Origin of the sequence: Coprococcus sp. AF16-22 (genome assembly GCF_003461545.1) — a bacterium.
Classification (GTDB): domain Bacteria; phylum Bacillota; class Clostridia; order Lachnospirales; family Lachnospiraceae; genus Coprococcus; species Coprococcus aceti.
This window is the reverse complement of record NZ_QTXH01000004.1, coordinates 1-230,686: the sequence shown is the minus strand read 5'-3', so window position 1 is coordinate 230,686 and position 230,686 is coordinate 1. Positions and strand designations below refer to the sequence as shown.

Below are 230,686 nucleotides of genomic sequence, written 5' to 3'. Positions count from 1 at the left end.
TCCTTATACTCAAGTGTGTATCCCTGATTTCTTACTGCCTTAATGGACACCCCTGAGCCTATCTGACCGAGTTTCTTCCTGAGATACGAGATATTGACCCACACAACACTGATCTCCGTATCCGTGTCATAGCCCCATATCTTCTCCATCATAAGCTCTGCTGATATTATCGCATTCTGATTTGCCATCAGCAGTTCCATGATCTGATATTCCTTGTTCTGCAGCTTTACGCTTCCACCAGATGAACTGAGCTCATAATTCAGGCTGTTTAACGTGCAGTCGCCATACTTCATCTCCGTGCTGACCGCCTCACTCTTTCTTCTGGTTATCGCGCGTATCCTTGCCAGGAGTTCTTTTGTCTCAAATGGCTTTGCAAGATAATCGTCCGCCCCCAGATCAAGGCCGTTGATCTTGTCATCAGTCTCAGCCTTGGCCGTGAGCATAATAACCGGAACATCGCAGCCCTCAGCCCTGATCTTTGACAACACGGTAAAGCCATCCATCTTTGGCATCATGACATCAAGTATGACTCCGTCATACACCCCTGCCATAATGTAATCATAGGCATCCTGTCCGTTATACACAGCATCCACTGAGTAATTGTTATGCTTCAATATAACCTGAAGCGCGCTTGAAAGCGCTTTCTCATCCTCCGCAAGAAGCAATCTCATAATCTTATCTCCGTCTCATATTATTATGGTCTCCACCAGATATCACGCAAACCATCTATAATTCGTATTATACCCCTCAAGCTTAAATAAAGCTTAAACCTTCATGACATCAACAATTGTCTGGACAAGTCTGTCTATATCTATAGGCTTGGCAAGATGGGCATTCATACTCGCTTCCCTGCCTCCACACCGTCAGGCATAAGGTCGACCAAAAGCCCGGATGCCGATTCTATGTGTCCCTGCTCGTTACTCAGCTCGTTTGCGATCATCTGAACCGCAATTACATAGATTATATTTTATACAGTGCTGGATATCAACAGAAACAGACAATAAAAAAGCCCCACGGCCAGCTCAAAAGCCAACCGCAAGGCAATTATTCATATATTCAGATACGGGATATGATTAAACGTTCATCTGCTTAGCAACCTCAGCTGCGAAATCCTCGTTCTTCTTCTCCATTCCCTCGCCAACCTCGAAACGAACGAACTTAGCGATCTTGAGATCCCTGTTAACTGACTCAAGGTACTTGGCAACTGTCTGCTTTCCATCCTCAGCCTTTACATATACCTGATCAAGAAGGCTTATCTCCTTAACCTGCTTTGAGATACGTCCCTCAACAAGACCACTGAATATCTTATCTGCAACAATTGCATCCTTATCAGCAATAGCAAGCTCTGCAAGCTGTGCCTTTGCCTCCTTTGAAAGGAAGTTGAATAAGAAGTTCATGTTGCTCTTCTTCTCTTCGTAGATAGCTACATCCTCTGCGCTCCATACGCCGTCAACAGCCTTTGCTATAAGCTTGTTAAGGATTGGCTTTGGAAGTGTATCAGGTGCATTGAGTGCACTATCAACTGTGATCTCCTTAAGCTTAGCCATAGCGTCTGCTGAGATGTCAGCTCTGCTGATGTACTGTGGGTTCATAGCTGCAATCTGCATAGCAACATTCTTGAGTGCTTCCTTAGCAGCATCATCGTTTGCACCGTTGCCAGCTACGATAACACCGATTCTACCATTGCCATGTAAGTAATCAACTACTACATCGCCTGTAACCTTCTCAAATCTACGGAATGATAACTTCTCGCCGATTGTTGCAGTCTTGTCAACAAGCTCTTCCTTAAGGCCATTCTCACCAAGAAGTGCCTCAACATCCTCGCCATCCTTGCCACCAACAAGTGATGAAGCAAGTGCCTGATCAGCTATCTGCTGAACAAATGTCTGGAATATCTCATTCTTAGCAACGAAATCTGTCTCTGAGTTAACCTCAACAACAACACCTGTTGTATCGTTAACTGCTGCACGGCAGATACCCTCTGCTGCGATTCTGCTTGCCTTCTTCTCAGCCTTAACTGCACCGCTCTTACGAAGTACATCTACTGCTGCTTCCATATTACCATCAGTCTCTGCAAGTGCCTTCTTGCAATCCATCATACCGGCACCTGTGAGCTCTCTTAACTCTTTAACCTGAGCTGCTGTGATTGCCATTTTATTTTACCTCCAAATTTGAATATTGACATATCATAATAATGGTTATGTCGTTTTATTAAAGCTTTTTCAGCCTGTATATGTCTCTTTAAAAGTCACGGGATAATACTTTTTATATTACCCCGTTACCTTTTATAATCATTTATTAATTATAATCAATGATGATCAATATCAACTACAGATTACTCCTCTGCAGCCTCCTCAGCCTCTGCCTCATCTACTGAATCAGCATCAACACCCTGCTGAGCCTCGATAACAGCGTCTGCCATCTTTGAAACGATAAGCTTTACAGCTCTGATAGCGTCGTCGTTACCAGGGATTACATAGTCAAGCTCCTCTGGATCACAGTTTGTATCAGCGATACCAACAAGCTTAATTCCAAGTGACTGAGCCTCCTGGATACATATTCTCTCCTTCTTAGGATCAACAACGAAGATCATGTCTGGGATTCTCTTCATGTTCTTGATACCGCCAAGATTCTTCTCGAGCTTCTCCATCTCCTTCTTGATCTGGATAACTTCCTTCTTAGGGAGAACGTCAAATGTACCGTCCTGCTCCATCTCCTCGTACTTCTTAAGAGTAGCGATTCTTGTCTGGATTGTCTTGAAGTTTGTAAGCATACCTCCAAGCCATCTCTCATTTACATAGTACATACCGCAACGCTCTGCCTCGCTCTTGATTGAGTCCTGAGCCTGCTTCTTTGTACCAACGAAAAGGATTGTTCCACCGTTTGCAACACAATCACCGATTGCATTGTAAGCATCGTCAACCATTCCTACTGACTTCTGAAGATCGATGATGTAGATACCATTACGCTCTGTGTAGATGTATGGCTTCATCTTAGGGTTCCATCTTCTTGTCTGGTGTCCGAAATGTACACCTGCCTCTAATAACTGCTTCATTGAAATAACGCTCATTTTTTCTACCTCCATGGTTAAAATCTTCTGCCGGCATCAACTCTTTGGACCACCCGAGCACAGGCACCACGCCAACTATCAACCAGCATGTATATTTGTTATGCGCACTCACGCAATCGACATTGTAACACAAAAAAAAAGTGCATTCAAGCACTTTTTTCTTGTGTTTTATATATTTTTATTTACTGATGACCTAAAAGGATCCACACTATTCCGCCATTTGTCTCATTTCCGGTAAATGTGTATGTTCCAGGTACAAGACTCTCAGAATATCCCGATCTGAGAAGCCAGTCGTAATACTCATCTGCATCCCTGATGCCTATCTGTCCAAGCAACTGGCATATCTCGTATGCTGATGTGCCGGCTCCAAATGTGATCTCCCCGCCGCCATTGTCATACTTGATGGCACTCGCTTTCACAGCCTCTGTCGCCGCCTCGGTAGTCTTATTTGTGCTGCTTCCTGAACCGGTCTGCGAATTCTTATCCTCTGTATAGCCGTTGTCCTTGGCAGATGGAACTCTCTCTGTCTTATCAGAAAGACCTCCGTTGTTATCTGTTGTGCCGGTTCCATTTGACTTGTCGGAGCTTCCGGTCGTACCACTGTTGCTTCCGCTGCCGCTCTCTGCATCGCTCTTGCCATTTTCTGACTTGCCTGTCTCTGTTGTAGTCTTATCGGCATTGGCACTCTTTTCCGTGGTTACTTTCTCTGTCGTTGTCTTTTCTGTCGTCTTATCCTCGGTCTTCTTCTCTGTTGTTGTCTCTGTGGAAGAATCCTCTGTGCTCTTATCCTGCTGCTGACTTACGACCGCCGTCTTGCCCTGACCTGAATCAGTTTTTCCGGCATTTCCAAAATTAAACGCAACAGTCATGGTAAGTGCTCCTATCACCAGCCCTGTACCAAGGCCTCTGAAATAACTTTTTTTATACATAGCTTACCTCCCGGACTGATTACTGTTTGTCAGCCTCATTGATCTTGTCTATCATAACCTTAGCCTCTCCAACTCCTATTCCAAGTTTGTTTGCGATCTCCATGATGCTGAGTCCCTTCTTGTGCAGATCTGCAACCTGTGACTCTACATCTGTGCCTTCATCCCATATATCAACAACCTTGTTCTGAGCGGCTTTCTTCTTTTTTCTCTTCTTTGAACGATTGTTTCTAGATCTGGCAGCATTGTTATTCTCAGCGATCGCTGCGGCTGCCTTCTCAGGATTTTCAGCCTCTACCACTGTAAATGCACTGTCTGTTACCGGTGCATTCTCCACACTGACTGCTTTCTCGGCAGCCTCTGCATCTGCAACAGCCTCAGTGCTGCTCTCTGACTCGGTATTCTCTTTCTGCGCTTCACCCTCGGATGTATCCGACTTATAATTGTCAGCGATACCGTCTGTCTTTACGTCATCTGCTGCTTCAGCATCAGCTTTAGTCTCAGCTCCATCTGCTGTCTCTGTCTTATCTGCTGCCTGAGAATCATTTTCTGACTGAGCTTTCTCTGCATCCGGCTCAGTCTTCTCTGATCCGTTATCTGCCTCCGCAGGCTCTGACTCGGAAGTCTCTACAGTCTCAGGCTCATCGTATGTCACAGGCTCTTTCTCGCTGGTGTCATCCGGATCATATGCCTCGTATGCATCCTTAAGGCTCTGGTTGATGTAATCTATCATCTGCTTCTTGGCCTTCTCTGACAACTGTTTCTCACAAGCCTCAAGCTCTGTCTGCATCTTCTTCTTTGCAGCCTCTATACCCTCCTCGTATGCCTTGACTGCATCATCTATCTTCTTCTGGGTATCAGCCTGGGCTGTCTCATTTGCCTTGACTGTGCCGGCTCTGAATTCATCCAGCTCCTTCCTTGTGCTGTCCATGAGCTCACTCATTTCCTTCTTTGAACTCTCTCTCATCTCAGCAAGCTCTTTTTTCGATGACTCCCTGACCTCATCAAGGCCCTTTTTCATGTCTGATTTCACAGCTTCGCCCTGTTTCTTCAGCTCATTCTTCTTCTTCTCTACAAGGCTGTCACAATACTCATCAAGCTTCTTCTCCAGATTCTCCCTGCTTTCATCCATCACAGAATTCTCTGTATTCTCTTTTGGACCGTCAGTGAGGAAAAAGCTTACTATCACTATCGCTACACCTACTATCAATGTCACTATTGCCGGTATCATATACGTCTCTCCTTTTCGATATATTTATAATTCTGTTCTCAGGCATTCTTCAGTTCATCAAACACCACATCATTCAGCACTTTTATGTACGTGCCCTTCATTCCCGATGATCTCGCCTCGATAACACCTGCGCTCTCAAACTTTCTGAGTGCGTTCACTATAACCGATCTTGTTATGCCTACCCTGTCTGCGACCTTGCTTGCCACCAGTATTCCCTCTTCTCCGTCAAGCTCGGAAAAAATGTGTTTGATCGCCTGCAGCTCTGAAAACGACAGAGTGTTGATCGCTGATCTCACTATGGCCAGCTTGCGGTTCTCCTCAGCATTCTCCTCATTGAGCGCCCGCATCATCTCAAGTCCCACAACGGTGGTTCCATATTCGCCAAGAATGATGTCATCTATATCGTACTCAGTCTGAAGTCTGTACAGAAACAGAGTTCCAAGTCTCTCTCCTGCTATATCAATAGGAAGGAGCAGACCATGATACTTGTCTATATCCTTTCCATCAAATCCAAGTGTCGTCAGATTAACATTCTCCTTAGTGGACAGGACGAGAAGAAGACGTTCGTTGAGCATGTTGTCTATGAGACTTCCTACCTTACCCTCAATGAGCTCATGGATCTCCGGAATATCCTCTCTGTTCTTGAGTCCGAGTATCTTGCCCTTCTTGCTTATTACCATCACGTTTGAAGCAAGAATGTCGCTGAGCACATCACAAATGTCATTAAAAACAACCTTATGTGAATTGTTATTGTGCAATAACTTGTTGATTTTTCGTGTTTTATCTAACAATTGTACACTCATAAGTTATCCTCCATTTTTTTATGTAACAAAAAGTATCTTTTGCTCGAAATATTATGACTATTTGTGATTCTACCACAACAAGATTGACATAACAACCATATTTTATGTAAAGTTGTCCTAAAAACAAAGATTTAAGAAAGTGTTGATTTTACTGGATTTTTCAGCCACAACATATAGTGGTCAGTCTTTTTTTCGACACAATTTTAATAATTATGACAACCATACACTTCTTTTAATTTTTCTACAATTCAACAAAAAAACAGACAAATTCACTAATTGTCTCCAATTAGGAATCTGTCTGTCACATATCTTATATCTTAATTATTTATCAGCAGTCTCCGCCGCCTTGTTGTTGCAGGTATAACCACACTCCTGATCTGAGCATACCAGCTTATTGCCCTTTACTATCATGTACTTTCCACATTCAGGACATTTCTCATTGCTTGGCATTGCCCATGACATGAAATCACACTCAGGTGCATTGATACATCCATAGTATCTTCTGCCCTTTCTCGTCGTCTTGATGACCACGTCTCCGCCACACTTAGGACAGGTAACACCTATCTTCTCGTAGAACGGCTTTGTAAATCTGCACTCAGGGAATCCAGGACACGCCAGGAATTTGCCGTGAGGACCATACTTGATGACCATGTTTCGTCCGCACACGTCACACACTTCCTCGGACACCTCATCCTCTATCTTGATGGACTCAAGTTCTGCCTCCGCCTTCTTCACCGCCTCGTCGAGATCCGGATAGAAATTGCGGACAACCACTTTCCAGTCCACGGTTCCCTCTCCTATCTTATCGAGAAGGGACTCCATGTTAGCCGTGAAATTCACATCTATGATAACCGGGAACGCCTGCTCCATGCTCTGGTTAACCGCATCACCTATGGCTGTCACATATAACTTCTTCTGTTCCTTCGTTATATATCTTCTCGCAAGTATGGTCGATATGGTTGGAGCATAGGTACTTGGTCTTCCAATTCCAAGCTCCTCCAATGTCTTGACAAGCAATGCCTCTGTATATCTTGCAGGCGGCTGTGTAAAATGCTGTTTCTCCTCAAGGCCGTCAAGCTCCAGCACATCGCCCTCAGCAAGATTGTTGATTCCCGCAACTGTCTCTCCTCTGTCATTGTCCAGATTGTATACAGCAAGGAATCCGTCAAATGCTATCTTTGATGCGGATGTCTGGAATGTCGCATCGCCGCAGCTTACCTTTACACTCTTGACAGAATATACCGCCCCCGCCATCTGGCTTGCAAGGAAACGATTATATATGAGCTGATACAGTCTGAACTGATCCCTTGAGAGCTGTTCCTTTACCATGACCGGTGACAGAGTCACATCTGTAGGTCTGATAGCCTCATGAGCATCCTGTATCTTCTTGTCTGTCTTGGCGCGTCCATTTGAATCGCCAATATATATCTCACCGAAATTGTCCGTTATATATTTGTCAGCAGCAGCAACTGCTTCCTCTGATATTCTAGTGGAATCTGTTCTCAGGTATGTTATGAGACCTATCGTTCCACGGCCCTTGATATCAACTCCCTCATAGAGCTGCTGTGCGATCCTCATCGTCTTGGATGTCGCAAAATTGAGCTTCGATGAAGCCTCCTGCTGCAACGTACTTGTTGTAAATGGCAGCGGTGCCTTCTTGTTTCTCTCACTCTCTTTTATGGACTTTACAACGTACTCTCCATCTTGAAGACCGCTGAGTATCTCATCGAGGGCCGCTCTGCCTGATATCTCTTCCTTATTCTTACCATCTCCGGTAAACTTGAACGTGATAGGCTTCTTGAGCTTGCCGCCGGTCAGATTCGCGTCCAGTGTCCAGTATTCCTGCGGGATAAAATCATTTATCTCCTTCTCCCTGTCACACACGAGCTTGAGTGCAACAGACTGTACACGTCCGGCAGAAAGACCTCTCTTGATCTTTGCCCAGAGAACCGGGCTGATCTTGTAACCAACAAGTCTGTCGAGCACTCGTCTCGCCTGCTGGGCATCCACAAGGTTCATATCTATGTCCCTTGCCTGCTTTATAGAATTCTTTACCGCATTCTTTGTAATCTCATTGAACGTAATTCTCTTGTAATCCTTATTCTCCAGCTTAAGTGCTTTCATCAAATGATAGGATATAGCCTCTCCCTCACGGTCCGGGTCAGTTGCGAGATAGATCTTGTCGGCCTTCTTAACCGCTTTTCTCAGAGCGGCAAGAATATCACCTTTACCCCTTATAGTGATATATTTGGGCTCGAAATCATTATCAACGTCTATTCCCATCTGACTCTTTGGCAGATCTCTCACATGGCCATTCGAAGCAATCACCTCATAGTTTGATCCAAGAAACTTTTTTATTGTCTTAGCTTTAGCTGGAGACTCAACAATAACAAGATTTTTTGCCATAGCTATCTGTCCTTTCTGTAGGTTTCCTGTAATTCTTATCATCCCAGAGCATCTTCCGACAGTGTTCATTTTCATGGTCAGGCTCTGACATAATAATTTCTTACCAACTGTTTTATCAATCTTTTCTGTTCTAATTCATACAATATCTGAGTCACCTCAGACACTGAAATCCCAGTCTCGAAGCATATATCATCTATATGCCTTGATTCCAAACGTACACAACTATACACTTTTTTCTCTGCAGGCGCAAGTAAATTTTTGTTAAACGCCTTTGATTCAGCTCGGTTTATGCCCATTTCATCAAGTATATCCTCCACCTGTGTGACACACACCGCCCCCATTCTGATAAGTCCGTTACAGCCTCTGCTGCCCGAATCCGTGATCCTCCCGGGAACAGCATACACTTCCCGCCCCTGCTCCAGCGCCTGGTCCGCAGTGATCAGAGAACCGCTTTTTTCCCTCGCCTCAACGATGAGCACACCGGACGAAAGTCCACTGATTATCCTGTTCCTGTACGGGAATCTGAAAGCATCCGGTCTTATGTCAAGCCCACATTCCGACAGCACTACTCCGCCGCCATTTCTTATGTCGTGATATATATCATAGTTCTCCCTCGGATACGGAACATTTATACCACTTCCGAGCACAGCCACAGTCTTTCCTCCGGCCTTCATGGCAGCTCTGTGCGCAGCGCCATCTATTCCCAGTGCCATTCCACTGACTATAGTAACCCCTGATGCTGCAAGCTCCCCCGACAGCCTGTCGGCAGCTTCCCTTCCGTACACAGAGGCCTTTCTTGCCCCTACCACCGCAACCGCAGGGTCCAGATCCGCCAGCACATCCACATCCCCTGCTGCAAACAGAAGCATTGGGGGATCCGGTATATCATACAGCTTCCCGGGATACAGCTTATGTCCCGGATAAATATATGAAATATCATTTCTTCGAAGCTCCTCTGCATATGCCACAACTTTCCCGGCATCCCTGTATTCAAGGAATCCGTCAGCCTGAGCCTGTGTGAGTTCATCCCGAAGCTGTTCCTCAGAAGTGTTCCACAGTCCTCTTATACCTCCGTATTTCATGGCAACGTTCATCTTCACAGTGTGAGTCATCCTGCTTATCATCCCAAACCAGAGATAAAGTAATTCCTCCGTCATGTCACACACCTCCCTGAATGTCCGCATTTCTGAAGAACACCGCTTCTCTCATGTGTTTTATCCCGACCTCAGGATCTCCATCGAGATCCGCAATAGTCCTGGCTATCTTGAGTACCCTGTATGCTCCTCTCGCAGTCATATCCATATCGGCAAAACAGTTCTCCATGAAATTCTTTGCCTCGCCGTCAAGTACTACATATTTACTGCATAATGCCGAATCCATCTGGGAATTGAACCGTATATTTTCACCGCTGAACCTTTCACTCTGTATCCTCTGGGTCCTCAGCACACTCTCCCTCATTTCTGCTGAATTCTTCCCTGTCCGGCCACCAAATAACTGTCTGCAGTCCACCTTCCTAACATCCACATTTATATCTATCCTGTCAAGCAGAGGCTTGCTTATCCTGGCATTATAATTCCTGATCTGCCTGACCGTGCATGTACACCTGTTCATATCCGGGTACTGTCCGCAGGGGCATGGATTTCTCGCCGCAACCAGCATGAAGTCCGCAGGAAATCTGTATATTCCACCAAGCCTTGATATACTGACCTCACCGTCCTCAAGGGGCTGTCTCATGACCTCGAGCACGTTCCGGTTAAACTCCGGCAGCTCATCGAGAAACAGCACACCACCGTGTGCAAGACTTATCTCTCCTGGTCTCGGATTATGCCCGCCGCCGGACAGGGCATGCAGGGATATCGTATGATGAGGTGCCCGGAATGGACGGCGGTTTATTATATGACAGGATTCATCCAGAAGCCCCGCCACACTGTACACCTTCGTTATCTCTATACTCTCCTCAAGGCTGAGTCTCGGAAGTATCGTCGGGATACGTCTGGCTATCATGGATTTGCCTGCCCCGGCGGGGCCTGTCATGAGTATGTTGTGCATTCCCGCCGCGGCTATCTCCACTCCACGTTTAAGGGATTCATGCCCCATTACCTCAGAGAAATCCACTTCAGCTTCATCCCCTGACGTATCCAGCATGGCTTCTACATCAACATATTCAGGCTCTATGGTCTGTATACCACTCAAGTGATCGACCAGCTCTCCTATACTTGTGACCGGTATAACAGTCATCCCACGTATAATGGCGGCCTCCCTGGAATTCCCCGCCGGCACTATACAGCTCCTCACACCTTCGCTGTACGCAGAGTGAACTATGGACAGCACACCGCTCACCGTATTCACATGTCCATCAAGCCCCAGCTCTCCAAGGATAAGTATGTTCTTTATATTGTCTGTTGGAATAACGCCCATGGACGCCAGCATACCCGCTGCGATGGGCAGATCGAAGGCAGTGCCTTCCTTTCTGATATCCGCCGGAAAGAGATTGATCGTTATTCTCTTCGGAGGAATGTTGAAACCAGAATTGCGCAGTGCAGTCCGGACCCGTTCTCCTGCTTCCTTCACGCAGGAGGACAGGTATCCGACCATATTCATAACGGGAAGCCCATCGTGTATATCCGTCTCCACTGATATGAGCGTCCCGTCGATTCCCTGTACAAGTCCACTTAATACTTTACTATACATAAGCAAGTGCTCCTTCCCGCTCTGCCGAGCAGCCTCTCCATCGGAGCACATATTACACTAAAAAGGATATCCCATAATCAAACACAAGTCAAACTCCATTTTGTATACCTGTTTGGAATATCATATCCTTGACTTTTTCCTTTTTCTGCTGCCCTTAACCAGCTTCACCGAAGCCACCTTAAGCAGCACAAATGATGCTGCGAGATTCACACACACTGAGATCACGGCCATATGATCCACCACGAAATTCGTGTATTTACCGTATCCCGTCATGGTTTCCACCACAGATTCATTCTCGAGCAATCTGACGAAATTTTCTGCTATCCATATGGCAGGATTGACTGCATAGCAAACTGCCTTTCCCATCATATAAGCAGCATAACTGCTTCTTGAACCGTCCGACATATACATCATGGATTCAAAAACTTTTCCTATCGCACATGATAAAAACACAACAGTGGCTATAGTCACTATGGTTGATATGGCTGCCGACACAGAAGTTCTCTTCACGCAGGAGTAAAATATTCCGATACTACCAACGTATATATCTATAAAGAGAACCATTCCAAGGTATTTGAACAGTTCGTCCCAGCCCATTCCTCCAACTATGAATGCAACCGCCATAAACGGAAGAGTTGCTATGACATACATTGCCGTGGTGGCAACTGCCGACAGGAGCTTTCCGGCAACTATCGATATAGGTCTTACCGGAGTCGTCAGCATGATCTCAAGCGTCTGTCTCTCCCTCTCACCGGATATCGAGGTGGATGTGATTATCGGAACTATGAGTCCTATTATGCACAGCTCACACACCGCAAGCACAGGAAACATCTGTGCAATATTTGAATAATATACCTGATATGCTGAGCCTCTGCTCGTCATGAAGAGCATTCCGACAACCAGCGCAAACAGGCAGTTGATGAGTGTTATCGTCACGACCATTCTGGCACTTCTCGCATTTACCAGAATATCCTTCTTCAATATGGGATTAATAATTGTTCTTCGCGCCACGATTCTCACCTCCCGTAATCTTAAGGAACAGGGATTCCAGATCTTCCTTCTCCCTGAAAAACTGATGAACGTGCACACCGTTGTCCACAAGACTTCTGAGAAGCTCGGCGTCAGACTCCCTCGTGCCTGAATAATAGACAAGAATTTCTCCATCTTGTATACTTATGCGATCCACATTGAATCTTTCCTTCACAATGACAGATATCCTGTTGGCTGAGGCCTCCGCATCAAGTCCCAACATATATCCCTTTATCCTTACAGGAGGCATGTTCTTATCACCATTTACAATCTCATCCACGCTTCCGCTGGCCACTATCTTTCCGTGGTCTATGACACCTATACTCGTACACATCTCTGAAAGCTCCGGCAGAATATGCGAGCTTATCACAATGGTCTTGCCCATCTCCTTCAGATCACGCAGTATATTCTTCATATCATGTCTTGACCTTGGATCCAGACCCGAACTCGGCTCATCGAGCACCAGAAGCTCGGGATCATGTATGAGCGCTCTTGCTACACAGAGTCTCTGCTTCATACCTCTTGAAAGGCTGTCGACGAACTCGTCCTTTTTATCCTGAAGGGCGACAAGCTCCAGATATTTATCTGCGACATTCTCCACTTCCCGCTTGCTCATGCCGTACATGGAGCCATAAAAATCCATGTACTCCATGACCTTCAGATTGTCGTACACACCGAAAAAGTCAGGAACATATCCTATCTTCCGTTTCACATCCGCAGGTCTGCCAAGTGCGTCTACACCGTCTATGGTGACCTTTCCCGATGTGGCTTTAAGGAGTCCGCACATGATCCTCATGGTTGTCGTCTTACCGGCACCATTTGGTCCGACAAATCCGAATATCTCGCCCTTATCAATATGAAGGTTCATATGATCGAGCGCAACAAACTTTCCATATCTCTTGGTGAGTTCTTCTATATCAACCATTACCGGACACCTCCCCTCGCACTGATATGTGGAAGATAACTGTCCACATAATAATCTCCCTGCTGAGGAGATATAAATCTCATAGCCAGGCATCCGTCCGACATATATTTGTCAAGTTCCTGCCCCTTTATGATCGTCTGTCCATCGGCAAATACCGTGTCATATTCGCCGGTCTCTCTGTTGAGCATCTGCACTACGACCTTGTTCTTGCCGCTTCCCGTCTGAGTCTTATCGTATATCAGTTCCGTTATATCATCATTCTTGCCAAATCTGATGTTAACGTCCACGGTTTCAGAATACATCAACAGATCGTCATCACCATAATCTGATCCGCCGATTCCATTCTCATCCCTGTCATAAATGCTGTAATAATAAACTCCATCCACATCCTCATATTTTAGGGTATCTATGTCGTATACCATATAACTGCCATAATTTTCCGTATTGGCATCACTCATCATATCCGGATCCCGCTGTATGGTTCCCCACACAGCCACAACGCCGTCATCTGCAGCGAGTCTACTGTACTGGGCAAGCCGGAGCTGCATGTAATAATTTCTGGACCATTCCGCCGACGATTCATCATCTCCGAAATAATCCTCACCATACTTCTTCGTGTAATATGATCTCATTCCGTCAAGTATGGAGCCGCCGTCAAATTTGTGGGTATTCTTCCTGCTTATCCGTATGGTATCTCCCGCTCTCAGGACATCAGCAACGTAATAATATCCCTCGGACATGACCACAAGATTCTCCACATCGTACGAGGTGTCATTTGTCAATGTTCCCTCAAAGCCATCTGTATATAATGTCAAATTCTTCCGAATCCTTCCAATATCGTTGCTTCCAGCAAAGCTTGCATTAGCTGATATAGTGCCAAATGAACGATTGCTGTAATAATTCAGTGTAACGCCATCTTTTCCATCATTTTTTACCGCATTGAGATTGTCATAAAAGCTGGATCCCATGGAATCATCCATCTCGATGTTGGAATATTTGCTGTTGATGTCTATCTTGTATTGGCCTGATCTGCCGCCTATTATATATGAATATGCATCCTCCCGCTTGGTATCACCGCTTATATCCGCAGCCACAAATGTAAGTCCGATAGGCTTTGTAACTCTGTACTTGAGGCTTACCATATATATGGCACCTGTACCGATAATTGCACATACCGGGATAACTCCCCATATGAGCTCCTTCTTTTTGAGCCTGCTGAGGACGATGTACGCCACAGGACCACACACAATGATATATATGATCAGCACGAGCATAATGACAACAGGTGACGGGGTGCTTCTCTTGTTGGCTGCATTTGCCACATCATATCCATAATATGTGCCACCATAATACCAGCCTCCATCGATCCATTTCTGTGTCATATCCGTAAAGCCTGCCTCCAGAGCAGCCTGCGCCTGGGCAGTCTTATCCTTCTCATCCGTCTGTGCAAGCGAATACGGGAGCACCACTATCCTGCCATATCCCATATTCAGATAGGACCCATCTGAGCCGTCCAGCTCATGAACCTTCTGTGTGTCATTCACAGCGGAGACAAAATCGCCGTCAAAGCTGCTGAGTTCATTTTCACCTGACGATTTTGCCAGTATCATAGCTCCACCACTGTACACCCATTGTTTTATGGCAGCACTCTGCTTCTCTGACAATCCCGACAGATCATAATCATCCACCAACAGGTACTCTATAGCCTCCAGTCCCTCCTCGGACTCAGGAATGTCTGAGGGTGATAATGCAACAGTCTCTACCTTTGCATTATCATACACATTGTCCATGGAGACATCCTCTATATAAGACATGGCATCCTGTCTGTCACTCATCACGCCCACCGCAACTACCATATCATTGCCCTCTATACTCAGTGAATCCCGCTCTGAGTACACCAGCTCTCCGTCACTGTCCTTGATCTCAACCTTTGCTATACCGGAGCCCATATTATCGACACAGAATTCCAGCTCTGTATTTTCTCCTGCCTTTAATTCCACATCTCTGGCATATGTCATATTCTTCGTGCCAAAGCCTTCGGAATAGCTCGTCTGTACAGACACATTTCCCGCAAAATCTGTGTCGCACACAATATCCAGCCTGATAACACTGCCTCTGTCATTTACCGCATATCCATTGAGTCCATACTTTAGCTGTATATCAAAATCAGGGTTATTTTCAATTATCCTCTGTTCAACCCGTCCATATGCACTATCTGTGTTCGTTTCCGCCATAGCTGGACAGATCATACCTCCAAGCAGCATAAGTGCAACCGCACCGCCACACGCAAGTTTCGCCGATCTGATCATAAGTCTTTCCTTCCAATTTGACTTTATTTTTTACACTAAACTTATAATAAATTCTGCTGGTAAATAACGCAACTTACACTTTCGTAAGGACACGTCAAAGCTCTTCCGGCATTCCCCGGCCGCGCAAAAAAAGCTCCCCGGATACATCAAATATCATGTATTCAGGGAGCTGCTCAACTCTTAACTGAAATATACTACCTCTTCATCAGGCGCACTTGTGAGCGTGACCTTCTCTGCTGTGAGAACAGGTCCTTCACCTTCAAAATCTGGGTAATACTCGTAGCCTATCTTGGCTGTGACATCAACCCACTGTCTGTCCACAAGATTCTTAGCACCCTGATAATAGCACTTGAATCCGACAAACTGGATATCCTCAACACAGCATGTCATGGCGAATCTTCCAGGAACAAATGCATTGCTGCCGTACTGCTTAGGTCTAAATACCATGGCCTTGAAGTGGATCTTCTTGCCGTCGTATCTCTCTTTCATGTCAGATGCATCCACATACCAGATACCGAAATCGTCATCCGGCAGTTCTATCACATCTGCGCTCACATCGTATGGCAGATCCTCAGGTTCATTTGTCTCAGGTGCAATGGAGCCATCTTTCATCTCAAAGATGATCTGTGCTCTTCTGTTCACCGCCTTGATGGATCTTCTCCACTCAGGTATCTTGGAATTCTCATCACACCTGTTGAAGATGACCATGTCCGCACTGTTGAACTGCTCAACCATGGTTGCCTTCATGTTCTGTGAGTACACATCGTATGTCTCCGCATTCACAAATGAGATAACCTGGACAACCGTCCATCCCTTTGGAACCCTTATCTCAAATATCTTATCGAGCTTCCACATACCATTGTACTCGATCATGACCTGTTCCGGATTGTATTTGTCCTGAAGGTCAAGGAGATGGTCTGTGGTGAGCTGATCTTCCTCTATGAACTCTGTATATATATTAGCCTTCTTCAGAGCCTCAAGATCATACTCCTCCTCTCCGTCCTCACAGACGAGAAGAAGTGTCTTGGCTCCACCTGTAAAGCCTCTGTCCATCAGGGTCTCCTTGGCAAATGTTGTCTTACCGCTCTCAAGGAATCCCATGAACACATATACAGGTATCTCTTTATTCTGACGTCCCATCATATTAACTCCTTATCATAGAACAACCTGCTTAAACCTCGAACAATTCTGCAAGGTCGTCCTCCTTAAGCTTGCTTCCTATTACGCAAAGCTTACCAGTGATGTCAGCCTTGCCCTTTCTGATCTCGAACTCGCCTGGTACAAGATCAAAGTACAGCCACTCACCTGCATCGCTAGGAACGATACCCTTTGCTCTGAGGATAACACCGTACTTCTCTGTGTCAGCCAGAGTGTCAAGGATCTCTCTGAGCTTGTCCTCATTGTACTTGTGAGGAGTCTCCTTGCCCCAGCTTGTAAATACCTCATCTGCGTGATGATGGTGGTGATCGTGGTCATGGCAGCCACATGTGCACTCATCGCCATGGTCGTGATCATGATGATGATCGTGGTCATCGTGGTCGTGGTGATGCTCGTGCTCGTCGTGATCGTGGTGATGCTCGTGCTCATCGTGGTCGTGATGATGCTCATGGTCGTGATGATGGTCATGGTCGTGACAGCCACATGTGCACTCATCGCCGTGGTCATGGTCATGATCATGTCCCTTCTTGGCCTCATCCATCATAGTCTCCTCAAGAGACTTGTAGTTCTGCATAGCCTCTCTGATGGCTGCTCCATCGATCTCATCCCATGGAGTTGTGATGATGGTTGCATGATCGTTCTTCTCTCTGATCATGGCTACAGCCTTCTCGATCTTATCCTGTGTGGTTGTCTGTGTTCTGCTCAGGATGATAGTGTTGGCACTCTCGATCTGGTTATTGAAGAACTCACCGAAGTTCTTCATATATATCTTAACCTTTGACACATCGGCAACTGTTGTGTAGCTGTCGAGCTCAACATCAAGATTGCCTGATACATCCTTTACTGCCTTGATAACATCAGACAGCTTACCAACTCCTGATGGCTCAATGATGATCCTGTCAGGTGTGTAATCTGTGATAACCTGCTTAAGTGCAGTACCGAAATCTCCGACCAGTGAACAACAGATACAACCTGAGTTCATCTCTGTGATCTGAACGCCGGCATCCTTCAGGAAACCGCCATCGATTCCTATCTCACCAAACTCGTTCTCTATGAGAACCAGCTTCTCGCCCTTAAATGCCTGCTCAATAAGTTTCTTGATCAACGTTGTCTTACCGGCCCCAAGGAAGCCTGAGATAATATCAATCTTTGTCATATCAATCACTCCTTAAACAAATTTATATTAAGACTGTGCAGTAAATACACAGTCTTTGATACCTACATCCACATGATTATACTCGATTGCCTTTATTTTTGCAAGAAATCAAGCATTTTATGTGTGTTAATGAACTATTGTCTCATGTGCACATCCACCTGATTGAACGGAATCTCTATGCCGTTCTCATCAAATGCCTTCTTGAGCTTCCACATGGCATCCCACTTGGCATCGAAAAACTTCTCTATCGTCGCATAGAACTTCACATACATATTGATACCGCTGTCAGCAAATTCATCTATATAGAAGAGAACCTGCTCATCCTTAAGGAAACCGTCAACATCTTTTATGGTCTCAAGTGTGACTCTCTTGACCTTCTCCATATCGGAGTCATACGCAACGGAAAATGGTATCTCCACTCTCCTCATATCGTGCTCAGTCACATTCACAAGGGATGTATTGGATATGTTACCATTCGGTATGACGACTGATTTGTTGTCGAGGGTTATAAGTCTTGTATAGAATATATCTATGGACACTACTGTTCCCTCACAGTGGGTATTGTTCTCCACTATATAATCTCCGACCCTGAATGGCTTCAGTATGAGTATCAGCAGCCCGCCCGCAAGATTTGACAGACTTCCCTGGAGTGCAAGTCCAAGGGTAACGCCTGCTGTACCGAGTATGGTTATGAATGATGTGATCTGAAATCCCACGATACTCGCCGCAGTGAGCACGATCAAAACATTCATGACGATCTTGACCGCCGATATGAAAAATCCTGCAACACTCGGATCAAGCTTTGATCTCTCGAAGCTCTTCCTGAGTATCTTGAGCAGAAGTTTCACCAGCTTGAAGCAGACAACCATGAATATGACCGCCACTACAATACTGCCCAGCTTGGACATGCACCAGTCTGTAAGCTTCTGGATATATTGTCCTATGATGCTCACCTGATCCGTTGCCTCCTTCACAGCATCCCCGACCACACTCTCTGTGGTCGCAGTATCAGCCGCCATGTTATACAGATCACCAATCAATAGCATAAATGTCTATTCCTCCTATTTTACATGGGCAAACACTGCAAATGACAGTGCAGGAGCACTCACTTCTATCACGCCATCCGCAGCAGTCTCATATCCTTTGTTATTGTTGCCCTCGCCTCCGTATTTCAGGTTATCACTTGAGAAGATCTCTCTGTACTTTCCATCCGTCTCAACCGGAAGCTTATATCCTGTCACATTTTTAAGTCCGAAGTTGCAGACAATATACACATCATCTGCGACATCCAAACCATGTCTTACAAATGATATTACCTGTCCCTTCTCCTGTATATCAAGTGCACTGCCGGCAAGGTCCCTGCCATCACCGCACAGAGCATTCTTTGTATCGTATAATTTGTTGAGTTCCTTTATATATTTCTGAAAATAGCTGTTTGCATCGAACTCAAGAACCGACCAGTCGATCTGGGTTCTTCCGTCAAACCCGGCAAATCCGCCTAATTCCTGTCCCATAAACGTCAGCTTTCTTCCCGGTAGTGACATGGTGAGACCAAACAGAAGTCTGAGATCAGCATACTTGTCCTCATAGCCACCCGACATCTTGGATGCGTAACTTCCACGCTCATATGCAACCTCATCATGGCTGAGCGCCCATACGGTATCATCCTTCTCATCAAATGGTATACCACATGTATAATCCGTAAAGCTTCCTCTGTTCACAGGAGGTATCATCATGAAATCTGTCACTCTGGACACAGCCTCATTATTCCACCTGAGATCTGTCATAACATCATCACCTGCAGTACCGAGGTTTGTTCTCAGCGCTCTGATAAGCTCCTCATCCTCCAGCCTTACTCCGTCCAGATGATATGTATCTATCCAATATGCGATACAATCCACATCCCTCACAGATACCATATCCATGATAACGCCTATTCCCTTGCTGTGGAAATGATCGACCATGGCCATGAACTCCGTAGGTGATCCAAATCTCGATGTCGGAGCGAACATTCCCACGGTATCATAACCCCAGCCATTGTCATCTCTATATTCCATAAGTGGCATAAACTGTATGTAGTTGTATCCCATATTCTTCACGTACATGGCAGCCTCTTTGCCAAATTCGAGATAGTTAAGAGGATATCCATCTGAGTTTCTCTTCCATGTCGGCATGTGGACCTCATATATATTTACCGGGGCAGATACACTGCCTCTCTTCTTCATATATGAAGAGTCTGACCAGCTATACTCAAGCTTTGCAAGTACCGACGCATTTCCCGGTGCCACCTCATAAACCTCAGCGTAAGGGTCTGCAAATATATCTGTATTTCCATCTCTGTATAATGCCTCGAATTTGTATCTGGTATTCATGAGATCGCCCGGAATGAACAGCTCAAACATATCAGTGTAGTCAATCCTTCTCATAGGATTCACGCGTCCATCCCATCCGTTGAAATCTCCGACCACACTGACCCTGGTTGCCCCCGGCATATTCATGCAGAACGATACACCATGTACACCATCGAGCGTGATCTGTCTTGCTCCAAACAGATCCTTTACATGGAAATCCGACAATATTCCATCGTCTCCATTTACCACCTTCATGACATTGACCGGATCCACGCTGTATCCGAATGAATACGGATCATAGAATTCAGCCGCCTGCTCGCCTTCTGTTATGAGCTTATATGCAAATGCCCCGCTATCCTCGATCTTCACTGTAAAAAATCCCTGTGAACCTATCTCGGTCATAGGATATTTAAATATCGGCTCGCCCGTTTCTTCATTTATCCTGAGAACAAACGCAGCCGTAGCCCTCGGAAGGTATGCATTTACATAGCAGTCATTAAGACACTGGTGCATACCAAGAATATGATGAGGGTTGCCATGCGTACCCCTTGTTATCGCTGCAACCTCATCTGATTTCAATACAAATATCTCCATAAAACCCCTTCTCCTAATGTTAGTCTATCTTGTGTATAAATATTCCGCTTCTGAGCTTTGGCTCAAACCACGTTGACTTTGGAGGCATGAGAAGTCCCGCATCTGCAATGTCGAACAGTTCAGTGATGGATGTCGGATACATCGAGAATGCAACCGCCATTCCTCCATCCACCAGACGCTCAAGCTCTGCAAGTCCTCTGATTCCACCTACGAACATGATCCTCTGATCAGTTCTCGGATCCTGTATTCCAAGTATCGGTGCAAGCACATTGTCCTGAAGTACCGATACGTCAAGTCTGCCCACGACATCATCCGGAACAATACCTTCTCTGACATCCAGTCTGTACCAGCTTCCATCCATGTACATTCCCACCTGTCCTTTGACCTGTGGTTCCACCGGAACATCACTGGCTGTCACATCAAATATCTTTGAAACCTCATCCATGAATTCCTGCTTGTCATGTCCGTTGAGATCCTTTACCACTCTGTTGTACGGCATGATCATAAGCTGGTCATGAGGGAAAAGTACAGAGAGGAAATAATTGAATTCCTCGTCCCCGGTATATCCCGGATTCTTCTCTCTCATATGGATTCCCGCCTTGACGGCCGATGCCGCCCTGTGGTGTCCATCCGCTATATAGATATCGTCCACTCCTTCAAATGCAGCTCTGATGGTGTCTATATCTTCCTGGCCATCTATTATCCATACGTTGTGAGTGATCCCGTCAGGTGATGTGAAGCCGTACAACTTATCACCCTTCTTCACTCTATCGATGATCTCGTCAACCTTATCTATCGCTCTGTACGCAAGGAATATAGGTCCCGTCTGTGCTCCGCATGCCTCGACATGCTTTATTCTGTCTATCTCCTTGTCCTCTCTGGTATTCTCATGCTTCTTGATGACTCCATTCATATAGTCATCTATAGAAGAACATGCCACGAGTCCTGTCTGATGCCGGCCATCCATGATAAGCTCATAAATATAATAGACTGGTCTGCGCTCCATGATATATGTTCCATCATCTATCATGCCCTGAAGCAGCTGACCAGCCTTATCATATACACATGGAGCATATGTATCCACATCTGGTCCAAAGGATGTCTCTGCTCTGTCCACTTTCAAAAATGATAATGGTTCGCGCTTGACCTCTATCTCTGCTTCCTGACGGTTATACACATCGTATGGCAAGGCAGCTACTCTGCCTGCAACATCTGGTCTCGGTCTATAGGCTCTAAAACTTCTGATTGTTGCCATATTCTCTACTCCTGTCATAAATATTTTATTGTATGTGCCAATTAACCTCTTACAGCCTTGACAACCTTCTTGATCGAATCCTCATATTCCTCCTCTGATGAGTTCTCGAAAATGAAGAGATCCTTGATGTTTGTAGGCGGATTGAAGTTCTGGCTGTTGATGTACTCATCCCAGTGCTCAAGCTTCCATGTATCCCTGTCTGAAGCTCTCTTGATCATTCTCTCATGACATACATCTTTTCTTGTATTTACCCAGATAACGAAGAGCTCTGCATCTTTCTCTGCAAGCTTAGCGCGAAGATTGTCAAGATACTCATCATCTCTGATCTCCTCTGTAAACGGAGCATTGATGAGAACTGTATCATTGTAATCCAATGCCTCAAATGCAAGATCCAGCACACAGTAATACTCGTAATCTCTGATCTCCTTCTGGAAGAAATCTGATGAACGGTTGTACTCCTGTCCGGCAACCACAAATATCTGCTTTGAAAGCACGATAAGTGTATCCTTGTCAAGGTATACACAATTGTGAAGTGCCTTTGCAACCTGCTTTGAAATAAATGTCTTTCCACATGCTGGTGGTGATGTAACTAAAATAAGCTTCTTCATATCTATAAATGCCTCCATGTAAATGAAATCAATTTTTCTAATAGTTTATCACAATTGCTATTTGCTTACAACATTTTTTAACGTTAAATAAAAATAAAGAACAGCAAAGAACAATATACGTAAAAAACCGTCAGACCTGTTTTGCAGGCCTGACGATTAAGATCATATATTCCAACTATATGTTGTTATATTTTATTTTACTATGATTGTACACTTTGCGTACTTACCACTGCCATCCTTAGCCTTACATTTAATTACCACACGGCCCTTCTTCTTACCTACTACTGTTCCACTTGTTGTTACGGTAGCTATCTTCTTATTTGAAGAAACCCAGATAACTGCCTTGTTGTTTGCAGTTGCAGGACCTACTGTTGCCCTGAGTGTTATCTTTCCCTTTCTCTTTATGGTTGCTGTCTTCTTGTTTAACTTGATCGAAGAAACCATAATAACTGAATTGATTGTACACTTGGCAGTAATATTGCTTCCGTCCTTTGATTTACATGTGATAACTGCCGAACCCTTTCTAACAGCCTTGACAACTCCTGTTGACGAAACTGTTGCAACCTTGGTGTTCGATGATGACCATGTAACCGCCTTATTGTTTGCCGCTGCAGGACCTACAGTTGCCTTGAGTGTGAATGTAGCACCCTTCTTGATAGTCTTGTTTGTTGCATTGAGCTTGATGGATGTTACAGGCTGTGAAACCGTAACAGTACACTTTGCAAGCTTGCCGCTTCCATCCTTAGCCTTACATGTGATAACTGCTGTTCCCTTTGATACTGCTTTGATCGTACCATTGTTTACTGTTGCTACCTTGCTGTTAGAAGTTGTCCACTCAACATTTCTGTTATTTGCGTTAGCAGGAGCTACAGTCGATGTTATTCTGCCCTGTTTACCCACAAACAGATTCAGTTTTGTCTGATTAAGTTTTATTCCTGTAACCGGCTGGTTAACTGTAAGTCTGAGAGCTGCCTTGGCCTTTCTTCCTTCAATGCCTTCGACAGCCTCGCATGTGATAGTCGCTGTACCACGGCCCTTAGCTACTATCTCACCGTTCTCATTTACTGTTGCAACTGCATCACTTGATGATGTCCACTTCAGTGCTGCACTGGCTGCATCCTCTGGATTGATAGTTGTATTTACTACAAATTTATCGCCAACATTTACTGTCTTGTTAGTCTCAGCAAGAACTATGGATGAAATCTGCTGAATAACAGTGACCTCACATGTCTTTGATATGTTACTTCCATCTCTTGCAGTACATGTTATTGTTGTTGTTCCGGCTTTAACACCTGTTATTGTTCCGTTTGATACTGTTGCAACACCCGGATCACTTGACTGCCATATAACATTTCTGTCATTTGCATCTTCTGGAAGTACGGTCTGCTTAACAGTTCCTCGTTCACCCACATACAGAGTGAGCTTCTCCTTGTCAAGTGTTATAGCACTTACATACTTCTTTACTGTAAGAGTGAATGATGTTGTTTTCTCACTTCCATCAACTGCTGTAGCTGTGATAACTGTGGTTCCTCTGTCGAGGGCTGTTATCAAACCATCCTTGTCAATGCTTGCAACACTCTCGTCTGATGATGCCCAGATGACTTCCTGATTCGATGCAGTTGCAGGAGATGCAGTAATTGTAACCTGCATCGTGTCACCTGCATATATGGTTGTCTTATCTCTGTTTATTCTAAGGCTTGTAACTCTCTGCTTTACTGTAATGTTGCAATCCACATACTCATCATCTGAAATTGAAAATCTGATAACAGCAGTTCCTGCTGATCTGGCAGTAACTGTAGCCTTTGTCTTATCTGTTGAACTATATGACACCGAAGCAACGTTTGTATCTGACGATGTCCACTTCAAATTCTTGTAAATACTTGCATCATCCGCATCGATAACAGCCTCAAGTGATACTGTTCTGCTTTCCGTATCTGCTCCGAGCAGCAATTCTGCACTGTTCATATTGAGAGTCAAACCTTTTACAGGCGGCTGTACAGTCACATGACACTTGCCGTACACCTGCTCAGTATCAACAGATGTACATATGATATCAGCTTCTCCCGGATTGACTGCCTTCACATTTCCCTCGGCATCGACCGTAGCAATGCTCTCATTTGATGATGACCATGCAACGCTCTGCTCCACTGCAGTATTTGGAGAAACCGTAGCAACGAGATTACTGCTTCCACCTGCAATGATCGTCATTCTAGACTGTGAAAGTGTCACGCTGTTTACTCTCTGTTCAACATTTACCTGAATTACTGTCTCTACATCAGGATTATCAGTTGATGTAAAATGAAGGAATGCGATTCCTGCACCTCTTGTTGTTATAGTCTTACTTGATGTATTAAACGACAAAACCTTATTGTTTTCTTTGCCATCCGCATCAGTCACCTTACAAGTGAATCCTGATATCTCTTTGGACGCAAGACCATCCTCGGTAACACACTTTACATCCAGCTTCTTAGAGCCATTTCTTGGATATGTTCCACAGTCCATGTTGATGACTGCGCCATTCTCGTATGTTATCTGGTTGCCTGCATCATCCTTCTCGTTCTGATCTACAAGATAAAGTCCGGTAACAGGCTTGTGACACTCCATATTCACATATCCTATAGCACGATCATTCAGCAGAATGTTAATCTGAGCTGTTCCCGCCGAAACACAGGTCAGTTCTCCTGTCTCCCTGTCTATCTGTGCAACTCTTTCATTTGACGAACTCCATGTTATGTTCTTATGTGGATTCTTTTCGTCATCCGTAGCTGTAAGTGTAGTCGTATCACCAACTCTGAAGCTGAGTGTAGAACTGTCTGACTTTACAACATTTCCATCAGTTGTATACCATACTGTGACCTTGAGCGGGTTAAGAATGTTGAGTGTGAACTTGACCTTCCCCATTCCTGCTCCTGTATAGTAATTGTATGTAATCTTCTCCGCATCCGGCTCCGCTGTAAATATATATCCATCAAGCTGTCCTCCGGTCACGGATGACGCCTCATTGCTGGCATCTATGCCCTGTATTCCTGCGTATCCTGTAGTATTCTTGTTTCGTTTATGAATTTCAACCCCATTATCATCTGTTAAAGGCTTGCCGTTGTTATCTACAGCAACAGGAAGTTCATAGTCATACCACGCCTTATGCAAACCATAGTCTTTTGAAAAATCGCTAAAATCATAATCATAGTTCGTAGTATCAAGTGTTATATCCCTGCTATTCCCACTGCAACTGAACACACCATCATCGCCATAAAGTTTAGGACACACTGATATATCTATGGCCACAAGATTGTTGTTGTCAATCTCAAGTTCTTTCAGGTCAGGATGACCATCAAGCTTTATACCCTGGATATTATTGTCTGAAATATAAAGCTTCTCCAATAAACTGTTTGATACTATATCAAGCTCTGCAAGAGAATTTGATGATGCGTCAAGATTAACCAGATTGGTGAGAGTAGATACATCAAGCTTATTTATGCCAGTATCCTTGACATAAAGCTCTCTAAGTGCTGTATTCGCAGTAAAATCCACCGCACCCAGAACATTGCTGCTGACATCAAGGTAGCTAAGACTTGTGTTCTTTGACACATCTATTGATGTAAGTCTCGTGTTAGAACAATCAAGTGTTGTAAGCGCCGGGGTATTGTCTATGTTCAGCTCAGCCACATAGCTATTTGAACAATCAAGCGAACCAAGGACTATATCACCGGATACGTCAAGCTTGGTAATTGACGAACGAACAACAACTCCACTGTCGCTCTTTGCTCCAGCACAATAAAGATTCTTAAGCTTCTCATGACCTGACACATCAAGGACAGGCAGTGAACGCATGCTGTCACAATAAAGTGTTGTAAGCTCCATGTTTGAGCCAAGATCAAGTGTTGATATGGTGGTTCCACTTACGCCAAGCACCTTAAGCCCCTTCATATTGCTGACATCTATCGATGAAAGGTTTGTTGAATTGGCATTGAGCAGTACAAGATTATTGTAATCAGCCAGAGATGTAAGGCTTGTGATCTTGTTTCCACTTATATCAAGATATGTAAGTTTCTCTGCACTTACCGGCAATGTCAGACTGTCTATTCTGTTACTTGAGACATCTATATATTCAAGATTCTCAAGATTCTCTATATCAAGATTCCTTATAGACTGCTCATTACAATCCAGCTTTGACAGATTGGTGAACAATTCTACGCCATTCAAACTTGATATAGCAGGAGAACACTTCGAAACATCTATAGATGTTACATTCGAGATCTCCGCATCTGACAGATAACCATTACTGTCTGTATCGAAATTACTCGACACATAGCTTCTAAACGACGAATCCGTAAACGTGTCAGCTATGGATACGCCATCATCCGCTGCATAAACCGGGCCAACACTGGCCAGTGACTGGACAATCATCGCTGCACTCACAGCCGCTGCCAGCCATCTCTTCCCTTTTCTCATAAAATACCTCCCTTAGTAATTCATGGTTTATTTACAATTAATCTAATTTTAGTATACCTGTTTGTGCAATGTCAACATAATGTTATCAATAATACTGCATAATATAACGCCATGCAAAACAAAAAAATTGCCGGAACATGTTCAATTCATAGCAGCAACATTATCCCGGCAAATCTTTATGATATTGTTAGCACAGACACTTCAAATATCCATATAATTTATTACTTCTTTGTGATATATCCCTTAGCCTTCAGAAGCTCTGCACAGAGAACTGCACCACCTGCAGCACCTCTTACAGTGTTGTGTGAAAGGCCAACGAACTTCCAGTCATATACTGAATCCTCACGGAGACGTCCAACGCTGATACCCATACCTTTCTCGAAGTCAACGTCCAGAGCAACCTGTGGTCTGTTGTCCTCCTCAAGGTACTGGATAAACTGCTTTGGTGCACTTGGAAGACCAAGCTCCTGAGGCGCGCCCTTGAAGCTTGTCATAGCCTCAATAAGCTGCTCCTTTGTAGGGTTCTTTCTGAACTTTACGAATACAGTTGCTGTATGTCCGTTGAGAACTGGGACTCTGATACACTGGCTTGTGATAGTGATTCCCTCTGCAGGAACGATCACACCATTCTCCTTGTCTACCTTACCCCAGATTCTGAGTGGCTCCTTCTCTGACTTCTCTTCCTCACCACCGATATATGGGATGATGTTGCCAAGCATCTCAGGCCAATCCTTGAATGTCTTACCTGCTCCTGAGATTGCCTGATATGTGCTTACGATAACCTCGTATGGCTCAAATGGCATCCATGCTGTAAGTACAGGTGCGTAACTCTGGATTGAGCAGTTAGGCTTAACTGCAACAAATCCTCTCTCTGTTCCAAGTCTCTTCTTCTGGAACTCGATAACCTCTGCATGGTCTGCATTGATCTCTGGAACCATCATAGGAACATCAGGAGTCCATCTGTGAGCTGAGTTGTTTGAAACTACAGGAGTCTCTGTCTTGGCATAAGCCTCCTCTATAGCCTTGATCTCATCCTTTGTCATATCTACTGCTGAGAATACAAAATCAACTGTGGCAGCAACCTTCTCTACCTCATTGACATTGTATACTACAAGCTTCTTAACTGCCTCTGGCATCGGTGTATCCATCTTCCATCTGTCACCAACTGCCTCTTCGTATGTCTTGCCTGCGCTTCTTGGGCTGGCTGCAACTGTAACGACCTCGAACCAAGGATGGTTCTCAAGAAGTGAGATAAATCTCTGACCTACCATACCTGTTGCGCCAAGGATACCTACCTTTAACTTGTCACTCATTTTTCTTCTCTCCTATTTATCTTTTATTACTTTATGACTCTTACCTTAACAACTCCCTCGATTGCTGAGAGTTCTGCGATGTCGTCTGCTGTTGGCTCTACACCGATATCAAGGATAGAATATGCGTAATCGCCCTTTGCCTTGCTGATCATTCCTGATACATTGCCGCCCTTCTTGGAGAATACTCCTGTGAACTGGGTGAGCATGTTAGGGATGTTCTTGTGGCAGATAGTAACTCTGGCTACATCACTGCACTGTCCCATGTTTACGTTTGGATAGTTTACAGAGTTCTTGATGTTTCCATCGTTGATGTATGCCTTGATCTCCTTACAAGCCATAACTGCACAATTGTCCTCTGACTCTGCTGTTGAAGCTCCAAGATGTGGGAATGCTACCACGTTCTTGTAACCTGCTATAGCTGGGTTAGGGAAGTCTGTCATATACTTTGCAACCTTGCCTGAGTCGAGTGCCGCCTTCATATCCTCATCGTTGACCAGTACATCTCTTGCGAAGTTGAGGATCTTCACGCCGTCCTTCATCAGTGCAAATGCATCTGCATTGATCATTCCCTTTGTGCTGTCAAGAGCTGGAACATGAACTGTTATATAATCACAGTCTCTGTAGATATCCTCTACATTTGTGATGTGCTTTACATCCTTTGAAAGTCCCCATGCTGCATCTACTGACACATATGGATCATATCCGTATACCTGCATGCCGAGCTTAAGCGCAACATTTGCAACCTTTGCTCCAATGGCACCAAGTCCGATTACACCGAGCTTCTTGCCAAGGATCTCATTGCCTGCGTAGTTCTTCTTCTGCTTCTCCACCATCTTGGCGATATCTGCCTCAGCGGCATTGTCCTTGACCCAGTTGTAACCGCCAACGAGATCTCTTGAAGCCATGAGGAGTGCTGCTACTACAAGCTCCTTAACACCATTTGCATTTGCTCCTGGTGTGTTAAATACTACGATACCCTTCTCAGCGCACTTATCAAGTGGAATGTTGTTGACACCTGCACCTGCACGGGCTACTGCCAGAAGGTTGTCTGACAGCTCAAGATCATGCATGGATGCACTTCTGACCAGAACTGCATCTGCATCTGCGAAATTGTCTGTTACTTCATATGTATCAGGTAAAAGCTCCATACCGCACTTGGCGATAGGGTTTAAGCAATTAATCTTTACTGACATGTCTTTTTCTCCCTTTTCTGTTACTATATATTACTTGTTCTCTGCCTCGAACTTCTTCATGAACTCTACAAGCTTCTCAACACCCTCGATAGGCATTGCGTTGTAGATAGATGCCCTCATACCACCTACTGTTCTGTGACCCTTGAGGTTGACAAATCCAGCCTCTGTAGCCTCCTTGACGAACTTTGCATCAAGGTCTGCGTCACCAGTTACAAATGGTACGTTCATGAGTGAACGGTCTTCCTTTACTACAGTTCCCTTGAAGAGCTCTGAGCTGTCGAGGAAATCATAGAGAATCTTGGCCTTTTTCTCGTTGTGAGCCTTCATAGCCTCAAGGCCGCCCATCTCCTTAACCCACTTGAATACCTTGCCACAGATATAGATGCCGTAGCATGGAGGTGTGTTGTAGAGTGAGTCTGCATCTGCCTGAGTCTTGTACTTGAGCATGGTTGGTGTAAATGGCATTACGTCATCTCTGATAAGATCCTCACGGATGATAGCCACTACTACGCCTGCAGGACCAACGTTCTTCTGAACTCCGAAGTAGATCATACCGTAATCCTCAACATTTACAGGCTGTGAGAGAATGTCTGATGACATATCTGCAACAAGTATCTTGCCCTTTGTGTTAGGAAGTGTGTGGTATGTTGTTCCATATATAGTGTTGTTATGACAAATGTATACATAATCAGCATCGTCATCTATTGGAAGATCTGAACAATCTGGGATATATGAGAAAGTCTTGTCTGCTGATGATGCAACTGCAACTGCCTTTCCATATTTCTTTGCTTCTTCGTATGCTTTCTTTGCCCACTGACCTGTGATGATGTAGTCAGCTACGCCATTCTTCATGAGATTCATTGGAATTGCTGCGAACTGCTGAGAAGCTCCTCCCTGAAGGAAAAGCACCTTGTAGTTGTCAGGTATGTTCATGAGATCTCTGAGATCCTTCTCTGCCTCTTTGATGATATTGTCGAAGGCCTTAGATCGATGGCTCATCTCCATTACGCTCATGCCTGTTCCCTTGTAATCAAGCATTTCTTCTGCTGCCTCTTTTAATACCACCTCAGGAAGAACTGAAGGGCCTGCTGAAAAGTTGTACACTCTTGCCATTTTTGTTATCTCTCCTTCTTTTTAGTTGTGACGATGATTTTTCCTTCCTGACGAACAGATTGTCAATACTTGTATTCCTTTCTGGGGACGCTCTCGCTCGTTTCGGTCTGCAGCGGTACTAAGGCTCACTTTGTATCGCCAAGTACCGGCGACCTCAAATGCCCTGCGAAAGGAATACAGCAATTTCCAATCTTGTTCTTCGCTCAAGGCAAAATCATCTGTTGTGACTTAATTAAATGTGTGCGAGATATTTTACTTAACAAAAATGTCCTTCGTTCCCATTTATGTGAAAATTCTGACTTATATTTGTTCTTTTGGTGTATCCCGCTTGCGATTGTCAAGTTTTTTGTCTTAAAATCTTATATTTTCAAGTGAATAAACTTGTTTGTCGCTTATATCCCTGTACTATAGCACTCTTTTCGCCTGTCGGCAAGTGGGGATTATATATAAAGGCACCATATTTATGTATGTATGCACACAAATATGGTGCCTTTTCATCTTGTGCCGGCGTATATATTACATATCGTCCTCTGAGAAACAGGTGTCGATGGCTGCTCCCGGAGCTACCATTGGCCATACCTTGTCGTCTCCCGCTATTGTTACATCTATTACCACAGGTCTGCCTGCTGTCAGGGCTGTCTTCATTGCTGCCTCGAACTCATCAAGGGTGTTGGCTCTGATTCCCATGGCACCAAGTCCCTCTGCTACCTTGACGAAATCTACCGAATCGTCAAGCACGGTGTTGGAATATCTGTGGTCATAGAACAGTGTCTGCCACTGTCTTACCATTCCAAGTACGTGGTTGTTCAGGACTACCTGGATGATAGGCACGTTGTATCTCGCAGCTGTTGCTATCTCGTTCAGATTCATTCTGAAGCATCCGTCACCGGCTATGTTGATGACTGTCTTATCAGGTCTGCCGTACTTTGCTCCGATAGCTGCGCCAACACCGTAACCCATGGTTCCAAGTCCGCCTGATGACAGGAATGTCCTAGGCTCCTTGAATGTATAGTTCTGGGCTGCCCACATCTGATGCTGTCCGACATCTGTTGTGATGATCGCATCACCCTCTGTAAGCTCGTAGATTTTCTTGATAGCTGCAGGTCCGTTCAGTGTGTCAAAGCTGTACACGTCAGGATTCTGCTTCTTGAGGTCTTCGATCTCAGACATCCATGTCTTGTTGGACTGGGCGGCAAGCTTGCTGTTGAGGAGCTTCAGGACCTCCTTTGCGTCGCCGACTATGCTGGCATTTGTAGGGATGTTCTTGTCTATCTCAGCTGCATCTATATCTATATGTATGATCTTTGCATTTGGCGCGAACTTGGATGCATTTCCGATAACTCGGTCTGAGAATCTGGCACCAACAACGATCACAAGATCTGCCCTTGACACACCGAGGTTGGACACCTTTGTTCCGTGCATACCGATCATGCCTGTATATCTCTCGCTTCTTCCGTCAAATGCGCCCTTGCCCATAAGTGTATCGCACACTGGTGCATCCACCTTATCTGCAAATTCTGCAAGCTCTGCTGATGCGTCAGAGATGATGCATCCGCCACCTGCCATGATAAATGGTCTTCTTGAAACCTTGATCATCTCAAGGACTTTGTTCACATCCTCCTCGCGGATGGTGTCTGTCTTTCTCTCGATGACCTCCGGTGTCTCTGGTATATACTCTGTCTCCGCTGCGGTTACATCCTTTGTTATATCCACAAGCACCGGGCCAGGTCTGCCGCTCTTTGCGATCTTGAACGCACGTCTGATGGTCGGTGCAAGATCATCTATGTGCTTCACGATAAAGCTGTGCTTGGTGATAGGCATAACAACACCTGCAATGTCTACCTCCTGGAAGCTGTCCTTACCGAGCATATTTACACCTACATTTGCTGTTATTGCCACAACAGGAATGGAATCCATGTATGCTGTAGCTATACCTGTTACAAGATTGGTGGCACCCGGACCTGATGTGGCCATACATACTCCGACCTTGCCTGTAGCTCTGGCATATCCATCTGCCGCATGGGCAGCCCCCTGCTCATGTGATGTGAGCACATGGTTGATCTCATCCTGGTGCTTGTAGAGGGCATCATATACGTTGAGGATAGTTCCTCCCGGATAACCGAACACGGTGTCAACGCCCTGTTCTTTAAGGCACTCTATAACAATTTCAGAACCTGATATCTTTGACATCTTACTTTCTCCTTTTCCCTTAATTGTGATCAATTAATTCTTTGGCACCTCAAGAACAGCACCTCTGTTGCCTGATGTAACCATAGCTGCGTATCTTGCAAGATAGCCTGTTGTAACCTTTGGCTGTCTTGGCTTCCATGCAGCCTTTCTCTTTGCAAGCTCCTCGTCTGAGACATCGAGCTTGATGCTGAGGTTGTTGATATCGATCTCGATCATATCGCCTTCCTCAACAAGAGCGATAGGTCCGCCCACAGCAGCTTCAGGTGATACATGTCCGATGGACGCTCCACGGCTTGCTCCTGAGAATCTTCCGTCTGTGATAAGGGCAACTGATGAGCCAAGTCCCATACCAGCGATGGCTGATGTAGGGTTGAGCATCTCTCTCATACCAGGGCCTCCCTTTGGTCCCTCGTATCTGATGACTACCACGTCACCCTCTACGATCTTGCCGCCCTTGATAGCTGCGATTGCGTCCTCCTCACAGTCAAATACCCTTGCAGGGCCCTTGTGAGCCAGCATCTCAGGCACAACTGCTGAACGCTTTACTACAGAGCCGTCTGGTGCAAGGTTACCCTTGAGTACAGCCAGACCACCTGTAACTGTATATGGATTGTCCATAGGTCTGATGACCTCAGGATTCTTGTTTACACTATTGGCAACAGCCTCACCTATTGTCTTGCCTGTAACTGTCATGCAGTCCTTGTTGATGAGTCCTGCATCTGCAAGCTGCTTGATAACCGCATACACACCACCGGCCTCATTGAGATCCTCCATGTATGTGTGGCCTGCAGGAGCAAGGTGACACAGGTTAGGTGTCTTTGCGCTGATCTCATTTGCAAATGAGATATCAAAGTCGAAACCGATCTCATGTGCGATGGCTGGAAGGTGGAGCATAGAGTTGGTTGAACATCCAAGTGCCATATCAACTGTAAGAGCGTTGATGATTGACTCCTTTGTGATGATGTCTCTAGGCTTGATGCCCTTTCTGTACATATCCATAACTGCCATTCCTGCATGCTTTGCAAGCTTAAGTCTCTCTGAATATACTGCAGGGATTGTTCCATTTCCAGGAAGTCCCATTCCAAGAGCCTCTGTCAGACAGTTCATAGAGTTTGCTGTGTACATACCTGAACATGATCCGCATGTAGGACATGTCTTGCACTCATACTCGTATACATCCTCCTCAGTCATGGTTCCGGCTGCGTATGAACCTACAGCCTCGAACATGCTTGAAAGACTTGTCTTATTTCCCTTTACGTGTCCGGCAAGCATAGGGCCGCCAGATACAAATACTGTTGGAACATTTACTCTGGCTGCTGCCATGAGAAGTCCTGGAACGTTCTTGTCACAGTTAGGGATCATGACGAGCGCGTCAAACTGATGTGCTATAGCCATAGCCTCTGTTGAGTCTGCGATCAGATCTCTTGTAACCAGTGAATACTTCATTCCGATGTGTCCCATTGCTATACCATCACACACAGCGATCGCCGGGAACATAACAGGTGTACCACCTGCCATGGCAACTCCCATCTTTACTGCCTGTGCTATCTTGTCCAGGTTCATGTGACCTGGAACTATCTCATTGTATGAACATACAATACCTACTAAAGGTCTCTCCATCTCTTCCTTTGTCATGCCCAGTGCGTTGAACAGAGATCTGTGTGGTGCCTGCTGCATTCCAACCCTAACATTATCACTCTTCATCTTATTCTCCTCCAATAATGGTCCTTTCTATATTCTCTCGCAGATAAGATCACCCATCTCGGAACAGCTTACGAGCTGTGTTCCCTCTGAGTGGATATCTATTGTTCTGTATCCGTCCTTGAGAACCGTCTTTACAGCGTTCTCAACTGCATCTGCCTCTTTGTCAAGGTCAAATGTGTATCTGAGCATCATTGCCGCAGACAGGATGGTTGCTATCGGATTCGCCTTGTTCTGGCCTGCTATGTCAGGTGCCGATCCGCCTGATGGCTCATACATACCGAACTTTGTCTCGTTAAGTGATGCAGATGAAAGCATTCCTATAGAACCTGAGATCATGGATGCCTCGTCTGAGAGGATGTCTCCGAACATGTTCTCTGTGAGAACCACATCGAACTGTGCAGGATCCTTCACAAGCTGCATTGCGCAGTTGTCTACGAGCATGTGCTCAAGCTCAACTTCTGGATAATCCTTTGCCACTTCCTCAACGACCTTTCTCCAGAGTCTTGATGAGTCAAGGACATTGGCCTTGTCAACGGATGTGACTTTCTTTCTTCTCTTCATAGCTATGTCAAATGCCTTGATGGCTATTCTTCTGATCTCGTTCTCGTTGTATGTGAGGGTATCAACGGCTGTCATAACTCCGTCAACCTCCTCTGTGTGTCTCTCGCCGAAGTAGAGACCACCGGTGAGCTCTCTCATCATCATCATATCAAATCCGCGCTCTGCGATCTCAGCCTTAAGTGGACATGCCTCCTTCAGCTCATCATAGAGATTGGCTGGACGAAGGTTTGCGAAGAGGCCAAGCTCTTTTCTGATCTTCAGAAGTCCTGCCTCCGGGCGGAGATTTGGAGGGAGCTTATACCATGGTGATGTGGATGTATTTCCTCCGATAGAACCGAGGAGAACTGCATCCTTTGACTTTGCAACTGCCACAGCCTCGTCTGTGAGCGGTACGCCTGTTGCATCTATTGAACATCCACCCATGAGTATCTGCTCATAGTCAAATGTATGTCCAAACTTTTTACCTACTGTATCGAGAACCTTCATAGCCTCTGTGACTACCTCAGGGCCGATACCGTCGCCTTTTATTACGGCTAAATTACACTGCATTTTCTTATTCCTTCTTTCGATTATTAATTCTTGCTATTTATATAGTTGATGAGTCCCTCACTCTTGATGATCTCCTGCATGAATGGAGGGAATGCCTGTCCCTTAAATTCTGTTCCCTGGGTTCTGTCATAGATCATACCGCTGTCGAAATCGATCTCCACGTCATCGCCTGCCTGGATAGCCTCTGCTGCCTCAGGGCACTCGATGATCGGAAGTCCGATATTGATGGCATTCCTATAGAAGATTCTGGCAAATGTCTCTGCGATTACGCAGCTTATTCCTGAAGCCTTGATAGCTATAGGTGCATGCTCTCTTGAAGATCCACAGCCGAAGTTCTTTCTTGCCACCATGATATCGCCCGGCTTTACGCGCTTTACGAAATCCTTATCTATATCTTCCATACAGCTCTTTGCGAGCTCTGCAGGGTCTGATGAATTCAGGTATCTTGCAGGGATGATTACATCTGTATCTACGTTGTCACCGTATTTGTGTACTGTTCCATGTGCTTTCATAATCTATCTCCTTTATCTCTTTTATAATCCAAGTTCGTCAGGGCTGCTGATCTTACCTGTGATGGCTGAAGCTGCTGCTACAGCAGGGCTGGCAAGATATACCTCTGAGTCTACATGACCCATACGTCCTACGAAGTTACGATTGGTTGTTGATACAGCTCTCTCTCCTGCTGCCATAACGCCCATATGTCCTCCAAGACATGGTCCGCATGTAGGAGTTGAAACCACTGCTCCGGCCTTGACAAATATAGTCATGAGGCCTTCCTCAATACACTGAAGGTAGATATCCTGTGTTCCAGGGATGACGATAACTCTGACACCGTCAGCAACCTTTCTTCCCTTGATGATATCCGCCGCAATTCTCATATCTGATATACGTCCATTTGTACATGAACCGATGACTACCTGATCGATCTTGATATCTCCGACCTCATCGATAGTCTTTGTATTCTCTGGGAGATGAGGGAAAGAAACTGTCGGCTTAAGCTGTGACAGGTCGATGGTGTACTCTGCATCGTATACAGCGTCCTCGTCTGCCTCATACTTTGTATATGACTTTGTGCTGTGCTCCTTCATGTACTCCTCTGTAAGCTCATCGACAGGGAAGATACCATTCTTGGCACCTGCCTCGATGGCCATGTTCGCAATTGTAAATCTATCGTCCATTGTGAGGTTCTTGATTCCCTCTCCAACAAACTCCATAGACTTATAAAGCGCACCGTCAACACCGATCATACCGATGATGTGAAGGATGACGTCCTTACCACTGATCCACTTTGCCTTCTCTCCAACGATGTTGAACTTGATGGCTGATGGAACCTTGAACCAGGCCTTGCCTGTCACCATTCCTGCTGCCATATCTGTACTTCCGACACCTGTTGAGAATGCACCGAGTGCTCCGTATGTACATGTATGTGAGTCTGCTCCGATACATGTCTCACCAGCCACGATAAGTCCTTTCTCCGGAAGGAGCGCATGCTCGATACCCATTGCTCCGACATCGAAATAGTTCTCGATCTCATTTGCCGCTGAGAACTGTCTTACACACTTACAGTGCTCTGCACTCTTGATATCCTTGTTAGGTGTGAAGTGATCCATGACAAGTGCTATCTTCTTCTTGTCAAATACTTCCTTCTTGTTGAACTTCTCCATCTCGTGAATTGCGACCGGAGTTGTTACGTCATTTCCTAATACTAAATCCAAATCTGCCTCGATAAGCTGTCCTGCTTCAACTGATGGCAGTCCTGCATGAGCAGCTAAAATCTTCTGAGTCATGGTCATACCCATATTTATAGTCCTCCTATCATTTGTTTCTAAATACAAATTCTTACTCTTGATAATATCACTCATCTAGGTATAATTACAATATATAAAAAGAATAGTTATTATAACCTGGAGGAATATCATGATAAGTAATCTGAACAATTACGTTATTTTTCATACAGTTGCCAAAGCCGGCAACATCAGCAAGGCCGCAAATCAGCTCTACATCAGTCAGCCCGCGATAAGCAAGGCTATTTCCAAACTTGAAGAAGAACTCGTCACTGCGCTTTTTAACAGAAGTTCCAGAGGGGTAACTCTGACTGAAGAGGGACAGGTTCTCTATGAATATGTTGAGAGGGCATTTGACTCTCTGAATATGGGTGAGGAAAATCTGAAGAATTACAAGGAGCTTGGAATCGGTCACATAAGAATCGGCGTGAGCACATCCCTGTGCAAGCACATACTCCTGGACTATCTGAAGGACTTCATCAGGGAGAATCCAAACATCAAGTTCAGCATAGACTGCCACTCAACCGTGAACACCATCAAGCTTCTCAGAAACGAAGATATAGATATAGGCCTGATTTGCAACACAGAGCTTCCAAAGGGGATAGTCTACTCTCCTGTCAAGGAGATACATGACGTATTTGTGGCAAGCCCTGAATATCTGGATAATTTCTACGAGCGCGCAAATGGCAGAGATCAATACAGCTTTGCCGATGAGCTTTCAGGCAATATCAAGGGTAACATTATACCGCTGCTAAACTCAGGCTTAGCCTCTGCCACACACGGCGATGCAACAGATCAAGATGCGGATAAAAAAAGCAGAGATAACGGACATTCATCCGGCGTCTCTGCTTCTACCACTATTCATAACTCAAGCAACTCAGGTATGTCCAATATATCAACAGTCAACATCCTTGAAGGCTCCAACCTCATGGTTCTGGAGGAGGCAAATGTAACCCGTACCCACGTGGACGAGTATCTCCGCTCACAGGGCATAAGCTGCAGCCAGGTACTTGAGATCAACAACATGGATCTTCTCATCGACTTCGCCGCCATCGGCATGGGCGTTGCCAGCGTGGTACGTGAATTCGCACATGAACAGCTCTCATCCGGTGTTATAACCGAACTTCCGCTTGACACTCCTATTCCGAGCAGGAGTGTCGGCTTCGCTTACTCAGGAATGAAGAATCAGAGCACGGCTATGAAGAAATTTATGGAGTGGGTAGGGGTGTGATTACATGCTTCTGTTTACTGTCCCACCTCAGCATAAATAGCATGATGCATATTCCAAACAGCGAAACCAGTGCGCCAGCCATAAGCCCAGGTGTTCTGTATGCAATTTCTATATCGTGACTGCCCGCATATATCCGGACACCCATATTGCCTCTACCAAGGCGAATTTTTTCTGCCGGCTCTCCATCCACATATATCTTAAACCCATCATTATATGGATATGCGATATACAGGATACCTGGATTTTTCACATCCACACTTCCATAGAAAGTATTTTTTACAAATCCTGTACACTCAAGCGGACTATCAAGTATCTTCTCTTCTGCTTTCTCAAATTCATCTGCATTGTAATTGTATACCTTTACAAATCGCTCTCCGACACTTCCTGTTTTAGAGCTGGTCGCACCTCCTATAGTTATCCTGACATGTTGTCCTTTCTTTACGAGGCCGACATGTGACAGCTGTTCTGTAACATATGACCCATTCGATACCCTGAGATCTCCGTCCACGATCATCTCCACATAGTGATCGCGGCTATCCTTACTGTAGACATACATATCCATATCAGATTCAGCATCAAACTCATACCGGGTCATCGGCACAAATGCATTTGACGTTCTGTATATGCAATAACCCACTGATTCCTTAAGTGTGTCCTGATTGAGATAAGAAGTACTCCAATCCGATATATCAATCTCTGTAAATACATCTGACGACAGACCACAGCCACTCTTCATAAAATCATTCTGATTTTCAAGAGGTGTCCTGTCTGCTTTCCAGTCTACGATACCATCATCCAACATAAATCCCATCATCTCAGGAGTTTCTGCTTCATACAGATTGTATACGTCATTCTCAGCAACAAGGTTATATCCTGCGTAAGTACCATTCTCCGGACTCAGCACATATCTGACATTGTACATGAGCGCTGTAAGCGGTGTAGTTCCCGAATATATATATTCAACATTGTCAAAGTGGGCAAGTCCCATACTGGAAAACGCTCTGATCGTATTTCCATTTGCCATGGATGAATACCAGTTTGTCTGAGAATATGGCGCATAATTCTCATAAACCATAGCGCTCTTTCTGGTGCCATTTTCTGTATCCAGGGAATTGTATACTGATTCCCACTGATCTAGTCTTACAGCATCTGTCAGAAGACAGTCCTCCGTCTTGCCCGGCATTACATATAATGCATTTCCCATAATCTCAGCTATCCAGCAGCCACAGATAATGCACACAGCCACTCCCGGCTTTATGCTTCCTCTTCTGCAAAGCACGCACAGAATGGCTGCAAATGCCAGCATAAGCATAAATATAACATAGCCAAGCGGGGTACTCATCTCTCTGCTGTCAATAAGACTTGCCACAAATATTACGCCTGCCACCACAGTACTTACAGCAATATACCTCAGTCTCAGCTTACCAAGATTCATGAGAATTCGATATGCTGCAGCAATTAATATAAACGTTAATATAAATGCAAACCTGTTTCCAAGTCCATGTGTGATCGTCATGCCATGGAACACGTAATTGAGCGGAAGATAGTTCAGGGCAAGCACTAACAGGGCCATGGCTATACAGTATTTCACCCTCGTCTTCCAGTCGCACACATCAGACAGAATAAAAATGCAGGCAGCAAATATAACAATACTTCCACAATAACTGTTATTGCTGAACATAGATACACATTCCAGATCCTTCAGCGGATAGAATGAAGATATATACGCTCCAAACTGTCCCCACATCTGTGTTCCTTCAAGCCCCATATCAGTCACCGAAGACGCCGCTCTCATGACCACCAGTCCGGCAGGAACCAGAACCACTCCTGCGAGCAGAGCAGACAGCACCGAGCAGCCGGCAAACGAAAGTCCTCTGCGTAGGAAATCTTTGACATTTTCCCGTTTTTCCAGCAAGAAATATATCACGGCAAACACACATATATAGAATGAGAAATAGAAATTGCATATGATCGACGCTGCCAAAGACAGCGTGTATAACATCCATCCTTTTCCATCTGACAGATGCTCTATGCCAAGTGCCACTATCGGAAGCAGAATAAGCCCATCAAGCCACATAATATTATGTCCATATGCAAGGACATACCCGGACAGTCCATATGCCATACTGCATGCCAGCTCTATGAACGTTGCAACTGTCTGGCTGTACCCATTCTCTGTATTTTTCTTATTGGTATGTCTGAAAAAGTAAAGCGCCGTGACCGGCAGGCAGGCGGATTTTATGATGATAAGCAATACCATGGAAAGTTCCAGCCTGCTCTCTCCCAACATCAGAACGATGATATTGAACGGGCTCAGGCAGTAATACAGTAACTCCTGTACAGCATCGATTCCCATTCCCATCGACCAGATAAAGCTTCCTTTGCTACCTCCCGAAATCCATTCAAATAACATATGAAACATATTCTTATACTGCACATATGCATCATACGTCAGAAAACTTTTATCTCCAAACGGGTATGCTTTCTGCAGGAGCAAAATTACTGTATATACCAGAACTGTAACTAAGAATACAGCAGCATACATAATCCCGCTCTTTTTATGTTTGTTTACTTCTCCTTGCTTTATACCCATATCAATCCCCACTTAATTTATTGCGCTATCTGTTCTATGCAGCCTGTACCTTCTTTTTCCTGCTGCGTCTAAGATTCACCATGTATAAGACAGCTATGAGCCATCCTGCTGCAGATAATATAAGGCCAAGCTTGAATCCATATGTTACATACCTGAATTCTATTGTATGTGTTCCAGCAGTCAGCTCCAGACCCACAAGTGCACCATTTGCCAGTGTTGTTATATCAGTCTTCTTTCCATCAACATACGCTGTAAAGCCTCTGTAATAAGGAATTGATGTATACAATATACCATCCTCATTTGCTGTCACCGTACCCTTTACATATGTAGATGTCACTGTGTCAAGTGAAAGCGTCCTATCCTTAATTGATTCCTTGCATTCCTGCATCCTGTCATCATGATATTCATAGAAATCTATACACGTTACTCCCTTTTTTAGGACTGTGGACAGATTGACTGCCTGTATCTCGACCTTCTGCCCACTCTTCAGCTCACCGAGATCAAGTACATCTTTTGGCGAAGGATAAGCGTCATACTCGTTTATATCTGCTATCACGTTTCCATCTACAGTTACAATATTACACAGCTTATTTGCATCCTCAAGGCTCACATACAGATGCATATCCCTCGGAGCTGTAAACGTATAAATCTGTGAGGCATGGTAATCTTCATCAAGTGACACATTCATGTATGTATAAGCATTTTTATCAGTCTTTCTCTCCAAAGTTACTCCATCCGGCAAGATCTGTCTATCCGGAGCGCTTCCTCTGTATTTCACATCAAAATCAGTCAGTTCATCCGGTGAAACACGGGTGAACACTCCTTCAACTCCCGACACATCTTTCACGAATTCATTCTGCACCTCAAACGGAACTACATCTGACACATTCCAATCTTTTATGCTGCCATCTGTAGAAAAGCCCGCTCCCACAGCATAGTCTGTTGTATACCATGCAATCTCATCGTCTATATCATACACATCGTTCTTCAGATTATATCTTTGCTCCTTTGTATACCCACCATAATATGCATCTGCATCCGATAATACATTTCTTACATTGAACATAAGCGCAGTTACCGGTGTAGTATTTCTGTATGCATATGTAGCGCCGTGATCCTGATATACCATTCCAAGCGCATCAAAAAGCCATGTCACTTTTGTATTTATGATTGAAGAGAATATATTAGTGTCTGAATAGACTGTATTATTTTGTGACAAAATCCAGGATGTCTTTCTATTAAGATCACTGTTGTCCTTTTCATTATATATGGCTCTCCATCCGTCAGTTCCGCCTAGATGCTCCTTGCCCGTAGTATATGCATCCGTATTCACATATACGGCATTGGATATCAGCTCCGCAAAAAGTATTACTATAAAATTCACAATCAGAGAATTTATCTTTATGCTGTTTCTGGCCTGTAATACAAATACCATAAACAAATATATAATAAGCAGGATCGTAACCATATAGCAGACTACATTCTGCACCTCATTATTTTCCAGAAAAACGCCCCCAAAGAAAGCCAAAAATACAACTGCGGTCAGTATCACCTCCCGAACCCCCGGCTTCGTCCAGTTCACAGCACACTCAAAAGCTGAAACAATAAGAAGTATGACAAGAATAAAAGCATATCTGTAAGAATATAGATGTGGATATGTGAACCCATGAAGAACATACAGTGCCCCTGTCAGATTCAGACAGGCAACAAGCAGCGCTATCTCCACCAGTCTCTTAACTCTTGCCCGAAGCTGTATATTCCTGTTAAACACATATACAACCGCAAGGAAAAGCAGAGACAGTCCCATATACATATTCCTTGCATACAGAGTTCTTCCAGCTATATCTATATCATGTCCCCAGAAAAAGCTCTGGAACAAATTTGCAAAATTACCAAACTTGCTAAATGGTATATCTTCTGTGAGTGAACTTGCACCTTCTCTTCCAACTATCGCAAGGAAACACGGCACAAGTACAACACATGCACTGAGTGCAGCCGTTATAGATGTGAGTGCAAACTTCACTCCACGCTTCCAAAACATTTTCCAGCTATCCTTTTTCACATCGATAAACCATATCACAGCTATCATAGCCACAAACCACGAAAAATAGAAGTTGAATACAAATGACATGAAAAGCATCACAAAATAAAGTCTCACATCACCGCCCTCAATAAGTCTCTCAACGCCAAGCATCATAACAGGCACGAGAAGAAGGCATATAAGCCAAATGAGATTATACTGATATGCAAGCATATAATCGCACATGGAATAAGCCATTCCCATCACAACACAGAGTATGTCATTCAGCCATCCGTGCTGCATTTTATTTCTGCTGGTATGCGATAAGAAATAGGTCATAGTAACTCCGCAAAGTCCAACCTGAATACACATACTGACAATCATTCCCAGCTCCATATGTGAACCGCCGAACAAAACTGCTATTAGATTGACAGGACTTGCCAGATAATAAAAGAAATTAGTATAGAAATCATATCCTAGTCCCATGTCCCAACTGAAAAAAATTGATTTTCCCTGTCTTATCCTGCCTGATAATTCCACAAAAAACGCATAATACTGGGTATTAGAATCTCCAAGCAGTATAGTATTCTTTCCAAATGGATAGCAGCTTGTCATCATCATATGTATCACTATACATATGATAGGAATCAGAAATGCCATTCCATACTTAACAATTTTTCTTGACCTGATTTTCTTTTTTTCCATAATTACTCCATCACTCCATATAACTTTGTATTTTTCCTTTTTCGACAGCATGTTGCATTATAAGTATCAATAACATAAGCAAGACCGCTGAAATACTTATTCTCCATGACCAATGCTGAATCTTTGTCCCCTTATATTTTACAACAACTTTACCTGCCTCTGGCGAAACTGATATTTCTACCAATCCATCATTTAGACATTTGCTTACCGTCAGTTTCCGTCCATCAGCCATTATTGCTTCATATCCCTTATAATAATACTTTGGAACTATGCACTCCCCCGCAGTTTTACCCGCATCAAACTCATAGCTTCCGTCTGATCCATAGCGCCCCCGTATGTAAGTATCTTCGCACTTCACCATCCCGCTGCTTTCTGCTCCGACAGATGTTGCAAGATCCCCTTCTTCTGGAAGCCACTCCCAGAACCCTATGCTGTCTGTACTTCCTGCATTATCCGCATAACCTTCCGGATAGTTCACATAGCCACCAAGTTCTATATTCCATACCATATTCAGGCTAAAAATACCGATAAGTATGCTTCCAGCCGCACATAAACATGCATTTCTTCTGTATGATGGCAACAGCTTTATTATATCCACTGACTGAAGTGCAAGACCAAGTGCCACAAAGAATTCTGTGAACATATTCAGTCTCCACGGAAACTGTATACTGACAAATGGAGTTCTGTCGATAAGTTTCCATGGAAAAATCTTTGTCTCGCATACAAGAAGCACCGCCGCTGTCACAAGGCACATCAAAGCCTTTTTATTATATACTTTTTTATATATACTGACAAATACCATAAGTGCCAGTATTCCAATCTCAATGAATGCAACCGAATACTTTCCACTCACTATCGCGAGCAGTGTCTGAGTCTCCTCATGTGTGTAAAATGCCGGTTCATTGCTTACATAGAACCTTCCATCTGCAAATTGTTCAAGTACAGGAAGCCAATAATAACATGTAAGTACTGCACACGCAAGAGCTTCCATACACACAGCCCCAATAAGTCTTCTGCAAGCCGCAATTCTTTTCCATCTCGCACACACCCAGATTATTCCCATTACTACACATAATACAAAGCTTATCGTGTGTGAAAGCATAAGACACGAATATGATACACATAAAAGGCCTTTTCTACTGTGTCCCATCTCAGTCAGGTCGTAAAGAGCAAGAAACGCCAGTGGAATAAATACCATGGCAGCAATTTCGCCAAGTGCAAATCTGGTATATACATCCTCAAGATGATAATGTCCCATTGTGTAAAGCACCATAGTGACAACACCCGCGCAACGGCTTCTGCCAATGCTCCGCCCTGTATAATACGCAGTAAGTCCCGTACATATCATCAGTACATATATATATATCTTCATTGCAATCCCCGGTGATGCCCCCAGAAGTCTGAAGAGAACGGCTGGCAGCAAGAACAAATCAGGGTAAAATATTCCCATACCGTAGCCATACCCTTCCAACATAGTCTGATATATATATACAGGGTATCCCTGCCCTGACTTTAGCGCTTTGAGGATACTCTCCACCCTGAGCATATGAACCTGCTGGTCATCACCGTATGGCAGGCCTGTCTTAAAACAAGGGATCATACATACACCACTTATCAGAAGCACCAGCAGTGCAATTCCCAGAATCTCTATTCTGTTTTTCTTTTTTTCTCTCACGCAGAATCTCCTCCCGGTCGTCAAAGCTCTGCCACATCATCCCCGGCAGTCAGTACGCATAAATATAAAGACAAACGGGGACAGGTATGGAATCTACTCTCACCTGTCCCCGTATTCTCAGTCATCTAAAACTGTTTATGACTCCTGCACATCTGTGCTATTTTTATTGGTATATCACCGGATATAATCCGTGTGACATGATTTCATCTTACTTAAAATACTCCACACCACTCTCAAATATCTTCTGGTTCTGGTCGCCATATACATTCACAGCTACAGCCTGTCCGATACGCTCTGAGTGTCCCATCTTACCGAGTACACGTCCGTCAGGACTTGTAATACCCTCAATTGCGTAGTATGAACCGTTGACATTGTAATACTCGTCCATGGTTGGGTTGCCGTTCATGTCGACATACTGTGTTGCAACCTGTCCATTTGCAAAGAGCTTCTCGCACCATTCCTTGCTTGCAACGAAACGTCCCTCACCGTGTGAGATAGGAATTGTGTATACTCCGCCGAGCTCTGCCTTCTTCAGCCATGGGCTCTTGTTTGTTACAACCTTGGTGTATACCATCTTGGACTGATGACGTCCGATGCTGTTCATTGTCAGTGTAGGTGAATCATCTGTCTGTGGTCTGATCTCGCCGTAAGGCACAAGACCGAGCTTGATGAGTGCCTGGAATCCATTACAGATACCAAGTGCAAGCCCGTCCCTCTCGTTCAGGAGCTTCATAACTTCCTCGGAGATCTTCGCATTACGGAATGCAGTTGCGATGAACTTACCTGATCCGTCTGGCTCATCACCGGCTGAGAATCCGCCTGGGAACATGATGATCTGTGAATCGCCGATTGCCCCCACAAATGCGTCAACAGAATCTCTGATTCCCTGTGCTGTCATATTTCTGAATACTATCGTCTGTACGTCTGCACCAGCTCTCTCAAATGCCTTTGCTGAGTCGTACTCACAGTTTGTACCAGGGAATACAGGTATGAATACCTTTGGCTTTGCAACCTTGTTCCTTGATGTGTAAACTGTCTTGGCATCAAAGAGTCCAGTCTTGATCTCTGTCTGTGGAACATTTGACTCTGTTGGGAATACCTTCTCAAGAGTCTTTGTCCATGCTGCAAGAGCCTCGTCCATAGTGATTGTGACATCCTTGTATGTAAATACAGGCTCCTTTGTAACCTTACCTATCTTCTTGACAGGAATTCCGAGCTGATCAAGATCTGCTGCCTTAACCTCAAGAATGATAGCGCCATAGTTCTTGGCAACAAGATCCTTCTTGCTCACTGTATCCTCAAGCTCAACACCGAGCTTATTTCCAAATGCCATCTTGCTGACAGCCTCTATTATACCGCCAAATCCAACTGCATATGCAGACTGGATCTTGCCCTCCTTGATCTTCTTGTTCAGGAGGTCATACATGTACAGAACATTCTCATATACAGGTATGTCGTTCTCGTCCTTCTCTATATCCATCTCCACAAGAACATTGCCTGCCTTCTTGAGCTCAGGTGTCACAACGTCCATGTAGCTTGCCACGTCAACTGCAAATGATACAAGTGTTGGAGGTACATCTATATCATTGAATGTACCTGACATACTGTCCTTTCCACCGATAGACGGAAGTCCAAGTCCTATCTGAACATCATATGCTCCGAGGAGCGCTGCCAGTGGCTGTCCCCATCTGTATGGGTCTGTTCCAAGTCTCTTGAAATATTCCTGGAATGTAAGTCTGATCTTGCTTACATCTCCACCTGCTGCAGCTATCTTGGCTGCTGATGTAACAACCGCATATACTGAACCATGATATGGGCTCCAGCTTGACAGATATGGGTCAAATCCGTAGCTCATCATGGTAATAGTGTCTGTCTTACCCTTGAGTACAGGCAGCTTTGCGATCATTGTCTGTGTAGGTGTGAGCTGATACTTACCACCGTAAGGCATTGTGACTGTTCCTGCTCCGATAGAGCTGTCGAACATCTCCACAAGTCCTTTCTGTGAGCACACATTCAGATCTGACAGTGTATCGAGCCATGCCTTCTTGACATCCTCAGGCTCCTTAACTGAATCAAAGTAATTGTCTGCCTTGCTTGGAACTTCAACCTTGACCTGTGTCTCCTGATGAGCACCATTTGTGTTGAGGAATGCACGTGAGATGTTCACGATGTCCTTGCCTCTCCACTTAAGGATAAGTCTAGGCTCCTCTGTAACCTTTGCAACTACTACAGCCTCGAGGTTCTCCTCCTCAGCGTATCCGAGCATAGTGTCAACATCCTTAGGATCGACAACTATAGCCATACGCTCCTGGGACTCTGATATTGCAAGCTCTGTACCGTCAAGACCTGCGTACTTCTTTGGCACCTTGTCAAGATCTACCACAAGTCCGTCTGCCAGCTCTCCGATGGCAACTGACACACCGCCGGCACCAAAATCGTTACACTTCTTTATAATAGATGAAACCTCTTCTCTTCTGAAGAGTCTCTGGATCTTTCTCTCTGTAGGTGGGTTACCCTTCTGAACCTCAGCACCACATGTCTCGAGTGAGTGTGATGTGTGAGCCTTGGATGAACCTGTTGCTCCACCACAGCCATCACGGCCTGTACGTCCGCCGAGCAGGATGATTACATCTCCCGGATCAGATGTGAGACGCTTTACAGCACGTCTTGGAGCTGCACCCATAACTGCTCCGATCTCCATTCTCTTTGCAACATAATCTGGATGATATATCTCATTTACAAGGCCTGTTGCAAGACCGATCTGGTTACCATATGAGCTGTAACCATGGGCTGCTGTTGTCACGATCTTACGCTGTGGAAGCTTGCCCTCCATTGTGTCCTTGAGAGACTTTGTAGGATCAGCCGCACCGGTAACTCTCATAGCCTGGTATACGTAACCTCTTCCTGAGAGCGGATCTCTGATAGCACCGCCAAGACATGTAGCAGCACCACCGAATGGCTCGATCTCTGTAGGATGGTTGTGTGTCTCGTTCTTGAAGAATACGAGCCACTCTTCCTCTACTCCGTCCACAACTACAGGAACAACTATAGAACAAGCATTGATCTCGTCTGACACTTCCATATCATCGAGCTTGCCTGCTGCCTTGAGCTGTTTCATACCCATAAGGGCTATATCCATGAGACATACAAACTTGTCATCTCTGTCCTTGTACATCTCCTTCATCTCTGCTCTGTATGCGTCAAATGTCTTCTCAAGAAGATCCTTGTAATCTCCATCGTCGAACTCTACATCTGTGAGCTCTGTTGAGAATGTTGTATGACGGCAGTGGTCTGACCAGTATGTATCGAGAACTCTGATCTCGGTCATGGATGGATCTCTCTTCTCCTCACTCTTGAAATAGTTCTGGATGTGAAGGAAATCCTTGAATGTCATGGCAAGTCCAAGTGAGTCATAGAGCTCCTTAAGATCTGCCTCTGCCATGTCCTTGAATCCGTCAAATATATGAACATCGGCTGGCTCAGGGAACTCTGTAACCAGAGTCTCAGGAATCTCCATACCGCATATTCTTGAATCAACAGGGTTTACACAGTAGTCCATGACAGCCTTCATCTGCTCGTCTGTCACGTCGCCCGAAAGTACATATGTTGTGGCAGTCTTGATAACAGGCTCCTCATCCTCTGCAAGAAGCTTTACACACTGCTCTGCTGAATCGGCTCTCTGATCGAACTGACCTGGAAGTGCCTCTACTGAGAACACCTTATCTGTGGCAGCAAGCTCAGGCTCACCCTCATAGATCACATCTACAGGCGGCTCAGCAAATACTGTCTCAAGAGCCTTTGCATATGTCTCATCTGATATGTTCTCAATATCATATCTGACAAGCACTCTCACATACTCAGCCTTGATACCCAGATAGTTCTTAATCTCTTCGTGAAGTTCCTTCGCCTTGACCGCATAGTCAGGCTTTTTCTCAACATACACTCTCTTGACCTTACTCATGTCATACCTCCATAGTAAAAGCGTTTTTGTTATTTTAATTCTTTAATAATAGCATTTATCTTGTTTTTTTTGTAGTAGTTTTTATCTTTTTGCCGATTTTCAGCTTATTTAAGCATAAAATTGTATCTTAACCCTGCATTTTCACCAAATATGTCATAACTTTCCATGCTAGTTATGCAGTCTTCGTATCATCTTAAATATCACCGAATTCTGGTATATCATAGGTGAATTCTGACAGTAGAATATGATTCCGTCCGTCGGTGCGTATATGTCCGTCGTATTCTCGCCCGTCATCGGATTGATGATATTTGCAATTATGTCGCCTCGTACAACCTCGTCTCCCGGCTGGACAAGCTTCTTGAAGAAGCCGGCGGCATGCTCGGACCTTATGCTGAGCAGATCCTCCTCGTCCATGATGGTGGAAATGTATCCCGCATGGCAGTTGTATCTTATAACGCCCATACGTGTCAGGAATCTGAGCACTGAGGACACCGCCTGATTGGCACTCTCACCATTGATGGTGTCGGTAACTCCCGAATATACCGAGAAAGCCTCCGTGCCGCGCATCTGCCAGTTGTAGTTGAGCGTTGCCTTATCATATGATCTAGGCTCCGCTGTCAATACATACGGCATACCGAACTGGCTGGCAAGGCTGTTGCTCTGCTTGCCTGTCTCTATCATCCTGACGTGCGGGATAAACTCACCATCCATATAGAAGCTCGCAAACTGTATTCCGTATGCGTAGCCGGTGACCTTCTCCATCACCGCCGCTGCAATACGGCTTGTCGCCTGACCTTCAGGATTGCCTGGGAATGATCTGTTTATATCTGAATTGTCTGTTATCCAGTATTTCTTGCCCACATTGAACGAGCTGTAATTGATTGATGGTATCAGAAGTATCTTCTTGCCCGACACTATGGCGCCCCTCGCCTCCAGCTCCCCAAGCTTCTTTGCCAGAAGTGAGCTTATGTAGAGCTGCTGAAATTCATTTCCTCTCATAGCACCAACTATGCATGCAGCCTTGTCTCCGCTGCCATAGGAAAATCCCTGTATCTCGTACTCTCCTCTGTAGGCTGTATTCATGGAATATATGATCTCTTTATTCATGGCCACCTCCGAAAATTCTGGCCACAAGTGACCCCTCTTCTATAACCGGATATTCTCTCAGTGAGAACACAATGCCGCTTCTCGGCGACCTGATGGTCTCCTCCACCGAGCCCGTGAGCACATTTACAATTCTTCCTATGATCTCTCCCTGCTGTATATATTCTGAGTGCTTTGCCACAGGAAGGAAGATTCCGCTGCTCTCAGCATTTACAAATACAACATCCTTGTCTTTTGCAAATTTAGGCTTATGTGCAGTCTCGACTTCGCCTTGCCATATTCCCATCTTCTTCATAAGAGAGAACAGTCCGTCCACTATCTGGTTCGAGTAATCGTAATCTATCTTGAGGGCAACTCCGGACTCCACTACCATACTCTTGACTCCGATCTCGTTGAGGGCATGTGCAAGACTTCCCTCCATGACCGTAGACGACGGATGTATCCATACAACATCCACATTCATGCACGCAACATACGGAGCAAGATCCGATGCCACGTCAGAATTAACCCTGACCTGTGGGATCTCCTTGATGTACACACTGCTGGAATGGACATCAACACAAATGTCCGCCCCCTCTATGTCCTTCATGACCTTTGCCGCTGTATACTCTCCCACAGTTCCGTCCTTTGATCCCGGAAACAGGGTGTTCATGTCTATGTCAAATACAGGCACATCCCTGTACTGAGCCTCAAGTCCCATAGGATTGATAAATGGATATACATCCACGATTCCAGTAAGCTTGTCAAAATCCTTCTTGATCCTTCTGATCAGTTCATAACATATGTACTGTCCGGCAACCTCATCCCCATGTATACCGGACACAATACACAGCCTCTTTTCATTTCCAGTTGGGAAATCCGGAGCCAGATGGTTCTTCTTCACCCTCATGACTTCCCCGATCAGCATGTTAGCTGATACTACAGTTTCTATCATATTTTGTCCACCTTGTATTATTTATTCGTTAGTAATTTTGCAAATTATCCCGGTACATAAAGAAAAGCAGGGTACTTGCCGTATCCTGCTTCTTGTACCTAAGTTATTATACATGATAACTGTCAGTTCTTCAAGGTATGTTGCCTACTCTGTGAGCCTGTTATGCCCTTTTCTTATACTCTATTCTGAGCTTGTCCGCTATGAGTGCGATAAACTCGGAATTTGTCGGTTTGCCTTTTCCCGCATTCACTGTATATCCAAACAAATCGTTGATGGTGTCTATCTGACCTCTGTTCCACGCCACCTCTATGGCATGTCTTATGGCTCTCTCTACGCTGGAGGATGTGGTCTTATATTTCTTCGCTATCGTCGGATAGAGAAGCTTTGTTATGTAGTTCAGCATGTTCACATCGTTGACCGCCATGATGATGCCCTCACGGATGTACTGGTAGCCCTTTATATTTGCAGGAATACCTATATCCCTGATGATATCCGTCACATCGCTCTCTATAGTATTCTCTATCTTGTGTGCCATACTCTTCTCTGTGAGACATGTAAGCTTGTCGTTCAGCCCTGACTCAAGCTCCTTCTTCTTCATATACATCTGTCTGAGTCTTGTCACAAGCTGCACCGGATTGTATGGCTTCAGGATATAATATGTCGCACCCATCTCAAATGCACATCTTATAAGTCTCTGTGATGACACCGATGTGAGTACCACAAATATCGTATTCTGATATTCAGGCAGTTCACTCATATGCTCCATCACTCCCAAGCCATCCATTCCCGAAAGGCAAATGTCCAGTATCACTATATCCGGCTTGTAAAGCTTTATTGATTCCACCGCTTCATCCCCGGTGCTGACCATATCAACTACTCTCATCTCGTCCTTTGATGCATATGTGGCGATCTGTTTTGCTATCTGTGTGCTGTCGCCATCAGCAATTACAATTTCGATCCCTTTGTTTCCCATAGTATCTCCCTTGTTATGTATAAATTTACAGGATTAAGCGCTTATCCCAACTACTTTATAATAATATTAAATATGATATAATTTGTCAAGTGCTTTTAATATCATTTTTAATATCACATATTATGACAACATTTTACTACAAATTACCCTGCATTTCTCATCTTCGCTTCCAGTCTTATCTTGTCGGCAATGAGGGCGACAAATTCTGAGTTCGTAGGCTTTCCTTTGCCCGCACTTATGGTGTAACCAAACAGTTCGTTGATAGTCTCTATCTTTCCTCTGCTCCAGGCCACCTCTATGGCATGTCTTATGGCTCTCTCTACCCTTGATGCAGTTGTGCCGTACATCTGGGCGATCGTCGGATAAAGCTGCTTTGTTATGGAATTCAAAATGTCCATATCCCCAACTGCTATGACTATCGCACTTCGGAGATACTGGTAGCCTTTGATGTGCGCCGGAACGCCTATCTCGTGGATTATCCTGGTCACCACCGCCTCCAGCTCGTCCGTCTTCTGCTCATTTTCATCCATCTTCAGAAGCTGAGTCGTATTGCTTCCGCGACCTTTACATGCATCATCAAGCACACCTCTGACCTTCTTCTCATCGTATGGCTGTTCAAGCAGTCTCACCACTGCCTTGTCACCTATCGTCGAAAATACAAAGTCCAGATAATTTCTGTGCTGCTTCGATGAACAGAGCACAAATTTGACATTTCTCAGGTTCTTATTTCCAGATACGCCCTCGACCATATCCGTGATATCCGTACCGGGTATAACCTCGTCCGCGATCACTATGTCTGGCTTATCTTCTGCAATTTTCTTAACAGCTTCGTCACCCTTCTCACAACATCCAATGTACTCATAATCAGGCATATCCTCAAATACGTGCTTTAGCTGTTCAATTTCTCTTTTGTCATGTTTTACCATCATAACTTTAACATGACTCATGTTATACTCCTTCCCAAGTATAGTGACGGAATAACAATATTTACTTTTTTATTCCTGTTATTCCACTACGAACATTATATATAAATGTAGTTTTCTTGGGAATATATAGAACTTCGCAAGTTACGACAGCATCAGCTTCCGGAAAACATTTTTTCTACTGCGACTGACACCAGCAGACCACATACGCACATTTAATGAAAAAATGCGGCATATCTTCCCTTTTCGGGTCGATATGCCGCGCATGATCACTTCTCTTTTGTATGTTCTTTTTCTCTGAGTCTTATGATCGCATCATAGGCCGCCGGATTGTGCTCCTTCAGGTGCTCATCCATTCGTTTTCTTCTCGCCTTATATCTGTCGACAAATTCAGGATGCTCGCTCTCAAGCCTGTGAAGAAGCTGGCTCCGCCTGCGCTCGATACGCTCTGCAACAGAGTCCTCATCCTCGCCTGTGGCCCTCACGATCTCCTCTATGTGGGCCTCCATATGCTCAAGCCATTCTTCCTCATCCTGTATATCCATCTGCTTCCAGAAACCGGTCATGAGCTGTTCAACCCCGGTTCCATTCTTCATACTGCCTATGGACTCGCGGATGTGCTTCTCTATGACATCTTCCGCATCATCGCCAAATGCCCACACAAGCTCCTGAGCCATGTGCTCCGCTCTCTTTCTCCTGATGTCATGATAGCTGTTATGTACACCAACCAATGGATATGGACTCTCAAGGCCGCAGTCTGACAGTGCTCTCTCCATGGTTTGTCTCACGCATCCTGCCTCTATCATGTCGCCAAGTCCAAGCTTTCTGAGCTGGGCGTTGAGCTGGCCTATATGCTCCGTGATATAGAGCTTCACCCCCTTCTCTTTCAGCGTATCATACATGATCCTGAGGGCCTTGGCAGCCGTCACATCCACGCTTCCCATGGCGGACGCATCCACTATGACCGCCTTTGTGTCATCCTGTACCGCATCCATGATATCCTTCTGGAATATGGCTATATTTGCAAAGAACAGATTACTGCTGAATCTGTAAATAACTATATTCTGTATCGGGTATGCATGCTTGAACCTCTCGAGCGCAAGGAATTCCTCATGTCCAGGTACCATTCCAAGGAAGCTTCTCGGAGGGTCCGCAGCCTTCCTTATGACTGCGGCAAATGAGAGTATGATTCCTATAAGAACTCCATTTATCGTTCCAAGTACCAGCACACCTAGGAAAGCTCCGCAGAATATGTAGAATTCCACCTTACTCACCTTCCACAGCTTTGCCGCCAGATCAAATTCCAGAGCACTGTAGAGTGCGGAGATGACGATTGCCGTGAGCACCGGAACCGGCAGATAACCTATAAATCCCGTTCCACACACGAGGATCACGATCATCACTACTCCTGCAAATATTCCAGTGAGCTGTGTCCTGCCTCCATACTGCTCACTCATTGTGGTTCTGGACACGGAACCGTTTATTGGACAGCAGCCTGTGAATGCCGCTGCAAGATTTGCCATTCCAAATGCCAGAAGCTCCTGATTATCGTCTATCTTATATCTGTTCTTCTGGGCGAAATTGTTCTCAGCCAGAAGCGTCTCCGCCATGATTACTACTGCTATCGACAGACTGACCGTCATGATATTTGGAAGCATCCTCTCATCTATCTGTGGTACAACGATCTGTGGAAGTCCTCTGCTCACCTCCGACAGACATACTATTCCGTATTCATCCATATCTATCACGCAGGACAGCAACGCTCCCGCTGTCATGACGCATATCGCCATCGGAAACTTTGGTATGAATCTTCTTGAAACAAGCAGTACCGCAAGAGCCGTAAGTCCCATGATTATTGACGGCACATTTACATCTCCTATCGTCTCTGCTATGTGTTCCACAAGCTCGAACAGTTCTCCTGTTCCCGCTCCGGCTCCATAGAGCTTCGGCACCTGCATGAGTATGATGGTGGTGCATATTCCTGATATGAATCCGCCCATGACCGGAGTCGATATGTAATTTACAAGCTTGCCCGCCTTGAACAGGAAGAATACCAGCAGCCACAGCGCCGTAAAGAATGTTATCACAGGAACGACCTGCATCGCCTGCTCCGTTCCCGGCGTAACCCCCAGCGTCACCAGTGCCGCTCCGACCAGCGCCGCAGGCGCGGCATCCACACCGAACACGAACTGCCTCGACGTGGACAGCAATCCAAATATTATGATCGGGAACACCGAACCATACAATCCATATACCGCCGGCAGCCCGGCTATCTGTGCATACCCCATCGATATCGGTATGGACACCGCCGCTATGATAATTCCTGTCAAAAGATCAGGAAGCAAATTCTCTTTTTTATAATTCTTTAGTGTATGACATAATGAAATTTTTGAAACCTTGATTTTCTTGCCCTCCTGGGATGTTTGTGTGTGCCGGTCTGCCTTATGCTAAAGTCCGGCACTTCTGTTCTTAATTTTATCACTAAACAGGATTAATTTCACTCCTCCAGCATATTTTCAATAAAAATCCCATACCCCCTGGTTGGATCGTCTACGAATACGTGGGTGACGGCGCCGATTATCTTGCCATCCTGGATGATCGGGGAACCGGACATTCCCTGTACCACTCCGCCCGTCAGGTCTATGAGAGCATCATCGGTCACGTGGAATTCTATATTCTTGTCGGATGAATTCCTGTCCACATACTCTATGTCTATCTCATACTTCTCAAGCTCGCCGCTCATTCTGGAATTTATATAAGCCTGCCCCTTGCGGACTTCATGACCTCTGGCTATATACATACGCTCCGCATCGCCGTATTTTGCCTGGCAATAGCTTGTGTCCAGATGACCATATATTCCACTTGCACTGTTGCCGTCAATAATGCCGACCAAAGATCTTCTATAGGCAATGCTTCCCTGAAGTCTGCCCGGTTCCGAGGAGTACGACTTGCTTATATTTGTAATATCCGTTGTGTACACACCGCCGGTGCTGCACCGCATCATAACTCCCGTATCTATATCCGACACACTGTGTCCAAGGGCCATGAAATTTGTTCCGTCGACAAATGTAACCGTGCCTATTCCCGACACATCATCCTTCACCCACGCACCCAGCAGATAAGCGCCATTCTCGTTTTTTTCCGGCGTGATGCTACAGACCTTCTCCTCCCCATCCCTTATATATCTCACGGACAAGCTATCACCCTGGCTTTCAGCAACAATATCAAGCAGCTCCGACCTCTTAGATATCTCCATACCGTCTACACTCACAATATAATCCCCTGTACAGACCTTTCCATCAGCAGGGCAACAGGACTCGCCATTTTCATTTTTAAAGCTGCACACATCCACCACCAAGACTCCATCCGTCTTCATATAGATTCCCATCGCCTCGCCGGACGGAACTACAGGCCGGTCAAATATATCACTTCCAAACTCCGCATCCTTCGTGGTCGCCCTTGACACTACCCCATCAAGTGTTGAGCTTGTCTTCTCTGACCTTCCAACATCCACTCGTCTGTCCACCAACACACATAAGATAAATAGTGCTGCAAGGAGCAACAGATCCGCCACAGCCACCCATATGATCACTTTCTTATATCGCCTCATAATCTATTCCTCCTACATATACGTAAAAACAACTAATAGCTTATAAAAAAAGAGTAACAGCCTTGGCTGTTACTCTTAGTATGTTGTGTTAGGAATAACTTTATATCAGTATTTTTTTGTCTTTTCTGCCATTTGTTTCATCTCGCGGGCATTGCTCATGACTGCCTCAGTTATGGTCACGCCGCCGAGAAGTCTTGCGATCTCCTCTGTTGATTCCTCGTCGCTTAATCGGACGATCCTTGTCACTGTCTTGCCCTCGTCGGCAGACTTTTCTATGAGATAATGACTGTCTGCCATCGCTGCGATCTGCGGAAGATGGGTTATGCTTATAACCTGATGGCTTCTGGAAATAACTGCCATTTTTTCAGCAACCTTCTGAGCTGCACGGCCGCTTATTCCCACATCGATCTCATCGAATACAAGAGTGCCGATATTGTCCTCGGACGCCATGCAGGATTTGATCGCCAGCATGATCCTTGAGAGCTCACCGCCTGAAGCCACGTCATATAACGGTCTCAGCTTCTCGCCGACATTTGTCGAAATGACAAAATAGCAGTCATCGATTCCATTTGCCGTACACTCCGGAAGCCTGTCAAATACCATGTCGAACCGAACCTCCATGAAACTCAGATCAGCAAGTGCATCTCTGATGTCTCTGCACAGATTCTCAGCCTGCTTCTGTCTCTCAGCAGTAAGCGCATCTGCTGCCTTGAGCATGGCTTTCTCCGCCTTTTTTATTTTGTCTGAAAGTCCTGCTATATATTCGTCATATTCAGACAGCCTTTCATATTCCTTCCTGCTGTCCTCCAGATATTTGAGCACCTCTTCCAAGGTGCTTCCATATTTTCCCTTTATATCATTGATGACGTCAAGCCTGGACTCAACACTTCTAAACTCAGAATCGTCAAAGTCCATGCTCTGCATGTAATCATTTAATTCAACGTTAAAATCATTCAGCAGCGCGTCAATATTTTCCAACTGACTATACAGACCGTCTATCTCTCCGTCGAGATCCTTTATACCCTTCATCGATGCCAGCGCTCTGCCGATCTCATTTCCCGCAGATGAAGAAGATTCATAACCTGTAACGCTGTATACATCCGAAGCTGCCGCAACTATATCGCGTGAATTGACCATCCTGTTGTACTGATGCTCAACATCTTCGTCCTCACCAGTCTTTATATTTGCTGACTCGATCTCCGCAATCTGGTACTTGAGGAATTCTACCTTTCTGCTCCGCTCCGCCTCATCCATCGAGAGCTCGTCCATCTCACGCCTGAGTGTGACGTACTCTCTGTGACACTCTGCAACCTTCTGCTTCAGGGGATCTATGGATGCTCTGCCATATTTATCCAGAAGCTTCATATGCTCCGCTTTCTTAAGGAGCGTCTGCTGCTGGTGCTGCGTGTGCATATCTATGAGAAGCGCAGATACCTCCCTGAGCTTTGCGGCGGTCACCGCCATATCATTTATAGTGTTTATGGTTCTGGAATTATTTATTCTCCGCGTGATGAGTATCTCGCCATCCTCCGATGGCTCCACTCCCAGATCTCTGATCTGCTCAATCACCTGGGGATCATCCACCAGGAAAAGCAGTTGACAGAAGCCCTCCTTGTCAGGCTCCCTGACTATATCCTTCGGAAGCTTATCTCCCATACCAATCTTCAGGGCTCCCATGATTATGGACTTACCCGCACCGGTCTCACCGGTAAGTATGTTGAGATTATCGGTAAAATTAACATTTGCATCGTCTATGAGTGCAATATTCTTGATATGTACATTAAGTAACATTTGTATCCTCCTGTTGACGCACAGACTTTATTACACATAACATATTACAGAGAGCTGTCATCTCTGCATCTTATCTATCGTCTTCATGACCGAATCGGTCATCTCCCGGCTTCTGACCGCCAGGAATATGGTGTCGTCCCCGGCTATACTTCCGAGGAGTCCATTTATCTCCACATTGTCAAGTGCTGCGGCAACTGCCATCGCCATGCCCGACACTGTCTTGATCACTATCAGATTCTCCGCCGGCACCATGGATAATATGCCAGCCCCGAGAACCTTTCTGTACGACTCTATGGACTCATGTGTTGCCGACTTTCCCAGAGTGTACTTCTGCCTGCCACCCGCCACGGCAACCTTGGTGAGGTTGATCTCTCTTATATCTCTCGATATGGTGGCCTGGGTCGTGGAAAAGCCCGCCTCTGCCAGCTTCTCCAGCAGTTCATCCTGAGTCTCTATATCATATTGTTCGATTATCGACAAAATCTTCGCCTGTCGCTTCTGTTTCATATCACTTTCCCCCAAGCTTGTTTCTAAGTATCTCGTAGAAATTCACATCACTCGCCTTTACGAGCTGCGTGGTTCTCTTTGACACGCATATATCAAGGATATCGCCTGCTGCCAGCTCGAAATCATTTCCACCGTCAAATGAAACTATCGCCTCGGTGTCCTGCGTCTTCCTCTTCTTGGCGATCTCTATTGAAACCTTTGCATCACTAGGAAGCACAATACTCTTCGAAGTCAGCGAATGTGGACATACCGGAGTGATGACCATCAGTCTTGCCATAGGATCCACGATCGGACCTCCGGCTGAGAGATTGTAACCCGTGGAGCCAGTGGGGGTCGATATGATGATTCCATCTCCATCATAGGCATTCAGAAAGCTTCCATTTACATAGACATCAAGACCTATAAGTCTTGAAAATCCTGCCCTGCTGATAACTATATCATTGAGTGCCCTCTTCCTGCACTCCTTGCCATCTCCTGTTCTGACTGTTCCCCTGATCATCATTCTGTCCTGCATGGAATAATCATCCGCAAGCAGTCTGTCTATGATGGTCTGCCAGTTGGTGATCTCCCCCTCAGTGAGGAATCCCACCGTTCCAAGATTTATCCCGAACAGAGGAATCTCCACATGGCTGGCACTGGATGCCACATTGAGGAGTGTTCCATCCCCTCCAAGAACAAGTATACAGTCAAAGCTCTCAAGCTCATCCGTAACCTGCTGCTTGTCACATGCACTGAAGCTGTAGCAGTCCATGGCTTTACACGCACCATTTTGCGATTCAATATACGCTGTGAGCTCCGACGTTATACGATTATCCTCATCCTTATCCGGGTTATATACTATATAAAAATTCTTCATATCGTATCCTCTATGACTTGTTCAGTTCGTTGTGGGACTCCTCCACCAGAGCCTTTATGTCGAATTCCTCATCCGTCTTCGACTCGTCCTTTGATATGTGGAGCAGATATTCTATGTTGCCCTCAGGTCCTTTTATAGGTGAATAGCTGAGGTGCAGTGTGCGGAATCCTATGCTTCTGGCATAACCGACTATCATCTCCACAACCTCAATATGGGTTGAAAGCTCTCTGACAACGCCCTTCTTGCCGACCTTCTCTCTTCCCGCCTCGAACTGCGGCTTGATAAGGCACACGATCTCTCCACTATCCGTAAGCAGCTCCTTTACCGCTGGAAGCACCTTTGTAAGAGATATAAATGACACATCTATCGAAGCAAATTCAATCTTATCGTCAATATCCTCAGGTGTGACATATCGTATATTTGTTTTCTCCATACAGACAACTCTCTCGTCATTTCTGAGCTTCCATGCAAGCTGTCCATGACCCACGTCAACGGAATACACCTTCACCGCACCATTCTGCAGCATACAGTCGGTAAAACCGCCGGTGGAAGCACCTACATCCATGCACACCTTACCCGCAAGCTCCACACCGAAATGATCCATAGCCTTCTCAAGCTTCAGGCCTCCACGGCTCACGTATTTGAGGGTGTTGCCCCTGACCTCTATCTTAGCAGTCTCGTCAAATGTCGTGCCGGCCTTATCCTCTTTGTTATTGTCAACATACACTATTCCTGACATGATGATGGCTTTCGCCTTCTCTCGTGAATCTGCCAGTCCCTGTTCTACAAGGAGAACATCAAGTCTCTTCTTCATCTGTCTTCCTCTTATTCTGTACAATCTGTCGATATTATATGTTTTATCCTGTCATACAGCGAATCCGCGTCAAGCTTCAGCATCCTCCTGAGCTCATCCACGCTTCCATGCTGTACAAATGTATCCTCAATGGCACACACTGTCACATCCACATCAAGGTGTCTGTCCATGACATACTCCTCGACCAGAGATCCGTATCCGCCATGCTTTATCTCTTCTTCAATAACCACTATATGTTCATGATCCCTGCTGAGCTCATCTATCATATCAGTATCTATCGGCTTCAGAAATCTTGCATTGACAAATGTGACATTTGTTCCCTCTGCCAGCAGTCTGTCATATACCTTCTCGGCCTCCTGAACCATGTTGCCAACAGCCACTATGGCAAGCTTCTGTCCCCTGTGGATCATCTCGCTCCTGCCATACTCAATATCCGCATTGTATTCCTTAAGTCCATAATAAGCCTCTCCTCTGGAATACTTGAGCGCAACCGGACCATCGTAAGCAACAGCCCACTCCATCGCTCTGGTGAGCTCATATCTGTTCTTCGGCGCAATGATGGTCATGTTCGGAATATGTGACAGAAACGCAGTGTCAAATATGCCCTGATGTGTATCGCCATCTGCACCGACAAGCCCTGACCTGTCAATGGCAAATATGACATGCAGCTTCTGCAGGCACACATCGTGTAAGATCTGATCATATGCCCTCTGCAAAAATGACGAGTATATCGCAACCACTGGCACCAGTCCCGACGCAGCAAGTCCCGCAGCAAACGTCACCGCATGTTCCTCCGCGATGCCAACGTCAAAAGCTCTGTCCGGGAACTCCGCAGCAAATGCCGACACTCCTGTTCCCTTGCCCATGGCAGCCGTTATGGCCGTTATCCTTGGATCAGCCTTGCCAAGCTCCACCAGCTTTCTGGCAAACACTCCTGTGTTTGTCATGGCCTTCCGGTCCTTAATAACCTTTCCAGTCTGTATATCAAACGGATCAACGCCGTGGAAATAGCTAGGGTGTCTCTCGGCATGGGTATACCCCTTGCCCTTCACTGTCTTCACATGCACAAGGATCGGTCTGTTAAGCTTAAGCGCCTTTCGGAAAGTGGCCTCCATCACATCTATATCGTGTCCGTCTATAGGTCCTATATATGTGACTCCCAGCTCCTCGAAGAACATCCCCGGCACAAATATCTGCTTGATGGAATCCTTTGACTTCTTCAGTCCTCTGGCAAGATGTTCTCCAGCCACAGGGATCTTCATGAGGATCTTCTCCACATTGCCCTTAAAATCATTGTACTGCTGCCCAACACGTATCTTGCTGAGATATGTGGACATGCCGCCAACATTCTGATCGATGGACATATTGTTATCGTTCAGCACAACAAGGCAGCCGGTCTTGATATCCGCCATATTATTCATGGCCTCATATACCATGCCACCTGTGAAGGAGCCATCTCCGATCACTGCGGCAATCTTCTCATTTGTACCCTTGATACTTCTGGCACACGCCATTCCAAGCGCAGCGGAAATGGATGTTGAGCTGTGTCCTGTATTGAACGCATCGCACGGGCTCTCACTGGTCTTCGGAAAACCGCTCATTCCTCCAAACTGTCTGAGAGTGCCCATCTCATTCTTCCTGCCCGTCAGTATCTTGTGGACATAGGACTGATGTCCCACATCCCATATAAGCTTATCCTCAGGGAAATCCAAAACCCTGTGAAGTGCCATGGTAAGTTCCACGCATCCAAGATTCGGAGCCAAATGTCCACCGGTCTCGCTCACATGCGACACCAGAAATTCTCTGATCTCATCCGCCAGCTCCGGCAGATCTTCCCTGTCTATATCCTTTATATCGTTTGGTTTATTTATTCTATCCAGTATATTCATATGCACACCACGAGAGGAGTCCTATTTATCCCTGTTTATCAGCCAGATGACCAATTCCTTCAGAAACTCATTGTCCCCGCCTATCTCTTCCAATTCTCTTACTGCTCTCTCCGACAGCTCAGTCACATAACGTCTGGATTCATCAATTCCATGTATTGTGACATATGTAACCTTGCCATTCTCCTCATCACTCAGCGTCGGCTTTCCAAGGAGCGCACTGTCTCCACAGACATCCAGAATATCGTCCTGGATCTGGAATGCCATGCCGACGTCCGATGCTATCTTGTGTACCGCCGCAACCTTAGCCTCGTCTGCCCCCGCAAGTATCGCGCCTATCATCATGGATGCCTCTATGAGGGCTCCGGTCTTGTTCTCATACACATATTCAAGCTGCTCCTTTGAGAGCTCCTTGCCGGTCATCTCCACATCGACGACCTGACCGCCTATCATGCCGTTTATACCCGGCTTCTGCGCAAGCACACACATCGCAGGCGCCACAGCATGTATATCCTCACCCATGCCAAATGCCTTACATGCGGTCTCATATGCATAATTGAGCAGCGCATCCCCCGCAAGAATGGCCATCGCCTCGCCAAATACCACATGGGATGTCTTTCTTCCGCGCCTGTAATCGTCATTGTCCAGAGCCGGAAGATCGTCATGTATGAGTGAATATGTATGTATCATCTCTATCGCAGCCATGAACGGCTTTATAACCTCTGACTTGCCGCCGAACAGCCTGTATGTCTCCTCCATGAGCATGGGACGAAGCCTCTTTCCACCCGCCTCTACCGAGTACGCCATGGCCTCACACACTGTCCTGTTAAATCCGTCTGCAGGTGGCAGATAGCTCTCAACTATATCGTTGATCCTTGCCGCCTTCTCCGCTATAAGTTTATCTATCATGCTTCCTCCTGACCCGAAAGTGTTATCATCTCTTTCTCAACATCGCACAGGTAATTCCTGCATCTGTTTATGAGCTGGACGCCCTCAGAATAAAGCTCCATGGACTTCTTGAGCCCCGTATCAGTATTCTCAAGCGCAGCCGCTATCTCATCAAGTCTGGCAAGAGCCTCCTCTATGGACACATCCTGAAGAGTGTCCGCTGTATCCATATTCTGTGTATCTTCTGCCATATCTATTCCTCCTGCCCGGTCACGTCAGCCACGACCGCCTGTATTCTTCCATCATGAAGAGTTATCTCTATATCATCCCCAGGTGTGATCCCTGACACAGATCTGACAGGCTCACCATCCGATGAAATATATCCAAATCCATTTATGAGCTTAGCTGTAGGCGAAAGGCCATGTATCCTCTCCGTCATGACCGCCAGGGCATTCCTTGTCATGTCGTACTTTCTGCCCATCGCGCTCTTCATCCTGTCATGAAGCCTGTCACAGTGCACCGATCTATCCTCTATCTTATCCGCCATCAGCCCATTTATCTGCTTCTCTATTCTGTCAAGCTGCTGCCTCTGACTGTCCATTCTTCCGGATGGACTCAAAAGTCTGAGCTGCCTGTCATAACCATCCAGACTCCTCGCAAGTCTGTCTATCCTGCCGGATATCAGCATGGTGAGCTGTTCAAGTCTCCTGTCAAATCCGGCAACTGTCTCTGCCACCACCGGAAGCGCATGCATGACAGCCGTGGACGGATTGGATTCTCTCCTGTCCGCAACCATGTCCGCAACTGTGGTGTCTATCTCATGCCCCGTAGCCGATATGATAGGCGTCTCCGCATTGAATATGGCCCATGCCACCTGCTCCTCATTGAACGCCCACAGATCCTCCTTGGAGCCTCCGCCTCTTCCAACGATTATGAGGTCGAGCCCCATGGAATCAAGTATCTCGATTCCTCTGGATATATCCGCCGCCGCATACTGTCCCTGCACGGTCGCAGGATAACAATAGAGCTGGGCATACGGATCCCTCCGTTTTGCCACTGCACGGATATCGCTTATCGCAGCCTTTGCCCCCGCCGTCACTATACCAATACGCCTCGGATAGGCGGGAATAGGCTTCTTGTATTCCTGCGAAAACAGCCCCATGCCGTCCAGTCTGGCTATGAGTCTCTCCAGCTTGGCATTCACCTCGCCGTCACCCACACGCACCAGCCTGTCTACATAGAGCTGATACTTTCCGTCTCTCACGAAGACATCAATATGACCAAATGCATGAACCTTGTCTCCGTTCTTCGGAGCAAACTTGAGTCCATATACCTGTTTTCCCGCAAACATAACAGCCGCCAGAACTCCGCTGGGATCCTTGAGACTGAAATACATATGACCTCTCTTGTCTGTTCCGAGTCCTGTGATCTCTCCCTCAACCCCCAGACTGCCAAGCCACGGCTCGCCGCTGACCAACTCCTGTATCCTCTCATTGAGTTCCTTGACTGTATATATGTTATTCTGCTGTGGCATCTGCGCCACTCTCCTTCTTGTCCTTATCACCGGATACAAGCTTTGCAAGAAGTGCATTCACGAACTTGCTCGCCGATGCATCACAATACTTCTTTGCCAGCTCAACCGCCTCATTGATGGCGACCTTCTCCGGTATGCTCTCATCGTACTTCACTTCATAGACACCAAGCCTTAATATAGCCAGCTCCTCCTTGCCTATACGAGGAAGCTTCCAGCCTTCTGATATCTGTGAAATGATCTCATCTATCTCTGCTTTCTTAGAGATGATATTCTTAACCTTGGTGGTTATATAATCTCTGTCCTCATCGCTGACTATTCCGTACAGAAGCGGATCGTCCTCCTCATCTCCCGGCATCTCAGGGTCAAATGCAAAATCAAGCTGATCCTGCATGCCCTCAGCGTCATTGAACTCCAGTGTAAATACTATCTTGAATATCCTGTCTCTTATCTCTCTTCTAGTCATATCTTCCTCTCCACTATATAAAGCTTTATCTGTATCCTATCTGCCGTCTCCAACACGTACACCGGCTATCCTTATGTTGACTTCCTCAACACTCAGTCCTGTCATAGTCTCTATAGCCTGCTTGACCTTATCCTGAACCTGGCCTGATACTGATGGTATGCTGTACTCGTACAGAACCTCTATCGCAATATCAACCTTTACCTTGCCGGGAAGAAGCTCTACCTTAACGCCCTTTGCAGGGTTCTTCTTTCCGAACTTTGAGGCAAGCTCATTTGGAAGGTTGCCTGTAAGTCTGTATACACCTTCAACCTCTCCGGCTGCAAGCCCTGCTATGATAGCCACTACGTCATCCGCTATCTGGACTTTGCCCAGAGAATTGCTCTCTTCTATATTGTAAGAATTATCCTGAACCGCGCTGCCTTCAATCACGATATCATCATTCAACTTATCACTCATGGTCATACCTCCCGTTTCGTATGGGTTATTTGAATCTTATTATAATCTGAAGGCAGCTATTTTGCAAGTATATGCGATTCACGGCTTATCCTTCCGCTGTCTATTTGCCACCCATGACAGATATTGCAACACTGCTTATATCATACCCTGTTTTTCGGATAACTATGTCCTCTATCTGTGCTCTCTCGGTATCCGACAGCGATTCCACATTCAGCGACACGTCAACAGCCTCATCACTTATCGTCACTATGGCATCGCTATACCCCTTTGCCGCCAGAACTGTCTCGACATCTGTCTCCTTCTCTATGGTATCGTTCAGCTTCACATATGTATCTGTCGCCTCCTTCTTTGCCGAATCGCTGAGTGCCTCATCACCTATCACATCCATCAAAGCTTCCTTGCTCCTTGATCTGCTCTGCTCACGGTTCAGCTTTGCCGCGGCCATATTGCTTGTCACCTGTGCACTGGTGAGTACAGCGTCACCGATCTCATCCTCCTGGCCATTGAGCTCCACATCCTCGGTCTGGCCATTCTCATCCTTCACCGCCTGTGAGTTCTCATTTTCCGCCATGGACGATAGATCCTCATAGTTGATCACCTCCACCTGTTTTTTGTCAGCTTTTTCCTTCTTCTTGTCCTTTCCTGCATCCGCAAAGCTCATGTAACCGGCCACCCCTATCATAACTGCAAGTGCGATGACCGCCAGTCTGTTCTTTCCACTGAATTTCTTCATAGTCCCTCCACATTAATTTGCTTCTAATATCACAATCTTATGCGTCGGCACGTCAAATAATGCCTGCACTGCATTCGTTATCTTCAGCGTTGTATCGCCATTTTCCGCCCCCTTGCAAATGATAACCACACCCTCGGTCTCCGGCTCCCTGTACCTGACCACATACGGCGAGCTCCCACTGCCCTCACTCACCATGACCGTCTCCTCCGACACGCTTCTCTGGCTGCTGTCGCCGTTCTCACTGGAACTGCTTCCGGAGTCCTTGAGTGCTATGTTCTCACCGCTGTCCTTGACCGTTATCATCACTCTCACATCTGATATTCCGTCCACCTGCTCAAGCACTGATGTGAGTCTCTCCTCCATATACTCCACATAATCCGTGGTATCCCCTGACATATTCCGGTCATTTCCGCCGGTCACATCCGCGTCTGTCTCATCGGACTGTCCGGTCCATCCGCTCTTTTGGTCATTTTTATCAGTCTTGCTGTTATTTGCCGGCCACACAACTATCATCAGACATATCCCTGACAGCAAAATGAGCAGCAACTTGTATAATCTGTTGTTGCTGCTCTTCAATATATTCATAATCCCCGATATTCCCTTTTTCTTAGAATCCTCCACTACAGTCCCTCCTGCATATGATCTGTATTGCCCCTCCTGATGGTAATCCTGTTCTCATCAACGCCGTATTCCTCTGACACCGCAGATCTTATCCCGTCTGTGTCTACTTTATCAGACTGTATGGATATCTCCATGCTGTCTATCCCAAGCTCCTCCCCGGTGACTATACGCACCACCGCATCGGCATTACAATTGTCAGATATAAACCGCTCCACTACCTCCTCCATGGCCCTGACATACATCTCATCATCGCCCTCGGCCACGTCCATTCCAAGCGATTCACTGTATGTATTGAACTCTATCCTGTCCGCATACCCAAGCCAGCCTATTACAGGATTTATCACAACCATCATCATGACAAATCCCACAGCCGCCTGGACATATCTGCGCATCTTCGGATCCGGGGCAATATACAGCACGACAGAAAAAAGTATACTGCACACAACTATATTTTTCAGCCACTCAGCAAGCATGCACATCCTCCATCCGTTCTATGATATGTTCACCGACATCAGGGCTATGCTTATGATGAACATCATCACGCTTATTCCGCACGCCCTCAGCATAAGCTCCACTGTCTCCGCCATGATGCCTGCTGCCTCGGCATATCTCTTGTCTCCGACCGGCTGCACCACCGCGGCGATGAACCTTAATATGAACATGATGACGATTATCTTGATCATTGGCACTGCGGCCAGTATCACTATCATGATAGTGCACGCCATCCCCATACAATTCCTGATAAACTCTCCTGTGCTCACCATCACACTTATGACAGCGCTCACCGTGGACATCCCTGCACCTTTTCCCAATGTCCTGAGTATGCCATTTCTTGAAAGCCTGTCCATGGACGGTGCTATCATGCTCTTGACCACATTTATCCCGGTTACCACCGCAAACATTGTCCGCATTCCCCACACCGCCAGGCTCTTCATAAGCCCCGCCATCCGGGAGAAATAATCCTCGCTTCCAAGATTATTTATGAGTGCTATGAGCCCGCCGCATTTGATGAGGGGGAGTATGAACCTTATTATCACATTCTGGCAAATGTATATCACCAGGATTATGACCGACTGTGAATATCCGGCACTCTCCGGGCCGCTCACATATAACACAGACGAGGCGTACATTGGATAGAACGCTTTCATGAACTCCGTGACATCTCCTATGGTGTCCTGCACGATGGACTGCACTAGGACGAAATCCCCCAGCAGCAACGATAACAGCACCATGTATGTAACCATGAAACCATGGGCGGATACATACTCGCCCATATTTCCCGCAAGCTGGGCAAATGTACTTCCGAGCACGATCACCGCTATGATCTGCAGCGCCAGCCCCCTGCTTGTCCTGACCTCGTATATGACACTGTCGGAAAACACTTTTAGTGCCATGTCTATGGTGGAATCCACGTCACCACTCTTTAGGGACTCGTATATGTCGTAGAAGGTCACGTCGGATTTGTCTTTTGTGATCTCATTGAGGCTTCCGATGACGGAGTCGTCCCCCAATATATCTGAGTTAATATCAGAGTCACTTTCCGTGGTATTTTCCTTTTCATTCTCAGCATAAAATTCTGGACAATATTTGATATCTGTATCATATGATTCAACTTTACTCTCATTACACACATTTGCCGCATCAGGCACTGACACCCCCATAAAGAGCATCAGCACCACCACTATCAAATTACCCCTCAACTATGGTCACCACCAGATCTATAACTCCCATGAGTATAGGCATACTGAGCAGAATAAGAGTTATCTTTCCCGCCATCTCCACTTGGGATGCCATGGCATTGCAGCCGGCATCTTTGCAGATATCTGATGAAAATCGGCATATATACGCTATACCTATCATTTTCAGGATCACGTCTATATATGAAATATTCACCGACACGTACGCAGTCAGCCTGTCTATGTACGAAGCTATAAGTCTGAACCTGCTCACAACAAAATACATGAGCATCACACACCCGGCTATGGACAACACGATCCCGTACCCGGAATCCAGTTCTTTTATCTTCACCGCTATCAGAACCACGATCACCGCAGCCAGAGAAACCGCCATGAGATTCATCATTTACCCCCACATCTACTCTCATTTATTGCCCTATATTTACAATATCCATGATCTCGTTGAACAGGTCACTTATGTACGGGATAACCCAGGAAAGCACAATGATGAGTCCCGCCAGATTGAGCAGATAGGCGTGCTCCTCCTTGCCTGAATGTTTTAGTATCTGGTTGAGCAGTGCCACCAGAATTCCCACTGCACCTATTTTTAGAAGTATCTGGATCGTCATCGTCTCTCCCTCTTAACCTACATGAGCAATATAACTATGAATACGCCTCCAAGCAGTCCAAGTGAATTGGCAAGCCTCTTTATCCCGGAACTTCTGGCGCGTTCCCGCTGGTATCTGTCCGTAATTATATCTTCCACAAGATTTATCCTTGAGAGCTGTGCCTCAACGTCCATATCTCCCATTATCTTTCCAAGCCTGTCCACATCCGCCAGCACCTCCAAGCTCAGGGCACTGTCCCGCCTCAGCATCGCCAGTGAGTCTGTCCACAATTCTGCAAATGGCCTATCCCTGTTCTTCTCAGACATCTCCGCCAGACCGTTCACCCATTTACCAACATTTCCCTTAAGACGCTTTGCACTGTCGGCAAGTATCTCCGGGAGCTCCGATCCGGCATACATGATCTGCCCCTTGAACAGTTGTATGAAGAGCAGCATTTCCTCCATCTCCTTCACCATGCGCCCATGCAACTGCCCTATGGCATGTCCCACCATAAATGAGGCATATACGATCAGACATCCCCCTATCGCCTTAACCATGTCCTGCCTCCCATCTAATCGTACCAGCACAGCCGGTTGCCCTGGCCGTCAAATATATCAGAGATCTGTCCTGCCTTATCGCCTCCAAGCACAACATACCTCTCAAAAACCCTGTTCTCCACAAGACGCCTTATCCCTGCCCTGTCTCTCACATCATCCATGGAATAGCCATGTGCAGTTGCAAGCAGACGGCAGCCGCAGTTTATCACGCCGAAAATGGCATCGACATCCTGCTGCCCTCCTATCTCATCGACCGCTATGAGATCAGGCGCCATGGTTCGAACCAGCATCATCATTCCTGAAGCTTTTGGACAGCAGTCAAGAACATCAGTCCTCATTCCGACATCATTCTGCGGAACACCCTTGTAGCACGCCGCTATCTCCGATCTCTCATCAACCACACCAACTGTCATTCCTCCGTCTGACACTACTCTTATGATGTCCCTGAGCAGTGTGGTCTTGCCGTGACACGGAGCGGACACTATGAGCGTGTTCATCAGCTTGCCATCACCGTATATGTATGGCAGGACATCACCGCTGCATCCCTTGATCTCATGTGCCACCCTGATATTTAGAAATGATATGTGTCTGATGCATTTGATCCTTGTTCCATCGAGTATGATCTTGCCCGCAACTCCTACCCTGTGTCCACCGCACACGGTGATAAAGCCCTGACGTATCTCATCCTCATAGGCATACAGGGAATGATTGCAGATACATTCCAGAGTGTCGTTCACATCCCTGGCAGTCACTATGTACGCATCCTTCATATTACAGGTTCTTGATCCGCAGGAATCAACATATATCTCCGAGTCCTCGTATCTAAGTATAAAGGGACTATTCACCCTCAGACGTATCTCCCACAGTCTCCCATAATCAAGCCTCAGCTTCTCAACCATGCACCTGATCCTGACGGGAAGCAGATGCAATATATCTTCTCCACACATATGTATCGTCCTTCTTCTATATAACACTGTCTGTACAGCTACATAAAAAGTATATTCAGAGGGTGGATAGGTTAGAACCTTTGGTTGCTTACAGCGCAAAAAAGTCCCGGCGATTCAAATATCCTGAATCACCGGGACTCTTATTCTTCTTATATGTTATCGTAGGTAGTTATATCCTAATGCTGGTAACAATTATTATACTCTTGAAAGATACTCGCCAGTACGTGTATCGATCTTGATCGTGTCACCCTCGTTAACGAAGAGAGGTACTGATACCTGTGCGCCTGTCTCAACTGTACATGGCTTTGTTGCACCTGTAGCTGTATCACCCTTAACACCTGGCTCGCACTCTGTGATAACAAGCTCAACGAAGAGAGGTGGCTCTACAGCAAATACGTTGCCATTGTGTGAACAGATCTTACACATCTCGTTCTCCTTAACGAACTTAAGTGAATCACCTATAGCTGCTGAGCTGATAGGAATCTGATCATATGTCTCTGGATCCATGAAGTAATAAAGATCTCCGTCATTGTACAGATACTGCATGTCCTTTCTCTCGATGTGAGCCTTCTCACACTTCTCTGTTGGACGGAATGACTTCTCTACAACACCGCCACTCTTGATGTTCTTAAGCTTTGTTCTAACGAAAGCTGCACCCTTTCCTGGCTTAACGTGCTGGAACTCTATAATCTGATAAATATTTCCTTCGAATTCGATTGTAACGCCGTTTCTAAAATCGCCTGCTGAGATCATCTCTGCCATAACTATCTTATCCTCCTTAAAGATATAAACTTCTTGTCACATTTTATAATATATGAAATAAATTTTCAACTATTTTTTACCATACCATCAACCTTTATCAGGTAAGTCTACGTTTCTGCGCTTTCTACTGTCGTATATACACAGCAATACAAACGCACATACTCCTACAGCACTCACGATGGCTCCCGGTATAAGACCTGCGGTATGATACCTGAGTTCTATATCGTGATAGCCGCCACTACTAAATCTCTATCAGCTTCTTCTCTGATCCTGTAAGATTCCTGTAACCATCCTCCGTCACAACAACCAGATCCTCTATCCTGACACCAAACTGTCCAGGAATATAGATTCCCGGTTCAACTGTTATGACCATGCCAGGTTTCAATATGTCATCACACTTAGGTGAAAATCTCGGATTCTCGTGTATAAACAATCCCACCGAATGTCCAAGTCCATGTCCAAAGCAATCTCCATATCCGGCATCGGCTATTATACGTCTAGCAACAGCATCAACATCGTTACATCTGACTCCTGGTTTTATCATGTTCATAGACTCCGTCTGAGCCTTGAGTACCGTATCATACACATATTTCATTGAATCAGATGCCTTTCCTATTGCTACGGTTCTGGTCATATCTGAACAATATCCCTCATATATACAGCCAAAATCCATAGTGAGGAAGTCCCCCTTATTCAGAGTCTTATCCGTAGGAATAGCATGCGGCATGGATGAATTCATTCCAGATGCAGCTATGGTGTCAAAACTCAAGCCTTCCGCACCATTTTTCTTCATATGATACTCCAGTTCAAGCGCAACATCCTTCTCTGTAATGCCAGGTCTGAGATATTCCAGTATATGTGAAAATGCCTTGTCTCCTATTGACTCCGCTGTATGGATATTCTCGATCTCCTCATCTGTCTTTATCTCTCTTAAGGAATCCAGCTTACCATCAAGACTTATCCATTCCACACCGGATATTCCTGTCGAATATTCCGAATACTCTCTATAGCTGATGCTAAGATTCTCAAATCCAACTCTCAGATTCCCAGAATTTTTTCTCTGTCCATCAAGAATAGACGAAATACACGCAACATATCCTTTTCCAGCAATATCCGCACATTCATATCCTTCACACTCGCGCTGAACCTGCTCTGTATATCTTGAATCCGTTATGACTGTCTTACCTGATCCTGCCAGAACTATAACGCCCTCGCCGCGGTACGATGCTATATATCTCATGTTGTACCTGTCCGTGATCAATATCGCATCAAGATTCATCTCATCTATTATCCTTCTGACCTTTTCATAAGCAATTGCTGTGTCCATAACCATCATCTCCCACCTTCTATATAAGAACTTATTTCCTGTACTATCTCATCTATTTCAATTCCTGTAACCGGAACTATGATATCAGCGGCAGCTTCATACACTGGTCCTCGCTGTCCCATAAGTTCCCTCACTCTCTGATCTACATTTTCTCCCTGCAGAAGAGGTCTGGTCGTATCTCCCGCAAGTCGCCTTACTACCTCCTCAGGCTTAACGTCCAGATATATGATCCTGCCCATTCGCCTGAGTTCATCCACATTCGCCTGTCTCATAGGCAGTCCGCCTCCAGTGGATATAACCGTATGTGACAGCCGGCTGTTCAGCTCCTTAAGGGTATCAGTCTCAAGCTGTCTGAAATAAGCTTCCCCCTTCTCGGCAAATATCTGCTTTATACTGCAGCCTGCCTTCTCCTCTATATAAGAATCTACATCAAGCAGATCAAATCCAAGCTTATCCGCGAGCACCCTGCCAATGGTTGTCTTACCACACCCCATAAAGCCTATCAGGATAACATTATCCCTGACCGACTGCAGCAATCTGTCGTACACAATATCAGCAACATCCTCCGATATGGATATATCATTCCAGAGCTCATATGCAATTATTCCCTGATAAAGGAGCATACGCAAACCATTGTACGCCAATGCTCCAGCCTGTCTGCAAAGCTTCATAAACTTTGTCTCAAACGGATTATATATGAGATCGATTCCCACACTGACTCTGTCGTAAAAATGTGGATCATCGATGACTACCGCCTCATTTTTCGGTGCCAGACCTATCGATGTGGACTGGAATACCACGAACTTATCATCTACATTCTCCTGCAGTAACTGTCCATAATCACCAAGTCTCATGGCAGTCATTGTCTCTCTGCCAAAATGACCATTCATGTCCTCTGCTATCGTCTGTGCCTTCTCGATCGTTCTGTTAAGGATATATACCTTATCCGCACCCTTATTCATGCACATATATGCCACAGCTCTCGCTGCACCGCCTGCGCCAAGTATGATAACCTTTTTACCGTCAAGTCCCACTCCGTAGGACTCCAGTTCTCTGGACAGCCCCATCATATCTGTGTTATATCCCTTATATCCATTTACAGTTCTAACAAGAGTGTTGACCGCACCTATTGCCGCTGCCCCCTCATCTATATCCACAAGTGAAGCCATTATCTCATTCTTGTGAGGTACAGTGGCGTTCATTCCCAATATATTCAGTTCAAACGCTCCCTTTACGGCATCCGCCAGCCCCTCCTTATGGGTGTGGAACGGCACATACACTTCATTGATTTCCAATATATCGCTGAGTGTGTTGTGTATAAGCGGTGACATGGTGTGCTGAACCGGATCACCAAGCAAACCTAATAATCTTGTCTTTCCATTTATCTCCATATGTATCTCCATCCTTCAGTCTCTTATTTTGAACAGAGTCAGTATAACACAAAAAGAAACCGGAGTATATAACCACCCCGGTTTCTATATTTATTGCTATTATTTATACTATATACGCATTATGCAAATACATTCTTCTTCTCGGCAATGAAATCTCCAAGTGCCGGAACGTCTATAGTATTGTCTGTCAGGTCGAACAATGGATCTGCGGCCTTAACCTTGATCATTGTATATACAGGAACTGTCTTGCCCTGGTAATATACCTCCACAACGATGTATGTGTAATTTCCACCATATGGTGCATAACACGAATCATCAGGTGTAAGGGCTGTACCATTGCCATTTCTCACAATATCCTTTATATCGCCTGCAATTGATGTTAACTTGGCTGTACCAATCTTATCGTATGACTTAATCATCTTATCAGTATTCTCTGTATAGCTTGGTCTGATTGAGTAATCGGAATCATCGTAATCCAGATCATAGTAAATGTTAACCTTTGTTACCTTTGTCTTCTCCGGAATTCCAATCTTATAATCAAACTCAGGATCATCTGTCTTTGAGTCAACCTCACTTACATATACAGTCTTTCCTGATGAAGCAAGTGCCTCTGCATCCTTTGGAAGCTCATCCTCTGCAGCCCATGTCTGCTTTGGATCGTAACACTTGATAGTTGGCATCTCTGGTACTGCTGATGCACTGTTTACAATAACGTTGATGAACAGCTTTCTCTCATCATTGTTTCTTGTACGTCTACCTGTAACTGATGAATGTCCGGCACCACAATATGTGATCGCACCACTGCCATAAGCTGTAGTGTAGATGAAGTAAGCCTCCATTGCATCTCCAGGATCCGCTGCATACTTTGATGAACGCATCTTACTGTTCGATGAGTTATTTGAACCTGCAAGAGTATACCATACTGTTATGTTGTCACTCTCAAGATCAAGTGCAAATGCCTGCTGATGTGTACCCGATATGTTCAGTGATGAACTTATGTTGTATGGATACAATGTTACAAGACCTGAGTTAAGCTGTGTAGCCTTAACTGTCTCAGCACAAGCTGACTGATCCTGGTTTGAAGCCTGTGACCAGGCTGTTGCTGCCTTATATGACTCCTGTGCATATACATATGGAAGTGTAGTTGTTGCACCAGCCATATTACCATTGTAGTAAAGTGCTGTCATTGCAAGTGCACTTACATATACCTTCTTATCTTTTCCAAGATATGGCTGCCAGTATGCGTTCTTCTCAACAAATACATCCATAATGTTAGAATTCATACTGTTCAGTAATCCTTCGCCTGCAGTAGGATTATTTGCATATGGTGTCAGGTAATACAAGCTGCTATCCGGTGATGTATATGTCACATCATCAACTGTTCCATCTGCTGTGTATGTAACTTCCAGTGTACTTGTATTAACAGAAGCCTTGCTGTAAGAAACACTCTTAACGTTATACTTACCAAGCTTAAGTGGATTGTCATACTTAACAACATTGTCTGTTATATCAACATGGAATCTGTTCATTCCTACTACTGATAAAAGTGACTTTGTAAGGTTAACTGCACCTGCATTTGCATATGGTGACATTGAATCATGGAAGAAGAATAAATCTCCTCCTGCTGATACATAGTCAAGTATGTACTGACATGTTTCCTTCTTGAAGTCAACCTTAAATCCACCAAATGAATCCGATGGTCCAAGAACAAGTATTGAGTACATGTTCTTCATAAAGCTCTTACCATATGAACGTCTGAGGTAAGTATTGTACTTATCCTTTGCCTCAAGTTCTGCGTTCTTTGCTGTCACATAATCTGAATAATACTTAGCAAAATCAGCTCCGAAATCATCTGACATCTTTCCTGCTTTGAAGTCACCCTCACAGTGATTCATTGTGTTGTACTTTGGCCAGAATATCAGATAATAATCGCCTGTATCCTGCATATACTGAAGGACTTTCTTTGTCTCTGCATTGCTTGTCCTGAAATTATTGATAAATGTACTGTAATTTGTAGTTCCTGTATATTTACCATCAATATAGTCTATTGCATTCTTGAGATAGTTATCAAGAATCTTCTTTGGCGTTGCAACCTTTGCTGACGCTGCTGAATATTCTGTAAGTGCAACAGCGGCAAGGCTCTCGTACTCTTCCTGACTATGTCCATCAACCTTCTCACCCTTGGCAAGCTTCTCAGCCTCTTCTACCATAGTATCAAGGCAATCATACTGAGCATCTACTCCATCTCCTGTCTTGAATGAAGCTCTATCACTTGAAGCAACCACAAGATCAAGATTTATGTCATAATCCTCTGAAAGCTCATCTGCAAGATTCGAATAATAATCATCCGCATCTGTGTTTGTATCAAACTCATATACGCCGAATCTGTTTTCATGTCTTCCAAGAACTGCATACTGAGTAGTTGAAGCGTTATCAAGCTCTGCCATGTTTGCAAATACATTGTACTTTGCAATCTTGTGAGCTGTCTGTGACTCAATATCAAAGTAAAGTGTATCAGTTGCTCCCCATGAGGTTGCCGTCTGTCCCTCTGCCATTGTCTGAACCTGAAGAACATTTATCTCACTCTTTGATACGTTATTATTTACTATCTTGCTGAGACCTGTAGAAGAAGCAACTATATTGCCATCCTCATCTGTTATCTCAAGATACCATGCTGCTGATCCAAAGAACTCAGAGTCAAGCGCTACTGTCAGTGATTTCTCCTGACCGTTTGTGATCTTATCCCCAAGACAATAATCACCGCCGCCCTTCTCGAACTTTGTATTCTTATCAACATCTACAAACAACTTGTAGTTATATACTGACTTATCACCATCAACCTGGAATGTAAACTGTAATCTGTTGGACTTGATATAAGTCTGCTGTATTCCCTGCTGATATGTAACTGGTTTTGTAGTGATAGTAAGTCTTGTTCTATGTGCACTTCCTGTCACCAGTCTGTTAAGAGATGCTGAAGTAGCATCATCCCAGACTACCTTGTAGTTATAATATACAGTATCTGTTCCCGGACGCTTATACCATGACTGATCCTGTACGTCTGAGTCCATATAATCAGTTTCCTTGAACTTACCTCCAGCAAGTGACTGAACACGCTTTGTCCATAAACTGTTACCGTATATTCCATCCTTATCACTTATATACTGTGTTGCATTCTTATCGAATCCCCACAGAATATTTGATCCATTTGATCCTGTATGTCTTGCATAGAGAGTATCTACCAACTGATACATTCTTGATGATGGATCGAGATAATAATTCTTTCTCTCAAGCTTTCCATCTTTATACCAATATCCCTGAAGGAGCTCAGCCTGTGAAAGCTTATCACCATTTGCATTTGTACCCTGCATATTCTCATATACGCTGGTAAGCTCATCACTTATGATCATCGGTCTGCCTGATGCCATGTATGTGAGAAGCTCCTGATACTTTGTATTTGTCAGGTCGTTACCATTCTCTGCAAGATATGTTGTTGTGTAATACTTGTCACCAACCTTTGGTGATGCAAGCATATTTGTTGATCCTGATATAGGTGCTGTATCTGGGCTATATGTAGATGCATTCATCAACTGACTGAGTGTACCTGTGTGGTAATACATGATGAATGTTGGGAATATCTGATATGTGTAACCCGACGTAGCATTACCGATATCATTCTGTCCTTTGTACATCTCCGCTGGATTTCTATCCATAGCACTTATATCGCCACCGATATATACCAGATCGTATGTCGCTGCTATATCTTCCTTCATACCAATGAGCTGCTCGGTCGAAACCTGAGTGAGCTGAATATCTCCAATGGATATACCATCGATAGCGTACGCTATCTTCGCCTTGGTAAGATCAAAATCATAATACTCTGTTCTGGCTGCCAGCTCCTGCTTGGACTTACCACTTACTACATCAGATGGAACTGTATAATAGTTTCCTGTTATTTTAGTTGTTCCATCACTTCTTGTTGTATAAGCTGTACTTACAGTATCCTGAAGTGCTGCCACCTCAAGATCAATCGGATAATCCGGCTGAATCTCAAGTACCTTGAACTTGTTATCAGAACCATCGCGATACACACTGGCATTGATAACATCAGCCACTGCCTTTGCCGATGGTGAATCAACTACCGGAATGGTTGGATCTGAATCATCGCCACTGCCATCTCCTGAGCCCTTTCCGTCACCGGCCTTAGAAGAAACTATAAAATACTGTCCACTCTCGACTGCACTGCACAGATCCTTGAATACCGCTGTGCCTATCTCCTTGTTATATGTACCCTTGTCAATAAATACAAAGTCATACTCTGAGAGATCAAGCTTATCATAAGTACCATTCATGAATACTGCCTGGGTTTCGAGATATTTGTCATGCAGACCAGTAACATACGAAACAACCTTTGCCGCATCTGAGAAATCCAGATTAGTATATACAAGATCACTCTTATACTCATAATTGAGATCTGCATTACCAACATTCTCCTGGAAATCCTGATATGTAACTACAACATTCTCATCTTCTGTTCCTGCTGCGTCTATTCTGTATGTGTATCCTGATACATTGTCCTCGTCAACTGTCTTAATATTGAAATCATACTGATAATCAGTATCACTTCCGTCAACAAGACCGGAATTATCAGCTACTCCAACCACAAGATCATCATAAGAGAACTGGTCATCACTGACATCTCCTCCAACTACAACCTTGTAGCTATATTCAGGGCTGAGTCTGTCAAAGCTGTATGTGTATACAGTCTCCATAACTGTGTTGCCATCAGCATCCTTTATCTCCTGACCATTCTCGTCAAGTTTCGGAACCTCTTTCATCTCAAGAGGAGCCTTCATAAGAATATCTACTGATGTTCCTGCCAGATTAAGCTGTGTTCCATTTTCTACTACAAGATATGCATACATATCTGCTGCTGGATCCACTGCATCACCTGCATCATCAGTACATCTCACTGTACCGGAAACTGACTTTGTCTTGACATCCTTATAGTATGATGTTGCAAAGTTGACATTCTTAAATGCCTTACCGCCATTGGTCATCGCCTCTACAAGATCGGCACTGTCAATGAGATAAACATCAGCACCACTTGGCACATATCTTGAAAGACCTGTACCACTGCTTGAAGTACCATTCGCATACATATGTCCTGTCAGATCGCTGTTTGGAGCCTTCTGTACAGATTCCCATGTATTTGTCTTCGCATTGAATGTGTAATCAGCAGAAGCCATGTCTCCACGTGTAGCACTGCTATTCTTCTCTGTGATTTCACTGAACATTGCACTGCCGGCTCCGTCCTCTGAAATCACAAGTATCTTGGCATTATCAAAGTTCCACGACTTTCTGTCTCCTGTAAGACCTGATCTTGAACCAGCCTTATCATATGTGGAATCCTTGATATTATCCGGTATGTTACCATCAAGGAAATCAAGTATTGATACACCCTCATACCACTTATAGTATGTTCCATAGTTAAGGTAATCGCTACCACCCTCGCTGGCTTTTCTCTCTGCCTGAAGAATAAAGTCAGAGATCGTCTTTGTTGTCTTGTTTATATCAGGAGTCGTCTTGTTATCATCTGCCTCCTGATAAAGTGTCTTAAAGAAATCCGGCTCTGTAACAAGGACATTATCATATCTTGCCACAGCACCCTTGGTGATCAGCTTGTATGCAAGTGCACCCATTCTGTAATCATCATTATTTCCTGTTATAAGCTCTGGCTCTGATGTACACAGAGTTCCTGTACACAATGCTATAGGATGTGAGTTTGCTGTAGCATACGCATCCAGCCAGTTATACAGATCCTCGCTTATATCATTTGATGTGCTGGCATAATCACTGGCACCATTTGCCCAAATATATATGAAATCCGCCTGATTGAGGATTCCCTGGGCTGTTGTATCCATGCTGTTCAGCTCGCTGACTGTACAAGTTGTAAGAGTCACCGCACCGGCAGCCATGTTATCGCTTATCGTCTTATATCCATTGAACACTGCAAGTCTGAAATACTCACCTGCATATACATATCTCCAAAGATATGTTGTTGAATCGTATCCTGTCAGCTTCTTCGCATCACCTGAAAACTTGCTATCAGTGACAGTTTCCTTCAGCTTCTCATCCATATCTGCATTGCCACTATATGAATCAGGTACTATCTGGACGATTCTGAATTTGTCCTCTCCTGTCTGTTTCTTGCCAGCATCGTTGGAGTTCTTAACTGCCAAATCGATATTGGACAATCCCGTCAGACTTGTAGATGTACTTCCGCTGCCGTTCGTATCACTCAGGGAAGCCTGAGAATCGGAGTTAGCCAGTGTATAATTCACAAATATAGAGCTGACTACAAGTGCGAATATAATAGCTATAGATGATAAGACTATTTTTTTATTCTTAAACACTGTATTTTCCTCCTCTATTAATCCCACTCATGCTTCTTGAGCACGAATGAATTTCTGAGTCCAACTACACTTGTTACTTTATATGTCTCTTTTGTTTTTGTGTCTTCAAATCCAATAATCACTGCAACACTATTGTCTGCAGGATTGACCTGAAGCTGAAAGCTTTTCACGTTGTTAGCAAGCACTGTACCTTTCTTGGAGCTTGCATCCACATACTTTGTACACGATGAAAGCACCGACTGTGCCTGATTTACCTTTGCTGAATCGCTGCTCTTGAGATCCTGCTTTGCCTGATTAAGCGTTTCATCACTCATCTCCTGTCTGAAAACATACAATTTCTTGTCTGTCTTGCTGTAGGTAATCGTACAGAATGCAGTCTTATCTAGCTCAGATGAATACTGAACCCACAGATAATCAGCATCTATAAATGTGTGCACATCCTCTGAAGCACCAGCGCCGCCAAAAGGCTTAACATCCGCTATATCATAGCTATTGCTTTTTTTCTTTATCACACCGCTATCTGACACTATATCCTGGATTACATCAGCAACGCCTCCCTGCTTACGGAGTGCGCTTCCCGATCCTGCGGATTTCACATACGTATCCTCAGGAACAATAAAGCTTCCTGTAACCTGAGTGAATGATGTTCCAGTCTGTACGTAAGCAGTTCCATCAATCTTGATATCACTTGCCCCCATCAGTATGTCTGCTATCGCATCATATGTCTCAGTCGCCTGAGACTGAAGCTTCTGTCTGGACGACTGCTTCTTATGTGACGCAACAGTTGTAGATATAAGGGACATGACAGCAACCATGAATATTCCCAAGATTGCCATATACAGTATAAGCTCTATGAATGTGAAGCCCTTGTCTTTATTTCTACATATCATTCTTCACACCCCCTAATTCTTTCCATATGTATGACCGCCTGTATACTGGTTCAGGTTGACCCTTCCAACAGTATTGTTGCTGTTATACTTGCAGAAACGATACTCTCCATATCCAGTCAGCACCTGACTGTCAGATTTCCTGATAATAATAACCTGCTCTGAAAGAGGAGTAGTCACTGAATCTGCATCGTAATCGTCAGCATAATATATCGTAACTCTCTCCAGCACCTTGTCAGGTGCAGATGAATTAGCAGTAAATGACTCCGCCCTTCCATCAGCGCATATACCATAGAAAATATCGTAATTAGCACCATTCTGGACTATCCTTACCGCCTCTCCACTTTTTTGCGTCCTAGTTCTCATCTCAAGCGCCGACAATTCACTGTCAAACTTCTGCAGTGAAGCAGTTGCCTGAGACGCTCTTATTGATGATATAGTGAGAAAGCCCACGCCTGACATTACTGCAATTATAGCAATAACAATTATCATCTCTATAAGCGTGTATCCATTATTTGATTTTATACAATTCTTCATCAGCTACACCCCCTATTCAACATTCTTCTTCCAGTTCTGGAATACAAGAATATCTTCATATGAGATGTCTGATATTGATGCTCCTGTTACCTCTGTGTTACCTTCGCTCTTGGATGATGTATAGTTCTTCAGCACCTTTGTTGTAAGCGTATTGAGCTTTTCGTCTGTGCTCTCTGAACACTGTTCAAGAAGATTTGCAACAAATGCAGCGTCTGCTGATATTGACATATTATGGTCAATTATAAGCTTTGATCCAGTGATTATCATACCTCTGAAGCTCTTAACATTCTCATCAAATCTTACATTACCACCGGCAATTATAATTCCCTGGAATGATCCATCACCATTGTTTGGCTGGAGCTTAACATCACCAGAATTGATAACTATGGTTTTAGCCTCATTATCTGTTGCATTTCCAATTGTATTCTCAATTGAAAGGTTCCTGCTAAATACATAAGCAAAATCAACATAGTGATTTAAAGGAGTGATACTGTAATCATATGAATATTCATCTTTATCCTTATTATATGTACTTGTATATCCACTTGCTGACTTGCTATAGCCTGCAATCTCCCACGCATTTACATCAGGCTTAGTTGCCTCATCCTTCTTGTTGAGAACTGACAGATGATCCTTCATATTTATATACATATATGAGAGGAAATTACTTGTAGTCTCTTCATCATTTGCAACTGAACTTCCTGAAAGCTCTGCAGCATCCGCCTTGAGGTCATTAAATACCTTTTTATTGTTGTCTGAACCCTTGTTACCAAGGATGTTAGTAAACACCTTGCCTGTTGAAACATTATCAAGCGCTGTAGCCACATCCATTGTGGTAGTTGTGGATGCTCTCAGGAACAGCGAATCATCGTTATTCTGATCTGTGACAGCACCGCTTGCATTTATCTTGCCCTCTGCCGGAAGAACCAGCTTAACCTGGAACTGCTCATATTTCTGTACATTATAGAGTTTACTGCTTATCTCATCACCGTAATCCTGAAGAAGCTTGTAATATTTCTCAGCAAACTTCTCAGCATTGCTTACATTGGATGAATCCTTTCCATCCTCAATATACAGATAATAATAATCATGTCCTGAAACAGTCTGCTTAATTGCTGTTACACCCTTATCTCCCTCTGTAGCAAGATCATTGAGGAAATCATCATACAGATCAAGTATGTTCGCATCTGCCTCAAATGTCTTTGGGAACTGAAGTGTAACTGTAGTGATTCCTGTGTCAGGGTCAACCTTCTCAGTGTTGTTCACTACAGACCACTGGGTAAGGAACATAAGCTGGTTTGTCTTCACATCAAGAGACTGTCCTGTGGAATAATCCTCCAGTGTGGTGAATGCATAATCTGCATTCTCATCAACTGTTATATTCTCGTCATCCTCAGGAACACTGGACGCTGCAATCTTAGAGAACTCAATGTATGACTTACCTGCTATATACAGTGAATTAAGTTCCTGAAGATCAAGTGTTGAATTCTTACCATTTACTATGATCGCACTGTCACTGAAGTGTGATCTCAGCTTATATCCGGTTGCCAGGTATCCCTTCTGTCTAAGATAATTCAGGCTTCTTGTATCCTGAGCATTGTAGCTATATCCAAAATAGCTGCCCTGAGTAAACTTAAGACTCGCCTTCTCTGCGTTAAGCTCTGTATCATCAAATATGTATGCATCAGCAGAAGCCTTAAGAGAACCGCCATCCTTTCCACCTATGACAATATTGTCTGCCCAAAGCTCTGAAAGAGTCTGTGTACGACCTGAAAGGTTTATCTCTGCTCCATTGTATGCTGCAAGAGAACCTGAACACACAACAACATCAGAGTTGAGTGTAAGTGATGTATTTTTTCCATTTACAAATATTCCGGAATAAGCACTGCTGTCCTTTGTTCCCCACATTGTACTAGGCTTACTCTCATATTTGTTCGTAACCTTTGTCTCGGCTACATCGTTATAATCCTTATTGTAATAATCGCTTGCTGCGTAGATATTACCCTTTACCTGCGCATCTGTTGTCTTATTATCATTGTCCTCGCCAACTTCAACACCCATATCTGCAAGTATCGCATACTCATACAATGTATTGCTAGCTACACTGCTTGTATCAAACGATACATTATATTCAGGCTCCGTGAGAACAATATCCGTAGTGATAGACTGCTCATAGGTTCCTGCTGTTGATCCCTGCAGATCCACACTTCTCTTAACACACACATTCTTGAATGTGACAGACTGAACCTTGTCATTTTCGTAACCCGACTGCTTCTCCGTCTTAATTCCTCCATTATTCTTATAATACTGAGTTGTTGTCTTGTTATTAACATCAGTATATATAAGCTTCATGTTCGATGTATCAAGTCTGACACCATCCGGATTGTCCACTGCATCATACTCATTAGATATGAAAGACTGAAGTGTATCTGTCACGTTCTTAAGACTCTTATAGTTTGTATCTGCAACAAAGCCTGTCATGAAAAGCTTTTTGAAAAGCTCATTTGCCGATTTATTGTCAAGGGTAGTATACGCCTGAGCCTTAGTATCATACACAACAACCAATTCAGCCGTAGTTGTATACGCTGAATAAAGGTGCTCATTGGTCGCTGCGCCTACCCCCGCATACATCTCATCAAGTGCAGTTTCTACCTCATAAAAGTTATTCAGGGAATTCAGCTTATAAAATTTGAGCTTGTATGTCATCATAGCTCCCATAAGTATCGCTGAAGCAAGAATGCACATAAATGTGGTTGCGACTATTACAAGGACGAAACTTGAACCGTGATCATCGTTATGCCTAAGCTTTCGCTTTAATCTCTCAATCATCTGTTACTTCCCCCTTGTTCCAGTAACCGTCGTCTTGTTTCCTTTACTATCTGTCAAAGTAACTGTTATATCGTACATATATACACTGTCACTCTGATCCTCTGTCAAACGAGCTACAGGATAGTCAGAATTAACATTGTCAAAGTCAAAGTTGGCATATACATTAAGATCTGACGACTTTGCTCCCGCTGCCAGCTTAAGTCTCACCTTGACATCTGACATCTTGGTGTTCTTTCCTGCATTCGTATATGTAAGATCATCAACGTTCGCCACATTGAACTGCTCACGTATGATCTTCTTGTATGTATCGCTGAGCTCTGCTGTCGTCTCGAATACATACACATCCGCCTTCTCAGATATTCCTGAATTATCCACCGTTATGGTATCTGTCGTACAGTATGAACCATTGTATATCGCCGGAACATAGAGAAGATACACAGGTGGCAAACCATTCGTAAACTCCTGCTTGTATACTATTCCATCACCATATAAGGTGGTAGGCTTGTATACATTTTTGCCTGAGCTCTCATACTGTGATCTGATAACTGAGACCGTTGTATAATCTGTGTATTCCACATAACACTCAACTGTATATGTGGATCCCAGCTTTGATATCTTGATCTTGGTATTCTTCTGGAAATGATCCTCATCGAATGTTCCACCACCGGAAAGATAATGGTTGTACTGCACATCATACTTTCTCAGCACGTCAAGCTTCGCATCCAGGAAATACTGATATGCGAGATTATCAAGATTGCTGCCTGTTGCGGCTACATTATAGGTGGCACCTATAATGATAGCCGACTGTTTGCTGTCCAGATTTCTGATAGTTCCCGATTCCGTAGCATTAGTCTGTATGGCGCCACTTTCATCGCTTTTGAATGTCGCACCACCATCAAGACCTGCAAGCACATATCCATTCTTAAGGACCTGATATGCCGCATCATTCACATCCACCTGACAGGTGTAGGTCTCATAAGATTTTCCTATGGATACATCGTTGCAGGTATAGGTTGTGTCCGAATATTCCGCCGTTTTAGAATTCGGCAATGTAATAGACTTTCCCGATGGTGTTCCCTTTGTAAAGGAATATGTCTTTGTTCCATTGCCATCAGGAATATTCACATTTCCTGACAGATCAGCGGTCTTAAAGATCTCCATGATCTCCTCAGCCTTCTCGACTGCATACTGCTTCTTCGTCGATGTAGTACCCGTCTTCGTGGCTGTGATCAATGCATTGGTTATCGGATAGATCAGAATGGCAAATATGGCAGCAGCGATTATAATCTCTACTAAACTAAATCCTTTATTGTTTGATTTAACCATTTATTTGTTCACTCCATTTAAGTGTATGCATCTACTGGGCTGTTGTTGTGGTCGTAGTCGTAGTAGACTTTACTGTTGGGTTTCCAAAGATGTTGTTTGTACCTGTCTGTACATTCACATCTGCGTGATCTGTAGTTCTGTCATCACCGTTTACTGCATATGAGGTTATCGTCATATCTCCCTCATACTTTCCTGTCTGTTCGTTGAATGCTATAGTGACATCGTCAAGAGTCATTCTGTAATCACCATTCTTGATGTAGTCGATGACATCCTTGATATCCTTGTAGTCTCCCTCGTATGTGACAGGGAATGATGCTGAATAGCAGTTGTAACCTGATGCTGTAGCTGCTGACTCATCTATAGTCACGTCAGATGCTGCTGCATCTGTTGAAGCACTTGAATTATCAGCAACGGTAACGTCGCCCACAGCGCCTGCGCCAAGTGTATAGAAAAGTGTCTCCTCACCCATTGTTACACTAGGAAAGTTGAACTTATACTTATCCTTTACACCCTGTAAATACATGATCGTGTTATCCTGATACAGCTCTGATGGAAATTCTGCAAGAACAGCCTCATAGTCTGCCTTGTACTTCTCAGTGTCAGCTATGTACTGCTGTCTGTTCGCATCCTTCTCAAGCAAGCTGTTGTAATATGTCTGTCTCTCGTTGTACTGACTCTCAATACTCTTCTTGTCATCGAAATTGCCCATGGCAAGAAATCTTATAGGAAGCACTAAGATAGCAATTCCCAATAAGAATAATAATAGATTTCTCTGTCCCTTTGTGATTGAATCCATGATAGTCCCTCCTTAATTAACTGATACTTCATCTGTTGAAGTCTCGGTATCATCTGCATTTACATCCTTGTAGATACATGTAACTGTAAAGTCGTATGTTGTATCCCCGCTCTGCTGATCCACATTCTCAGTGACAGACTGAACGAATGAATTGTCTATGCACTCTATATCCTTGAGGTTTATTGCAAATGCAGCTATATCCTCGTACGACTTCGTGTTACCTGTGAAACTAACCTCTGTTGAAGATGAATCAAACGCTGTAAGACTGATTCCCTTTGGCATCTTGTCCTCAAGCTCCGCAATAAGTGTTCCAACATTCTCATTGAGGTTCTCTGTGTAACTGTACATATTCTGAGCATCCATGTATACACTTTCTGCATCTTCATAGTCCTGAACAATCTGCTCTATATCCTTGATTGAATCAATATCTCTATTCACCTGATCAAGTTTTGACTGAGCCTTATTCTTAGCTATAAATGAGTACGCTGTAACACCACCTGCAACTATGACTGCTATGATGATAAATGCTATAACCAGTGGTGTTGTGTCAACACTGCTTGCACCACCCTTGCTGCCAGTCTCACCAAGCTCGAAGCCCATAGGGTCAAAGGCAGCTCCGATAGGAACCATGAGATATACAGGATTATAAATCTTGAGATCAATCTTTGGGTCAAATTTGATGTTATACAATGTATCCATTACTCTGGTTGATACATTGAGCTGAACCTTGAACAAGCCGTCGATTCCCTTGATAAGGGCTCCATCACCTGTGAGAAATACATCATCAATAGGCTTATCAGGATTCTTTGATGTGAAGAAGTCCATCACACGGCCGATATTGTTGATGAGATATCTGAATGCTCCTGTTATAGCATTGTCATCGAAATCAACTGTGAGAAGTCTTTCGTTCTGGAGAAGAGTCATAGCTGTAGTTGCATCCACGCCCTTCGCATCCATAACTTCGTTGACTACCACATTGGTACCGTACGGAACTGTTCTCTGAAGGAGAAGTGTATCTCCTTTTACGATGTTGAGCACTGTTGATTCACTGCCCAACTGGATTACCATAGTTGTCATTGCCTCTGTTGTCTGAGTCTTGATCAACTGAAGCATTGCATTACCAATATAATCAAGTGCTACTACTTTCAGTCCAGCCATAGCTGCGAGATCATAGTATGATCTTACCATGTTCTCTGGTGCAGCGACTGCAAGAACTCTGAGCTGCTTGTTATTCTCTTCATCAGTAACTGTCTCAAGCACTGTATGAGACACTACGTAATCCTCTATATTAACAGGGAAATACTCTGATGAGTTCGCATTAATAATTCCTTTGATTTTGTTCTCCTTAACGAAAGGTACAAGAACCTCTCTGTTAACGATCTTTGTAGAGGTAAGAACGAATATCGCGTTCTTGTTTGTTATTCCATTTGCTGAGAGCTGAGACTTGATTGCCTCTGCTATTCTCTCTTTGTCTCTGATCACGCCATCCTCATAGGCATCTTCCGGTGTCTCGAAGATGATAGCGTTGTGTATCGTTGACTGCTTCTTGTTTGAAGGTGTAACTTCAACGATAGTAATACTTTCATTTGTAATGTCGATTGTTAAGACTTTATTATTACTCGCCATTTTTATAGCCTCCCTCGCTAATCAGTAGTTTTGTATGGAAAATTCCACATTGCTTTGAGTACCAGCTTACCGCTGTTCACCCCATTCATATAATTGTTCCGGATAAGTGCTTTCCGGATAAAGGTCAACATTCTGTCACCCTTTTAATAGCTCATCTCATCCACATAATGACCCTTTTATATAGAAGAAACTCACCGAAAAATAAGTACCAGCTCTACCTAGGTAAGCCAGTTGCCGCCATAAGTCATGCTATGTGACTTGTCACATATACAAAAAACCGCTGACTGCAAAGAAAGAGTGAGTACAAAGGATCAGACTGTATAACAATTATTCCTTCATATTCAGCTCCGTGTAAAGATATAGCAACCGGGGAAAATCCCCAGCTACTATAAATATAAATAGTAGAAAATGTGTCAGCACCTGACGATGATCACACTCACTGCCTGTACGAGGTTGCAATAGGTATAATCACCGTCTTGTGCTACACTTATGTAACACCTATCTTGTTCTCATGAACAATCCGTAAGTTTACACAAGTTTGTCAGGATCTTACTTGTACTCAGCACATACATCTGGGTAAAGCTCTGAACCATTAACTGTTACAGTGAAAGTAGACTTGTCTGAGCTAAGTGTAAACATAAATGACTGATTCTTATCATACTTTGGCTTGTATGCAGCTGAACCAAGCTGTGATACAACCTCGCTTGTAAATGCAGCACCAGTTCCTGTTACTGCAACAGGCTTTGTTGTTGATAATGTATACTCACCAGCATCTGCTGCATCGTAAGCTGCCTCTACTGAAAGTGCGTTTGTAACTGCTGTTGCGATTGTCTGTGCGTTTGATACATCTGTTGATCTTCTTGACTTAGCGATGTACTTGATAAGTGCTGGTGCAAGAGCTCCAGCAAGGATTGCCATAATAGCAATAACGATAATTAACTCTACTAATGAGAAACCTTTGTTGTTTTTCTTCATAATATTACTCTCCTTTTTAGTTGTTTATTGTGTGTTGTTATGTGCTTTGCACTATATCAAACCGGCATCCTCGTTCTACCGGGTTTAACCTTTTTAGTTATCATGCAGGTCATACATGATATATCAAATAGCTACCAGACGTATGTTACTTGTAAGCATCACACACATCCGGATACAGCTCTGAGCTGTCCACCTTTACGGTGAATGTAGCCTTATCACTATTGACTGTGATAGTGAACTGCTTGTCCTTGTCATACTTTGGCTTGAATGTACTTGTCCCAAGCTGACTTGTGACTTCTGATGTGAACGCATTCGATGTGCCAAGCTGTGTGCCATCGGTATTCACCGGGTAATCACCAGGTGTGGCATCATCATATGCCTTCTCTACCGATAAGGCATTGGCGACTGCCGTCGCTATAGTCTGGGCGTTCGACACATCGGTCGATCTTCTTGACTTTGCTATGTACTTTATGAGCGCCGGTGCAAGTGCTCCGGCAAGAATAGCCATGATTGCTATGACTATGATAAGCTCCACCAGTGAAAAGCCTTTGTTTCTGTTCATCTAACTTTCCTCTTTTGATTATACATTGTCCATAGCGTTGTACATACTCATGATAGGTCCATATACCGCTGCAACTATCATGCCAACAACACCTGCAAGAAGAACCATAATCATAGGTTCCATAGCTGCTGTAAGCGCATTTGTTGCCGCCTCAACTTCTTCGTCATAGTAGTCAGCAACCTTGCTGAGCATCTCCTCTATATCTCCTGTCTCCTCTCCAATCTTTGTCATGGCTGAGAGCATAGGTGGAAGCATCGTCATATCCTTAAGAGGCTTTGAGAGTGGCACACCCTTGGATACCTGAATCTTAGCATCCATAAGACCATCTCTGATAATCTTGTTGTCCATCATCTTCGCAACCTGCTCAACCGCATCTATCATGGATATACCTGACGCCATCAGTGTGCTCATGGTCCTGGCAAATCTTGCACACGCCGTCTTCACATTCAGGTTGCCAAATATAGGTGCCTTAAGTCCTATGTTCGCAAAGAGCTGTTCACCAAACGGCGTCTTCTTGAAGAACTTAACACCGAATACTATCGCCGCAACTATGATTATGAGCAGCCACCACTTATACATGACAAAATCTGCCGCAGCCATCATCATACGAGTTGCGAGTGGAAGCTGAGTTCCCATCTCTTCAAACATACTTGAGAAGTTTGGTATAACCGCTACCAACACTACTATGATAACTATAACCATAACACAGAGAACTACGATAGGATATGTCATGGCACCCTTGATCTTGGATGACAATGCATTGTCCTTCTCGAAATGCTCTACCAGTCTGTCCAAGCAAATCTCAAGATTACCAGACATCTCACCGGCTGCCACCATGTTGATCATGATAGGCGGGAATACATCCGGGTTAACTCTGAGCGCATCCGCCAGAGTTCCACCTTTCTCTACATATGTACGCGCATCTGCTATGGCCTTTCTCAGTGTCTTGTTCTCGATCTGATCTCCCATCAGCTCCAGTGCGGATATGATGGTAACACCAGCCTTGATGACCGCTGAGAACTGTTTACAGAATACACCCAGGTCTCTTGACTTGACCTTCTTCTTAAATCCTATACCCCCAAGCGGGCTGCTCTGCTCTGTCAGGCTCATAATCGAGTAGCCTTCTGACTTCAGCTTCTTCTCAGCACCGTCTCTGTTAGGGGCCTCGATGGTACCTTTTTTATTCTTACCATCTCTGTCAACAACCTTGTAATTAAATACTGCCATTGTCTCTCCTCCGACCCAATCTTAATATTCTTACGTTTTCATGTATCTACACTTTAAAAGCGCAATAATGCAACATAAATTATATGTAAAATATCTTACTATACCACACAGATTTAATCAACATTTAATTATTTGCACGTTATTTTTTAGACAATATGCACAATGCAACTTGGTTATTATACCACATTTTTCCATATGGTAATCGATTATTCCATATATCTTACTGTCCGTTGATCTTCTTTCTCAGGTACTGCTGATCCTGTGCGTATGTCATGGCAACCTCTCTTGTGACGGTTCCTGAAGCATACAGATCATACAATGCATCGTCCATAGTGATCATACCTAAGGCTCTGCTTGTCTGGATAGTTGACTGGATCTGATGAGTCTTGGCTTCTCGTATCAGACTTCGTATAGCAGGTGATGCAAGCATTACCTCGAAGGCTGCAACTCGTCCGTTGCCGCTCGCTATAGGAAGAAGTGACTGTGAGATAACTCCCTCAAGAACCATCGCGAGCTGAACTCTTACCTGCTGCTGCTGGTTTGTAGGGAAGATATCTATGATACGATCGATGGTACTTGCCGCACCGATTGTATGCAGTGTGGAGAATACCAAATGTCCTGTCTCGGCAGCGGTTATGGCTGTGGAGATAGTCTCAAGATCTCGCATCTCTCCTACGAGGATGATATCAGGATCCTCACGGAGTGCTGCACGGAGTGCATTCGCATAGCTGAGTGTATCCATACCAACCTCTCGCTGGTTAACTATTGCCTTGTTGTGATGGTGAATGTACTCTATAGGATCCTCCAGTGTGATGATATGATCCGTAAGGTTCTCATTCGCCTTATTTATAATAGAAGCAAGTGTGGTCGACTTACCAGAACCTGTAGGTCCTGTTACGAGAACCAGTCCTCTCTTTCTCTTGTAGAGCTCCACAACCTCCCTTGGAATACCAAGCTGGTCAGGTCTTGGGATCTGTGTCTCAACTCGTCTGTACGCTGCTGCCATGTTTCCTTTGTCCATGAATACATTGACACGGAAACGTCCGGTCTCAGGTGAGTCGAATGAGAAATCGACCTCTCCTCTGTCCTGAAGTATGGCCTTATGCCTATCCTTCATAGTAGATCCAATTGCCTCTGCCGCATCAGCAGGTGACAGTGCCGGAACCTCAACCTCGGTGAGCTTACCGTTGATTCTGAGCTTAGGTGGTATACCTACAGCTATATGAACATCTGACGCCTTTGCTTCTACAGAGAAGGCAAGTAATTCCTTCATGTCTAACATAACTTGTCCCTTCCTTTCCCTTTTGCATTAATAATTACAATTTATATATAATCTCATTATATATCTCTTATATCTTACAGCTCTCCCATATCCACTCCCTCGGCCACGGTCACTGTACTGTGAACAATCTTGTTCATCTCTGCTATGGATGTGATGCCATCAAGAACGTGCTTGGCAGCTCCCATCTTCAGTGTGAGCATTCCTTCCTTGAGGGCCTGCTTCTCAATGACATCCGCTGTGGCTCCGGAAGCGATAACAGCCTGAAGCTCTCTTGATACAGGCATCATCTCGTATACACCGATTCGTCCTGAATAGCCTGTGTCGTTACACAGTGGGCATCCCTGTGGCTCGTAGATGATGACATCCTCCTCGTCAGCCGGAACACCGAGCTGAACTCTCTCATCATCCTCCACAAGTCTCGGCTGCTTACATGTGGTACAAAGTCTTCGCACAAGTCTCTGTGCAATAACTCCAACAACAGCATCACCGGCGATGTATGACTCAATACCCATATCGATAAGACGGGTGATGGTCGAAGCCGCTGAGTTAGTATGCAGTGTCGATACAACCAAATGTCCTGTGATAGCGGCCTGTACGGCGATTCCTGCTGTCTCACCGTCTCGGATCTCTCCTATCATGATGATATCCGGATCCTGACGAAGGATAGATCTGAGGGCTGCCGCGAAAGTCATGTCCGCTTTGTTATTAACCTGCACCTGATTGATACCGTTGATGTTCGCCTCGACAGGGTCCTCAACGGTGATGATGTTAACATCCTCTGTGTTAAGCTCACTGAGTGATGTGTACAGTGTAGTTGATTTTCCTGATCCTGTAGGTCCCGTTACAAGGATGATACCATGTGGGTTGCTGAGGATATTATCGAAAACCTTCTCCTGCTCTGCATCGAAACCAAGGGCACTCTTCGGTTTTGTCAGACCGTCCTTGGATGTAAGTCTCATAACCGTCTTCTCTCCGAAAACTGTTGGAAGGATAGAAACACGGACATCAAACTCTCTTCTGTCAACCATGATGGTGATACGACCATCCTGTGGTTTTCTCTTCTCTGCTATATCCATACCGCCTATGATCTTGATACGGGCTGTGATACCTGCCAGTATGCTGAGGTCGTATGACATAACCTGCTTAAGTGCACCATCTATTCTGTATCTGACTCTGACGCTGTTCTCCAGAGCCTCTATATGTATATCTGACGCTCTCTGTCTTACTCCGCCTTCGATGATCTGCTTAACCAGAAGTACGATAGGGGAATTATCGATTTCTTCGTTGCCCTCTTCCTCGTCGCCTCCGCCGAGCACATTCTGCTGCTCCTGTCTGTAGGCCTCAGCAGCCTCCATAGCCTGAGCGCTTCCGTAGTACTTATCTATAGCGTTCTTTATACCCTCCTCCGAGGCGAGCATCGGCTCAACCTGAAGGTTGGTGACAAGTCCTATATCGTCCATGGCCATGATATCCATAGGATCCGCCATGGCTACCTTGAGGATGTTCGGGTTATCAGGATCTATCTCTATAGGTATGGCCTGATACTTGGTGACCATGTTCTCAGGCACCATGTGTATAACCTTCTCCTCGATCTTAGCTCCCTTGAGCTCTATGTAGTCAATTCCCAACTGGGTTGTAAGTACCGTAATCAGCATGTCGTTACTTATAAATCCCAGATCAACCAGGGCGTTACCAAGCTTTCTGCCGGTCTCCTTCTGCTTTGCAAGTCCTTCCTGAAGCTGTTCCTCCGTGATAGCCCCCGCTGCTACAAGGACATCTCCAATTCTGATCTTCTTACGTCCCACGCTTAATCGCATTCTCTAAATACCCTCCTCACGTCTCTCGCAATTCTGCGCACAGGCAGAATTATCCAAATACCTAAAGCGTATTATATCACAGTATTTTCACATTTTAAACATTTTGTACATATTTTGATATATTTTTTTGCACTTTTATCGGATTTTTGCTTTTTTACAGGGTGGATAGGCACTATTTCTGCACAATAAACATATTATATAAGCAAGCTGACTGTACTAATTGTAAAATAGCCCGTCCAGCAAATGTACAGCCGGTACAATCAATTTACGGGAGCAGTTCATATATGGAAGCGTTTAAAAACCCACTAACTCCCGAAGAAGAGAAAAAATATATTGCGCTGTGCCTGTCCGGCGACAAGGCTGCCCGCAGCATTCTGATAGAGTACAATCTCCGTCTGGTCGCCCACATATCCAGAAAGTACAATTCCGCCGTGAGGGATCCCGAGGATCTTCTGTCCATAGGCACGATAGGTCTCATCAAAGCCATAGACAGCTACAGACCCGACAAAGGCTGCAAACTGTCAGGATACGCTGCCAAATGTATCGAAAACGAGCTTCTCATGACTCTCCGCCACGAGAAGAAAAAGGCGCGTGAGGTCTCGATCTACGATCCCATCGGCACTGATAAAGAGGGTAACGAGATCGTCATCCTTGACATCATAGGTTCGGAGAACGTCAACGTTCTGGACAAAATGATACAGGACGACCACCTGTGCCTGCTTCCCTCCTGCATATCATCGCTCCTCTCATCCAGGGAGAGGGAGATCATATGTATGCGCTACGGTCTTGACGGGCAGTCACCTCTCACCCAAAAGGAGGTAGCCAGGATGCTCGGGATCTCCAGGTCATATGTATCGCGCATAGAGAAAAAGGCTCTTGGCAAATTAAGAGGATGCCTGGATTGACATCCAGACATCCTTATGATCACTCTTTTCTTCTCAGTATAATACCGGTCTCAAGCTCCTTATCAAGCTTCACCCTCAATTTCTGCTTTGGATGTGGCGCAGAGTCCATGCTGTTTTCTTCCTCGTCGTATATCGCCTGAACCTCGCACTCTATATTTGTTCCATCAAAGCCCATGGCTTCAAGCTTCTCTCCCACCAGAAACTTATTCTTCTGCTCAAAGCATACACAGCCATCCGGGGTAACCTCTCTCACAGTTCCAATATACGTATAGTTTTTTACATATGTGTTGCTATCATATATCTGTGATTCTGAGTCTGTCTTCCCGAAATAAAATCCCGTTGTGAACTGCCTGTATGTGCATTTGGCTATCTCTCTCTTGTAGTATTCCATGTTTGCTCTGTACTTCTCTTCTGACTCCATATAATCATCTATGGCTTTTCTGTAGGTTCTGGCAACGGTCGCCACATACAGAGCCGTCTTCATACGTCCCTCTATCTTGAAGCTGTCTATTCCGGCTTCCATCATCTCCGGGATGTACTCTATCATGCACAGATCCTTGGAGTTAAATATATATGTTCCTCTGTCGTCCTCGTTGACAGTCATATACTCTCCCGGTCTGGTCTCCTCGACGATGGAATACTTCCATCTGCACGGATGGGTGCACGCACCATGATTCGCATCCCTGCCTGTGAAGTAGTTGCTGAGAAGGCATCTTCCTGAATATGATATGCACATAGCGCCATGGATAAATGACTCTATCTCCATATCGTCCGGTATGTTTGCTCTTATCTGTGATATCTCCGCAAGGGACAGTTCTCTGGCAGACACAACCCGCTTTATGCCGTGGTCATACCAGAACTTGTATGTCATGTAGTTCGTGTTGTTGGCCTGTGTGCTTATGTGTAATTCCATATCCGGCATAGTCTCCCGAGCTATGGTAAACACGCCCGGATCGGATACAAGAACAGCGTCCACACCTGTATCTTTCAGCTCGCCAAAATAAGCTCTTATTCCATCCAGATCATAGTTGTGTGCAAATATATTGGCTGTCACATACACCTTGGCATTATGTGCATGGGCATATTCCACGCCCTGTTTCATCTCTTCTATGGAAAAGTTGTCTGCTTTCGCTCTGAGGCCAAATGCCTGTCCGCCTATATACACTGCGTCAGCTCCATAGTCCACGGCCACCTTGAGCGTGTCCAGTCCGCCCGCCGGGACAAGAAGCTCTGGTTTCTTATCTCTCATATCGTTTCCTCCAACCATTTTTCGTTTATTTCCGGATACTGAGGCTCATTCCATCCCCTATATTGAGTATGGCCGTCTCCAAATGTTCATTGTGGGTGAGCTCGTACAGGTATTCTCTCATCCTTGAATGTATCGTTCTGTTTCTTCTGGTAACTGCAAATCTGCTCTCAAGGACATCTCCGTCCTGAAGCACGTTGTCGCAGAGCAATACCCCCTTTGGGGCAAGCAGCCGTATAGCCTCCGTGAAAAAATTGCCATACTGACCCTTAGCTGCATCCATGAACACCATGTCATAGCTTTCTGTCATCTCTGGTAATATCTCCAGTGCATCGCCCTCAAGCAGAGTAATCTTGTCTGAAGCCCCGGCTCTGACTATATTCTTCTTCGCCTCTTCTATTCTCGGCTGATAATTCTCTATAGTTGTTATATGTGCGTCATCATCCAGAAATCTACTCATAAAAATGGCAGAAAAGCCAACGGCTGAACCTATCTCAAGAATCTTCTTCGGCCTGTTCATAAGAATCAACATCTTGATGAACTCTCCAGCCTCTCGTCTTATGATAGGTACCCTGTTCTCTTCTGCCTCTCTTCTGATCGAGGTCACAACCTCATCGTAGTCTGTATTGAAGGAATTGATAAATGACGCAAGTCTTTCATCACATACCATAATTATCCTCTCTGTCTATTACTCGGCGCTGTCCTCACCGGAGGAATCATCACTGCTGTCTCCGCTGCTATCCCCCGAGGAACTCTTGCCATTTCCCGTTATGATCTCTATTATCTCCTGATTTGTATCGCTCGGTGCTATCTGATATGTACCAGGCTGGATATCATCTGCATATCCGCCTATTCTGACCTTCAGTATAAAAGCGTATTTGTCCTTGATAACCTCCGCCGTCTTAAGGGAATCCGCCACATCAAGAAGCGGCTCATCCTGAGTTATCTGTATAGTTGCCTTACGGTTGCTGCCCGGATCCGCAGCCCTTGTGGCAAACACCTGATACGCAAAATCATACGAGTATGAGAAAGCCTTTACCAATATAAATAAAATACATACATTGATGAATAGTCCAAAAAGGAACCTCAGAATCTTCTTCATACTTCTAGCACTATCTAAAGCCATAATCGTTATTCTCCTTGTTCACAAATACATCCCAGCCAGCGCGAATCACCGGGCGTCCTCATCTATGATATCGAAATCAAGATCGTCCGCTATCTGTTCATATACAAGCTTCATCATTCTCACCAGCTTCTGCTCCGCCCTGATAAAGTCATTGACTATAGTATCATGGACTATGGAGTCATATTCCATGAATAGATTATTAACTTCATCATATGGATTGTCAAGCATTTCGTTATTCTGTATTTCATAATTTTTCTTACGAAATTCCATGAGCTGCTGAAGTTTTTCTGGTTTCTGTCTAAGTTTATCCTTGCAATACTGATAATTCTTGTAGACATCAGAATCCTTGATGCACGCATTCAATTGTCTGCTAAGTTCCAATGTATCTGTCATTTTCTCACCCTTCTACACCTCTGTGATTATAGGAAGGATCATAGGGCTTCTCTTTGTCCTCTTCCAGAGGAACTCTCCCATGTCATCCTTTATCACGGATTTGATCTTACCCCAGTCTGTCACGCCGCGGCTCAGGCATCTGTCGAGAGCCTCCTGACATGTGATCCTGCAGTCTTCCATAAGTGTCTCAGACTCCCTGACGTACACGAAGCCTCTTGACACTATATCCGGCCCTGCAACAAGCTGGTTGCTGTATCTGTCCAGGGTCACAACTATGATTATGAGGCCATTCTGTGACAGAAGCTGTCTGTCTCTGAGGACGATATTTCCAACATCTCCAACTCCAAGTCCATCCACAAATACTCCCTGTGCAGGAACCTTGCCGACAACGTCGAACTTCTCCTCACCGATCTCAAGAACATCGCCTGTGGTCATGATCTTGACATTCTCCTTAGGGATTCCCATCTCAACTGCAAGCTCTGCATGTCTCTTGAGGTGTCTATACTCACCGTGGACAGGTATTGCATATTTCGGTCTTGTGAGCGCATATATAAGCTTGAGCTCCTCACGGCAGGCATGGCCGGATACGTGTGTATCCTCAAATATAACGTGTGCACCCTTCGCCTCGAGCTCATTTATAACCTTGAATACCGCCTTTTCATTTCCCGGTATAGGATGTGAGCTGAAAATGACCACATCACCAGGCTTTATGGCTACTTTATTGTGTATGGATGCAGCTATACGTGACAGCGCAGCCATGTTCTCTCCCTGACTTCCCGTGGTGATGAGAACAACCTTCTCATCCGGGTAGTTCTTCATCTCGCTTATATCTATGAGTGTGTTATCCGGTATGTTGATATATCCAAGCTCGGACGCCGTGGTGATGATGTTCACCATGCTTCGTCCCTCTATGACAGCCTTTCTGCCATACTTGTAAGCTGAATTGATGATCTGCTGTACTCTGTCAACGTTGGATGCAAATGTCGCTATGATGATCCTGTGATCCTTGTTGTCGTTGAACAGGTTGTCAAATGTTCTTCCCACTGTCTTCTCTGACTGTGTGAAGCCCTCCTTCTCAGCATTTGTCGAGTCAGCCATGAGTGCAAGCACACCCTTCTTGCCGAGCTCAGCAAATCTCTGAAGATCTATGGTTCCGCCAAATACCGGTGTGTAGTCTATCTTGAAATCTCCGGTGTGGACAATAAGTCCGGCCGGTGTGTATATGGCAAGGGCCGCCGAATCTGCTATGGAGTGGTTTGTTCTGATGAATTCCACTCTAAATGCCCCAAGATTTATATTCTGACCATACTTTACAACCTTTCTTCTGGTGTTGTTCATAAGGTTGTGTTCTTTCAGTTTGTTCTCTATAAGACCCATGGTCAGCTTGGTCGCATAGATCGGCATGTTTAATTCTTTCTCAATGTACGGTATGGCTCCTATGTGATCCTCATGTCCATGGGTAACCACGAGTCCCCTGACCTTGTCCGCGTTTTCCTTGAGATAGGTGACATCAGGAATTACCAGATCGATTCCTAACATGTCGTCCTCAGGGAATGCCAGTCCGCAGTCAATGACTATGATAGAGTCCTCATACTCTATCGCAGTGATATTCATTCCAATCTGTTCCAGACCGCCCAAAGGAATGATCTTCACTGTCTCTTTATTATTCTTATTCAATTTTCTTATACCTCCAAATTTACGTCCTCAAGCAGCTCGTCAAATATCTTGATGACCGCCTCTAATTCATTTTCATCTTCCACAATATCGTATGCTGCCATCTCTTCCGTATCAGCTCCGTTGTTCTCGCGAAGGATAAGGAATGATTCATCATCCGCCTTGTCTATAACGAACAGATAATTCACGCCGCCAAGTGTGGTCTGCTCCACAACCGAGAATTCCACTTCTGTTCCATCTTCTGCTTCAAATATGATACTGTTGTCCGTCTTCCTGTTCTCTGCCATATAAACCTCTTAATACTTCTTCAGGCGTACACAAAACAAAGGCAGAAGGTCTGTGTCTATCACAGACTGCTGCACTTCGCATCAAGATAGTTCTGCAGTATGACCGCAGCCGCCATCTTGTCTATGTACGTCTTCCTGTTCTCTCTTCTCACTCCGCTGTCCATAAGGATCCGCTCTGCCTCCACAGTGGTAAGGCGCTCATCCCACAGAACAACCTCAAGTCCTGTTCTGCGCTCAAGATCTTCCTTGAATGCCTGGGTGGCCTCGCATCTGTCTCCCTCTGAATTGTTCATGTTCTTCGGGTAGCCAAGCACTATCAGCTCTATGCGGTCGCGCTCTCCTGCCGCTCCATACTCTTCAAGTATGGCCTCTATGCGGGCAAGTGTCTGTCTCAGCTTGTTCGCCGACTTTCTCTCTATCGTCTCCAGCGGCTGGGCAGTCATCTTGAGCGGATCGCTCACGGCAACTCCCACCGTCTTGGTTCCATAGTCAAGTCCCAATATTCTCATACTATTCTTTTCCTTTACACGAGGTTATTCTTGATATAGTCCTCAAGTAAAACCTCAATGATCTCGTCTCTCTCCACCTTCATGATCAGGCTTCGCGCATTCTTGTAGCTTGTGATATATGTCGGGTCACCGCTCATTATGTACCCAACAACCTGGCTTACCGGATTATATCCTTTCTCGGTAAGTGCATCGTATACTTCTCCAATTATCTCGCGTACGTCCACTGTCGCGTCCTTGATTGGAACAATATTCTGTGTACTTTCGTTATTCATCAAATCACGTCCTCATCTTGTTATTATCTCATGAGCCAATTAACATTCCTATTCTAATATAAAAAACTACAAAAGTAAAGGAAGGTTTCCCCCATTTTGGGTATATGTCACATACACAAAGCTGTTCACAAAACTCTCCGGCATGGATATGTCGCCCACATCTATGAGTATATCCATGTATCTCTCCGTATGTCCTCTGAGATATGTCTTATTGTCCTTCTTTACAACCTCTTCCACCAGGACTTCAAGCTCACAGCCCTCAAACTGGGCTTCATATGCGGTCTTGTTGTCATGGGCAAGCTTAAGCAGCACATCGCTTCGCTCATTCTTTATCTCAGGGGCAACCTGCTCTTTCATGGCGGCAGCGACTGTTCCCTTTCTCGGAGAATACTTGAATATATGCATCTCATACAGATTGAGCTCCGTCAGATATCTTACAGTCTCTGCAAATTCTTCCTCAGTCTCTCCCGGGAAGCCCACTATCACATCCGTGGTGAGCGCAGGGGACTTATACGCCTTTCTCAGCATGTCACATTTTTCAAAGTATTGCTTGCAAGTATACTTTCTGTTCATTCTCTTGAGCACTGAATCACAGCCACTCTGCAGGCTCAGATGGAAGTGTGGACATACTTTCGAATTGGATGAAATTCTCTCCACAAACTCCTCTGTTATTATCCCCGGCTCAAGTGAACCAAGCCTTATTCTCTTGATTCCTTTGATTTTTGAGATAGCCTCTATAAGCTCTATAAGTGCTCCCTCATTATTCTTATCTTTGCCATATGACGATATGTGTATACCGGTAAGCACAACTTCTTTTATTCCTGCCTCCGCAAGCTCTGATACTTCTGCAAGGATCGCCTCCTGGCTTCTGCTTCTTATCCTTCCTCTTACATACGGGATTATGCAGTATGAGCAGAACTGATTGCAGCCGTCCTGGATCTTGACATATGCCCTTGTGTGTCCCACAGGGACATGGCCGCCCATCTCCTCGTACTCAGTCTCTCTGGATATATCCACGAAGTATTCCATGGCTTCATGATCTTTACCCGGGGCATTTTTTCCATTGTTTCTCACATTAATATAATCATTAACTATTTCTGTGATACTTTTCTTCTTATTGTTGCTTATTACTATATCTATAGCTTCATCCTGCTCGAGAATCTCTCTGGCTGACTGCACATAGCATCCTGCGGCTATCACTATTCCATCAGGATTCATCTTTCTGGCTCTGTGAAGCATCTGCCTTGATTTTTTGTCCGCAATATTGGTCACAGAACAGGTATTTACTATATATATATCTGCTTTTTCGTCAAATTCCACTATATTTGCACCGGCAGCCTTCAGCATGTCGAGCATGCTGTCAGTCTCCGCCTGATTGACTTTGCAGCCAAGTGTTGTGGCAGCCACAGACATTCCTTTTAGCATGTATTTTACACTCCTTATATTGACTTTTGTATTCTATAAAAATATAATAATGACAGTACATAAAAAACTTACAAGGGTTAGGAGGACTATTTATGACAGCAGTTAAGATTTCTTTAAACTCAATCGATAAGGTCAAGAGCTTTTGCAATGACATTGCGAAATTTGACGCAGAATTCGACCTCGTATCAGGACGTTACGTAATTGATGCAAAGTCAATCATGGGTATTTTCAGTCTTGATATCTCAAAGCCTATCGAACTTAACATTCATGCAGAGAGCGGTATCGATGAGATCATGGCTACTCTGAAGCCATACCTTGCAGAATAGTATTTATTCTGCCCCGTATGTTATATGGATCTGATAATCAAAGAGATGCTTATTATGAAGCATCTCTTTTTTGTTGTCTTTTATCACTGTTTTATATTGTTTTACTGCTTTGCGCGACACATAACGACCTCTGCCGTATCTACAGCCTTGCGGTACAATGGCTCGATGATTCCTGTGAGCTTTGCCTCCGACTTCTCTATCGCAGAGAGAACCGGATGTGTAACCGGATGCTTTGCAACAAATGTCGTACAGCAATCCTCGTATGGCAGTATAGATGTCTCGTATGTTCCGATCTTCTCTGATATGTCTACTATCTCCTGCTTATCCATACCTATACATGGTCTGAACACCGGCATGGTGCTGACCTGGTTGATAACGTTCAGGCTGAACACAGTCTGGCTTGAAACCTGGCCTATGCTCTCTCCTGTTATCGTACACTGACAGTCATTCTTCTCAGCCAGCTCCTCCGCTATCTTGATCATGTATCTCTTCATGATGATCGTAAGCTCCTCATGAGGACAGTTGTCGTATATTGCCATCTGTACATCGGCAAAGTTGACAACATGGAGTCTGATGGCTCCTGAGTAGTCGGCCACAAGACATGCCAGATCTATAACCTTCTGCTTTGCTCTCTCGCTTGTGAAAGGAGGTGCGTGGAAATATACTGCCTCCACAACAACTCCTCTCTTGGCTATCATATATGCCGCAACAGGGCTGTCTATACCGCCTGACAGAAGTGCCATTCCTCTGCCGTTCGTTCCAACCGGCAGTCCTCCCGGGCCAGGTATGGTGATCGAATAGATATATGCTACCTTTCTGATCTCCACATTGATTATCTCCTGAGGTGAGTGCACATCCACTGCAAGATCAGGGAACGCCTCAAGGAGGAAATGTCCAAGCTCGGCGCTTACCTCCATGGAAGTCATAGGATATGTCTTGTCATTTCTTCTGGTGAACACCTTGAATGTGAAGTTCTTTCTGTCGTACGCCTTTTCAACATAATCTATTACCTTCTGCTTGAGGTTCTCAAACTCTGTGTTCTCCTCAACCACAACAGGGCATATTCCAACAATACCAAATACCTTTCCAAGGGCATTTACCACATCCTCATAGTCGTAATCCGACTTGCACTCAACGAATATTCTTCCCTGCTCCTTGCGGATATAGAAATCTCCGTAAGGCTTCAGCTTTCTGTTGATGTTCTTGCAGAGTATGTCTTCAAATATATATCTGTTCTTTCCCTTTGTGCCTATCTCGGCATACTTTATCATAAATGCCTTGTACTGCATATTTCCTCCTATTTCTTCCTCACATATCTTCTGAGTATCGGTAAAAGTTCCTTGCAGCACTCGACTGCATAATCTATCTGTTCCATTGTATTCTCCGGTGAAAAACTGAATCTCAGTGTGGACTCAAGCTTCTCAGGTGGCAGACCTATGGCCTTCAGCGTGCTGCTTGTGGAATGTTTATTCGACGAACATGCTGAACCGGATGAGACATATATGCCCTTCTCTTCCAGAGCATGAAGCATGACCTCACTTCGCACTCCCTTGAAGGTTATGCTGGCTATATGGGGTGCATCCCCGGAATTACTGTACACATCGTCTATCTGTGTGAGTTCATCTATAAGATGTTCCTTGAGTTCTCTCATGTGCGCTACATTTGCATCGAGATCTCTGTAGGTCATCTCGGCAGCCAGTGCCATTCCGGCTATTCCCGGTACATTCTCTGTTCCTGACCGCATTCCGCCCTGCTGGCCTCCACCGTATATCACAGGCTTGACCTTGACTCTGTCCTTTATGAACAGTGCTCCAACGCCCTTTGGTCCGTGGAATTTATGGCTGCTTATGGACATCATGTCTATTCCCATACGCTTCGGGTATATCACATATTTGCCAAATGCCTGTATGGCATCCACATGGAAGAGTACACTCGGATTCTTCTCCTTTATACGTCTGGCAATGTCTTCCACCGGCATGACAGCTCCTATCTCATTGTTGACGTACATGACTGACACTATGATCGTGTCGTCGTCGACCTCATCTACCAACCGGTCAACATCTACCACACCATCGCTTCCAGTCGGGATCCTGACAACATCAAAGCCCATATCCTCAAGGAATGTCAGCGGACTGCCGACTGAGGCATGCTCAACTGCTGTTGTTATGATCTTGTTGCCCGCTCTCCTGTTGGCAAGTGCGCCTCCTATCAGAGCCATGTTGTTGGATTCTGTTCCTCCCGATGTGAACACGATCTCCTTCGCCTGAACCTTGAGCAGCCTGGCTATCTTATCCCTGGCATCGCTCACGTATCTGGCCGCATCCACACCCTTCTGGTGCAGTGATGACGGATTGCCATAGTCCTGTTCCATTAACTTTACCACAAGATCTCTCACCTCTGGATAAACCGGGGTGGTCGCTGAATTGTCAAAATATGCTTCCATGTTGTCTTCCACCATTCCGAAACCGATATACGTCCGGCTTCAAGCTTCTTTCTTTCACTAATCTCTACAATATTGTTCTAATTGTCCCTGTCGGCACTGAACATGATGATCGACATAACCGCCAGTCCGGCCGTCTCAGTGCGCAGTATCCTGTGTCCAAGAGTTATACATTCCGCCCCGGCCACCATTGCCTGTTCCACTTCTTCCCTGGCAAAGCCACCCTCCGGGCCTATGAATACCCCCAGACTTCTGCGGGCAGAGGACGGTGCTGTCACATCAGCGATGATCTGTCTGGACTTTGCAAGTCCCTCCGCCTCCTCATATGGAATTATATTCATATCAAGAGTCTTCGCCATCTCTATCGCCTGTGCAAATGTTACCGGCTCCGTGATCTCAGGGACGATTCCCCTTCCGGACTGTTTTGCAGCAGACTCCGCTATGATCCGGCATCTCTCAGTCTTCTTTGCAACCTTCTTTGCATCAAGCTTCACTATGGTGCGCGCAGTGAATACCGGAACTATCCGGCAGACACCGAGCTCCACCATCTTCTGTACTATAAGATCCATCTTATCCGACTTTGGATATCCCTGAAACAGGGTAACCTCCACCGGAAGCTCTGCAAAGTTATCATTCACATCCTCGACGTGGCACAGAACCTCGTCTCTGCCAAGCTCCGATATACTGCACGTATAATCTCTTCCTCTGCCGTTACTGACAGTTATCTCCTGACCCACTTTAAGGCGGAGAACGTTCTTTATATGGTTAACGTCTCCGCCTGTTATGCTTATATCTGTTCCTATATCTCTGCCATCTACGTCTACAAAGAATCTGTTCATATTTGATTATTTCCTCTCACACGCTGGTTCATACATGCTTTTTTGCGACAAAGCTTACCCAGTCATTCATGTAGACAGTATCTACGATATCAAAGTTATTGTCAAGAAGAGCCTGTCTGACCTCATCCTCTTTTATGTTTATAATGCCCGATGATATAAAAATACCATCATCCTTCATAAACTTCTGAACTACAGCCGACATTGGAATTATAACGTCTGCAAGGATATTTGCAACTACTATATCATAATTTGCGCCTATTGACTCTACCAGTTTCTGGTCCTCAAGGACATTTCCGCACTTGAATTCCACAGCCTCGGCAGGAATATGGTTCACATCTCTGTTCTCTCCCGCCACATCAACAGCGATCGGATCTATGTCTATACCGAGAACATGCTTTGCACCCAGCTTATTGCAAACAAATGACAGGATACCGCTTCCGCTTCCGGCATCGAGTATCTCATCTCCATCCTTCATGTACTTCTTGAGCTGGCCTATGCACAGTCTCGTGGTCTCATGGGAACCTGTTCCAAATGCTGTTCCGGGATCTATCTCAATAACTATATCCTCATCCGTTGCATCCTCCGGCACTTCCTCCCAGGTTGGCTTGATGATGATATTGTCATACAGTCTGAATGGCTTGAAGTAGGCCTTCCAGTTGTCTCTCCAGTCCTCTTCCTTCGTCTCACTCTCGGTTATCTTGCCTGTTCCGACAGGAAGAAACTCTGACAGCCTCCTGATCTCTGCAGCCACCTTATCCTTTATCTCCTGCACGTCAAATGTATCGTCAAGGAAACAGGACACCTTTGCAGTTCCATCATTTTCCGGCATATCATCCGGCAGGAGATCGACAAACATCGTCTCCATCTCCTCCTCAGTGAGGGGAATATTATCTTCTATCTGAACACCCAAAACGCCTTCCTCTTCGAGGAAGGCGCTTATGAGGTCTTCAGCTTCACATGTTGTATCTATTGTGAGCTTCGTCCATTTCATATATTTTATACCTACTTTTTCTTTCTTCTCTTGTGATCGCCAAATGTAAATGGTCCTGCTGAATCTGTTGCAGGTCTTGTCTCTACAAGTGTTGCCTGCTCATACTGATTTAGGATCTTCTTCTGCTCCTCTGTGAGCTTCTCCGGCACCTGTACAACAAGTGTTACATAGTGATCGCCTCGCTGAGTTGGGTTCTTGAGGTTAGGTACTCCTTTGCCCTTCAGCTTTATACGTGTATCTGTCTGTGTTCCTGGTGGTATGGTGTAATCAACCTCTCCTTCGATGGTGTTGATCTTGATAACTCCACCAAGTGCTGCCTGTGTAAATGTGATAGGCTCTGATGAATACAGATTGTACTCCTGTCTCTGGAAGTTTGGATGACGATCAACAAGTATGGTAACTGTAAGATCTCCTCTCTCACCACCGTTGATACCAGGCTCACCCTTTCCTTTGATTCGGATGTTAGTACCATTGTCTACTCCTGGTGGAATAGCTATCTGTATCTTCTTTCTGCTCTTTACATATCCTGTTCCTGCACAGTTGCTGCACTTGTATCTGATGATCTTACCAGATCCACTACAATCAGGACATGTCTGAACATTACGTACAACTCCAAAAAGTGACTGCTGTGTTGTCACTATCTGGCCCTTACCGCCGCACTTGCCGCAGACCTCCGGCTGGTGTCCCGGCTGTGAACCGGTTCCCTTACATACATCACACTCATCCTTCAGTGGGAGCTCAAGCTCCTTCTGGGTTCCGAATATAGCCTCCTCAAAGGCTACTCTGATGGTGGTCTTGATGTTTGCGCCCTTCATAGGGCCATTTGTATTTCTCTGACGGCTTGCGCCACCGAACATATCTCCGAATATATCTCCAAAGATATCTCCCATGTCTGCGAAGTCAAATCCACCAAATCCGTCGGCACCGCCGCCGTTCTGGTCGAATGCTGCATGGCCAAACTGATCATACTTTGCACGTTTCTCAGGGTCACTGAGGACTGAATAAGCTTCAGCTGCTTCTTTGAATTTCTCTGCAGCCTCTTCATCACCAGGGTTCATATCCGGGTGGTATTTTTTTGCTACCACTCGGTATGCCCTTTTGATCTCGGCTTCAGAGGCTCCCTTGGTTACACCAAGGACTTCATAATAATCGGTCTTTGTCTCTGCCATAGCCTTTACCTTTCATCCTCTATATATTAAACCTCTGTGAAATCTCCATCTACAACATCGCCATCTGAGTAATCAGGTGTGCCTGCACCTGTTCCTGCGTTTGCTCCAGGACCGTTCTGCTCATAGAGCTTTGAGAACAGATTCTGTGCGCTCTCCATCAGCTTATCCTTTGCAGCCTTGATCTTATCTACATCTGCATCGCTCATATTCTCTGCATCTGTGCTGTCTATTGCTGCTCTTAAGGAGTCAAGATCTGCCTTTACGCCAGCCTTGTCAGAATCTGAAAGCTTATCTCCTACCTCGCCGAGTGCCTTCTCTGTCTGGAATGCAAGTGCATCTGCCTCATTTCTTGCCTCGATGCCTTCCTTACGCTTCTTATCCTGAGCCTCGTACTCTGCTGCTTCCTTAACTGCTCTATCGATATCATCATCTGAAAGTGATGTTCCTGATGTGATAGTAATGTGCTGCTCTCTTCCTGTTCCGAGATCCTTTGCTGATACATTTACGATACCATTTGCATCGATATCGAATGTAACCTCGATCTGTGGAACTCCACGTCTTGCTGGAGCGATACCATCAAGTCTGAATCTGCCAAGACTCTTGTTGTCCTTTGCGAACTGTCTCTCACCCTGTACTACGTTGATATCAACGGCATCCTGATTATCCTGTGCTGTTGAGAAGATCTGGCTCTTCTTTGTAGGGATTGTTGTATTTCTCTCGATAAGGTGAGTAGCTATACCACCCATTGTCTCGATTGAAAGTGTAAGTGGTGTAACATCCAGAAGAAGGATCTCGCCTGCACCGGCATCTCCGGCAAGCTTACCACCCTGGATACAAGCACCGATAGCAACACACTCATCAGGGTTGATTCCCTTGAATGGCTCCTTACCTGTAAGTCTCTTAACCTCTTCCTGTACTGCTATGATACGGGTTGAACCACCGACAAGAAGTACCTTGTCAAGGTCTGCTGCTGTAAGTCCTGCATCAGCAAGTGCTGTGTTAACAGGGCCCTTTGTTCTGTCTACAAGATCTGCTGTAAGCTCATCGAACTTAGCTCTTGTAAGGTTCATATCGAAATGCTTTGGTCCATCCTGGTTTGCTGTGATGAAAGGAAGGTTGATGTTGGTTGTTGTAGCTGATGACAGCTCCTTCTTTGCCTTCTCTGCTGCTTCCTTTAATCTCTGCATAGCCATCTTATCGCCTGAAAGGTCGATGCCCTCTGCCTTCTTGAATTCATCAAGCATATACTGTGTAATTGCGTTATCGAAGTCATCACCACCGAGCTTGTTATCGCCGGCTGTTGCAAGAACCTCGATGACACCCTCACCGATCTCAATGATAGATACATCGAATGTACCACCACCTAAATCGTAAACCATGATTCTCTGCTCCTGCTCGTTGTCAAGACCATATGAAAGAGCTGCTGCTGTAGGCTCGTTGATGATACGCTTTACATCAAGACCTGCGATCTTACCGGCATCCTTTGTTGCCTGTCTCTGTCCATCTGAGAAGTAAGCAGGAACTGTGATAACTGCCTCTGTAACCTTCTCTCCTAAGTATCCCTCTGCATCTGACTTCAGCTTCTGAAGGATCATTGCTGAAATCTCCTGTGGTGAATACTTCTTGCCATCTATCTCTACTCTGTAATCTGATCCCATGTGACGCTTGATAGATGAAATTGTCTTATCTGCGTTTGTAACTGCCTGACGCTTTGCAGGCTCACCTACTACTCTCTCTCCTGTCTTCAGGAAACCTACTACTGAAGGTGTTGTTCTCATACCCTCTGAGTTAGCTATAACTACAGGCTTACCACCTTCCATAACTGCTACACATGAATTTGTTGTACCTAAGTCAATACCTATAATCTTACCCATTGTCTTTTCCTCCTAGAAAAAAAATTTACAATATTAAGAAATCTCCCACTCCGTGGGTCCTTCTTATGAAGTTTAATTTGCTACCTTTACCATGCTAAATCTGAGCACCTGATCCTTGTACATGTAACCCTTCTGCATCTCTTCAACGATTACATTCTCTTCGTAGTTGTCATCCTCTACATGCATCACTGCATTGTGGAATGTAGGATCAAACTGTTCCCCGGCGCAATCCATAGGTTTTACACCTATGCTTTCCAATGACGTCATAAGCTGCTTATATATATTTGCAACTCCCGACTCGAATGGTCTGTCCTTATCCTCATCAGGAATGGCTGCCATTGCTCTCTCAAAATTGTCTACCACAGGAAGGAGCTTCTCAAGAACTCCCTTTGCACCTATGTCGTACAATTTGCCTGACTCTTTTTCATTTCTCTGGCGGATGTTCTCACACTCCGCAAGAAGTCTTGTGTACTTTGTCTCTGCATCCTTGCAGCGTTCCTTGAGCTTCTCGTTCTCCTCACGGAGAGCCTTGCCTCCACGTCTGTTCTCCTTTGCAACATGCTGTGGCTTTGCAGCCTCTGCCTGCTCCTCCGGAACGTCAACGGTCTCATCGACCTTGACTTCTGACTCAACGCCATCCTTTATCTCTGCTGAAGCATCTCCAACTATGGTCTCGGCTGCTGTCTGCTCTGTCTTAACCTTCTTGTCGGATGCAGTACTGTTATTGCTATCAGCCATTACATATCCTCCTATTCATCGTTATAATCTTATCTGTCTATCCATTGTTGTTAAATATGTCATCAAGCTCTCCGGTGAGTTCCTTGAGCATGCTCACAACTTTCTTGTAATCCATCCTCTTCGGTCCGATTATTCCTATCGTTCCTTTTGCACCCTCCGGCATCTTGTATGTTGCTGTTACAAGGGAGCAGTCCTTCAGGTTTTCATCGCTGTTCTCCTGTCCTATCAGGATCTGTATGTCGCTGTCCTGCTGGATCACATCCTCCACATGTTTTGCAAATTCTTCTTTGTCCTCTATGTCTTCCAGTGTTCCGAGCAGCTTCTCTGCGGATGACGTGTTCGCCAACTCAGGGTACTTGAGTACATTCGTTGCTCCACTGGTATAAACCTTGAGATCATCGGCCTCATGGATCGCCTCCATGATTCCCTGGAATATCGTCTCAAGGATCTCTGCATATTCACCTGCCTGAACCTTCATGGTCTGTATAAGTTCAAGATTGATATCCTGAAGTGCCGCGCCCTGAAGGAAGGTATTTAGCAGAATATTAAATTTTAAAATATCTTCATTCTTCAGGCTGTACGTCGTCTTGATCAGCTTATTCTTGACTATATTGCCATCAACCATGATGACCGCCAGCAATGTGGTCTCATCAACCTGTGACAACTGGATGAACTTTACTGTGTTGTTGTACTGTGGCATCGTAACCAGTGTTGCGTACTGAGTGTTAGTCGCAAGCACCTTTGCCACCTGCTTGAGAAGCTTCTCAAGCTTATCAACTCTCTGCAGCAGATTCTCTCTCTCTGTCTGATTCTCTGCTTTCTCTTCATTCCTGTCTGCCATGATGCTGTCAACATAAAACCTGTAACCTGCATCCGTCGGAACTCTTCCTGCCGATGCATGTGGCTGGCATATAAAACCCATGTCCTCAAGATCTGACATCTCATTTCTTATGGTAGCCGGGCTGACATTCATGTCGGCCAGCTTGGAAATGGTTCTCGATCCAACGGGCTCTCCAGTCTCCAGGTAATTCGAAACGATCGCTTTTAGAATTCTGACTTTTCTCTCGTCAAGTTCCATACTCTCATTCCTTTTTGCTTTTAGTCTTATTAGCACTCAACATATCCGAGTGCTAACCACTAAACATAATCTAACACTGCCGCCCCCTTTTGTCAACAAAATAACGAATGTTTTTGTGTTTTTTTTATGTTTTGAAGGACGGTCGTGCCAGTATTATTCTATTAAGAAGTCCGCCAGGATCGTGTTGCTTACGTCGATGCCTTTTTTTGTGAGGCGGATCAGGCCGTGGTCATCTTCGAGGTGGCCGGTGGACTTGTATTTATCTATGACGGAGCCGTATATGTCGTAGATGGAGTGTCCAAAGTAGTCGTTGAATTTTTCTGCACTCACACCGGATATCATACGCAGGCCGAGGAACATATATTCCTCCATCAGCCTGTCTGCGTCAAGTTCTTCTTCCACATTGCGCATGTGTTCTATTATATCTCTTGCCTTACCCGAATTTGCGACGTGATCTCCGAATGTCATGAGCTCCCTGTGTCTTGCCATGCCGTCTATGTAGTCTTCCAGACTGGATGTGTTGGTGTAGCGTCTGCCGTACAGGAAGGACGCTGCTCCGATTCCGATTCCTATGTATTCCCCGAGGGTCCAGTAGACTATGTTATGTCTGCACTCGTAGCCAGCTTTGGCGTAATTGGATATCTCGTATCTGTGGTAGCCGCCGGTGCCTAAGAGCTTATTTGTTATGTCGTACATCTGCCTGTCCACGTCCTCATCCGGGATCTGTGACAGCAGGTTCTCATCTGCTGCCAGAGGAGTTCCGTCCTCCACTATGAGGCTGTAGGACGATATGTGCTCCGGCTTACACCTTAATACCTTGTCAAGGGTGTCCAGATATGACCTCATGGTCTGTCCCGGTATGTCTGACATCAGGTCTATATTTATATTGCGAAATCCGGCCTCCCTAGCCATGTCAAATGCGGCGAGGAACTGGTCATAATTGTGTATCCTGCCCAGAGCTTCCAGCTCATTTTTCTGTGCGGACTGAAGGCCTATGCTCATCCTGTTTATGCCATTTGCTATATATTCTGCTGCCTTACGGCTGGTCAGGGTGCCCGGATTTACCTCTATGCTTATCTCCGCATCCTCTGCGACATCGAACAGCTTCCTCACCGTCGTCATTACAAGTGTGATCTCGTCCGGCTCCAGTATGGATGGGGTTCCGCCTCCTATGTATATTGTCCTGACCTTGTGGGTCTCCGCCAAATACGAGTAGCTTTTCAGCTCCTCGCACAGGGCTTCGATGTATTTCTCACGGTACACTCCATATCCCGACATGCAGGCTGCCCCCACCGGAAATGACAGGAAGTCGCAGTATGCACATTTCTTCACACAGAATGGGATATGTATGTATATGCTGAGCGGCTTCTTCTCATATGACTCTAAAACTTCGTCATTATTTGCATCGCCGAAATCCCGATCTGAATTTTCGGTATTTATTATATCTATCATTAGTATCCTTCCTTTTTATTTCAAATATCGTCACCGCATGAAAAAAGCCGCTACTAAGAATGCTCCTGTCAGAATGCTCTCATTAACGGCTTTTCTACGATTCTATTATTTCTTATTTAATATAACCGTGTCACTGTGTTCCCGGTCTTTTCTATTCCTCATCAAGCTTCAGGACAGACATAAATGCCTTCTGTGGTATCTCCACATTGCCCACCTGTCTCATTCGCTTCTTTCCTTCCTTCTGCTTTTCAAGGAGCTTTCTCTTTCTGGATATATCTCCGCCGTAGCACTTGGCAAGGACATCCTTTCTCATGGCCTTGACTGTCTCGCGGGCTATTACCTTGCCGCCTATGGCCGCCTGGATCGGGATCTCGAACAGATGTCTCGGGATCTCGTCCTTGAGCTTCTCGCACATCTTTCTGCCCCTTTCATACGCTGTATCCTTGTGTATGATAAATGAGAGTGCATCGACCTCTTCCTTATTGATAAGGATGTCCAGCTTCACAAGCTCTGAGCGGACATAGCCCTTCATCTCATAGTCAAATGAAGCATAGCCCCTTGAACGCGACTTAAGTGCATCAAAGAAATCGTATATGATCTCGTTCAGTGGGAGGTCGTACTTGAGAAGCGCTCTTGTCTCCTCCATGTACTCCATGCTCTTGTACACGCCTCGTCTCTCCTGGCAGAGCTGCATGATGGCACCCACATACTCTGTTGTGACCATGATCTCCGCATCGACAAATGGCTCCTCCATGTACTCTATGGTGGATGGATCCGGCAGATTCGACGGATTGGTGAGCTCTATCACATTCCCATCTGTGGTATGTACCTTATATACAACGCCTGGCGCTGTGGTTACCAGATCAAGATTGAACTCCCTCTCCAGTCGCTCCTGAACTATCTCAAGGTGAAGCAGTCCAAGGAAACCACATCGGAAACCAAAGCCCAGTGCTATGGATGTCTCCGGCTCAAAGCTGAGCGCCGCATCATTTAACTGAAGTTTCTCAAGGGCATCCCTGAGATCCGGATACTTTGCTCCATCCGCAGGATAGAGTCCGCAGTATACCATAGGCTGTGCCTTCTTGTATCCAGGAAGCGCCTCGTCACATGGCCTGTCCGCCTGTGTGACTGTATCTCCCACTGTGGTATCCTGTACATTCTTAAGGCTGGCTGTTATGTAACCAACCATACCGGCTGACAGCTCATCACATGGGACAAATCTTCCCGCTCCGAATATTCCGACCTCAACCACCTCAGCCTCAGCTCCGGTGGCCATCATCCTTATGGTGGTTCCCTTCTTCACGCAGCCGTCAAATAATCGGCAGAATATGATAACTCCCTTGTAGGAGTCATACAGACTGTCGAATATAAGTGCCTTGAGTGGAGCCTCAGGGTCACCATGCGGTGCCGGCACCTTCTTCACGATCTGTTCAAGCACTTCTTCTATATTAATCCCATTCTTTGCCGATATCCTTGGGGCATCCTGTGCCTCTATTCCAATTACATCCTCGATCTCGTTCACGACCCTCTCCGGATCTGCTGACGGGAGGTCTATCTTGTTGATGACTGGCATGACATCAAGGTCATGATCCAGCGCCAGGTATACATTCGCCAGGGTCTGCGCCTCTATGCCCTGTGCGGCATCAACCACAAGTATGGCTCCCTCACAGGCTGCCAGACTTCGAGATACCTCATAATTGAAATCCACATGTCCCGGAGTGTCTATGAGATTGAATATGTACTCCTGTCCATCATTGGCATTGTACACGATCCTGACACACTGTGCCTTGATGGTGATTCCACGCTCCCTCTCAAGATCCATATTGTCAAGAACCTGATTCTGCATCTCCCTGCTGGTCAGAGTTCCGGTCTTCTCTATGATCCTGTCGGCAAGTGTTGATTTACCGTGATCTATATGCGCTATTATACAGAAATTTCTTATCTTTGACTGGTCTAAATGCTCCATGTTTTCACATCCTTATCTATGTCCCGCGCCTTGTATGTGCAGGCTCTTTTATTCTTATACTTGTCTTACTCGCATTTGACGTTAATATAACATGTATGAGCATATAACTGCAAGTGCCAATATGCCACTTAATCCTCACTTCAGAAGCACCTTTGCAAGCATTGCGGCAAATGGTTCGATGGCGTTGTATTCCTCCTCCACCGTGTTAGTCTGTGCGCCTATCTCTGCCAGCATGGCGTGCGGCATGAGATCCATGTTGTACCGGCTCGTACTTATGTATATCTTGCGCATCATGTCGCCGTAATTTGCCCTGCCCGCCAGATAGGTCTGAAGTGCAAATGCCATGTTGTCGACCTTGTTGTCATTGCTCCAATAGTCCACATCGTTGCCATCCTCGTCACGGCACATACCATTTAACAGCATGATCTGTGCTGTGGGCTTTCCATCCACATCTGTAACCAGATGTGTGTCATCCGGCACACCATCCCTGTGGAGATCTATGATGACCTCTATCTCAGGATTGTCCTTAAGTATCTGTGACACACCTTCCCTCGAATAATCATAGGAAGCGTTCCTGTCAAGAACCCCTGTCATCATGTCATATGCCGTGGTGTCGTGGTACACCGGTATGCCATATGTATCCGTGAGTATCTCCGCCAGGCGGTTGCCAAGTCCTATCACCGTGTCGTCAACCTCGCCCGGTCTTGAGTCCGCAAATGCCTCAGAGCCGTGGGTGTGATATATCAGAACCTTGTATCCGCCCGTGTCCATATCCAGCGACAGATCTTTGCCGAGCAGATTTTCCGCATCCAGCTCGTCTTTTTTTACGCACTTAGGGTATGTGGCGTTATAACAATATGAAAGGAGTGTATCTGCGTCCATACCTATATAAGAGCTCATTATATCCGCCATGGCCGACACAGTCCTGGCATCAGCGGATCTCTGCGCAGCTTCTGTGGTCTCAGTGCTGGCAGGCGCAGAAGTCTCTGAAGTCTCCGCCTGCGATGATGCCTCACCTTCGGAATCCGCATCCTCCGTCTGGTATGTCCTGCCCTCCTCGCACACCTCCCTGACCTGAGATTCCCAGTAATCCATGTAACAGTACACATCCGGCTCAGCCGCACCGGGGCTGTATATACTCTCGCCTGTTTCACCCGAAGAACTGCCATATATCCCGCTATACACCAGCTTCCACACATCATCAGTTATCCCGGTCTTTATCAATATCCCCGCGCACACCAGAATCACCCACGCAAGTATATACACAGTCTTCGTATGAAGCTTTCTGTCCGACATACATTTCCACCCCTTTTGAATATGCTATGGCCTCTGTTATCCATTATTCAAATATATGAGTGTACGTGCCAAATGATTCCCTGTATTTTTCTCTACATCGCTATGGCATTTATCGCCTCAGATATCGTAAAGCTGATGCGGCGCACTAGCTCGTCTATATTTTTCGGGGTCACGAACATATCCGCCATATCCTCGTCCAGAAGATTGCACGCTATCTGGTATCTCTGCTTCTCCGTGAACTCCCTCATGATCCTGCGCCCGTAGGTCTCGTTAAATGCATCAGCCACCTCATCCAGCGAATCGTCTATGATGGATGGAACGGAGATGACTGTCGGAACACCGACTGCGATCACGCGTCTGCCAAGGTTGTCTGAGCTCAGTGTCTTTCTGTTGTTGCCGACACCGGAGCCGGGGCTTATACCTGTATCCGTGAGCTGGATGGTGCATCCGAGTCTCTTGCTGCTTCTGGCCGCCAGGGCGTCTATTGCAACCACGATCTCCACGTCTATCTCATCGCATATTCCCCTGACTATATCCACAGTCTCTATTCCGGTCTGTGCCATGACTCCCGGACATATGGCACTCATGACCAGATCTGGCTTTCCCGGAGTGTCCAGGTGCCTTGTCACATACAGATTGTCTATGACCAGCGGGCCTATGGAATCCGGGGTGACCTGCCTGTTGCCAAGTCCGACCACCAGTATATTTCCCGCATGCCCCATGAGCTCCCTGAGTCTGCCCTCAAGCTCCGCCCTCAGAGGTTCATGTATGGACTCCTCATATTCCTTAAGCTTGGAACACTCTATCGTTATATATTGTCCCTTTGCCTTTCCCAGATTTTTCTCCCCTATCTCATCCAGAACCGTTATGGTGGTGGTCTTGATGCTCCTGTCCTCATTCACAACCGTCTTCACCTTGACCCCAGGCATATTTCTCCTGTCGGCTACATTTTCTCTGAGCTCTATCGCAAGATCCGTACGTATCTCCCTATTCATATGCGTCCTCCTTACATAACCCATTACATGTATAATAAAATACCCCGGCGGATGCATTTTTATGTATCCGCCGGGGCATTCCACGGTAAATCTTACATTACCTTGCCAAGTATTCTGTTGATCACTTCAGGATATCCGCACACCCTGAGTACAGGTGGCTCCCACTCCAGGGATGCCGTCTGATAAAAGCATGTCGACACACCGACTTCTATTCCGCCCTCCATCTCCGATGATCTTACGATCCTTCCAAATTTCTTCTTGTCCTTAACAAGTCCCCAGGCGGCTTTGTTGATGGTAAATTCCACCACCGGGTAGCCTCCCACATATCCTGTCACCTTTGCGTCGTCCACATATGACAGCTCGTCCTTCCAGTATTCAACCGCTTCGTCTATTGATGCAAACATATATCTTCTCCTGTTTATTCTGCACTTTTTTATATTTATTATGCTTTTGAATCATACCGTTGTCAATTTACTCTTTCTGATTTTTTCGTTCACGTTTATTAATTTTTGTTTTGTTGCAATATTTTTTTCTTTATTATTATACTGTTATTTGATATACTAATTTGAAGTGTATATTAACGGCAGTAGTCTGCCCTTATTTAGAATTTACTTTTACAATTAAATAGCGGGGATCTATCCCCCAGGTTTTAAGGAGGTCTTTTTATGGATTTTACTAAGAAGGGAGCGGTGAAGGCTCAGAAGGAGCTGGTATCCAAGCTTCCAAGAAACCGGCGTAAGCTTAACATTTCTGTGTTTAAGATTATACTGGTGCTGGTGCTCGCCATTGTGATAGTCGGTGTCGGAGCCGGATTTGGAGCCCTCAAGGGTATTCTGGATGATACGCCGAACATCAACGCTGACGCTCTCATACCTAAGGGATACAAGACAACTCTTGTATACCAGAATGGAAAGGAGATCACGACACTTGCCAATTCCAACTCCAACCGAGAGTATGTGTATTACGACTCTATTCCTGAGGATCTTGTGAATGCATTTGTCGCTATAGAGGACAGACGTTTCTGGGAGCACAACGGAATCGATGTACAGGGTATCGCCAGAGCATTTATAAAGGGTCTCAAAAGCGGAGACTTCGATGAGGGTGCTTCCACTCTTACACAGCAGCTTATCAAGAACAACGTGTTCAACGTCGGACTGAATGAGTCAACCTTCCTTGATAAGCTCGAACGTAAGGTTCAGGAGCAGTATCTGGCTGTGGATATGGAGAAGAAGATCGACAAGAAGTCGATAGTCGAGTATTATCTGAACACCATATATCTCGGAGAGGGCTGCTACGGTGTTGAGACTGCTGCCAAGACTTACTTCGGCAAGGAGCTCAGCCAGTTATCGGTATCTGAGTGTGCCGTGCTCGCAGCAATTCCGCAGAACCCTACCAAATACGATCCTCTTCTGTCGCCTGATGACAACAAATCCAGAAGAACCCAGGTTTTGAAATATATGCTGGATCTGGAGTATATAACACAGGCACAGTATGACGAGGCAATAAACGATAATGTTTACAAGCGTATCGCTTCCGTATCTAAGAAGGAAGAAAAGGAGCAGAAGACAGAGGTCAACTCATACTACACTGATGAGGTCATCAAGCAGCTTCAGAATGATCTGGTTGCCAAGGGCTACTCAGAGGATGAGGCTGAGACATTGATCTGGTCAGGCGGACTCAAGGTAATCGTGTGTCAGGATCCTGATATTCAGGAGATCGCTGATTCAGTTGTAAATGATGCATCCTATTGGCCTGAGCCTGTATATCAGCTCAACTACGCTCTCACCCTTGCGGATAAGGAGACAAAGGTTCAGACGAACTACAGCGTGGAGAATCTTGAGAGCTGGTTCACAGAGCAGGAGGGCTACGACTACAGCGCAAGATATTACAGCGAGGATGATGCCCGTGCTGCGGCTGACCAGTTCAAGGATGCAATGGTTGCCAAAACCGGCGACGAGGTCTTCATGGAGACATTCAAGCTGGTCATCCAGCCACAGGTATCATTCACTCTCATGGATCAGAACACCGGTCAGGTCAAGGCACTTGTCGGAGGACGAGGAGAGAAAACTGAGAACAGATCATTCAACCGTGCAACTGAGGCGACCAGACAGCCTGGTTCCTGCTTCAAGATCGTTGCTGCATATCTCCCGGCACTGGAGGCATGTAATATGTCTCTGGCAACCGTATATGACGATGCACCATACAACTATGAGAATGGTAATCCTGTATACAACTGGTACGGCGGTTACTGGGGACTTAAGACTATCAGATACGCTATCATGGAATCTATGAATATCATAGCCGTAAAGTGTATCACAGATGTAACTCCACAGCTCGCATACGACTATCTGCTGAAGCTTGGATTTACAACTCTTGTTGAGAGAAAGACAGACAGCGACGGTCTCATCCTGTCAGATATAAACCAGTCTCTTGCACTCGGTGGTCTGACAAACGGTATAACAAACCTTGAGATCACAGCCGCTTACGCCACCATCGCAAATGGCGGTAATTATATAAAGCCTGTATTCTATACAGAGGTATATGACCATGACGGCAATCTTCTTATAGACAACAGGGAGCCTGAGAAGACACGTGTCATATCAGAGCAGACAGCATGGCTTCTCACAAGTGCCATGCACGATGTTGTAACAGGAGGTACCGGTTCAGGTGCCAACTCTTACACAGGTATGTATACAGCAGGTAAGACAGGTACGACATCAGGTGATTTTGATAACTGGTTCTGTGGTTATAACCCATACTACACAGCTTCTATATGGCTTGGAAATGATGAGAACATCACATACAGCCCTGGTTCTATCAAGTGCTATATGTGGAGAGATATCATGGATCAGGTCATTGAGAAGAAGGGACTTGATACATCAGCTACATTTGAGATGCCGGACGGAATCGTACAGGCCACTGTATGTTCGGATACAGGACTTCTTCCATCGAATGGATGTCCTACCGTAACAGATTACTTTGACGCATCCAAGATTCCTACAAAGTACTGTCCAGGTGTCAAGAAGGTTGTCGTATGTAACGAATCACACATGCTTGCCAACAAGGAATGTCCTGAGACTACAACCTTCATCTACAAGCTGAATGATGATGGTGAATATGTTCTTGAGGGTTACACATGGGATGAATCACTCCTCAAGGAGCACTGTAACATCCACGGCAAGAAGAAGGATACAAAGAAAACTACCAAGGCAACCACGACCACCGAGGATACATCGGAGGATACAACGGAGGATACAACAACGGAGGAGCCTACAACGACTGAGGAACCTACAACTGAGGAACCAACGTCAGAGGAACCTACCTCTTCAACGGAGATAACCACAACCGAGGAACCAAGCTCGGATGATTCAACCGATACAACTCAATGACGGAAAGCCCCATCATACAATTCAATGTATGATGGGGCTTTTTATATCCTGCCTGTCTTCTATTCTATTTTGTCATCTTCGGCTTGAATATCAACGATGCAAGATATCCAAATATCAGTGCGGCCGAGCTTCCAACCGCCGCCATCTGGAAGCCTCCGCGGAACAGTCCGATAAATCCATCCTTATCAACCGCCTCAGTTATGCCCTTCCACAGATTATATCCAAATCCCGTGAGCGGCACCGATGCCCCGCACTGTGCAAATTCCAGAAGCGGCTTGTATATTCCAAGCGCTCCAAGCACAACTCCCGTACAGACGAGTATGACCATTATTCTTCCCGGAAGAAGCTTGGTCTTGTCCATCAATATCTGGGCAAGAACACATATTATTCCGCCAACCACAAACGCTTTTACATAATCCATTTACATCTACTCACCTTTCTTTTCGTGATGCTCTATCATGACCGCATGGGCGATCCCCGGTATGGTCTGCCCCTCGTTATAGCTCACCGTGGAAAGCAGGGCTCCCGTCGGAACAAACAAAACTCTCTTCCACTCCCCGGAGCTCAACTTCTTCAATATATATCCGGCGAGGACGGTCGCCGAGCAGCCACAGCCCGATCCGCCAGAGTGGGTATCCTGTTCCTCGTTTTCAAATATCTCTATACCGCAGTCCATATGATTTGCCGATATATCCACATTGTTCATGCTCAGAAGATCCTCAAGTATCGTCTTGCCGACCTTGCCGAGATCACCGGTTATTATCCTGTCGTAGTATGTGGGCTTTATTCCAAAGTCCTGAAGATTCTGATATATAACGGCAGCCGCCGCTGGTGCCATGCACGCTCCCATGTTGAGGGAATCCTTCACACCATAGTCCACTATCTGCCCTGTGGTTACGCCCTGGATACACACATCTGACTCTCTGTCTGACACCACAAAGGCACCACTTCCCGTGACCGTCCAGGTAGCTGACAGGGGACGCTGATTTCCATATTCCAAGGGAAAACGGAACTGCTTCTCCGCACTTCCATAGTGGCTTGACGCCTCCGCAATGACGTTGTCCGCATACCCCGCCGCCACAGTCATGGACGCAAGCGACAGTGCCTCCCCGCACGTCGAGCACGCACCATACAGACCGAACACCGGTATCTCCATATCCTTGATTCCAAATGTCGACGCTATGAGCTGTCCCAGCAAATCCCCGGCAAATATATACCTTATATCCTGCTTGACTATTCCCGCCTTCTGTATGGCAAGGGTCACCGCCTGACGCACCATCTCGCTCTCGCCTTCCTCCCAGGAATCTTTGCCAAATGTTGCATCCTCGCTCACTCTGTCAAAATATCTCGCCATGGGGCCGTCTATCTCCTTCGGCCCCGCCACCGCTGCTGCCCCCAGTATATATGGGGGATTGCCAAATTTTATGCTCTGTTTTCCTTTTTTCTCATTCATATCATGCAACTCCCTTATATGGATAAATGTAACTGTTACTATAATTCCCTTATGCACTGCAGATTATAATGGTAGTTTTTGTTAATCTCAGCACTGGACAAATTCATTTATTTGCTTTAACATTACTAAAGTTGCTTTACAAAGAAAAAGGAATGGAGAATCGCCGTGGAATTTACAAAGGAATACTGGGTAAACTGTTTTAGCAGATGTGTCAGATATGCTACGACTTTTTTCAAATGGATAGTTTTTTCACTGATAATGGGAACAATATGCGGGCTTGTCGGAACAGCTTTTCATATATGCGTAGAGTACGCCACCGGCTTCCGTGAGAACAATCATATGATAATATATTTTCTGCCGCTTGCGGGAATCGTGATCGTATTTATATACAGGATCTGTGGAATAAGACATTCCAAGGGAACCAATCTTGTCATCGGTTCCATAAGAAGTGTGGAGGACGAGATTCCTTCCCGTATGGCTCCGCTGATCTTCATATCGACGGTCATTACACACCTCTTTGGAGGTTCATCCGGCCGGGAGGGTGCCGCCCTTCAGATAGGTGGAAGCATCGGTGTCTCTATAGGCAAGCTATTCAAGCTGGATGACAGCGACAAGCACATACTCACACTGTGCGGTATGAGCGCTGTCTTTTCGGCACTGTTTGGAACGCCAATAACGGCTGCACTTTTCAGTATGGAGGTCATAAGTATCGGCATCCTCTACTACTGCGCATTTGTGCCTTGTCTGTTCTCGTCAGTCATCGCATACGCAATAACGAAAAAGCTTCACGTTGTACACGACCACTACAATATAGCCGGCATGCCGACATCCATGGATGTGCCTTTGGTGATCAAGGTCATCGGTCTGGCTATCCTGTGCGCAGTGCTCAGCAGTCTGTTCTGTATATTCATGAACGTTGTGCACAAGCTTTTCCGCAAATATTTCAAGAACCAGTATGTGCGCGTATTCGCAGGAGGCGTGATGCTCGTCCTGCTCAACATAATACTCAACACCACCGACTACAACGGAACCGGTATGAACATCATCGCCCAGGCGCTCAACGGAGAGGCAAAACCAACGGCTTTCCTTCTCAAGGCGCTGTTCACCGCCATAACAATAGGCTGTGGATTTCGAGGCGGTGAGATCGTTCCATCGTTCTTCGTCGGTGCCACATTTGGATGCGTCATGGGTGGACTCATGGGACTCGACCCGGGCTTTGCCGCTGCCCTCGGAATGGTGTGCTTCTTCTGTGGCGTGGTAAACTGTCCTCTTACATCTCTGTTCCTGAGCATAGAACTGTTCGGAGCGCACGGAATACTTCTGTTCACCATAGGATGTGCCGTCAGCTACATGCTGTCCGGCTATTACAGCCTGTACAACGAGCAGAAGATCATCTACTCCAAGCTCCGCCCTCACTATGTCAATCTCTACACCAACCAGGAGATAAAGACCAAGGAACCGGGATTTCTGGAAGGCCTTATAAGGATCAGGGAGGACGACTCAGACGACATTGAGGAGTAGCCGGCAGCTACTCTTCCTGAGTATCTGACTCAGACTCAGTCGTCTTCTTATCTGTGTCTGAGCTGTCACTCTTATCTTTGTTCTGATCCTTATCTTTGTCTTTATCCTTGTCCTTTGGAAGCTTTCCTACCTTGTACACCTCGTCACGCTTAGAGTACACGCTTGTCGCCTCAGGATTGTCCGATATGACATTTCCATCGCCGTCATACACTCTTCTGTAGGACTGCACTGTAAGGCCCTCTATTCCCACTGTGTCAAGCACCTGCTCATCCTTGCCAAGACTCTTGTCCAGCTCATACTTGGTCTCATATGGCTCTGTCTCAACGGTCTCCGTGTAGAGCTCCACGCTGAACGGCTCCGTGATGGTGCCCCATATCGTACATGATGTGGAATATCCATCGTAGCTTGTGCTTATCTTTATCGGGTAATCCGTGTCATTTGTAAATACAAAGTCACATCCGCCCCACGCCACAGTGGCGTCAAGTCCCGCAGGAACATACGATGAAGGGTATGGATGACAATGTCTCTCATCTATCTCGAGATTCGCATACAGGCACGCCATGTACATGGTGGATGACACCTGACATATTCCACCGCCCATGTCCATGACTGACTGTCCGTCAGCATATGATGGGCCCGGAAGGAAGCCTCTCTCCTCGGTGAGCTCTCCGACTCCGAGGTTATATGAAAATGACTCTCCCGGCATGAGTATGGTTCCATCGCAATACTGCGCCGCCAGCTTGACATTTGTCTTTCTGTTCTCCGAACCCTCAACCTCTGTGCTGTATGAACTCATCTCGTCTCTGAACAGCAGCTTCCTGTATCCTTCCGTACTCATATCCGCCGGGGTGTATGTGAGCGGGATGCTCACATCCGTTCCCTTCTTGGCAGATTCAAGGCTCTTCTTTGCCGCCTCCAGATCAAAGTCCACACCGTCCTTGGCCTCAACTACCTCGTAGTTCTTGTCCGGGTCAAGCGTTGGATTCTGCGGCTCACAATGTACCTTTTTGTATACCTCGTCCAGATCCACGTCAGCAGACACGACAGGACATTCCACCACAGTGCCATAGTCTCCTTTTGCTATCTGCTTCTTTATGCGGGTTACCAGCTTGTCTGTGTCTATCCTGTAGCTGCCCTTTCCCTTTGTCACAATGAGGTTCTTGTCCTCTATCCTGTATCCATCCTCTATATCCAGATCGACCTTCATCATATCACTGCTCTCGATGGCGGTCGTTATGATGCCGCTGTCGCCTATATATGGATAAATATCATAGCTGCTTCCAAGTGTCCATGATTCCAGAAGCCCATAGCCTCTTCTCCAGAAGCTGTGTGAGTCATCCTGTATCTTCTGCACAGACTTCTCAGAATCCATATCCAGCGCCGCCGACACATCCAGGGTGTAAGTCTTGTCATCCAGCTTCACCTGTATGCCCACACTGCTGTAATCGCGTCTGAACTGGTCATTTATGCTCTTTGCCGCCTCCGCAGATTTCATTCCGCCAACGTCTAATCCGTTTATGGTGGTCTTTTTGTACAGCTTTCTGTTGCCCACACACGCACATATTAGCGCATAAAATATCACCATGAACACCGCCGTGAGTATCCAGCTTATCACTCTGTATCGCTGCTGTCTCTTCCTCCACTGCTCAGATGCACGCCGTCCTGAACGTCCTGAAGCTCTCTGCCTGTTCTGCGCAAGTCTATTTTCAGTTGTATGTCCGTTTCTTCTTTCGTCTGCCATCTACATTCCCCTCATCCTGTAGAATAGATATTCCTTTGCAAGCTCCGAGTAGAGCTGCTGTACAGTCCACTCCCTGTTGCTCCGTGTCACTACCGACTTCAGCCTTACTGCCGGAAGCCCGGTCTTCTTATACCTTTCAAGAAATATATCAAGTTCTTTGCTGCTCACTCCGTCAAATATGAGCATATCCATACTGAGATCTTCCGTCTGTCCGGTCTCATCTCCACAGCCAGATATGTCAGCCGTGTCGCACAGACTTCCGACCTTCATACCATAATGCTTTCTCTGAATGTCAACGCACTCCGCACCTATGTCACTGCATATATCCTGTACTGCACTCTTCTGCTCAGGTGCCAGATTGACTGTCATTAGCCTCTTCATGTCAGCATTTCTCCTGTCTTTCTTCTTTTGTCCAAATCTATACTCATTATGTTATTTTTTCAAATATTGTCAACCGATGTGGGGAAAATATGTTGATTTTTAATTTAATAAACCCCATTTCACCATATTGAGACTATCCAATATATAACACCGAGCAGCCAGCTTGTAAATATACCGTACAGTATAACAGGCCCCGCTATGGTGAACGCTTTCACGCCCTTTCCGAACACCTCACCCTCAGTCTGGAATTCCACTATGGGCGCACACACACCATTTGCAAATCCTGTGATCGGCACAAGTGCTCCGGCACCGCCGTACTTTGCTATCTTCTTGTAGAGATTCAGACTTGTGAGGATGACACTTACGAGAACGAGTATCAGCGATACATACGCATACGCCTCGTCTTCCTTCACATCGAAGTGTACCAGCAGGTCAAATATCCCCTGCCCTATCGTGCAGATCACACCGCCCACAAGAAACGCCCACAGGCAGTTTCTTGGCACACTTGATGTTGGTGTCACAAGCTCCACATATTCATTGTAATCACTCTCTGTAGGTTCAAACTTCATAACAAATACCTCCATTTCACACAAAATAATTTTGACTTTATCACATGCCCAGAACGACACTCAGCACCGAGCCCACCAGTTTTCCCGCGGCAAGGCCGTATATGACATAAGGGAGATTTCTTCTCACACTGAATCTTCTGGCCGCGATCGGTATGACATTCAACACCTCCGTAAGCGCCCCCGCCAGGCATCCCACAAATATCCCTCCGAACAGACATATGATGGTATATCCCACCCATGTCACCGGAACCGATATTTTGAATACATATATCAGATTTGCCAGCGCCGCACCATATGCCAGCAGACACTCTATGAGCAGATAATACCTTGCCCCCTTTACCTTCTCAAGGAGCTTGGGGAATATTCCTATCATGGATATAAATGCAAAATACCCGCCCGATATGGCCACACCGCTGGCAAAGCAGGCTATGGCAAGCATAGCGTATCTAATCAGCATCTCTCTCCGCCTTCTTTCTGGAGGCATCCGTTATGACTGTCTGGTTGACCTCCTGTTCATACTGTCTCATCTGAACCTGAAGCGGTGTAGGATCATCAGAGAATTTTTTCTTTGCACCGTGATTGAAAAATACGATTATACCGATGAAGAGCCCCAGGGAATATGCTATTCCCGCCACAGGATAGGCATCCCTGCCCTGCCCCACAAATATGTTGTGCATGACGTCAAGCTGTCCAACCATATTGACATCCGAGTTGTACGACATGATGGAAAAGCCTGCTCCGAAAAATGCGATGAAGCATATCATCAGGAATTTGAAGAACTGCTTTACTTTGTCGCTGGTGTCATATGTCCTGTAATACACAACCACGTCCGTTGCCCCTATGGTCTGTGTCTGGCAGTCCGGGTAGTGCTCCTGTATCACCTGCAGAATGTACATCACCGATATGACCTGCTGCTCCTTGCTTCCGGAAAAGCTCATGAGCTCCAGCTTCTCCACGCCGTATTTTATATCGGGATTCGGGCTCAGCACCGTCGCCACATCTTTTATTTTGACTTTTCGCTTCTCCGCCAGACAGCTCTCCGACAGTTTCAAATACAAAAGTTCAGCCATATACATGTCCCCTGTTCTTATATTCTAAGAATAGTCTGTCCATGTATATGGCTGATATTACTCCAATATTTTCCATCTGAGTCTTCCGAGTATCTTTTTCTCAAGCCGGCTCACCTGCACCTGGCTCATGCCAAGGATCTGCCCTGTCTGTCCCTGCGTCTTGTCCTGAAAATACCTCAGCACCACAAGTTTTCTCTCATCCGGCGTGAGCGTGTCCAGAAGCTGCGATACACACAGCCTGTCCACGATGCGGTCTCCATCTTCCGTGCCGCACATCTCCGCGTGAAGATCATCTATGCATGTCACATCCGATGCCGCGTCCATCGCCATCACAAGCTCTTCAAGAGTCGCTCCTATAGCCTCACATATCTCCTCCATTCCCGGCTCAGTCCCTCTGTTTTTTTCGACCTCGTGTCTGTATCTGTCTGCCCTGTAGTATATCGTTTTAAGATTTCTGCTGACCTTCACCATTCCGTCATCCCTGAGAAAGCGTCTAATCTCCCCCTGAATGAGTGGAACCGCATACGTGGACAGTTTTACCTCATAGTCCATATCAAACCTGTCTATGGCCTTTACAAGGCCTATAAGCCCTATCTGTATAAGATCCTCAAGTTCCTGTCCTCTCCCCACATATCTTCTGGCAACGCTGACCACCAGTCCCATATTGTCCGTCACAAGTTTATCTCTGGCATCTCTGTCTCCATCTTTTGCAAGTTCAAGCAGACGATGATTATCCGCCATCAATATATCTCCTGACTTTTTCCTATTATCTTCTTCATATTTACCACGGTTCCCTCACCCACGCGGGATTCTACCTTTAGCTCATCCATGAAAGCCTCCATAAATGAAAATCCCATGCCCGATCTGCTTCCGTCCGTGACAGTGGTGTAAAGCGGCTCCATTGCCCTGTCGACATTCTCTATGCCGCAGCCGTGATCTGTGATCGTTATGTACAGGGTGCGCTCCTCTATGTATGCCTCCAGGATTATGCTTCCCTCCCCGGATCCATATCCGTGTATTATCGAATTCGTGACAGCCTCCGACACCGCCGTCTTGACATCCTCCACCTCACTGAGTGTCGGATTTGTCCTCGTCAGCATAGCCGCCACCACGACTCTCGCCACAGCCTCATTCCGGGCATCACAGCCAAATTCCATGATCAATCTGTTCTTATCCATACCATTCTCCTCGTTATCTATATTTTATCTGTCCAATCCTCAGCCTCATCCCGGACACCGCTGTCCAGCCTTGTCGCGATCCTGTATATACCGGACATGAGCAGTATCCTGTCCATTCTCGCATTTACATTTATCACCCCAACGCTTCCCCCTCTGTCGTGGAGCTGTCTGTACCTTCTCGTTATAAGTCCTATCCCCGAGCTGTCCATGAACGTTGTCCTGCCAAAATCAAATATGGCATGTCTCACCACCTCCTCGGCAAATACTCCGTCTATCCCTGCGGTCATCTTCACCGCCGCATAATCATCCACCTCTCTGGGCATATACACGATTATAGTATCCCCCATTTTCTCGTAGATATTCATCTTCAATCCCCCTGTCACAAAATAAAAGGCACAAAAGAAACGGTTAATCCTTATCCGTCTCTTTTGTGCCTTCTATAAATTATAATCTTTTTATATGTCTTTCTGTCTTTCGTTACTGTCCGTCAGTTGTATCTGTTCCATCGCCTGTATACGAACTGTCGGTCGTGTCTGTTCCGTCACCTGTATACGTATTGTCGATGGTGCCTGTTCCATCATCCGTATACGTGTTGTCGGTCGTATCCGTTCCATCACCTGTATACGAGCTGTCGGTTGTATCTGTTCCGTCACCTGTGTCCGTGCTGTCGGTCGTACCTGTTTCGTCACCTGTGCTTGATCTGTCGGTTGTATCTGTTCCGTCGCCCGTGTTCGTGCTGGCTGTACTTGCAGAATTCTTCTTTTCAAGTCCCGCCTGTATGGCATCTTCATCCGCATAATCACACGCAACCGTGTAGTATACGGAGTTCGGACAGTTCTCAACAAGCTGGTTAAATACCAGTGTGGCATTGTTATCATCAGAAAGCTTCAGATAACACATCGCCTTGTAGAACAGTGCCACATCGCTGTTAGGTGTATCCTGAAGGACTCTGTTCAGATCATCTATGGCAGCCTCATATGTCATGGTCTCGTACTTATAGATCGCTGACTGTACCCTTGCCTTATTGTCATCCGACAGAACCTGTGAAGCGTAATCGCCATACTTATCTATCTGTGTCTGAAGGTTTTTCGCCTCAGTCTCAGCATTTGTGAGCTTGGTGGTCATGCTGTCCACCTGTGACTGGAGCTCCGATATGGCCACGTTCTTATCCGCTATCTCCTGACTGAATGTAACCTTCAGGTCTCTCTCTGAATTGTCAGCCGCCTTATCCCTGTGCGGGATGATGAGCGTCCACATGGCCGCAAGTCCCAGAACAACTCCCGCTATGATATAAGCGATGGAATATTTGTAGAAATTGATGTCCTTGTATCTTCCAACCGGAATCGGATCCCCATCAAAATCCACCTCGCTGTTGCCGGCTATGAGCTTCTTCTGGTCATCCACGAACAGAGAATCCACATCGTAGTCCTCCTGCGGATAATCCCTGAAGTTCATGATCTCCTCATCAGTGTGGCCCATCTCATTGAAATATCTGACCGCCACTGGATTTGTCCTGTCTATCTTGATGACACGCTTGAGTGCCTTGCGAGCCTTGTCATATCTTCCCTCGTCGATGAACAGAAGTGCAAGGAGCAGGTACCCCTGTATAAATCTGCTGTTGTCGGAAAGTACCTTTCTGAGCTGTATAAAGGCAAGATCCTTGCTGCCCTGCTTCGCATATACCAGCGCCTGATTATACTTTCTGGTTACATTGTTCACCGCCTCCAGCCTGTGTGGGTTGGATTTTATCTCCTTGATGTATCTCTTGGCGACATTCTTGCCGTCAAAATAATTCACACTCACTACCCAGTGGCTGAGCGCCTGAACTATCTCTCCGGTCTCATAGTACACCAGTCCAAGAAGGTTCCGGGCATCTATATTCATCTTGTCATACTTCAGAGACAGCTTGAGCGCCTCCTCCGCACCTGACATATCCCTGACCCTCGCCTTATCAAGCCCTATGTTGTAATAGTACTTTGACGAGTTGAGAGCCTTGTTCACGTAATCTATCTTCAGTCCGCACCTGGTACAGTAGCCTGTGACGGCTATCGCTCCACCGCAGTGCTTACAATTCAGTACATCTGCCATATCTTAATCTCCCGACCAATCTGTGTTCTTTACTTCTCTGCTTCCTTTGCAACTCTCATCATCTCCTGCATGACATCCATGATGTCCTTGAGATCATTGTTGTATATTGCATCCTCTGCCTGGTCAAGTTCAAGTGCCGGCTTAAACCTCTTTATCTCTTCATCAAAATTGATCATGTCTGTTCCTCCATCTCTTGACACCGCCCACCAGATACAGGGAACCAACGCAGTATATGTTGGTATTCTCTCTGTCTCCTCTGAGCTCCACTGCCATATCCATGGCATCGTCAATCTCATCGCTGACCATGACCGGAGTATCCGTACACGCCGAGAATATCTCCGCCAGCTTTGCGGAATCCGCCTTTCTGCTGCTGTCAACGCTTGTGACTATTATCCTGCCAAACGTAATATTTCCGGCAAGCAAATGTATCATGGAGTCATACTCCTTATCCTTCACCGCCGCAAATACCAGTATCTTGTCATATTCCCCATGAAGCCTGTTCATGGTCTCTATATATGCATTTACAGCCTCCACATTGTGGGCACCATCCACATATATATGGGGAGCTATCTCCTCCATCCTGCCCTCCCAGTAGAACTGCAGGAGTGCATTCCTCACGGTCTTCTCTATATCCTGTTCCGGTACATTCCGCCTCTTCATGAGCATCCTGAATGCTGTCACGGCAAGGCTGACATTCTCCACCTGGTACAGTGATGTCTTCTGTATCTGTAAATTGCAATAACTATAATACCGATTATGCAATGAAAAATCAATGGTTTTGTTCCCCAAATGATTTATTATATAATCTGATTTTTCGACCGGAATTATGTCCGCTCCACGCTCTTTGGCAGTATCTTCTATGACCCGCGCAGCCGCCTCATCCCGCCTGAAATATATCACCGGAACACCCGGCTTGATGATGCCTGCCTTCTCATAAGCTATCTTCTCTATCGTGTCGCCAAGATACTCCATGTGATCCATTCCCACCGACGTGATGATCGTAAGCTCCGGCGTCAGGACATTTGTCGCATCCAGTCTTCCGCCCATTCCTGTCTCGTATACGGCAAAGTCACACTTCTGCTGTCTGAAATACACCGCCGCCATGGCAAACATGACCTCGAAGAACGAAGGGTGCTCCATGAACTGCCCCTTTACGGTCTCAAATGCCGACACAAAATCGTCATCGGATATATTTGTACCATTTATCTGTATTCTCTCGTTTATGGACACGAGATGGGGTGATATGAACAATCCCACTCTGTATCCCCGGGCTGCAAGCATCTGCGCCAGAGCGCGGCATGTGCTGCCCTTGCCGTTGGTTCCCGCCACATGTATCGCAGGAACAGCCTTCTCAGGGTTCCCCAAACGGCACAAAAGACTGGAAAGGTTCTCCTTGCCAATCTTCTGTGCAAAAAGCGGAATACCCAATATATAATCCACAGTCTCTCTGTAATCCGCCATTATGATTCTCCTATCTATCCGTCCGTGCGTGCTGCTCAGACCCAATTATCTATTGTCAACTTTCTCAGGGTAGAGGTCGTGGTTTGCCAGACGGTTCCAGGCAACCTCCTCCCACTTTGTTCCCGGTCTGCCGTAGTTGCAGTACGGGTCTATGGAGATTCCTCCCCTCGGTGTGAACTTGCCCCACACCTCGATGTACTTTGGATCCATCAGTTTTATGAGGTCCTTCATGATGATGTTCATACAGTCCTCATGGAAGTCTCCGTGATTTCTGAAGCTGAACAGATACAGTTTCAGCGACTTGCTCTCCACCATCTTCTCGCCCGGCACATATGATATGTACACCGTTGCGAAGTCAGGCTGTCCGGTGATCGGACAGAGGCTTGTGAACTCAGGACAGTTGAACTTTACAAAGTAGTCGTTGTCCGGATGCTTGTTGTCAAATGTCTGGAGCATCTCAGGTGCATAGTCCATGCTGTACTTTACGTCTTTATTTCCAAGGAGGGTCACACCCTCCATCTCTTCTTTACTTCTTCCCATTATGGTCTCCTATATTACTTTTATGATTCATGCTTATTCTGCTATATGATCACGCTGTATTACTGCTCCTGCAGTGCTTCTGTCACAGACTTGATGAGCAGCTTAACAGCCTCGTCACATTGCTCCTTCTTAACGATAAGTGGAGGTGCGATCCTTATGATGCTGTCTCTTACCGCTGTTATGAGGAGCTTGTTCTCAAACGCTCTGTGCTTTACTTCAAATGCGATAGGCTTGTTGAACTCAACGCCTATAAGAAGACCACGTCCTCTGATCTCCTTGACACAAGGAAGTGCCTTGAGTTCCTCCATGAAGTATGCTCCTACTTCCTTTGCATTCTCGTAGAGCTTGTTATCCAATATCTCATCTATCTCTGCAAGCGCCGCTGCACAACACACAGGGTTGGCTGCGTATGTTGAACCGTGGGCACCAGGTGTAAATGCTGCTGCTATCTTGGTGCTTGTACACATCGCGCCTATAGGCATACCGCCCCCGATGGCCTTTGCCATGGATACCATGTCAGGCTTTACGCCATATGTCATATATGCCATGATGTCTCCGGTTCTTCCCCATCCGGTCTGAACCTCGTCGAACATGAGGAGCATGTTCTTCTCATCACAGAACTCACGAAGTCCTTTAAGGAACTCAGGGTCTGCAGGGTATACACCACCCTCGCCCTGTACAGGCTCTACCATGATTCCTATGGTGTTCTCATCGCATTTGCTCTTGAAGTCCTCAAGGTTGTTATACTCTGCATATGTGAATCCCGGAAGGAGTGGTGCAAATCCCTTGTGGCAGGCCGAATCAGGCTGGCCTGTTGCCGACAGTGCACCATATGTTCTTCCGTGGAAGCTGTTCTTCGCTGTCACGATCTTATATCTGTCCGGTCCGTAATTGTCCACGCCGTACTTTCTAGCCATCTTGATCATGGCTTCATTTGCCTCTGTTCCTGAGTTCTGGAACACGATCTTCTCCATGCCTATGGTGTCACACACCTTCTTTGCAAGGAGGATCATTGGAAGTGTATATGCATAGTTTGATGCATGTATTACATTTGCCGCCTGGTCAGCTATGGCCTTTGCAACCTTCTTGTTGGCATTTCCCGCGCTGCTTACCGCTATTCCTGCGAAGAAGTCGAGGTATCTGTCGCCGTTCTCAGCGTACACATACATGCCATCGCCCTTCTCCTCTATGAATTCCCATCTTCTGGACTGCTCTGCCAGATATGTATCTACTATCTCTAAAAGTTCTTCTCTTGTATAACCTGATTCACTAACCTTCATCTTTCTCTCCTTTTGTATACTCTCCGGTATATCTGCAAATATCCGCCCATATTATAACAGGCATTCCGCATACATTATATACACAAAGCCCGCCACTGGCAAGCGTTCGTGAAATATAACAGATAAATGCTTTAACCACCGTTAAAAAGGACTGTACCATGAGGTATACCTCAAAGCACAGCCCTTTTATATTTATGCATTTCTCTGTATTATCTTGCAAACTGGGAATTGTACAGATTTGTGTAGAAGCCGCCCTTTGCAAGCAGTGTCTCGTGATTTCCCTGTTCGATGATGTGCCCGTCCTTCATGACTAGGATGACATCTGACTCCTTGATGGTTGACAGTCTGTGTGCAACCACGAAGCTTGTTCTGCCCTTCATCATCTTGGCAAACGCCCTCTGTATCCTTATCTCAGTTCTTGTATCTATGGATGATGTTGCCTCATCCAGTATGAGCATAGGTGGAAGATCCAGCATTACTCTGGTTATACAGAGGAGCTGCTTCTGTCCCTGTGACAGGTTTCCTCCGTCCTCGGTTATATATGTGTTGTAGCCGTCAGGAAGTCGCTTGATGAAGCTGTGAGCATGAGACTGCTTTGCAGCTTCGATGATCTCCTCGTCTGTGGCATCAGGTCTTCCGTATGCTATGTTGTCCCTTATCGTACCGCTCTTGAGCCAGGTCTCCTGGAGCACCATTCCGTAGTTGCCGCGGAGGCTCTTTCTTGTGACCTCTCTTATGTCATATCCATCCACGGATATGCTTCCAGCATCCACATCGTAGAATCTCATGAGCAGGTTGATGACTGTACTCTTACCACAGCCTGTAGGTCCCACTATTGCTATTCTCTGTCCGTTCTTCACGTTCAGATTGAGGTTCTTGATGAGCTCCACATCTTTGTTGTATGAGAAGTCAACATTCTTAAGGTCCACCTCACCGTGAACGTCTGTGAGCTCGTGTGCGCCAGCAGGCTCTGCAGCCTCTGGGTCCTCGTCTATAAGCTCAAACACTCTGGCAGCGGATGCCAGCGCGTTCTGAAGCTCTGTGACAACGCCTGATATCTCATTGAACGGCTTTGTATACTGATTTGCATAGCTCAGGAAACTTGTGAGCTGTCCAACTGATATAAAGCCCTTTATAGCTGTTATGGCACCTATGATTCCAACGCCTGTGTACACGAGGCTGTTGACAAATCTTGTACTAGGATTTGTTATCGATGAGAAGAATGTAGCCTGAAGTCCTGCCACATTAAGTCTTCCATTGACCTCCTGGAATCTGTCGCAGGTCTCATCCTCCATGGAGAATGCTGTGACTACCTTCTGGTTCTCAACCATCTCATTTACAAGGGATGTGAGCTCACCCTTGATCTCAGCCTGCTTCCTGAACATACTGTATGTTCTCTTTGCTATGAATGACGCAACAAAGAGTGATACCGGAGTGATACATACGACCACAATGGCTATGATCCAGTTGATCGACAGCATGAAGCACAGTGTTCCTACTATAGTCATAACTCCTGTAAATAGCTGTGTAAATCCCATCAGAAGTCCGTCTGAGAACTGGTCTACGTCAGCTATGATCCTGCTGACTATGTCTCCGTGTGTATGTGAATCCACATATGAGAGCGGCAGGCTGCCAAGCTTCTCATATGCCTTTGTTCTTACATCATTAACCACCCTGTATGTGATCATGTTGTTGAGCACGTTCATGACCCACTGTGCAACAGCCGTTATAACGACCACAATCACAAGCTTTGCAAGCATTCCTTTAAGTCCTGTAAAATCTACTTTTCCCGGTCCAACAACCCTGTCAACTGCATGTCCCATGATGATAGGTGCATACAGTGTGAGCACGACCGATATGGCTGCACATATGAGAGACAGAACCACGAGGAACCTGTATCTCTTGATATACTTCAGTATTCTGAGTATCGTCTTTTTATTTACTGATTTATTCCCTTTATCTTTACTCATGAGACAGTTCCTCCTCCGAAAGCTGTGACTGACATATCTCCCTGTATATCTCACAGTTAGAAAGCAGCTGTCTGTGGGTTCCTATCCCGGCTATCTGACCATCATCCATGACGATGATCTTATCCGAATTCATGATGGTCGACGCTCTCTGTGACACAAGGAATACAGTCATGCCCTTTGTCTTCTCCCTGATTGCTTTTCTGAGAGCCGCATCAGTTGCAAAATCTAGCGCCGATGCGCTGTCATCCAGTATCAGTATCTCAGGCTTTCTGACGACCGCTCTGGCTATGGTAAGCCTCTGCTTTTGTCCACCCGACAGGTTCTTGCCCCCCTGGGTGATCTTGAAGTATATTCCATTCTCCTTGCCGTCTACAAACTCCTTGGCCTGGGCTATCTCAAGCGCCTCGTCTATCTCTGCTTCAGTCGCATCCTGCTTGCCCCACCTGATATTGTCTGCTATTGTTCCGGCAAACAATACAGCCTTCTGCGGTACCACTCCGACCTTATGCCTGAGCTCGTCCAGGGTGTAGTCCTTTACGTCAACTCCGTCTATGCACACGCTTCCCTGGCTGGCATCGTAAAATCTTGGGATCATGTTTACAAGAGAACTCTTTCCTGAACCCGTACCGCCTATGATTCCCACAGTCTCGCCCGGTGCCACGTCAAATGTTATATCTGACAGGGAATCTGCTCCGGCCCCAGCATATCTGAGATTTGCATCCCTGAAGCTTACCTTTACAGTATTTGCCGGTGATCCTGCTGCCTTGCCTGTTCCATCTGTTATCGATGGTTGCTGATCCATGACCGCATTTATTCTCTTTGCGCAGGCAACAGCCTTGGTGATCGTCACGATAAGGTTTGCGAGCTTGATGAGCTCGACGAGTATCTGTGACATATAGTTGACAAGTGCGACGACCTTTCCCTGTGTGATGATTCCCGCATCTGTCTGTCCCGCTGCGATCCAGATTATAGCTGCGGTTGAGAGATTGATTATCACATAAGTGACAGGATTCATGAACGCTGATATACGTCCTGCAAGGAGCTGGAACTTCATCAGGTCATCCGTGGACTTGTCAAACTCCTCAAATTCCTTGTCCTGTCTGTTGAAGGCTCTGATAACTCTCGCGCCCTCAAGTCCCTCACGGGTGAGCAGTGTGACTCTGTCCAGTCTGTTCTGCACCTTCTTGAACAGAGGTATGCTGAGTGCCATAACACCGAACACAACAATTGAAAGTGCCGGTATGGTCACCACAAATGTCATGGCCGACTTCACGTCGATGGTGAATGACATGATCATGGCACCGAACACTATGAACGGTGAACGGAGGAACAGTCTGAGCACCATGTTGACTCCTGTCTGTACCTGGTTCGTGTCACTGGTCATTCTCGTGAGCAGTGTGGATGTTCCTATGCTGTCGATCTCTGTGTATGAAAGTGATGTAATATGCCTGAACAGATCATTTCGAAGTGCTGTTCCAAATCCTGTAGCAGCCTTTGCCGAAAAATACTGGGCGGTGATAGAACACACCAGACCGATAATTCCCAAAAGTATCATGACGAGACACATCTTCACAACGTAGCTTATGTCACGCCCTGCTATACCGACATCGATTACATTTGCCATGACGATCGGGATAAGCAATTCAAATGTTGCCTCCAACATCTTAAAAAGCGGGGCAAGTATGGACTCTTTCTTATAGTCCTTAAGATATCTAAGTATTCCCTTCATCTCTTCTCCTAACAATACTCATTCCGTATATAACAGACACAGATACCATCCATGTCGTCATTACTCAAATAGAACTTCCACACCATATATAAGGTGCGGAAGTTCTATTTCAAGCTATGCTGCAATGGCGCTGATTATCTGAGTAATTGTCTGTTACCAATGTTATCATATCCCTTGCAATTATATATCAGTCCTCATCGTCCTCTTCCGGAAGATTTGCATTGTGATATACTGCCTGAACGTCATCGTCCTCCTCAAGCATATCTATAATCCTTGTGAACTTCTTGACAACCTCAGGATCGTCTATATCAACATAGTTCTGAGGTATCATTGTGAGCTCAGCCTCAGCCATCTTTATGCCTTCCTTCTCAAGGCTCTCTCTTACCTGCGAGAAATCCTCAGGTGCTGTGATGATCTCGTAGCTGTCATCCTCGTCTGAGAAATCCTCAGCTCCTGCATCCAGTGCCATCATCATGAGGTCATCTGCATCTATATCACAGTCTTCCTTTGCAATGATGATCTGTCCCTTGTGATCAAACATATATGATACACAGCCTGTTGTACCTACGTTACCGCCACCCTTTGTGAAGCAGTTACGCACATTGGCTGCTGTTCTGTTCTTATTGTCCGTAAGAGTGTCTACTATGATGGCGGTACCGTTAGGACCGTAGCCTTCATATGTATTCACTACATAGTTTACTGAGTTTGCATCTCCTGCCGCTCTCTCGATACCACGCTTGATAGTATCGTTAGGCATGTTGTTTGCCTTTGCCTTGGCGATTACATCACGAAGCTTACTGTTGTTCTCAGGATTTGCTCCGCCTTCCTTTACTGCTACCACGATCTCCTTACCAATGATTGTGAAGATCTTACCCTTTGCTGCATCGTTCTTTTCCTTCTTGTGCTTGATGTTCGCAAATTTTGAATGTCCTGACATCGTTAATTCTCCTCTTTCTCTTGATTACTAGTTACGTATATTATCACTATTGCGGTGTTTTTTCAACCTTTGTGATCTTTACCTCACCGATCATGTTGTTATTTACCGACAGGGAAGTGAATCTGTAGTTCTGATACACTATCTCTATCTCCTCATCCGCATATGGAAGTCTCCCCAGCTCATACAGCAGAAATCCGTTCAGCGTCTGGAAGTCCTCGTCCGGGAATTCTATCCCCAGAACGTCACTCAGCTCATCCAGTTCAGCCTTACCACTGACTATGTACATATCGCCACGCTTCTTGATATCCTCGCTGGCGTCATCGTACTCGTCAAGTATGTTACCGACTATCTCTTCCAGAATATCCTCCATGGTCACAATTCCCTCTGTCTGACCATACTCATCCACAACTATGACCATATGTATCTTTGCTGTCTGCATCCTGCGGAACAATTTTGCTATGTTGTACGTAGGATGTACAAATGTAGCCTCAACCATGATCTCAGCCAGTGATTTCGTCTTATCTCGCAGATATTCCTTCACAAAATCCTTGAAATAGATTATTCCAACTACGTTGTCAAGATCACCGTCATACACCGGATATCTTGAATAGTTATTCTCTATCATTATCTCCATGACTTCGTCCAGATCAGAGTTCTTGTCTATAGCCATGACGTTCAATCTGGCCGTCATCACATCTCTGCTCTCCTTGTCAGTGAACTCAAATATGTTTGTAATAAACTGGGCCTCAGAGTCCTCTATAAGTCCCTGCTCATTTCCCTCGTTCACCATGGATATGATCTCTTCTTCTACCTTTTCCTCTTCTGATTTTTTGTTAAAAATCTTCATATAATTGTCTGTATCACCTCATATATTATTTTATGCCAGTTCAAGACTTATCTTCAGAGCTTCATCAACACGCCTCAGCACATCAGCGTCAACGTGACACACCTTTTCTTTCAGGCGCTGTTTGTCTATAGTCCTGAGCTGTTCCAACAATATGACGGAATCCTTCGCTATATCACAGCTTGAAGAATCAAGCATGATATGTGTTGGAAGTTTTGGCCTCTTCATCTTGCTGGTTATCGCAGCTATTATGACCGTGGAACTGTGTCTGTTCCCAGCCTCATTCTGAACTACTATAACAGGTCGTATGCCTCCCTGCTCCGATCCAACCACCGGTCTTAGATCCGCGTAATAAATATCCCCACGTCTGATCACCAATTCTGTTCACCCCACAAATACTTTCATTGAATGTGGCTATATACTTATATAGTATGTATTCCACTCTAAAAAAAGTATTGCCCATGACAGTACCGGTTATTCGTTAATCCAGAAGATAGTTTACCTGTCCAAGCTCTCTGCCGTCCCTTATGTATGTTCTCGGAACTCGTCTTGATATGTTACATACCAGCTCGTAATTAAAGCTGTTGGCAGGCGCTGCCACCTCCTCGACAGTTACCTCTCTGTCTCCATCCTGTCCGATGAGAGTTACGTCATCTCTTACTTTTACACCATCAATGTGGCTCACGTCAACCATGAACTGATCCATGCACACCCTTCCGATGATCGGAGCATACTCTCCATGGATGATAACTCGGCCTATATTGGACTGTGCTCTTGGGTATCCATCGGCATATCCTGCCGACACCGTCGCAACCTTTATATCATGATCCGCTATATAGGACCATCCATATCCTATACCTGTTCCGGCTTTTACGTCCTTCACAAATATAACCTTGGACATAAGTCTCATAGCAGGTTTCAAAGCCGCTATATTCTTATCTACTTCATCTGATGGATAAAGTCCGTATGTGACTATTCCCGATCTGACCATATCAAAATCCGAATTGTCCATCTCCATGATACCCGCACTGTTAGATATATGTCTTACAGGTATGTGTATTCCAAGTGCCTCAAGCTGGCTGTTTATCCACCTGAACTTCTCAAGCTGACCATTTGCAGCGGTCTTGTCGAGTTCATCAGCCTTTGCGTAATGGGTAAATATCCCCTCTATCTCTATGCCCGGCATCTGACTGATCTTTTCTATGTTCTTCACGCCATCTTCATCACATGTGAATCCGATTCTTCCCATGCCTGTATCGACCTTGATATGGATCTTTGCCTTTGTATTCATGCTCACCGCCAGATCCGAGAGCTTCTGTGCATCGTCCACCTCATACATGGCAGGTCTAACATCATATCTGATAATCAGTTCGTAATCCGAGGGATCTGTGTAGCCCAGTATCAATATGGGCTTATCTATATTTGCTCTTCTGAGCTCCAAAGCCTCATCGATGAATGCCACTGCAAAGAAATCCACCAGATCATCAAGTGCCTCTGCCACCTCGACAGCGCCGTGTCCATAGGCGTCTGCCTTTATGACCGCCAGCATCTTCTTATCACCGTCTATAAGCCTCTTCATAGCCATGATATTATCCCTTATATTGTCAAGATTTATCACAGCCTGCACTCTGTTAAAGTTACTGTTGTCCATCATGTTCTGCTCCTTTTATAACCTCCGATATAGCGCTCACTATATCCCTGGCTATCATTGCATTTCTTCCTCTGTGCTCTGCCGCCATATCTCCTGCCAACCCATGTATATATACTCCCAGCTTCGCAGCCTCATACGCACCAAGTCCGGTGCAGACAAGCCCAGCTATTATCCCGGCAAGCACATCCCCTGCCCCCGCAGTTGACATACCGTTATTACCGGATGTGTTTATGTACACATCCCTGCCGTCACTTACGCATGTTCTGGCATCTTTCAGCGCACTTACAACATTATACTCCATCGAAAAGTCTTTGCACACCTCTAATATATTCTTTTTTATATCCGGTATGGCGACGCCTGTAAGTCTTGACATCTCTCCTATATGTGGCGTTACGATCACCGGTCCTCTGTGTCTTCCAAGAATATCGGGCTTTTCGGATATTATGTTCAAGGCATCCGCATCCGCGATCACGGTCTGCACGGCCTCACACATAATATATTCCACCATGCTCCTTGCCGCATCGCCTTTTCCTATACCAGGACCGATCAGTATGGCATCCGACCACTCCACGGCATCCCTTGCACACTGCTCCGCTTCATCTTTGTTGCTATAGCACATAAGCACAGCCTCAGGAATTCTTACTCCTGCTATCTCCTTGTTGTCGATATGTGTGTATATCTTCACAAGCCCTGTTCCCATCCTGTATGCAGCCTCCGCCGCAAATGTCATGGCACCGGACATGTCTCTGCTTCCAGCTATCACCGCAAGCTTTCCATATGTTCCCTTATTTGATGAATCACTCCGTCCCGGAAGCATGCACAGATCGTCTCTGTTGTAGGAATATGCCACCGGGTGTACTCTGTCCACTTCAGCCTGTGCAAATCCTATGTCTCTCACAACGACCTCTCCGCTTATCTCGCAGCCGGGATAAAATATCAGCCCTCTTTTATTCAGTCCAAATGTGACCGTCATGCCTGCCCTGAATGCACATCCCATGATCTGCCCCGTGCTGGCATCCACACCTGACGGGGTATCTATAGCAACCTTAAAGCCGACAAGTCCGTTCATCGTCTCTATGGTCTCTCTCCATATTCCCGCCACATCACGCTTGAGTCCGACGCCAAATATTCCGTCCACAACCACATCGTAATCACTGTCAATGATGTGATCCGTCACCTGTATGCCGATTTTTTTCGCTATTTCAAGCTGATATGAAAAGCTGTCGCTTACTCTCGATATTCCATTTATATAACAGACATGGACAATATCTCCCTGCTGGTACAGGAGTCTCGCAAGAGCCAGTCCGTCCCCGCCGTTATTGCCGCCTTCAACAACCACAAGGCACTTTAATTTTCTGTCCGCGTTTATAGACTTCAGTCTGGAATTTATCTCCTCCAGCACGGTGATCGCAGCTCTCTCCATAAGCAGGATCCCTGGCACACCCTTTTCCTCTATGGTCAGCCTGTCTATCTCCTGCATCTCTGTTCGGTCTGCAACATAAAACATATTTCTGCCTCCTTATTGAAGAAAACGGATAATTTCTCTCGAAATTACCCGTTTTATACTTACCTATAAAATCTTCCGATCTCTTCCTTATCTCTTCTTGAGGAAATCAGGAATCTTGATACTCTCTGTCTTTGGTCTTGACACATGTGCCGGCTCAACTGGTGTTGATGTTACAGGTGTCTGCTGTGCTGGTGTCACAGGTGCTGTGTATGCTGGCTTTGCTGCCGGAGCAGTCTCAGTTGTCTGACCGCCGAGGAACGATGGTCTTGTGCTTGTCTGAGTGCTGTGTGTTCCAAGGCTCTGGCCTGCATATGTAGCAGTCTTTGGCTCTGCAGCAGGTGTTGTTGTAACTGCTGGCTTAGGTGTGGTCATTGTTCCCATAGGAGATGCAGTACCTGCATATCTTGCGGTGACATCGCTCTCGCCTGATCTCTCAAGACCTGTAGCAATGATCGTGATGCTTATATCCTCACCCATGTTGTCATTGTCAACTGTACCGAAGATGATGTTGACTCCATCTCCAGCCTGCTCTGTAAGATATGTAACAGCATCATAAGCCTCAACGATACCAATGTTACCTGAGAAGTTTACGATGATATCTGTTGCACCTGAAACGGTTGTCTCAAGAAGTGGTGAATCCATAGCCTCCTTGATGGCGTCAACAGCCTTGTTCTCTCCGCTTGCTGAACCTATACCGATATGAGCGATACCCTTATCTCTCATAACTGTCTGTATATCTGCAAAGTCAAGGTTGATAAGACCCGGCTTATTGATAAGGTCTGTAACACCCTGAACACCTTGCTGAAGTACCTGATCTGCCTTCTTCAGCGCATCAGGAATACTTGTTCTCTTATCACAGATCTGAAGGAGCTTGTCGTTAGGGATAACAATAAGTGTATCCACATTCTCCTTAAGTCTCTCTATACCTTCGATCGCGTTTCTCATACGAGGCTTACCCTCAAAACCAAATGGCTTTGTGACAACTCCGACTGTGAGGATACCAAGGTTACGTGCCATCTCTGCAACGACAGGGGCAGCGCCTGTTCCTGTTCCACCACCCATACCACATGTTACGAATACCATGTTGGCGTCCTTGATGATGTCTACGATCTCTTCTCTATTCTCCTCTACAGCGCTGGCACCGATCTCAGGCTTTGCACCAGCACCAAGACCCTTGGTAAGTTTCTCACCTATCTGGATCTTTGTTGTAGCTCTGCTGAGTGAAAGAGCCTGCTTATCTGTATTGATAGCGATAAGTTCCACTCCCTCAACATTCTCATCGATCATTCTGTTAACAGCATTGTTACCTGCACCGCCGACACCAATTACAAGAATCCTTGCCGGTGTTCTCTCGTCATTTGATTTTATCTCAAGCACGGTTGCATCCTCCTTATATACTTATTCTTTATCCATCAATCATTGTCATCTGCTCAAAAGCTGACCGTTTTATCGCATTAGTACCTATATAATACGATTTTTTATATCATTACGCAAGAAATTTTTTATTTATTTTCTTTAAAGATAACGTTCCTCTGCGATTCACTGTAATTCGACATATCAAGAGTTCCCTTTTTACCCTTCACGCTCTCAAGTATGCTCTCAAGATTCATGAATTTCGTCTCCAGGTTTTCACCGTCGCCGATTCTGATCTTTATTCCATCCTTGTGAAGTATGAGATTCTGATCTGTGTCATAAGTAATCTTGTCTATCTGTATTCCGCTCTTGTAAATGAGCTGTGTCATAGTCAGTATCTCCTGGAAGAATCCCGAATCACCGACATCAAGCTTCTTTCCCTGCTCCACGCTGTCACTTGTAAGTCCCTCTATACAAGGAACATCATCAAGCTTTGCATCGGATATCTCGAGCACGATACCATCGCCATCAAAATATGCATACTGATCGTTGTACTTTATGCAGCCCGCCATGGCCTTCTCGTACACCGTGATCTCTACTGAATTCCTGTTCACATATGTGACGTCTATCTTATCTATAAAGGTTACATCCTGGGCAGGATTCAGTCTGCTCTCAAGTATAAACAGCAGCGTATTGCCATAATCCTTACCGCCGGTCACGATATCGACCATCTGTTGGTCAGTGTAGTGATCAGTTCCGGTCACTTTTATGGACTTCAATTTATAACATGTACGTATGTATACAAACGCTATAGCACACAGCACCACCAGAATAAGAAGTATCTTGAGAACTATCTTGAATATCCTTGCCGCCTTCTCACGTCTCGCCTTTCTTCTGGCAAGTTTCTCCGCCTGCAGCTTCTTCTTTCTCTCTATCTCCTCCGGGGTAAGCTTTCTGCGCTCTTTTTTGCGTTTTTTCTTGTTCTTCTTTTTTGCAGCAACCGCCTGATCTTGCTTACGCCTGCGTCTCTCCTCGGATCTGCGTTTTTCTGCATCCTCTCTGCGCATCCGGTCATCCGGTCTGCGACGCTCTCCATCCTGTCTCCTGCGCACCTGCTCATCAGATCTGCGACGCTCTCCATCCTGTCTCCTGCGCACCTGCTCATCAGATCTGCGGTGCTCTCCATCTGGTCTCCTGCGCACCTGTTCGTCAGATCTGCGGCGCTCTCCGTCTGGTCTTCTGCGCACCCGCTCGTCAGATCTGCGACGCTCTGCGTCTGGTCTTCTGCGCGCCTGTTCGCCTGTTCTGCGGTGCTCCCCATCAGGCCTTCTTCGTGTCTGCTCATCCGTCCTGCGGCGCATATCTCCGTCTGCTCTCCGCTGTCCATTGCGGCTATCTGTCTGCTGTCTTCTCTTATCAACCGGAACCTTGACCCTTCCGTCGAGGCGTTTTCCGGTCATGACATCCACATAGCCGCTTTCACGTCTGGTTTGCGCAACATCAACATTTCTGCTCATTCTATTTTTATTAACATTTCGTCTATTGTTGTTTTCCATTCAAATCTTCCTTTAAAGGATCTGTCATATGTCTGTTTCGTCATACGAAATTCCTCTGGATACGGACATCACTATCCCCATCTCCATCAGAATGAAAATTATCGAACTTCCGCCATAACTGACAAATGGCATCGGCACACCTGTCGGCGGAATGGTATTCGTGACAACACTCACATTTATCAGCAGTTGGACCGCCACATGTGCCATCACTCCCGCTGTGAGCATGCTTCCAAATCTGTCTCTGGCATTCATGGCCGTCACAGCCATCCGCCTAAGTAATATAAGAAAAATGATAAGTATAAATGCCGCTCCAACAATTCCGAGCTCCTCACACACGACTGAGAATATCATATCATTATGTGACTCCGGAATAAACCCCATCTTTTGGACACTTCTCCCAAAGCCCACTCCAAACAGTCCACCGGAACCAACGGCATATAACGACTGAACCGTCTGATAGCCATCTGCGTAATTTTCAGGATCAAGCCATATCTTGACTCTGTTCGCCCTGTAGCCTGCGAACATTATGAAAAGCACACTCCCGACAACACCAAATATACCGATCAGAACAAAATGTCTGACCCTGGGGCTTCCCACAAACAATATTACAAAAAGGATTGCAAAACAGATTATAGCCGTGCTGAGATTCTCCACACCGATCAGGGCTATGGTGATCACGGGCAGGATCATTACCTTTATAAGGCAGCCCGGTCTGCACAGATTTTTGCTCTCCACGGCAGCCCTCGCCGAGGTGTAGATTATGATCGCCGTCTTGGCATATTCTGATGGCTGAAATCCTATAGGTCCAATATATATCCATCTTGCTGACCCATGGCTGGCCGTTCCTATTATCAGCACCACCACCTGAAGAACAAGTGATGACAGCAAAATGACCGCAGACAGCCTGAGCAGCCGCCTGTAGTCATATCTTGACACTATGTACATGGCGAGGATCGCCAGCAACATATAAAGTGCCTGTCTTTTAAAAAAGTACATCTGATCTCCGTACAGGTCGTACGCCCTGTAACTGCTCGTACTGTATATCATGGCAAGCCCAAATATCAGAATCATCCCCAGCGCCAGGAGCATGGTCACATCCACATATCCTCCCGGACACCGTTTTCGTGCATCTCTCACTCTATCTTCTGAAACCTCAGGACCTCCATGCAATCAGATCACTCCTTATAGCTTCTTACATACTCCTTGAACATATCGCCTCTCTGCTCGTAGTTGTCAAACTGTCCCCAGCTTGCACATGCAGGTGAGAGAAGCACCGCATCTCCGTCAACCGCATTCTCATGGCAATATGCTACCGCATCCTGAAGATTCTCCTCAAATATAATTGAGTTAAATCCATGTCTCTTGGCACAGTCAGCTATCTTCTGCGCAGTCTGGCCTATGAGAACGAGCCACTTTACCTTGCCGTCAAACGCCTCTATCCACTCGTCGTACTCAGAACCCTTGTCATAGCCTCCACCTATGAGGAATGTAGGAGCCACCATGGCCTGTATTCCCTTTATGGCTGCATCAGGGTTTGTTCCCTTTGAATCATTGTAGTATGCGACACCATCGATGGTGTCAACATATTCTATTCTATGAGCAACAGCCTTGAATGATGTTGCAACATCTCTGATAACATCAACAGGGACTCCCATATAATATGATATTCCAACTGCTGCCAGAACATTCTCAACATTGTGAGCTCCCATGAGCTTAAGATCCTTAATGGCAAGTACATTGATCTTCTTATCGCCATCCTCGAGGATGATATCCCCATCCTCTACATATACTCCACCGGCCGGCTTCTCCAGTCTGCTGAAATATACTACATGGCAATGATCCTTTGCCTTCTCTCCCATGGCGCGTGTATGCTCATCATCATAGTTGAGGACTGTCACATCATCCATGGTCTGATTCTTTGTTATTGAAAACTTTACATTTCCATAATTCTCAAATGTATAGTGCCTGTTCAGATGATCCGGAGTCAGGTTGAGTATTGCACTGACATTCGGATGAAAATCTATAACCGTCTCAAGCTGGAAACTGCTTATCTCTGCAACTGTATCTGAATCATCGTCTGTTGTGTCGCACAGCTCTGTGTAAGGTATTCCAATATTTCCCACAACGATGGTCTTGGCATTGTGTGCCTTGACTATCTCTCCCACAAGGGCTGTAGTTGTAGTCTTGCCGTTTGTTCCTGTTATGGCTGCTATCTTACCCTTACCATAATGGTATGCCAGCTCTATCTCACTCCAGATAGGTATTCCCGCATTTCTCACCACATCTGTAAATGGCGCATCAACAGGGATTCCCGGACTGATGACCATGAGCTGTGATGATGAGAGGGCATCCTCTCCAAGCTCACCGAGTTCTATCTGAACAAGCTCTGAATCGCCTGTCTTCTCCTTTATCGCCTCTATATCTCTGTCCTTGTTCTCATCGAACAGATAAACCTTTACTCCATGATTTACCAGAAGCTTGGTTGCACTGATTCCACTCTTTCCTGTTCCTGCTACTATCGCTGTATTGATCTCCATATCATTTCACCATGGTGCACCACTGCACCATTTTCTCCTTTCTACATTACAGAGCCAGTAAACCTACCACACAGAGGACTGCAGTCACTATAGAAAATATAGCAACGACCTTTGACTCAGGCCATCCCCCGAGCTCAAAATGATGATGTATAGGTGCCATTCTGAACACTCTCTTGCCTGTAAGCTTGAATGAAACAACCTGTATTATAACTGATAATACTTCAATGAAGTATATGAAAGCTATTATAACTATGAATATAGGCATCTTGAGCATATACGCTGTTGATGCAACAAATCCACCGAGTGCCAGAGAACCTGTGTCTCCCATGAATACCTTTGCAGGGTACACATTGTACACAAGGAAGCCAAGAAGACATCCAACCGCTGCGCAGGCAACCGGAGCAACACCTGAGTCTGTTCCCACTGCTACAACCGCAAAGAATGTGGCTATGAGAACCGTGACTGATGACGCAAGTCCGTCAAGTCCATCTGTGAAGTTCGCACCATTAACTGTTCCAAGCACGATGAAGAACAACAGTATCACATAGAGTGTGCTGTTGAGCTGAACCGTCTTGCCAAGGAATGGTATTATAAGCTCATTGTTGATATCTGAATACTTCTCTACATAATATGCAAATACTCCCGTAACGACAATCTGTCCGAGCATCTTCTGCCATGCGTGAAGTCCCATTGATCTCTTCATAACAACTTTGATGTAATCATCGATAAATCCGATAAGTCCAAATCCAAGTGTCACAAAAAGCACCGGAAGGACATCCGGATATTTCTTCATATAGATAAGCGTCGTGATCGTAAGTGACAGAAGGATTATAAGTCCACCCATGGTTGGTGTTCCGGCCTTCTTCAAATGTGCCTGTGGGCCGTCATCCCTGACAAACTGACCGAACTTGAGCTTCTTCAGGAACGGTATAACTATAGGGCACAGCACCACGCTGATACAGAATGCTATCACTACCGGTAAAACAATCTTTAAATCTAAATTCATTTTGTACTCCTTACCTGCCCGCACACCGCGGACTATGTATTTCTTAAACTGTTTTCAGACTGAGATAAATTTAATACTCATTTGTGGCTTTGTCAATTCCCAAATAGGGAAGAATATTCAAAAAAATATCTCTCACAACAGGGGCCGCTATGGTTCCTCCATAATATGTGCCCTCGGGCTCATCTATTAGCACGACCGTCAGGACTTGAGGATCATCCGCCGGCGCAAATCCTATAAAAGAAGATATGTATCTGCCTGTTCCTCTGGGAAGTTTCTCACTCGTGGCGGTCTTTCCGCCTATCCTGCAGCCCTCTATGGCACACTTTGATCCGCCGCCCTCGGCAACGACTGCCTCAAGCATCTCCCGCATCTTCTGTGATGTCTCCTCATCTATAACCTGTCTCTGCTCGTCAAATTCAATGGCTGTAATAGTTTCTTTACTGCTGTCTATTATCCTTTTTCCCAAATGTGGAGTTACCGTATGCCCTCCATTCACAACCGTGCACACTGCAGATATGAACTGTATCGGAGTCACCTGGAATGACTGTCCAAACGACATGGTGGCAAGCTCTACCGGCCCGACATTTTCCTTCTTATGCATGATGGAGTTTGCCTCTCCGGGAAGGTCTATTCCGCTCTGACTGAACAATCCCAGCTTGTGATAATACTCGTACATGCCATCCACACCTGTTCTCTCTCCTATCTCCATAAACGCCGGATTGCAGGAATTCATGAGCGCCTCCTTAAGGCTCTGGCTTCCATGGCCCGTGGTCTTGCTACACCTTATCCTTCTGTCCTCAACTATCTTATATCCCGGGCAGAAAAAGTTTGAGCTGCTGTCGACCGCTCCCTTCTCGAGTGCTGCCGTCAGTGTTATTATCTTGGCGGTTGATCCCGGCTCATATGTGTCGCTTATCAGATAATTTCTCCACATATTGTTCAGCTCATCCATATTGCCGGCTGTAGGCAGCAACATGGATGTCCCGGATGCGCTGTTATTCCTCTCTGCATCTTCCTCTGTGTCTGTCTCTCCATCGTTCTCTGGCTTAACCAGTTTGAACGGTTCGTTCAGGTTGTATTCCGGCACATCCACCATGGCATATATCTCGCCATTTTGGGGATTGATTGTTATTGCACACACCCTGTTTGCTTTTTTCTCGATCAGGACTTTCTCTGCAGCCTGTGTCACATATCTCTGTATATTGAGATCCAGTGTTGTCACGAGATCATTTCCGGGAATGGGCTCTGTCCTGGTTTCTGAATATTCCGCAAGCTCTATTCCCCTTGCATCCGTGACCGCATTTATGCTTCCATTTGTCCCTGTGAGCACACTGTCATATGTCACCTCAAGGCCCAGTATTCCCTGATTGTCAGCACCGGTGAAGCCTATAACCTTCGATGCAAGGGTATCATATGGATAGCTGCGCTTGTAATCCTCGTCCACCTTGATCCCCGGAACAGCAGCCGCCTTGATCTTTTTTCCGGTCTCCTTGTCTACATTTGACGCTATGAGCTCCCTTGAGGATACCTTCTCCACCTTCTTCCTGATGTCTGCCGGATCCTTATCCAGATATCTTGTAAGAAGCTCTGTGACCTCCGCCTCATCCTCTATCTGGCTGTGTATCACGGATATTGAACACACCGCCTTGTTGTCCGCTATGATATTGCCATTTCTGTCGTATACCCTTCCCCTGGGAGCTTTTATGCTTCTCTCCCTCTCATGCAGGGAATCTGCTTTCTCAGTATAATATTCTCCCCTGTAGAGCATTATGTATGCAAGACGGCCAACTATAACTCCCAACGCTAGGGCCGCCATAACGAACACAAACTTTATCCTCCGCCTGTTATAACTGTATACCTTCAACTCTTGATCCCGGACTTTTTTATTATCATATTAGCCGGATGCCTCATGTATTCGCCTATTCGTGTACAAATCTATCTCTGCATTAAAAAAGCACCGGAGGTGTATCTGCACCTTCGATGCTTTGGTTTACTATGTAAATTATCATTCGCCGGAATAGTCCTCGTCACCGCTCCACGTATCCGTGCCGTCGCCTGTTCCGCTGTCATCCTCCCATGTATCGTCCGCCGTATAACTGTCGTCTGCCGTATCGTCATACGACGTGTCATCCGCCGATGTGTCGTCGGTCGATGTATCTTCCGCTGATGTATCTTCCGCTGATGTGTCCTCAGCAGCCGCATCCTCTGTTGCCGCCTCTGTATCTGCAGTCTCTGTATCCGTGTCAAATGCTGATGAGAGCGGCTCCTCCGTTCCGTCATAAGCCACATCATCTCCGTTTGTTGAGTATACATTCAGGTATGGAAGGAGATCCTGCATAACCTGATTGAACAGCTTTGCTCCTGCTCCTGATCCTGACTGATCCTCAACATGAGGCTCATCAACTACAACGTAAAGCATTATCTGAGGATTCTCAACAGGGGTAAATCCTATGAATGACAGTACGTATTTTCCATTTCCTCGAGGAAGCTTCTCGGCTGTACCTGTCTTACCACCGATGGTGTAGCCCTCTATTCCAGCCGCATATCCTGTACCTTCCTCAACAACCGCCTGGAGGTATGTCTTCATGTAATCCGACACTTCCTTGGATATGGTCTTTCTGACAAGCACCGGATCCATATTCTCAACCACATTTCCGTCTGAATCCAGAAGTCTCTTGACAACATGTGGCACATAATAATTTCCGCCGTTTATGACTGAGCAGAATCCCGCCGCCATCTGTATCATAGAAGTAGTAACACCCTGTCCAAATGATGATGTCGCAAGCTCTGTAGGATTCAGATTCTCCACATCATACTTTATACCGGTTGTCTCACCGTCAAGGTCTATTCCCGTCTTGGAACCTATATTGAATATGACCTGATATTTGTCAAATATCTCCGGTCCCTCAGCAGCAGCGATCTGCATCAGTGCATCGTTACATGATACAGCCAGCGCTCTTTTGACATCGACCATTCCGTGTCCGGCTCTGTAACTACAATAGATAGGACTCTCGCCTTCTACAACTACCTGTGATCCATCGCAGAGAAATTCATCTCCATCTGATATGACGCCATCCTCCATTGCTCCTGCTACGGTAAAAGCCTTGTAAGTTGAACCAGGCTCAAACACATCACTTATACAGTAATTCTGCCATACATAGTTGAGTGCCTCATATAACTGGTCTGATGTAAATCCATCTATCGTGCTATGGAACTCTTCATCCGACATCTTTGAGAAATCGTATTCCACTTCCTCAGTCTTTACATTCTTCTTCTGTTCGGTGGTCGCTTCTGTGGATGATTCTGTGGTAGTGCCATCCTCACTGCTCTCCGTTGTTGCTGTTGTATTTTTCTTTGCACTCTCAACGCTTATCAGGCTGTCCGCATTCTCATCTGCACCCTCGATCTCAACCTCCTGGGTGACGGTGACTGTCATGTTCCTGAGCGCCTGTGTGTTCATCGGGTCATTTGGATCGTAGGTACGTGAGCTTGCCATTCCAAGTATCTCGCCATTGTTTGGATCCATTGCTATGATACCTATCTGCTTAGCACCTGTATTCTGCATATACTCAGTGATGTTGTCCTCTATAATCTTCTGTATATTCATATCTATGGTGGATACTACTGTCTCACCATTCTGGGCTGCCACAGTCTCCGAGTCAACGCCGCCTGAGCCCGACATATATCTGTAAGTCTTGCCATCCACACCGTTTAAGTAGTCATTATAATAGCCCTCAATACCACCCTGTCCAACATTTCCGCTGGCGGTGTATCCGAGCAGGTGACACGCCAGAGATCCATTTGGGTAATTTCTCTTATACACCGTCTCGAATCTCACTCCTATGACATCTGCGCCCTCATCGGTCTTACAGTAATCCTCAAATGCCTTAACCTTTGTATATGGAAGATCCTTGAGGACTACCTCATAATAAGAATCCTCATTTGCAATGTGCTTGTCAAAATCGTCTCCTGACACATCGAAATACTCCAGCACCGCAGCTCTTGTTGCCGCCTTTCCCTTCTCCGTGATCAGAATATTCACAGGCTCAAGTATCAGGCTGTAGGTCTTCTCACTGTTTGCAAGGACATTTCCATTTCTGTCCAGTATCTCGCCTCTCTCATACGGAATATCCGTGGAATTGTAGTCCATCTGCAGAACCACCGCCTCCGAATACTCCTTTCCATTTGCCACGTTGATGTACACAACTCTTATGGTGAGTGCAACCAGAACTCCCACCACCAGCAAATATGCGATCTTGGTCTTTCTTCTCATTCCTTTTAAAAATAGCTTTGATCTCTTTGACATTTTATCTTTCCACCTTAAAAATTAAATATCCCTAAGACTACTTGGCCTTAGGGACATCCTTGTACTGTACTACGTAATCATCATTATTCTGTGAATAGTATAATGTTTGTCCCGGCTGTGAGTATACCATGCCGAGCTTAGTAGTTGCAATATTATATATCTCATCCAGATCTGTCATGGAATCAAGTCCTGCGCTGTAGCTTGCATTCTCGTCAAGCTGTGTTGCCACCTGGCTCTTCAGCGTTGCCACTGACTCCTTCTGTGACTTGACATCTGATGTAAGTTTCAGAAGATAACAGCACAGCGCCACCGCAACGATTATCGCAGCAACCATGCCCGCCGTATATCTTATTTGTGCATTTGTAACTGCCTTTCTCTGTGCCTTTCTGGCTGCAAGCTCTCGTCTCTCTCTGTCAGTCAGATGAGATGATCCCTGTTTCTTTCTTCGCGCCGGCTGTGGAGCTCTCTCAGGTCTCACTGAAGGCTGTGGTCTTCTCGCCGGAGCGGCTGAGCCTCTGACTACAGCTTCGCGGGATCTGTTACGTCCAGCCCGGTCATCATAATTCAGTTGTCTTGCAGAACTACCCTCTGTGTAGTATCTTCTATCTGCCATCTATATCGCCTCTTTCATTTATATCTGTCAAATTGCCTCAAACACTCTGAGCTTTGAGCTCTTTGATCTGGAATTCTCCTCAAGCTCCCTTTCTCCCGGTATGATCGGTTTCCTCGTTATCACCTTGCCGAGAGGCTTTCTTCCGCATGTGCACACCGGAAAGTTCGGTGGACAAATGCATGGATTTTCATTTTTCCTGAATGCTAGCTTCACTATCCGGTCCTCAAGGGAATGAAATGTGATGATACACAATCTTCCTCCCGGATTCAGGCTTGCTATCATGCCGTCTATTGAATCCCTGAGCACATCAAGCTCTCTGTTAAGCTCTATCCTGATCGCCTGAAATGTCTGCTTGGACGGATGTCCCTGTCCATTCCTTGCCTTTGCCGGTATGGAGCCACGGATTATATCGTTGAGCTCTTCGGTGGTCTCTATCACCTTGTTCTCACGGTACTTGCAAATGTGGTATGCAATACTCTTTGCATATCTCTCCTCTCCGTAATCCTTAAGTATACGGAACAGCTCAGCCTCGGAATAATCATTGACTATATCCTTTGCAGTCTTTGTCTGCCTGTTGTCCATCCTCATATCCAGTGGAACATCAACCCGATATGTGAATCCTCTATCCGCATTATCGAGTTGATATGAAGACACTCCCAGATCAAGGAGTATCCCGTCCACCTTCTGTATGTTCAGTTCATCCAATATTCTTCTGAAATTCTGGTAATTATCCCTGACTATGGTCACCTTATCCCCATACGACTCAAGTCTCTTCGACGCTGCAGCTATGGCATCCTCATCCTGGTCGATACCTATAAGCCTGCCGCCCTCACCAAGCCTCTTCACAATCTGCTCTGAGTGTCCGGCTCCCCCTAATGTGCCATCCACATAGATGCCATCCGGCTTGATATTCAGGTTGTCGATGGTCTCCTCAAGCAAGACCGACTTGTGCGCAAATTCCATAATCAATTACCATTCTCTTCTAAAAACTAAAATCAAGTGCATCAAGCTCATCTGCAAGCTCGTCCATGCTGGCCTGATTATCACTCATGTTCTCAGGGCCATCCCACTCTTCCTTGCTCCAGATCTCCGCTTTCTCACCGTTACCGATGACATACACATCCTTGTCTATATGTGCATATTCTCTCTGCTTCGGAGATAGAAGTATTCTTCCCTGTGCATCCGGCTCACACTTGACCGCTCCGGCAAGGAAACCTCTCTTGAAGGCTCTGGCCGTTCTGTTGGTCATAGGAAGCTTGTTCAGCTTCTCAACGAACTCCTCCCACTCTGTCATTCCATATACATAGAGACAGCAGTCGATTCCTTTGGTTACCATGAATGACTCCCCGAGTTCCGAACGAAGTTTTAATGGCATGATCAGTCTTCCTTTTGCATCAAGCTTATGTTCATATTCACCTGATAAGCATCTGGACATCCCGATCTCCTCCTTTCGTATAACTCCGGTTCAATCACCACTTCCCACCACTTAGTTGCACAGTAATGCCACTTGTAACCACTATTCTATACTATAGCCCCCCAAATTGCAACCCTGTTATATGAAAAAAGTGTGTGCAAATACGCAAAAAAGCCTGTAGATCTAACAGTTTTCACTGTCAAACCTACAGGCTTTTTATGGTGGAGACAAATCCCAGTTTTTTCCCATTTCGTGGGGGATATCTCCACCTTGTGGGTATTTATCTGTATTGTCTCCCTGTTATATTATTTTTATTGCCACTTTTTTCTGCGCTGAAATGCTATTTTGTGGCATCTTTGTCATCTTTCTTTTTTTCTCCAGCGTCATCTGATCCACCACTGGTCTCCACTTCTGTACCGGCAGCGTCTGCTTCACCACTGGTCTCCACTTCTGTATCCGCAGGATCACATTCGCCACTAATCTTCACTTCTGTGCCAGCGGCGTCTCCCATCACTGCAGCAGGCCAGCCACGCTTGGCACATCTTACATAATTTATGACAAGCAGTACCACGGCAGTTACAAAGCATACAAGTGCAAGCGCCTGGGATACCTTGATCCCTGTATTGCCGATCATCAGGGAATCACTTCTGAGACCTTCGACGATAAATCTTCCGAGTCCGTATCCTCCCACATATATAAGAGCGAACTCTCCTTTGAATTTCTTGTGCTTTCTATATATAAATAAGAACACAAGCAGCATAAGATTCCATAAGGACTCATACAGGAATGTCGGATGGACCGTTATGCAATCCATGCCGTCTATATTCACCACATTGTCCAGCATCTTCTGTGTGATGACCCCGGTTCTCTCCAGATAGTCAAGATTGCCATCAGATCTGTAGTAATCAAGCGGAATCGCCATGGCCATCTTACTGTTCGTATATGCGCCAAATGCTTCTCTGTTGAAGAAGTTTCCAAATCTTCCAAGTATCTGTCCGATCAGTATTCCAAAAGTGGCTGTATCCGCCATGAGTACAAAGCTGACTTTTCTCACCTTGCAGAATATTACCGCCGTGATGACTCCCGCTATGATTCCACCATATATGGCAAGTCCGCCGCCTCTGATATTCAGCATGGCTTTGAGTGTAGCTCCCACATCGCCCTGCACTATATACTGGTCAAGTCTGAACAGGATATAGTAGAGTCTTGCTCCAAGTATGGCCGGGATGATAAGTATAAGTATGAAATCCAGATACATTTCAGGATTCTGTTTTGTTCTCTTTGCCTCGTTGGTGACAAGTACATATGCCAGCAGGAATCCTATCATGATGATGATCCCGTAGAACCTTATCTCAAAATTTCCTATACTTATGTGGTCTCCCACATTTCTGAGTGTTATTCCCAGATTCGGGAAAAATATACTTCTAAAATATTCAGCTATCTGAGCCATATTATTCCACCTTATAAAATATACTTGTAGCAGCCAACTCTCCATATTGCAGAAAGGCAGCTGCCACTTTTCTAATACATCATTCAACGAAATTTACCACGTAAATTTCTATACATTAAACTTAAAGAGAATCACATCTCCGTCCTCAACAACGTACTCCTTGCCTTCCTGTCTTACAAGGCCCTTCTCCTTGGCAGCAAGCATGCTTCCGCAGTCCATGAGGTCCTTGTAGCTGACAACCTCCGCCTTGATAAATCCTCTCTCAAAGTCTGAGTGAATCTTGCCGGCTGCCCCGGGTGCCTTTGTACCCTTCTTGATGGTCCATGCCCTTGACTCTGTCTCTCCGGCTGTCAGATAACTGATAAGACCGAGAAGTGAGTAGCTTGCCTTGATAAGCTTGTCAAGGCCTGACTCCTTAACTCCAAGATCCTCGAGGAACATCTTCTTCTCCTCATCGTCAAGCTCTGCCAGCTCCTGCTCTATCTGTGCACATACTACAAATACCTCTGCATCAAAGTCCTTTGCGTATTCCTTTACCTTCTGTACATTCTCATTTGAAGCGCCATCGTCCGCAATGTCTTCCTCGCCTACATTTGCGGCAAATATTACAGGCTTCCATGTGAGAAGGTTATATTCCTCTATCCACGCCTGCTCGTCCTCATCTGCAACCTCTATGGTCTTGGCAAGCTTGCCATCCTCAAGGTGAGCCTTGATCCTCTGCTGGAAGTCAAGCTCCTTCGCAAGCATCTTGTCATTTCTTGCACCTCTGATGGTCTTGGCGATCCTTCTGTCGAGCACTTCTATATCTGAGAAGATCAGCTCCAGATTGATGGTCTCTATATCTCTGATCGGGTCTACGGAACCGTCAACGTGGATGACATTTGTATCCTCAAAGCATCTTACAACATGAACGATGGCATCAACCTCTCTGATATTTGCAAGGAACTGGTTTCCAAGTCCTTCACCCTTTGACGCACCCTTTACAAGGCCCGCTATATCTACAAATTCTATAACAGCAGGTGTTGTCTTGGCTGAGTTGTACATCTCTGTGAGCTTGTCCAGTCTCTCATCCGGCACTGCAACGATTCCTACGTTTGGATCTATTGTACAGAACGGATAGTTAGCTGATTCCGCGCCTGCCTTTGTAAGTGAATTGAAAAGTGTACTTTTTCCCACGTTTGGGAGTCCTACGATACCTAATTTCATTTTTTCTATTTTCCTTTCTTAAAGCCTTGATTTTGCTTGATATTCTGACTTTGCCGATTATATGGTGTACCATTTAGTGTACCATCTGTTTTCAGGGTGCAAAAAGCCCCCAATAGCACGGTAATTGTACTACACCCGTGGCTTAATTTCAATGTTTATAATTATTATCGGAATCCCATAACTATTTTTTACCCAGTGCCTCCTTCAAAACTACAACAGCCAGCCGGGGGTGAACCCCCGGCTGGCTGCTACATTTTATCAGTTCAGATATTTCTCCATCACTGTGTTCAATTTTTCAAAATCAAGCGGTTTCGCTATGTGTTCATCCATCCCCGTGTTCTTTGCAAGCTGCACATCCTCAGCAAATGCATTTGCGGTCATGGCTATGATAGGAATCTGGCCTCTTCTTCCAGGCAGTGCTCTTATAGCGGCGGTGGCCTCATACCCATTCATGACCGGCATCTGAACATCCATAAACACTATGTCATACCAGTTCTCGGAGGCATTCTCTATCCTCTCCACAGCCTCCCTGCCATTCTCAACGATCTCCACACTGGCTCCCGTCATTCCTATGATCTCCGATGCGATCTCTCTGTTCAGATCATTGTCCTCCACAAGAAGGACTCTCCTGTCCGAATAATCAGATCTTCTGATATTCTTCCAGTCCCTTTTAATAAATATAATTATACTCCTCATTGTACATACTAGTTCCAACAGGGAAATTATACTGCAACCGGCTGTCATAGTCCGAAACAGTTCTCTGTTTTCAGACCTTAGACCCATATGGCTTTGTGTCACCGCTTTTCAACGGGTTTACTAAATATTTATTTTTCAAATTCTTTTCATATAGATTACAATTTTCTGATTAAAGTATTATAATCATTTGTTTTATTTGTCAAGCATTTATTTAATTATTTTCAGGTCTTTTCCGTTTTCCACTTCTTTGACATAACGATGTAGAATATGACGTTGAGCACGATGCCGACACATGTGGCTATAGGTGCTGCAAGTCCAATATTCGTAAGGCTTGCATCCGGCTGGATACTCATGTAATACGCCAGTGGAAGTCTCACAAGCAGAGTCTGTATAAGTCCCTGGATCATGACCCACAGCGACTTCTCATGCCCATTGAAATATCCTATCATACTGAACAGCACCGCCGTGACTATAGTCTCAGGCGCAAATCCCCTCAGATACTCGAAGCCCCTCTGGATAACAGACGCATCGGTGGTGAAAATTGATGTCATTTTGTCACCAAAGAACCACACACCAATGAATACCACCACGCCTACAGATAGTCCTATGCCCATACCGGTAAGCATCGCTTTTCTCGCTCTGTCCTCTTTTCCAGCTCCGACATTCTGCGATACAAATGAAGCCATAGACTGCATAAGCGAACTTGGTACCAGCATGGCAAAGCTGACTATCTTGCAGGCAACTCCATATCCGGATGATGCCTCCAGGCCAAGTCTGTTGATAAATGCACACAGCGCTAGAAATGACATCTGCGTGAGAAATTCCTGCATCGCCAGCGGAAGCCCAACTGAGAGCAATCTTCTGCACTGTCTGTTTAATCTGAAATCTTTTCTTGATATCTTAAATGGAAGCTCTCTCTTCTTCAGCAGCAAAAGCGCAAGGACAACACTGACCGCCTGGGCAACCACTGTTGCTATGGCTGCACCCGCAGCATCCAGATGACATCCCGCAACCAGTATAAGGTCACCGACAACATTTACTATACATGCCACAAACACAAATATAAGAGGTGATTTGCTGTCTCCAAAACCTCTGAATATCGCGGTGAGCACATTGTAGGCCATAATGAAAAATATTCCGCCTCCGCATATCCTCACATACGACGATGTAAGAGTGACCGCCTCAGCCGGTGCCTGCATCAACACTGACAAAGGTCTTGCAAACGTCACCATGACAACTGCCAGCACCACCGCAAGTATTGCAAATATGGTCGTGGCACCTCCGAGAAGCTCTCCTATCTGATCCGTGTTCTTCTCGCCTATATATCTGGCAATAAGCACTGTGACACCCATAGCAAGTGCTGTTATCACAAATGTAACCAGATTGAGCACCTGGCTGCCTGTAGATACGGCTGAAAGTCCCGCCGTCGAACCGAATCTTCCAACCACCAGCAGATCAACCGCACCATATGCAGCCTGAAGTATCAGTGCTCCAAGAATCGGTCCCATGAATGGGAGCATTTTTCTAATTATACTTCCTTGTGTAAAATCTGTTTTATCCTGTACACTCATCTTATGTCTTGACTCCTTTTGCTCATAACATCATAAATTTTTTCAATGGTCGCTATCATAATATCTGCATCTTCATCTGTGATATCGGTAAGAGACTCCCCCAGTCCTGTGAAATACTCATCAACATATTTGCCAACCAGATCTCTGCCAGCCTGAGTGCTCCTGATATACACAAAACGTCCATCCGCCTCTGAAGCCTTCTTTTCCACAAATCCCAAGCGTTCCATATCCTTTATCGTCTTTGTCACGCCCGGTCTTGGGAGCCCCAGCTCATCACTTATATCACTGACCTTTACATCAGTCTCAGACCTCTCAAATCTCGTTATCACATCAAGATAATGTATATGAGTCGGTGTGACTCCATTTGGCAGCTTTGGCATCATATCTCTGACTCTCTTAGCTTGATAGCAGGCATCCATCACCTGTTTTATCTTTTCCTTTGTCATAGCATTCCTTCCTGTAAATTTATCAAATATTATTTTATTGTTATTTCGTATAATTACTTTAGGTAATTATCATTGGTAAGTATATTCATATTTTTCTTTTTGTCAAGGGGTATACAAACTCTTCATATGCCCGTTTAATACATTAACCACCATGCAAAAAAAATGCTCCACCTGATTCTCTCACAGATGAAGCATTTAATTATTCAATCCTTTTTACTAACTACCTTTACTATCCCTATAACCGATTCGATCAATACCACCGCCACAAATGGTATTCCCGCAAGCGTAATAGCAAACATCATATATTCGATTCCATTCAGCAGATGCTCCCATCCTCCTGTAGCCTGCGGCACTATCCACATTTCATTGATAACCAGAGCACCGATCAGGAATCCCAGTATCAATCCACTGATCATCCACGCCGCACAGATTATGGCGACATCTTTCAGCCGCACAATCTGATTATCGTATATCCATTTTCTGAATATAATATACAGAATTACGCATATCAGGGGTACAGCAAATACAACGACCAGATTATAACTATCATTATATGTTTCTTCCATGTAATCAGACAGCGTCATAATGCTCCAGCATATGAGTTGTACTACCAGACATATCAATATTTTCTTCTTCATATGCAAACTCCCCACCACATCTACTTTTTACATACTATAATAAAGTTCTTCACATTACAATTTAATTAAAATTATAATATGCTTTTACTCAGATCAGATATCTGCCAGCAAGCCCCACGATCACCTGCATCCCGCCGGAAAGCAGCATCACCCACACAGGATTCAGTTTGAATTTTCTAAGCAGAACAACACTTACCGCAAATATCACCACGAGATTCCACTTAGTTCCAGCGATACTTATCATGTCAATCCCAGACCAGACCGCCGTCACGAATATCGAAACTCCCGCTGACGCGATCATCGCCACAACCGCAGGTCTTATTCCTCCGAGCAGTTCCTGAAGGATGTCCTGTTTGCGGTATTTCAGATAAAGTCTTACTATGACTGTGACTATGATACATGAAGGAAGTATACATCCGAGTGTGGCAACCACCGCGCCGACATATCCAGCCACCCGGAGTCCCACAAATGTCGCCGAATTGACCGCTATAGGGCCTGGAGTCATCTGGGATATAGTGATCAAATCCGTGAACTCTGACATGGTCATCCACCCATGTATCTTCACTATCTGTCCCTGTATAAGCGGCATGGCGGCATAACCTCCTCCGAAACTGAAGAGTCCTATCTGGAAGAAACTTAGGAATAACTGCAAATAGATCATTATTCCATCCCCCCTTTGTCGGGATGTTTTTCAGGATTTCCGTCAGAGGTATCCTCTGTCTTTTTATGCCCATGCCCTCTTCTTTTCTCCAGCTGTCCTCTGCAAACGCCGACAAGTCCACAGACAATTACTATGAACACGACATTTATCTCCAATATGTAGGATGCAACAAATGCAGCTATCATGAACAATATCCCCAGATCATCCTTCTGCTTTACTATGTCTGCTCCCATATCATATGTCACTGATGCAATGACCGCAGCTACACCGGCCTGCATTCCCTCCAGCATCTCACTGATCACCCAGTTGGTCCTGAACGCGCTGTAACAGTAAGATATGATGGATATGATAACAAATGGCGGAATGATCGTTCCGACTATAGCCACCAGTGCCCCTGCTATACCGCACAATTTGTATCCAACCGCTATCGCTCCATTTACTGCGATAGGTCCCGGCGACGATTGGGCTATAGCCACAAGATCCAGCATCTCGTCCTGCTCTATCCAATGGTTTTCATCCACAAACTTTTTCTTCATAAGTGAAACGATGACGTATCCACCCCCGAAGGTAAAGACGCTCAGATATAATGTTGTTATGAATATCTTTAAAAGGGTCCTACCCTTTCTTTTTTCTTTTTCCATAATTAATCCTTGGGGACGTTCCTTTTGTCACGAGGAGCGTCCCTCTGTCCCACACTAGATATATATTCCTAATCAAGTCTAAATAATTTTCGTCTAAATATTTTTGCAACTGACATCTGCCATCTTCTGCATCATACTTTTTTTATCATCTTCTGTCGCAGACATTGCACGTATGGTTCTCTCAAACAATGATGTCAACTTTACTCCTTTTATTGCCCCATATCGAGTTTTCACCTTTCGCATGACAGGGGACACTCTCCGATACAAAAGGAACGTCCCTGATATATTCTATCATATACTTCTACAAATCGCTTTACTTCTTTTCAAAATATAGTATAATATTATATGTTTTGATTTTCTTAAACGATCGTTAAGCTATCGTATCTAATCAAATCCATTTTCATATGAATGATATTATATGAATCATGTTATACGAAACCCATAGTCATTTCAATTTTTCAACAATTACCTTTTTATAAATGTCTTTTTGTCTTATCGTGGTTGGTTTTTGATGGCTATATTTTTGATTACCGTGTTTTCATGAATCACATTTTAACATTTATTTTTTCCACACTGTACACATCACATTTTATCATTTTGGAGGAGGTCCTTTTATGCCAAGAAAACCAAGAGCTATATCTGAATCAAACATTTATCACGTTGTAATTCGCGGAGCAGACAGACAGCAAATGTTTGAAGAAAATAATGATTATGCCAAATACCTGGATATCCTGGGCTATTACAAAAAAGAATGCCAATTTGAAATCTACGCATATTGCCTGATGTCCAATCACGTTCATCTTCTCATACATACCCCTAACACCCCACTGGCAACTGTATTTCGCCGCATTAACACACGTTATGCGGTGTGGTTTAATATGAAATATGACCGAACAGGTTTCCTGCAGCAAGGCAGGTATCACAGTGAACCTGTTAACGATGAACGATACCTTCTCACTGTAGTACGCTACATCCACCAAAATCCGTATAAAGCGGGCATAGAAGCTTTTCCTGGAGAGGCTTACCCATGGAGCAGTATCTACAGTTATCTATCAGGGAATTCGGCATTGGTAGATATCGGACTGATAAACAATCTAATTGGTGATTCAAATGCATTTACTACATTTCACCGAGAAACTGAAGGAGCTGACTGCCTGGACATTCATAAACTGACCAAAAGGCTCCCTGATGATGTTGCAAAGGAGTTAATTATAAAAGAAACTGGGTGTCCTACTATCACCGATTTTCAATTACTGCCTCTTTTAGAACAGAAAAAATACCTTGTTCATCTGCACGAACAAGGTATATCTATCAGACAGCTGAACCGTCTCACGGGTACATCTAAAGGAATTATCCAGCGAACCTTAACAGAAGGCACTCCTCACAACAGCGAACCTCAGCCTTGACAGGAAACACTCATCAGTACACGAGGACGCTCGTCAGTACACGGGGACACTCGTCAGTACACGGGGACACTCGTCGGTACACGGGGACACTCGTCAGTACAAAAGGAACGTCCCCACTTTACACCACTTTACAAACATTTTATTTTATCAGTCTGAACTTCTTCGCAAACCTCACAATAAGACCTCCCTTAGGCATATTGAGAAGTTCCTCCTCCGTATATCCTCCGGCTTTGAGTATAGCCACCGCATAGAATATGATCGCCACAAATACTGCAACAAACATCGCGATCACCCAGTTGCCGAGAAGCTTCCTGCAGCACTCATATACAATGATCGTAACAACACCCATGAAGATAGATGCTATAGTAGGTGCAACGTATATTCGCCTGTTGTCCATCTTGCCGGTCTTGTACTTTGTGAGCGAACGCTGGTTGAATATACATATGAGCAGTGAGTTCACTATCGAACCAAATACCAGTGCATAAAGTGCCCAGTCTGTGCAGTACAGCATAACAACAAGAACCACCACATGTATCACCAGTGCAAGGGTGGCATTGATAACCGGTGCCATCACCTTACCCATGGCCTGAAGCACACTGTTGGTTACAGTTGACTGTGCAAAGAACACTATGGATATGAATCCAAGATACATACATTTGGCTGCCATCGGATCCGCACCTGAGAACAGGAGCTGTATTATAGGCTTAGCCAGGACTCCCATTCCAACCGCACATGGTATGGTGACCAGCATGGACATGCTGAGCGCCTGATTCAGGAGTTTATTGGTTTTCTGCATGTCATTTCTTGCATACGCACCGGATATTCCCGGAATATATGCGATTCCAACTGAAGCTGCTATGGCAAGCGGAAGGTTCGTGAGAACTGTATACTGTCCTGAGTAAATTCCATACAGCTTTGCCATCTCCAGGGAATCCATGCCCTTCATCTTCATGACCACATAGAATACCTTCATGTCTATAGGTGTGAGCACGTTATACACCACTGCTGCCACCACGATAGGTGTGACTGTGGCAATGATTATTCTGAATAACTTTCCATAGGATTCGGTGTCTGGACTTGTATCGTTCTTCACAGACTCCATGATACCCTTTCTTCTTCTCGCATAAGCGAACAGTATGAATATCAATCCTCCAAGGACTCCGGCACCTGTACCCATGGCACTTCCGGCAGAACCATACTTTGCATGCTCGGTTGTTCCAGCGGCAAATGGCTTTGCAAGCATATACGCAGCGACGATACTGACTACTGCATTTGCAAGCTGCTCTATGATCTGTGATATAGATGTAGGCACCATCGTGTTGTACGCCTGCAGATATCCTCGGAATATTGCAAGAAAGCCCGATATAAATATAGTAGGGGCAAGTATCTTAAGACTTAAGACTGCATTTGGCTGGTCACTTACAAACCATTCGGCTCCAAAGTACGTGATCAGTGCCGCCACAGCACCCGCTATGACTACATATATAAATGTACAGTAGTATATACGTCTGGCACTCTTGTACTGTCCCATAGCTATCTTACCGGCAACAAGCTTCGACACCGCTGTAGGAATACTGTATGTGGCGATCATTATGACCATGGCGTATATTGCATACGCTGAACCATAATATCCATTTCCCTCATCTCCAAGTATCTGATACAGAGGCGATCTGTACAGAAGGCCGATGATCCTCGACACGATTCCGGCTCCCGCCAGGATTCCTGCCTGAAGCGCCAGATTACTTCCCCTTCCTGATAGCTTTCCTTTCTTTGCCGTACCGGTATTTGTACTCATATCTAACTCCTTATTGCCATTTCTAAATCACTGTTGTAAAATTCAATTTGTATCTTTGATATATATCACAAACTATATATATACCAATTTTATGCAGTTAATTCAACCATAATATTTATAAACACGATGCATATTATGACCAAATATACCACAAGGAGGAACTTTAACCATGGAATACTCTTCACTTCCAAAGGATCCTATGGTGCTTCTCAGCTTCATCAACACGAAGCTCAGAGATGACTATCCAAGTCTTGACGAGCTCTGCAGCTCACTATGTGTAAATGCAGATGATATCAAGAGTAAGCTCGCATCCATCGACTATTCATATGATGCAGAAAAGAACAGATTTGTGTAAAAGCAAATCTGTTCTTTTCTCTTTTGTCAGACAGGGACAGCATCTGCTTTCCCCGTGCTGATATTATGTTTTATTTATCCTGATTCCCGGAAATTTTTTTATCACTCTCCGGTTTTGCCTGACCATTTCCAACTTCTTCAGCGTCATCTTTGCTGTCAGCTTCCTTATCAGACTCTGCATCACTTCCTACTATATTATTTGCAAGCTTTTCAGCGTCAGCCCTGCTGGCCACGCTCTTCATAACATGCATGAATTTATCAAATATACTGATAGGATCATCATCCGAATCATCGTCATCCTGAGACTGATCATCTGCATGCGCAGTGCCAGACTTCACATATTCATCATCTGGAAGATCTGATGGGTACTGAAGCATATGCTGCTTCTGCTTGAGCTTCCTTTTGTTCTCACGCTCCGCAAGCTTCTGCTCCGGCGTCTTCTTCTTGAACCTTATATCCTCTTCTTCCTCAGTTATATATATCGGCTCTCCCGTCTCCTCATCTATCCTGCGAATCTTCTCATACTCGGATGTCTTGAACGCAAGATTCTTCTCCTGCAGCTTTGCAGTGCATGTCCTGTTGATGTACATGTAACAGCAGGCAAATACAGGAACTCCGAGAAGCATTCCAAAGAATCCGAACAAACCGCCGCCAACTATGACCGCTGTGAGCACCCAGAAGCTTGAAAGTCCTGTGGTATCTCCGATGATCTTCGGTCCGAGGATATTTCCATCAAACTGCTGCAGTACAAGTATAACAATGAGCAGCACAAGACTCTTTATAGGATCTGCAATGAGCACGATGAAGAAACATGGCACAGCTCCTATGATAGGTCCGAAGAACGGTATGACATTTGTCACTCCGACGATAACACTTATCAGAACCGCATATGGCAGATTGAGTATCGTTGAAACTATGAACATGATCATTCCAATGATAATTGAATCAAGTATCTTACCATTAATAAACTGACCAAATATCCTGTTCATCTCTAAAAGTCCGTCAAGGATAGTATTTGCATTCTTCACCTTGAATACCGCATATATGATCTTCTTTCCCCTAGATGCAAGATATTCCTTGTTTGCCATCACATATATCGAAGCGATAATACCGATGAGGAAATTGTATAGGAACTTAAGACCTGAGAACACTCCACTTCCTATATTCACCACGATCTTGTCCACATTTGGCATGATCTTGGTATTCAGCATATCCTGAACCTTGAGATATGCATTGTTCATATACTTGTTGATCTGATCCTCAGGTATATTGAGCTTCTGGAACTTCTCATTTATATTCTCCACCATCGTCTGAAGGTTGGAATAATAGGTATCCATGTTGCCCACAAGCTGCTTGATACTGTCGTAGAGCTGAGGAACCACCAGCCACACTATTCCGGTTATGATTCCAAGGAACACTATGGTAGTTAAAATAACCGACAAAGTTCTCGAAACCTTGAACAATTTTTTCTTATCCGATATGACTCTCTCCTGGAATATCGTATGAAATAATCTGTCGAAAAAAACAAGTATCGGGTTCATGAGAAACGCAATGACTGCGCCCACTATGATCGGTGCAAATGCACTCGATATCTTGTCAAGTATCGCACGAAATCCCGACCATTGCTCCAGTATCTTATTAAAAAGGAGTCCGACAACGATTATTCCTATGACCGCCAGACTTATGTTGAGAATTCTTTTCTTCTTATTATTAACAGCCAACTTCTTCTCTCCCATTCTTTAGCATGTGTTTATTATATTAGTTTTTCCAAACCTGTTCAATACAGCTTACGCAAAATTAACCATACATTTATCATTTAATCTCATAAATTTTATAATTCGTGCATATAATGCACTTTAGGGGATAGTATGTTCAGAAAATTTATGTTGTTTACCCTACTGTTTTTTAGTAAAATGAGAACTAGCCAAGGGCAAATGCGAAAACTATCGCATACCAGGATTTCCTAAACGAGGGAGGTGTTCTATATGAATTGGGAGATTGCAACCTGGCTTATCATATTTGCCGTATGTCTCATTGCTGAGATCATATCGCTTGGGCTTACAACCATCTGGGCATGTGGAGGAGCCCTGGTGGCAATGATCATCGCTTTTTTCAGCGGATCGCTGCCACTACAGATCGTTGCATTTCTTGTTGTCACCACTATTCTTTTCTTCACGACAAGACCGATTGCCAAGAAGCATCTTGACAACCAACTGGTAAAGACAAACGTAGAAAGTCTTATCGGCAAACACGTTATCGTATCTGCTGACATAGACAATCTCAAGTCCACCGGTCAGGTCTTGATCAACGGAGTTGAGTGGACAGCAAGATCCAAACATGGCGATACCATTGAAACCGGAACCGAGGTCGTGATCGACGAGATATCCGGAGTCAAAGCAATCGTAGAAAAGGCAGGAAAGCCGGCAATATAAAGCTAAGGGCTTATCAGCTTAAGACACACACATTTTTAATTAAGGAGATTATTATGGACGGAGCAGGAATTTCACTTATTATCATTTTATGTCTGATCGTAATCGTTATTATTTGCAGTACGATCAAGATCGTGCCACAGGCACACGCTTATGTAATTGAGAGACTTGGAACATATCAGGCAACATGGTCTGTTGGACTTCACATGAAGATGCCTGTTATCGATAAGGTAGCCAAGAAGGTTACACTCAAGGAGCAGGTTGTTGACTTCGCTCCACAGCCGGTTATCACAAAGGATAACGTAACAATGAGGATCGACACAGTCGTATTCTTCCAGATCACAGATCCTAAGCTTTTCAGCTACGGAGTTGAGAATCCTATCATGGCCATCGAGAACCTGACAGCTACCACACTTCGTAACATCATCGGTGATCTCGAGCTTGACCAGACACTTACATCAAGAGAGACCATCAACACCAAGATGAGAGCAACACTTGACGAGGCTACTGATCCTTGGGGAATCAAGGTCAACAGAGTAGAGCTCAAGAACATCATCCCTCCTGCAGCTATTCAGGATGCCATGGAGAAGCAGATGAAGGCAGAGCGTGAGAGACGTGAGCAGATCCTCCGTGCTGAAGGTGAGAAGAAGTCAGCCATCCTCATCGCAGAAGGTAACAAGCAGTCAGTCATCCTTGAGGCCGAGGCTGAGAAGGCTTCTCAGATCCTCCGTGCTGAGGCTAAGAAGGAAGCAACTATCAAGGAAGCCGAAGGTCAGGCACAGGCTATCCTCGCTGTACAGCAGGCAAATGCAGATGGTATCAGAGCACTGAATGAGTCAATGCCTACAAATCAGGTCATCACTCTAAAGAGCCTGGAAGCATTTACAAAGGCTGCAGACGGCAAGGCTACCAAGATCATCATCCCATCAGAGATACAGGGAATCGCAGGTCTCACCTCTTCTATCGTAGAGGTTGCCAAGAGCACTGAAGCTGCTGCCATATCAAAGCAGTAACATATCAGACTATTACAAATAAATAAGACAGCTATTAAAAGACGTGCATGAAAGTTCTTTTTGAAGAATCTTTCGTGCACGTCTTTGTAATTACTATTTGTATTTTTCTGTCATCATGATCACTGCGGAAGTTCTATCCACACAGATTTGATATTCTCTCCTGACTCAACATCATTCAACTGATATACGATCTGCACCTTTCCAGTCCTGCCCTTTTCTACCGATACGATCATATAGCTGTTCACCATAGACATTGGAGCCAGCGAGCCCTCGCAGCTTCCACCTTCTATATGTACCCTCCATCCTCAACTGAATATACCTCATCAGTCATTCTTGCTCACATTGTTATACTGGAAGAAGTCTATCCTGTGATCTTTGAAATAGTACTTTGCGTCACGCTCATTTACCTCTCGAAGAACCTTACACGGGTTTCCGACAGCCACTACATTTGATGGTATATCCGTTGCGACCATACTTCCAGCTCCTATGACGGTGTTATCGCCTATCGTAACTCCCGGAAGTATTGTTACACCCGCACCTATCCAGCAGTTCTTTCCTATAGTTATAGGTGCATTGTACTGATAGCCCTGTTTTCTGAGCTCAGGATTTATTGGATGTCCCGCTGTTGCCAGAGTTACATTTGGTCCAAACATGGTGTAGTCACCAACGTAAATATGTGTGTCATCCACCATTGTAAGGTTGAAATTCGCATATATATTGCTGCCCCAGTGAACAAATTTGCCGCCCCAGTTTGCATGGAGTGGTGGCTCTATATAGCAGTTGTCTCCTATCTCCTCAAACATCTCCTTGAGCATCTGCTGACGCTTGACCATCTCTGTTGGTCTGGTCATATTGAAGTCATATAATCTGTCCAGACACTTTATCTGCTCTCTGGCGATATCCTCATCGCCCGGAAGATAAAGCTCACATGTGTGCATCTTTTCCAGCTCTGATTTTCCCATTGTTAATACCTCCTGTATTTTATTTTTGTCTTCATAAACCCGCCATGTTGTAAATCCGTTTCTTTTTGACATCGTGGATTATCACATCATGATCACACTGGCTATATGAAAGCAACAGGCACCACCAAGCCGCACTAAAGCGCCCATGATGATGCCTGTTATATCGTCGTATATACATTATATTCAAATGTACATACATGGCGCACTCGGCACCATATATATCATTTAGTTGTACTTGTAGTAATTGATGAGGCAGCCATCTGTTATGATCTGTCTCTCATCGTCTGTGAGTTCTCCAAGTCTCAGCTCTATCTCAGCAAAATCCTTGTTCACAACATATGCCTTGATAACCTCTGTCTTGTTCTTCACCGCATCCTTGATTCCCGGGATGAATACATAGTCGTCATTGTCAAAGTCGAAATCCTTGTCGATCACAAATGGAAGCATACCCCAGTTGATAAGGTTTGATCTGTATCTCTTTGTAGCGTACTCCTTTGCAATGTTTGCCCATCCACCGAGAACCTTCTGGCATGATGCAGCCTGCTCACGGGCTGAACCGTCACCTGGCTTAACAGCATAAATGGTACTTCCAACACCTGTGTTGCTTCCGCATACGTCCTCAAACTTCTCCTTGATGGCATGCATAACTTCCTTGACCTCTGGGAATGCCTTACCCATGCACTCACCTGCCTCACGAACCTTCTCTACAGCCTGGATAGCCTTCGCTCTTCCAACGTACTCAGGATCCTTTCTTGACAGAGTGAACTCTGCAAGTCCAAGAGGATTTGATCTGTATGATGAAGTCTCTCCTGATGGGATAAGCTCATCTGTTGTTGTTACAGGATCATGTATAACTGATGCCACCTTGAGGAGAAGGTTGTCTGTAAGAGGAACCATCTCAGGCCAGTCCTTGATGTTTGGACCAAACTTGATCTCAACCGAAGGATCAGCCTTTCCAACACCGTTGTAAACTCTTCTGTCGTATATAGCCTTGTCGAAGAAATACTTTGGATGTGTGTACTCTATATCTGCAAGGTCTGTTGCTGATGTCAGATAGCCCTTGTTGGCTGCAGTTGCTGCGATAGAACGCGCATCCATAAGCGCAACAGATGAGATCTGACCATTCTGTATCTTTGAACCCTCTCTGTTAGGGAAGTTTCTTGTTGAATGTCTGATGGAGAATGCATTGTTGGCAGGTGTATCACCGGCACCAAAGCAAGGTCCACAAAATGCTGTCTTAACAATAGAACCTGTCTCGATGAGATCAGCCAGAACACCGTTCTTTGCAAGCTGCATATATATAGGTGTACTTGCAGGATATACTGACAGTGTGAACTCGTCAGCGCCTATGCTCTTGCCTCTGAGGATATCAGCCGCATCGCAGATATTCTCATATCCACCACCGGCACATCCGGCGATGATTCCCTGCTCAACATACAGCTTGCCATCTCTTACCTTATCCTTGAGTGTAAAGTCGACCTTGCCGTCAAGGCTTACAAGTGCACGCTTCTCAACATCATCAAGGATATCCATGAGGTTGGCATTCAGCTCGTCGATGGTGTATGTGTTGCTTGGGTGGAATGGCATAGCTATCATTGGCTTAACTGTTGACAGATCTACATATACGACTCCGTCATAGTAAGCCACATCGCCAGGATTCATCTCCTTGTATGCCTCACTTCTTCCGTGAATGTCATACCAATCCTTTATCTTGTCATCTGTCTTCCATATTGATGACAGACATGTTGTCTCTGTTGTCATAACATCAATACCGATACGGAAATCTGCTGAGAGCTTGTCAACACCAGGACCAACGAACTCCATGACCTTATTCTTGACATATCCGCAGCCAAATGTTGCTCCGATGATGGCAAGTGCCACATCCTGAGGACCAACCCCCTTCTGTACCTCTCCGTCGAGATAGATTGCGATAACGCCCGGCTTTGCAACATCGTATGTCTTACACAGGAGCTGCTTTGCGAGCTCACCGCCGCCCTCTCCAATAGCCATAGTACCAAGAGCACCGTAACGTGTATGTGAGTCTGATCCAAGTATCATGGCGCCACACTCTGCCAGCATCTCTCTTGCAAACTGATGGATGACCGCCTGATGAGGTGGTACATACACGCCGCCATACTTCTTCGCACATGAGAGGCCAAACATATGGTCATCCTCATTGATGGTTCCACCTACGGCACACAGTGAGTTGTGACAGTTTGTAAGTACATATGGTATAGGGAACTCCTTAAGACCTGATGCTCTTGCTGTCTGGATGATTCCTACAAATGTTATATCATGTGAAGTCATCTTATCGAATTTGATCTTAAGATTCTCCATATTGTCAGATGTGTTATGCTTAGCCAATATTCCGTAAGCAAGTGTGTTCTTTGATGCCTCTTCCTTTGATGGAGCACTGCCAAGCTTTGATGCGAGAACCGCACCTGCCTCAGCATTATCCTCAACCAGCTCTGTACCATGTAACAGATAAGCACCGTTGTCAAATAATTTAATCATACTCTTCCTCCTGGTAATAGCTTTTTGTCATTTATGGAATTGCACACAGATGTATACAAAACCCCATGTTTCTCTACATCATACCATATTATTTTCAAATTTTAAATAGTATTATATTACAGCTTAACGCAAAAAATCTGCCATACATGCTCAGGCACATATGGCAGATCCTATGCATCAAATTGAATATACTGTACAGATACCCTTAACCGAAATACCTGTACCTGATACATCCTATCTGACACTATATAATCAATCTCCCCTCAGAGTTAATTATCCTCTGTTACATACACTATACTATTTGTATAATTTTTCCAATAGTTTTGGCAAAAATCGACACAAACGACGCGTATAACAACCTGAACGACATAAATTTTCGTGTACAACACACATATACTTTAATTATACCTATTGTAGAAATTCCCATTTGTATGATAGAATGTTCCTGATATGTTAATAATTTAAGAGTTTTGTTTATCTATCAATTTTTCACAGGAGTGTTTGATTATGAATTTTCTGATTGTTGAGGATGACAATATCCAGCTTACCGGCTTAAAACATATAATTGAAGAAGAGTACGCAGACGCTGTTGTCAACACTGCATCAACTTACAACGATGCCATAACAATAATAGATTCATTTGATATTGATATCTTTTTACTGGACATTGATCTCGGTGGAGGAAAGACCGGATTGGATGTATGTGGTTATCTCCGAAGAATTCCCAAATACAATGACACACCTGTCATCTTCATCACCGACATCACCGTTCCAAACCTTGATGTCATCAACAAGTATCATTGCCAGTATTATTTCTCAAAGCCTTATGACAGAATCGATGTCGTAGGAGGGATCAACTCGGTGCTCACACAGCCTGACGACCAGACATCAAGGATCCGCGTAAAGGATATCCAGGGAATACTTTTCCATATAAGCATGGATGAAATAATTTATGTATGTGCATCCGGCCACCACAAGCACATTTTCACATCCGACGGCGATTTTATCGTCACCAACCCGACCTTCGAGTCAATTTTGCAGGCTGCTGGTGATGTACCTCTGGTCAGATGCCACAAAAGCTATTACTTCAATCCCGACTACATACAGAGCTACGACAGATCCAATTCACTTATAACGCTGAAACTGGCTCAAGAATCCATACCGGTCGGGCGCAAATACAAAACTATTATAGAAACTTACCAGGAGAACAGATAATGGCTGCATATTTTGATTTTCTTTCCAAGATACTGTTTGATACCTTTGTATTTTTAGTATTCTTGATGGCGATATATAATGTAAAATTTTCCCAGATAGCAAAGAGACTTCCACCTTTGCTTCTGCTGACTTTACCAGTCTCTCTGATTGCCACAGTTACAGACTCCATGTTAATATTCACACTGATAACATACATATACTGCTTTGTATTCTACTCTCTGGTATTCCGATATCCGCCGATGAAGATCATAACGGGATACGCAATTACACTTATCATCATGACTATACTGAACCTCATCCAGATGGTTGTCATCATGCAGTTTACGGACAATCCATTCACCAACACTTCAACATATATAACCGAAGCCATGGCTTTCATCATAGCTATACTTTTATACAAATTCGGACATATGGATAAGCTGTACGATGCTCTTATAGTGAAAAATCAGGTATCCAGGAATATAATACTCGCAGTATTTGCCCTCATGGTATCTATGGTTTTATACCAGCGTATATCCCCTAAGGACTTCATGAATATATTTATGACTTTCCTGTTTATAGTCATACTTATCCTCATTTTATACTCGGGAATGTACAAGAACTATATGAGCCTCAGAGAATCCCGGAAGCAACTACAGTCATATGAACAGTATCTTCCTATTATAGAGGATCTGATAGATCAGGTGCGCATGAGACAGCATGACTACAACAATGAGCTTCAGGCCATCAGCATGCTGCCGATCAGTTACACTGATTATGATTCCCTCGCTGCTGCCCTTTCAAATGAGCTGGATACCTCCTGCAATGACCATGTCATCAAGAATTCGTATCTTCTGAGGATCAACATGAAACTGATCGCAGGTTTTCTGTTCAGCAAGATGAACCTTGCGCAGGAGCATAATATCAATCTGGATATAGATGTCAAAAATTCCACACTCACATCCAAGGCAGCGGAATTTGAGCTTCTGGATGTCATGAGCATTCTGGTGGACAATGCATTTGACGCAACTGAAGACGGAGGTATGATAAAAGTCATCATAGACTCTGACGGCAAGACTACCACCGTTGAAACCTTCAATGCCGGATCGCAGCTCACCGCGGAAATGCGCAAGAACTTCTTCGCAAAGGGCTACTCGACCAAGCCTCTGAAGGATGGAGCTTATTCCAGAGGTATCGGACTTTACAAGCTGAAACAGCTCACATCCAAGTACCATGGTGAAATACTGCTGGACAATCAGAAGGTGGATGGGCAGAACTGTATCCACTTTGTCGTCAGCATATAATAAATTTTATGATCCCAAATGCTTTTTTATAGTTTTCAGATAACTTATCCCATCGTTAAATCCAACATTTTTAGGTATTTCTGTTATCCGCGTTAAATTTTTTTGTTTTTCGACTCATTTCCTTAATTTTATTCTTTACTTATTATCTATAAATGGTATAATCAAAAGGATTATTTTTCCTAATAAACGGAACTTAATGAGAAATTTTTGACAGGAGATGTGAAAGTGAAAGATACTATCGAAATCAGATGGCACGGACGTGGTGGTCAGGGTGCCAAGACTGCTGCCCTGCTCCTCGCAGATGTGGCATTCAAAACAGGTAAATATGTTCAGGGATTTCCTGAGTATGGTCCAGAGAGAATGGGTGCACCTATCACTGCTTACAACAGGATCAGCAGTGAACCTATCAGAGTACATTCCAACATTTACGAGCCACAGTATGTGGTTGTAGTTGACGAATCTCTGATCGAACCTGTACATGTGACTGCAGGTCTCGCCGAGGATGGCGCCATCATTATAAATACACCTAAGACTCCGGACGAGGTCCGTCCACTGCTCAAGGGTTACAAGGGCAGGGTATACACACTTGATGCCAAGGAGATCTCCATGAAGACTCTCGGCAAGAATTTTCCTAACTCTCCTATGCTTGCAGCCATCGTTGCTGTCAGCGGAATAATGGAGGAGGGACCTTTCCTCGAAGATATGAGACAGTCATATCAGCACAAATTTGCCAAGAAACCAGAGGTTATCGAGGGCAACATGGAAGCATTAAAGCTCGCCTTCAGGGAGGTAATGAAGTAATGAGAACAGATATAAGCAAGATACATGACAATAGCAAATGGACAGAGCTCACACCTGGAAACCACGTATACGGCGGTGGCACATCCAAGGCATTTAACACAGGTGAGTGGAGGACTTCAACCCCTGTCCTAGACGAGAGTAAATGCGTACACTGTCTTCTGTGCGCACCTGTCTGTCCGGATTCATGCATTCCGGTCGTATCAGGCAAGCGTCTCGCATTTGACCTGGAGCACTGCAAGGGCTGCGGTATATGCGCATACCAGTGCAAATTCGGAGCAATCACTATGAAGGAGGGCAAATAAATGGCTATAAGAGAACGTCTTTCAGGAAATGAGGCTGTGGCACATGCTATAAAGCAGATCAATCCGGATGTTATGCCTGCATTTCCTATAACACCTTCAACTGAGATACCTCAGTTCGTTTCAACATTTATCTCCAATGGAGAGATCGATACAGAATTTATACCGGTAGAGAGTGAGCACAGTGCCATGAGTGCAGCGATCGGTGCAGAGGCTGCCGGCTGCCGTACACTCACAGCCACATCATCATGTGGTATGGCTCTCATGTGGGAGGAGCTCTACGTGGCAGCGTCCAATCGTCTTCCACTTGCCCTCGCACTTGTAAACAGAGCACTCTCCGGCCCTATCAACATCAACTGTGACCACTCAGACAGTATGGGCGCACGTGATACAGGCTGGCTTCAGATATACGCAGAGAACAACCAGGAGGCATATGACAACTTTGTTCAGGCATACAGAATATCTGAGCACAAGGATGTCAGACTTCCTATCATGATATGTCAGGATGGTTTCATCACAAGCCATGCCGTTGAAAACATCACCCTCATCGAGGATGATCTCGTAAAGAAGTTTGTAGGTGAATACACCCCTGAGCAGTATCTGTTAAATCCTGAGATGCCTATGGCTGTCGGTCCTTACGCCACATCTCCTTACTATATGGAGACTAAGATGGCTCAGAACACTGCCATGAAGAATGCAAAGCAGGTTATTCTTGACGTTGCAAAGGAATTCGAGGAGATGACAGGCCGTCACTACGGATTCTTTGAGGAGTACAGACTTGACGACGCTGACTACGCCATCGTTATGATCGGTTCTGCTGCCGGAACAACAAAGGAAGCTATAGATGAGCTGAGAAACGAAGGCAAGAAGGTCGGACTCTTGAAGATCAGGGTGTTCAGACCATTCCCTGGTGAGGAGATTGCAAAGGCTCTCGCCCACACCAAGGCTGTGGCAATCCTTGACAGATCGGAAGGATTCAGAGCAGGCGGCGGTCCTCTCTCAGCAGAGGTCAAGGAGCACCTGTATGACATTCAGGCAACCACAAAGGCTGTCAGCTACATCTACGGTCTCGGCGGACGTGACTACACTGTGGACAGCGCCAAGGGCGTATTTGCACAGCTTGAAGACATGATAGAGAACGGTGCTGAGATTCCTCAGTATCAGTACATAGGACTTAGACAGTAGGAGGTAAGATGAAATGGCATATAATTTTAAAGAAGTAATGAACAAGCCTGAGCGTCTTGCTCCAGGTCATAGAATGTGTGCAGGCTGCGGTGGTACGATCACTGTCAGAACTGTACTCCGCGCCCTTCACGAGGGCGACAAGGCGGTCATCGGTAACGCCACAGGATGTCTTGAGGTTTCAACCTTCATGTATCCTTACACAGCTTACGAGGACAGCTACATACACAACGCATTTGAGAACGCAGGCGCAACCCTCTCAGGTGTTGAGACAGCCTACAACGTTCTGAAGAAAAAAGGCAAGATAGATGACACATACAAATTCATCACATTTGGCGGTGATGGCGGAACTTATGACATCGGACTTCAGTCACTGTCAGGTGCCATGGAGCGTGGACATGACATGGTATATGTGTGCTATGACAACGGAGCATACATGAACACCGGTATCCAGCGTTCATCAGCTACTCCTATGTATGCTGACACCACAACCACACCGGTAGGCTCACAGTCAAATGGTAAGATGCAGAACAGAAAGGATCTGGCACAGGTCATGGCTGCCCACGACATCCCATATGTTGGACAATCTACTCTTCTCGGCAACATGCGTGATCTCTATGAGAAGGCTGAGAAGGCCATATATACACCTGGCGCAGCTTTCCTCAACGTCATGTCACCATGTCCTAGAGGATGGAGATACCCTACAGAGAAGATCATGGACATCTGCAAGCTGGCAGTCGAGACATGCTACTGGCCTCTGTTCGAGGTTATCGAGGGCAAATGGATCCTCTCCTACTCTCCTAAGAAGAAGCTTCCTATCGAGGACTTCCTGAGAACGCAGGGCAGGTTCAAGCACCTGTTCAAGCCTGAGAACGAGCACCTTCTCGTTCAGTATCAGCAGGAGGTTGACCGCCGTTGGGAGGATCTGCTGTATAGATGTTCTAAGAATTAAATTGTATGACGGACAAAAGAAAGCCCACCCGGGGTATATAATCGATCACGTTTGTCTTCCTTCGTTTCAGCTTGTTTCTATCTGCATGCGGCTACGCACGCGATAAGGGCGTTGCGCGCTTCGCCTTAGCAAGAAACGCTGAAACTCAGTCGACTGCACTACCAATCGTTATATATGCCCTGGGCGGGCTTTCTTTTTGTTTTTGTTTGATAATACACATCATGCGCATAGTATACAGATTATGCGTTTGATGACTCATTACAATTTAGACCATCTATAGAATCAGGGAATTGTTTATATTCATATGCTATGATTTGGTTTCTCTTGCAAGTTTGTCAATTTAGGCATAAAATTTTATCTTTTTGCTGAGAAAGTCCCGTTTTGCAATACCGAAACCTAGGTTCATTCTATCTCTTAAATGCTATAGTGACCACGAACCAACCATCTTCTATCTGTATATCTCCGGTAAATCCTGACAAATCTAATACCTTCTTTACTATGGACAGGCCAAGACCATTTCCTGTGTGGCCGGTTCTGGCTGAATTTCCTTTCTTCATCGGCTCCCACAGCTCAGATGGATCACAGCATTTCCTGAGATCTCACATTCTATATCTCTGTTCTCAAGTTCCACTCTGTATCTGTCCACAACCTGTCCAATAAGCTTGTTCAGATCTATATCCTCATTCTTGATATCGGGAGCCTTTTCAAGTCTCATATATGAAAGCATTCCTGTTATCATCTCATTTATATATGAAACATTCTCGAGTATTGAATCCGTATAGTGTCTTGATAACAAACCGATATGACTTTCATATGTCCATTATAACAATTTACTACAAATATGTGCTATAGTGATATACATACATTACATGGAGGTAGAAAACCATTTGAATTGGACCGAAGGACTTATTAACGCAATTGATTATATTGAGACTCACCTTATTGACGGTGAAGTATTGGACCAAAATACAATAGCCAGGCAGGCTTACTCTTCTCCCGACAACTTCAGGAAAGTATTTCATCTAATCACGGGATATACTATAGGGGAATATATCAGAAACCGCCGGCTTTCCCTGGCTGGAGAAGAACTCATTTCATCCAACCGCACGGTGACTGATATTGCACTTGAATACGGATATGACACACCCGAAAGCTTCACGAAGGCTTTCACACGCTTTCATGGAAACTCTCCAACTTATGTTCGAAATAACAAGTCCGGTCTCCATAATTTCACCCGGATTGTATTAAGGGTCACAGCAGATGGGGGATCTATGCTCAACTACAGAATCGTTAAGATCAACAACATGTGTATTGCCGGTTATTCCAGGGTTTTCACAAGCCTCGATACCGCGAAAAATAATGTTCTGATTCCAAAATTTACAAGAGAATGCTGCAGTCACAGCTGGGATAAACTAATGGAAATTAAATCCACTGATGAAAAACCAAATAACTGCTTATTCGGTTACAGATCAAATGATTTTATAAATATTGATAAGTTCAATAATGAAATTTCATGCTTTAATTACACATTTGGACGAATGATCACAAAACAAGAAATTTCCGGATTAAATATATCCGATTATTCGATAACAAGCATTCCTGACGGCGAATGGATCTGTTTTGACTGTTCAGATACTACTCCTGCCGGGCAGCAGTCACTTTGGTATAAAATTTACACAGAATTTCTACCGTTTTCTCATTATAACATAGTGCCTGACATAACCTTAGAGTGTAGCAATGTATCATTAAAAAAGGAACAAAATTACCTTCTCCTGCAAATCCGCCCCGACAAAGTTTAACCATTGCTGACAGGTCATAATGCAACTCCTGTGATATTGTTTTTATAGTATTTCTCACTTATATGATAATTACTAAATACAATCAAAGGAGGCCTTTTATGAAAAAGGAATTAACAATTTTGACCACATTCAGCATAGCTATTATATTAGTTGTCACCGGGTGTCAGCACTCGTCAGCATCTAAGAATGACTCTACTGTCACCCAATCGGTCACCAGCTATTCTTCATCCGAAGATACGTCAATCAAAAAAGCAACAACAAGTGAAACCTCAGTCAAAGAAATCACAACTGAGGAGCTTACTACAGAAGCGCCAACTCCAACAGGTTTACTTCCAGAGGAACGTGCCAGCATAACCATGGGAAAACTCTCTCCCGAGCACATGTATTATAACGAGGTGACAACTCTTGATCCCGCCTGTGCAGACTATATCAACGAATTATCCATTTATGATGCTGAGATAGATGACACTTTTGTTGTCCATATATCTCTTCCACCTGATTATAACGAAGCAAGCTCATATCCAATGGTTGTTATGACCGATGGAGTCTGGAGACTCAGTGATCACCCTGAACTCAGACCTCTTATGACATCTGGCCAGATACAGGACGTTATCCTTGTCAGCATAGGATATCCAAACACTTACAATTATGATGTCATCAGAAAAAGAGATCTCCAGACTAACCCTGATTCATTCCTGCATTTTATTGTAGATAACCTGATTCCTTACCTGGAAGAAATATACTCTGTAAACCCTGAAAATATGACTCTCACAGGACATTCCCTAGGTGGATACTGGGCTTACTACGCTCTGTTCCATAATGACACTATAGGAAAAAATACATTTGCAAATTATTATATTGGCAGTCCTTCCATGTGGGCAAATACTGACGGCAAATTCATGTCTACGTACGAAGAAGAATATTACAATAGAACACAGACTCTAAATGCTAATGTCTATGTAACCGTAGGTGCAGATGAGGATAAAAACTTCATATCTTCTATCGAGGATTTCTACAATGATTTACAAGAGAGAAATTATTCTGGCTTAAACCTAACCTACGAAAAAATAGAAGGCTATGACCATAACACAGTCTTTAAGCCTTCTATCAAAAATACTCTCCTTATGTTCTATAAAAAAGATTCCGAATAACTATCTGTAGAACCACCAGCATCCATATCTAGGCATGACTGCTCCAAGCTCGCGGAGTGTCTTGCCTGATATGAGATCGGTATATATGTCAGCCTGATCCTCAGGCATAGTCCAGATGAGCTGATCCATGTTGCTGAAGTTGAAAAATGCCCTCAGCTCATGTCCTGCATATTCCCTCACTATTCCGAGGACGCTTGCACATCCTGTCTCTATGGTGTAGACATTTGCATTACATGAAAATACATCATGCGATGCTCTTATATCCTCCATGTGGCGCAGCGCGTCAAATATCTTCATGGCTACAGGATCTTTATTTTCAACCTTGTCCCATGGGAAGTTTCCTCTGTGCAGATATCTGCTGTCCGCACATTTGTCCGGATCATTCTTATAAGTATAATCGTTTGTCTGTCCTATCTCATCACCGCTGTACAGAACCGGGATTCCGCTCTGTGCCAGCAGGTATCCATGAAGCATGAGATCACAGGCAATGGCCTGTTCGATCTTGTCTGCATTTGCCTCGTACTGGCCGGCCTCAAGGCCTGACAGGGATGCTGTTGTTCCACACAGACGGGCATCTCCGAGTCTAGGATCATCGTTATAGAGCTCACCTCTGGAATCACTGTTGTATCCCTTTCCTGTGAAATAGTCATTCAGGAACTTCTTGTGTGCCACCTCATCTATGCCGAACTGTGCCAGCCAGTCATAGTCAAGTCCCCAGCCAATATCATCGTGGCATCTGAGGTAATTCAGGAACACATAATCCTTTGGAAGTGCACACACCTGATCCATCTGGCGCTTTAAGAGTCCCACATTCTTCGTGGCTATCGTATTCCACGTGGATGCCATGGTTGTCACGTTGTAGAGCATATGGCACTCTGGCTTGTCAACTGTTCCAAAGTATGGAACTACCTTGGAAGGCTCCATAACGACCTCTCCGAGAAGAAGGACTCCCGGACATACTATCTCACTGATTATCCTCATCATACGGACAAGAGTGTGAACCTGTGGAAGGTTACGGCAGTTTGTGCCTATCTGCTTCCATATATACGGAACAGCGTCGAGTCTGATGACATCTATACCTCGGTTTGCCATATAGAGCATGTTGCCGACCATGTCGTTGAACACCATAGGATTTGCATAGTTCAGATCCCACTGGTATGGGTAAAATGTAGTCATGACCACCTGATTGCAGTCATTTATCCATGTGAAGTTACCAGGCGCCGTAGTTGGGAATACCTCAGGCACAGTCTCCTCATATATGTTAGGAACGAACCAATCATCATAGAAGAAATATCTGGATCTTGCAACAGGATCTCCATTTCTCGCTGCCCTTGCCCACTCATGATCCTCACTTGTATGGTTCATTACGAAATCCAGACAGCAGCTTATACCCTGTCTGTGACACTCTGCAGTGAGGTCCTCCAGATCCTCCATGGTTCCAAGCTCAGGCTTTACCTTTCTGAAATCCGCAACAGCATATCCGCCGTCATCTCTGCCCTTAGGGCTTTCCAGCAGCGGCATAAAATGAAGATAATTCACACCACATGACTTCACATATGGAAGCTTTTCTTTTACACCCTTCAGCGTTCCCGCGAATGCATTTGTGTACATCATCATACCTAACAGATCATTCTGCTTATACCAGTCCGGATTCTTGACACGGCTTCTGTCCAGCTTCTTGAGATCAGCATTTCTCTCCTGATAATAACCATACAGAGAATCGCACAGCCAGTCAAATGCCTCCATATTGTTGTTATAGAGCTCGCAGTAGAGCCACTTGAGCTCGTCATATCTCTCATCAAATCTCTTTGTATATTCTGCAGTCTTTTTCACTGTCTTTGAACCTGCCATTTATCTTCTCCTTTTCTGACTATAGTCAATTAACTTATCATTCTCATTTTATTTACATAATCTGTATCATTACCGTACACAACCTGTTTTAATCTGTTGCCGTATTTTTATCTATTACTGTCTCTCGGCAATGAGCTTCTCAACCTCGGATCTCTCCGGCATAACCTTGAGTGCTCCCTTGCGTGTTGTGATGATCGATGCAGCAGCATTTGCGAATACAAGCATCTCTGTAAGCTTATCAGTGTCAAGATCTTCAAGTCCATTATCAAGTACATAATTCAGCACGCATGCACAGAAAGTGTCCCCGGCGCCTGTGGTCTCTATAGTATTCTCCTGGATAAACGGCTTTGCCTCAGCGACTACATCCCCGTAGTATGCACGGCTTCCATCTCTTCCCATGGAGAGAAGTATCAAAGGTATATTGTATGTGTCCTGAAGTATCTTTATACCCTCGTCAAAATCCTCTCTTCCTGTGAACCACTGTATCTCATTATCTGATATCTTGAGCACATCACACTGTCTCATACCCCAGTCGATCTGATCATGGGCCTCGTCCAGAGTCTTCCACAGAGGCTCCCTGAGATTCGGGTCAAATGTGACGATGCATCCAGCCTCCTTTGCAGCAGCCACAGCCTTCTGTGTTGCAGAACGTGACACCTCGTACGTCAGTGAGAGTGATCCGAAATGGAACAGCCTGGCATCCTTTATGATACTCTCATCCACCTCATCTGCGCTTAACATAATATCCGCCCCCGGATTCCTGTAAAATGAAAAGTCTCTGTCTCCGTCCTCGTATGTATGCACAAATGCAAGTGTTGTGTGTACATCCCTGTCAAACTTCAGATTGTCAGTGTTGATCCCGGCATCAGCCACAACACCGGCAAGCATTTTTCCAAGGAAATCATCCCCTACTTTTCCAACAAATGCAGTCTTCTTGCCAAGCTTCTGCAGCATAGCGAGAACATTGCATGGTGCTCCGCCTGGATTGGCCTCCATCATCATATTGCCCTGGCCGCTGAGCCCGTTCTGTGTAAAGTCTATGAGCAGTTCTCCAAGTGCCACAACATCAAATCTCTTCATGGTACATATCCCCCTTATAATCTAAAATAAATACGTGCCTGTTTATTTAACTGTTTATCAACAACAGCAAATGTATGAAACATGTTTCACCATATATGTGTATTCTACATTTTATCATCGCCAACCGTCAAGATGATTTTTAAAGATGTGTTGTTTTTATTATAGCAGACATACAATTTTAGCATATGGCGACATCTATAATATTCTTGTATTTATGTAACACGAGGCCTTGTAGATATTCATCTCAGTTCTACGCAATAGCATGCTCCGGTTCGTTGCTCATAAAAAACATCCCCTGATCATCTGTAATCATAACCCGGGGATGTTCTCCTAATTCAACATGTATTCGCTTTAAATATATGGCTGTTTTGACATATACCGCATTGTATTTACAGTTTTGTCACATTTGCCGCCTGTGGACCCTTTTCACCGTCCACAACCTCATACTCTACTGTATCTCCCTCTTCAAGAACCTTGAAGCCCTCCATATTCAGTGCTGAGAAATGTACAAATACATCTGCTCCATCCTCATCACATATAAAGCCGTAGCCTTTCTTTGCATTAAACCATTTTACTTTTCCTGTCTTCATACTGCTTCCTCCTTAAAAACTACCTGGATTCTTATGATCTGGCTGGTCGTCACCCGCCTGATGTACAAAAAAGGGGCACAGAACGATATCGTTCTGTGCCCCTTTGCACTTACACTGACATTATATGACCTGTTGTCTCATATTGCAAGTTTATTTTTTGCGTGCTTTTATATCTTTCTTGATGTCATCAGCAACAGACACCACTGACTTTTCTATATCTGCTATATCATCCTTTACCTCTTCTGAGATCTCAGATGCCTCCTTTTTCAACTCAGCAGTCTTCTTCTCGGCTTCCTTTTTCAGCTCATCTGCCTTCTTCTCCGCCTCTTTCTTCAGCTCAGCCGCTTTCTTCTCGGCATCCTTCTTTATCTCCTCAGCCTTCTTCTGTGCCGCTGCAGCCTTTCTCTTTGCTGCGTCCACACGCTTCTTTGCAGCAGCCTTGGCCTCAGCTTCCTTCTTCTCAAGCTCAGGTGTCATATCCGTGTAATCGTACTCAAACACAACTGTTGAGAGTGGCGGAACCGTGATGTCTATACTGTAAGGAGTTCTGGCATTCTTCTTGTCCACTGCCTTGACCGGCTTGCCGTTGAGTCTGCCCTTTCCGCCAAACTGTACATCATCTGAGTTGAGTATCTCCTTGTATGTCGTGTAGCACGGAACCGGTATACTGTAATTATCTCTCTCAACCGGAGTGAAGTTACATACGAAAAGCAGCTGCTTCTTCGGAGTTGAGCCTCGTCTTACAAATGAAAGTATGCTCATGTCTGGGTGATCGCAATCTGTCCACTCAAATCCCATTGGATCTGTGTCATTCGTATACATCGCATCATTGGTATTGTAAAGCTTATTGAGCGCTTTGACATACCTCTCCATGCCCTGATTGAGCGGATTGTCTAAGACGAACCAGTCAAGGCTTCTCGCCTCACTCCACTCTCTAGGCTGTGCAAATTCCTGCCCCATAAAGAGCAGCTTCTTGCCCGGATGTCCATACATGAATCCGTACGCAGTTCTGAGATTTGCGAATTTGTCCTCCTCGCTGCCAGGCATCTTTTCTATCATTGAACGCTTAAGATGAACTACCTCGTCATGGGATATGACGAGAACATAGTTCTCAGCATACGCATACGAAAGACTGAAAGTCAGCATGTTCTGGTTGTTCTGTCTGAAATATGGATCCATCTGCATATACTCAAGGAAGTCATTCATCCATCCCATATTCCACTTGAACAGGAAACCAAGTCCGTCCATGGATGCCGGAGCAGTTACACCTGCCCACGCTGTTGACTCCTCTGCTATTAGATATGCCCCCGGATTTCTCTCATCCATGATGCTGTTTATATTCTGCATAAGTGCTATTGCCTCAAGGTTCTCGTTTCCACCATGCTCATTCGGAAGCCACTGTCCATCCTGCTTGCCATAGTCGAGATACAACATGGATGCCACAGCATCCACGCGGAGTCCGTCTATATGGAACTTCTCGACCCAGAACAGAGCATTTGCCGTGAGGAAGTTTGCCACCTCATTGCGGCCATAGTCAAATATATATGTGCCCCAGTCAGGATGCTCTCCTCTTCTTGGATCCGGATGCTCATAGAGAGGCATCCCATCAAAACGTCCAAGTCCGTGCGCATCCCTAGGAAAGTGTGCTGGCACCCAGTCGAGGATAACACTGATTCCCTTGCTGTGCATATAATCAACGAAATACATAAAATCTACTGCATCACCATACCTGCTGGTCGGTGCATAATAATTGGTAACCTGGTAGCCCCATGAGCCGTCAAATGGATACTCTGATATACCCATGAGCTCTACGTGCGTATATCCCATCTCATTGAGATAGTCTGCCACCATAGGAGCGAGCTCCCTGTATGTGTAGAAGCCTGCATCGTCATCCTCAACCTTCTTGTGCCATGAGCCGAGATGCATCTCGTATATGGACATAGGCATGCGCATTCTGTCAGTACGGCTGATCTTGCTTCTATCCTTCATCCATGATGTATCCTTCCACTTATAGCTGCTTATGTCTGCAACCACTGAGGCATTTTCCGGTCTCATCTGACACTGGTTGCCATATGGATCAGCTTTGTACAGTATCTCACCATATCTGGTCATGATCTGATACTTGTACACAGCGCCCGGCTCCACGCCCGGCAGGAACAGTTCGTATATTCCCTCATTCGCTGTGATCTGCATAGGATTTACATTACCATCCCAGAGATTGAAATCACCGACTACACTGACACGTCTTGCATGAGGAGCCCACACTGCAAAGTAGGTTCCACGTACACCGTCTATAGTCATAGGGTGTGCGCCAAGCTTCTCATATATATTGTAATGTCTGCCCTCCGCAAAAAGGTATGTGTCAAAATCCGTGATAAGCGATTCAAATGAATATGGATCTGCACTGTTTATAATGGTGCCATCCTCATATGTGGTGACAACATTGTACTTGTTGCCATCGTACTCCTTCTTATCAAAATAAATGGCGAACAGTCCTTCATTTGTCATCTGTTCCATGGTGTGTATCTTCTTACCTGTGCGCGATGTAACCTCTACCCTGATCGCCCCCGGCTTGTACACAACGATTATCTGACCTTCACCATAATCATGGATTCCCAGCAAATGCTTTGGCGCATTGATCTTGCTGGCAATGAGCTCATCATAGAGCACCCAGTTTATCCACTCCTCGATTCTTTTTCTCATAACTACCTCCCATTATGTAACCTTCTATCTGAATTTGTGTGGACGTGATTTCTTATAGCTTATAACCCTGACTATGATAGTAACCACAAGTCCAACAAATATCGTTCCAACATACACCCAAAGAACCTTCGTTCCCGTACCGGCCGGTATTATATCCGGCAGGACATCGTGTCCCGGAAAAAGCTCCGCATAGCTTTCTCCAAACACCATTCTTCTTATGCCATACATGATTCCGCTGCCGGATACCGCCATGGCTATAAAGCTGATTATTCCTATTATAACGCCTGCAGCGCCGCCCCATACAACACACTCATACAGTCTCCTTCTCCTTATGACTACAAAGCATGCCACCAGAAGCACAATGGATATGAACACACCATTGCTTGCCTTGGATTTGATGTCTGCAAGCTGTTCAAGCCTCATCACATTCTCAGTGGACAGATATACGTTGCCAAGCCTGTACTCCTGCTCGCTGTCCCCATCCAGAGCATCCAGCACGATACTGTATTCCACCCACGCATCAAATTCTGATAATTCCTCAGTCTGTCCGTTATTCATGACTGAACTTATCGTGCCGCTATTACTCGGCTTGTAGCTCTTCTCCGCAACCCTGCAAACGCTGAACGAACACATTATCGCCGTGGAGATGATCAGCAAGACCAGCGAAAGTGCCATTATCACCTGAAAAAATCTATATTTAAACATCTGTATATTTCTCTGCTTTTCCTGTATTATAATATGTATGGATCATTAAGACCCACTGCATATATGATACCATTTACCCCTTTTTATGTAAAGGAAAGTAACATGTTGTTTTACTTCATTTTTCTTAGGAAACAACATGAAAATAATCTACGAAAATGCGCATTTTTTTGTTTTTTAGTCTTGACAACGAATTGCGTTTCATCTATTATATGTGAGTATGTTTACATTGAATTGTCCGTGTCCGGTTTTAATGTAAAACCTTATTATATTTAATTAGATTTTATGGAGGTAAGAATTTTGGCTAATATCAAATCTGCAAAGAAGAGAATCAATGTTATCGAGAAGAAGACACTTAGAAACAAGATGATCAGGTCTAAGGTTAAGACAGTTATCAAGAAGGTTGAGGCTGCTATCGCTGCTGGTGATAAGGCTGCTGCTCAGCAGGCACTTGTTGTTGCTACATCAGAGATCAACAAGGCTGCTTCAAAGGGCATCTACCACAAGAACAACGCTGCTCGTAAGGTATCACGTCTTGCAGTTGCAGTTAACAAGATGGCTTAAGCATCTGGCTGATAACTACATAACTTTGACACAAGGATTTGGATATATTAAACGGCTGCATATATTTGAACCAATCATAGTTATATAAAAAATAACCACTGTTTTCACAGTGGTTATTTTTTTGCCTCAATATCTAATATCATCACCAGTCTCCTACTGCATCTCACACAGCTCCACGATCATGACCTCCATCGCCGCGTTATCCATAACCTGTCCGGTCTTGAGCTTGTAGTCCATGTCCTGACAGTTCTCCACTATGTCTTTAAGCTGTGCCATGCTGTAGTCCCTGCACTGAGCCTTGTAATTCTTCACCGCCCACACCGGGCATCCTGCGATCTTCGCCAGGCTGGCGTCCTGCGCGCCATCTGATAATGCCATCTTTACCAGAAGGAGCTTGTTGAACTGTCTCATGATACATGCGTTTATCATGATCGCCGATTCCTTATTCTCAAGAAGATCGTGATACATACTGCAAGCCTTCTTCTTCTGCTTTGCAATGATGAAGTCTATCATCTGATACACCTTGCTCTCCGCATCCTGACTGCACAGAAGATCCACATCATGCTCGCTGACCTGCTTCGTGTCTCCGGCGTAGCTTATCATCTTGTCAACCTCATTCTTGATACAGTTCATATCCATGTTAGCAGCTTCGATTATCTTGTATATCGCCGTGTCTGTGGTGGCAACACCATCGGCACGGAACAGTGACTTCACCCACGTGACCATCATCTTCTCATCAGGGGTCGCAAAATCCAGAGCCTCTCCATTCTTGTCCACAGCCTTGAACAGCTTATACCTGGTGTCCACATCCATCTCTACAAATATGGCAACTGATGTATCCTCTATCTCCACCAGCTTCTTTGCAAAATCCTCGTTGCTGCTCTTGAACAGACCACTGTTCTCCACAAGGACAACTCTTCTGTCCGCAAAAAATGGCATCTCGTTGCAGAATGCAAGAAGCTCAGATGTATCGATCCCATTTCCGGCAAATTTCATAAAATTCAGATTATCGTCCTTATCAGTCAGAGCCAACAGCAGCTTATCCCTGTACTGGTTCACGAGATACCTCTCCTCCCCATACAGAAGATATATCTTGGCAAACTCCCCCGTCTTTATATGTTGGTTTATGACCGCCATCGCGTTCTTTTTTTCTTTTTTCTTTGTTGCAGCCATTACGTTTCTCCTTCATCAAGCTTATGTCTCACAATATGATTTTCAAAATATAGTACCAGTTTCTACCATAATTACATCTTATGTGGCAAATCTGACCTGTTTTTCTATGCATTTTGATAATATCAGAGGTTATCTGACCTGTTTTTATAATCACATATTGATTATTTCTATAATGTCACTTTGGTTTTATAATCACCTACAGATTGTGAGTTTATGTACACTCACTCCAATAAACACAAATCTAATTATAACGGAGGTTCAACATGGAGACAACAGAAAGATATAAGTTAAATAAGGAACTTGCCCAGATGCTTAAGGGCGGAGTTATCATGGACGTTACAACACCTGAGCAGGCTAAGATCGCTGAGGCTGCCGGCGCTTGTGCAGTTATGGCACTTGAGAGAATCCCAGCAGATATCAGAGCTGCCGGTGGTGTATCACGTATGAGCGATCCACAGATGATCAAGGGAATCCAGAACGCTGTATCAATCCCTGTTATGGCTAAGTGCCGTATCGGACATTTTGCAGAGGCTCAGATCCTTCAGGCCATCGAGATCGACTACATCGACGAGAGCGAGGTTCTCTCACCAGCAGATGACGTATACCATATTGACAAGAGACAGTTCAAGGTTCCATTTGTATGTGGTGCCAAGGATCTCGGCGAGGCTCTCAGAAGAATCAACGAGGGTGCTTCAATGATCAGAACTAAGGGCGAGCCTGGTACAGGTGATATCGTTCAGGCCGTAAGACATATGAGAAAGATGAACAGCCAGATCGCTGAGATCGTCAGCATGAGAACAGATGAGCTGTATGAGGCAGCTAAGAAGCTTGAGGTTCCTTACGATCTCGTTCAGTACGTACATGAGAATCACCGTCTCCCAGTTGTAAACTTCGCAGCCGGCGGTGTTGCTACTCCTGCCGACGCAGCTCTCATGATGCAGCTCGGTGCTGAGGGTGTATTCGTAGGTTCAGGTATCTTCAAGTCAGGAGACCCTGCTAAGCGTGCTGCTGCCATCGTTCAGGCAACAACAAACTACAATGACGCTGATCTCGTCGCAAAGCTTTCAGAGGGACTTGGTGAAGCTATGGTTGGTATCAACGAGCAGGAGATCGCAATCCTCATGGCAGAAAGGGGTAAGTAATATGCAGGTTGGTGTATTGGCAGTACAGGGAGCTTTCGCAGAGCATGAGCATGTACTTTCCGAGCTCGGCGTATCATGCTTAGAACTTAGAAATGCCGGAGATCTGAACAAGCCTTATGACGCCCTGATCCTTCCTGGCGGTGAGAGCACAGTCCAAGGAAAGCTTCTCAGAGACAGCGACATGTTCGACACTATAAAGTCTCAGATCGAGGGTGGCATGCCGGTTCTTGCCACATGTGCAGGACTTATTCTTCTGGCACAGCACATCGAAGGTGATGACACTGTACACCTTGGCACTCTCCCTGTCACAGTAAAGAGAAATGCCTACGGAAGACAACTTGGAAGCTTCCACACAGAGGCCGAGCTTAAAGGTATCGGTGAGGTTCCTATGACTTTCATCCGTGCACCTTATGTGGCTGAGGTTTCACCTGAGGTTGATGTCCTTGCAACAGTTGATGACAAGATCGTGGCGGTTAAGTACGGCAACCAGTTTGCCCTCTCCTTCCACCCTGAGCTTGACAGCGACTACAGGATCCACAAGGCATTTGTAGACAGTATCCAGTAATATATTGACTACAGTCTAAAACATATATCAATAAAGAAAAGCCTGTGACATATACAGCAGTTATCTGCCGGTATATGTCACAGGCTTTTTCTAATCTATTTTTCCGGTATGCTCCAGGCTATCAAAGTCCGTCATACTCTCATGCTCAGGAAGCTTTGTGAGCGGTTCTTCCTTCTCCTCTATCTTCTCAAGGATCTCCTTGTATTCATTATCCTTGATGTGGTTGCCGATGATCTCCGCCACATCCGTAACTGTGACAAATGCAGAAGAATCTATGGAATTGATGATGTTCTTCAGCTCACCAATCTCAAATCTCGTGATAACACAGTAGAGCACTGTCTTGTTGCCGCTTATCATTCCCTTGCCCTGCATGATGGTAACTGTTCTTCCAAGCTTCTTGTATATCTTGTCTGCCACCTCTCTGGCATCATCAGTTATGATCATGGCTGCCTTCGCCTGCTCAAGACCGGTCTCAACCATATCAAGCACCTTTGATGTTATAAAGTATGTAAGAAGACTGTACATCGCCCTGTCCAGACCAAAGAGCATTCCCGCAATAGAATATATGATCAGATTCATGCCCAGAACAACTCTTCCAACCGGCCAGTCTTTTTTCTTGTTCAGCATGATGGCCACGGTCTCCGTTCCATCCAAGCACCCGCCGAACTTGATGATGATACCAACTCCAAGTCCAAGTATCACACCGCCGAAGCACACCGCAAGTATGGTCTCTGAGGTTGCATTTTCAAGGGGTTTGAATATCTCCACAAATACTGAGAATACAGCCATGGAATAACCGGACTTCACCATGAACATCTTACCAAGCTGTCTTGAACCTATTATAAGAAACGGAACATTAAGAACGATCGTCAGAATACTCAGGGACACTTCTGTGAGATTATTGATCATGATACCTATACCGATGACTCCTCCGTCAAGTATGGTGTTCGGCACGAGAAATTCTTCGATAGCAAATGCAGCTATAACTGCGCCAAGTGTCAGCATTACAAATTCCAGCAGTAATTTTAGTTTTTTTGTCATACTCATCTTCCTTTCCACATCATAGTCGTTTCTTCCTTCCCCTGTTCTCCTTTCAGAATTCTTATTCTCATAACTCCCTGATCATCTGTATCCGGTTACCGAAATTTCACCATCCGTTATCTCTACACATATAGCTCCATAGTCTATGGTACTCATTACATCAGCTCCACAGGCATCCAAACGCTCCAGTGTCTCCCCGTGCGGATGACCATATCGGTTATTCTCCCCCGCCGATATGATCGCAAGATCCGGGGCGACTGCTCTCAGGAACTCCCCACTCGTAGAATATCTGCTGCCGTGATGTCCGACCTTCAACACATCAGCACTCAGATCACCGCCCTCCGAGATAAGCTCCCGTTCTCCATCTTCTCCCAGGTCTCCCGTAAATAAAACACTGTACCCTCGATACTCCAGACGGATAACCGCAGAAAGATCATTTGCATCTTTTATATCAGTTTTTTCGGACGGATGCAAGAAATTTAACCACACCTTAGCTGCATCCTTGCCACAGGACATTTGAAAACCGCCGTCCATATATATGATATTTACGCCTCTTTTCTCTGCCAGCTCAAGCAGTTCACCCATATTTTCAATATCACCATACATCGGAACCACAAGATTATCTATTCTGATACCGGAGTTCGTATCGCTTAGAAGATATTGGATACCGGACACATGATCCTTATCTCCGTGTGTCACAAATGCATAATCTACATGAGCTGCACCATAAAACTTTAGAACAGGCACCATCACGTACTCACCAACCTTATTGCTACTCGACGAGCCCCCATCTATCAATATATTTACTCCCATGCCAGACCTTATAAGTATGCCGTCTCCCTGACCAACATCCATAAATACAACTCTGAACTCCCGGTCAAATGAAGCTGCTTCGTAACACACGCAGCACAAGGTCATGATCACAGCAGCGCACAGACAGACCATCCGCCTCCTCACCCTGGCGCAGTCTGCACTCTTTGCTCTTACAAGCAGGATCAGCACTCCAACCATAGCCATATAAAATACTACGATCATCATAACCGACACATGGCCTGTATTTATACTGTAAAATGGAAGCTTCATCGCCCATTTGCAAAGCTGCCTGTATATTGCAAGTATCAGCTTCACAGGAAACGCTCCTATGCCCACCGCCATCTCATTGCCCTGTAGTATCCCGGGAAAAATAAGCATAGCCGCAATCACGACGATACTCACGAATATTATCACAGAAACCAATGGCACTATGAGCAGATTCAGAAAGATCGAATACAGCGGAAACTGGTAATAATAGAATATAACAAGCGGTCCGGTGGCAAGTGTTATCGCCAGATTCATTACAAGTGTGCTGACTACCTTATTCTTAGCTGGAATAAGCTTTTTCATAAGTGCTCCAGGCACCGCCATCCCCAGCACTGCGGCAAAAGACAACTGAAATCCGGCATCAAGGATGATACCCGGATCAATCATCGCCTGTATGACTGACGCGGTTCCCGCGGATGTAAGCATATCAGGGCTTCGCCCCTTTACCTGACCGATCACAGATATCACCATCATTATCATGGCTCTTACAGTTGAACTCGCCATCCCGGTCATAACTCCGTAAAGTACGATCACAGATATAGCCATTATACCTGATGCCATATATGACCCTGTAAGCCTTCGCAGCACGCCGAATAATGTCATTCCTATTATTGCTATGTGCACACCGGATATCGCCAGAATATGAGCTATTCCATTCATCTGAAACAGCTTCTTCGTATCCCTGTCAATGCCGCTCTTATCCCCCAGTAGCATTGCCTTTATCACCGAGCCATCAGTCTCTCCAAACACACTGTCTGTGATCTCCCCGGACTTTATACGCAGCCTGAACAGAATGTCTCCTATACGGCTGTAGTCCTCTCCACACTCCAGAATGGAGATATCCTTTCCTACTATATATATTCCCTTGTGCGAATAATATTCCCGCGCATCGAATTCGCCCGGATTATCTGCAGAGTCCGGCCTTGACAGACTGCAGCTTAAGGTCAGCTTCATTCCGGTCTTCAGGCTTCCCACGTCTTCCATGTACAGCAATACCTTTGATCTTCCCCGGTATTCCACAGTTTCTTCTGAGTCGCCTCCGCCAAATGTTATCCATTCCGCATACACATATACCCGCCATTCATCGCCGGACTGCCTGATCTCGTACACCTTTCCTTCTATACCGCCCGGCTGCTGCCCATCGAGCTCTTCTGCGAGTCTCTCCTGCTTCGACATAGCACAACCATTCATATAACCGGTCAAAGAGATCATTCCAAATATCATCATACTCAGAACGCATCTGACGATCCTGTTCTTTCTATCTTTATCACCATGAGCTTTGCCACTATAAAAAAACATGGCTGTACCGGCTTTGTCCATGTAAACCGACAATACCGGTGCAGCCAATATGATCAGACCAATTATAAGCACTGAACTGTCAGCCGCCTCTTTATACGCCTCTCCAAGCGCAAAGCATACTGCTATCCAGAATAATGGTCTCTTTATATTCGTATCCTCCTGTTTTGTTCAAACTTCTGTTTATATCTCAAGCTTTGAATAATCAGCAGTAAATTTCCTGCTGAGATCGATGTTGTTCAATCTGTTATTTGTATTATCCACATTTATCTGTACACTCTTGACATCTTCAAGCTCCATGAGGGAATCCACAACAGAATACACAAGTATCTCATCGTCCACACCTGCTGTTCCATCCGCAAAGCTCTCATTAAATGTTATCGTACACACATCGTCAGCATCATCCACAGTGACACTCTTAACCACAGTTTTCTCATTGAGCGGTACAACTGTTCCATCGTAACTCATTCTCAGTCCTGCAACCATCTGTTCCTCCAGTGATTCAGGCGCTGATCTGTCCAGATCTATGGTCTTCTGAACCAGCTTCTGTCCTGTGCTGTCCGGCATATATATGTTGTACTCTTCATGTGGATTCATGAAGTTGTCCATATCTGAAAATGAATCATTTGTGAGCTCCTCACGCACGATACTGTTCTCATTTGCAATGTCAGTGTATTCATACACAACCTTCTTCACCGATTCGATCTGTGTCAGAGTTCTCACAAATGCCGCCTTGCTTAGCACCATCTCATATGTGTCAGTGGCCTCCCAGTCAACGTTGAACATAAGATTGATCGTCGCCTGACCGTCATATGTATATCTCTGGTACGTAACGCCCTGGGGAACCGGAACCTGTTTATCCGTCATTTCCCCACTGTCCATCAATGCGTTCATCACAGTGTCGATAAGATTCTCCGTCGTGACGAGCTGGTCTCGGGTGAAAACCTCCGGGAACAGATCAGTCCACGTTGAGTTTGCGTAGTACAGAGTCAGATTTTCATCTGAATTGTCTGCTGAATTTTTCTTTCTACCATTCTTGCTGTCGCTTCCACACGCCACAAGAATCACCACTGCAGCCATGACCACGGCAGTGAGCATAATTCTTTTTTTCGTCGTCATATTAATCCCTTACTCGTGAGCCTGTAATGGAACCTTTACCGTAAATGTAGTTCCTTTTCCCGGTTCACTATACACATTTATAGTTCCTTTGTGCATGATAATTATATTCTTCGTGATGGCTAGTCCCAGACCGGTTCCACCAGTGTCTCGACTTCTCGCCTTGTCTACTCTGTAGAATCTCTCAAAAATATGATTTATGCAATCCTCCGGTATTCCTACACCGGAGTCTGCTACCTTGATATAGAAGTTCCTGTGGTCTGAATTGAGCGAAACCTTTATCCAACCGCCATCAACGTTATACTTTATTCCATTCTCTATCAGATTCGAGATCGCAAGAGTAAACTTCACCTTGTCTATCTCTGCCTTTATGTCTCCAAAGCTCTCAAATGAAAGCTGTATACTTCTCTTCTCCGCCAGAGGCTTAAGTCTCTTGAGTATGAGATCCATAAATTCATTCATATCCACAGGCTCTTTATTCAGGCTGTCAGGGCCTTTGTCAGTCTTAACGAGTGTAAGCAGATCACTTATGATCTCTGCCTCCCTGTCTATCTCCTGAACTATATCCTCCATGAATTCTCTGTACATCTCCGCCGGCACATCACTCTGGGTGAGCAGCGACTCTGACAGAACCTTCATGGATGTTATCGGTGTCTTTAACTCATGTGAGACATTTGACACGAATTCCTGACGGGACTCCTCAAGAAGCTGTGCCTTGTTGAATATATCGTTTATATCCTTTGTCAGCTCCTGTGTCTCCCTGAACATACCGTCCACGCTCATCGGTTCAAGGCTGCCGCCTTTCATTCCCTCTATCTCGTTTCTGACATGGTTCACATCCCTGACTGATAACTTAGCCGCAAAATAAGCAGCTATCAATCCAAGTATCAACGATATCGCAAACAGATAAGTTGCATTTCTCTTCATATATATTGACAGGTTCTCGAGAGCATCGGTCTCAAGAGATATCAGTGCCACCGCATCTGTATAGCCCTCACTGTTGATCACTGGAACTATGCGTCTGTACACATTTTCCTCTGTCTCTGATATATACTTCTGCTGCCCCTTCATTACGCTGAACACGTTCTCATCCACCAGATATCTTCCGGTGTCTTTTCCATAGGAGTCCACCACGACCTTGTAATCAGTATCCACTATAACTATACGGGCAGAGAGAGAATAAGCCATGGTCTTTATCTCGTCCACGGCTCTCCCTATATCATCCTCCGCCTTGTGTTCATTCACTATATGGGCAATGTATTCTGCACACTCCTGTGCGTGTCTGTCAAGATTTCTCTCACTCTTCGAATTCACAGTGCCCGCCAGTATCCACAGTGCTGCATAGGCGATCACTGCCACACTGACTGCCACTATAAGCGATATGATCGTTCTCTGCCCCACTCTGATACTGACTCTGGATCTCTCCTGGGCGGTATTCTTCTCTTCAATTTTTTCTGTTTCAACTGTTGCACGTTTCTTTTTTTTCATATCAGCCCTTGAAGAAATATCCTACTCCCCATTTTGTATGAATGTATACCGGCTCACCCGGATTAGCTTCTATCTTCTCACGAAGTCTTCTAACATGCACATCAACTGTTCTCGCATCTCCCGGGTAGGAATCTCCCCAGATCGTATTCAGGAGTTCATTTCTTGAATATACCTTGTTTGGATGCGCCATGAGCAGCTCAAGAAGGTCAAACTCCTTGGCTGTCAGATTAAGCTCCTTACCACCGACAAATACACGTCTGCTGTCAAGCTCAACCTTCATTCCGTTGATCTCCATTACATTTGACGGTTTTGCAGGTGCCTGCTTGCGGTTGCTTCTTCTAAGTATAGCCTTGATCCTGGCCTTCACCTCAAGAATATTAAATGGCTTTGTTATATAGTCATCTGCACCATACTCGAGTCCCATGATCTTATCCATGTCCTCACCCTTTGCAGTGAGCATGATAATAGGAACATTGGAAAACTCTCTGACCATCTGGCAAACCTCTATTCCTGTGTATACAGGTATCATTATATCCAGCAGAACTATATCGTAATCATTTGCCTTTATCTTCTCTATAGCTTCACCGCCATCGTAGGCTGTATCCACTTCCATATCGTCCTGTTCCAGGCTGAACTTCAGCCCCTTAACGATCAACTTCTCATCATCCACAACAAGAACTTTCTTCATCTTAACATCCTTTCTACCCCGAGACTCATTCTATTCTGTCGATATATATGTCTCCAGTTTCTCATATATACTGTCTCCTATGCCGCTGACATTCTTAAGGTCTTCTTTGCAGGCAAATGCTCCATTCTTCCGTCTGTACTCAACAATCTGCGAGGCCTTCGTCTCGCCTATTCCCGGTAACGTCATAAGTTCCGCAACATCTGCACTGTTGATGTTGACCAGTTTCTGTTCCGACGCATCTGTCCCGGCTTCGCTCTCATCCGGAAGCTGTTCACCTCCGACAGGAAAGTACAGCTTCTGACCATCCTCAAGCACATCTGCAAGATTCACCGCAACGGTATCTGCGTCATCGGAGAATCCTCCCGCCGCCTCAAGGCCATCATTCGCCCTGGATCCGGCTTCGAGCTCATATACGCCCTCATTCTTCACTGCTCCGCATACAAAAACTGTTATGTATTCTGGAGTTTCTGAATGTATCGTTAGACTCTCGTCTGCTCCGTCTTCTTCCGCGCCTTGCTGCGAAGCTTTCTCCGTAACATTCTCTTCTGAATTACCGGATATAGTTACCTGTTCTTCTCCACAGCCGGAACACAATAATGTCATTGTCAGCACGCATAAATATGCTAAATTTTTAATTATTTTCTTCATCGTGCGACACCTCCTGTGTCAGCACAGAATTACACAGGTTTATTGTATCTAAACACCTCTGAATTTACAACAATATATTTCTATTTTATTTCATTTTTGTTACTTTTTTCACAAAAGAGCCCTTTTATCCCTTATTCATTGATACTTTTTACAATACATAAAAATGTAACATTTTTATAAACTCCCCGATTCAGATCAGACATAAAAAAACAGCATATACGCCCGGTGCTCTTCCATCCTTACAGATGGCTGTCCACCATGGTCATATATACTGTTTTATAATTTACTATTTTATTATTTGAAGCTTTGTTATATTCTGCCCCGCATCCTAGAATAAAGGCTCCTTGAGGATAGCAGTTCCGATACCCTTCTGGGTGAAGAATTCAAGAAGCAGGCAGTGCTGGAGACGGCCATCAAGTATATGCACTCTTGAAACTCCATTTTCCATGGCTGTGATACAGTTGTTAAGCTTTGGAAGCATACCACCGCCGACAACGCCCTTCTCTATGATGTCCTTTGCCTCGTGTATATCCATCTCTGAGATAAGTGTTGACTTGTCTGTTGGATCAATAAATACTCCCTCGATATCTGTGAGGAATACAAGCTTCTCAGCCTCAAGAGCTGTTGCTACTGCACAAGCAGCATCGTCCGCATTGATGTTGTAATCCTCGTAGTTCTCATCCACTCCTATAGGTGCGATAACCGGGATGAAATCATCCTCGATAAGTGATGTAAGGATGGATGTGTCAACATTTGTTATCTCTCCCACATAACCTATATCCTTGCCACCAGGGAACTTCTTCTTGACTGTGAACATTCCGCCGTCCTTGCCGCTGATTCCGACTGCCTTAAGTCCGATCTTCTGCATGAGACTTACAAGACTCTTGTTGACCTTGCCGAGAACCATCTCTGCGATCTCCATCGTCTCTGCATCTGTAACACGGAGACCGTTGATAAATTCTGCCTCCTTGCCGACCTTCTCTACCCATTTGCTGATCTCCTTGCCGCCACCGTGTACGATGACCGGCTTCATGCCGACAAGCTTCAGCATGGCAACGTCCTTGATAACGTTGTACTTGAGATTCTCGTCAAGCATAGCGCTTCCGCCGTACTTTACAACCACTGTCTTGCCCTGGAATTTCTTGATATATGGCATAGCCTCTATCAGTGTCTGTGCCTTCTCAATTACCTGATCTACTGTGTAATCACCTATAACCATTTTTCTGTCCTTCTTTCTTCTATATTTATATATCTTCGTTTTATCTACCTTAGGTTTATCTGTCTTTTGCCTTCAACTTTATCTTCCAGCCTGATCAATGTCAACGATTAACGCATCGTCTCAATTTAGTCTTATTTGATTTATTGACTACAATCTATTTTTAAATTTACGCAATATGTTTTATCTTATAACCTGCTTCCATTTTTATATGGCTTATCTCACTGGATTTTACTTTCTATAATCCGCATTTATCTTGATATAGTCATATGTGAGATCGCAGCCCCACGCTGTGGCCATCTCATCCCCCATATTCATATGCGCCTTGAGCTTTATCTGCTTCTCTGAGAGTATGTGGCTTGCTTCCTTCTCATCGTAATCAGTTGTCACTCCATGCTTTACGATCTCAAGATGTCCTGCCACACTGGCTATCTCTATATCCACCCTGTACGGATCAAACTTCACGCCGCTCTGTCCCATGGCGCACACTATTCTGCCCCAGTTGGCATCAGCTCCGTACATGGCACACTTTACAAGATTGGAGGCCACTATCGCCTTTGCCAGATGTCTTGCAGTATCCTTATCCGGCATGCCCGACACATCCACCTGAAACATCTTGGTAGCGCCCTCGCCGTCCGAGGCTATCGCTCTGACAAATGCGCGGTTGATATATCTTATTGCCTCGACAAATGCAGGAAAGTCGTCATCGGTCTCCAGCAGTTCCTCGTTGCCCGCCATGCCATTTGCAAATATCATGACAGTGTCGTTGGTGGACATATCTCCGTCCACTGACACCATGTTGTATGTATCGACCACATCAGCCTTAAGCACCTTGCCCAGCAACTCTGAACTGATATTCAGGTCTGTCGTGATAAAGCTGAGTACGGTTCCCAGGTTAGGATTGATCATTCCTGATCCCTTACACATACCTCCGATGGTAACATGCTGCCCCTTGATCTCTAAAGTTACGGCTATCTCCTTCTTATAGATATCAGTCGTCTTGATCGCCTCCGCGGCATCCACTCCGGCATCTATAGAATATGAAAGCTCCGACACCAGCATATCTATACCGCTCTGTATGACATCCATCGGAAGTCTCATTCCTATGACTCCTGTAGAAGCCACCGCAACCGTGCTTGGATCTATGCCAAGGCTCTTACCTACATGAGCCGCCATGGCCTCCGCATCATGGATTCCCTGCTCTCCGGTACAGGTATTTGCCACACCGCTGTTTACCACCAGCGCCTGACACATTCCCACATTCTGGCAAAGCCGCCTGTCGTATATGACCGGAGCCGCCTGAACCATGTTCTGTGTAAATGCTCCTGCCACATGAGCCGGAACATCGCTCACCAAAAGTGCCATATCTTTTTTCAGTTTATTTCTTCTTATTCCAACGTGAAGTCCCGCTGCACGAAATCCAGCAGGAGCTGTCACGCCTCCCGGAATTATCTTCATCCTACCACCTTATTTCCAAATTTATGGGAAAACAGGAGCCATGCGGAGACCCTCTGCCTCGTCAAATCCAAACATGATGTTCATGTTCTGAACCGCCTGACCTGCAGCACCCTTTACAAGATTGTCAAGTGCGCCCATGGCGATGACTCTGTTTGTTCTCTCATCTATCTTAAAGTTGACATCCACATAGTTGCTGCCCTCAACCCATCTTGTCTCAGGACATACATCCTTGTCGAGGACTCTGATAAATCTCTCATTTGCATAGTACTTATCGTATGCGGTTCTCACTGTATCGTAATCGACCTTCTCCTTGAGGTTGGCATATGCTGTCACAAGTATTCCTCTGTTCATAGGAACAAGGTGTGGAGTGAAGTTGATAACTATCGGACTGCCATTCGCATATCCAAGCTGCTCCTCTATCTCAGGGGTATGTCTGTGTGTCGTAACTCCATAAGCCTTTATGCTCTCATTGACCTCACAGTAAAGATTTGCGATCTTCGCGCCTCTTCCTGCACCTGATGTTCCGGACTTGGCGTCAACGATGATGGAGTTGGCATCAACCAGACCTTCCTTAACCAGTGGGTAGAGTGAAAGGATGGAACATGTTGTGTAGCATCCAGGGTTTGCAAGAAGTCTGCACTTCTTTATATCCTCCCTGTTTATCTCACAGAGACCATACACAGCCTCGTCAATAAACTGTGGGCTCTTGTGCTCTATCTTGTACCACTTCTCATAAGTAGCAACATCCTTTATTCTGAAATCTGCACTGAGATCTATGATCTTCACCTTTGACAGAATCTCCTCATTCACCAGTGATCCGCACAGTCCCTGTGGTGTAGCTGTAAATATGACGTCTACTTTTGATGCAAGCTCCTCCATGTTGTCGTCCATACACTTTGCGTCCACGATCTGGAACATATTGCCGTATACCTGATAATATTTCTGATCGATAAAGCTTCTTGAACCGTACCATACGATCTCCGCTTCCTTATGTCCAAGAAGGATTCTTACTATCTCCTGTCCTGCGTATCCTGTCGATCCGATAATTCCTACCTTAATCATAACTGCCTCCATATATATGTAAAAATTTATATTTCCATTCCCACGGATTTGTCTTAAGGCATATCCTGTTTGATTGTATACCCACTTAGTCAGCCTAGTCAACATTCATCTAATCAGACGATATGTTATCCCTCCTACAAAAAACTTTTTATAATTATACATTTTGATTGCATATTATGCAATGGTTTTTTTGAATATTTGCATAATCGTTAAAAATATACGGTTCATCAACGTTTTTGCCGCCATTTAGCTATGTATCCATGTATAAATCACATGCATATTATACGCTGATTAAATGGATATTTTGAAAAATTGCTTGCATAATATACATTTGCGTTGTATAGTTCATGTAGGCGAAAAATGGAATATATTATAAAGTAATTTTTCAAAACACTATATTTATAGGAGGATTTATTAAAATGGCTAAAGAAAAAGTTGTACTGGCTTATTCAGGCGGTCTTGATACCACTGCCATCATCCCATGGTTAAAGGAGACATACGGATACGATGTTATCTGTGCATGTATAGATGTAGGTCAGGAGAGCGAGCTTGAGGGACTTGACGAGAGAGCAAAGTATTCAGGAGCTGAGAAGCTTTACATCATCGATGTTGTAGATGAGCTCTGCGATGAGTACATCATGCCAACAGTTCAGGCTGACGCTGTATATGAGAACAAGTATCTTCTCGGTACTTCATTTGCAAGACCTATCATTGCAAAGAAGCTTGTTGAGGTTGCACGTAAGGAAGGCGCTGTTGCCATCTGCCACGGAGCTACAGGCAAGGGTAACGACCAGCTTCGTTTTGAGCTTTCTATCAAAGCTCTTGCACCGGACATCAAGGTTATCGCTACATGGAGACAGCCTGAGTGGACTATGCAGTCACGTGAGGATGAGATCGCATTCTGTAAGGCACACGGCATCGATCTTCCATTTGATGCAAAGCATTCTTACAGCCGTGACCGTAACATCTGGCACATCAGCCATGAGGGCCTTGAGCTTGAGAATCCTGCAAATGAGCCAAACTACGATGACCTTCTGGTTCTCTCAGTTACACCTGAGAAGGCACCTGATGAGCCTGAGTACATTGACCTTGACTTCGAGAAGGGCTACCCTGTAGCACTCAACGGCAAGAAGATGAAGACTTCTGATATCATCCGTGAGCTGAACAAGCTCGGCGGAAAGCACGGTATCGGTATCATTGATATCGTTGAGAACCGTGTTGTCGGCATGAAGTCACGTGGTGTATACGAGACACCTGGTGGAACTATCCTCACAGAGGCTCATAAGCAGCTTGAGGAGCTCACACTTGACCGTGATACTATGGAGTACAAGAAGCTTGTTGGAACAAAGTTCGCAGCACTTGTATATGAAGGAAAGTGGTTCTGCACTCTCCGCGAGAGCCTTTCAGCATTTGTTGCCAAGACTGAGGAGCGTGTAACTGGTCATGTAAAGATGAAGCTCTACAAGGGTAACATCATCAAGGCTGGTACTACATCAGATTATACTCTGTACTCAGAGAGCCTTGCTTCATTCACAACTGGCGACCTCTACGATCACAAGGATGCTTCAGGTTTCATCAACCTGTTCGGTCTTTCAATGAAGGTTCGTGCTATGATGGATCAGAAGCGTGAGGAGAAGGACAACGCTAACAATAAGTAATTTATTATAGTGTAGACATGAAACATCCCCCATCATACTCGTTATGAATATGATGGAGGATGTTTTTTTCTTGACAAAACAAAAAGACTGAAATAGAATATATCAAAAGAAATGGGTTTTCACCGTACAGTTTTACGACTCAAGCGGGCTGCTCGTTTCTTTTTTTATTGTGGTAATATCATGCAGGTACTTATTACCATCCTCTGAATGTTTTATAAGAAGAATAGCTGTGAATATATTATATCTATCTAAATTGCCCGTTTTATCATCATACACAGGCAGTCCAAACCTTATATCATATCTATACCAACCATATTTAGCATCTTTATTATGCTTTTGCTCTTTATTCTCTTCCCAACGTGGATTTTTGGCTATTTTTATTAGCTCTGGAATTCCCTGTGATGCTGATGCCTTTGCCTTTTTTCTTGCACCTTTTAATGCAATTCTGCTTTTCGAACCTGCATATTCAGACGGAAATTCTTTTCCAATATAAACAACATCATTTGTTTCTGTAATTTCATAACAATCCGATATATAGCCTTTTAAGTATTTTTCTATCTGCTGCCAATCATCTTTTGATAAGCCTTTAAATTTTTTGTCATTAATAATTACTATTTGATTATTATTTTCGTCCGTTATTATACTAACATTCCTGTTTTTTATCATTCAGTAACTCCTTTATTATTTTATATTTGCCAAAAATCATTATGGAAATTAAACTATAGAAATTTCAGATCACTTATTTCTACTAAAAAAGAACTAAAATCTTATTTGAGAACAATGAGTAAAACTCCATCATTGTCAAGAACTCTCTCACTATGTATCTGCATTATATCAATGCTAGCGAAGATGTAAACCCACTTATAACGAATTTACACTTTCTTAATGAATTTATACACATCGTATATCTCGACGATATTTGAATGTATATCTATAAAAAAAGATCCGGAGCCGAAGCTCCAGATCTCCCTAAATACATATCATTTACAATATCGCTGCACCAACGTACATTATTTTAAATTACAGTCTATATATTCCATATATGACTTTTTTCCAACTTCTGATTCATTTTCCACATACCACTCTGCGCATTCTTTCAATCCATCTTCCAATGATATTGTCTCCGGGTATATTTTGTTCTGCTGCTGCACATCGAGATAATATTCATAGTTATAAAAACTGAAATAATTTCTCTGTTCTATATCCTCACTGACATTTACAAACGCAGGGATCTTATCAAAGCAGGCGTAACACATCGTCACCCAGTCTTTTATAGTGACCGGCTCCACATTTCCCACATTCATGATATGAGTCTCCGGCTTTTCCTCTATTACTCTCTCCATCAGGATACAGAGATCCTTCACATGGAAGAACTGCAGCTTCATTCCACCATCTCCGGGCAGATAAAATGGTCTGTCCGCCCTGGCGCAGTCAAATACAAAAGCCTCCCTGTATACATTGTTCATAGGTCCATAAATATATGGTGGTCTGAGTATGTAAGCATCACTCACTCTGTCAAGTAATGCATCCTCCGCAGCAATCTTATCCTTACCATATGACCCCCAGTATCTGTTGAGTGCCCGTTCTGAATCTTCACGGAATGGCTGGTCTCCATGCTCTGGATACACTGCACTTGAGCTGATCATGATATACTGACCAAATGAACCAAGGCTGTCACATAAGTCTGTGATATCTTCCGCATTATATGCGGTTATGTCCGCCACAACATCAAAATAGATGTCTTTGAGTTTGTCTCCCAGGTCATGCCTGTCCGCTTCTATAAGCTTCGCACCTGGAACCTGCGGTCTTGAATTTCTGTTGACCACATACACCTCATATCCTTTGTCCACAAAATAATGCGCCGCATACCGGCTTACAAATACTGTACCACCCGTTATTAGTATTTTCTTCATGGAGAGCCTCCTTTAAATTGGGATTTTTTATCTACTCACCAAGTTCCAGCACCACGCTCTCATTTCCAGCTAATTTCACTGAACTGAGGTCTGACACACCTGTCTCACCAGAACTTGAATAAAGTACATTTGTAACTGTTATGTCTCCGCAATCAGCAAGTGATACCGTCTGATCGCCCTCTGCAAAGTTGTGCACTACCAACAGTTTCTGTCCATCCGCCTCACGGAAGTACGCTGTCACACTGTCACTTGTGAGCGCTGCCGCTCTATAGTTTCCTTTCATAAGGGCTGGATTGTCTTTTCTAAGCGCTATCAGTGTCTTGTAATATGAATACATTGAATCCGGATCTTTCATCTGTTGGTCAAGTCCCTTTGTCTCTGCATTCTGATCGTCCTTTTCCCATGACGTGTTGTATGTACTGTCATCTCCCCACAGGAATGGTGTCCTTATCATCTCATCCGGCTTGCTGCCGTACATTCCAAGTTCCTCGCCATAGTAAATATATGGATTGCCTGGAAGCGTCATATATACCGCCGCAATCTGTCTCGCCTTATCCAGGCTGTTCACCGACGATGCTATCCTGTCCTGATCGTGATTTGCTCCAAATATTCCATTCAGGTAGTTGGCATCCACGCCGTCATATTTATTCTGTATATTCTCTATCGCCACGGAAAGAGAATCGCCAAAGCCTGGCACCGCCATGCCTTTCTGTACGCAGTTCAGTATCTTCTGCTGAATCGCAAAATCAAACTTCGTGTCAAATGGCTGGACATAATTTTCCAGCACCTTGTCATCCTGCCATACCTCACCCACCAGATATACATCAGGATTTATGCTCTCGCAGTAACCGGCAAATTCGTTCCACCAGGTGATATTTGCCGCTTCAGAATCTTCCTGCTGCTTGAACTCGTGTGCCCCATAGATATGAACTGCGGCGTCCATACGGAAACCGTCAAGACCAAGCTCCAGAAAATGACCGGCGGCATCCTTTGCAGCCTGTCTCACCTCCGGATTGTTGTAGTTCAGATCCGGCATATCCGCGCCGAACACACCATAATAATAGAAGTCTCCTTCCTGGTGCCACACCATATCTCCCCAGCTTGATTTGTCGAGAAGATGATTGCAGTCTTTCTTGTCGGTCTTGTACACCCACCTGTAATAATCTCTGTACTCGCTGTTCTCATCGGACTTTGCCGCCTGAAACCACGGATGATTGATACTAGTGTGATTGATGACCAGATCCATGATTACTTTCATGTCTCTGCTGTGTGCTTCGTCAAGCAATCTCTTAAGATCATCCTCTGTTCCGTAATCGGGATTCACCGCCATGTAATCCGTCACGGAATATCCGTGATAGGTATCGGATACAGTGATCGGCATGAGCCATATCCCATCGATCCCGAGCTCCTTCAGATAGTCAAGTTGCTCCGTGACGCCATTCAGATCGCCTATACCATCACCGTCTGAATCGGCAAATGATCTGACAAATATCTCGTAATACACACCGCGATTACCCTCTTCGTCGGTCTTCTTACGAGGCTCTGCCGTAAATTCTGCCACATCGTATGCATCACTGGAATATGTTCCCTCTGCATAAGGCTCGTCATTATCCTTTTTAGACTCCTGTCCATTTTCTTCTTCGGCTCCGGCATCTGTCTGATCGTTTGTCTGACCATCCGCCAAAGTCTCTGCTTCTGACGACGCAGCACCGTCCGCTCCGTCATCTGTTTTGCCGCACCCTGTACCGAGTCCAAGTGTAAGGGCCAGCATAACCACTGCAAGTCTCTTCTGCAGTCTGAGTAAGTTGTTCTGTTTCAGCACTTTCTTTTTAAGCACTTTCTCGTTCCTCCTATACTCCCTCCAAAGAACATTATAACAGACCATGCCTCATAACTTCCAGTGTATTTTCTAAGCCATAGCCCTGCCGGCGGTCTTGTACCTGTCAACGATCACTCCAACAAGTATGAACAGTACGGCGAATAGCATCTGCACCCCCATGCTTACAAATATGCCTGACACCGAACTGCCGGATGCGAAATTGTCGATGGCATCCGTTGCATTTGCGTACCAGTATGCCGGAAGGAAATGTGCTATCGCCATCACAGTGTCACTTAAGAACTCTCTCGGCACAAATATCCCGCAGAGGAATGCCATTCCAAGTGATATGACATTTGCACACATGGAAAGAATCTGTTCACTCTGTGTAAGCTTGCTAACTAGAAATGCCAGCGAGAGTGCTACACAGGCATACACCAGCATATTGAGTATGAACATTCCGCCCCTTGCTGAGACTATATCATATTTTATAAGTATTCTGGAAAGTACTATAAATACTACAGACAATACGCATCCAGTAGACATCATCCCCAGGACAAGTTCCCTGTTCAGCCTGAAAAATTTGTATGATGAGCACTCTATTCTCGCTCTAAGCTTTTTCCTGTTATATACCTGCAAAACAGGCGCTACCCCAATTATCATAACGCATATCATGACCCACCCCAGATAGTTGTAAAAATTATATAACATGGAATGTCCTGAGGTCTTTCCTTCGGCCATATCGACTTCAGCCTTCTGCTCAAGTGCCATCCTCGCTCTCTTATCGGCATCGTTCACATCATCTCCGGCCCTCTTGTACAGAGACACCATATTCATGTAGCTGTCAAGCTTTGTCTCAAACAGCATGGACGCCTGACTTCCGGGGATAGTCGTTATCTCAAGCATACCATCCGCAGTATCATTTGCCCATGCATCGCCAAAGCCATCTGGTATCCTGATCACACAATCCACCTCCCTGTTGTAGAGAGCATCCTGAATACCTCGTTTGTCCATATCAACGCCATCTACAAACTGCTGCGTATCACTCAGGTAAGCCATCAATTTTCTGCTCATCTCACTGCCATCCTCATCGCTCACCGCATATTTGATCGTTTTATCCTTATAATAGTTCTGTGGATCTGTGTTTCCCACATTGATGAACACAATCATGACTCCACACAGGATTCCCACATACATGATCATCTGCCCAATATATTTTCTCAAAACCTTGAAAAAAGATTTAAACACTTGCATATCTGTTCCTCCTTACCATGAGAATCCCAACTGCTATGAGCACCACAGCCTCAATAGTCATTATGACGATATTCTCAGTGAAAACCTGGTGGTCACTGTAAACATTCAGCGCATAAAATGAATCCGATATCAGAGCCGCGGGATTGAGTTTATTTATAATCGGCACGTGCTGCTGTATCTCATACTTTACTCCGTTTATACACAGGTCTGAAAGGATGGACATCACCATGGATATTCCGATCACAATACCTATCTTGGTCCCCTCAGCAAGCTTTGATATAGCCCCAACTATGACTCCTATTGCCAGACCGATAAAGCAGCCCACAAACAGAGTAAGCAGGATCTCCCATACTCTGTCGCCAAAATCCACTCCTATGCAGGACATGTATATAAAGCTTATGACCTCGACCACAAAATGTATAATCAGCAGTGCAGCAAACTCTGCCAAAACAAAGGTCATTTTTCTCTGTGGGGACACATTTTTTCTCTTTCCCGTAGCGCTCACATTTGCCTGAAGATTGCCCATCATCTCTATAGATGAAAGTGATGCAAACAGACAGCTCATGGCAAATATGGCATAGAAATAATTGTTATACACATTCTGGCTGCCCTCAGTGCTGGCCTTCTCTGTATAATATGATCTCTGTTCTGAGAGTTTTTCCACAAGGTCCGACATATCATCCACGCCGGAAGTCCCAGACATATACTGTTGGAGTCCGATGCCATCCTTATATATATCCATAAGTGCATGCTCGTACTGCTTGTACTCAGAAAGCACTGTCTCAAGTATGCTTGCATTGACAGAACTCTCCGCAACCGTGAGCTTCACATCATCCGTATATATGATGCCCTCGACCTCTTCATCAGCCAGTGACATCTCCGCATCGCTTTCGCTCATCCTCGTAACCGACAGAAGGGCGTCATCGCCATCCGACAGCGCATCCAGCATATAATTAAGTCCATTTGCCGATTCATCCTCAGTGACCACCGCCACCTTGATATTCCTGAACATCTCATCCTGTTCATATATGTTGCCAAATGCCATGTACATAAATGTGGCAAGCAGTATCGGAAATACCAGTGTCCAGAAAAGAGACACCTTGGCACGCATCAATATCTTTATCGTATATAGAAAATCCCGTATAAACATATTTCTCTCCTTTTAATCCCGGTTCATCTGAAATATACAAATATCAATTCTTTCAACAACTCCATAATCCAACTTACATTCAAATCAGTCTCTGAGCTCCTTGCCTGTGATCTCAAGGAATACATCATTAAGCGTTGGGAGCTCCGTGACAACCCTGCCAAATGATATATCGTGCTCCTTGAAAAATTCCATGAGCCTCACCAGATTGTGTCTTCCGCCGGAATATCTAAGTGTAAGCATGCTTCCGTTATATTCGTTCTCATACACATGTGGCTGACTGCGAAGCTCCGACATCTGTTCGCCTGTAAGTCCAAACACTTCAACCTTTATGGTTTCTGTATTCTTGATCATCTTCTTAAGCTCATCCTTCGTTCCGACTGCAACAGATTTACCTTTGTCCATTATGACTATCCTGTCGCAGATCTGCTCTACCTCCTCCATATAATGAGAAGTGTACACGATGGTCGCGCCTTCCTCTTTCAGTCGTTTGATTCCCTCAAGTATTCTGTTGCGGCTCTGCGGATCAACTGCCACTGTCGGCTCATCGAAAAATATAAGTTTTGGCTTATGCGCTATTCCGCAGGCAATATTCAGTCTTCGCAGCAGTCCACCCGAGAGCTTCTTTGGAAGGAATTTCCTGTAATCCGCAATATCCACGAAATCCATTGTCTCCTCAACACATTTGCGTCTCTTCTCTTTGTCCTTTATATAAAGGCCGCAGAAGTAATCAATATTCTCATATACAGTCAGTTCATCGAACACCGCCACATCCTGCATTACAACTCCTATCTCTCTCTTGATATCGTAGCTGTCGGGCTTCATCTCTTTGCCAAATACCTTTATATCGCCCTTGTCAAATGTGAGCAGGGACAGTATACAATTTATAGTTGTCGTTTTTCCAGATCCATTTGGGCCAAGAAGCCCCAGTATCTCCCCTTCCTTCACCGTAAGACTGAAATGATCCAGCGCCAGTAGATCTTTATATCGCTTTACCAGATTGGTAACCTCTATTGCATTTTCTGAATTACTCATATATATCCTCCTGTTTTGATATCCTGTTTTTTGACCCTCATTATCTTATGAGTGTCGTTCATAACATGATAGTCTGCACGCATCAGCATGCTACATTCTTTATTACATGCTCTCATTATATACACCCTTGATCTGTTTTCACAGTGAACAACGTCATCTTCACAATGTGACATTTGTCATGTTTCTTTTTCCCTCATATTTATTTATAATAATTATTACACTAGGCTGCACACACTGCCTGGCACGGCTATTCAGACAGCACGATATATACTACAGTATTTTCTACATTATGGAGAATAATTATGAAACACCTCATCAACAAAGGACTCCTGCTGGTCTCAGCATTTGTCATGATATATGCGCATAATACTGCCACGGACACCCGGCTCATCATCGCACTGCTCCTGTCGCTCATTGCCGGTGCGGTCTATCCGGCACTTGCCGGGATCTCCGCAGTGGACAGAGCCACCACGAAGGGCGCCGAGAACCACAGCAGAATATATCCATACATATGCGAGGCACTGGTATGCGCGTATCTTGTATCCACATTCTGGCTGCACCCAGTTTATATGTTCGTGTCCATAGTCAGCTACGACATGTACAGATACAGACAACGGCTGTCACCAGTCATACTTGTCCTGTTATCCATATACATGTGCGTCAACTATCCTCTGATGTCAGTTCTCCCGCAGATATGCCTCATCGCATTCTCATTTGCTATGAGCGTGTACTGCTGCCGGATAAATCTGCTGAGGGCGGAGCTTCTTGCCATGAGGGACAATACTGCAGAACACGACATGCTGGTTGCACAGAACACACGCCAGTTGCTGGAAAATCAGGACAACATGGTGCTCACCGCCACCCTGTCAGAGCGAAACAGGATTGCCCGGGAGATTCATGACAATGTCGGTCATATGCTCACCAGATCCATACTTCAGACCGGTGCCATCAAAGTTATCAACAAAGACGAACGTCTTGAGAAGCCCCTGGCACAGCTGCAATCTACGCTGGATACCGCCATGGACAGCATGAGAAAAAGTGTCCACGATCTACACGATGAATCCATAGACCTGCGCACTGCCCTAGATGATGTGATCAACAACGTCAGCGACATGGACATCTACATGGATTACGACATGTCAGATAAGCTTCCAAGAGAGATCAAATACTCATTCATCAACATAGTAAAGGAAGCCATTAACAATACGCTGAAGCACAGCAACAGCGACCATATGGATATCCGCGTGCGGGAACACCCGGCATTTTATCAACTGTATATAACAGACAATGGACAGAACATCCGCTCCGGTCTATCCCCGGCACAAGGAAGCGCTTCTGGCGGGATGGGCTTAAATGGTATCCAGGAAAGAGTAAACAAACTTGGAGGCACAATGAAGATATCAACCGACGACGGATTTTCCATATTGATCAATATCATGAAAAGAGATTTTACAGACTGAATTCCAAACAGATATGCAAAATATCCTGATTATAAATAGGAGGAAACCGACAAATGAATGTAGTTATAATAGATGACGACCAACTGGTGGCACTGTCACTTCAGACCATACTCGAAGCCTGCGACGACATACAGGTATCCGCCACAGGAGGCAGTGGAGCTGATGCGATCAGACTGTACGAAGAATATCAACCGGATGTTCTACTCATGGACATCCGCATGGAGAACATAAATGGCCTTGAGGCTTCTGAGACTATCATGGCATCTCACCCGGATTCCCGCATTCTTCTCCTGACAACATTTTCAGACGACGAATATATAATCAAAGCACTGAGTATCGGGGCAAAGGGATATATACTGAAGCAGAATTTTGAGAGCATCGCACCGGCAGTAAAAGCAGTATACAATGGACAGACTGTATTCGGGGATGAGATAGTTGGAAAACTCCCTGATCTTATTGGACATATGGACACTACCTCATCAGATGTCCAGCCATCGCCATTTGCCGGAATGGAATACGAACTCAGTTCCAAGGAAATGAATATTATCAGACTTGTTGCAGATGGTCTGAATAACAAAGAAATCGCATCAAGCCTGTATCTGAGCGAGGGTACAGTGAGAAACTATATCAGTTCCATCCTTGACAAGCTGCAGCTGAGAGACCGCACACAGCTGGCGTGCTTCTACTACAAAAAGCTAACCAATTGAGCAGCAGTCAATACAACAATAAAAAAGCAAGCCGCATGCCATCCTGAAATGACATGCGGCTTGCTTTTTCTGTCTTACTGGGTCGTACCTGGGTGAAAGGTACTCATATACACTACTACTGAAGTGAGGCATCCACACTTACATATTCTGTTGAAATATATCCGATCGAGCCATCGTATAACTGAACTCCTATCCAGCTCTCATCCTGTGATACAACGTCGAACATCTCTCCACTGTTCACTGTAGCTATGATATCTGATTCTGATGACTGCTCTGTATGGACATACACACCATCATATATCACTGATGCTGTTACGCCCGGAAGCACCTCTGAAGGGGTCTCTTCTGTTGTCGCTTCCTCTGTTGTCACTGCCTCGGTAGACGCTGAAGTCACAGACTGTATACTACCTGATGCATTGCTGGCAACTCTGGCCGTATCGTTGGCCGATACTGAACTTCCTGCAGGCACCACTGCGTCGATGGCAAGCTGCACACTGCTGTCTGCCATCATCACTGCCTGACTCTTGTTGATAGTCACACTATCATTCGCATATAATTCATCCGCAAGCGGGTCAGCCTTCTCTCCAAAACTTATGACAGCAAATACACAAAGAGCCATTACAACCACAAGTGCTGTCATCAAAATGTTATGTCTTAAATATTTATAACTGAGAACATTCCTTCTCATGTGATCTACAAATCTTCCAAACTTACTGCGTGATCTAGTCATTAATTTTTCCTCTTTTACCCTTAATCCAAGCTATTTTCTATGTAGTATTTCGTAATCTAAATTTTACAAAGTTACCGCATTTGTTACATTTCTGTTAAATATAATACACTACACATGTGCATGTGTCAACTGATTCTGACAAAAAAATACCAATTTCTAGTGGTTTTACACAACTGTTTGTAACGACATGTTGTGTTTTGTAACATTTAACTTTTCTGCTGAAAAAAGCGCATTTTCGTGGTATCATATGACATCATACAGTCAACAAAAGGAGTACATTATGAGACTTGATAAATTTCTAGTTGAAATGGGGATCGGCAGCCGCAGTCAGGTAAAGCAGTATGTGAAAAAAGGCACTGTCACCGTCAATGGTGCCCCGGTTAAATCCTCAGATGTAAAGATAGATGAGAACAACGATACTATAAAATATAATGGCAGGATTCTGAATTATTCTAGATACAGATATTTTCTCCTGAACAAACCTGCGGGGTGTGTAAGCGCCACCAAAGATAACGTGCATCAGACCGTTATCGATCTGCTAAAAGGAGAAAATACAAAAGACCTGTCACCCGTGGGACGGCTGGATATAGACACAGAAGGACTTCTACTTCTGACAAATGACGGAGCACTGACCCACCATCTTCTGTCTCCTGCACACCACATTCCCAAGACATATTACGCAGAGATTGACGGATATGTAACAGATGATACCATAAACCTTTTCGCCACAGGTGTGGATATCGGAGATGAAAAACCTACACTGCCCGCAGATCTGCGCATATTATCTTCCGACAGCACCGCTGCCAGATCGGAGATCGAACTCATAATAACAGAGGGACGTTTTCACCAGGTCAAGCGAATGTTTGAGGCCGTCGGCATGAAAGTTACTTTTCTGCGAAGAATTGCAATGGGTGAGCTGAAGATAGACGAATCGCTTCCAACAGGTGCCTACAGAAGTCTCTCGGAAGAAGAGGTCAGTCTTCTCCGGTTCGATATGCCACAATAAAAATAGAGAACAGGAAATCCTGTTCTCTATTTTTATTTATGTTACTGACTTCTATTCTGTAATATATTTATCAAGGCCATCTGCTATTCCCTTGGCGATCTTGTTCTGATAATCGTCTGTTACAAGAAGTGCCTCCTCAGATGCTGTAGTCATATAGCCAACTTCCACTATGGTTACCGGAACTGTACTCCAGTTTATTCCGCTCATGGTATCCGTCTCCCATATTCCATCGCTCTTAGCTCCTGTGGAAGCCAGAAGTCCTGATAAAACATCCGTGGCAAGACTCTTGCACTGATCATAGATAGCTGAATTATATGGATTAGATGATGTCTGACATACTGTCATCACACCTGTCGCATTACCGTCTGTCGATCCATTTGTATGGATCTTTATAACTGCATCTGCCTTAAGGTTGTTCGCATATTCTGCTCTCGTCGCATTACTTATATCAACATCATTCGATGTTCTGATCATCTTAACTGTATAGCCTCTGGATGTGAGCTCTGCCTCAAGCTTCTGTGCGATCTGAAGATTCAGCTCATATTCCTTTATTCCTGTTGATACACCTGTGTTGCCAACGGTTGCCTTTACTTTTGTCTCTGTAGCAGCAGGGCCTATCGGCTCGGTCTCTTCATTTGCATTCTGCTGATGTCCGGCATCTATAACTATCATCTTGCCCTCACCAACATTGGATGTAGTTCCCTGTTCTGTGGATGCATCCGATGAATTCTCTGTTGTCGCCTTAGTCGATGCATCAGACTTATCTCCTCCGCCTACGACCTCAAGGAGCTCTGAGAATATATAGTATTCCCCACCATCTATAGATACCTTGCTCCACTCATCGTTATAACCGATTCTGTCCAGCTCAACATCATTTGCAACTTCCTGATATATCTCTCCATCAGTTGATGGGCTCGTTCTGACATTCACATAGTCAAGAGTCTTTACTTTGTCATTACACATTGTAAAGCCATCCTTGTCCTTCTCCGGCTGTGCCTCAGTGGTTGCTTCCGTAGTCGCCACCGTCACTGCTTCTGTGGTCGCCTCTGTCTCCGTCGGATTGGCTGTGGTAGCATCGTCACCTTTGCTTCCGCATCCGGCAAATGCCAGCATGGAAGCAAGTCCAAAGCAGAGCACTGCATATTTTAAATGTTTCTTCTTCATGAGTATCCTCCGTAAGTGATTATTGAAGTTAAAAATACATCATCTTATTGTAACACAATCGTAATAACTGCACAAGTAAATTGCTCAAATACCTGATTTCACCATACTACATTTCAAATACTGCACCGCAAATCTTCTCAAGTTGTGCATAATCCTCCGCACTTCCAAGCTCCACCGCTGAATGCATAGCCAGTATCGGTATTCCCATGTCTACAGCTCTGACTGGCAGATAAGATGAAGCTATAGGACCTAAAGTCTGTCCTCCTGCCATACCCGACCTGTTCACCTGACGCTGTATCTTTATCTCCTGATTTCTTGAAAGAGCCATGATGACCGCAGATGCCTCACTGTCTGACACGTATCTCTGACTTGCACTTGATTTGAGTGCCACTCCGCGCCCCATGACAATCTGATTTGTCGGATCACTCTTCTCTGAATAATTCGGATGGGTTGCGTGCGCCACATCAAGTGACAGCATGAATGCATCTCTCATAAGGCGTCTTCCTGCTCCAGCCTCAATATCCAAGCCTTCCATGATACGCTTTATTATCTCCGACAGAAGCACCGAATCTGCTCCCTGCTTTGATCTGCTGCCTATCTCCTCATTGTCAAACAATGCTATAACATTTGTATTATTGCCATTTGTCTCTCTGCACATGGTGTCAACAAGCGCTGACACGGAAGTTACATTGTCAAGTCTCGGAGAAGCTATCATATCCTTATCTGCCCCAACTATCTCCATTCCATCCATGTTATACAGGTATAGATCATAATCAAGAATATCGTCCTTCAAAAGCCCAAGGTCATCTGCCACATACTGTAATATATCTTTGTCCTTCACCTTCTGACCATCCAGACCATATACAGGTATGAGCTCCTTCTGCACATTCATTTTCTCCCCGGGTGCATCCTTTCTCAGATGCGGTGCAAGGCTTGGCACTATGCACATGGCTCGCTCTGAATCATACAGATACGTCTTCGGCCTGAACGGATCCGTGGTCTGCGCCATGACCTTGCCCGCGATTCCAAGCGGTCTGTCAAACCATGTCTCCTTGATAAGTCCGCCGTACGGCTCTACATTCAGTGTCTGGTAGCCGCTTCTGTTCATATCCGGCTGAGTCTTGATCTTGAGCATAGGAAAATCTGTATGTGCAAGGCCGATATTCAGCCTGCCATACTCAGGCATCTCCCCTGCGGCAAACGCCACCATCATAGATGAGTATGGCTTCACATAATATCTTCCTCCGGCCGTGAGCTCCCAGCGTTCTCCCATATCTAGCTCCATGTAACCGTGATCCTGCAGCATGGCTTCACATTCCTTCACTACATGAAACTGTGTGACACCGGCGTCAAGTAGTCTGCAAAGTGTATCTATCATAATAAATTATCCTCCTTATAATGGTCGGTCGACAAACGCACACATCAGTATACTTTCTTATGTGCATCGTCTGCGTTCTCCACAAAGATTTTAGTACAAATCTTCAGCTTATACAATTCCCTTACTTCTTATTTTAGCTTAATATCCACATCTGATATTCAAGTTTTTTTATCGCAATGTGAATCTTCTCTTGCCCTGTCCTTCAAAAGGCTGTATAATCGCCAATAGATACTTTAACGCTTTTATGCGTCAAACTGTTAAAGGAGAACGTAAAATGAATGATTTATCAATAGGATTTATCGGTCTGGGACTTATCGGAGGATCTATTGCCAAATCCATCCACCGCATTTTCCCTGATTACAGAATAGTCGGCTTTGACAATAATCTATCTACACTCAAGGAAGCTGTCTCCGATGGGACACTGACTGAATATACAGATGATATCCATACCATAGCAGAATGCAACTATATCTTTCTGTGCGCACCGGTCCACTATAATATAGAATACCTGCGCCAGCTCAAGCCATTTCTTACAGACAGCACCATACTGACTGATGTCGGAAGCGTAAAGCTCGACATATACGAAGCAGTCCAGGAGCTTGGGCTTGCCAGGTATTTTGTCGGCGGACACCCTATGGTCGGCTCTGAGAGATCTGGCTACGAGGCGGCCACCGACAGGCTCATAGAGAATGCCTATTACTTCATCACACCTGCAGACGGAGTTCTGCCGGGCAAGACTGAGGAGTTCTCCACATTTATCGGAGATCTTGGAGCGATACCGATCACATACTCACCTGTTGAGCACGACCGTATAACCTCTTACATAAGTCATGTGCCCCACGTCATAGCCGCCTCACTGGTCAACCTTGTCGCAGCGGCAGACAGCCCGGACAATATTTTCAAATCACTGGCAGCCGGAGGCTTCAAAGATATAACCAGGATCGCATCCTCCAATCCAGTGGTATGGGAGCACATTCTTCTGGCAAATCCTGACAATATCGTACACGGGCTTCAGGAATATGTTGAGCTTATAGACAAAATGATTTATCATATTAAGCAGCGCGATGCGGCTGGGATAAATGCTTTTTTTGCATCCGCCAGAGATTACAGGGATTCCATTCCTAACAACAGCAGCGGTGTCATAAGAATGCATCATGAACTGTTCGTAGATATACCTGATGAGGCTGGTGCGCTGGCAAAGGTGACAGCTTTTATCGCAGAGGCAAAGATAAGCCTCAAGAACATCGGAGTCTCCCACAACCGGGAGGATGAGGAAGGGGTTCTCAGACTCTCATTCTACGATGCTGATGCAAGACGGAATGCACAGGATGTGCTGAAGGCCGCAGGCTATAGAATTTATAACCGTTAAGAGCCGGAGAATAAAATATTTTAACCAGACATATTACACTAGATTAAAGGAATACTGAGAATTTATGAAGATCAACAGAGTAAAATCACTTAACGGAGAGATAACAATACCGGGGGACAAATCCATCTCCCACCGTTCCATCATGTTCGGCTCAATCGCAGATGGAATAACCGAGGTACACGGATTTTTAAATGGAGCAGACTGTATATCATCCATGAACTGTTTCAGGCAGATGGGTATAGATATTGATTACGACGGCAGTGTCGTTACTGTACACGGCAAAGGACTGCATGGACTGTCAAAGCCTGAAGGCACACTTGATGTCGGCAACAGCGGAACAACCACCAGACTTATATCAGGTATACTTGCCGCTCAGCCATTTGCAAGCAGGCTTATAGGTGATGCTTCTATATGTAAGCGCCCTATGAAGAGAATCATGACGCCTCTCTCCATAATGGGTGCCGACATCACATCCGAACTCGGAAATGACTGTGCACCGCTCCTTATAAACGGAAAGGAACTCCATGGAATACACTACAACTCACCTGTCGCGTCAGCACAGGTAAAGTCATGTGTACTCCTTGCCGGACTCTATGCAGACGGCGAGACAAGTGTCACCGAGCCATATGTGTCAAGAAACCACACTGAACTCATGCTTGAGTCATTTGGCGGCAATATAAAAGCAGAGGGAACTACGGCTACCGTAAAGCCTGTGGATAATCTTGTTGGACAGAAGATACTTGTACCTGGAGATATATCATCAGCTGCTTACTTCCTTGTTGCAGGACTTATCACTCCGAACTCATGCATCACCATCAAAAATGTTGGCATCAACCCGACCAGAGATGGAATACTGGAAGTCATCAAAGCAATGGGCGGCGATATGGAATACTCCAATGTAGTGAGCGGATGCGGTGAGCCAACCGCTGACATAACAGTCAGGACATCAAGTCTCAAGGGCTGTGTCATTGAGGGTTCCATCATACCAAAGCTCATAGATGAGATCCCTGCCATAGCAGTTCTCGCATGCTTTGCAGACGGTGAGACCATCATCAGGGATGCCCAGGAGCTCAAGGTCAAGGAATCAAACAGAATAGATGTCATGGTAAACGCTCTCTCATCCATGGGCGCAGACATAACTGCAACCGATGACGGAATGATCATACGCGGCGGAAAGCCTCTTCACGGTGCAGTGATTGACAGTCACTTGGACCACAGAATCGCCATGAGCTTTGCCATCGCAGGACTTAACGCTGATGGCGATACAGAGATCACCGGAGCCGAGTGCGTGAACATCTCATATCCGGGATTCTATGATGATCTGGGTGGGCTGGAACGTTAAAGATATATAGATTATTTTTAGCACAAATAAAGGCGACACTACAGTCTGTGATGCTTTGCATCCTACCAGACAGCTGTGTCGCCTTTATTTGTGTTACTTTTTATCCTAATAATTTAATGATATCCTGCTCTGTCCAATATTCATTTTACCACAGTTCATGGACTATTCACAACAGCTTACTCCGTTGCCCTCTTAAACTCATCCGTTCCAGTATCTTCCCAGTTTGTCTTTCCACTGCTTATCACTTCTCCACTGGAAAATACATATGCATAGATATCTTTTATTTCGGCGCTACCATAATCATATGTTCCACCACCGCCTTTTTCAGTACGATACCTTACATACAATCCACACTTCCCATTCTCTGACTTGCCATCATATACAATGTATTCCACGGAATTATCACTTTCCGACAATATACATCTTGATGATGACTCCGAGGCGCCGTAATATACTTCGAATTTTCCAGCTGTGGCATCTGAATATTTCTCAAAGATCGCCTGATACCCGACTGTAATTTCCTTATTTTCTGGCTGATCATTTACATCAGGATCAACAGAGGAATCAGTGGAGCTCTCTGCATTCTCCCTGCTGTCACCCGAAGCTTTTTCCGTTATCGCAGAGTCTTGTTCGCTGTCTTTTTCTATATCCGTATCTTCTCTTCTATATCTGGTCGTGAGACGTCTACTGCTGGTCTGCCCATTAAAACGCATGGTCACAAGCTCGTCACGCTGTTCAGAGCCAGACACTACCACCTCCACACGATCAATATACCATGTCGTCTTTAGATCGCTTTCATCAAATCTTGCACCATCATTTGCCACTTCAAATGACCTATATGCAACCGTCTTCTCCTTGCCATTCAGCACCAGTCTTCCATGGGCAGCTCCAAATGGAAAATCCGGGTCACCAACAGAATAGATCACAAGCTTATAATCACCATCTGGAGACGTTGACACACTTATCTGCTCAGCTTCGTAACGCGTCTTATATCTAACATAACCTAATGGTAGCAACACCACCATTACCAATATGCAGGCTATGATAACAACATACTTTGGTATCTTATTCATGACTATTTCCTGCCTGTCTCCTCATACATTCCTATCTTCTTCATGTTATCCACTATATCTATGTAGTTTCCATCTATCGCATTTATATATACCCTCTGTATCGGCATGTCACATCGGTAATCCTCATTATATTCATTCTGAGAAAATATCCATGTCGGAACAAAATACTTATTTCCCGACTCATCAGCACATGGTACATAGGCAAGTTCCACATCATTAAATTCCACCGTTCCATAATTTGTCGGGTGATCCTTATAATATTTGGCTATACTCTCGCCCGCAGCTTTAATCATCTCATCCCAGCTTAAAAGCTTGACCTCCTCTTTATCAAACGTATCCTCGTCGGCATATACATACACTGTAGATGAGACAACCCCAAACTTATCAACACTTATTACCGCCTTGTCAACTCCACCTTTATAGGTAAGGTTATCGGTATCAATACTATCCACGGTGTCGATATCTGTTGAGTATACCACATCTATCCCATCTATCTTCCGTCCGAACTGGAATCTGTATCCATCAGGCTTTTTTATGACATCTTCACCATAAGTACCGCCTGTCCAGGCTCTCACCGCCTCTTCTGTCCCTGTGCAGGCAAATCCGCTTATCCCCAGATTGTCTAGTAACTTCATTGCAGAACTGAGTCCTTCATCTTCTGTGATTGGGTTCTTCTCATCCCCATCATATATGTCTTCACCGACAACATTGATCTCATACGTACTTTCAGTTCCTGGAACCTCTGATACAAGAGCCTTATCCTCACCCTCAGGTGTCATACCATATGTAAAATAGTAATTGTTATATCCACCTCCATCTTCATTATCCGATGCCGCCATAAATATTCTCTGTACCCCACCGGATTCCGCAACATAATGCTCATTAATCTTATATTCTGTAGCTATTGGTAACTCATCATCAATGCTATTTCTCTCGTCTACCCATCTTTTCATACCTTCCTCTAAAAGCTCTGCATAACCAGGATCATCACTCGCCAAAGCCTTTTCTATGTCCGCCTTATATGAAGCTATCGTGTTATCCAGGATTTCCTTTGACTCAGCAGCATCGCCATCCTGCCACCTTATTTCTGATGTCTCGTCAAAAAGTCTGGATATTATAGTTTTAAGTTCATCATCTGAACATGGTGCATTTACCATGTCAAACCCGACTTTATATACTCTATCAGCATCTGGAACCTCTATATCATCATCCTTCAATGTTATCGATGAGAGTTTTGATTCTCCTATGTCAAAAGTAACATCGCAGTTATCGGGTATATCCAGCTGTCCCTCAAGACCTCCTGCATTACCTGTATCATCACTTCCCCCATTCATTCCATAATCAACTTTTTTATTTCCACACGCAGCAAGACTTAATGCCATAACAGAAATAAGTGCTGCACATATTATTTTTTTCTTGTCCATCGTACACCTCCGTTTTATTTTACAGAAATACCTAACATCTTTACCGGGTAACATTTGACAGATATATGACCGTATGGAATCTTTGATCATCCTCTGAATAATATGTATCAACACTTCCACCATACTTTTCCGCTACCCTTTTCATACTCTTTATTCCAAATCCATGGAATTTTTGATCCGGCTTACCGGACTTTCGTGAATCATATCTGTGCGTACAATCATTTGTCATTGCTATGATCGTTCCACCATCGTTCCCCTGTGAATTCATTCTAAGTTCCACACTGGCACTGCCTATTTCACTCATTGCCTCACTGGCATTGTCCAGCATATTACACAGAAGGACAGTTAAGTCATCTACCTGCATGTAATCCATACGTGCCCTTCTCACATCAAAATCATAATGAATCCCCGCATCAATGAACCTGCTGGCATATCTATTAAGAATAACATTTACCATATGATCATCCGAAAACCTTATAGTCTCTTTCAACTCGTTGGATTCATATATCCTTTCAATATATTCGACTGCCTTATCGTAATCATGATGTTCGAGCAGATCATGTATCCCGCTGATATGCTTTTTTATGTCATGTATCATTATTTTCTGCTCTTCGTCCTGACTGATAATTTTTTTATAATACTCAATGTCATATTTTTCTCTCTGGATCTGCAATGTTTTATCCAGATTCTCCTTGTAGACTCTCTGCAAATATCCGTAGATCACAAATGAAATAATAATTATCACCAGACAGATTATTGAACAATACAACATTATGGATTCCTGCATTTTGCTGATGTCAGAAAAGTAACACATGTAATTGAGCAGACACACAACAACTATCACACACACTGGTATGACAAGAATTACCCAGCCCTGTGCTCCCATATGTACATCAACCCTGTGTCTCATCCCGTATCGGCTGATTGCAAACATCACAAGGAAATACACAAACTTGCTTAATATTGCTAGAAATAATACAGTCAAAACACCACCAGATGGATCCCAGGATTTTTGACTAATTCCAGAAAATACCGCCACAACCACCATCTCTGACAATGTCATAATTACTGACATTGCCACACTGTGAAAAACTGAGCTTAAAGTTTTTTGTCCATATACGAATTTTATTATTATCCAGTTGAATACTGGAAATGAAATAAAATTAAATATCAATATATTTAGTTCAAACAAACCAAATAAAACAACATAACACGCCAACACCAAAACAAATCTCTTTATCACCGTATATCTTGGTTTTACAAACATCCACTCGAAGTATTGAAATGCTATCAACGCTTCTATCAGAAAAACGATTCCATAAATCATAGCCATTGTCATGTCCTTGCCCCCTCCAAATACATCATAAATGCATGCTTAAAATTTTGATAATTGCGTTTCGTTAGATAGGCTGTTACCCCAGTATCCAGATACACCAATGAATGATCAAACCTTACTACATGTTCCATATTCACAATAAAACTTCTGTGTGTTCTAAAAAACCCCCTTGTATTCAATGTCTTCTCCCAGTAATCCATCTTTCTCACAGAGATGTATTTTCCCTCACTGGTGTTCACAAATAGCGTATGTCCCTGTGCCTCCAGGTAAATAATCTCCGGAGCTCTGAGGATTATATTTTCATTCTTTGTCTCAATCAATATCTTAGTATTTGATGTTGTGTATATCTTAAGTCCATCCTGTATATTTCGGTATATACGAGATTTGTCAAGCGGCTTTGAAATATACCTGAACACCCTCAAGCTCATAGCAGCATCAAGATAGCTGTCGTATGCCGTTATTATATATATCAGACACTCCTCATTCTGCGCCAATAGCCGTCTGCCTATATTTATCCCATTCATTCCCGGAATTACTATATCCAAGAATACAAAATCATATTTCACTTCGCTTTTTATCAGATTCTCGCCATTGTCAAACTCATATATATTAGGTTCTTCCAAATGATTGGAAACAAAATATTCCTTTATCCATTCACTCAGCTGTTCAGTTACAAATATATCATCATCGCATACCGCTATATTAAGCTTACTTCTTTGGTCCATATGCTCACCCCATTATTATTATACACTTTGTTATATTACCTCTTCAATGCTGAATGCACGAAACGACATTATAGTGCCGATTTTGGACAAAAAAAGGCTTTCCGGTTACGAATAAACCGAAAAGCCTTTTTGCAAACATATTCAATTACAGATTCCAAGGATGATCCAGAGCACTGCTATCATACATCCGACTAAACATCAAGAGGATACTTTCTAAACGCTTTCTAAACAATCTTATTAATCAAAATGTGACATACTCTTCTGCATCTCCACAATCAAAAGAATACTGTGAAATATCTCCTAATTCTACTGAGGTAACTGGAAATATCGTCACATTATCCAATGTACTTTCAAATTCTTCTGTTGTCAAATAACTCATTTATTTTCAATCCGCTTTCTTGCCTCAAGCATCTTTTTCTTCTTATCAATGGATTCTGATGAAGGAGTTCTTAATACCTGTTTAAAAATTAATTATTATTCTGCGAACAATTGGCCGCATCAATGGCAATCACAAGCATAAGTGCCATGATCTCATCACCCGGATCTGAGATATCAAGTGTGTATGTATCTCCCCAGCTGAGAAGCTGCTTTGCTATATTTGCCACCAGCCTGCTTCCAGCTGTGACACTATAATTCCACGAAAGGAAATCTCCATCACACTGCCATCCTCCATACTCAATACTGTACGATGGCTTGAAGAATGTAAATTCCTTCCTGATACTTCCACACGGTCTGCCACCCACACTGATGTCAAATGTAGGCAGGAACGCGAATAATCTCTGACTGATAAGACCTATCTCATTTCCCGCAATGTCATATACGTGAACCTGATGCGTCAGCCGAAACGCCTCCGACTTCACAAAATACTTTTTGTTTCCCCATTCATCATATATATCGTAGGTATCTGTCCAGGCAAATACCCGTTGTTTTATCATAAGTCTCATAAAATCCACTCCTTATATCATATGTCATCGTGCATAAGCGCGATGACACGCACACGCCTACTCAACTTGCGCTCATTATATGACATATCCCGGCACCACCAGCTTCACCACGTAAGACACCACAAATATCCCAAGCCACACATACACATACCACAACCGGAATCTCACAAGCGGTGTCCTGCCATTCGTGGCAAGCCTGATCGTATTGCCCACCAAATATATGATGCAGATGCACGCCAGATACACAGTCGCCACATGGTAATACATAGCCGTCAGAATATGTCCGTGGAGCATGGCAAGTACAGCCCTTGTCGTACCGCATGCGGGACATATCACCCCTGTAAACCGGCGTATCTGACACCCCTCAAGCCAGCTTGTATCCGGAAGTACACGAAGGAGCAGTATATATACCGCCGTGCCGATAAGCAGTGTTATGAGCACTGCTATCCCCGCAATATATAACTGCCCCTCTGTATGTCCTAGAAGTTCAAATAATCTATATATTTTTCCGCTATATCTTTCTGCGTTTTTATGTTCCATAGAATATCCTTTGTCTCTATTGAGTGATTGCCACCCTCATATCTGTAGAGTGGTATATGTCTTTCCTCGCAAAGTTTGGTTATCTCACCCGTATTCACTAGTGGATCCGCCGTTCCGTGAAAAGCTATGCCATTTGAATTGGCATATTGCATGGTAATCTCAAGTGGTGTGAAATATATATTTCTTACTTTAAGTCCTTTCTCCGCCACATATCTTGCAGATATAGCCGTACCTATACTCTTTGATAGAAATACTATATCCTCAGCATCCGAGAAATCCACATTCTTCAGACAATCTACCGCTTTATTCCAGCCATCATCAAATACCTTCTGTATCTCCTCCGGGAGATGTCCCGAAAGCTTGCCATATGTCACATCAACAATATCATATCCATGTGCCATCATATATTTTTTACTGTAGTAAAGTAACGGTTTATCAGTGTGATATCCGATTCCCGGGAATACCACGCATATCTTCTTTCCCATATATCTGTCTCCTCTCCGGATATAAGTCCCATCCAGAGTACATAAATTATCAGCACCCCTATTACATCATGCCTTTATTCTAATCGTCCTGATTCTTCTGCTATTTTATCAGCATAGCATCGCCAAATGAGAAGAATCTGTACTTCTCCTCAACCGCCACCTTGTACGCCTCAAGTATATGCTCTCTGTCGTACAGCGCAGAAACAAGCATAAGAAGCGTTGACTCAGGCAGATGGAAATTCGTGATGAGTGCGTCAATAACCTTGAACTTGTATCCCGGATAAATGAAAATATCCGTCCATTTGCTGCCTGCATGAACTGTTCCATCGTCGTCCGACATGGACTCAAGAGTTCTGGTACTTGTCGTTCCTACGGACACAACTCTTCCGCCTGCAGCCTTTGTCTCGTTGATCATATCAGCTGCATCCTGCTCTATGATACAGAACTCAGAATGCATGTGATGATCTAGTATGTTCTCTTCCTTCACTGGTCTGAACGTTCCAAGTCCGACGTGAAGTGTCACATGCGCTATCTTGATTCCCTTCGCTTTGATCTGGTCAAGCAGCTCTGTTGTAAAGTGAAGTCCTGCAGTCGGTGCTGCCGCAGAACCGTCATGCTCTGCATAAACTGTCTGATATCTGTTCTTGTCCTCAAGCTTATGTGTGATATATGGAGGGAGTGGCATCTGTCCCAGCTCGTCAAGGATCTCCTCGAATATTCCATCGAACTCAAATCTGATGAGTCTGTTGCCCTCCTCAACTATATCGACGACCTCACCAACAAGTTTGCCCTTTATAAGTCCTGTCTCAGGGTCAGGTTCATTTGACTCTGAACCAAATACTATACGAGCACCCACCTTACACTTTTTGCCCGGTTTTACCAGAGTCTCCCATGTACAGTCGTCCTTTCTCTTCAGAAGAAGAACCTCTATGGATGCTCCCGTATCCTCCTTGACGCCCATAAGTCTCGCCGGAAGAACCCTTGTATCGTTGATGACCAGACAGTCTCCCGGATTCAGGTAGTCTATCACATCATAAAAGTGCTTGTGCTCTATCGTATTATCTTTTCTGTCCAGGACCATGAGACGTGACTCACTTCTCTTGAGGAGTGGGTCCTGTGCTATAAGTTCCTGTGGCAGATCATAGTAAAAGTCTGTTAATTTCATCATATCGTAATTCCTCGCATCTTCTAATCTATCATGTTCTGAGAAACACAAAACGTGTTTTCAAATTTATACAGCCGCTTTGCTTCTTGTGTGATCATATTCTCTGATACCTTGTCCGCACAAAAATAACTGTCTGGCATCAGATACAATATATCCGTTGCCAAACAGTTACATATTATACTACTATCACAAATATTTCAAGGACAGCAAACAACGCTTTCCATCTCTATTTTTTTCTGTAAAATAAAATTACCAGCCCCACTCCATTCAATACAATGCCTACAACCAACGCTCCAATTCCAATCCCTCTCCACATACATGCGTTCATCAGATATATTCCACCTATCATAAACATCACACCTATCATGATAGGTATAAATCCTGCCACCCTGAGCTTCGGCGTGTTCTCATCAGGCTTTCTCGTTGCAAGAAAACACGCAAGGGCAATCCCCATGAATACCCACGGAAGCGCCGCCGCAAGAAAATCCAACACCGCATTTCCCGTCATGATACTTGCAAATATGACAACGACAGCCACTATGATAGCCACTATGCCCACAGCGATAAGCCTACTGTTGGACCTTACGATATTTGTGTCCTTCTCTATCTTTTTCATCATATCCTGATCTCCTTTCAACAGTTCATCCAGACTGATATGATAGAGATCACTCATTTTGATCACGCTGGCAATATCTGGCATGGTCTTTCCCGTTTCCCTTAATTAAAGATATTATTGGGTAAAAAAGAAAGGTCAGTCAATTTTGCCGATGAAGCGGTAGTAGATTTCTACTTCCTGCTC

At 44.9% G+C, this 230,686-nt stretch carries 197 protein-coding genes and 1 riboswitch (1 of these 198 cut by a window edge); of the genes, 26 read left to right on the top strand and 171 right to left on the bottom strand.

What is annotated here, in order from left to right; genetic code table 11:
- The 27 genes from DWW60_RS07020 to leuC all read right to left on the bottom strand — a co-directional run.
- A protein-coding gene (locus tag DWW60_RS07020) for a response regulator transcription factor (protein ID WP_117874768.1) crosses the window boundary here: on the bottom strand, positions 1-671 show its 5' portion. Its footprint begins 16 nt before the window's first position; 671 of the gene's 687 nt are visible here — the first part of the coding sequence; it begins with the start codon at positions 669-671; its stop codon lies off the left edge, out of view.
- A 402-nt stretch (positions 672-1,073) separates the two neighbouring features.
- Positions 1,074-2,153, bottom strand: a complete 1,080-nt coding sequence (tsf, locus tag DWW60_RS07015; protein WP_117874766.1) for a translation elongation factor Ts — start codon at positions 2,151-2,153, stop codon at positions 1,074-1,076.
- A gap of 182 nt (positions 2,154-2,335) precedes the next feature.
- Positions 2,336-3,070 (bottom strand): 30S ribosomal protein S2, encoded by a 735-nt coding sequence (gene rpsB, locus DWW60_RS07010; RefSeq protein WP_015533520.1) that lies wholly within the window; start codon positions 3,068-3,070, stop codon positions 2,336-2,338.
- A gap of 182 nt (positions 3,071-3,252) precedes the next feature.
- Entirely contained in the window at positions 3,253-3,999 is a 747-nt protein-coding gene (locus DWW60_RS07005; protein WP_117874763.1) for a hypothetical protein, read from the bottom strand.
- A gap of 19 nt (positions 4,000-4,018) precedes the next feature.
- Positions 4,019-5,227: a DUF6115 domain-containing protein gene (locus tag DWW60_RS07000; protein ID WP_117874761.1), complete on the bottom strand. Its 1,209-nt coding sequence runs from the start codon at positions 5,225-5,227 to the stop codon at positions 4,019-4,021.
- Between the two features lie 38 nt (positions 5,228-5,265).
- Positions 5,266-6,030, bottom strand: coding sequence for a GTP-sensing pleiotropic transcriptional regulator CodY (gene codY / locus DWW60_RS06995; RefSeq protein ID WP_022216094.1), 765 nt, complete (start codon positions 6,028-6,030; stop codon positions 5,266-5,268).
- Between the two features lie 321 nt (positions 6,031-6,351).
- Positions 6,352-8,436 (bottom strand): type I DNA topoisomerase, encoded by a 2,085-nt coding sequence (gene topA, locus DWW60_RS06990; protein ID WP_117874793.1) that lies wholly within the window; start codon positions 8,434-8,436, stop codon positions 6,352-6,354.
- Between the two features lie 77 nt (positions 8,437-8,513).
- Positions 8,514-9,593, bottom strand: a complete 1,080-nt coding sequence (dprA, locus tag DWW60_RS06985; RefSeq protein ID WP_055144090.1) for a DNA-processing protein DprA — start codon at positions 9,591-9,593, stop codon at positions 8,514-8,516.
- Between the two features lies 1 nt (position 9,594).
- Positions 9,595-11,127 carry a YifB family Mg chelatase-like AAA ATPase gene (locus tag DWW60_RS06980; RefSeq protein ID WP_055144088.1) on the bottom strand — a complete coding sequence of 511 codons (1,533 nt, stop codon included), beginning with the start codon at positions 11,125-11,127 and terminating at the stop codon, positions 9,595-9,597.
- A gap of 120 nt (positions 11,128-11,247) precedes the next feature.
- Complete coding sequence (locus tag DWW60_RS06975) at positions 11,248-12,138, bottom strand: ABC transporter permease (RefSeq protein WP_055144086.1); 891 nt, start codon at positions 12,136-12,138, stop codon at positions 11,248-11,250.
- Entirely contained in the window at positions 12,116-13,081 is a 966-nt protein-coding gene (locus DWW60_RS06970; RefSeq protein ID WP_015533529.1) for an ABC transporter ATP-binding protein, read from the bottom strand. Before DWW60_RS06970 ends, DWW60_RS06975 begins: the two co-directional genes overlap by 23 nt.
- The gene (locus DWW60_RS06965) at positions 13,081-15,390 is read right to left on the bottom strand and encodes a hypothetical protein (RefSeq protein ID WP_117874759.1); all 2,310 of its coding nucleotides are present in this window, start codon (positions 15,388-15,390) and stop codon (positions 13,081-13,083) included. Before DWW60_RS06965 ends, DWW60_RS06970 begins: the two co-directional genes overlap by 1 nt.
- Positions 15,391-15,570: 180 nt before the next feature.
- Positions 15,571-16,530, bottom strand: a complete 960-nt coding sequence (locus DWW60_RS06960) for a TIGR03943 family putative permease subunit (RefSeq protein WP_015533531.1) — start codon at positions 16,528-16,530, stop codon at positions 15,571-15,573.
- Positions 16,531-16,561: 31 nt separating this feature from the next.
- Entirely contained in the window at positions 16,562-17,704 is a 1,143-nt protein-coding gene (locus DWW60_RS06955) for a CobW family GTP-binding protein (RefSeq protein WP_117874757.1), read from the bottom strand.
- A gap of 134 nt (positions 17,705-17,838) precedes the next feature.
- Positions 17,839-18,750 carry a mechanosensitive ion channel family protein gene (locus tag DWW60_RS06950; protein WP_117548774.1) on the bottom strand — a complete coding sequence of 304 codons (912 nt, stop codon included), beginning with the start codon at positions 18,748-18,750 and terminating at the stop codon, positions 17,839-17,841.
- A gap of 15 nt (positions 18,751-18,765) precedes the next feature.
- Positions 18,766-20,649, bottom strand: a complete 1,884-nt coding sequence (locus DWW60_RS06945; RefSeq protein ID WP_117874755.1) for a GlgB N-terminal domain-containing protein — start codon at positions 20,647-20,649, stop codon at positions 18,766-18,768.
- A gap of 19 nt (positions 20,650-20,668) precedes the next feature.
- Entirely contained in the window at positions 20,669-21,904 is a 1,236-nt protein-coding gene (locus DWW60_RS06940) for a DUF1015 domain-containing protein (protein WP_055223949.1), read from the bottom strand.
- Positions 21,905-21,945: 41 nt separating this feature from the next.
- Positions 21,946-22,512: an AAA family ATPase gene (locus tag DWW60_RS06935; RefSeq protein WP_015533536.1), complete on the bottom strand. Its 567-nt coding sequence runs from the start codon at positions 22,510-22,512 to the stop codon at positions 21,946-21,948.
- A gap of 192 nt (positions 22,513-22,704) precedes the next feature.
- Complete coding sequence (locus DWW60_RS06930) at positions 22,705-26,964, bottom strand: Ig-like domain-containing protein (RefSeq protein WP_117874753.1); 4,260 nt, start codon at positions 26,962-26,964, stop codon at positions 22,705-22,707.
- A 221-nt stretch (positions 26,965-27,185) separates the two neighbouring features.
- Entirely contained in the window at positions 27,186-28,277 is a 1,092-nt protein-coding gene (gene asd / locus DWW60_RS06925) for an aspartate-semialdehyde dehydrogenase (protein ID WP_015533537.1), read from the bottom strand.
- A gap of 26 nt (positions 28,278-28,303) precedes the next feature.
- Positions 28,304-29,470, bottom strand: coding sequence for a phosphoglycerate dehydrogenase (locus DWW60_RS06920; protein ID WP_015533538.1), 1,167 nt, complete (start codon positions 29,468-29,470; stop codon positions 28,304-28,306).
- Between the two features lie 30 nt (positions 29,471-29,500).
- Positions 29,501-30,583 carry a 3-phosphoserine/phosphohydroxythreonine transaminase gene (serC, locus tag DWW60_RS06915; RefSeq protein WP_015533539.1) on the bottom strand — a complete coding sequence of 361 codons (1,083 nt, stop codon included), beginning with the start codon at positions 30,581-30,583 and terminating at the stop codon, positions 29,501-29,503.
- 516 nt (positions 30,584-31,099) lie between these two features.
- Positions 31,100-32,773: a biosynthetic-type acetolactate synthase large subunit gene (gene ilvB, locus DWW60_RS06910; protein ID WP_022216081.1), complete on the bottom strand. Its 1,674-nt coding sequence runs from the start codon at positions 32,771-32,773 to the stop codon at positions 31,100-31,102.
- Positions 32,774-32,806: 33 nt separating this feature from the next.
- Entirely contained in the window at positions 32,807-34,477 is a 1,671-nt protein-coding gene (gene ilvD / locus DWW60_RS06905; RefSeq protein ID WP_015533540.1) for a dihydroxy-acid dehydratase, read from the bottom strand.
- Positions 34,478-34,504: 27 nt separating this feature from the next.
- Complete coding sequence (gene leuB, locus DWW60_RS06900; protein WP_117874751.1) at positions 34,505-35,587, bottom strand: 3-isopropylmalate dehydrogenase; 1,083 nt, start codon at positions 35,585-35,587, stop codon at positions 34,505-34,507.
- 23 nt (positions 35,588-35,610) lie between these two features.
- Positions 35,611-36,099 (bottom strand): 3-isopropylmalate dehydratase small subunit, encoded by a 489-nt coding sequence (gene leuD, locus DWW60_RS06895; RefSeq protein ID WP_117874749.1) that lies wholly within the window; start codon positions 36,097-36,099, stop codon positions 35,611-35,613.
- A gap of 21 nt (positions 36,100-36,120) precedes the next feature.
- On the bottom strand, positions 36,121-37,386 hold the full coding sequence (leuC, locus tag DWW60_RS06890) for a 3-isopropylmalate dehydratase large subunit (protein ID WP_117874747.1): 1,266 nt from the start codon (positions 37,384-37,386) through the stop codon (positions 36,121-36,123).
- 118 nt (positions 37,387-37,504) lie between these two features.
- On the opposite strand from leuC, the gene DWW60_RS06885 reads away from it, so the two are divergent.
- Positions 37,505-38,602, top strand: coding sequence for a LysR family transcriptional regulator (locus DWW60_RS06885; protein ID WP_117874745.1), 1,098 nt, complete (start codon positions 37,505-37,507; stop codon positions 38,600-38,602).
- Here the strand turns inward: DWW60_RS06885 and DWW60_RS06880 are convergent.
- The 43 genes from DWW60_RS06880 to DWW60_RS06670 all read right to left on the bottom strand — a co-directional run bounded on the left by DWW60_RS06880 (position 38,580) and on the right by DWW60_RS06670 (position 95,194).
- On the bottom strand, positions 38,580-41,147 hold the full coding sequence (locus tag DWW60_RS06880; protein WP_243002933.1) for a YfhO family protein: 2,568 nt from the start codon (positions 41,145-41,147) through the stop codon (positions 38,580-38,582). The genes DWW60_RS06885 and DWW60_RS06880 overlap by 23 nt on opposite strands.
- 82 nt (positions 41,148-41,229) lie before the next feature.
- Positions 41,230-43,920, bottom strand: a complete 2,691-nt coding sequence (locus tag DWW60_RS06875) for a YfhO family protein (protein ID WP_158547568.1) — start codon at positions 43,918-43,920, stop codon at positions 41,230-41,232.
- A gap of 10 nt (positions 43,921-43,930) precedes the next feature.
- The gene (locus DWW60_RS06870) at positions 43,931-45,595 is read right to left on the bottom strand and encodes a DUF6541 family protein (protein WP_117548765.1); all 1,665 of its coding nucleotides are present in this window, start codon (positions 45,593-45,595) and stop codon (positions 43,931-43,933) included.
- 208 nt (positions 45,596-45,803) lie between these two features.
- Complete coding sequence (locus tag DWW60_RS06865) at positions 45,804-49,556, bottom strand: phosphoribosylformylglycinamidine synthase (protein ID WP_117874743.1); 3,753 nt, start codon at positions 49,554-49,556, stop codon at positions 45,804-45,806.
- Positions 49,557-49,724: 168 nt separating this feature from the next.
- On the bottom strand, positions 49,725-50,663 hold the full coding sequence (locus tag DWW60_RS06860; protein ID WP_015533548.1) for a M14 family metallopeptidase: 939 nt from the start codon (positions 50,661-50,663) through the stop codon (positions 49,725-49,727).
- Positions 50,656-51,594: a M14 family metallopeptidase gene (locus DWW60_RS06855; protein WP_022216686.1), complete on the bottom strand. Its 939-nt coding sequence runs from the start codon at positions 51,592-51,594 to the stop codon at positions 50,656-50,658. Before DWW60_RS06855 ends, DWW60_RS06860 begins: the two co-directional genes overlap by 8 nt.
- 160 nt (positions 51,595-51,754) lie before the next feature.
- On the bottom strand, positions 51,755-52,567 hold the full coding sequence (gene spo0A / locus DWW60_RS06850) for a sporulation transcription factor Spo0A (RefSeq protein ID WP_015533550.1): 813 nt from the start codon (positions 52,565-52,567) through the stop codon (positions 51,755-51,757).
- 143 nt (positions 52,568-52,710) lie between these two features.
- The gene (spo0A, locus tag DWW60_RS06845; RefSeq protein WP_015533551.1) at positions 52,711-53,514 is read right to left on the bottom strand and encodes a sporulation transcription factor Spo0A; all 804 of its coding nucleotides are present in this window, start codon (positions 53,512-53,514) and stop codon (positions 52,711-52,713) included.
- 245 nt (positions 53,515-53,759) lie between these two features.
- A complete protein-coding gene (locus DWW60_RS06840; protein ID WP_117874741.1) occupies positions 53,760-55,877 on the bottom strand; it encodes a SulP family inorganic anion transporter in 2,118 nt (705 codons plus the stop codon).
- Between the two features lie 110 nt (positions 55,878-55,987).
- Positions 55,988-57,100 (bottom strand): SpoIVB peptidase S55 domain-containing protein, encoded by a 1,113-nt coding sequence (locus tag DWW60_RS06835; RefSeq protein WP_117874739.1) that lies wholly within the window; start codon positions 57,098-57,100, stop codon positions 55,988-55,990.
- 105 nt (positions 57,101-57,205) lie between these two features.
- On the bottom strand, positions 57,206-58,891 hold the full coding sequence (recN, locus tag DWW60_RS06830; protein ID WP_117874737.1) for a DNA repair protein RecN: 1,686 nt from the start codon (positions 58,889-58,891) through the stop codon (positions 57,206-57,208).
- Positions 58,892-58,948: 57 nt separating this feature from the next.
- Complete coding sequence (locus DWW60_RS06825; protein WP_117548758.1) at positions 58,949-59,398, bottom strand: arginine repressor; 450 nt, start codon at positions 59,396-59,398, stop codon at positions 58,949-58,951.
- A 1-nt stretch (position 59,399) separates the two neighbouring features.
- Entirely contained in the window at positions 59,400-60,254 is an 855-nt protein-coding gene (locus DWW60_RS06820; protein ID WP_117874735.1) for an NAD(+)/NADH kinase, read from the bottom strand.
- A 10-nt stretch (positions 60,255-60,264) separates the two neighbouring features.
- On the bottom strand, positions 60,265-61,068 hold the full coding sequence (locus DWW60_RS06815; RefSeq protein WP_022216691.1) for a TlyA family RNA methyltransferase: 804 nt from the start codon (positions 61,066-61,068) through the stop codon (positions 60,265-60,267).
- A gap of 11 nt (positions 61,069-61,079) precedes the next feature.
- On the bottom strand, positions 61,080-62,957 hold the full coding sequence (dxs, locus tag DWW60_RS06810; RefSeq protein ID WP_117548756.1) for a 1-deoxy-D-xylulose-5-phosphate synthase: 1,878 nt from the start codon (positions 62,955-62,957) through the stop codon (positions 61,080-61,082).
- Positions 62,958-62,978: 21 nt separating this feature from the next.
- Complete coding sequence (locus tag DWW60_RS06805; protein ID WP_117874733.1) at positions 62,979-63,863, bottom strand: polyprenyl synthetase family protein; 885 nt, start codon at positions 63,861-63,863, stop codon at positions 62,979-62,981.
- Positions 63,860-64,093: an exodeoxyribonuclease VII small subunit gene (xseB, locus tag DWW60_RS06800; protein WP_117548755.1), complete on the bottom strand. Its 234-nt coding sequence runs from the start codon at positions 64,091-64,093 to the stop codon at positions 63,860-63,862. The genes DWW60_RS06805 and xseB overlap by 4 nt, the downstream gene beginning before the upstream one ends.
- A gap of 2 nt (positions 64,094-64,095) precedes the next feature.
- Positions 64,096-65,376: an exodeoxyribonuclease VII large subunit gene (xseA, locus tag DWW60_RS06795; RefSeq protein ID WP_158564570.1), complete on the bottom strand. Its 1,281-nt coding sequence runs from the start codon at positions 65,374-65,376 to the stop codon at positions 64,096-64,098.
- A complete protein-coding gene (gene nusB / locus DWW60_RS06790) occupies positions 65,360-65,839 on the bottom strand; it encodes a transcription antitermination factor NusB (protein ID WP_117548753.1) in 480 nt (159 codons plus the stop codon). Before nusB ends, xseA begins: the two co-directional genes overlap by 17 nt.
- Before the next feature lie 36 nt (positions 65,840-65,875).
- Positions 65,876-66,295 (bottom strand): Asp23/Gls24 family envelope stress response protein, encoded by a 420-nt coding sequence (locus tag DWW60_RS06785; RefSeq protein WP_015533560.1) that lies wholly within the window; start codon positions 66,293-66,295, stop codon positions 65,876-65,878.
- A 100-nt stretch (positions 66,296-66,395) separates the two neighbouring features.
- Positions 66,396-67,028, bottom strand: a complete 633-nt coding sequence (locus tag DWW60_RS06780) for a SpoIIIAH-like family protein (protein ID WP_117548752.1) — start codon at positions 67,026-67,028, stop codon at positions 66,396-66,398.
- Positions 67,029-67,040: 12 nt separating this feature from the next.
- Positions 67,041-67,649 carry a hypothetical protein gene (locus tag DWW60_RS06775; protein WP_117548751.1) on the bottom strand — a complete coding sequence of 203 codons (609 nt, stop codon included), beginning with the start codon at positions 67,647-67,649 and terminating at the stop codon, positions 67,041-67,043.
- Positions 67,649-68,122 carry a stage III sporulation protein AF gene (locus tag DWW60_RS06770; protein WP_158547566.1) on the bottom strand — a complete coding sequence of 158 codons (474 nt, stop codon included), beginning with the start codon at positions 68,120-68,122 and terminating at the stop codon, positions 67,649-67,651. Before DWW60_RS06770 ends, DWW60_RS06775 begins: the two co-directional genes overlap by 1 nt.
- 18 nt (positions 68,123-68,140) lie before the next feature.
- A complete protein-coding gene (locus tag DWW60_RS06765; protein ID WP_147341850.1) occupies positions 68,141-69,349 on the bottom strand; it encodes a stage III sporulation protein AE in 1,209 nt (402 codons plus the stop codon).
- On the bottom strand, positions 69,339-69,728 hold the full coding sequence (gene spoIIIAD / locus DWW60_RS06760) for a stage III sporulation protein AD (RefSeq protein WP_022216698.1): 390 nt from the start codon (positions 69,726-69,728) through the stop codon (positions 69,339-69,341). Before spoIIIAD ends, DWW60_RS06765 begins: the two co-directional genes overlap by 11 nt.
- A gap of 25 nt (positions 69,729-69,753) precedes the next feature.
- The gene (spoIIIAC, locus tag DWW60_RS06755) at positions 69,754-69,954 is read right to left on the bottom strand and encodes a stage III sporulation protein AC (protein WP_015533564.1); all 201 of its coding nucleotides are present in this window, start codon (positions 69,952-69,954) and stop codon (positions 69,754-69,756) included.
- Positions 69,955-69,971: 17 nt separating this feature from the next.
- Positions 69,972-70,490, bottom strand: a complete 519-nt coding sequence (locus DWW60_RS06750) for a stage III sporulation protein AB (protein WP_055272703.1) — start codon at positions 70,488-70,490, stop codon at positions 69,972-69,974.
- Positions 70,491-70,504: 14 nt separating this feature from the next.
- Positions 70,505-71,437, bottom strand: a complete 933-nt coding sequence (gene spoIIIAA, locus DWW60_RS06745; protein ID WP_117548748.1) for a stage III sporulation protein AA — start codon at positions 71,435-71,437, stop codon at positions 70,505-70,507.
- Positions 71,438-71,632: 195 nt separating this feature from the next.
- Positions 71,633-72,190 carry an elongation factor P gene (efp, locus tag DWW60_RS06740; protein WP_055144922.1) on the bottom strand — a complete coding sequence of 186 codons (558 nt, stop codon included), beginning with the start codon at positions 72,188-72,190 and terminating at the stop codon, positions 71,633-71,635.
- A gap of 250 nt (positions 72,191-72,440) precedes the next feature.
- The gene (locus DWW60_RS06735; RefSeq protein WP_117874727.1) at positions 72,441-73,532 is read right to left on the bottom strand and encodes a M24 family metallopeptidase; all 1,092 of its coding nucleotides are present in this window, start codon (positions 73,530-73,532) and stop codon (positions 72,441-72,443) included.
- Positions 73,532-74,917: a shikimate kinase gene (locus tag DWW60_RS06730; RefSeq protein ID WP_117874791.1), complete on the bottom strand. Its 1,386-nt coding sequence runs from the start codon at positions 74,915-74,917 to the stop codon at positions 73,532-73,534. The genes DWW60_RS06735 and DWW60_RS06730 overlap by 1 nt, the downstream gene beginning before the upstream one ends.
- Before the next feature lie 119 nt (positions 74,918-75,036).
- Positions 75,037-81,330, bottom strand: coding sequence for a DUF5057 domain-containing protein (locus DWW60_RS06725; protein ID WP_117874725.1), 6,294 nt, complete (start codon positions 81,328-81,330; stop codon positions 75,037-75,039).
- Between the two features lie 17 nt (positions 81,331-81,347).
- Entirely contained in the window at positions 81,348-82,220 is an 873-nt protein-coding gene (locus tag DWW60_RS06720) for a prepilin-type N-terminal cleavage/methylation domain-containing protein (RefSeq protein ID WP_117874723.1), read from the bottom strand.
- Positions 82,221-82,232: 12 nt separating this feature from the next.
- On the bottom strand, positions 82,233-82,754 hold the full coding sequence (locus tag DWW60_RS06715) for a prepilin-type N-terminal cleavage/methylation domain-containing protein (protein ID WP_117548745.1): 522 nt from the start codon (positions 82,752-82,754) through the stop codon (positions 82,233-82,235).
- Positions 82,755-82,766: 12 nt separating this feature from the next.
- Positions 82,767-85,583 carry a hypothetical protein gene (locus DWW60_RS06710; RefSeq protein WP_117874721.1) on the bottom strand — a complete coding sequence of 939 codons (2,817 nt, stop codon included), beginning with the start codon at positions 85,581-85,583 and terminating at the stop codon, positions 82,767-82,769.
- A gap of 3 nt (positions 85,584-85,586) precedes the next feature.
- Complete coding sequence (locus DWW60_RS06705; protein ID WP_055223930.1) at positions 85,587-86,909, bottom strand: prepilin-type N-terminal cleavage/methylation domain-containing protein; 1,323 nt, start codon at positions 86,907-86,909, stop codon at positions 85,587-85,589.
- 31 nt (positions 86,910-86,940) lie between these two features.
- Complete coding sequence (locus DWW60_RS06700) at positions 86,941-87,705, bottom strand: hypothetical protein (RefSeq protein WP_117874719.1); 765 nt, start codon at positions 87,703-87,705, stop codon at positions 86,941-86,943.
- A 12-nt stretch (positions 87,706-87,717) separates the two neighbouring features.
- Positions 87,718-89,331 carry a type IV pilus assembly protein PilM gene (gene pilM / locus DWW60_RS06695; RefSeq protein WP_022216709.1) on the bottom strand — a complete coding sequence of 538 codons (1,614 nt, stop codon included), beginning with the start codon at positions 89,329-89,331 and terminating at the stop codon, positions 87,718-87,720.
- A 549-nt stretch (positions 89,332-89,880) separates the two neighbouring features.
- A complete protein-coding gene (locus tag DWW60_RS06690; RefSeq protein WP_117874718.1) occupies positions 89,881-90,306 on the bottom strand; it encodes a type II secretion system protein in 426 nt (141 codons plus the stop codon).
- A gap of 145 nt (positions 90,307-90,451) precedes the next feature.
- Complete coding sequence (locus tag DWW60_RS06685) at positions 90,452-90,868, bottom strand: type II secretion system protein (protein ID WP_055144040.1); 417 nt, start codon at positions 90,866-90,868, stop codon at positions 90,452-90,454.
- Positions 90,869-90,886: 18 nt separating this feature from the next.
- Positions 90,887-92,095, bottom strand: coding sequence for a type II secretion system F family protein (locus tag DWW60_RS06680; RefSeq protein ID WP_117874716.1), 1,209 nt, complete (start codon positions 92,093-92,095; stop codon positions 90,887-90,889).
- A gap of 220 nt (positions 92,096-92,315) precedes the next feature.
- Positions 92,316-93,377 (bottom strand): type IV pilus twitching motility protein PilT, encoded by a 1,062-nt coding sequence (locus DWW60_RS06675; RefSeq protein WP_117548741.1) that lies wholly within the window; start codon positions 93,375-93,377, stop codon positions 92,316-92,318.
- A gap of 74 nt (positions 93,378-93,451) precedes the next feature.
- Positions 93,452-95,194 carry a GspE/PulE family protein gene (locus tag DWW60_RS06670; protein ID WP_117874714.1) on the bottom strand — a complete coding sequence of 581 codons (1,743 nt, stop codon included), beginning with the start codon at positions 95,192-95,194 and terminating at the stop codon, positions 93,452-93,454.
- Between the two features lie 284 nt (positions 95,195-95,478).
- Here DWW60_RS06670 and sigK point away from each other — a divergent pair, with 284 nt between their 5' ends.
- On the top strand, positions 95,479-96,099 hold the full coding sequence (sigK, locus tag DWW60_RS06665; protein WP_117874712.1) for an RNA polymerase sporulation sigma factor SigK: 621 nt from the start codon (positions 95,479-95,481) through the stop codon (positions 96,097-96,099).
- 19 nt (positions 96,100-96,118) lie between these two features.
- On the opposite strand, the gene DWW60_RS06660 is transcribed toward sigK, so the two are convergent.
- The 9 genes from DWW60_RS06660 to mtaB all read right to left on the bottom strand — a co-directional run bounded on the left by DWW60_RS06660 (position 96,119) and on the right by mtaB (position 103,031).
- Positions 96,119-97,348 (bottom strand): peptidase U32 family protein, encoded by a 1,230-nt coding sequence (locus tag DWW60_RS06660; protein WP_022217244.1) that lies wholly within the window; start codon positions 97,346-97,348, stop codon positions 96,119-96,121.
- Between the two features lie 25 nt (positions 97,349-97,373).
- Positions 97,374-98,015 carry an O-methyltransferase gene (locus tag DWW60_RS06655; protein WP_117874710.1) on the bottom strand — a complete coding sequence of 214 codons (642 nt, stop codon included), beginning with the start codon at positions 98,013-98,015 and terminating at the stop codon, positions 97,374-97,376.
- A gap of 18 nt (positions 98,016-98,033) precedes the next feature.
- Entirely contained in the window at positions 98,034-98,471 is a 438-nt protein-coding gene (locus DWW60_RS06650) for an endolytic transglycosylase MltG (RefSeq protein WP_117874708.1), read from the bottom strand.
- 45 nt (positions 98,472-98,516) lie between these two features.
- Positions 98,517-98,864: a YlbF family regulator gene (locus DWW60_RS06645; RefSeq protein WP_015533125.1), complete on the bottom strand. Its 348-nt coding sequence runs from the start codon at positions 98,862-98,864 to the stop codon at positions 98,517-98,519.
- Between the two features lie 12 nt (positions 98,865-98,876).
- Positions 98,877-100,541, bottom strand: a complete 1,665-nt coding sequence (locus DWW60_RS06640; RefSeq protein ID WP_022217240.1) for a ribonuclease J — start codon at positions 100,539-100,541, stop codon at positions 98,877-98,879.
- 5 nt (positions 100,542-100,546) lie between these two features.
- On the bottom strand, positions 100,547-100,825 hold the full coding sequence (locus DWW60_RS06635) for a DUF1292 domain-containing protein (RefSeq protein WP_015533126.1): 279 nt from the start codon (positions 100,823-100,825) through the stop codon (positions 100,547-100,549).
- Positions 100,826-100,884: 59 nt separating this feature from the next.
- Positions 100,885-101,334, bottom strand: coding sequence for a Holliday junction resolvase RuvX (gene ruvX, locus DWW60_RS06630; RefSeq protein ID WP_015533127.1), 450 nt, complete (start codon positions 101,332-101,334; stop codon positions 100,885-100,887).
- Positions 101,335-101,348: 14 nt separating this feature from the next.
- Entirely contained in the window at positions 101,349-101,606 is a 258-nt protein-coding gene (locus DWW60_RS06625) for an IreB family regulatory phosphoprotein (RefSeq protein WP_022217238.1), read from the bottom strand.
- A gap of 66 nt (positions 101,607-101,672) precedes the next feature.
- Positions 101,673-103,031 (bottom strand): tRNA (N(6)-L-threonylcarbamoyladenosine(37)-C(2))-methylthiotransferase MtaB, encoded by a 1,359-nt coding sequence (gene mtaB / locus DWW60_RS06620; RefSeq protein ID WP_022217237.1) that lies wholly within the window; start codon positions 103,029-103,031, stop codon positions 101,673-101,675.
- A gap of 92 nt (positions 103,032-103,123) precedes the next feature.
- Here mtaB and DWW60_RS06615 point away from each other — a divergent pair, with 92 nt between their 5' ends.
- A complete protein-coding gene (locus DWW60_RS06615; protein ID WP_015533130.1) occupies positions 103,124-103,357 on the top strand; it encodes an HPr family phosphocarrier protein in 234 nt (77 codons plus the stop codon).
- Between the two features lie 101 nt (positions 103,358-103,458).
- On the opposite strand, the gene thiI is transcribed toward DWW60_RS06615, so the two are convergent.
- The 13 genes from thiI to DWW60_RS06550 form a co-directional block, all read right to left on the bottom strand.
- Complete coding sequence (gene thiI, locus DWW60_RS06610; protein ID WP_022217236.1) at positions 103,459-104,646, bottom strand: tRNA uracil 4-sulfurtransferase ThiI; 1,188 nt, start codon at positions 104,644-104,646, stop codon at positions 103,459-103,461.
- A gap of 8 nt (positions 104,647-104,654) precedes the next feature.
- Complete coding sequence (locus tag DWW60_RS06605) at positions 104,655-105,800, bottom strand: cysteine desulfurase family protein (RefSeq protein ID WP_117874706.1); 1,146 nt, start codon at positions 105,798-105,800, stop codon at positions 104,655-104,657.
- Positions 105,801-105,877: 77 nt separating this feature from the next.
- Complete coding sequence (locus tag DWW60_RS06600; protein WP_117874704.1) at positions 105,878-106,636, bottom strand: 16S rRNA (uracil(1498)-N(3))-methyltransferase; 759 nt, start codon at positions 106,634-106,636, stop codon at positions 105,878-105,880.
- A gap of 28 nt (positions 106,637-106,664) precedes the next feature.
- Positions 106,665-107,627, bottom strand: a complete 963-nt coding sequence (gene prmA, locus DWW60_RS06595; protein WP_022217233.1) for a 50S ribosomal protein L11 methyltransferase — start codon at positions 107,625-107,627, stop codon at positions 106,665-106,667.
- An 11-nt stretch (positions 107,628-107,638) separates the two neighbouring features.
- Positions 107,639-108,796 carry a molecular chaperone DnaJ gene (gene dnaJ / locus DWW60_RS06590; protein WP_022217232.1) on the bottom strand — a complete coding sequence of 386 codons (1,158 nt, stop codon included), beginning with the start codon at positions 108,794-108,796 and terminating at the stop codon, positions 107,639-107,641.
- 26 nt (positions 108,797-108,822) lie between these two features.
- Complete coding sequence (gene dnaK, locus DWW60_RS06585) at positions 108,823-110,670, bottom strand: molecular chaperone DnaK (RefSeq protein WP_015533135.1); 1,848 nt, start codon at positions 110,668-110,670, stop codon at positions 108,823-108,825.
- A 72-nt stretch (positions 110,671-110,742) separates the two neighbouring features.
- On the bottom strand, positions 110,743-111,408 hold the full coding sequence (gene grpE / locus DWW60_RS06580; RefSeq protein WP_015533136.1) for a nucleotide exchange factor GrpE: 666 nt from the start codon (positions 111,406-111,408) through the stop codon (positions 110,743-110,745).
- Positions 111,409-111,445: 37 nt separating this feature from the next.
- Positions 111,446-112,486 (bottom strand): heat-inducible transcriptional repressor HrcA, encoded by a 1,041-nt coding sequence (hrcA, locus tag DWW60_RS06575; RefSeq protein ID WP_015533137.1) that lies wholly within the window; start codon positions 112,484-112,486, stop codon positions 111,446-111,448.
- A gap of 153 nt (positions 112,487-112,639) precedes the next feature.
- A complete protein-coding gene (gene hemW / locus DWW60_RS06570) occupies positions 112,640-113,938 on the bottom strand; it encodes a radical SAM family heme chaperone HemW (RefSeq protein WP_015533138.1) in 1,299 nt (432 codons plus the stop codon).
- Positions 113,939-114,089: 151 nt separating this feature from the next.
- The gene (lepA, locus tag DWW60_RS06565; RefSeq protein WP_022217229.1) at positions 114,090-115,904 is read right to left on the bottom strand and encodes a translation elongation factor 4; all 1,815 of its coding nucleotides are present in this window, start codon (positions 115,902-115,904) and stop codon (positions 114,090-114,092) included.
- A 135-nt stretch (positions 115,905-116,039) separates the two neighbouring features.
- Positions 116,040-117,200 (bottom strand): stage II sporulation protein P, encoded by a 1,161-nt coding sequence (locus tag DWW60_RS06560; protein WP_055144023.1) that lies wholly within the window; start codon positions 117,198-117,200, stop codon positions 116,040-116,042.
- 92 nt (positions 117,201-117,292) lie between these two features.
- Complete coding sequence (gpr, locus tag DWW60_RS06555) at positions 117,293-118,195, bottom strand: GPR endopeptidase (protein ID WP_015533141.1); 903 nt, start codon at positions 118,193-118,195, stop codon at positions 117,293-117,295.
- A gap of 92 nt (positions 118,196-118,287) precedes the next feature.
- Complete coding sequence (locus tag DWW60_RS06550; RefSeq protein WP_015533142.1) at positions 118,288-118,599, bottom strand: hypothetical protein; 312 nt, start codon at positions 118,597-118,599, stop codon at positions 118,288-118,290.
- A gap of 261 nt (positions 118,600-118,860) precedes the next feature.
- Between DWW60_RS06550 and DWW60_RS06545 the strand changes: the two genes are divergently transcribed.
- Positions 118,861-121,584: a transglycosylase domain-containing protein gene (locus tag DWW60_RS06545; RefSeq protein WP_117874702.1), complete on the top strand. Its 2,724-nt coding sequence runs from the start codon at positions 118,861-118,863 to the stop codon at positions 121,582-121,584.
- 64 nt (positions 121,585-121,648) lie between these two features.
- Here DWW60_RS06545 and spoVAE read toward each other — a convergent pair whose 3' ends face one another.
- Both spoVAE and spoVAD read right to left on the bottom strand, forming a co-directional pair.
- On the bottom strand, positions 121,649-122,005 hold the full coding sequence (spoVAE, locus tag DWW60_RS06540; RefSeq protein WP_015533143.1) for a stage V sporulation protein AE: 357 nt from the start codon (positions 122,003-122,005) through the stop codon (positions 121,649-121,651).
- Between the two features lie 6 nt (positions 122,006-122,011).
- Positions 122,012-123,037, bottom strand: coding sequence for a stage V sporulation protein AD (gene spoVAD, locus DWW60_RS06535; protein ID WP_055144017.1), 1,026 nt, complete (start codon positions 123,035-123,037; stop codon positions 122,012-122,014).
- 165 nt (positions 123,038-123,202) lie between these two features.
- Here spoVAD and DWW60_RS06530 point away from each other — a divergent pair, with 165 nt between their 5' ends.
- Positions 123,203-124,558, top strand: coding sequence for a chloride channel protein (locus tag DWW60_RS06530; protein ID WP_022217226.1), 1,356 nt, complete (start codon positions 123,203-123,205; stop codon positions 124,556-124,558).
- A 7-nt stretch (positions 124,559-124,565) separates the two neighbouring features.
- Here DWW60_RS06530 and DWW60_RS06525 read toward each other — a convergent pair whose 3' ends face one another.
- The 38 genes from DWW60_RS06525 to DWW60_RS06345 form a co-directional block, all read right to left on the bottom strand.
- On the bottom strand, positions 124,566-126,299 hold the full coding sequence (locus DWW60_RS06525) for a VanW family protein (RefSeq protein ID WP_022217225.1): 1,734 nt from the start codon (positions 126,297-126,299) through the stop codon (positions 124,566-124,568).
- A complete protein-coding gene (locus DWW60_RS06520) occupies positions 126,300-126,680 on the bottom strand; it encodes a DUF3783 domain-containing protein (RefSeq protein WP_015533147.1) in 381 nt (126 codons plus the stop codon).
- Between the two features lie 119 nt (positions 126,681-126,799).
- Positions 126,800-127,249 carry a SpoVA/SpoVAEb family sporulation membrane protein gene (locus DWW60_RS06515; protein ID WP_015533148.1) on the bottom strand — a complete coding sequence of 150 codons (450 nt, stop codon included), beginning with the start codon at positions 127,247-127,249 and terminating at the stop codon, positions 126,800-126,802.
- Positions 127,250-127,289: 40 nt separating this feature from the next.
- Positions 127,290-127,706: a stage V sporulation protein AB gene (locus DWW60_RS06510; protein ID WP_022217224.1), complete on the bottom strand. Its 417-nt coding sequence runs from the start codon at positions 127,704-127,706 to the stop codon at positions 127,290-127,292.
- Complete coding sequence (locus DWW60_RS06505; RefSeq protein WP_015533150.1) at positions 127,696-128,319, bottom strand: stage V sporulation protein AA; 624 nt, start codon at positions 128,317-128,319, stop codon at positions 127,696-127,698. Before DWW60_RS06505 ends, DWW60_RS06510 begins: the two co-directional genes overlap by 11 nt.
- Positions 128,320-128,376: 57 nt before the next feature.
- Positions 128,377-129,060 carry a sigma-70 family RNA polymerase sigma factor gene (locus DWW60_RS06500; RefSeq protein WP_022217223.1) on the bottom strand — a complete coding sequence of 228 codons (684 nt, stop codon included), beginning with the start codon at positions 129,058-129,060 and terminating at the stop codon, positions 128,377-128,379.
- On the bottom strand, positions 129,060-129,497 hold the full coding sequence (gene spoIIAB / locus DWW60_RS06495) for an anti-sigma F factor (RefSeq protein WP_015533153.1): 438 nt from the start codon (positions 129,495-129,497) through the stop codon (positions 129,060-129,062). The genes DWW60_RS06500 and spoIIAB overlap by 1 nt, the downstream gene beginning before the upstream one ends.
- 17 nt (positions 129,498-129,514) lie before the next feature.
- Positions 129,515-129,862, bottom strand: coding sequence for an anti-sigma factor antagonist (locus DWW60_RS06490; RefSeq protein WP_015533154.1), 348 nt, complete (start codon positions 129,860-129,862; stop codon positions 129,515-129,517).
- Between the two features lie 112 nt (positions 129,863-129,974).
- On the bottom strand, positions 129,975-131,585 hold the full coding sequence (locus DWW60_RS06485) for a tetratricopeptide repeat protein (protein WP_015533155.1): 1,611 nt from the start codon (positions 131,583-131,585) through the stop codon (positions 129,975-129,977).
- A 29-nt stretch (positions 131,586-131,614) separates the two neighbouring features.
- On the bottom strand, positions 131,615-131,761 hold the full coding sequence (locus DWW60_RS13500; protein WP_015533156.1) for a hypothetical protein: 147 nt from the start codon (positions 131,759-131,761) through the stop codon (positions 131,615-131,617).
- On the bottom strand, positions 131,748-133,046 hold the full coding sequence (locus tag DWW60_RS06480; protein WP_055272691.1) for a bifunctional folylpolyglutamate synthase/dihydrofolate synthase: 1,299 nt from the start codon (positions 133,044-133,046) through the stop codon (positions 131,748-131,750). Before DWW60_RS06480 ends, DWW60_RS13500 begins: the two co-directional genes overlap by 14 nt.
- Before the next feature lie 45 nt (positions 133,047-133,091).
- Positions 133,092-133,586, bottom strand: a complete 495-nt coding sequence (queF, locus tag DWW60_RS06475) for a preQ(1) synthase (protein ID WP_015533158.1) — start codon at positions 133,584-133,586, stop codon at positions 133,092-133,094.
- A 59-nt stretch (positions 133,587-133,645) separates the two neighbouring features.
- Positions 133,646-134,866 (bottom strand): aspartate aminotransferase family protein, encoded by a 1,221-nt coding sequence (locus DWW60_RS06470; RefSeq protein WP_022217221.1) that lies wholly within the window; start codon positions 134,864-134,866, stop codon positions 133,646-133,648.
- Between the two features lie 209 nt (positions 134,867-135,075).
- A complete protein-coding gene (locus DWW60_RS06465) occupies positions 135,076-136,836 on the bottom strand; it encodes an ABC transporter ATP-binding protein (RefSeq protein WP_117874700.1) in 1,761 nt (586 codons plus the stop codon).
- A complete protein-coding gene (locus tag DWW60_RS06460; RefSeq protein ID WP_117548716.1) occupies positions 136,829-138,565 on the bottom strand; it encodes an ABC transporter ATP-binding protein in 1,737 nt (578 codons plus the stop codon). The genes DWW60_RS06465 and DWW60_RS06460 overlap by 8 nt, the downstream gene beginning before the upstream one ends.
- A 187-nt stretch (positions 138,566-138,752) precedes the next feature.
- Complete coding sequence (locus tag DWW60_RS06455; RefSeq protein WP_015533161.1) at positions 138,753-139,502, bottom strand: YebC/PmpR family DNA-binding transcriptional regulator; 750 nt, start codon at positions 139,500-139,502, stop codon at positions 138,753-138,755.
- A 46-nt stretch (positions 139,503-139,548) separates the two neighbouring features.
- Entirely contained in the window at positions 139,549-140,349 is an 801-nt protein-coding gene (locus tag DWW60_RS06450) for a hemolysin family protein (protein ID WP_117548715.1), read from the bottom strand.
- A gap of 30 nt (positions 140,350-140,379) precedes the next feature.
- Positions 140,380-140,724, bottom strand: coding sequence for a type II toxin-antitoxin system PemK/MazF family toxin (locus DWW60_RS06445; RefSeq protein ID WP_055144003.1), 345 nt, complete (start codon positions 140,722-140,724; stop codon positions 140,380-140,382).
- 103 nt (positions 140,725-140,827) lie between these two features.
- A complete protein-coding gene (gene alr, locus DWW60_RS06440; RefSeq protein ID WP_330375637.1) occupies positions 140,828-142,000 on the bottom strand; it encodes an alanine racemase in 1,173 nt (390 codons plus the stop codon).
- The gene (locus DWW60_RS06435) at positions 141,984-143,504 is read right to left on the bottom strand and encodes an NAD(P)H-hydrate dehydratase (RefSeq protein WP_117548713.1); all 1,521 of its coding nucleotides are present in this window, start codon (positions 143,502-143,504) and stop codon (positions 141,984-141,986) included. Before DWW60_RS06435 ends, alr begins: the two co-directional genes overlap by 17 nt.
- A gap of 87 nt (positions 143,505-143,591) precedes the next feature.
- A complete protein-coding gene (gene ftsZ / locus DWW60_RS06430) occupies positions 143,592-144,881 on the bottom strand; it encodes a cell division protein FtsZ (protein ID WP_022217215.1) in 1,290 nt (429 codons plus the stop codon).
- A 125-nt stretch (positions 144,882-145,006) separates the two neighbouring features.
- The gene (locus DWW60_RS06425; protein ID WP_117874698.1) at positions 145,007-146,413 is read right to left on the bottom strand and encodes a cell division protein FtsQ/DivIB; all 1,407 of its coding nucleotides are present in this window, start codon (positions 146,411-146,413) and stop codon (positions 145,007-145,009) included.
- A 24-nt stretch (positions 146,414-146,437) separates the two neighbouring features.
- Complete coding sequence (locus DWW60_RS06420) at positions 146,438-147,583, bottom strand: FtsW/RodA/SpoVE family cell cycle protein (protein WP_022217213.1); 1,146 nt, start codon at positions 147,581-147,583, stop codon at positions 146,438-146,440.
- Positions 147,584-147,588: 5 nt separating this feature from the next.
- Positions 147,589-148,950, bottom strand: coding sequence for a UDP-N-acetylmuramoyl-L-alanine--D-glutamate ligase (murD, locus tag DWW60_RS06415; RefSeq protein ID WP_055223901.1), 1,362 nt, complete (start codon positions 148,948-148,950; stop codon positions 147,589-147,591).
- A gap of 46 nt (positions 148,951-148,996) precedes the next feature.
- On the bottom strand, positions 148,997-149,956 hold the full coding sequence (gene mraY / locus DWW60_RS06410; RefSeq protein ID WP_022217211.1) for a phospho-N-acetylmuramoyl-pentapeptide-transferase: 960 nt from the start codon (positions 149,954-149,956) through the stop codon (positions 148,997-148,999).
- Between the two features lie 70 nt (positions 149,957-150,026).
- The gene (locus DWW60_RS06405) at positions 150,027-151,772 is read right to left on the bottom strand and encodes a peptidoglycan D,D-transpeptidase FtsI family protein (protein ID WP_117874789.1); all 1,746 of its coding nucleotides are present in this window, start codon (positions 151,770-151,772) and stop codon (positions 150,027-150,029) included.
- 189 nt (positions 151,773-151,961) lie between these two features.
- A complete protein-coding gene (locus DWW60_RS06400) occupies positions 151,962-154,262 on the bottom strand; it encodes a peptidoglycan D,D-transpeptidase FtsI family protein (RefSeq protein WP_117874696.1) in 2,301 nt (766 codons plus the stop codon).
- Between the two features lie 37 nt (positions 154,263-154,299).
- Positions 154,300-154,875, bottom strand: a complete 576-nt coding sequence (locus tag DWW60_RS06395; RefSeq protein ID WP_015533169.1) for a hypothetical protein — start codon at positions 154,873-154,875, stop codon at positions 154,300-154,302.
- Between the two features lie 27 nt (positions 154,876-154,902).
- Positions 154,903-155,838: a 16S rRNA (cytosine(1402)-N(4))-methyltransferase RsmH gene (rsmH, locus tag DWW60_RS06390; RefSeq protein WP_117874694.1), complete on the bottom strand. Its 936-nt coding sequence runs from the start codon at positions 155,836-155,838 to the stop codon at positions 154,903-154,905.
- A gap of 19 nt (positions 155,839-155,857) precedes the next feature.
- Positions 155,858-156,310 carry a division/cell wall cluster transcriptional repressor MraZ gene (gene mraZ / locus DWW60_RS06385; RefSeq protein WP_015533171.1) on the bottom strand — a complete coding sequence of 151 codons (453 nt, stop codon included), beginning with the start codon at positions 156,308-156,310 and terminating at the stop codon, positions 155,858-155,860.
- A gap of 319 nt (positions 156,311-156,629) precedes the next feature.
- On the bottom strand, positions 156,630-157,739 hold the full coding sequence (lgt, locus tag DWW60_RS06380) for a prolipoprotein diacylglyceryl transferase (RefSeq protein ID WP_117874692.1): 1,110 nt from the start codon (positions 157,737-157,739) through the stop codon (positions 156,630-156,632).
- Positions 157,740-157,847: 108 nt separating this feature from the next.
- Positions 157,848-158,945, bottom strand: a complete 1,098-nt coding sequence (ychF, locus tag DWW60_RS06375; protein ID WP_055223899.1) for a redox-regulated ATPase YchF — start codon at positions 158,943-158,945, stop codon at positions 157,848-157,850.
- 258 nt (positions 158,946-159,203) lie between these two features.
- Positions 159,204-159,641 (bottom strand): response regulator, encoded by a 438-nt coding sequence (locus tag DWW60_RS06370; RefSeq protein ID WP_117874690.1) that lies wholly within the window; start codon positions 159,639-159,641, stop codon positions 159,204-159,206.
- Between the two features lie 29 nt (positions 159,642-159,670).
- Positions 159,671-159,773, bottom strand: a riboswitch (cyclic di-GMP riboswitch).
- An 89-nt stretch (positions 159,774-159,862) separates the two neighbouring features.
- Positions 159,863-161,212, bottom strand: coding sequence for an MATE family efflux transporter (locus tag DWW60_RS06365; protein WP_015533175.1), 1,350 nt, complete (start codon positions 161,210-161,212; stop codon positions 159,863-159,865).
- Positions 161,209-161,658 (bottom strand): MarR family winged helix-turn-helix transcriptional regulator, encoded by a 450-nt coding sequence (locus DWW60_RS06360; protein WP_015533176.1) that lies wholly within the window; start codon positions 161,656-161,658, stop codon positions 161,209-161,211. The genes DWW60_RS06365 and DWW60_RS06360 overlap by 4 nt, the downstream gene beginning before the upstream one ends.
- Positions 161,659-161,861: 203 nt before the next feature.
- Complete coding sequence (locus DWW60_RS06355) at positions 161,862-162,296, bottom strand: hypothetical protein (RefSeq protein ID WP_022217204.1); 435 nt, start codon at positions 162,294-162,296, stop codon at positions 161,862-161,864.
- A gap of 88 nt (positions 162,297-162,384) precedes the next feature.
- Positions 162,385-162,957 carry a chromate transporter gene (locus DWW60_RS06350; protein ID WP_015533178.1) on the bottom strand — a complete coding sequence of 191 codons (573 nt, stop codon included), beginning with the start codon at positions 162,955-162,957 and terminating at the stop codon, positions 162,385-162,387.
- Complete coding sequence (locus tag DWW60_RS06345; protein WP_117874688.1) at positions 162,957-163,598, bottom strand: chromate transporter; 642 nt, start codon at positions 163,596-163,598, stop codon at positions 162,957-162,959. The genes DWW60_RS06350 and DWW60_RS06345 overlap by 1 nt, the downstream gene beginning before the upstream one ends.
- Positions 163,599-164,212: 614 nt before the next feature.
- Here DWW60_RS06345 and DWW60_RS06340 point away from each other — a divergent pair.
- Positions 164,213-165,004, top strand: a complete 792-nt coding sequence (locus tag DWW60_RS06340) for a transposase (protein WP_117874686.1) — start codon at positions 164,213-164,215, stop codon at positions 165,002-165,004.
- 139 nt (positions 165,005-165,143) lie between these two features.
- On the opposite strand, the gene DWW60_RS06335 is transcribed toward DWW60_RS06340, so the two are convergent.
- Entirely contained in the window at positions 165,144-166,799 is a 1,656-nt protein-coding gene (locus tag DWW60_RS06335) for a putative polysaccharide biosynthesis protein (protein ID WP_117874684.1), read from the bottom strand.
- A 169-nt stretch (positions 166,800-166,968) separates the two neighbouring features.
- On the opposite strand from DWW60_RS06335, the gene DWW60_RS06330 reads away from it, so the two are divergent.
- A complete protein-coding gene (locus DWW60_RS06330) occupies positions 166,969-167,154 on the top strand; it encodes a DUF4250 domain-containing protein (protein ID WP_015533181.1) in 186 nt (61 codons plus the stop codon).
- Between the two features lie 70 nt (positions 167,155-167,224).
- Here DWW60_RS06330 and DWW60_RS06325 read toward each other — a convergent pair whose 3' ends face one another.
- Positions 167,225-168,874 (bottom strand): AI-2E family transporter, encoded by a 1,650-nt coding sequence (locus DWW60_RS06325; RefSeq protein WP_242857253.1) that lies wholly within the window; start codon positions 168,872-168,874, stop codon positions 167,225-167,227.
- Positions 168,875-169,138: 264 nt separating this feature from the next.
- Here DWW60_RS06325 and DWW60_RS06320 point away from each other — a divergent pair, with 264 nt between their 5' ends.
- Positions 169,139-169,585, top strand: coding sequence for an NfeD family protein (locus DWW60_RS06320; protein ID WP_015533182.1), 447 nt, complete (start codon positions 169,139-169,141; stop codon positions 169,583-169,585).
- 53 nt (positions 169,586-169,638) lie between these two features.
- Entirely contained in the window at positions 169,639-170,595 is a 957-nt protein-coding gene (locus tag DWW60_RS06315; protein ID WP_022217199.1) for an SPFH domain-containing protein, read from the top strand.
- A 323-nt stretch (positions 170,596-170,918) separates the two neighbouring features.
- Here DWW60_RS06315 and DWW60_RS06310 read toward each other — a convergent pair whose 3' ends face one another.
- Both DWW60_RS06310 and DWW60_RS06305 read right to left on the bottom strand, forming a co-directional pair.
- Positions 170,919-171,557, bottom strand: a complete 639-nt coding sequence (locus DWW60_RS06310) for a sugar O-acetyltransferase (RefSeq protein WP_022217198.1) — start codon at positions 171,555-171,557, stop codon at positions 170,919-170,921.
- A gap of 225 nt (positions 171,558-171,782) precedes the next feature.
- On the bottom strand, positions 171,783-174,071 hold the full coding sequence (locus tag DWW60_RS06305) for a hydratase (RefSeq protein WP_022217197.1): 2,289 nt from the start codon (positions 174,069-174,071) through the stop codon (positions 171,783-171,785).
- A gap of 507 nt (positions 174,072-174,578) precedes the next feature.
- Between DWW60_RS06305 and DWW60_RS06300 the strand changes: the two genes are divergently transcribed.
- The 6 genes from DWW60_RS06300 (at position 174,579) to DWW60_RS06275 (ending at position 179,803) form a co-directional block, all read left to right on the top strand.
- Positions 174,579-175,286 (top strand): LytR/AlgR family response regulator transcription factor, encoded by a 708-nt coding sequence (locus tag DWW60_RS06300; protein ID WP_022217196.1) that lies wholly within the window; start codon positions 174,579-174,581, stop codon positions 175,284-175,286.
- A complete protein-coding gene (locus DWW60_RS06295; protein WP_243002930.1) occupies positions 175,286-176,569 on the top strand; it encodes a sensor histidine kinase in 1,284 nt (427 codons plus the stop codon). The genes DWW60_RS06300 and DWW60_RS06295 overlap by 1 nt, the downstream gene beginning before the upstream one ends.
- Before the next feature lie 225 nt (positions 176,570-176,794).
- Complete coding sequence (locus DWW60_RS06290; protein ID WP_022217194.1) at positions 176,795-177,370, top strand: 2-oxoacid:acceptor oxidoreductase family protein; 576 nt, start codon at positions 176,795-176,797, stop codon at positions 177,368-177,370.
- Positions 177,370-177,672 (top strand): 4Fe-4S binding protein, encoded by a 303-nt coding sequence (locus DWW60_RS06285; protein ID WP_004848700.1) that lies wholly within the window; start codon positions 177,370-177,372, stop codon positions 177,670-177,672. Before DWW60_RS06290 ends, DWW60_RS06285 begins: the two co-directional genes overlap by 1 nt.
- A complete protein-coding gene (gene porA / locus DWW60_RS06280; protein WP_015533185.1) occupies positions 177,673-178,854 on the top strand; it encodes a pyruvate ferredoxin oxidoreductase, alpha subunit in 1,182 nt (393 codons plus the stop codon).
- A 13-nt stretch (positions 178,855-178,867) separates the two neighbouring features.
- Positions 178,868-179,803 (top strand): thiamine pyrophosphate-dependent enzyme, encoded by a 936-nt coding sequence (locus DWW60_RS06275; protein ID WP_004848697.1) that lies wholly within the window; start codon positions 178,868-178,870, stop codon positions 179,801-179,803.
- A gap of 407 nt (positions 179,804-180,210) precedes the next feature.
- On the opposite strand, the gene DWW60_RS06270 is transcribed toward DWW60_RS06275, so the two are convergent.
- Both DWW60_RS06270 and DWW60_RS13400 read right to left on the bottom strand, forming a co-directional pair.
- Positions 180,211-180,360, bottom strand: coding sequence for a HAMP domain-containing histidine kinase (locus DWW60_RS06270; protein WP_117874682.1), 150 nt, complete (start codon positions 180,358-180,360; stop codon positions 180,211-180,213).
- The gene (locus DWW60_RS13400; RefSeq protein WP_158564571.1) at positions 180,357-180,518 is read right to left on the bottom strand and encodes a hypothetical protein; all 162 of its coding nucleotides are present in this window, start codon (positions 180,516-180,518) and stop codon (positions 180,357-180,359) included. The genes DWW60_RS06270 and DWW60_RS13400 overlap by 4 nt, the downstream gene beginning before the upstream one ends.
- Positions 180,519-180,690: 172 nt before the next feature.
- Here DWW60_RS13400 and DWW60_RS06260 point away from each other — a divergent pair, with 172 nt between their 5' ends.
- Both DWW60_RS06260 and DWW60_RS06255 read left to right on the top strand, forming a co-directional pair.
- On the top strand, positions 180,691-181,602 hold the full coding sequence (locus DWW60_RS06260) for an AraC family transcriptional regulator (RefSeq protein ID WP_158564572.1): 912 nt from the start codon (positions 180,691-180,693) through the stop codon (positions 181,600-181,602).
- Between the two features lie 98 nt (positions 181,603-181,700).
- Positions 181,701-182,753, top strand: a complete 1,053-nt coding sequence (locus DWW60_RS06255; protein ID WP_117874676.1) for an alpha/beta hydrolase — start codon at positions 181,701-181,703, stop codon at positions 182,751-182,753.
- Here the strand turns inward: DWW60_RS06255 and DWW60_RS06250 are convergent, their stop codons facing one another.
- The 5 genes from DWW60_RS06250 to DWW60_RS06230 form a co-directional block, all read right to left on the bottom strand.
- Positions 182,754-184,604, bottom strand: coding sequence for an alpha-amylase family protein (locus tag DWW60_RS06250; RefSeq protein ID WP_117548645.1), 1,851 nt, complete (start codon positions 184,602-184,604; stop codon positions 182,754-182,756).
- A gap of 114 nt (positions 184,605-184,718) precedes the next feature.
- The gene (locus DWW60_RS06245) at positions 184,719-185,684 is read right to left on the bottom strand and encodes a PfkB family carbohydrate kinase (RefSeq protein WP_055143962.1); all 966 of its coding nucleotides are present in this window, start codon (positions 185,682-185,684) and stop codon (positions 184,719-184,721) included.
- Positions 185,685-186,073: 389 nt separating this feature from the next.
- Complete coding sequence (locus tag DWW60_RS06240; RefSeq protein ID WP_015533189.1) at positions 186,074-186,274, bottom strand: cold-shock protein; 201 nt, start codon at positions 186,272-186,274, stop codon at positions 186,074-186,076.
- A gap of 150 nt (positions 186,275-186,424) precedes the next feature.
- Positions 186,425-188,977 carry a 1,4-alpha-glucan branching protein GlgB gene (gene glgB, locus DWW60_RS06235; protein WP_117874675.1) on the bottom strand — a complete coding sequence of 851 codons (2,553 nt, stop codon included), beginning with the start codon at positions 188,975-188,977 and terminating at the stop codon, positions 186,425-186,427.
- A 24-nt stretch (positions 188,978-189,001) separates the two neighbouring features.
- Positions 189,002-189,682 carry a hypothetical protein gene (locus tag DWW60_RS06230; RefSeq protein WP_015533191.1) on the bottom strand — a complete coding sequence of 227 codons (681 nt, stop codon included), beginning with the start codon at positions 189,680-189,682 and terminating at the stop codon, positions 189,002-189,004.
- Between the two features lie 297 nt (positions 189,683-189,979).
- Between DWW60_RS06230 and rpsT the strand changes: the two genes are divergently transcribed.
- Positions 189,980-190,243: a 30S ribosomal protein S20 gene (rpsT, locus tag DWW60_RS06225; RefSeq protein ID WP_055143958.1), complete on the top strand. Its 264-nt coding sequence runs from the start codon at positions 189,980-189,982 to the stop codon at positions 190,241-190,243.
- 153 nt (positions 190,244-190,396) lie between these two features.
- Here the strand turns inward: rpsT and holA are convergent, their stop codons facing one another.
- On the bottom strand, positions 190,397-191,416 hold the full coding sequence (holA, locus tag DWW60_RS06220) for a DNA polymerase III subunit delta (RefSeq protein WP_117874674.1): 1,020 nt from the start codon (positions 191,414-191,416) through the stop codon (positions 190,397-190,399).
- A 263-nt stretch (positions 191,417-191,679) separates the two neighbouring features.
- Between holA and pdxS the strand changes: the two genes are divergently transcribed.
- Positions 191,680-192,558: a pyridoxal 5'-phosphate synthase lyase subunit PdxS gene (gene pdxS / locus DWW60_RS06215; protein WP_004848658.1), complete on the top strand. Its 879-nt coding sequence runs from the start codon at positions 191,680-191,682 to the stop codon at positions 192,556-192,558.
- A gap of 1 nt (position 192,559) precedes the next feature.
- Entirely contained in the window at positions 192,560-193,123 is a 564-nt protein-coding gene (gene pdxT / locus DWW60_RS06210; protein WP_055143955.1) for a pyridoxal 5'-phosphate synthase glutaminase subunit PdxT, read from the top strand.
- A 90-nt stretch (positions 193,124-193,213) separates the two neighbouring features.
- On the opposite strand, the gene DWW60_RS06205 is transcribed toward pdxT, so the two are convergent.
- The 9 genes from DWW60_RS06205 to argC all read right to left on the bottom strand — a co-directional run bounded on the left by DWW60_RS06205 (position 193,214) and on the right by argC (position 204,216).
- Positions 193,214-194,164 carry a YitT family protein gene (locus DWW60_RS06205; RefSeq protein WP_117874673.1) on the bottom strand — a complete coding sequence of 317 codons (951 nt, stop codon included), beginning with the start codon at positions 194,162-194,164 and terminating at the stop codon, positions 193,214-193,216.
- Between the two features lie 81 nt (positions 194,165-194,245).
- On the bottom strand, positions 194,246-196,615 hold the full coding sequence (locus DWW60_RS06200) for a DNA internalization-related competence protein ComEC/Rec2 (protein WP_158565885.1): 2,370 nt from the start codon (positions 196,613-196,615) through the stop codon (positions 194,246-194,248).
- A 108-nt stretch (positions 196,616-196,723) separates the two neighbouring features.
- The gene (locus DWW60_RS06195) at positions 196,724-197,659 is read right to left on the bottom strand and encodes a GerMN domain-containing protein (protein ID WP_117874671.1); all 936 of its coding nucleotides are present in this window, start codon (positions 197,657-197,659) and stop codon (positions 196,724-196,726) included.
- A gap of 9 nt (positions 197,660-197,668) precedes the next feature.
- Entirely contained in the window at positions 197,669-199,144 is a 1,476-nt protein-coding gene (locus DWW60_RS06190) for a sensor histidine kinase (RefSeq protein WP_022217180.1), read from the bottom strand.
- 1 nt (position 199,145) lies between these two features.
- Positions 199,146-199,832: a response regulator transcription factor gene (locus DWW60_RS06185; protein WP_015533197.1), complete on the bottom strand. Its 687-nt coding sequence runs from the start codon at positions 199,830-199,832 to the stop codon at positions 199,146-199,148.
- A gap of 30 nt (positions 199,833-199,862) precedes the next feature.
- On the bottom strand, positions 199,863-200,480 hold the full coding sequence (locus DWW60_RS06180) for a ComEA family DNA-binding protein (protein WP_117874669.1): 618 nt from the start codon (positions 200,478-200,480) through the stop codon (positions 199,863-199,865).
- Positions 200,481-200,808: 328 nt separating this feature from the next.
- Positions 200,809-201,699: an acetylglutamate kinase gene (argB, locus tag DWW60_RS06175; protein ID WP_022217178.1), complete on the bottom strand. Its 891-nt coding sequence runs from the start codon at positions 201,697-201,699 to the stop codon at positions 200,809-200,811.
- Positions 201,700-201,927: 228 nt separating this feature from the next.
- A complete protein-coding gene (gene argJ / locus DWW60_RS06170) occupies positions 201,928-203,154 on the bottom strand; it encodes a bifunctional ornithine acetyltransferase/N-acetylglutamate synthase (RefSeq protein WP_117874667.1) in 1,227 nt (408 codons plus the stop codon).
- Positions 203,155-203,175: 21 nt separating this feature from the next.
- Complete coding sequence (gene argC / locus DWW60_RS06165) at positions 203,176-204,216, bottom strand: N-acetyl-gamma-glutamyl-phosphate reductase (RefSeq protein WP_022217176.1); 1,041 nt, start codon at positions 204,214-204,216, stop codon at positions 203,176-203,178.
- Positions 204,217-204,635: 419 nt separating this feature from the next.
- On the opposite strand from argC, the gene DWW60_RS06160 reads away from it, so the two are divergent.
- Positions 204,636-205,874, top strand: coding sequence for an argininosuccinate synthase (locus tag DWW60_RS06160; protein WP_004848633.1), 1,239 nt, complete (start codon positions 204,636-204,638; stop codon positions 205,872-205,874).
- Positions 205,875-206,006: 132 nt separating this feature from the next.
- On the opposite strand, the gene DWW60_RS06155 is transcribed toward DWW60_RS06160, so the two are convergent.
- The 6 genes from DWW60_RS06155 to DWW60_RS06130 all read right to left on the bottom strand — a co-directional run bounded on the left by DWW60_RS06155 (position 206,007) and on the right by DWW60_RS06130 (position 213,039).
- Positions 206,007-206,540 (bottom strand): hypothetical protein, encoded by a 534-nt coding sequence (locus DWW60_RS06155; RefSeq protein ID WP_004848629.1) that lies wholly within the window; start codon positions 206,538-206,540, stop codon positions 206,007-206,009.
- Between the two features lie 344 nt (positions 206,541-206,884).
- On the bottom strand, positions 206,885-207,787 hold the full coding sequence (locus tag DWW60_RS06150; protein ID WP_117874665.1) for an NAD-dependent epimerase/dehydratase family protein: 903 nt from the start codon (positions 207,785-207,787) through the stop codon (positions 206,885-206,887).
- 31 nt (positions 207,788-207,818) lie between these two features.
- The gene (locus tag DWW60_RS06145) at positions 207,819-209,624 is read right to left on the bottom strand and encodes an alpha-amylase family glycosyl hydrolase (protein ID WP_158565883.1); all 1,806 of its coding nucleotides are present in this window, start codon (positions 209,622-209,624) and stop codon (positions 207,819-207,821) included.
- A 72-nt stretch (positions 209,625-209,696) separates the two neighbouring features.
- Positions 209,697-210,857, bottom strand: a complete 1,161-nt coding sequence (locus DWW60_RS06140; protein ID WP_117874660.1) for an ABC transporter permease — start codon at positions 210,855-210,857, stop codon at positions 209,697-209,699.
- Complete coding sequence (locus DWW60_RS06135; protein WP_117874658.1) at positions 210,844-212,007, bottom strand: ABC transporter permease; 1,164 nt, start codon at positions 212,005-212,007, stop codon at positions 210,844-210,846. Before DWW60_RS06135 ends, DWW60_RS06140 begins: the two co-directional genes overlap by 14 nt.
- 84 nt (positions 212,008-212,091) lie before the next feature.
- Positions 212,092-213,039, bottom strand: a complete 948-nt coding sequence (locus DWW60_RS06130) for an ABC transporter ATP-binding protein (RefSeq protein WP_022217171.1) — start codon at positions 213,037-213,039, stop codon at positions 212,092-212,094.
- 302 nt (positions 213,040-213,341) lie between these two features.
- On the opposite strand from DWW60_RS06130, the gene DWW60_RS06125 reads away from it, so the two are divergent.
- Positions 213,342-214,499 (top strand): sensor histidine kinase, encoded by a 1,158-nt coding sequence (locus DWW60_RS06125; RefSeq protein WP_117874656.1) that lies wholly within the window; start codon positions 213,342-213,344, stop codon positions 214,497-214,499.
- Between the two features lie 53 nt (positions 214,500-214,552).
- Complete coding sequence (locus tag DWW60_RS06120; RefSeq protein ID WP_117874654.1) at positions 214,553-215,206, top strand: response regulator transcription factor; 654 nt, start codon at positions 214,553-214,555, stop codon at positions 215,204-215,206.
- Positions 215,207-215,321: 115 nt separating this feature from the next.
- Here DWW60_RS06120 and DWW60_RS06115 read toward each other — a convergent pair whose 3' ends face one another.
- Complete coding sequence (locus DWW60_RS06115; protein ID WP_015533206.1) at positions 215,322-215,936, bottom strand: SH3 domain-containing protein; 615 nt, start codon at positions 215,934-215,936, stop codon at positions 215,322-215,324.
- Between the two features lie 280 nt (positions 215,937-216,216).
- Between DWW60_RS06115 and DWW60_RS06110 the strand changes: the two genes are divergently transcribed.
- The gene (locus DWW60_RS06110; RefSeq protein ID WP_015533207.1) at positions 216,217-216,942 is read left to right on the top strand and encodes a pseudouridine synthase; all 726 of its coding nucleotides are present in this window, start codon (positions 216,217-216,219) and stop codon (positions 216,940-216,942) included.
- Between the two features lie 51 nt (positions 216,943-216,993).
- Here the strand turns inward: DWW60_RS06110 and DWW60_RS06105 are convergent, their stop codons facing one another.
- The gene (locus DWW60_RS06105) at positions 216,994-218,106 is read right to left on the bottom strand and encodes an N-acetylmuramoyl-L-alanine amidase (protein ID WP_055143942.1); all 1,113 of its coding nucleotides are present in this window, start codon (positions 218,104-218,106) and stop codon (positions 216,994-216,996) included.
- A 106-nt stretch (positions 218,107-218,212) separates the two neighbouring features.
- Positions 218,213-219,484, bottom strand: a complete 1,272-nt coding sequence (locus DWW60_RS06100) for a M18 family aminopeptidase (RefSeq protein WP_055143940.1) — start codon at positions 219,482-219,484, stop codon at positions 218,213-218,215.
- Positions 219,485-219,758: 274 nt separating this feature from the next.
- On the opposite strand from DWW60_RS06100, the gene DWW60_RS06095 reads away from it, so the two are divergent.
- Both DWW60_RS06095 and aroA read left to right on the top strand, forming a co-directional pair.
- Positions 219,759-220,853: a prephenate dehydrogenase gene (locus DWW60_RS06095; protein WP_243002929.1), complete on the top strand. Its 1,095-nt coding sequence runs from the start codon at positions 219,759-219,761 to the stop codon at positions 220,851-220,853.
- Positions 220,854-220,917: 64 nt separating this feature from the next.
- Positions 220,918-222,195 (top strand): 3-phosphoshikimate 1-carboxyvinyltransferase, encoded by a 1,278-nt coding sequence (gene aroA / locus DWW60_RS06090; RefSeq protein WP_117874651.1) that lies wholly within the window; start codon positions 220,918-220,920, stop codon positions 222,193-222,195.
- Between the two features lie 176 nt (positions 222,196-222,371).
- Here the strand turns inward: aroA and DWW60_RS06085 are convergent, their stop codons facing one another.
- The 9 genes from DWW60_RS06085 to DWW60_RS06045 form a co-directional block, all read right to left on the bottom strand.
- Positions 222,372-223,268 (bottom strand): hypothetical protein, encoded by an 897-nt coding sequence (locus DWW60_RS06085; protein ID WP_117874649.1) that lies wholly within the window; start codon positions 223,266-223,268, stop codon positions 222,372-222,374.
- 2 nt (positions 223,269-223,270) lie between these two features.
- Positions 223,271-224,692, bottom strand: a complete 1,422-nt coding sequence (locus DWW60_RS06080; RefSeq protein WP_117874647.1) for a hypothetical protein — start codon at positions 224,690-224,692, stop codon at positions 223,271-223,273.
- A gap of 40 nt (positions 224,693-224,732) precedes the next feature.
- The gene (locus DWW60_RS06075; RefSeq protein WP_158564575.1) at positions 224,733-225,602 is read right to left on the bottom strand and encodes a GHKL domain-containing protein; all 870 of its coding nucleotides are present in this window, start codon (positions 225,600-225,602) and stop codon (positions 224,733-224,735) included.
- Positions 225,603-226,027: 425 nt separating this feature from the next.
- Positions 226,028-226,753: a LytR/AlgR family response regulator transcription factor gene (locus DWW60_RS06070; protein ID WP_117874645.1), complete on the bottom strand. Its 726-nt coding sequence runs from the start codon at positions 226,751-226,753 to the stop codon at positions 226,028-226,030.
- A gap of 467 nt (positions 226,754-227,220) precedes the next feature.
- Complete coding sequence (locus tag DWW60_RS06065; protein ID WP_055223764.1) at positions 227,221-227,697, bottom strand: LURP-one-related/scramblase family protein; 477 nt, start codon at positions 227,695-227,697, stop codon at positions 227,221-227,223.
- Between the two features lie 75 nt (positions 227,698-227,772).
- Positions 227,773-228,237, bottom strand: coding sequence for a DUF2752 domain-containing protein (locus DWW60_RS06060; protein ID WP_082431310.1), 465 nt, complete (start codon positions 228,235-228,237; stop codon positions 227,773-227,775).
- Complete coding sequence (locus DWW60_RS06055) at positions 228,177-228,722, bottom strand: alpha/beta hydrolase (RefSeq protein WP_055223760.1); 546 nt, start codon at positions 228,720-228,722, stop codon at positions 228,177-228,179. Before DWW60_RS06055 ends, DWW60_RS06060 begins: the two co-directional genes overlap by 61 nt.
- A gap of 100 nt (positions 228,723-228,822) precedes the next feature.
- Positions 228,823-229,887 carry a tRNA preQ1(34) S-adenosylmethionine ribosyltransferase-isomerase QueA gene (queA, locus tag DWW60_RS06050; RefSeq protein WP_055223842.1) on the bottom strand — a complete coding sequence of 355 codons (1,065 nt, stop codon included), beginning with the start codon at positions 229,885-229,887 and terminating at the stop codon, positions 228,823-228,825.
- A gap of 226 nt (positions 229,888-230,113) precedes the next feature.
- A complete protein-coding gene (locus DWW60_RS06045) occupies positions 230,114-230,506 on the bottom strand; it encodes a hypothetical protein (RefSeq protein WP_055272543.1) in 393 nt (130 codons plus the stop codon).
- Between the last annotated feature and the right edge of the window lie 180 nt (positions 230,507-230,686).

What these genes read in the sequence shown, in the direction of transcription:
- tsf (WP_117874766.1), bottom strand. Translation starts at nt 2,153, where the DNA reads ATGGCAATCACAGCAGCTCAGGTTAAAGAGTTAAGAGAGCTCACAGGT.
- rpsB (WP_015533520.1), bottom strand. Translation starts at nt 3,070, where the DNA reads ATGAGCGTTATTTCAATGAAGCAGTTATTAGAGGCAGGTGTACATTTC.
- DWW60_RS07005 (WP_117874763.1), bottom strand. Translation starts at nt 3,999, where the DNA reads ATGTATAAAAAAAGTTATTTCAGAGGCCTTGGTACAGGGCTGGTGATA.
- DWW60_RS07000 (WP_117874761.1), bottom strand. Translation starts at nt 5,227, where the DNA reads ATGATACCGGCAATAGTGACATTGATAGTAGGTGTAGCGATAGTGATA.
- codY (WP_022216094.1), bottom strand. Translation starts at nt 6,030, where the DNA reads ATGAGTGTACAATTGTTAGATAAAACACGAAAAATCAACAAGTTATTG.
- topA (WP_117874793.1), bottom strand. Translation starts at nt 8,436, where the DNA reads ATGGCAAAAAATCTTGTTATTGTTGAGTCTCCAGCTAAAGCTAAGACA.
- dprA (WP_055144090.1), bottom strand. Translation starts at nt 9,593, where the DNA reads ATGACGGAGGAATTACTTTATCTCTGGTTTGGGATGATAAGCAGGATG.
- DWW60_RS06980 (WP_055144088.1), bottom strand. Translation starts at nt 11,127, where the DNA reads ATGTATAGTAAAGTATTAAGTGGACTTGTACAGGGAATCGACGGGACG.
- DWW60_RS06970 (WP_015533529.1), bottom strand. Translation starts at nt 13,081, where the DNA reads ATGGTTGATATAGAAGAACTCACCAAGAGATATGGAAAGTTTGTTGCG.
- DWW60_RS06965 (WP_117874759.1), bottom strand. Translation starts at nt 15,390, where the DNA reads ATGATCAGATCGGCGAAACTTGCGTGTGGCGGTGCGGTTGCACTTATG.
- DWW60_RS06960 (WP_015533531.1), bottom strand. Translation starts at nt 16,530, where the DNA reads ATGGGACGTCAGAATAAAGAGATACCTGTATATGTGTTCATGGGATTC.
- DWW60_RS06955 (WP_117874757.1), bottom strand. Translation starts at nt 17,704, where the DNA reads ATGACAAAGATTGATATTATCTCAGGCTTCCTTGGGGCCGGTAAGACA.
- DWW60_RS06950 (WP_117548774.1), bottom strand. Translation starts at nt 18,750, where the DNA reads ATGCTATTGATTGGTGATCTGTATAACATGGCGGCTGATACTGCGACC.
- DWW60_RS06945 (WP_117874755.1), bottom strand. Translation starts at nt 20,649, where the DNA reads ATGGAGATATTTGTATTGAAATCAGATGAGGTTGCAGCGATAACAAGG.
- DWW60_RS06940 (WP_055223949.1), bottom strand. Translation starts at nt 21,904, where the DNA reads ATGGCAACAATCAGAAGTTTTAGAGCCTATAGACCGAGACCAGATGTT.
- DWW60_RS06935 (WP_015533536.1), bottom strand. Translation starts at nt 22,512, where the DNA reads ATGAAGAAGCTTATTTTAGTTACATCACCACCAGCATGTGGAAAGACA.
- DWW60_RS06930 (WP_117874753.1), bottom strand. Translation starts at nt 26,964, where the DNA reads ATGAGAAAAGGGAAGAGATGGCTGGCAGCGGCTGTGAGTGCAGCGATG.
- asd (WP_015533537.1), bottom strand. Translation starts at nt 28,277, where the DNA reads ATGAGTGACAAGTTAAAGGTAGGTATCCTTGGCGCAACAGGTATGGTA.
- DWW60_RS06920 (WP_015533538.1), bottom strand. Translation starts at nt 29,470, where the DNA reads ATGTCAGTAAAGATTAATTGCTTAAACCCTATCGCCAAGTGCGGTATG.
- serC (WP_015533539.1), bottom strand. Translation starts at nt 30,583, where the DNA reads ATGGCAAGAGTGTACAACTTTTCAGCAGGCCCTTCAGTTCTTCCTGAG.
- ilvB (WP_022216081.1), bottom strand. Translation starts at nt 32,773, where the DNA reads ATGTCAAAGATATCAGGTTCTGAAATTGTTATAGAGTGCCTTAAAGAA.
- ilvD (WP_015533540.1), bottom strand. Translation starts at nt 34,477, where the DNA reads ATGAAGAGTGATAATGTTAGGGTTGGAATGCAGCAGGCACCACACAGA.
- leuB (WP_117874751.1), bottom strand. Translation starts at nt 35,587, where the DNA reads ATGCAGTGTAATTTAGCCGTAATAAAAGGCGACGGTATCGGCCCTGAG.
- leuD (WP_117874749.1), bottom strand. Translation starts at nt 36,099, where the DNA reads ATGAAAGCACATGGAACAGTACACAAATACGGTGACAACGTAGATACA.
- leuC (WP_117874747.1), bottom strand. Translation starts at nt 37,386, where the DNA reads ATGGGTATGACCATGACTCAGAAGATTTTAGCTGCTCATGCAGGACTG.
- DWW60_RS06885 (WP_117874745.1), top strand. Translation starts at nt 37,505, where the DNA reads ATGATAAGTAATCTGAACAATTACGTTATTTTTCATACAGTTGCCAAA.
- DWW60_RS06880 (WP_243002933.1), bottom strand. Translation starts at nt 41,147, where the DNA reads ATGTATGCTGCTGTATTCTTAGTTACAGTTCTGGTATATACAGTAATT.
- DWW60_RS06875 (WP_158547568.1), bottom strand. Translation starts at nt 43,920, where the DNA reads ATGGAAAAAAAGAAAATCAGGTCAAGAAAAATTGTTAAGTATGGAATG.
- DWW60_RS06865 (WP_117874743.1), bottom strand. Translation starts at nt 49,556, where the DNA reads ATGAGTAAGGTCAAGAGAGTGTATGTTGAGAAAAAGCCTGACTATGCG.
- DWW60_RS06860 (WP_015533548.1), bottom strand. Translation starts at nt 50,663, where the DNA reads ATGAATAAAGAGATCATATATTCCATGAATACAGCCTACAGAGGAGAG.
- DWW60_RS06855 (WP_022216686.1), bottom strand. Translation starts at nt 51,594, where the DNA reads ATGATAGAAACTGTAGTATCAGCTAACATGCTGATCGGGGAAGTCATG.
- spo0A (WP_015533550.1), bottom strand. Translation starts at nt 52,567, where the DNA reads ATGGGAAACAAAGGGATCGAAATTGTAATTGCTGATGGCGACAGCACA.
- spo0A (WP_015533551.1), bottom strand. Translation starts at nt 53,514, where the DNA reads ATGAGTCATGTTAAAGTTATGATGGTAAAACATGACAAAAGAGAAATT.
- DWW60_RS06835 (WP_117874739.1), bottom strand. Translation starts at nt 57,100, where the DNA reads ATGAGGCGATATAAGAAAGTGATCATATGGGTGGCTGTGGCGGATCTG.
- recN (WP_117874737.1), bottom strand. Translation starts at nt 58,891, where the DNA reads ATGTTACTTAATGTACATATCAAGAATATTGCACTCATAGACGATGCA.
- DWW60_RS06825 (WP_117548758.1), bottom strand. Translation starts at nt 59,398, where the DNA reads ATGAAACAGAAGCGACAGGCGAAGATTTTGTCGATAATCGAACAATAT.
- DWW60_RS06820 (WP_117874735.1), bottom strand. Translation starts at nt 60,254, where the DNA reads ATGAAGAATTTTTATATAGTATATAACCCGGATAAGGATGAGGATAAT.
- DWW60_RS06815 (WP_022216691.1), bottom strand. Translation starts at nt 61,068, where the DNA reads ATGAAGAAGAGACTTGATGTTCTCCTTGTAGAACAGGGACTGGCAGAT.
- dxs (WP_117548756.1), bottom strand. Translation starts at nt 62,957, where the DNA reads ATGAATATACTGGATAGAATAAATAAACCAAACGATATAAAGGATATA.
- DWW60_RS06805 (WP_117874733.1), bottom strand. Translation starts at nt 63,863, where the DNA reads ATGATAGATAAACTTATAGCGGAGAAGGCGGCAAGGATCAACGATATA.
- xseB (WP_117548755.1), bottom strand. Translation starts at nt 64,093, where the DNA reads ATGGCAGAAGATACACAGAATATGGATACAGCGGACACTCTTCAGGAT.
- xseA (WP_158564570.1), bottom strand. Translation starts at nt 65,376, where the DNA reads ATGCCACAGCAGAATAACATATATACAGTCAAGGAACTCAATGAGAGG.
- nusB (WP_117548753.1), bottom strand. Translation starts at nt 65,839, where the DNA reads ATGACTAGAAGAGAGATAAGAGACAGGATATTCAAGATAGTATTTACA.
- DWW60_RS06785 (WP_015533560.1), bottom strand. Translation starts at nt 66,295, where the DNA reads ATGAGTGATAAGTTGAATGATGATATCGTGATTGAAGGCAGCGCGGTT.
- DWW60_RS06780 (WP_117548752.1), bottom strand. Translation starts at nt 67,028, where the DNA reads ATGAAGAAATTCAGTGGAAAGAACAGACTGGCGGTCATCGCACTTGCA.
- DWW60_RS06770 (WP_158547566.1), bottom strand. Translation starts at nt 68,122, where the DNA reads ATGCTTGCTGAGTGGCTGAAAAATATAGTTGTGTGCAGTATACTTTTT.
- spoIIIAD (WP_022216698.1), bottom strand. Translation starts at nt 69,728, where the DNA reads ATGAATCTCATGGCGGTTTCTCTGGCTGCGGTGATCGTGGTTCTGATA.
- spoIIIAC (WP_015533564.1), bottom strand. Translation starts at nt 69,954, where the DNA reads ATGACGATCCAGATACTTCTAAAAATAGGTGCAGTGGGAATTCTGGTG.
- DWW60_RS06750 (WP_055272703.1), bottom strand. Translation starts at nt 70,490, where the DNA reads ATGGTTAAGGCGATAGGGGGATGTCTGATCGTATATGCCTCATTTATG.
- spoIIIAA (WP_117548748.1), bottom strand. Translation starts at nt 71,437, where the DNA reads ATGTGTGGAGAAGATATATTGCATCTGCTTCCCGTCAGGATCAGGTGC.
- efp (WP_055144922.1), bottom strand. Translation starts at nt 72,190, where the DNA reads ATGATCTCAGCAGGCGATTTTAGAAACGGCGTTACAATCGAATTCGAA.
- DWW60_RS06735 (WP_117874727.1), bottom strand. Translation starts at nt 73,532, where the DNA reads ATGGTTATGGACACAGCAATTGCTTATGAAAAGGTCAGAAGGATAATA.
- DWW60_RS06730 (WP_117874791.1), bottom strand. Translation starts at nt 74,917, where the DNA reads ATGGAGATAAATGGAAAGACAAGATTATTAGGTTTGCTTGGTGATCCG.
- DWW60_RS06720 (WP_117874723.1), bottom strand. Translation starts at nt 82,220, where the DNA reads ATGATATGTAGAAATAAAGACAAGGGCTTCACATTCATAGAGCTTATA.
- DWW60_RS06715 (WP_117548745.1), bottom strand. Translation starts at nt 82,754, where the DNA reads ATGAAGAATTGTATAAAATCAAATAATGGATACACGCTTATAGAGATG.
- DWW60_RS06710 (WP_117874721.1), bottom strand. Translation starts at nt 85,583, where the DNA reads ATGATTGAGAGATTAAAGCGAAAGCTTAGGCATAACGATGATCACGGT.
- DWW60_RS06705 (WP_055223930.1), bottom strand. Translation starts at nt 86,909, where the DNA reads ATGGTTAAATCAAACAATAAAGGATTTAGTTTAGTAGAGATTATAATC.
- DWW60_RS06700 (WP_117874719.1), bottom strand. Translation starts at nt 87,705, where the DNA reads ATGGATTCAATCACAAAGGGACAGAGAAATCTATTATTATTCTTATTG.
- pilM (WP_022216709.1), bottom strand. Translation starts at nt 89,331, where the DNA reads ATGGCGAGTAATAATAAAGTCTTAACAATCGACATTACAAATGAAAGT.
- DWW60_RS06690 (WP_117874718.1), bottom strand. Translation starts at nt 90,306, where the DNA reads ATGAAGAAAAACAACAAAGGTTTCTCATTAGTAGAGTTAATTATCGTT.
- DWW60_RS06685 (WP_055144040.1), bottom strand. Translation starts at nt 90,868, where the DNA reads ATGAACAGAAACAAAGGCTTTTCACTGGTGGAGCTTATCATAGTCATA.
- DWW60_RS06680 (WP_117874716.1), bottom strand. Translation starts at nt 92,095, where the DNA reads ATGGCAGTATTTAATTACAAGGTTGTTGACAGAGATGGTAAGAATAAA.
- DWW60_RS06675 (WP_117548741.1), bottom strand. Translation starts at nt 93,377, where the DNA reads ATGTTAGACATGAAGGAATTACTTGCCTTCTCTGTAGAAGCAAAGGCG.
- DWW60_RS06670 (WP_117874714.1), bottom strand. Translation starts at nt 95,194, where the DNA reads ATGCGATTAAGCGTGGGACGTAAGAAGATCAGAATTGGAGATGTCCTT.
- sigK (WP_117874712.1), top strand. Translation starts at nt 95,479, where the DNA reads ATGGAAGCGTTTAAAAACCCACTAACTCCCGAAGAAGAGAAAAAATAT.
- DWW60_RS06660 (WP_022217244.1), bottom strand. Translation starts at nt 97,348, where the DNA reads ATGAGAGATAAGAAACCAGAGCTTCTTGTCCCGGCGGGCGGACTGGAC.
- DWW60_RS06655 (WP_117874710.1), bottom strand. Translation starts at nt 98,015, where the DNA reads ATGGTATGTGATGAAAGACTTGCGTCATTTATCAATTCCTTCAATACA.
- DWW60_RS06650 (WP_117874708.1), bottom strand. Translation starts at nt 98,471, where the DNA reads ATGGCTTTAGATAGTGCTAGAAGTATGAAGAAGATTCTGAGGTTCCTT.
- DWW60_RS06645 (WP_015533125.1), bottom strand. Translation starts at nt 98,864, where the DNA reads ATGACAGATACATTGGAACTTAGCAGACAATTGAATGCGTGCATCAAG.
- DWW60_RS06635 (WP_015533126.1), bottom strand. Translation starts at nt 100,825, where the DNA reads ATGGCAGAGAACAGGAAGACGGACAACAGTATCATATTTGAAGCAGAA.
- ruvX (WP_015533127.1), bottom strand. Translation starts at nt 101,334, where the DNA reads ATGAGAATATTGGGACTTGACTATGGAACCAAGACGGTGGGAGTTGCC.
- DWW60_RS06625 (WP_022217238.1), bottom strand. Translation starts at nt 101,606, where the DNA reads ATGAATAACGAAAGTACACAGAATATTGTTCCAATCAAGGACGCGACA.
- mtaB (WP_022217237.1), bottom strand. Translation starts at nt 103,031, where the DNA reads ATGCTAAAAGGAATGTCTGTGGCTGCCACAACACTTGGCTGCAAAGTC.
- DWW60_RS06615 (WP_015533130.1), top strand. Translation starts at nt 103,124, where the DNA reads ATGACAGCAGTTAAGATTTCTTTAAACTCAATCGATAAGGTCAAGAGC.
- thiI (WP_022217236.1), bottom strand. Translation starts at nt 104,646, where the DNA reads ATGCAGTACAAGGCATTTATGATAAAGTATGCCGAGATAGGCACAAAG.
- DWW60_RS06605 (WP_117874706.1), bottom strand. Translation starts at nt 105,800, where the DNA reads ATGGAAGCATATTTTGACAATTCAGCGACCACCCCGGTTTATCCAGAG.
- DWW60_RS06600 (WP_117874704.1), bottom strand. Translation starts at nt 106,636, where the DNA reads ATGAACAGATTCTTTGTAGACGTAGATGGCAGAGATATAGGAACAGAT.
- prmA (WP_022217233.1), bottom strand. Translation starts at nt 107,627, where the DNA reads ATGAAATGGACGAAGCTCACAATAGATACAACATGTGAAGCTGAAGAC.
- dnaJ (WP_022217232.1), bottom strand. Translation starts at nt 108,796, where the DNA reads ATGGCAGAGACAAAGACCGATTATTATGAAGTCCTTGGTGTAACCAAG.
- dnaK (WP_015533135.1), bottom strand. Translation starts at nt 110,670, where the DNA reads ATGGGTAAGATTATAGGTATTGACTTAGGTACAACAAATTCATGTGTA.
- grpE (WP_015533136.1), bottom strand. Translation starts at nt 111,408, where the DNA reads ATGGCTGATAGCAATAACAGTACTGCATCCGACAAGAAGGTTAAGACA.
- hrcA (WP_015533137.1), bottom strand. Translation starts at nt 112,486, where the DNA reads ATGGAACTTGACGAGAGAAAAGTCAGAATTCTAAAAGCGATCGTTTCG.
- hemW (WP_015533138.1), bottom strand. Translation starts at nt 113,938, where the DNA reads ATGATAGATATAATAAATACCGAAAATTCAGATCGGGATTTCGGCGAT.
- lepA (WP_022217229.1), bottom strand. Translation starts at nt 115,904, where the DNA reads ATGGAGCATTTAGACCAGTCAAAGATAAGAAATTTCTGTATAATAGCG.
- DWW60_RS06560 (WP_055144023.1), bottom strand. Translation starts at nt 117,200, where the DNA reads ATGTCGGACAGAAAGCTTCATACGAAGACTGTGTATATACTTGCGTGG.
- gpr (WP_015533141.1), bottom strand. Translation starts at nt 118,195, where the DNA reads ATGAATAGGGAGATACGTACGGATCTTGCGATAGAGCTCAGAGAAAAT.
- DWW60_RS06550 (WP_015533142.1), bottom strand. Translation starts at nt 118,599, where the DNA reads ATGTTTGCATCAATAGACGAAGCGGTTGAATACTGGAAGGACGAGCTG.
- DWW60_RS06545 (WP_117874702.1), top strand. Translation starts at nt 118,861, where the DNA reads ATGGATTTTACTAAGAAGGGAGCGGTGAAGGCTCAGAAGGAGCTGGTA.
- spoVAE (WP_015533143.1), bottom strand. Translation starts at nt 122,005, where the DNA reads ATGGATTATGTAAAAGCGTTTGTGGTTGGCGGAATAATATGTGTTCTT.
- spoVAD (WP_055144017.1), bottom strand. Translation starts at nt 123,037, where the DNA reads ATGAATGAGAAAAAAGGAAAACAGAGCATAAAATTTGGCAATCCCCCA.
- DWW60_RS06525 (WP_022217225.1), bottom strand. Translation starts at nt 126,299, where the DNA reads ATGGCAGACGAAAGAAGAAACGGACATACAACTGAAAATAGACTTGCG.
- DWW60_RS06520 (WP_015533147.1), bottom strand. Translation starts at nt 126,680, where the DNA reads ATGAAGAGGCTAATGACAGTCAATCTGGCACCTGAGCAGAAGAGTGCA.
- DWW60_RS06515 (WP_015533148.1), bottom strand. Translation starts at nt 127,249, where the DNA reads ATGAAGTTTGAACCTACAGAGAGTGATTACAATGAATATGTGGAGCTT.
- DWW60_RS06510 (WP_022217224.1), bottom strand. Translation starts at nt 127,706, where the DNA reads ATGCTGATTAGATACGCTATGCTTGCCATAGCCTGCTTTGCCAGCGGT.
- DWW60_RS06505 (WP_015533150.1), bottom strand. Translation starts at nt 128,319, where the DNA reads ATGGCTGAACTTTTGTATTTGAAACTGTCGGAGAGCTGTCTGGCGGAG.
- DWW60_RS06500 (WP_022217223.1), bottom strand. Translation starts at nt 129,060, where the DNA reads ATGGCGGATAATCATCGTCTGCTTGAACTTGCAAAAGATGGAGACAGA.
- spoIIAB (WP_015533153.1), bottom strand. Translation starts at nt 129,497, where the DNA reads ATGGATAAGAACAGATTGATCATGGAATTTGGCTGTGATGCCCGGAAT.
- DWW60_RS06490 (WP_015533154.1), bottom strand. Translation starts at nt 129,862, where the DNA reads ATGAATATCTACGAGAAAATGGGGGATACTATAATCGTGTATATGCCC.
- DWW60_RS06485 (WP_015533155.1), bottom strand. Translation starts at nt 131,585, where the DNA reads ATGGCAGATGTACTGAATTGTAAGCACTGCGGTGGAGCGATAGCCGTC.
- DWW60_RS13500 (WP_015533156.1), bottom strand. Translation starts at nt 131,761, where the DNA reads ATGATCAATTTTGATGAAGAGATAAAGAGGTTTAAGCCGGCACTTGAA.
- DWW60_RS06480 (WP_055272691.1), bottom strand. Translation starts at nt 133,046, where the DNA reads ATGGCGGATTACAGAGAGACTGTGGATTATATATTGGGTATTCCGCTT.
- queF (WP_015533158.1), bottom strand. Translation starts at nt 133,586, where the DNA reads ATGGGAAGAAGTAAAGAAGAGATGGAGGGTGTGACCCTCCTTGGAAAT.
- DWW60_RS06470 (WP_022217221.1), bottom strand. Translation starts at nt 134,866, where the DNA reads ATGAAGGTTAGTGAATCAGGTTATACAAGAGAAGAACTTTTAGAGATA.
- DWW60_RS06465 (WP_117874700.1), bottom strand. Translation starts at nt 136,836, where the DNA reads ATGAGTAAAGATAAAGGGAATAAATCAGTAAATAAAAAGACGATACTC.
- DWW60_RS06460 (WP_117548716.1), bottom strand. Translation starts at nt 138,565, where the DNA reads ATGAAGGGAATACTTAGATATCTTAAGGACTATAAGAAAGAGTCCATA.
- DWW60_RS06455 (WP_015533161.1), bottom strand. Translation starts at nt 139,502, where the DNA reads ATGTCAGGACATTCAAAATTTGCGAACATCAAGCACAAGAAGGAAAAG.
- DWW60_RS06450 (WP_117548715.1), bottom strand. Translation starts at nt 140,349, where the DNA reads ATGAAGATTTTTAACAAAAAATCAGAAGAGGAAAAGGTAGAAGAAGAG.
- alr (WP_330375637.1), bottom strand. Translation starts at nt 142,000, where the DNA reads ATGATGGACAACAGTAACTTTAACAGAGTGCAGGCTGTGATAAATCTT.
- DWW60_RS06435 (WP_117548713.1), bottom strand. Translation starts at nt 143,504, where the DNA reads ATGTTTTATGTTGCAGACCGAACAGAGATGCAGGAGATAGACAGGCTG.
- DWW60_RS06425 (WP_117874698.1), bottom strand. Translation starts at nt 146,413, where the DNA reads ATGGAAAACAACAATAGACGAAATGTTAATAAAAATAGAATGAGCAGA.
- murD (WP_055223901.1), bottom strand. Translation starts at nt 148,950, where the DNA reads ATGGAGATCAATACAGCGATAGTAGCAGGAACAGGAAAGAGTGGAATC.
- mraY (WP_022217211.1), bottom strand. Translation starts at nt 149,956, where the DNA reads ATGAATTTAGATTTAAAGATTGTTTTACCGGTAGTGATAGCATTCTGT.
- DWW60_RS06405 (WP_117874789.1), bottom strand. Translation starts at nt 151,772, where the DNA reads ATGGCGGCCCTAGCGTTGGGAGTTATAGTTGGCCGTCTTGCATACATA.
- DWW60_RS06400 (WP_117874696.1), bottom strand. Translation starts at nt 154,262, where the DNA reads ATGTCAAAGAGATCAAAGCTATTTTTAAAAGGAATGAGAAGAAAGACC.
- DWW60_RS06395 (WP_015533169.1), bottom strand. Translation starts at nt 154,875, where the DNA reads ATGGCAGATAGAAGATACTACACAGAGGGTAGTTCTGCAAGACAACTG.
- rsmH (WP_117874694.1), bottom strand. Translation starts at nt 155,838, where the DNA reads ATGGAATTTGCGCACAAGTCGGTCTTGCTTGAGGAGACCATCGACAAC.
- mraZ (WP_015533171.1), bottom strand. Translation starts at nt 156,310, where the DNA reads ATGTCCAGATGCTTATCAGGTGAATATGAACATAAGCTTGATGCAAAA.
- lgt (WP_117874692.1), bottom strand. Translation starts at nt 157,739, where the DNA reads ATGGCTCAGATAGCTGAATATTTTAGAAGTATATTTTTCCCGAATCTG.
- ychF (WP_055223899.1), bottom strand. Translation starts at nt 158,945, where the DNA reads ATGAAATTAGGTATCGTAGGACTCCCAAACGTGGGAAAAAGTACACTT.
- DWW60_RS06370 (WP_117874690.1), bottom strand. Translation starts at nt 159,641, where the DNA reads ATGAGGAGTATAATTATATTTATTAAAAGGGACTGGAAGAATATCAGA.
- DWW60_RS06365 (WP_015533175.1), bottom strand. Translation starts at nt 161,212, where the DNA reads ATGAGTGTACAGGATAAAACAGATTTTACACAAGGAAGTATAATTAGA.
- DWW60_RS06360 (WP_015533176.1), bottom strand. Translation starts at nt 161,658, where the DNA reads ATGACAAAGGAAAAGATAAAACAGGTGATGGATGCCTGCTATCAAGCT.
- DWW60_RS06355 (WP_022217204.1), bottom strand. Translation starts at nt 162,296, where the DNA reads ATGAAGAAGAAAATATTGATATGTCTGGTAGTACAACTCATATGCTGG.
- DWW60_RS06350 (WP_015533178.1), bottom strand. Translation starts at nt 162,957, where the DNA reads ATGATCTATTTGCAGTTATTCCTAAGTTTCTTCCAGATAGGACTCTTC.
- DWW60_RS06345 (WP_117874688.1), bottom strand. Translation starts at nt 163,598, where the DNA reads ATGGAAAAAGAAAAAAGAAAGGGTAGGACCCTTTTAAAGATATTCATA.
- DWW60_RS06340 (WP_117874686.1), top strand. Translation starts at nt 164,213, where the DNA reads ATGCCAAGAAAACCAAGAGCTATATCTGAATCAAACATTTATCACGTT.
- DWW60_RS06335 (WP_117874684.1), bottom strand. Translation starts at nt 166,799, where the DNA reads ATGAGTACAAATACCGGTACGGCAAAGAAAGGAAAGCTATCAGGAAGG.
- DWW60_RS06330 (WP_015533181.1), top strand. Translation starts at nt 166,969, where the DNA reads ATGGAATACTCTTCACTTCCAAAGGATCCTATGGTGCTTCTCAGCTTC.
- DWW60_RS06320 (WP_015533182.1), top strand. Translation starts at nt 169,139, where the DNA reads ATGAATTGGGAGATTGCAACCTGGCTTATCATATTTGCCGTATGTCTC.
- DWW60_RS06315 (WP_022217199.1), top strand. Translation starts at nt 169,639, where the DNA reads ATGGACGGAGCAGGAATTTCACTTATTATCATTTTATGTCTGATCGTA.
- DWW60_RS06310 (WP_022217198.1), bottom strand. Translation starts at nt 171,557, where the DNA reads ATGGGAAAATCAGAGCTGGAAAAGATGCACACATGTGAGCTTTATCTT.
- DWW60_RS06305 (WP_022217197.1), bottom strand. Translation starts at nt 174,071, where the DNA reads ATGATTAAATTATTTGACAACGGTGCTTATCTGTTACATGGTACAGAG.
- DWW60_RS06300 (WP_022217196.1), top strand. Translation starts at nt 174,579, where the DNA reads ATGAATTTTCTGATTGTTGAGGATGACAATATCCAGCTTACCGGCTTA.
- DWW60_RS06295 (WP_243002930.1), top strand. Translation starts at nt 175,286, where the DNA reads ATGGCTGCATATTTTGATTTTCTTTCCAAGATACTGTTTGATACCTTT.
- DWW60_RS06285 (WP_004848700.1), top strand. Translation starts at nt 177,370, where the DNA reads ATGAGAACAGATATAAGCAAGATACATGACAATAGCAAATGGACAGAG.
- porA (WP_015533185.1), top strand. Translation starts at nt 177,673, where the DNA reads ATGGCTATAAGAGAACGTCTTTCAGGAAATGAGGCTGTGGCACATGCT.
- DWW60_RS06275 (WP_004848697.1), top strand. Translation starts at nt 178,868, where the DNA reads ATGGCATATAATTTTAAAGAAGTAATGAACAAGCCTGAGCGTCTTGCT.
- DWW60_RS06270 (WP_117874682.1), bottom strand. Translation starts at nt 180,360, where the DNA reads ATGAAGAAAGGAAATTCAGCCAGAACCGGCCACACAGGAAATGGTCTT.
- DWW60_RS13400 (WP_158564571.1), bottom strand. Translation starts at nt 180,518, where the DNA reads ATGAGACTTGAAAAGGCTCCCGATATCAAGAATGAGGATATAGATCTG.
- DWW60_RS06255 (WP_117874676.1), top strand. Translation starts at nt 181,701, where the DNA reads ATGAAAAAGGAATTAACAATTTTGACCACATTCAGCATAGCTATTATA.
- DWW60_RS06250 (WP_117548645.1), bottom strand. Translation starts at nt 184,604, where the DNA reads ATGGCAGGTTCAAAGACAGTGAAAAAGACTGCAGAATATACAAAGAGA.
- DWW60_RS06245 (WP_055143962.1), bottom strand. Translation starts at nt 185,684, where the DNA reads ATGAAGAGATTTGATGTTGTGGCACTTGGAGAACTGCTCATAGACTTT.
- DWW60_RS06240 (WP_015533189.1), bottom strand. Translation starts at nt 186,274, where the DNA reads ATGAAGACAGGAAAAGTAAAATGGTTTAATGCAAAGAAAGGCTACGGC.
- glgB (WP_117874675.1), bottom strand. Translation starts at nt 188,977, where the DNA reads ATGAGAAAAAGAATCGAGGAGTGGATAAACTGGGTGCTCTATGATGAG.
- DWW60_RS06230 (WP_015533191.1), bottom strand. Translation starts at nt 189,682, where the DNA reads ATGTTTAAATATAGATTTTTTCAGGTGATAATGGCACTTTCGCTGGTC.
- holA (WP_117874674.1), bottom strand. Translation starts at nt 191,416, where the DNA reads ATGGCTGCAACAAAGAAAAAAGAAAAAAAGAACGCGATGGCGGTCATA.
- pdxS (WP_004848658.1), top strand. Translation starts at nt 191,680, where the DNA reads ATGGAGACAACAGAAAGATATAAGTTAAATAAGGAACTTGCCCAGATG.
- pdxT (WP_055143955.1), top strand. Translation starts at nt 192,560, where the DNA reads ATGCAGGTTGGTGTATTGGCAGTACAGGGAGCTTTCGCAGAGCATGAG.
- DWW60_RS06205 (WP_117874673.1), bottom strand. Translation starts at nt 194,164, where the DNA reads ATGACAAAAAAACTAAAATTACTGCTGGAATTTGTAATGCTGACACTT.
- DWW60_RS06195 (WP_117874671.1), bottom strand. Translation starts at nt 197,659, where the DNA reads ATGACGACGAAAAAAAGAATTATGCTCACTGCCGTGGTCATGGCTGCA.
- DWW60_RS06190 (WP_022217180.1), bottom strand. Translation starts at nt 199,144, where the DNA reads ATGAAAAAAAAGAAACGTGCAACAGTTGAAACAGAAAAAATTGAAGAG.
- DWW60_RS06185 (WP_015533197.1), bottom strand. Translation starts at nt 199,832, where the DNA reads ATGAAGAAAGTTCTTGTTGTGGATGATGAGAAGTTGATCGTTAAGGGG.
- DWW60_RS06180 (WP_117874669.1), bottom strand. Translation starts at nt 200,480, where the DNA reads ATGAAGAAAATAATTAAAAATTTAGCATATTTATGCGTGCTGACAATG.
- argB (WP_022217178.1), bottom strand. Translation starts at nt 201,699, where the DNA reads ATGGTTATAGGTGATTACACAGTAGATCAGGTAATTGAGAAGGCACAG.
- argJ (WP_117874667.1), bottom strand. Translation starts at nt 203,154, where the DNA reads ATGAAGATAATTCCGGGAGGCGTGACAGCTCCTGCTGGATTTCGTGCA.
- argC (WP_022217176.1), bottom strand. Translation starts at nt 204,216, where the DNA reads ATGATTAAGGTAGGAATTATCGGATCGACAGGATACGCAGGACAGGAG.
- DWW60_RS06160 (WP_004848633.1), top strand. Translation starts at nt 204,636, where the DNA reads ATGGCTAAAGAAAAAGTTGTACTGGCTTATTCAGGCGGTCTTGATACC.
- DWW60_RS06155 (WP_004848629.1), bottom strand. Translation starts at nt 206,540, where the DNA reads ATGATAAAAAACAGGAATGTTAGTATAATAACGGACGAAAATAATAAT.
- DWW60_RS06150 (WP_117874665.1), bottom strand. Translation starts at nt 207,787, where the DNA reads ATGAAGAAAATACTAATAACGGGTGGTACAGTATTTGTAAGCCGGTAT.
- DWW60_RS06140 (WP_117874660.1), bottom strand. Translation starts at nt 210,857, where the DNA reads ATGCAAGTGTTTAAATCTTTTTTCAAGGTTTTGAGAAAATATATTGGG.
- DWW60_RS06135 (WP_117874658.1), bottom strand. Translation starts at nt 212,007, where the DNA reads ATGTTTATACGGGATTTTCTATATACGATAAAGATATTGATGCGTGCC.
- DWW60_RS06130 (WP_022217171.1), bottom strand. Translation starts at nt 213,039, where the DNA reads ATGAGTAATTCAGAAAATGCAATAGAGGTTACCAATCTGGTAAAGCGA.
- DWW60_RS06125 (WP_117874656.1), top strand. Translation starts at nt 213,342, where the DNA reads ATGAAACACCTCATCAACAAAGGACTCCTGCTGGTCTCAGCATTTGTC.
- DWW60_RS06120 (WP_117874654.1), top strand. Translation starts at nt 214,553, where the DNA reads ATGAATGTAGTTATAATAGATGACGACCAACTGGTGGCACTGTCACTT.
- DWW60_RS06115 (WP_015533206.1), bottom strand. Translation starts at nt 215,936, where the DNA reads ATGACTAGATCACGCAGTAAGTTTGGAAGATTTGTAGATCACATGAGA.
- DWW60_RS06110 (WP_015533207.1), top strand. Translation starts at nt 216,217, where the DNA reads ATGAGACTTGATAAATTTCTAGTTGAAATGGGGATCGGCAGCCGCAGT.
- DWW60_RS06105 (WP_055143942.1), bottom strand. Translation starts at nt 218,106, where the DNA reads ATGAAGAAGAAACATTTAAAATATGCAGTGCTCTGCTTTGGACTTGCT.
- DWW60_RS06100 (WP_055143940.1), bottom strand. Translation starts at nt 219,484, where the DNA reads ATGATAGATACACTTTGCAGACTACTTGACGCCGGTGTCACACAGTTT.
- DWW60_RS06095 (WP_243002929.1), top strand. Translation starts at nt 219,759, where the DNA reads ATGAATGATTTATCAATAGGATTTATCGGTCTGGGACTTATCGGAGGA.
- aroA (WP_117874651.1), top strand. Translation starts at nt 220,918, where the DNA reads ATGAAGATCAACAGAGTAAAATCACTTAACGGAGAGATAACAATACCG.
- DWW60_RS06085 (WP_117874649.1), bottom strand. Translation starts at nt 223,268, where the DNA reads ATGAATAAGATACCAAAGTATGTTGTTATCATAGCCTGCATATTGGTA.
- DWW60_RS06080 (WP_117874647.1), bottom strand. Translation starts at nt 224,692, where the DNA reads ATGGACAAGAAAAAAATAATATGTGCAGCACTTATTTCTGTTATGGCA.
- DWW60_RS06075 (WP_158564575.1), bottom strand. Translation starts at nt 225,602, where the DNA reads ATGAGACACAGGGTTGATGTACATATGGGAGCACAGGGCTGGGTAATT.
- DWW60_RS06070 (WP_117874645.1), bottom strand. Translation starts at nt 226,753, where the DNA reads ATGGACCAAAGAAGTAAGCTTAATATAGCGGTATGCGATGATGATATA.
- DWW60_RS06065 (WP_055223764.1), bottom strand. Translation starts at nt 227,697, where the DNA reads ATGAGACTTATGATAAAACAACGGGTATTTGCCTGGACAGATACCTAC.
- DWW60_RS06060 (WP_082431310.1), bottom strand. Translation starts at nt 228,237, where the DNA reads ATGGAACATAAAAACGCAGAAAGATATAGCGGAAAAATATATAGATTA.
- DWW60_RS06055 (WP_055223760.1), bottom strand. Translation starts at nt 228,722, where the DNA reads ATGGGAAAGAAGATATGCGTGGTATTCCCGGGAATCGGATATCACACT.
- queA (WP_055223842.1), bottom strand. Translation starts at nt 229,887, where the DNA reads ATGAAATTAACAGACTTTTACTATGATCTGCCACAGGAACTTATAGCA.
- DWW60_RS06045 (WP_055272543.1), bottom strand. Translation starts at nt 230,506, where the DNA reads ATGATGAAAAAGATAGAGAAGGACACAAATATCGTAAGGTCCAACAGT.